The 226747-nt window shown below is 66.9% G+C and carries 205 protein-coding genes, 1 tRNA gene and 2 riboswitches (2 of these 208 only partly in view); of the genes, 126 read left to right on the top strand and 80 right to left on the bottom strand.

The features are described 5' to 3' along the window. Positions 1-1231 carry the final stretch of a methyl-accepting chemotaxis protein gene (locus tag BAY15_RS17170; RefSeq protein WP_068854200.1) on the top strand. Its footprint begins 1298 nt before the window's first position, so only the last 1231 of its 2529 coding nucleotides appear in the window; its start codon lies beyond the left edge, outside the window; it ends in the stop codon at positions 1229-1231. Between the two features lie 69 nt (positions 1232-1300). Further along, positions 1301-3892, top strand: a complete 2592-nt coding sequence (locus BAY15_RS17165) for an excinuclease ABC subunit UvrA (protein WP_068854827.1) — start codon at positions 1301-1303, stop codon at positions 3890-3892. Here the strand turns inward: BAY15_RS17165 and BAY15_RS17160 are convergent. The 4 genes from BAY15_RS17160 to BAY15_RS17145 all read right to left on the bottom strand — a co-directional run bounded on the left by BAY15_RS17160 (position 3868) and on the right by BAY15_RS17145 (position 9085). Further along, the gene (locus tag BAY15_RS17160) at positions 3868-4452 is read right to left on the bottom strand and encodes a TlpA family protein disulfide reductase (protein ID WP_068854199.1); all 585 of its coding nucleotides are present in this window, start codon (positions 4450-4452) and stop codon (positions 3868-3870) included. The two genes, BAY15_RS17165 and BAY15_RS17160, sit on opposite strands and share 25 nt — an antisense overlap. Further along, complete coding sequence (locus tag BAY15_RS17155) at positions 4449-6815, bottom strand: protein-disulfide reductase DsbD domain-containing protein (RefSeq protein ID WP_208856113.1); 2367 nt, start codon at positions 6813-6815, stop codon at positions 4449-4451. Before BAY15_RS17155 ends, BAY15_RS17160 begins: the two co-directional genes overlap by 4 nt. Next, positions 6815-7153: a divalent-cation tolerance protein CutA gene (cutA, locus tag BAY15_RS17150; protein WP_068854197.1), complete on the bottom strand. Its 339-nt coding sequence runs from the start codon at positions 7151-7153 to the stop codon at positions 6815-6817. The genes BAY15_RS17155 and cutA overlap by 1 nt, the downstream gene beginning before the upstream one ends. A gap of 147 nt (positions 7154-7300) precedes the next feature. After that, positions 7301-9085, bottom strand: a complete 1785-nt coding sequence (locus BAY15_RS17145) for an endonuclease (protein WP_068854196.1) — start codon at positions 9083-9085, stop codon at positions 7301-7303. A gap of 279 nt (positions 9086-9364) precedes the next feature. On the opposite strand from BAY15_RS17145, the gene BAY15_RS17140 reads away from it, so the two are divergent. Both BAY15_RS17140 and groL read left to right on the top strand, forming a co-directional pair. Continuing rightward, a complete protein-coding gene (locus BAY15_RS17140; RefSeq protein WP_068854195.1) occupies positions 9365-9652 on the top strand; it encodes a co-chaperone GroES in 288 nt (95 codons plus the stop codon). Between the two features lie 90 nt (positions 9653-9742). Further along, on the top strand, positions 9743-11392 hold the full coding sequence (gene groL, locus BAY15_RS17135; RefSeq protein ID WP_068854194.1) for a chaperonin GroEL: 1650 nt from the start codon (positions 9743-9745) through the stop codon (positions 11390-11392). Between the two features lie 69 nt (positions 11393-11461). Here the strand turns inward: groL and BAY15_RS17130 are convergent, their stop codons facing one another. Then, positions 11462-12625 (bottom strand): serine hydrolase domain-containing protein, encoded by a 1164-nt coding sequence (locus BAY15_RS17130; protein ID WP_068854193.1) that lies wholly within the window; start codon positions 12623-12625, stop codon positions 11462-11464. Positions 12626-12926: 301 nt separating this feature from the next. On the opposite strand from BAY15_RS17130, the gene BAY15_RS17125 reads away from it, so the two are divergent. The 3 genes from BAY15_RS17125 (at position 12927) to BAY15_RS17115 (ending at position 14937) form a co-directional block, all read left to right on the top strand. Further along, complete coding sequence (locus BAY15_RS17125) at positions 12927-14000, top strand: 3-deoxy-7-phosphoheptulonate synthase (RefSeq protein WP_068854192.1); 1074 nt, start codon at positions 12927-12929, stop codon at positions 13998-14000. 147 nt (positions 14001-14147) lie between these two features. After that, positions 14148-14453 carry a DUF1778 domain-containing protein gene (locus BAY15_RS17120; protein WP_068854191.1) on the top strand — a complete coding sequence of 102 codons (306 nt, stop codon included), beginning with the start codon at positions 14148-14150 and terminating at the stop codon, positions 14451-14453. Between the two features lie 46 nt (positions 14454-14499). Then, positions 14500-14937, top strand: coding sequence for a GNAT family N-acetyltransferase (locus tag BAY15_RS17115; RefSeq protein ID WP_237334285.1), 438 nt, complete (start codon positions 14500-14502; stop codon positions 14935-14937). Here the strand turns inward: BAY15_RS17115 and BAY15_RS17110 are convergent. Then, positions 14934-15551, bottom strand: a complete 618-nt coding sequence (locus BAY15_RS17110) for a trimeric intracellular cation channel family protein (RefSeq protein WP_068854189.1) — start codon at positions 15549-15551, stop codon at positions 14934-14936. The genes BAY15_RS17115 and BAY15_RS17110 overlap by 4 nt on opposite strands. Positions 15552-15634: 83 nt before the next feature. After that, positions 15635-15725, bottom strand: a riboswitch (glycine riboswitch). Between the two features lie 7 nt (positions 15726-15732). Then, positions 15733-15828, bottom strand: a riboswitch (glycine riboswitch). A gap of 44 nt (positions 15829-15872) precedes the next feature. Here BAY15_RS17110 and BAY15_RS17105 point away from each other — a divergent pair. Together BAY15_RS17105 and BAY15_RS17100 are read left to right on the top strand one after the other, a co-directional pair. Continuing rightward, positions 15873-16145, top strand: coding sequence for a GIY-YIG nuclease family protein (locus BAY15_RS17105; RefSeq protein WP_068854188.1), 273 nt, complete (start codon positions 15873-15875; stop codon positions 16143-16145). Beyond that, positions 16142-16459 (top strand): hypothetical protein, encoded by a 318-nt coding sequence (locus tag BAY15_RS17100; RefSeq protein ID WP_068854187.1) that lies wholly within the window; start codon positions 16142-16144, stop codon positions 16457-16459. The genes BAY15_RS17105 and BAY15_RS17100 overlap by 4 nt, the downstream gene beginning before the upstream one ends. Here the strand turns inward: BAY15_RS17100 and BAY15_RS17095 are convergent. Next, positions 16432-17742, bottom strand: coding sequence for an NAD(P)/FAD-dependent oxidoreductase (locus tag BAY15_RS17095; protein ID WP_068854186.1), 1311 nt, complete (start codon positions 17740-17742; stop codon positions 16432-16434). The genes BAY15_RS17100 and BAY15_RS17095 overlap by 28 nt on opposite strands. 233 nt (positions 17743-17975) lie before the next feature. Here BAY15_RS17095 and BAY15_RS17090 point away from each other — a divergent pair, with 233 nt between their 5' ends. Continuing rightward, positions 17976-18596, top strand: a complete 621-nt coding sequence (locus tag BAY15_RS17090) for a glutathione S-transferase family protein (RefSeq protein WP_068854185.1) — start codon at positions 17976-17978, stop codon at positions 18594-18596. Positions 18597-18636: 40 nt separating this feature from the next. Here BAY15_RS17090 and BAY15_RS17085 read toward each other — a convergent pair whose 3' ends face one another. After that, positions 18637-20868 carry a primosomal protein N' gene (locus BAY15_RS17085; RefSeq protein ID WP_083214220.1) on the bottom strand — a complete coding sequence of 744 codons (2232 nt, stop codon included), beginning with the start codon at positions 20866-20868 and terminating at the stop codon, positions 18637-18639. A gap of 437 nt (positions 20869-21305) precedes the next feature. On the opposite strand from BAY15_RS17085, the gene BAY15_RS17080 reads away from it, so the two are divergent. The 4 genes from BAY15_RS17080 to sppA all read left to right on the top strand — a co-directional run bounded on the left by BAY15_RS17080 (position 21306) and on the right by sppA (position 26286). Further along, complete coding sequence (locus BAY15_RS17080) at positions 21306-22307, top strand: hypothetical protein (RefSeq protein WP_068854184.1); 1002 nt, start codon at positions 21306-21308, stop codon at positions 22305-22307. Continuing rightward, positions 22300-22854: a DUF3106 domain-containing protein gene (locus tag BAY15_RS17075; protein WP_068854183.1), complete on the top strand. Its 555-nt coding sequence runs from the start codon at positions 22300-22302 to the stop codon at positions 22852-22854. The genes BAY15_RS17080 and BAY15_RS17075 overlap by 8 nt, the downstream gene beginning before the upstream one ends. A gap of 71 nt (positions 22855-22925) precedes the next feature. Beyond that, a complete protein-coding gene (locus tag BAY15_RS17070; RefSeq protein WP_068854182.1) occupies positions 22926-24296 on the top strand; it encodes an MATE family efflux transporter in 1371 nt (456 codons plus the stop codon). 85 nt (positions 24297-24381) lie between these two features. Then, positions 24382-26286, top strand: a complete 1905-nt coding sequence (gene sppA, locus BAY15_RS17065) for a signal peptide peptidase SppA (protein WP_068854181.1) — start codon at positions 24382-24384, stop codon at positions 26284-26286. A 115-nt stretch (positions 26287-26401) separates the two neighbouring features. Here the strand turns inward: sppA and BAY15_RS17060 are convergent, their stop codons facing one another. After that, positions 26402-26617 (bottom strand): hypothetical protein, encoded by a 216-nt coding sequence (locus BAY15_RS17060; protein WP_068854180.1) that lies wholly within the window; start codon positions 26615-26617, stop codon positions 26402-26404. A gap of 122 nt (positions 26618-26739) precedes the next feature. Between BAY15_RS17060 and BAY15_RS17055 the strand changes: the two genes are divergently transcribed. Next, positions 26740-27516 (top strand): SDR family oxidoreductase, encoded by a 777-nt coding sequence (locus tag BAY15_RS17055; RefSeq protein ID WP_068854179.1) that lies wholly within the window; start codon positions 26740-26742, stop codon positions 27514-27516. Positions 27517-27540: 24 nt separating this feature from the next. On the opposite strand, the gene BAY15_RS17050 is transcribed toward BAY15_RS17055, so the two are convergent. From BAY15_RS17050 to BAY15_RS17010, 9 genes are all read right to left on the bottom strand, one after another. Further along, entirely contained in the window at positions 27541-28260 is a 720-nt protein-coding gene (locus BAY15_RS17050; protein WP_068854178.1) for a DUF4124 domain-containing protein, read from the bottom strand. 33 nt (positions 28261-28293) lie between these two features. Continuing rightward, positions 28294-29106, bottom strand: coding sequence for a DUF4124 domain-containing protein (locus BAY15_RS17045; RefSeq protein WP_068854177.1), 813 nt, complete (start codon positions 29104-29106; stop codon positions 28294-28296). A 50-nt stretch (positions 29107-29156) separates the two neighbouring features. Continuing rightward, positions 29157-29717 (bottom strand): Sua5/YciO/YrdC/YwlC family protein, encoded by a 561-nt coding sequence (locus tag BAY15_RS17040; protein WP_068854176.1) that lies wholly within the window; start codon positions 29715-29717, stop codon positions 29157-29159. A gap of 60 nt (positions 29718-29777) precedes the next feature. Further along, positions 29778-32276 carry a DNA topoisomerase I gene (locus BAY15_RS17035; protein WP_068854175.1) on the bottom strand — a complete coding sequence of 833 codons (2499 nt, stop codon included), beginning with the start codon at positions 32274-32276 and terminating at the stop codon, positions 29778-29780. A gap of 189 nt (positions 32277-32465) precedes the next feature. Next, positions 32466-33374: an RDD family protein gene (locus BAY15_RS17030; RefSeq protein WP_068854174.1), complete on the bottom strand. Its 909-nt coding sequence runs from the start codon at positions 33372-33374 to the stop codon at positions 32466-32468. 37 nt (positions 33375-33411) lie between these two features. Then, on the bottom strand, positions 33412-34203 hold the full coding sequence (locus BAY15_RS17025) for a pilin (RefSeq protein WP_068854173.1): 792 nt from the start codon (positions 34201-34203) through the stop codon (positions 33412-33414). Between the two features lie 39 nt (positions 34204-34242). Further along, entirely contained in the window at positions 34243-34716 is a 474-nt protein-coding gene (locus BAY15_RS17020; protein WP_068854172.1) for a DUF494 family protein, read from the bottom strand. A gap of 42 nt (positions 34717-34758) precedes the next feature. Beyond that, on the bottom strand, positions 34759-35898 hold the full coding sequence (gene dprA, locus BAY15_RS17015; protein WP_068854171.1) for a DNA-processing protein DprA: 1140 nt from the start codon (positions 35896-35898) through the stop codon (positions 34759-34761). 127 nt (positions 35899-36025) lie between these two features. Further along, positions 36026-37159 carry a LysM peptidoglycan-binding domain-containing protein gene (locus tag BAY15_RS17010; protein ID WP_068854170.1) on the bottom strand — a complete coding sequence of 378 codons (1134 nt, stop codon included), beginning with the start codon at positions 37157-37159 and terminating at the stop codon, positions 36026-36028. Between the two features lie 125 nt (positions 37160-37284). Between BAY15_RS17010 and def the strand changes: the two genes are divergently transcribed. From def to BAY15_RS16985, 5 genes are all read left to right on the top strand, one after another. Next, the gene (gene def, locus BAY15_RS17005; RefSeq protein ID WP_068854169.1) at positions 37285-37797 is read left to right on the top strand and encodes a peptide deformylase; all 513 of its coding nucleotides are present in this window, start codon (positions 37285-37287) and stop codon (positions 37795-37797) included. Between the two features lie 74 nt (positions 37798-37871). Continuing rightward, on the top strand, positions 37872-38795 hold the full coding sequence (fmt, locus tag BAY15_RS17000; RefSeq protein WP_068854168.1) for a methionyl-tRNA formyltransferase: 924 nt from the start codon (positions 37872-37874) through the stop codon (positions 38793-38795). Position 38796: 1 nt separating this feature from the next. Next, entirely contained in the window at positions 38797-40137 is a 1341-nt protein-coding gene (gene rsmB, locus BAY15_RS16995; protein WP_068854167.1) for a 16S rRNA (cytosine(967)-C(5))-methyltransferase RsmB, read from the top strand. A gap of 24 nt (positions 40138-40161) precedes the next feature. After that, complete coding sequence (locus tag BAY15_RS16990; RefSeq protein ID WP_068854166.1) at positions 40162-41886, top strand: ArnT family glycosyltransferase; 1725 nt, start codon at positions 40162-40164, stop codon at positions 41884-41886. A gap of 70 nt (positions 41887-41956) precedes the next feature. Further along, entirely contained in the window at positions 41957-43249 is a 1293-nt protein-coding gene (locus BAY15_RS16985; RefSeq protein ID WP_068854823.1) for an O-antigen ligase family protein, read from the top strand. 46 nt (positions 43250-43295) lie between these two features. Here BAY15_RS16985 and BAY15_RS16980 read toward each other — a convergent pair whose 3' ends face one another. Together BAY15_RS16980 and BAY15_RS16975 are read right to left on the bottom strand one after the other, a co-directional pair. Further along, on the bottom strand, positions 43296-44423 hold the full coding sequence (locus BAY15_RS16980) for a glycosyltransferase (protein WP_068854165.1): 1128 nt from the start codon (positions 44421-44423) through the stop codon (positions 43296-43298). Between the two features lie 44 nt (positions 44424-44467). Next, positions 44468-45289: a glycosyltransferase family 2 protein gene (locus BAY15_RS16975; RefSeq protein ID WP_068854164.1), complete on the bottom strand. Its 822-nt coding sequence runs from the start codon at positions 45287-45289 to the stop codon at positions 44468-44470. Between BAY15_RS16975 and BAY15_RS16970 the strand changes: the two genes are divergently transcribed. Continuing rightward, entirely contained in the window at positions 45288-46346 is a 1059-nt protein-coding gene (locus tag BAY15_RS16970; protein ID WP_068854163.1) for a CDP-glycerol glycerophosphotransferase family protein, read from the top strand. The genes BAY15_RS16975 and BAY15_RS16970 overlap by 2 nt on opposite strands. Before the next feature lie 3 nt (positions 46347-46349). Here the strand turns inward: BAY15_RS16970 and BAY15_RS16965 are convergent, their stop codons facing one another. The 4 genes from BAY15_RS16965 to BAY15_RS16950 all read right to left on the bottom strand — a co-directional run bounded on the left by BAY15_RS16965 (position 46350) and on the right by BAY15_RS16950 (position 50604). Next, positions 46350-47879, bottom strand: a complete 1530-nt coding sequence (locus BAY15_RS16965; RefSeq protein ID WP_068854162.1) for a PH domain-containing protein — start codon at positions 47877-47879, stop codon at positions 46350-46352. Beyond that, positions 47876-48397: a PH domain-containing protein gene (locus BAY15_RS16960; protein ID WP_237334284.1), complete on the bottom strand. Its 522-nt coding sequence runs from the start codon at positions 48395-48397 to the stop codon at positions 47876-47878. The genes BAY15_RS16965 and BAY15_RS16960 overlap by 4 nt, the downstream gene beginning before the upstream one ends. Positions 48398-48484: 87 nt before the next feature. Then, entirely contained in the window at positions 48485-49621 is a 1137-nt protein-coding gene (gene ribA, locus BAY15_RS16955; protein WP_068854160.1) for a GTP cyclohydrolase II RibA, read from the bottom strand. 65 nt (positions 49622-49686) lie between these two features. Further along, positions 49687-50604 carry a lauroyl acyltransferase gene (locus tag BAY15_RS16950; RefSeq protein ID WP_068854159.1) on the bottom strand — a complete coding sequence of 306 codons (918 nt, stop codon included), beginning with the start codon at positions 50602-50604 and terminating at the stop codon, positions 49687-49689. A 73-nt stretch (positions 50605-50677) separates the two neighbouring features. Between BAY15_RS16950 and dtd the strand changes: the two genes are divergently transcribed. The 5 genes from dtd to BAY15_RS16920 all read left to right on the top strand — a co-directional run bounded on the left by dtd (position 50678) and on the right by BAY15_RS16920 (position 55677). Next, positions 50678-51118 (top strand): D-aminoacyl-tRNA deacylase, encoded by a 441-nt coding sequence (gene dtd, locus BAY15_RS16945; RefSeq protein ID WP_068854158.1) that lies wholly within the window; start codon positions 50678-50680, stop codon positions 51116-51118. A gap of 89 nt (positions 51119-51207) precedes the next feature. Beyond that, on the top strand, positions 51208-53058 hold the full coding sequence (gene rpoD / locus BAY15_RS16940) for an RNA polymerase sigma factor RpoD (RefSeq protein WP_068854157.1): 1851 nt from the start codon (positions 51208-51210) through the stop codon (positions 53056-53058). Positions 53059-53447: 389 nt separating this feature from the next. Further along, positions 53448-53523 (top strand) — tRNA-Ile (locus BAY15_RS16935). Positions 53524-54204: 681 nt separating this feature from the next. After that, positions 54205-54960: a DUF1828 domain-containing protein gene (locus BAY15_RS18965; RefSeq protein ID WP_157771773.1), complete on the top strand. Its 756-nt coding sequence runs from the start codon at positions 54205-54207 to the stop codon at positions 54958-54960. Positions 54961-55230: 270 nt separating this feature from the next. After that, positions 55231-55677 carry a hypothetical protein gene (locus BAY15_RS16920; RefSeq protein ID WP_068854154.1) on the top strand — a complete coding sequence of 149 codons (447 nt, stop codon included), beginning with the start codon at positions 55231-55233 and terminating at the stop codon, positions 55675-55677. Between the two features lie 516 nt (positions 55678-56193). Here the strand turns inward: BAY15_RS16920 and BAY15_RS16910 are convergent. Continuing rightward, positions 56194-56655 (bottom strand): DUF2442 domain-containing protein, encoded by a 462-nt coding sequence (locus BAY15_RS16910; protein ID WP_083214217.1) that lies wholly within the window; start codon positions 56653-56655, stop codon positions 56194-56196. Between the two features lie 752 nt (positions 56656-57407). On the opposite strand from BAY15_RS16910, the gene BAY15_RS19605 reads away from it, so the two are divergent. Both BAY15_RS19605 and BAY15_RS16900 read left to right on the top strand, forming a co-directional pair. Continuing rightward, positions 57408-57887: a hypothetical protein gene (locus BAY15_RS19605; protein ID WP_068854151.1), complete on the top strand. Its 480-nt coding sequence runs from the start codon at positions 57408-57410 to the stop codon at positions 57885-57887. A gap of 189 nt (positions 57888-58076) precedes the next feature. Beyond that, a complete protein-coding gene (locus BAY15_RS16900) occupies positions 58077-58346 on the top strand; it encodes a putative hemolysin (protein ID WP_068854150.1) in 270 nt (89 codons plus the stop codon). Positions 58347-58359: 13 nt separating this feature from the next. Here the strand turns inward: BAY15_RS16900 and BAY15_RS16895 are convergent, their stop codons facing one another. The 6 genes from BAY15_RS16895 to BAY15_RS16870 form a co-directional block, all read right to left on the bottom strand. Beyond that, on the bottom strand, positions 58360-59691 hold the full coding sequence (locus BAY15_RS16895; RefSeq protein ID WP_068854149.1) for a Fic family protein: 1332 nt from the start codon (positions 59689-59691) through the stop codon (positions 58360-58362). A 316-nt stretch (positions 59692-60007) separates the two neighbouring features. Continuing rightward, positions 60008-60202, bottom strand: coding sequence for a DUF2306 domain-containing protein (locus BAY15_RS19610; RefSeq protein WP_250637311.1), 195 nt, complete (start codon positions 60200-60202; stop codon positions 60008-60010). A 61-nt stretch (positions 60203-60263) separates the two neighbouring features. Then, positions 60264-60455 (bottom strand): DUF2306 domain-containing protein, encoded by a 192-nt coding sequence (locus tag BAY15_RS19705; RefSeq protein ID WP_068854147.1) that lies wholly within the window; start codon positions 60453-60455, stop codon positions 60264-60266. Positions 60456-60545: 90 nt separating this feature from the next. Further along, positions 60546-61325 (bottom strand): alpha/beta fold hydrolase, encoded by a 780-nt coding sequence (locus BAY15_RS16880; RefSeq protein WP_068854146.1) that lies wholly within the window; start codon positions 61323-61325, stop codon positions 60546-60548. Between the two features lie 138 nt (positions 61326-61463). Then, entirely contained in the window at positions 61464-62246 is a 783-nt protein-coding gene (locus BAY15_RS16875; RefSeq protein ID WP_068854145.1) for an SDR family oxidoreductase, read from the bottom strand. Beyond that, positions 62243-62572, bottom strand: coding sequence for a nuclear transport factor 2 family protein (locus BAY15_RS16870; protein ID WP_068854144.1), 330 nt, complete (start codon positions 62570-62572; stop codon positions 62243-62245). Before BAY15_RS16870 ends, BAY15_RS16875 begins: the two co-directional genes overlap by 4 nt. A 101-nt stretch (positions 62573-62673) precedes the next feature. Between BAY15_RS16870 and BAY15_RS16865 the strand changes: the two genes are divergently transcribed. Together BAY15_RS16865 and BAY15_RS16860 are read left to right on the top strand one after the other, a co-directional pair. Beyond that, positions 62674-63618 carry a LysR family transcriptional regulator gene (locus BAY15_RS16865; protein ID WP_068854143.1) on the top strand — a complete coding sequence of 315 codons (945 nt, stop codon included), beginning with the start codon at positions 62674-62676 and terminating at the stop codon, positions 63616-63618. Further along, a complete protein-coding gene (locus BAY15_RS16860; RefSeq protein WP_068854142.1) occupies positions 63615-64580 on the top strand; it encodes a hypothetical protein in 966 nt (321 codons plus the stop codon). The genes BAY15_RS16865 and BAY15_RS16860 overlap by 4 nt, the downstream gene beginning before the upstream one ends. Positions 64581-64825: 245 nt before the next feature. Here BAY15_RS16860 and BAY15_RS16855 read toward each other — a convergent pair whose 3' ends face one another. Beyond that, positions 64826-65779, bottom strand: coding sequence for an alpha/beta fold hydrolase (locus BAY15_RS16855; protein ID WP_068854141.1), 954 nt, complete (start codon positions 65777-65779; stop codon positions 64826-64828). Positions 65780-65897: 118 nt separating this feature from the next. Further along, positions 65898-66818 (bottom strand): MBL fold metallo-hydrolase, encoded by a 921-nt coding sequence (locus BAY15_RS16850; RefSeq protein WP_068854140.1) that lies wholly within the window; start codon positions 66816-66818, stop codon positions 65898-65900. Between the two features lie 173 nt (positions 66819-66991). On the opposite strand from BAY15_RS16850, the gene BAY15_RS16845 reads away from it, so the two are divergent. Beyond that, positions 66992-67750 (top strand): oxygenase MpaB family protein, encoded by a 759-nt coding sequence (locus BAY15_RS16845; RefSeq protein ID WP_068854139.1) that lies wholly within the window; start codon positions 66992-66994, stop codon positions 67748-67750. A 417-nt stretch (positions 67751-68167) separates the two neighbouring features. Here BAY15_RS16845 and BAY15_RS16840 read toward each other — a convergent pair whose 3' ends face one another. The 6 genes from BAY15_RS16840 to BAY15_RS19405 form a co-directional block, all read right to left on the bottom strand. After that, positions 68168-70726: a TonB-dependent receptor plug domain-containing protein gene (locus BAY15_RS16840; protein ID WP_237334282.1), complete on the bottom strand. Its 2559-nt coding sequence runs from the start codon at positions 70724-70726 to the stop codon at positions 68168-68170. A 344-nt stretch (positions 70727-71070) separates the two neighbouring features. Continuing rightward, positions 71071-71265 (bottom strand): hypothetical protein, encoded by a 195-nt coding sequence (locus BAY15_RS16835; RefSeq protein ID WP_068854137.1) that lies wholly within the window; start codon positions 71263-71265, stop codon positions 71071-71073. A gap of 15 nt (positions 71266-71280) precedes the next feature. After that, positions 71281-73674, bottom strand: coding sequence for a hybrid sensor histidine kinase/response regulator (locus BAY15_RS16830; RefSeq protein ID WP_068854136.1), 2394 nt, complete (start codon positions 73672-73674; stop codon positions 71281-71283). After that, positions 73667-74140: a response regulator gene (locus tag BAY15_RS16825; protein ID WP_068854135.1), complete on the bottom strand. Its 474-nt coding sequence runs from the start codon at positions 74138-74140 to the stop codon at positions 73667-73669. Before BAY15_RS16825 ends, BAY15_RS16830 begins: the two co-directional genes overlap by 8 nt. Then, the gene (locus BAY15_RS16820) at positions 74137-76374 is read right to left on the bottom strand and encodes an ATP-binding protein (protein ID WP_068854134.1); all 2238 of its coding nucleotides are present in this window, start codon (positions 76372-76374) and stop codon (positions 74137-74139) included. The genes BAY15_RS16825 and BAY15_RS16820 overlap by 4 nt, the downstream gene beginning before the upstream one ends. A gap of 161 nt (positions 76375-76535) precedes the next feature. Beyond that, a complete protein-coding gene (locus BAY15_RS19405) occupies positions 76536-76700 on the bottom strand; it encodes a hypothetical protein (RefSeq protein ID WP_167693307.1) in 165 nt (54 codons plus the stop codon). Positions 76701-76867: 167 nt separating this feature from the next. Between BAY15_RS19405 and BAY15_RS16815 the strand changes: the two genes are divergently transcribed. From BAY15_RS16815 to BAY15_RS16765, 11 genes are all read left to right on the top strand, one after another. Further along, a complete protein-coding gene (locus BAY15_RS16815; protein WP_068854133.1) occupies positions 76868-77830 on the top strand; it encodes an acyl-CoA dehydrogenase in 963 nt (320 codons plus the stop codon). Further along, positions 77818-78576: a PIG-L deacetylase family protein gene (locus tag BAY15_RS16810; RefSeq protein WP_068854132.1), complete on the top strand. Its 759-nt coding sequence runs from the start codon at positions 77818-77820 to the stop codon at positions 78574-78576. The genes BAY15_RS16815 and BAY15_RS16810 overlap by 13 nt, the downstream gene beginning before the upstream one ends. After that, positions 78573-79160: a class I SAM-dependent DNA methyltransferase gene (locus tag BAY15_RS16805; protein WP_068854131.1), complete on the top strand. Its 588-nt coding sequence runs from the start codon at positions 78573-78575 to the stop codon at positions 79158-79160. The genes BAY15_RS16810 and BAY15_RS16805 overlap by 4 nt, the downstream gene beginning before the upstream one ends. Further along, complete coding sequence (locus BAY15_RS16800; RefSeq protein ID WP_068854130.1) at positions 79157-79858, top strand: glycosyltransferase; 702 nt, start codon at positions 79157-79159, stop codon at positions 79856-79858. The genes BAY15_RS16805 and BAY15_RS16800 overlap by 4 nt, the downstream gene beginning before the upstream one ends. Continuing rightward, positions 79858-80148 (top strand): PQ-loop repeat-containing protein, encoded by a 291-nt coding sequence (locus BAY15_RS16795; protein WP_068854129.1) that lies wholly within the window; start codon positions 79858-79860, stop codon positions 80146-80148. Before BAY15_RS16800 ends, BAY15_RS16795 begins: the two co-directional genes overlap by 1 nt. Before the next feature lie 171 nt (positions 80149-80319). Beyond that, complete coding sequence (locus BAY15_RS16790; protein WP_068854128.1) at positions 80320-81177, top strand: STAS domain-containing protein; 858 nt, start codon at positions 80320-80322, stop codon at positions 81175-81177. Position 81178: 1 nt separating this feature from the next. Further along, positions 81179-81559: an STAS domain-containing protein gene (locus tag BAY15_RS16785; protein ID WP_068854127.1), complete on the top strand. Its 381-nt coding sequence runs from the start codon at positions 81179-81181 to the stop codon at positions 81557-81559. Continuing rightward, the gene (locus BAY15_RS16780) at positions 81556-81957 is read left to right on the top strand and encodes an ATP-binding protein (RefSeq protein WP_068854126.1); all 402 of its coding nucleotides are present in this window, start codon (positions 81556-81558) and stop codon (positions 81955-81957) included. Before BAY15_RS16785 ends, BAY15_RS16780 begins: the two co-directional genes overlap by 4 nt. Further along, positions 81948-82964 (top strand): ATP-binding protein, encoded by a 1017-nt coding sequence (locus BAY15_RS16775; RefSeq protein ID WP_068854125.1) that lies wholly within the window; start codon positions 81948-81950, stop codon positions 82962-82964. The genes BAY15_RS16780 and BAY15_RS16775 overlap by 10 nt, the downstream gene beginning before the upstream one ends. Then, positions 82961-83824: a sensor histidine kinase gene (locus BAY15_RS16770; protein ID WP_068854124.1), complete on the top strand. Its 864-nt coding sequence runs from the start codon at positions 82961-82963 to the stop codon at positions 83822-83824. The genes BAY15_RS16775 and BAY15_RS16770 overlap by 4 nt, the downstream gene beginning before the upstream one ends. Next, entirely contained in the window at positions 83811-85760 is a 1950-nt protein-coding gene (locus tag BAY15_RS16765) for a response regulator (protein WP_068854123.1), read from the top strand. Before BAY15_RS16770 ends, BAY15_RS16765 begins: the two co-directional genes overlap by 14 nt. Here BAY15_RS16765 and BAY15_RS16760 read toward each other — a convergent pair. Further along, positions 85754-86038, bottom strand: a complete 285-nt coding sequence (locus BAY15_RS16760; protein WP_068854122.1) for a putative quinol monooxygenase — start codon at positions 86036-86038, stop codon at positions 85754-85756. The genes BAY15_RS16765 and BAY15_RS16760 overlap by 7 nt on opposite strands. 68 nt (positions 86039-86106) lie before the next feature. Here BAY15_RS16760 and BAY15_RS16755 point away from each other — a divergent pair, with 68 nt between their 5' ends. Continuing rightward, complete coding sequence (locus tag BAY15_RS16755; protein WP_068854121.1) at positions 86107-87561, top strand: SulP family inorganic anion transporter; 1455 nt, start codon at positions 86107-86109, stop codon at positions 87559-87561. Between the two features lie 168 nt (positions 87562-87729). Next, positions 87730-90327, top strand: coding sequence for a methyl-accepting chemotaxis protein (locus BAY15_RS19650; protein WP_068854120.1), 2598 nt, complete (start codon positions 87730-87732; stop codon positions 90325-90327). A 57-nt stretch (positions 90328-90384) separates the two neighbouring features. Here BAY15_RS19650 and BAY15_RS16745 read toward each other — a convergent pair whose 3' ends face one another. After that, a complete protein-coding gene (locus BAY15_RS16745) occupies positions 90385-90774 on the bottom strand; it encodes a DUF2628 domain-containing protein (protein ID WP_068854119.1) in 390 nt (129 codons plus the stop codon). 211 nt (positions 90775-90985) lie between these two features. On the opposite strand from BAY15_RS16745, the gene BAY15_RS19295 reads away from it, so the two are divergent. The 6 genes from BAY15_RS19295 to hemC all read left to right on the top strand — a co-directional run bounded on the left by BAY15_RS19295 (position 90986) and on the right by hemC (position 96891). Next, on the top strand, positions 90986-91150 hold the full coding sequence (locus tag BAY15_RS19295) for a hypothetical protein (protein WP_157771772.1): 165 nt from the start codon (positions 90986-90988) through the stop codon (positions 91148-91150). Positions 91151-91550: 400 nt separating this feature from the next. Beyond that, entirely contained in the window at positions 91551-93455 is a 1905-nt protein-coding gene (gene mdoH / locus BAY15_RS16740) for a glucans biosynthesis glucosyltransferase MdoH (RefSeq protein WP_068854118.1), read from the top strand. Between the two features lie 43 nt (positions 93456-93498). Further along, positions 93499-94173, top strand: coding sequence for an alpha/beta hydrolase (locus tag BAY15_RS16735; RefSeq protein WP_068854821.1), 675 nt, complete (start codon positions 93499-93501; stop codon positions 94171-94173). A 3-nt stretch (positions 94174-94176) separates the two neighbouring features. Next, positions 94177-95223, top strand: a complete 1047-nt coding sequence (locus BAY15_RS16730; RefSeq protein ID WP_068854117.1) for a sensor histidine kinase — start codon at positions 94177-94179, stop codon at positions 95221-95223. A 10-nt stretch (positions 95224-95233) separates the two neighbouring features. Continuing rightward, positions 95234-95962 carry a LytR/AlgR family response regulator transcription factor gene (locus BAY15_RS16725; protein WP_068854116.1) on the top strand — a complete coding sequence of 243 codons (729 nt, stop codon included), beginning with the start codon at positions 95234-95236 and terminating at the stop codon, positions 95960-95962. A 17-nt stretch (positions 95963-95979) separates the two neighbouring features. Further along, positions 95980-96891, top strand: coding sequence for a hydroxymethylbilane synthase (gene hemC / locus BAY15_RS16720; protein WP_068854115.1), 912 nt, complete (start codon positions 95980-95982; stop codon positions 96889-96891). Positions 96892-96986: 95 nt separating this feature from the next. Here hemC and BAY15_RS16715 read toward each other — a convergent pair whose 3' ends face one another. Both BAY15_RS16715 and BAY15_RS16710 read right to left on the bottom strand, forming a co-directional pair. Further along, a complete protein-coding gene (locus tag BAY15_RS16715) occupies positions 96987-97763 on the bottom strand; it encodes a DUF481 domain-containing protein (protein ID WP_068854114.1) in 777 nt (258 codons plus the stop codon). Positions 97764-97879: 116 nt separating this feature from the next. Next, positions 97880-98491, bottom strand: coding sequence for a LolA family protein (locus BAY15_RS16710; RefSeq protein ID WP_068854113.1), 612 nt, complete (start codon positions 98489-98491; stop codon positions 97880-97882). Positions 98492-98580: 89 nt separating this feature from the next. Here BAY15_RS16710 and BAY15_RS16705 point away from each other — a divergent pair, with 89 nt between their 5' ends. Together BAY15_RS16705 and BAY15_RS16700 are read left to right on the top strand one after the other, a co-directional pair. Then, complete coding sequence (locus tag BAY15_RS16705; RefSeq protein ID WP_068854112.1) at positions 98581-99546, top strand: helix-turn-helix transcriptional regulator; 966 nt, start codon at positions 98581-98583, stop codon at positions 99544-99546. Between the two features lie 94 nt (positions 99547-99640). After that, a complete protein-coding gene (locus BAY15_RS16700; protein WP_068854111.1) occupies positions 99641-100435 on the top strand; it encodes a MetQ/NlpA family ABC transporter substrate-binding protein in 795 nt (264 codons plus the stop codon). A gap of 29 nt (positions 100436-100464) precedes the next feature. Here BAY15_RS16700 and glpK read toward each other — a convergent pair whose 3' ends face one another. Then, positions 100465-101967, bottom strand: a complete 1503-nt coding sequence (gene glpK / locus BAY15_RS16695; protein ID WP_068854110.1) for a glycerol kinase GlpK — start codon at positions 101965-101967, stop codon at positions 100465-100467. A gap of 224 nt (positions 101968-102191) precedes the next feature. Beyond that, on the bottom strand, positions 102192-102821 hold the full coding sequence (locus tag BAY15_RS16690; protein ID WP_068854109.1) for an OmpW/AlkL family protein: 630 nt from the start codon (positions 102819-102821) through the stop codon (positions 102192-102194). A 163-nt stretch (positions 102822-102984) separates the two neighbouring features. Between BAY15_RS16690 and BAY15_RS16685 the strand changes: the two genes are divergently transcribed. The 4 genes from BAY15_RS16685 (at position 102985) to lpdA (ending at position 107916) form a co-directional block, all read left to right on the top strand. Then, the gene (locus tag BAY15_RS16685) at positions 102985-103539 is read left to right on the top strand and encodes a DNA-deoxyinosine glycosylase (protein ID WP_099047417.1); all 555 of its coding nucleotides are present in this window, start codon (positions 102985-102987) and stop codon (positions 103537-103539) included. 179 nt (positions 103540-103718) lie between these two features. After that, complete coding sequence (gene aceF, locus BAY15_RS16680; RefSeq protein WP_068854107.1) at positions 103719-105443, top strand: dihydrolipoyllysine-residue acetyltransferase; 1725 nt, start codon at positions 103719-103721, stop codon at positions 105441-105443. 26 nt (positions 105444-105469) lie between these two features. Next, the gene (locus tag BAY15_RS16675; RefSeq protein ID WP_068854819.1) at positions 105470-106090 is read left to right on the top strand and encodes a hypothetical protein; all 621 of its coding nucleotides are present in this window, start codon (positions 105470-105472) and stop codon (positions 106088-106090) included. Between the two features lie 17 nt (positions 106091-106107). Beyond that, positions 106108-107916 (top strand): dihydrolipoyl dehydrogenase, encoded by a 1809-nt coding sequence (gene lpdA / locus BAY15_RS16670; protein WP_068854106.1) that lies wholly within the window; start codon positions 106108-106110, stop codon positions 107914-107916. A gap of 97 nt (positions 107917-108013) precedes the next feature. On the opposite strand, the gene BAY15_RS16665 is transcribed toward lpdA, so the two are convergent. Beyond that, positions 108014-108829, bottom strand: a complete 816-nt coding sequence (locus tag BAY15_RS16665; protein WP_068854105.1) for a hypothetical protein — start codon at positions 108827-108829, stop codon at positions 108014-108016. Between the two features lie 510 nt (positions 108830-109339). Between BAY15_RS16665 and BAY15_RS16660 the strand changes: the two genes are divergently transcribed. From BAY15_RS16660 to glmU, 10 genes are all read left to right on the top strand, one after another. Further along, positions 109340-109708: a hypothetical protein gene (locus BAY15_RS16660; RefSeq protein ID WP_176472592.1), complete on the top strand. Its 369-nt coding sequence runs from the start codon at positions 109340-109342 to the stop codon at positions 109706-109708. A gap of 31 nt (positions 109709-109739) precedes the next feature. Then, entirely contained in the window at positions 109740-110534 is a 795-nt protein-coding gene (gene atpB, locus BAY15_RS16655; protein ID WP_068854103.1) for a F0F1 ATP synthase subunit A, read from the top strand. Positions 110535-110597: 63 nt separating this feature from the next. Further along, the gene (atpE, locus tag BAY15_RS16650) at positions 110598-110900 is read left to right on the top strand and encodes a F0F1 ATP synthase subunit C (protein WP_068854102.1); all 303 of its coding nucleotides are present in this window, start codon (positions 110598-110600) and stop codon (positions 110898-110900) included. A gap of 111 nt (positions 110901-111011) precedes the next feature. Beyond that, entirely contained in the window at positions 111012-111482 is a 471-nt protein-coding gene (locus BAY15_RS16645; RefSeq protein WP_068854101.1) for a F0F1 ATP synthase subunit B, read from the top strand. A 3-nt stretch (positions 111483-111485) separates the two neighbouring features. After that, positions 111486-112013 (top strand): F0F1 ATP synthase subunit delta, encoded by a 528-nt coding sequence (locus BAY15_RS16640; RefSeq protein WP_068854100.1) that lies wholly within the window; start codon positions 111486-111488, stop codon positions 112011-112013. Positions 112014-112057: 44 nt separating this feature from the next. Continuing rightward, positions 112058-113605 carry a F0F1 ATP synthase subunit alpha gene (gene atpA / locus BAY15_RS16635; protein WP_068854099.1) on the top strand — a complete coding sequence of 516 codons (1548 nt, stop codon included), beginning with the start codon at positions 112058-112060 and terminating at the stop codon, positions 113603-113605. Between the two features lie 80 nt (positions 113606-113685). Further along, positions 113686-114549 carry a F0F1 ATP synthase subunit gamma gene (gene atpG, locus BAY15_RS16630; protein ID WP_068854098.1) on the top strand — a complete coding sequence of 288 codons (864 nt, stop codon included), beginning with the start codon at positions 113686-113688 and terminating at the stop codon, positions 114547-114549. Positions 114550-114587: 38 nt separating this feature from the next. Next, complete coding sequence (atpD, locus tag BAY15_RS16625; RefSeq protein WP_068854097.1) at positions 114588-115994, top strand: F0F1 ATP synthase subunit beta; 1407 nt, start codon at positions 114588-114590, stop codon at positions 115992-115994. 2 nt (positions 115995-115996) lie between these two features. Continuing rightward, positions 115997-116419, top strand: a complete 423-nt coding sequence (locus tag BAY15_RS16620; RefSeq protein WP_068854096.1) for a F0F1 ATP synthase subunit epsilon — start codon at positions 115997-115999, stop codon at positions 116417-116419. Positions 116420-116553: 134 nt separating this feature from the next. Beyond that, positions 116554-117918 (top strand): bifunctional UDP-N-acetylglucosamine diphosphorylase/glucosamine-1-phosphate N-acetyltransferase GlmU, encoded by a 1365-nt coding sequence (gene glmU / locus BAY15_RS16615; protein ID WP_068854095.1) that lies wholly within the window; start codon positions 116554-116556, stop codon positions 117916-117918. 132 nt (positions 117919-118050) lie between these two features. Here the strand turns inward: glmU and BAY15_RS16610 are convergent, their stop codons facing one another. From BAY15_RS16610 to BAY15_RS16580, 7 genes are all read right to left on the bottom strand, one after another. Then, on the bottom strand, positions 118051-119406 hold the full coding sequence (locus tag BAY15_RS16610) for a sensor histidine kinase (protein WP_068854094.1): 1356 nt from the start codon (positions 119404-119406) through the stop codon (positions 118051-118053). Continuing rightward, on the bottom strand, positions 119403-120746 hold the full coding sequence (locus BAY15_RS16605; RefSeq protein WP_068854093.1) for a sigma-54-dependent transcriptional regulator: 1344 nt from the start codon (positions 120744-120746) through the stop codon (positions 119403-119405). Before BAY15_RS16605 ends, BAY15_RS16610 begins: the two co-directional genes overlap by 4 nt. A 78-nt stretch (positions 120747-120824) precedes the next feature. Further along, positions 120825-121235, bottom strand: coding sequence for a PDZ domain-containing protein (locus tag BAY15_RS16600; RefSeq protein WP_237334281.1), 411 nt, complete (start codon positions 121233-121235; stop codon positions 120825-120827). A gap of 1 nt (position 121236) precedes the next feature. After that, positions 121237-122457 carry an ABC transporter permease gene (locus BAY15_RS16595; protein ID WP_068854092.1) on the bottom strand — a complete coding sequence of 407 codons (1221 nt, stop codon included), beginning with the start codon at positions 122455-122457 and terminating at the stop codon, positions 121237-121239. A 16-nt stretch (positions 122458-122473) separates the two neighbouring features. Beyond that, complete coding sequence (locus BAY15_RS16590; RefSeq protein ID WP_068854091.1) at positions 122474-123775, bottom strand: ABC transporter permease; 1302 nt, start codon at positions 123773-123775, stop codon at positions 122474-122476. Positions 123776-123786: 11 nt separating this feature from the next. Beyond that, positions 123787-124506, bottom strand: coding sequence for an ABC transporter ATP-binding protein (locus BAY15_RS16585; protein ID WP_068854090.1), 720 nt, complete (start codon positions 124504-124506; stop codon positions 123787-123789). Positions 124507-124538: 32 nt separating this feature from the next. After that, entirely contained in the window at positions 124539-125807 is a 1269-nt protein-coding gene (locus tag BAY15_RS16580) for an efflux RND transporter periplasmic adaptor subunit (protein ID WP_068854089.1), read from the bottom strand. A 203-nt stretch (positions 125808-126010) separates the two neighbouring features. Between BAY15_RS16580 and glmS the strand changes: the two genes are divergently transcribed. The 3 genes from glmS (at position 126011) to BAY15_RS16565 (ending at position 129182) form a co-directional block, all read left to right on the top strand. Next, complete coding sequence (gene glmS, locus BAY15_RS16575) at positions 126011-127852, top strand: glutamine--fructose-6-phosphate transaminase (isomerizing) (RefSeq protein WP_068854088.1); 1842 nt, start codon at positions 126011-126013, stop codon at positions 127850-127852. Positions 127853-128063: 211 nt separating this feature from the next. Next, the gene (locus tag BAY15_RS16570) at positions 128064-128522 is read left to right on the top strand and encodes a DUF2846 domain-containing protein (protein WP_083214287.1); all 459 of its coding nucleotides are present in this window, start codon (positions 128064-128066) and stop codon (positions 128520-128522) included. A gap of 228 nt (positions 128523-128750) precedes the next feature. Next, on the top strand, positions 128751-129182 hold the full coding sequence (locus BAY15_RS16565) for a CBS domain-containing protein (RefSeq protein WP_068854086.1): 432 nt from the start codon (positions 128751-128753) through the stop codon (positions 129180-129182). A 54-nt stretch (positions 129183-129236) separates the two neighbouring features. On the opposite strand, the gene BAY15_RS19290 is transcribed toward BAY15_RS16565, so the two are convergent. The 6 genes from BAY15_RS19290 to gloA all read right to left on the bottom strand — a co-directional run bounded on the left by BAY15_RS19290 (position 129237) and on the right by gloA (position 134239). After that, positions 129237-129941, bottom strand: a complete 705-nt coding sequence (locus tag BAY15_RS19290) for a hypothetical protein (protein ID WP_068854085.1) — start codon at positions 129939-129941, stop codon at positions 129237-129239. Then, complete coding sequence (locus BAY15_RS19285) at positions 129938-130081, bottom strand: hypothetical protein (protein ID WP_157771771.1); 144 nt, start codon at positions 130079-130081, stop codon at positions 129938-129940. The genes BAY15_RS19290 and BAY15_RS19285 overlap by 4 nt, the downstream gene beginning before the upstream one ends. A 248-nt stretch (positions 130082-130329) precedes the next feature. Beyond that, complete coding sequence (locus BAY15_RS16555) at positions 130330-131796, bottom strand: UdgX family uracil-DNA binding protein (protein ID WP_068854084.1); 1467 nt, start codon at positions 131794-131796, stop codon at positions 130330-130332. Continuing rightward, positions 131793-133100: a putative DNA modification/repair radical SAM protein gene (locus BAY15_RS16550; protein ID WP_068854083.1), complete on the bottom strand. Its 1308-nt coding sequence runs from the start codon at positions 133098-133100 to the stop codon at positions 131793-131795. The genes BAY15_RS16555 and BAY15_RS16550 overlap by 4 nt, the downstream gene beginning before the upstream one ends. A gap of 90 nt (positions 133101-133190) precedes the next feature. After that, a complete protein-coding gene (locus BAY15_RS16545; RefSeq protein WP_068854082.1) occupies positions 133191-133619 on the bottom strand; it encodes a VOC family protein in 429 nt (142 codons plus the stop codon). Positions 133620-133711: 92 nt separating this feature from the next. Then, a complete protein-coding gene (gene gloA, locus BAY15_RS16540) occupies positions 133712-134239 on the bottom strand; it encodes a lactoylglutathione lyase (RefSeq protein WP_068854081.1) in 528 nt (175 codons plus the stop codon). Positions 134240-134342: 103 nt separating this feature from the next. On the opposite strand from gloA, the gene BAY15_RS16535 reads away from it, so the two are divergent. Beyond that, positions 134343-135455, top strand: coding sequence for a PLP-dependent cysteine synthase family protein (locus BAY15_RS16535; protein ID WP_068854080.1), 1113 nt, complete (start codon positions 134343-134345; stop codon positions 135453-135455). Between the two features lie 117 nt (positions 135456-135572). Further along, on the top strand, positions 135573-137603 hold the full coding sequence (locus tag BAY15_RS16530) for a M3 family metallopeptidase (protein ID WP_068854079.1): 2031 nt from the start codon (positions 135573-135575) through the stop codon (positions 137601-137603). A 104-nt stretch (positions 137604-137707) separates the two neighbouring features. Here BAY15_RS16530 and BAY15_RS16525 read toward each other — a convergent pair whose 3' ends face one another. Genes BAY15_RS16525 through BAY15_RS16515 form a run of 3 tightly spaced genes read right to left on the bottom strand, consistent with a single transcriptional unit; the run spans position 137708 to position 139584 of the window. Continuing rightward, a complete protein-coding gene (locus tag BAY15_RS16525) occupies positions 137708-138511 on the bottom strand; it encodes an SDR family oxidoreductase (RefSeq protein WP_068854078.1) in 804 nt (267 codons plus the stop codon). Next, on the bottom strand, positions 138502-139095 hold the full coding sequence (locus tag BAY15_RS16520; RefSeq protein WP_068854077.1) for a DUF1415 domain-containing protein: 594 nt from the start codon (positions 139093-139095) through the stop codon (positions 138502-138504). The genes BAY15_RS16525 and BAY15_RS16520 overlap by 10 nt, the downstream gene beginning before the upstream one ends. 6 nt (positions 139096-139101) lie before the next feature. After that, positions 139102-139584 carry a YajQ family cyclic di-GMP-binding protein gene (locus BAY15_RS16515; RefSeq protein WP_068854076.1) on the bottom strand — a complete coding sequence of 161 codons (483 nt, stop codon included), beginning with the start codon at positions 139582-139584 and terminating at the stop codon, positions 139102-139104. Positions 139585-139663: 79 nt separating this feature from the next. Between BAY15_RS16515 and BAY15_RS16510 the strand changes: the two genes are divergently transcribed. The 5 genes from BAY15_RS16510 (at position 139664) to BAY15_RS16490 (ending at position 143111) form a co-directional block, all read left to right on the top strand. After that, positions 139664-140560 (top strand): DMT family transporter, encoded by an 897-nt coding sequence (locus tag BAY15_RS16510; protein WP_068854075.1) that lies wholly within the window; start codon positions 139664-139666, stop codon positions 140558-140560. Positions 140561-140692: 132 nt separating this feature from the next. Then, positions 140693-141700 (top strand): methionine ABC transporter ATP-binding protein, encoded by a 1008-nt coding sequence (locus BAY15_RS16505; RefSeq protein ID WP_068854815.1) that lies wholly within the window; start codon positions 140693-140695, stop codon positions 141698-141700. Continuing rightward, on the top strand, positions 141697-142386 hold the full coding sequence (locus BAY15_RS16500) for a methionine ABC transporter permease (protein WP_068854074.1): 690 nt from the start codon (positions 141697-141699) through the stop codon (positions 142384-142386). The genes BAY15_RS16505 and BAY15_RS16500 overlap by 4 nt, the downstream gene beginning before the upstream one ends. Positions 142387-142518: 132 nt before the next feature. Continuing rightward, complete coding sequence (locus BAY15_RS16495; protein ID WP_068854073.1) at positions 142519-142797, top strand: type II toxin-antitoxin system RelE/ParE family toxin; 279 nt, start codon at positions 142519-142521, stop codon at positions 142795-142797. Positions 142798-142808: 11 nt separating this feature from the next. After that, positions 142809-143111: a HigA family addiction module antitoxin gene (locus tag BAY15_RS16490; protein WP_083214286.1), complete on the top strand. Its 303-nt coding sequence runs from the start codon at positions 142809-142811 to the stop codon at positions 143109-143111. Here the strand turns inward: BAY15_RS16490 and BAY15_RS16485 are convergent, their stop codons facing one another. Next, complete coding sequence (locus BAY15_RS16485; RefSeq protein WP_068854071.1) at positions 143112-143714, bottom strand: lipocalin family protein; 603 nt, start codon at positions 143712-143714, stop codon at positions 143112-143114. It abuts the gene before it with no gap. Positions 143715-143878: 164 nt separating this feature from the next. Between BAY15_RS16485 and BAY15_RS16480 the strand changes: the two genes are divergently transcribed. Together BAY15_RS16480 and BAY15_RS16475 are read left to right on the top strand one after the other, a co-directional pair. Continuing rightward, positions 143879-144235: a hypothetical protein gene (locus BAY15_RS16480; protein WP_068854070.1), complete on the top strand. Its 357-nt coding sequence runs from the start codon at positions 143879-143881 to the stop codon at positions 144233-144235. Between the two features lie 34 nt (positions 144236-144269). Further along, positions 144270-146363 (top strand): prolyl oligopeptidase family serine peptidase, encoded by a 2094-nt coding sequence (locus tag BAY15_RS16475; RefSeq protein ID WP_068854069.1) that lies wholly within the window; start codon positions 144270-144272, stop codon positions 146361-146363. 137 nt (positions 146364-146500) lie between these two features. Here the strand turns inward: BAY15_RS16475 and BAY15_RS16470 are convergent, their stop codons facing one another. Then, positions 146501-147688, bottom strand: coding sequence for a pyridoxal phosphate-dependent aminotransferase (locus BAY15_RS16470; protein WP_208856111.1), 1188 nt, complete (start codon positions 147686-147688; stop codon positions 146501-146503). A 133-nt stretch (positions 147689-147821) separates the two neighbouring features. Between BAY15_RS16470 and BAY15_RS16465 the strand changes: the two genes are divergently transcribed. The 8 genes from BAY15_RS16465 to hslU all read left to right on the top strand — a co-directional run bounded on the left by BAY15_RS16465 (position 147822) and on the right by hslU (position 155407). Further along, positions 147822-149903 carry a S9 family peptidase gene (locus tag BAY15_RS16465; protein ID WP_428999274.1) on the top strand — a complete coding sequence of 694 codons (2082 nt, stop codon included), beginning with the start codon at positions 147822-147824 and terminating at the stop codon, positions 149901-149903. A 57-nt stretch (positions 149904-149960) separates the two neighbouring features. Then, positions 149961-150377 (top strand): YbaN family protein, encoded by a 417-nt coding sequence (locus tag BAY15_RS16460; protein WP_068854066.1) that lies wholly within the window; start codon positions 149961-149963, stop codon positions 150375-150377. 127 nt (positions 150378-150504) lie between these two features. Beyond that, complete coding sequence (lptM, locus tag BAY15_RS16455) at positions 150505-150750, top strand: LPS translocon maturation chaperone LptM (RefSeq protein WP_068854065.1); 246 nt, start codon at positions 150505-150507, stop codon at positions 150748-150750. Next, positions 150743-151594: a diaminopimelate epimerase gene (dapF, locus tag BAY15_RS16450; protein WP_068854064.1), complete on the top strand. Its 852-nt coding sequence runs from the start codon at positions 150743-150745 to the stop codon at positions 151592-151594. The genes lptM and dapF overlap by 8 nt, the downstream gene beginning before the upstream one ends. Further along, complete coding sequence (locus BAY15_RS16445; protein WP_068854063.1) at positions 151591-152268, top strand: DUF484 family protein; 678 nt, start codon at positions 151591-151593, stop codon at positions 152266-152268. Before dapF ends, BAY15_RS16445 begins: the two co-directional genes overlap by 4 nt. 22 nt (positions 152269-152290) lie before the next feature. Then, positions 152291-153181, top strand: coding sequence for a tyrosine recombinase XerC (xerC, locus tag BAY15_RS16440; RefSeq protein WP_068854062.1), 891 nt, complete (start codon positions 152291-152293; stop codon positions 153179-153181). A 91-nt stretch (positions 153182-153272) separates the two neighbouring features. After that, complete coding sequence (gene hslV, locus BAY15_RS16435; RefSeq protein ID WP_017356659.1) at positions 153273-153824, top strand: ATP-dependent protease subunit HslV; 552 nt, start codon at positions 153273-153275, stop codon at positions 153822-153824. 209 nt (positions 153825-154033) lie between these two features. Beyond that, a complete protein-coding gene (hslU, locus tag BAY15_RS16430) occupies positions 154034-155407 on the top strand; it encodes an ATP-dependent protease ATPase subunit HslU (RefSeq protein WP_068854061.1) in 1374 nt (457 codons plus the stop codon). Positions 155408-155831: 424 nt separating this feature from the next. Here hslU and BAY15_RS16425 read toward each other — a convergent pair whose 3' ends face one another. Beyond that, complete coding sequence (locus tag BAY15_RS16425) at positions 155832-156500, bottom strand: TetR family transcriptional regulator (protein ID WP_068854060.1); 669 nt, start codon at positions 156498-156500, stop codon at positions 155832-155834. 160 nt (positions 156501-156660) lie between these two features. Here BAY15_RS16425 and smeD point away from each other — a divergent pair, with 160 nt between their 5' ends. Genes smeD through BAY15_RS16410 form a run of 3 tightly spaced genes read left to right on the top strand, consistent with a single transcriptional unit; the run spans position 156661 to position 162412 of the window. After that, positions 156661-157836, top strand: a complete 1176-nt coding sequence (gene smeD, locus BAY15_RS16420) for a multidrug efflux RND transporter periplasmic adaptor subunit SmeD (protein ID WP_068854059.1) — start codon at positions 156661-156663, stop codon at positions 157834-157836. Positions 157837-157848: 12 nt separating this feature from the next. Beyond that, on the top strand, positions 157849-161025 hold the full coding sequence (gene smeE / locus BAY15_RS16415; protein WP_068854058.1) for a multidrug efflux RND transporter permease subunit SmeE: 3177 nt from the start codon (positions 157849-157851) through the stop codon (positions 161023-161025). After that, the gene (locus BAY15_RS16410) at positions 161018-162412 is read left to right on the top strand and encodes an efflux transporter outer membrane subunit (protein WP_068854057.1); all 1395 of its coding nucleotides are present in this window, start codon (positions 161018-161020) and stop codon (positions 162410-162412) included. The genes smeE and BAY15_RS16410 overlap by 8 nt, the downstream gene beginning before the upstream one ends. Here the strand turns inward: BAY15_RS16410 and BAY15_RS16405 are convergent, their stop codons facing one another. The 3 genes from BAY15_RS16405 to BAY15_RS16395 all read right to left on the bottom strand — a co-directional run bounded on the left by BAY15_RS16405 (position 162413) and on the right by BAY15_RS16395 (position 163858). After that, positions 162413-162805, bottom strand: coding sequence for a low affinity iron permease family protein (locus BAY15_RS16405; RefSeq protein WP_068854056.1), 393 nt, complete (start codon positions 162803-162805; stop codon positions 162413-162415). A 69-nt stretch (positions 162806-162874) separates the two neighbouring features. Beyond that, positions 162875-163207, bottom strand: a complete 333-nt coding sequence (locus BAY15_RS16400; protein WP_068854055.1) for a hypothetical protein — start codon at positions 163205-163207, stop codon at positions 162875-162877. 198 nt (positions 163208-163405) lie between these two features. After that, complete coding sequence (locus tag BAY15_RS16395; protein WP_068854054.1) at positions 163406-163858, bottom strand: nucleoside deaminase; 453 nt, start codon at positions 163856-163858, stop codon at positions 163406-163408. A 71-nt stretch (positions 163859-163929) separates the two neighbouring features. Between BAY15_RS16395 and ubiE the strand changes: the two genes are divergently transcribed. From ubiE to BAY15_RS16380, 3 genes are all read left to right on the top strand, one after another. Further along, positions 163930-164691 (top strand): bifunctional demethylmenaquinone methyltransferase/2-methoxy-6-polyprenyl-1,4-benzoquinol methylase UbiE, encoded by a 762-nt coding sequence (gene ubiE / locus BAY15_RS16390; RefSeq protein WP_068854053.1) that lies wholly within the window; start codon positions 163930-163932, stop codon positions 164689-164691. Positions 164692-164841: 150 nt separating this feature from the next. Then, positions 164842-166773, top strand: a complete 1932-nt coding sequence (locus BAY15_RS16385; protein ID WP_068854052.1) for a M1 family metallopeptidase — start codon at positions 164842-164844, stop codon at positions 166771-166773. Between the two features lie 109 nt (positions 166774-166882). Next, complete coding sequence (locus BAY15_RS16380; protein ID WP_068854051.1) at positions 166883-167614, top strand: hypothetical protein; 732 nt, start codon at positions 166883-166885, stop codon at positions 167612-167614. 274 nt (positions 167615-167888) lie between these two features. Here the strand turns inward: BAY15_RS16380 and BAY15_RS16375 are convergent, their stop codons facing one another. Further along, a complete protein-coding gene (locus tag BAY15_RS16375; protein WP_068854050.1) occupies positions 167889-168827 on the bottom strand; it encodes a carbohydrate kinase family protein in 939 nt (312 codons plus the stop codon). Positions 168828-169101: 274 nt separating this feature from the next. Here BAY15_RS16375 and BAY15_RS16370 point away from each other — a divergent pair, with 274 nt between their 5' ends. The 8 genes from BAY15_RS16370 to BAY15_RS16335 all read left to right on the top strand — a co-directional run bounded on the left by BAY15_RS16370 (position 169102) and on the right by BAY15_RS16335 (position 179163). After that, on the top strand, positions 169102-170148 hold the full coding sequence (locus BAY15_RS16370; RefSeq protein ID WP_038686189.1) for a rod shape-determining protein: 1047 nt from the start codon (positions 169102-169104) through the stop codon (positions 170146-170148). A 159-nt stretch (positions 170149-170307) separates the two neighbouring features. Further along, positions 170308-171312, top strand: coding sequence for a rod shape-determining protein MreC (gene mreC / locus BAY15_RS16365; RefSeq protein WP_068854049.1), 1005 nt, complete (start codon positions 170308-170310; stop codon positions 171310-171312). After that, on the top strand, positions 171309-171794 hold the full coding sequence (gene mreD / locus BAY15_RS16360; protein ID WP_068854048.1) for a rod shape-determining protein MreD: 486 nt from the start codon (positions 171309-171311) through the stop codon (positions 171792-171794). The genes mreC and mreD overlap by 4 nt, the downstream gene beginning before the upstream one ends. A gap of 1 nt (position 171795) precedes the next feature. Continuing rightward, the gene (mrdA, locus tag BAY15_RS16355; protein WP_068854047.1) at positions 171796-173859 is read left to right on the top strand and encodes a penicillin-binding protein 2; all 2064 of its coding nucleotides are present in this window, start codon (positions 171796-171798) and stop codon (positions 173857-173859) included. Further along, positions 173856-174968 carry a rod shape-determining protein RodA gene (gene rodA, locus BAY15_RS16350; RefSeq protein WP_068854046.1) on the top strand — a complete coding sequence of 371 codons (1113 nt, stop codon included), beginning with the start codon at positions 173856-173858 and terminating at the stop codon, positions 174966-174968. The genes mrdA and rodA overlap by 4 nt, the downstream gene beginning before the upstream one ends. Before the next feature lie 527 nt (positions 174969-175495). Beyond that, positions 175496-176641 carry a lytic murein transglycosylase B gene (gene mltB, locus BAY15_RS16345; protein WP_068854045.1) on the top strand — a complete coding sequence of 382 codons (1146 nt, stop codon included), beginning with the start codon at positions 175496-175498 and terminating at the stop codon, positions 176639-176641. After that, positions 176638-177885, top strand: coding sequence for a septal ring lytic transglycosylase RlpA family protein (locus BAY15_RS16340; RefSeq protein WP_068854044.1), 1248 nt, complete (start codon positions 176638-176640; stop codon positions 177883-177885). The genes mltB and BAY15_RS16340 overlap by 4 nt, the downstream gene beginning before the upstream one ends. 60 nt (positions 177886-177945) lie before the next feature. Beyond that, the gene (locus BAY15_RS16335) at positions 177946-179163 is read left to right on the top strand and encodes a D-alanyl-D-alanine carboxypeptidase family protein (RefSeq protein ID WP_068854043.1); all 1218 of its coding nucleotides are present in this window, start codon (positions 177946-177948) and stop codon (positions 179161-179163) included. Positions 179164-179536: 373 nt separating this feature from the next. Here BAY15_RS16335 and BAY15_RS16330 read toward each other — a convergent pair whose 3' ends face one another. Then, entirely contained in the window at positions 179537-180598 is a 1062-nt protein-coding gene (locus tag BAY15_RS16330) for a lipid A deacylase LpxR family protein (protein ID WP_068854042.1), read from the bottom strand. Between the two features lie 192 nt (positions 180599-180790). Here BAY15_RS16330 and BAY15_RS16325 point away from each other — a divergent pair, with 192 nt between their 5' ends. From BAY15_RS16325 to gnd, 7 genes are all read left to right on the top strand, one after another. Continuing rightward, positions 180791-181069, top strand: a complete 279-nt coding sequence (locus BAY15_RS16325) for a DUF493 family protein (RefSeq protein WP_068854041.1) — start codon at positions 180791-180793, stop codon at positions 181067-181069. After that, a complete protein-coding gene (gene lipB / locus BAY15_RS16320) occupies positions 181057-181764 on the top strand; it encodes a lipoyl(octanoyl) transferase LipB (RefSeq protein ID WP_068854040.1) in 708 nt (235 codons plus the stop codon). Before BAY15_RS16325 ends, lipB begins: the two co-directional genes overlap by 13 nt. Before the next feature lie 18 nt (positions 181765-181782). Further along, entirely contained in the window at positions 181783-182793 is a 1011-nt protein-coding gene (gene lipA / locus BAY15_RS16315) for a lipoyl synthase (RefSeq protein ID WP_068854039.1), read from the top strand. A gap of 606 nt (positions 182794-183399) precedes the next feature. Continuing rightward, entirely contained in the window at positions 183400-185577 is a 2178-nt protein-coding gene (locus BAY15_RS16310) for a carboxy terminal-processing peptidase (RefSeq protein ID WP_068854813.1), read from the top strand. A 116-nt stretch (positions 185578-185693) separates the two neighbouring features. Continuing rightward, complete coding sequence (locus BAY15_RS16305; protein ID WP_068854038.1) at positions 185694-186377, top strand: DUF2242 domain-containing protein; 684 nt, start codon at positions 185694-185696, stop codon at positions 186375-186377. Positions 186378-186390: 13 nt separating this feature from the next. Further along, positions 186391-187662, top strand: coding sequence for a hypothetical protein (locus tag BAY15_RS16300; RefSeq protein WP_237334280.1), 1272 nt, complete (start codon positions 186391-186393; stop codon positions 187660-187662). Between the two features lie 18 nt (positions 187663-187680). Further along, positions 187681-188586 carry a phosphogluconate dehydrogenase (NAD(+)-dependent, decarboxylating) gene (gnd, locus tag BAY15_RS16295; RefSeq protein ID WP_068854037.1) on the top strand — a complete coding sequence of 302 codons (906 nt, stop codon included), beginning with the start codon at positions 187681-187683 and terminating at the stop codon, positions 188584-188586. A 2-nt stretch (positions 188587-188588) separates the two neighbouring features. On the opposite strand, the gene BAY15_RS16290 is transcribed toward gnd, so the two are convergent. Continuing rightward, positions 188589-189632, bottom strand: coding sequence for an oxidoreductase (locus BAY15_RS16290; protein WP_068854036.1), 1044 nt, complete (start codon positions 189630-189632; stop codon positions 188589-188591). A gap of 170 nt (positions 189633-189802) precedes the next feature. On the opposite strand from BAY15_RS16290, the gene BAY15_RS16285 reads away from it, so the two are divergent. The 4 genes from BAY15_RS16285 to BAY15_RS16270 all read left to right on the top strand — a co-directional run bounded on the left by BAY15_RS16285 (position 189803) and on the right by BAY15_RS16270 (position 194150). After that, positions 189803-190180, top strand: a complete 378-nt coding sequence (locus tag BAY15_RS16285; RefSeq protein ID WP_068854035.1) for a BON domain-containing protein — start codon at positions 189803-189805, stop codon at positions 190178-190180. Between the two features lie 188 nt (positions 190181-190368). Further along, the gene (locus BAY15_RS16280; protein WP_068854034.1) at positions 190369-192189 is read left to right on the top strand and encodes a sensor histidine kinase; all 1821 of its coding nucleotides are present in this window, start codon (positions 190369-190371) and stop codon (positions 192187-192189) included. Next, complete coding sequence (locus BAY15_RS16275; RefSeq protein ID WP_068854033.1) at positions 192186-192626, top strand: response regulator; 441 nt, start codon at positions 192186-192188, stop codon at positions 192624-192626. The genes BAY15_RS16280 and BAY15_RS16275 overlap by 4 nt, the downstream gene beginning before the upstream one ends. A 3-nt stretch (positions 192627-192629) precedes the next feature. Beyond that, on the top strand, positions 192630-194150 hold the full coding sequence (locus BAY15_RS16270; protein WP_068854032.1) for an ATP-binding response regulator: 1521 nt from the start codon (positions 192630-192632) through the stop codon (positions 194148-194150). Positions 194151-194200: 50 nt separating this feature from the next. Here BAY15_RS16270 and BAY15_RS16265 read toward each other — a convergent pair whose 3' ends face one another. Further along, positions 194201-194938 carry a 20S proteasome subunit A/B gene (locus BAY15_RS16265; RefSeq protein WP_068854031.1) on the bottom strand — a complete coding sequence of 246 codons (738 nt, stop codon included), beginning with the start codon at positions 194936-194938 and terminating at the stop codon, positions 194201-194203. An 84-nt stretch (positions 194939-195022) separates the two neighbouring features. On the opposite strand from BAY15_RS16265, the gene folK reads away from it, so the two are divergent. Next, the gene (gene folK, locus BAY15_RS16260; RefSeq protein WP_068854030.1) at positions 195023-195508 is read left to right on the top strand and encodes a 2-amino-4-hydroxy-6-hydroxymethyldihydropteridine diphosphokinase; all 486 of its coding nucleotides are present in this window, start codon (positions 195023-195025) and stop codon (positions 195506-195508) included. A 189-nt stretch (positions 195509-195697) separates the two neighbouring features. On the opposite strand, the gene BAY15_RS16255 is transcribed toward folK, so the two are convergent. Continuing rightward, positions 195698-196435 (bottom strand): pteridine reductase, encoded by a 738-nt coding sequence (locus BAY15_RS16255; RefSeq protein ID WP_068854029.1) that lies wholly within the window; start codon positions 196433-196435, stop codon positions 195698-195700. Between the two features lie 55 nt (positions 196436-196490). Here BAY15_RS16255 and BAY15_RS16250 point away from each other — a divergent pair, with 55 nt between their 5' ends. Together BAY15_RS16250 and BAY15_RS16245 are read left to right on the top strand one after the other, a co-directional pair. Next, a complete protein-coding gene (locus tag BAY15_RS16250) occupies positions 196491-197675 on the top strand; it encodes a class I SAM-dependent methyltransferase (protein ID WP_068854809.1) in 1185 nt (394 codons plus the stop codon). A 1-nt stretch (position 197676) separates the two neighbouring features. Next, entirely contained in the window at positions 197677-198066 is a 390-nt protein-coding gene (locus tag BAY15_RS16245; RefSeq protein WP_068854028.1) for a hypothetical protein, read from the top strand. 198 nt (positions 198067-198264) lie between these two features. On the opposite strand, the gene BAY15_RS16240 is transcribed toward BAY15_RS16245, so the two are convergent. The 3 genes from BAY15_RS16240 to BAY15_RS16230 form a co-directional block, all read right to left on the bottom strand. Next, positions 198265-200601 carry a family 20 glycosylhydrolase gene (locus tag BAY15_RS16240; RefSeq protein ID WP_068854027.1) on the bottom strand — a complete coding sequence of 779 codons (2337 nt, stop codon included), beginning with the start codon at positions 200599-200601 and terminating at the stop codon, positions 198265-198267. A 116-nt stretch (positions 200602-200717) separates the two neighbouring features. After that, positions 200718-203381 (bottom strand): TonB-dependent receptor, encoded by a 2664-nt coding sequence (locus BAY15_RS16235; RefSeq protein ID WP_068854026.1) that lies wholly within the window; start codon positions 203379-203381, stop codon positions 200718-200720. Positions 203382-203443: 62 nt separating this feature from the next. Then, positions 203444-204415, bottom strand: coding sequence for a glucokinase family protein (locus BAY15_RS16230; RefSeq protein WP_068854807.1), 972 nt, complete (start codon positions 204413-204415; stop codon positions 203444-203446). A 414-nt stretch (positions 204416-204829) separates the two neighbouring features. Between BAY15_RS16230 and BAY15_RS16225 the strand changes: the two genes are divergently transcribed. The 8 genes from BAY15_RS16225 (at position 204830) to BAY15_RS16190 (ending at position 215823) form a co-directional block, all read left to right on the top strand. Then, positions 204830-206122 (top strand): sugar MFS transporter, encoded by a 1293-nt coding sequence (locus BAY15_RS16225; protein ID WP_068854025.1) that lies wholly within the window; start codon positions 204830-204832, stop codon positions 206120-206122. 42 nt (positions 206123-206164) lie between these two features. Further along, complete coding sequence (locus BAY15_RS16220) at positions 206165-207232, top strand: LacI family DNA-binding transcriptional regulator (RefSeq protein WP_068854805.1); 1068 nt, start codon at positions 206165-206167, stop codon at positions 207230-207232. 7 nt (positions 207233-207239) lie between these two features. Further along, positions 207240-208268 (top strand): SIS domain-containing protein, encoded by a 1029-nt coding sequence (locus BAY15_RS16215; protein ID WP_068854024.1) that lies wholly within the window; start codon positions 207240-207242, stop codon positions 208266-208268. Further along, the gene (gene nagA, locus BAY15_RS16210; protein WP_068854023.1) at positions 208268-209416 is read left to right on the top strand and encodes an N-acetylglucosamine-6-phosphate deacetylase; all 1149 of its coding nucleotides are present in this window, start codon (positions 208268-208270) and stop codon (positions 209414-209416) included. The genes BAY15_RS16215 and nagA overlap by 1 nt, the downstream gene beginning before the upstream one ends. Continuing rightward, positions 209413-210480 (top strand): acyltransferase family protein, encoded by a 1068-nt coding sequence (locus BAY15_RS16205; RefSeq protein ID WP_068854022.1) that lies wholly within the window; start codon positions 209413-209415, stop codon positions 210478-210480. Before nagA ends, BAY15_RS16205 begins: the two co-directional genes overlap by 4 nt. 152 nt (positions 210481-210632) lie before the next feature. Continuing rightward, positions 210633-213614: an autotransporter domain-containing protein gene (locus tag BAY15_RS16200; RefSeq protein ID WP_237334279.1), complete on the top strand. Its 2982-nt coding sequence runs from the start codon at positions 210633-210635 to the stop codon at positions 213612-213614. Between the two features lie 69 nt (positions 213615-213683). Beyond that, entirely contained in the window at positions 213684-214403 is a 720-nt protein-coding gene (locus BAY15_RS16195; protein ID WP_068854803.1) for an IclR family transcriptional regulator, read from the top strand. Positions 214404-214500: 97 nt separating this feature from the next. Continuing rightward, positions 214501-215823: an MFS transporter gene (locus BAY15_RS16190; protein ID WP_068854020.1), complete on the top strand. Its 1323-nt coding sequence runs from the start codon at positions 214501-214503 to the stop codon at positions 215821-215823. 188 nt (positions 215824-216011) lie between these two features. Here BAY15_RS16190 and BAY15_RS16185 read toward each other — a convergent pair whose 3' ends face one another. Both BAY15_RS16185 and BAY15_RS16180 read right to left on the bottom strand, forming a co-directional pair. After that, a complete protein-coding gene (locus BAY15_RS16185) occupies positions 216012-217181 on the bottom strand; it encodes a mandelate racemase/muconate lactonizing enzyme family protein (RefSeq protein WP_068854019.1) in 1170 nt (389 codons plus the stop codon). After that, positions 217178-218110: a dihydrodipicolinate synthase family protein gene (locus BAY15_RS16180; protein ID WP_068854018.1), complete on the bottom strand. Its 933-nt coding sequence runs from the start codon at positions 218108-218110 to the stop codon at positions 217178-217180. The genes BAY15_RS16185 and BAY15_RS16180 overlap by 4 nt, the downstream gene beginning before the upstream one ends. A gap of 245 nt (positions 218111-218355) precedes the next feature. Here BAY15_RS16180 and BAY15_RS16175 point away from each other — a divergent pair, with 245 nt between their 5' ends. The 4 genes from BAY15_RS16175 to BAY15_RS16160 are packed head-to-tail and all read left to right on the top strand — an operon-like array spanning position 218356 to position 224159. Then, entirely contained in the window at positions 218356-221028 is a 2673-nt protein-coding gene (locus tag BAY15_RS16175) for a TonB-dependent receptor (RefSeq protein ID WP_157771770.1), read from the top strand. Positions 221029-221059: 31 nt separating this feature from the next. Further along, entirely contained in the window at positions 221060-221797 is a 738-nt protein-coding gene (locus BAY15_RS16170) for an SDR family NAD(P)-dependent oxidoreductase (protein WP_083214213.1), read from the top strand. Continuing rightward, entirely contained in the window at positions 221794-222714 is a 921-nt protein-coding gene (locus BAY15_RS16165) for a 2-dehydro-3-deoxygalactonokinase (protein ID WP_083214212.1), read from the top strand. The genes BAY15_RS16170 and BAY15_RS16165 overlap by 4 nt, the downstream gene beginning before the upstream one ends. After that, the gene (locus BAY15_RS16160) at positions 222711-224159 is read left to right on the top strand and encodes a 2-dehydro-3-deoxy-6-phosphogalactonate aldolase (RefSeq protein ID WP_068854016.1); all 1449 of its coding nucleotides are present in this window, start codon (positions 222711-222713) and stop codon (positions 224157-224159) included. The genes BAY15_RS16165 and BAY15_RS16160 overlap by 4 nt, the downstream gene beginning before the upstream one ends. A gap of 2 nt (positions 224160-224161) precedes the next feature. Here the strand turns inward: BAY15_RS16160 and BAY15_RS16155 are convergent, their stop codons facing one another. Together BAY15_RS16155 and BAY15_RS16150 are read right to left on the bottom strand one after the other, a co-directional pair. Continuing rightward, complete coding sequence (locus tag BAY15_RS16155) at positions 224162-225385, bottom strand: multifunctional CCA addition/repair protein (RefSeq protein WP_068854015.1); 1224 nt, start codon at positions 225383-225385, stop codon at positions 224162-224164. 63 nt (positions 225386-225448) lie between these two features. Then, positions 225449-226747, bottom strand: partial view of a transglycosylase SLT domain-containing protein gene (locus BAY15_RS16150; protein ID WP_068854014.1) — the 3' portion only. Its footprint extends 681 nt past the window's final position; the window shows 1299 of its 1980 coding nt (coding positions 682-1980); its start codon lies off the right edge, out of view; it ends in the stop codon at positions 225449-225451.

Raw genomic sequence — 226747 nt, 5'->3', positions numbered from 1 at the left:
TGCGGGCGTCGCCGCGCAGCTGCAGCGCGGCCATGCCAGTGCACACGAGATCGAGCAGGGCGGAATCCGCTATCAGCTGGTACTCAACCCCATCCTCGACCACGACCAGTTGCTGGGAGCCGCAGTGGAATGGCGCAGCCGCGCGCTGGAAACCACGGTCGAAACCGAAGTGGCCGCGCTGGTGGACGCCGCCGCGCAGGGTCAGCTGCAGGCGCGTATCGCGGTGAACGACAAGCAGGGTTTCGTGCTGACCTTGGCGGTGAGCATCAACCGCCTGCTGGATACCTTCCAGGGCAACCTGGCCGGGCTGCAGGCGCTGCTGTCCGGGCTGGCGCACGGTGACCTGGGCGTTCGCATGCAGGGTGACTACCAGGGCGTGTTCGCGCAGATGCGCGACGATGCCAACGCCAGCGTGGCACAGCTGGCCGACATCGTGGCGCGCATCCAGCACGCCACCGCGGCGATCAACGGCGCGGCTGGTGAAATCGTGGCCGGCAACCGTGACCTCGCCGAACGCACGGAACGGCAGGCGGCGCATCTTGAAGAAACCGCGTCCTCCATGGAGGAACTCACTGCAACCGTGCGCGAGAACGCGGATTCGGCGCAGCAGGCCAACCAGCTGGCGATGGACGCCGCTGCCATTGCGGGGCAGGGCGGCAACGCGGTGGCACAGGTCGTGTCCACGATGCACGACATCGCCGCCTCCTCACGACACATCGGCGACATCACCGGGGTGATCGACGGCATCGCCTTCCAGACCAACATCCTCGCCCTCAACGCTGCGGTGGAAGCCGCACGGGCCGGCGAGCAGGGCCGGAGTTTCGCGGTGGTAGCGGGCGAAGTGCGCCTGCTGGCCCAGCGCAGCGCCGATGCCGCCCGCCAGATCAAGCAGCTGATCGAAGCCTCGGTGGAGACGGTCAACGCCGGTACCCGCCTGGTAGGCGAGGCTGGTGCCACCATGCGCCGCATCGTCGGCAGCGTGGAGCAGGTCACCGCGATCAGCGCCAGCATCGCGGCGGCCTCGCAGCAGCAGAGCGTGGGCATCGAGCAGGTAGGCAAGACGTTGTTGCAGATGGACGGCAGCACGCAGCAGAACGCGGCGATGGTGGAGGAAGCCTCGGCGTCCGCCCAGGCGATGCAGCGGCAGGCGGCTCTGTTGTCCGAAGCGGTGGCGGCGTTCGTGGTGGCACGGCCTGCGGTAGTGCGCGGGCTTCGTCCTGCGGTAGCGTGATGGGTTCGTGATTGCGGCGTCTACGTGGGCCGCCCAATGGGCGGCGCCACCGGCGGTATGCTTCCCACCATGAGCACACGTCGAAAAACATCGTCTCCCGCCCAGACCCGCAACGCATTTGTCCGCGTGCGCGGGGCGCGCGAGCACAACCTGAAGAACGTCGACGTGGACATCCCGCGCGATGCGCTGGTGGTGTTCTCGGGAATTTCCGGATCCGGCAAGTCCTCGCTCGCCTTCGGCACACTGTATGCCGAAGCGCAGCGTCGCTACCTGGAGTCGTTGTCACCCTATGCGCGCCGCCTGATCGACCAGGTGGGCGTGCCTGATGTGGATGCCATCGAAGGCCTGCCGCCGGCGGTGGCGCTGCAGCAGCAGCGCGGCACCGCGAGCGTACGCTCCAGCGTGGGCAGCGTGACCACGCTGTCCAGCCTGCTGCGCATGTTGTATTCGCGCGCTGGTACGTATCCGGCCAGACAGCCGATGCTGTATGCCGAGGACTTTTCGCCGAACACACCGCAGGGCGCTTGCCCGAACTGCCACGGCCTGGGCCACGTGTATGAAGTGACCGAACAGTCCATGGTTCCCGACCCCTCGCTGACCATCCGCGAGCGCGCCATCGCCGCATGGCCGCCGGCGTGGCACGGGCAGAACCAGCGCGACATCCTGGTGACGCTGGGCTACGACGTTGACATTCCCTGGCGCGACCTGCCGAAGAAGCAGCGCGACTGGATCCTGTTCACTGACGAGCAGCCGGTGGCGCCGGTGTATGCCGGGTTCACCCCGGCAGAAACCCGCGCCGCGCTGCGCCGCAAGGAAGAGCCCAGCTATATGGGCACCTTCAGTGGCGCGCGCCGCTATGTGCTGCACACCTTCGCCACCACCCAGAGCGCCATGATGAAGAAGCGCGTGGCGCGCTACATGGTGGGTACGGTCTGTCCGGTCTGCGACGGCAAGCGGCTCAAGCGTGCTGCCTTGTCGGTGACCTTCGCCGGCATGGACATCGGCGCGCTGTCCCAGCTGTCGCTGGCGGCGATGGCCGAGGCGCTGCGGCCGGCGGCGGAAGGCCGCTTCAGCGCGCCGGCAAAGGGGGCAACGCGCAGCCGCGCAGCCGGGCGCAAGGCTGAACAGCTGCGCCACACCCCCGACCTGTCCGAGGAGAAGCGCATCGCTGCCCAGCGCATCGCGCACGATCTGGTGGAGCGCATCGGTACGCTCGAATCGCTGGGATTGGGCTACCTGTCGATGGACCGCGCTACCCCGACGCTGTCACCGGGTGAGCTGCAGCGGCTGCGCCTGGCCACCCAGATCCGCTCCAGCCTGTTCGGCGTGGTGTACGTGCTGGATGAGCCCACCGCCGGTCTGCATCCGGCAGATGGCGAGGCCCTGTATGGCGCGCTCGACCAGCTCAAGGCAGGCGGCAACACGTTGTTCGTGGTGGAGCACGACTTGGAGATGCTGCGCCGTGCCGATTGGCTGGTGGATGTCGGTCCCGGTGCAGGCCAGCACGGTGGGCAGGTGCTGTACAGCGGTGAGCCCGAGGGGCTGCGTGGCGTCGCCGCCTCGGCCACGGCACCGTACCTGTTCGGCAAGCACGACCGTGCCACCCGCAGCCCGCGCACGCCTGCCGGTTGGCTGGAGCTGCGCGGCATCCATCGCAACAACCTGCACGGGCTGGATGCACGCTTCCCGCTGGGCACGTTCTGCGCAGTTACCGGTGTCTCCGGCTCGGGCAAGTCCAGCCTGGTCAGCCAGGCGCTGGTGGAGCTGGTGGGTGAGCACCTGGGCCATGAACCGGTTGTGCCCGATGCGGACGATGATCTACCACAACCCAGCCGGATCGAGCGTACCCGCGGCCGACTGCATGCCGGTCACACGGCGATCAAGCGCCTGGTGAACGTGGACCAGAAGCCGATCGGGCGCACGCCACGTTCCAACCTGGCCACCTACACCGGCCTGTTCGACCACGTCCGCAAGCTGTTCGCCGGCACCCGCATGGCCAAGGCGCGGCGCTACAGCGCCAGCCGTTTTTCCTTCAACGTGGCGCAGGGCCGCTGCGACACCTGCGAAGGCGAAGGCTTCGTGCACGTGGAGCTGCTGTTCATGCCCAGCGTGTACGCGCCATGCCCGACCTGCCACGGCCAGCGCTACAACGCCAAGACGCTGGAGGTGGAGTGGAACGGCCGCAGCATCGCGCAGGTGCTGGCGATGACGGTGGAAGAGGCGCTGGCGTTCTTTGCCGGTGAATCGGTCGTGCAGCGTCCGTTGCAGCTGCTGCGCGACATCGGGCTGGGCTATCTGCGGTTGGGCCAGCCCGCCACGGAACTGTCCGGTGGCGAAGCGCAGCGGATCAAGCTGGCCACCGAACTGCAGCGCAGCCAGCACGGCAGCAGCCTGTACGTGCTCGACGAGCCCACCACCGGCCTGCATCCGGCCGACGTGGACAAGCTGATGGCGCAGCTGCACGGGCTGGTGGATGCGGGCAACACAGTGGTGGTGGTCGAGCACGACCTGCGCGTGGTGGCCGATGCCGACTGGGTGATCGACGTGGGTCCCGGCGCGGGCGAGCAGGGTGGGCAGATCGTGGCGGCGGGAACACCCGAGCAGGTGAGCCGATCGAAAGCAGGCAGGACGGCGGGCTACCTGCGGCGGTTCTTCGCCTGACTGCCCACCCACCGTTCGACCTCCCCCTCTGCGAACGGCCCCAGCTTCTGCTTGACGATCTTCCCGTCCGCACCCACCAGCACCGTGTAGGGCAGCAGACCCTGGGCGTTGCCCAAGCGCACGCTGGCGTCATCCGGCGCAGGCTGCTCGATCACGATCGGGTAGGTCACCGGCACGCGGTCAAGAAAATCGCGTACGCCGTCCGGCGTATCGATGGCCAGGCCCACCACCTGCACGCCATCGGCCGGCTGTGCAGCGGCAAACGCGGCCAGCATGGGCATCTCTTCCACGCACGGACCGCACCAGCTGGCCCACACGTTGATCAACAGGGGGCGGCCACCGAAGCGGGCGAAGTCCACGGGCGTGCCATCCACGTCCGGCAGGGTGATGGCCGGCATCGCATCGCCGGGTTGGGCCGGCGCGGCGGCCGGGCGCTCCACTGCGGGAAACCGCGTTTCCTGTGGCGTGCGTGCCACGTAGTACACGCCGGTGCCCAACCCCAGCGCCGCAGCCAGCGCCGCCACCACCATCAACGAGGTGCGGGGCGGCGTCGTGCTCATCGCGCGGTGCGCAGCAGCGCTTCTTCCACCAGTGCCTGGGTCAGCACGGTGGGCAGCACGGTCGGCGGTGCGCCGGGGCCGTAGACCACGTACAGCGGCACGCCGACCGCCTTGTGTTCTTCCAGGAACGCGGTGATCTCCGGATCCACGTTGGTGTAGTCACCGCGCATGTACACCGCGTTGGTACGGCGCAGGGTTTCCTCGAAACCCTGGGTGCCCAGCACCGCGCGTTCGTTGGCCTTGCAGGTCACGCACCAGTCGGCGGTCATGTTGACGAACACCACGCGGTTGTCCTGGCGCAGCCGGTCGAGCATCTGCGGCGAATAGGCCACCACGTTGTCGGCGGCGGCCAGTGCGGCTTTGGCCGGTGCAGCGATGCGTGTCACGCCCCATACCGGCACGAGTGCGCCCAGCAGCAGCACCAGCGCCAATGCGGCACCGACGCGCTGGCTGCGCCAGCGGCTGCGCTCGAACCACCACAGCGCCAGGCCCAGCACCACCAGCCCGGCCAGCACCAAGGCCATCGCATCCACGCCACGCTGCTTGCCCAGCACCCACAGCAGCCACAGCGCGGTGGCATACATCGGGAAGGCCAGCACCTGCTTCAGGGTTTCCATCCACGCGCCCGGGCGCGGCAGGCGCTTGGCCAGCGAAGGCACGAAGCCGATCAGCAGGAACGGCAGCGCCAGGCCCAGGCCCAGCATCAGGAACACCAGCATCGCCGGCACCGCCGGTGCGGTGAAGGCATAGGCCAGCGGCGCCCCCATGAACGGCGCTACGCACGGGCTGGCCACCACGCAGGCGAGCACGCCGGTGAAGAAGTCGCCCATCGGTCCGCTGCGCGAGGCCAGCGACTGGCCCACGCCGCCCAGGCTGCCGCCCAGGGTGAACACCCCGGACAGGCTCAAGCCCACGGTGAACATCAGGTACACCAGTGCGGCAATGAACCACGGGTGCTGCAGCTGGAAGCCCCAGCCCGCCGCCTGCCCGGCGGCACGCAGCGCCAGCACCAGTGCGCCAATCGCGGCGAACGCCACCAGCACGCCTGCCGTGTACCAGAGCGCGTGGCTGCGCGCGCGCTGGCGGCTTTCGCCGCTCTGCGCCACGCCCAGCACCTTCAGCGACAGGATCGGCAGCACGCACGGCATGAGGTTGAGGATCAGGCCGCCGGCCAGGGCCAGCAGCAACGCGGTGATCAGGGTGATCGGCGTGGCACTGCCGCTGCTGCCCGGCGGACGCGTGCGCTGGTCGTTGTCGGCGCTGGCGTCGGGCGTGCCGTCGGCGGGCAGCGCCAGCGCCGGTTCGTTCGGGCGGATCAGCATCGGCTGGGTCGCAATGCCGTTGGCCTCGCGTTCCTGCGCACGCTTATCGCGCGTCACCAGCGGGGCGATCACTTCGCTGCGGCGCGCTTCTTCACCCGCACTGGCGTTGACCTTGCCGGCCGGCAGCGCCAGCTTCACCCGCCGGGTCATCGGCGGGTAGCAGATGCCATCGGTCTGGCAGCCCTGGAAGGTGATCACCAGCGTGGCATCGGCGGCCTCGGCCACGCTGCGGCGCAGCGGCAGCTTCACATCGACCTGGTCGAAATACACCGACACATCGCCGAAGTGCTCGTCGCGGTGCGACTTGGCGGCCGGCCACAGCGGCTTGTCCGCGCGGATGCCCGGAGCGCCTTCCAGCTTCAGCGAAGTGCGGTCGCGGTAGAGGTAGTAGCCCGGCGCCGGACTGAAACGCAGCAGCACGGTATTGCCATCGCCGACGATGGCTTCGAAGCCGAAGGCGCGTTCGGACGGAAGCGGCAGTGACGGGGTGCTGGCCGCGCCGGGCAGGCGCAGGCCAGCGGCGGCATTGCCGGCCAGCGGGTTGTTGAACGGCGACGCGGCCGGGCCGCCCAAGGCCGGGGTCATGGCGCTGTCGGCGCGGGCGCCGCCACCCGGCAGCGTGACCTGCACGCTGCGCTTCTGCGGCGGGTAGCACACGCCGGCATCGGCGCAGCCCTGGTAACGCACTTCCAGCGTCACCGTTTCAGCACCGTCGGCAGCCTTGCCGGGCAGGACGGCGGTCAGCCGCTCACGGTAGGTTTCCACTTCGCCGAAGAAGTCATCGTGGTGCTTTTTGCCGGCCGGCATCTGCAGCGCCTCGGCACTGAAGCCGGCGTCGCTCTTGACCGTGGTGCGGTGGCGGTAGAGGTAGTAGCCCGGCGCGATCTTCCAGCTCACCTCGATACGGTCGCGGTCGCGCGCCTGCGCGCTCAGCCCGAAGGCTTCATCCACCGGCAGCAGGTCTTTCTCGCTGACGGCCAGTGCCGGCAGGGACACCACGAACAGCGCGCACAGCGCGGCAACACGACGAAACAGCGTCATCAATCAGTTTCCTCTCGGGTCTGGGCCCGAATCCAATCCAGGTACGCCGGCAGGCCGGCGCGGGTTTCGACCGCGATGCACTCGGGGAGTTCATACGGGTGCAGCACCTGCACGCGCGCGATGGCCGCATCCAGGCGGCTGCCGGTGGTCTTGATCAGTAGTTGGACCTCAGCGTCCTCGGTTACCTCACCGTGCCAGCGGTAGGTCGAGTGCGCCCCGTCCAGCCGGGTCACGCAGGCGGCCAGGCGTTCTTCCACCAGCGCATGCGCCAGCCGCGTGGCGGTGGCCGCATCGGGGCAGGTGGTCAGGAGGATGAATACGGGATCGGGGGTCGACATGACCGCCGAGTATAGAGATCGCGGCGTGGCGATGCCGGCCGGTTCCGCCTGGGAACCGGCCGGAGAATCGAATCCCGGTGGCACCGGCGGGTGGCCGGCGCACCGTATTGCCCTGGTGCCGGCGCCTGGCCGGCAACCCGGGATGCCTCAGTTCGCCAACTCGCAGGTTGCCGGCTTGGCCGACGTGAACAGGGCGGGCGTACCCCATTCCGGGTGGTCGATGAACGGGTTGCGGTTGCCCTGGAAGCTGTAGATCACTTCATTGCGGGCTTTTTCTGCAGCATCCGGCGGGTCGGACAGGTGCCAGTCGATCAGGGTCGAGAGCAGGCCCATGTAGGCCGGCGAGGCGGAGGTCTTCACGATCCTGCTGCGGTCGTCGGTCAGCTCCAGGTCCGGTTCGGACTGGCCGGTGGCTGCGTCCTTGCCGCCCTCATAACGGATCGCCATGTACATCACCGCACGCGCCATGTCGCCCTTGCGGTGGCCCCACACCTCGAAGGTGCCGGCATTCCCGTCCGGGGTGCGTACCCAGTTGGAATTGCCCGGGTAGCCGCCACTTCCCCCGCCGGTGCCGTTGTTGGCCTCGGTGGCGCGCTCGCCGCAGTTGCTGTCGCACTTGGCGAACGGCTTGTTGCCGCGGTCCGCGTTCCACTGCGCATCGGTCAGGTACAGCATGTGGGTGTCGGTATAGGGCGCGTACGGCAGGCCCTTGTCGCCGGTGGTGCTGGCAAAGCCCAGTGAATTGGGCCAGGTGTGCTCGCGGTTGTAGGTCAGCCCGCTGCCGGTGCCGGCCCGGTCGGTGACCTTGGCGTAGCTGCGGTTGCGGTACGCGTCCAGGATGCGGCCGCTGTTGTTGGGATCCTCGTCGGCGATTTCCAGGATGGTCCACGTGCTTGTGCCCGTGCCGCTGTACGGGTACGAGGTGTGGCCCTTGATGGTGGCGTGCAGCGAGCAGCGCAGCTGGCCGGGGCTGGAGGTGTTGACCTTCGAGTAGTAGCTGCCCGGATCCGGGTCCGGACCGGGATCGGTACCGCCGGCGGCCACGGTGAACGCGATGCGCGTGTCGGCCGCCGGTCGTGCGCCCTGGGCGTCCTTGATGCGCGCGGCGCGTATGTCGAAGCGGCAGGCTTCGCCGGCCACCAGTGCGGTGTTGGTGGACAGGGTGAAGCGGGTACCGCTGCTGGCGTGGGTGAGCGGCACCGTGCCGGACTGGCCGCAGCTCAGGGTGAACGCACCGGCGCTGACGGTGACGCTTTCACTGAAGGTCACGGCCAGGTCGGCAGCGGCCGGGAAGCTGGTTGCGCCCTGTTCCGGGGTGGTGGTGCTCACCGACGGCGGGGTATTGGGCCCGGTGCTGCCGCCGCCGCTGAAGGTCTGGCCGGTGTTGCAGGCACCGAAGGTCTGCGCAGCCGATCCGGCCCAGGTGAAGTGGGTGTACTGGCTGCCGCTGCCGGTGAGCTGCAGGGACGTGCCCGGGGCGGTGCTGTTGCTCTCGCTGACCGGGATGTTCTGGCTGGTCAGGCCGGCGGCCGGGCCGCCGGAGGCGGTGATGGTGCCTTCGTAGCTGATGAACTGGACGACCTTGCCGCTGGCATCCACCAGCGCGATGCCGTCGTTGGCGCCGTTCTGCAGGCCGTTGGTGGGGTAGGTGACGGTGGCGATGCTGGCCTTGCCGCAGCCGGCGGCGGTACCGGCCGGCACGGCGTTGTTGGCATAGACCGTGGCCGCCGACGGAGTGCTGCCGTTGTACAGGTACAGCCGGTAGGTACTGAGGTCCTCGCCGCCGGTGGCGACCACCTCGATGGCTTCGCCGACATCCCCGGCCGGGGTGCTGTCGTCGTAGTGCAGTTCATTGATGAATACGTCCGCCTGGGCGGAACCAGCGGCCAGCGCCAACAGGCACCCCAGGGACAGCGGTGTGAGCAACCTCATCTACGTCTCCTTGTGATTGGGTTTTGCTGGCCGAATCTAGCTAATCCATATGACACATCTATCGATTTGTCGGATTCGGCACTCCGCAGTGGGACGCGCGTCAAGAAAATGGCGGTCGGGGGGAATTCGTCGGCACCCCCTTGAAAGGGCTCGGGACAGCACCATCTCTGCCCTGTCCCGCACTGGCGGGTTTTTTCACGAGCGGTGCTGGCAGTCACCTGGGGTGAGTGCTAATATCGCCGGACTTTTTCAAACCAATCAACAACTTAAGAGGCATGCATGAACATCAAGCCGCTTCACGACCGCGTTGTGGTCAAGCCGATCGAAGCCGACGAAGTCTCCGCCGGCGGCATCGTCATCCCCGACTCGGCCAAGGAAAAGTCGACCAAGGGTGAAGTCGTGGCCGTGGGCCCGGGCAAGCCGCTGGACAACGGCAGCGTGCGCGCGCCGTCGCTGAAGGTTGGCGACAAGGTGATCTACGGCCAGTACGCCGGCAGCACCTACAAGAGCGAAGGCGTGGAATACAAGGTCCTGCGCGAAGACGACATCCTCGCCGTCATCGGCTGAGTTTGCGCCGCCGGGCTCGCCCCGCCGCTTCTTCTTTTTTCAGATCAACGCAGCCGGGCATCGCCCGGCGCCACATAAAAGGTAATCGCAATGGCTGCCAAGGAAATTCGTTTCGGTGAAGACGCCCGCGCCCGCATGGTGCGCGGCGTCAACGTTCTCGCCAATGCCGTCAAGGCCACCCTGGGCCCGAAGGGCCGCAACGTCGTGCTCGAAAAGAGCTTCGGCGCCCCGACCATCACCAAGGACGGCGTGTCCGTCGCCAAGGAAATCGAACTGGCTGACAAGTTCGAGAACATGGGCGCGCAGATGGTGAAGGAAGTCGCCTCGCGTACCAACGATGACGCCGGCGACGGCACCACCACCGCCACCGTGCTGGCCCAGGCCCTGATCCGCGAAGGCGCCAAGGCCGTGGCTGCCGGCATGAACCCGATGGACCTCAAGCGCGGTATCGACAAGGCCGTGGTCGCCGCCGTCGCCGAGCTGAAGAACATCTCCAAGCCCACCGCCGACGACAAGGCGATTGCCCAGGTCGGTACGATCTCGGCCAACTCGGACGAGTCGATCGGCAACATCATCGCCGAAGCGATGCGTGAAGTCGGCAAGGAAGGCGTGATCACCGTTGAAGAAGGCTCGGGCCTGGAAAACGAGCTGGACGTGGTCAAGGGCATGCAGTTCGACCGCGGCTACCTGTCCCCGTACTTCATCAACAACCAGCAGGCGCAGACCGCCGACCTGGATGATCCGTACATCCTGCTGCACGACAAGAAGATCTCCAACGTGCGTGACCTGCTGCCGGTGCTGGAAGGCGTCGCCAAGGCCGGCAAGCCGCTGCTGATCGTGGCTGAAGAAGTCGAAGGCGAAGCGCTGGCGACCCTGGTGGTCAACACCATCCGCGGCATCGTGAAGGTCGTGGCCGTCAAGGCACCGGGCTTCGGCGACCGCCGCAAGGCAATGCTGGAAGACATGGCCACCTTGACCGGCGGCACCGTGATCTCCGAAGAAATCGGCCTGTCGCTGGAGAAGGCGACCATCGCCGACCTCGGCCGCGCCAAGAAGGTGCAGGTTTCCAAGGAAAACACCACCATCGTCGACGGCCAGGGCGACCAGGAAGCGGTGCAGGCACGCGTGGCCCGCATCAAGACCCAGATCGAAGACACCTCGTCCGATTACGACCGTGAGAAGCTGCAGGAACGCGTGGCCAAGCTGGCCGGCGGTGTTGCCGTGATCAAGGTCGGTGCGTCGACCGAAATCGAAATGAAGGAAAAGAAGGACCGCGTCGACGACGCCCTGCACGCTACCCGTGCGGCGGTCGAAGAAGGCGTGGTGCCGGGCGGCGGTGTTGCCCTGGTCCGCGCGGTCACCGCGCTGGCTGGCCTGAAGGGCGCCAACGAAGACCAGAACCACGGCATCCAGATCGCCCTGCGCGCGATGGAAGCCCCGCTGCGTGAAATCGTCGCCAACGCCGGCGAAGAGCCGTCCGTGATCGTCAACAAGGTCAAGGAAGGCACCGGCAGCTACGGCTACAACGCCGCCACCGGCGAGTTCGGCGACATGCTGCAGTTCGGCATCCTGGACCCGACCAAGGTGACCCGTTCTGCCCTGCAGAACGCTGCCTCGATCGCCGGCCTGATGATCACCACCGAAGCGATGGTGGCCGAAGCCCCGAAGAAGGATGACGGCGCCGGCGCAGCAGGCGGCGGCATGGGCGGCATGGGTGGCATGGGCGGCATGGACTTCTAAGGTCCCCGCACACGCGACATCCTGTCGTGCTGTAAACGAAGAACCCCGCCGAAAGGCGGGGTTCTTTCGTTAGGGGACAAACACCTTGTTGCCGTATTCCCAGGTCCACGGCGCGCCGGTGTCACCCAGGACGTAGCGCACCAGTGCGGGGAATGCCGCTTCGGCGCGCACATCGTTGCCCAGGATCACCACGCAGCGCTGGCCACGTGCCAGGCAGACCATCGTGTTGCCCACCGCGTCGTCATGCCCGCCTTTGTAGAAACCATGGCCCTGCGGGCCGTCGAACACCACCACGCCCAGCCCGGCGGCAAGGTCGGCACGCCGCTTCGCCGGGGGCAGTTCGTCCTGCAGCGTGGGGAACTGCGAGGCGGTGGTGATCGGCCACTGCGCGCGCACCAGCTCACGTCGCGATGCGGGCGAAAGGCCTTCACCGCTCACCAGTGCGGCGACAAGCCGCGCGATATCGGTGATGGTGGTGTCCATCGAACCCGCCGCCCGCACACGGCTGCGCTCGTCATGCGGTTCGGTGCTGCCGTCCTGGGTCCAGCCGTCGGCCAGGTTGCCGGCGAAGTCCGCGCGCCAGGTCATGCTGGTACGGGTCATGCCGAGGCGATCAAACACCCGCCGCTGCATTTCCCTGCCCACGTCCAGGCCTACGCCCTGTTCGAGCACGAACTGAAGCAGGATCAGCCCTTCCCCGGAATACGCATATCGCGTGCCCGGGTCGAAATGCAGCCGCAGTTTTCCCTCCGGTTCAAGGAAGGCGAAGTTGGAGAAACCGCTGCGATGGCTGAGCAGCATGCGCGGGGTGATCTGCTGCCAGCGCGGGTCATCCTTCAGGTCGGGCCAGGGCGCGTAGCGCTTGTCGGCCGGATACTCCGGCAGTGGACGGTCCAGGTAGGCGGCGATGGGGCGATCCAGATCCACGATGCCGTCGTCCACCAGCTGCAGCACCATGTAGGCAAACGCCGCCTTGGTCAGCGACGCGGCATACATGATGGTGTCCGGCTGCAGCGGCTCGCCGGCCGCATTGCGCTTGCCGGCCGCGTGCACCTGCACGACCTTGCCATCATCGATCACGGCCAACGCCAGCCCCTGGGCCTGGGTTGCCCGCATCAGACGCTGCATCTGCGCATCCACCGCAGGCGGGGACGGCAGCGCGTGGGGTGGGGCGGCGGCCAGCGCAGCGGACGCGGGCATCAACAGGGAGAACATCAGGACGAACGGGCGCATGCACGGCACTCCTCCGGGTCTCGGCGCCAATCGTACCGTCGGGCCTGCAGCCCTGAACACTGCACCCCAGTTGCGAATGAAACAGTTGGCACTCCCAAACCCCTGTGCTATCAATACTCCCCAATGAACGCACGCCACGCCAATTCCTACTTTTGGTATTACTTTCCGAAGCCACCGGCGGAGGAAGGCATGCGCTCACCCTGAAGAAACTTTCAGACGCATTCCCGAAAGCCGCCAGCGCACCTGGCGGCTTTTTTGTTGCCGCCGCGCTGGGGACCCCCACCTTCCAGGAGACACCCCCATGCCCCCCCACACCGACGACCTGCGCATCCGCAAGATCGAACCGTTGACCCCGCCGGCGCAGCTGTTGGCGATGCTGCCCTGCGACGATGAAGCTTCCTCCACGGTGAGCGCCTCGCGCGCCGCACTGCACGAGATCCTGCACGGCCGCGATGACCGCCTGGCGGTGGTGATCGGCCCGTGCTCGATCCATGACCCGGTCGCGGCGATCGAATACGCGCAGCGCCTGAAGCCGCTGCGCGATGCGTACGCGGGCGAACTGGAAATCGTCATGCGCGTCTACTTCGAAAAGCCGCGCACCACGGTGGGCTGGAAGGGACTGATCAACGACCCGGACCTGGATGGCAGCTTCCAGATCAACAAGGGCCTGCGCGTTGCGCGCGGCCTGCTGCGCGACATCAACAAGTTGGGCCTGCCGGCCGGCGTGGAGTTCCTGGATGTGATCTCGCCGCAGTACATCGCCGACCTGGTTGCCTGGGGCGCGATTGGCGCGCGTACCACCGAAAGCCAGGTGCATCGCGAGCTGGCCTCCGGGCTGTCGTGCCCGGTCGGCTTCAAGAACGGTACCGACGGCAACATCAAGATCGCCGCCGACGCGGTGGGTGCCGCATCCAACCCGCACCATTTCCTGTCTGTGACCAAACAGGGCGATACGGCCATTGTCGCCACCGCCGGCAACCCGGATTGCCACGTGATCCTGCGCGGCGGCAAGGTGCCCAACTTCGATGCCGCCAGCGTGGATGCCGCCAGCCAGACGCTGGCCAAGGCGCAGCTGCCGGCGCGATTGATGATTGATGCCAGCCACGCCAACAGCAGCAAGAATCCCGAAAACCAGCCGAAAGTGATCGCCGACATCAATGCACAGCTGGCGGCAGGCGAAGAGCGCATCGTGGGCGTCATGGTGGAAAGCCATCTGGTGGCCGGCCGCCAGGAACTGGTGGAAGGCCAGCCGCTGGTGTACGGCCAGAGCATCACCGATGGCTGCATCGGCTGGGACAGTTCGCTGCAGGTGCTGGAGGCGCTCGCCGAGGCAGTGCGTGCGCGGCGCGCGCGGCGTCTGGCCGAGGCGGCTTGATCCCTCAGGGAGCCGGCCGCCGGCCGGCTCCACGAAAGATCCGCTCTACCGGAAGTCTGGTTTTGTTAAAGAGAATCAATTGGATACTGCGCGCCCGGGGCCGCAGACTGCAGGCCTCACTTGAGGGTCCTACAGGGTGTATGTACAATGTATGCACAGTCCAGCAACGTGCGGGTGCTTCCCATGGGAACCGCAAGCAAAGTCATCAATTTCCGGGCCCCTGCCGATAAGCAGGATCTGATCGATCGTGCCGTAGCAATCAGTGGCGTGAATCGCACCGAGTTCATCCTGGATGCCGCTTGCGACAGGGCGCGCGAGGTGCTGGCCGACCAGACGCAGTTCACGTTGAATGCCGAGCAGCTGCAGCGCTTCAATGCGCTGCTGGACGCGCCGCTGGAGGACAACCTGGCGCTGCGCCGGTTGTTGAGCACGCCGGCGCCCTGGGAACGCTGAGCCCTTGTGGCTCTCCGCTCCAACCCCGCTGCACGCGGAACATCTGTTGGATGACTTCCGCTGCAGTGCTCCAGCCTTGGCGAAATGGCTGCTTGAACGCGCACGCCAGAACCAGGCATCCGGCGCATCACGATGCTTCGTGGCCTGCGACGAGCAGCGTCGCGTTGTCGGTTATTACGCGCTTTCAGCCGGCTCGATAGCGCATGACGCCGTGCCCGGACGAATCCGCCGCAACATGCCCGATCCCATTCCGGTCATCGTGTTGGGGCGGTTGGCGGTACATGCGGACAGGGCGGGGCAAGGCATTGGCCAGGGCTTGTTGAAGGATGCGGTGCTACGTTCGCTGCAGGCGTGCGGTCAGGTCGGCGCACGGGCGTTGCTCTGCCATGCCATCGATGAGCCCGCCAAGGCGTTCTACCTCAAGCACGGTTTCATCGCTTCACCCATTCACCCTCTGACGCTGATGCTGCCCCTTGCGTGCTAATGCACCTCGTCGCGGTACACGAACTTCGGCATCTCCCACTTGAAGTGGATCGCGAGCAGGCGGAAGGCGAAGCCGCCGCCCAGGCACCACAACGTGGCGGCGTTGAGCGACACACCCAGTTCGAGCAGGCCCAGCCATGCCGCGCCGGTAAGCAGGGTGATCACCGCGTACAGCTCCTTCTGGAAGATCAGCGGCACCTCGTTGCACAGCACGTCGCGCAGCACGCCGCCGAAGGCGCCGGTGAGCATGCCGGCGATGAGCACGATCGGCACCGCGTGGCCGCCGTCGCGCGCCACCGCGCAGCCGATCAGGGTGAAGCAGATCAGGCCCAGGCCATCGAGCACCAGGAAGGTGCGGCGGAAGTGGTGCATCCAGCGCGCCACCCAGGTGGCGATCAGCGCCGCACATATGGTGAAGCCCAGGTACTCGGGGTGCTTGACCCAGCCCAGCGGGTAGTGGCCCAGCACGATATCGCGCAGCGAACCGCCGCCCAGCGCGGTGACGCAGGCGATGATGACCACGCCGAACAGGTCCATCCGCCGCCGGCCGGCAGACAGCGCGCCGGTCATGGCTTCGGCGGAAATGGCGATGAGGTAGATGATGGACAGCAGCATGCAATGGCTCCGGAGGTGCAGGCGGGGACGGAAACGCGCACGCGCCAGCGCCGCAGCACTGTCGTGGGGTGGGATTCCGTTGCCGCTCCCGCTGTCCTTTTGCCTGAGAGTTCAGTGGCCAGGCCACGTGCCCCTTCGGCGGGTCATTGAAGACCTCTCTCCAGATCGGCGTGTTGGATGCATGGTTGGTGGAGTATCGAGCCACCGGCCTGAGCGATTATGGGAGCCTGCGCCTTCGGCGGGCGCCAGCGCGGCGCCTCTCTCCTGCATCCGGGTCGGATTCTAGCAGCCAGCGCGCCCCCGCCGGTGGATAATCCCGGTATGCCCGCTGAACCCGCCCCCTGGTACGTCTACCTGCTGGAATGCCGCAACGGCAGCTATTACGCCGGCATCAGCAACGACGTGGACGCCCGCTTCCAGGCACACCTGTGCGGCAAAGGCGCGCGCTACACCCGCGCCAATCCACCAGTGAAGCTGCTGGCGGTGCGCGCGTATCCCAACCGCTCGGCAGCTTCCAAGGCCGAATGCGAGCTCAAGCGCCAGCCGCGCGCACGCAAACTGGCCTGGCTGCAGCAACGGAGTGCCGGAACATGACCGGAATCGACCCGGCCAAGGCGCGCGCAATGATCGGCAAGACCGTGCTCGCCGGCATGACCTACCTTGACGCCCAGGGCAACGCCCTGGAGCACCGCCAGATGGCCGGGCACGTGCTGCGCATCAATGACGACGAGGGCGTGGTACTGGCCAGCGCAGTGGACGGCGGGGAGCTGTTCCTGCCGCCCACGCTGGACCACTACACGCCGGCCGCTCCAGGCGACTACACCCTGCGCTCGATGGCACTGACCATCAGCGATCCGGACTACCTGTGTACCTGGGACGTTCACCTCGCGCCCGGCAACGATCCCTGATCGGATGGCTTCGGCCGCCGGTCCTCGCGGTCATCACCGAAGATGATCCGCGCGCTGCGCTGGTAGCTCCAATACGCCACCGCCCAGTTGAGCAGCACCACGATCCGGTTGCGGAACCCGATCAGGAAGAACACGTGCGCGGCCAGCCAGAACCACCACGCCAGCACGCCCGACAACTGCAGCCGGCCCAGGTGCACGATGGCGGCCATGCGGCCGATCGTGGCCAGGTTGCCGAAGTCCTGGTACTTGAACGGCCCGGGTGACGGCTTGCCCTCCAGCCGTGCACGAATTGTCGCGGCCACATGCTTGCCCATCTGCTTGGCGGCCGGGGCAACGCCCGGCACCGGCCGGCCATCGGCCTGCTGCAGCGCGGCCAGGTCGCCGGCGACGAAGATCTCCGGGTGCCCGGCCAGGGTCAGGTCGGGCTGCACCGGCACGCGTCCGGCGCGGTCCAACGGCACCTCCAGCGTCCGCGCCAGCGGCGAAGCGGCCACGCCCGCGGCCCACACCACGGTGCGCGCGGCAACGAACTGCTCGCCGAGCTGGAAGCCCTCGCCGTCGATGTGATTGACCGCTGTACCCGTCAACACCTCCACCCCGAGCTTCTCCAGCTGGCGCCGCGCTTTCAGCGACAGCACCTCGGGGAAGCTGGACAGCACCCGCGGCCCGGCTTCGACCAGCCGCACCTTGGCGCTGGCCGGATCGATATGGCGGAACTCGTTGCGTAGCGTGTGCCGCGCGATCTCGGCCAACGTGCCGGCCAGTTCCACCCCGGTGGGGCCGCCGCCGACCACCGCGAAGCTCAGCCACGCCGCCTTGCGTGCCGGATCCGGCTCGGCCTCGGCGCGTTCGAAGGCCAGCAGCAGCTTGCGGCGCAGTGCGATCGCATCGTCCAGGGTTTTCAGGCCAGGCGCGTCGGCGGCCCACTCGTCGTGCCCGAAATAGGCGTGGGTGGCGCCGGTGCACAGCATCAGGGTGTCGTAGCCGAGCTGGCTGCCGTCGGCCAGGGTGATCTGGCGGCTGGCCTTGTCGATCGAGGTCACCTCGCCCAGCCGCACTTCAACATTGCGCTGGTCGCCCAGGATGTGGCGCAGCGGCGCGGCGATGTCGGGTGCGGACAGGCCGGCGGTGGCGACCTGGTACAGCAGCGGCTGGAACAGATGGTGGTTGCGACGGTCCACCAGGGTGATGCGGATGCGCGCGCTGGCCAGCGCGCGGGTGGCCCAGAGGCCGGCGAAGCCGCCACCGATGATGACCAGGTGGGGCAGGGAATCGCGGGTCATGCAATGACTCCTTGGCGGGGGTCGAAGCGAAGCACTGCATGGTCGCACGTGACGCGCGATATTCACGTGGATGGCAGATACGGGGTTCAGCAGCCGTCGCACCTGCCGGCGGCCGATCCGTTCGTTGCCTGGAAAGTCCACCTGCGTGCGCGCATTTCCGAAAGAAGACCGTCAACACCGGCGCGTTGATCGGCGTATCGTATCGGCGCCTATCGACAACCGGGAACACCAACATGCTGAAGATCTGGGGCCGCCGCAATTCCAGCAACGTGCGCAAAGTGCTGTGGTGCGCGGAGGAAATCGGCCTGCCGTACGAATCCATCGAAGTGGGCGGCCCCTTCGGTGGCACCCAGTCGCCGGAATACGTGGGCATGAACCCCAACGGCCTGGTGCCGGTGATCGAAGACCACGGCCTGCCGCTGTGGGAATCCAACACCATCGTGCGTTATCTGAGCGCGCGCTACGCGCTGGGCACGCTGTACCCCGAAGATGCGATGGCGCGCGCCCAGGCCGAGAAGTGGATGGATTGGAGTACCTCGCGCATGGCGCCGCTGTACACCGACCTGATCTGGGGGATCATGCGCACCGCCCCGGCCGACCGCGACGAGGCCCGCATCAATGCCGCGATCACCCGTGCCGGCGAGTTGCTGGGCATGGCTGATGCCACCCTGGCGCAGCAACCGTGGTTGTCCGGCGAGCAGTTCGCGATGGGCGACATTCCGTTGGGCGCGCTGGTCTATGCGTGGTTCGAGCTGCCGATCCAGCGGCCGTCGTTGCCGCACCTGGAAGCGTGGTACCAGCGCCTCCAGCAGCGCCCGGCGTACGTCAAAGCGGTCATGACGCCGTTGACGTGAGGTAACGGACGGCAGGTGCGGACCGTTGGTCCGCACGCTTTCAATACAGGTCGGTGGGATCGACGTCCAATGACCAGCGCACCTTGCGCGCCTGCGGCAAGCCGTACACCTGCGGCATGATCTGATCCAGCAGCGCATGCAGCGGCCGCCGCGCCGGGGCCGACAGCAGCAGCTGCGTGCGCTGGTAACCGGCGCGGCGCGGCATCGGCGCCGGCATCGGGCCGAAGCGTTCCACGGGGCACTCATGCGCGATCAGCTCGCGCACCGCCATCAGCATGGCGTTGGCGTGCTCCACCTGCTGCGCCTCGGCGCGCATCAGCGCCAGGTGCGCGAACGGCGGGAAGCCGGCCGCTTCGCGCTGCTGCAGCTCGGCGTCGGCGAAGGCGTGGTAGCCCCCGTTGACCAGTGTTTCCAGCAACGGGTGCCCGGGGTGATGGGTCTGCAGCCAGACTTCGCCGGCATCGGTGGCGCGCCCCGCGCGCCCGGCCACCTGGATCAGCTGCTGGGCCAGTTTCTCGCTGGCGCGGAAATCGGCGGAGAACAGTCCCTCGTCGATGCCCACCACCACCACCAGGGTCAGCTTGGGCAGGTCGTGGCCCTTGGCCAGGATCTGGGTGCCGACCAGGATGCCGGCGCGGTCGCCCAGCGTGGCAAGTTGGGTCTCCAGCGCGTCGCGCCGGTTGGTGGTGCCGCGGTCGATGCGGATCACCGGGAAATCGGCGAAGGCTTCCGCCAGGTGTTCTTCCAGCCGCTCGGTGCCGATGCCCTGTGGCTGCAGCGCCAGGCTGGCGCAGTCGGGGCAGGCCAGTGGCGCCGGCTGGCGCGCGCCGCAGTGGTGGCATTGCAGCCGGCGGCCGCCGGCGTGCACGGTCATCGGCGCATCGCAGCGTTTGCAGGGCGCGGTCCAGCCGCAGTCGTGGCACAGCAGCACCGGTGCGTAACCGCGGCGGTTCTTGAACACCAGCACCTGGTGGCCGGCCGCCAGGTGCTGGCCGATGCCTTCCATCACCTCGGGCGAAAGGCCGTCCTTCAACGGGCGCTTGCGCACGTCCAGCACCCGCACCCGCGGCGGGCGCGCCTCGCCTGCGCGCTGTTTCAGGCGCAGATGGGTGTAGCGGCCGGCATGTGCGTTGTGCAGTGATTCCAGCGACGGCGTGGCGCTGCCCAGTACCACCGGCACATCCAGCGCCTTGGCCCGCACCAGCGCGAAATCGCGCGCGTGGTAACGAATGCCGTCCTGTTGCTTGTAACTGCCGTCGTGCTCTTCATCGACCACGATCAGCCCGGCGTTGGGCAACGGGGTGAACACCGCCGAGCGCGTGCCCACGATCACCTGTGCCTCGCCGCGCGCGGTGGCCGCCCAGACCCGTGCGCGCTCGTTGTCGTTCAGGCCCGAATGCAGCACGTGCACCGCAATGCCCAGGCGGCTGCGGAAGCGCGCGAGCGTCTGCGGGGTCAGCCCGATCTCGGGCACCAGCACCAGCGCCTGCCGGCCGCGGGCCAGGCAGTCCACGATGGCCTGCAGGTACACCTCGGTCTTGCCGCTGCCGGTCACCCCGTCGAGCAGGAACGCGCCGAACCGCGCGTGGGCGGTGATCGCGGCGATGGCGTTGGCCTGCTCCGCATTCGGGGTCGGCCCCGGCCGCAGGGCCGGCATCGCCGGGGCGTGCTCCAGCGCGATGCGCTCGACCAGGCCGCGCTTGGCCAGCGAGCGCGCCGCGCTGCGCCAGTCGTCCATCGCCTCGTCGAGCAGGTCCTCGTCCACGCTGCCGCCGGCCAGCTGTTCGGCCAGGCGGTGCGGACGGGTGCCGGCCCGCAGCTTGGCGCGGTGTTCGAGTCCTTCGGCAGTGAGCTGCCAGCCCCAGCGATGGGTGTCGGGCACCGGCTCACCACGGCGCAATGGCGCGGGCAGGGCGGTGCTGACCACCTCGCCCAGCGGCGCATGGGTATAGCGTGCCAGCCACTGCAGCGAGGTCCACAGCTCGCCGCCCAGCAGCGGCGCCGGGTCCAGCCATTCCACGGCAGCGCGCAGCGCGTTGCCGTCGGTCACCGTACCGATCCCGGCCACCACGCCCACCAGCTCGCGCGAGCCGAACGGCACCCGCAGCCGGCGACCGACCATGCCAGGCCCGGGCGGCGCTCCCGGCGGCGGCGCGTAGTCGAACCACTGCGGCAGCGGCAGGGGCAGGGCAACCTGGAGGGAGGGGGCATCCGGCAGCGGCGCCGGGGCACTTTCCAGGGTCAGCAGGGGGGCTGGATCGGGGGGCAGCATCGCGCCAGTGTAGCGGCCCGAACCGGCCCTGTTCAGCGCACGAAACCGATCGCCGCATGGCGCCGTGGAACCTAAATAGGAGCTAAATATCCGTGGCCATTGGAGATTCGGTCTTATCCACATCTTCTGTGGATAAGTCTGTGTGCGAGTGTCGAACTCCGAGCTGTTTGTCAGGGAGTTCCGCAGTGAAGCCTGGGTTGGTCAAAAAATAGCCACACAACTAAATGTATGTAAATCAAGAAGATGGCTGTGAAACACAGCTGACACATGGGTGACGCCGGCTTCACCTGCCGGTTTTCTGCCGATTTTGTTGGTGCTGTGCACAACCTGCGCCGCTGTCAAGCCATCTACATCACCGCGGTAGTCGCACGTGACCCGTATCGGCATCCCCCTGCGCGGGCGCACTCGCTATCATTTCGGCACTTGATGGAGTTGCTATGACGGCTGTGAACGCCCCTGTTTCCTCTACTGCAGCGGGTGCCCTGTCCGCATTCCTGCGAGGCGTCGAACGCCGTGCCCTGGTGGTTGCCGAGCTGCAGTGCGGCGACCCGACCGTCGCCGAACAGGCACTGGTGGCGGTGATGCGCGCCTTCGCCGGCATCGCCAGCGATGTGCCGATGGCACAGTGGCCGGACCGGTTCTGGATCCTGCTGGCCCACCGCACCCCGATCCGCATGCCGGCCCCTGGCGGCCAGTGGGCCCCTGGCCTGGCGCACCTGCCCAGCCTGGCGCCGCCGGCACGTCTGGCGCTGCTGCTGCGGGTAGGGGGCGGGCTGGACGAGGCGGCCGCCGCGCAGATCCTGGACCTGCCGGTCGCCGACTACCAGCAGGCGCTGGCGCAGGCCTGCCCACGCGATGCGCAGGGCCACCCCGATGCGGCAGGCTGGCGTGCCCTGGCCGAACAGGTGCAGCAGCGCCTGCGTGACCTGCCGGCCAGCAGGCTGCAGCAACTGCACCAGCCCGCGCCGGCCCCCGCGCCGGGCAAGGGTCCGGCCTCATGGCGCGCGCCGGCCCCGGCCGATGCGGCGCCCCGGCGCACGCCGGTCCGCCGTCACAATCGCCGGCCGCTGTGGCGTGGCCTGCTGATCCTGCTGGTCACCATCGCCGTGTTGCTGGGCGGTGCGGCGTGGTGGAAGCACCGCAGCCCGGCGCTCGCCCCCGAGGCCAGCGTGCCCGACGGCGCGGTGTCCACCGCCGACCCGGTGCGGGTCGAACCGTTGGCGGCTGAAGACCTGCCGGTGACGGCGCCGGCCGATCCGGCCCACGCCGCCAGTGACGCGGCCATGCTGGCCGACCCGGACCTGATGCTCGCCCGCGATGCGGACCTGTACGCGTGGGCTGCCGCCGGTGGGCCGGTCCCGGTGGACGAGTCGCAACCGCAGCCCAGCCGCCCCGAACCTGCCACCGCCGGCCTGGAGACGGCAGCCGCTGATGAATAAATCGATCCTGCTGCTCGCCATGGGCCTGGCGACCGGTGCGCATGCCGCGCCACAGCCGCTGCCCCTGCCATCGGCCACGCCTGTGCCGGTTACCACACCCGCCATTCCCGCCACCCCCGCCGCGCTGGACCCGGCCCAGCTGCGTGAACTGCGCAGCCGCTATGCGCAATGGCAGGCATTGCCTGCATCCGAACGTGCCCGTATCCGCGAGGCCGCCGGCCGTATTGCCGCGATGCCCGCTGCACAGCAGCAGGCGCTGCGGGCCCGCTTCGACGAACAGGACCAGCGGTTCCGCGACGGCTGGCTGCTGGGCCCGCAGCTGGGCCAGCATTTCCCCAAGCTGCAGGGTCTGTTCGGCTACCTGCCCGCTGACCAGCGCGAACCCGCCCTGGCCGCGCTGCGCCAGCTCAACGAGGGCCAGCTGGCCCAGCTCACGCTGATCGCCCAGCGCACGCCGCCGCAGGAGCGCGACCAGGTGCGCGACCAGTTCCTGGGGCTGGCGCCGGCCGCGCGCGATGCGTGGTTAAAGGAAAACCTGGTGCGTTGAGCGTAAGATGACCGGCCGCAACCCGGTGCCTGTGCCCTCCGCGCGCTGCCGTAGTTGCCGTCTGTGATCCCATGTCTACCGTTACCGCAACGCCGCGCCTCTCCCGGGAAGTGCGCGCCACCGGCCTGCTTGCGCTGCCGCTGGTCCTTGGCCACATCTCCACTGGCCTGATTTCCTTCGTCGACAACGTCATCGCCGGGCACCACGGTACCCAGACGCTGGCGGCGGTCACCATCGGCACGGCGCTGCTGTGGCTGCCGATGCTGATCCCGATCGGCACGTTGATCTCACTCACCGCCTCGGTGTCGCAGCTGCATGGCGCCGGCCGCGAGCGGGAGATCGGCCCGCTGTTCCGCCAGGCGCTGTGGCTGGCGCTGGGCCTGGGCCTGATCATGTTCACCTTCCTCACGGTGGTGCCGCCGTCGCTGCCCGCGTTCGGCATCGCCCCGGACATCGTGCCGGGCGCGACCGCGTTCCTGCATGCGGTGCGATGGGGTGGCCCGGCGCTGACCCTGTACTTCTGCATGCGTTACCTCAGCGAAGGTATGCACTGGACGCTCCCGACCATGCTGCTCGGCTTCGGCGGCCTGCTGGTGCTGGCGCCGCTGGGTTACGTGCTGTGTTACGGCAAGCTGGGTTTCCCGGAAATGGGCGCCGAAGGCCTGGGCATCGCCTCGGCCACCATGATGTGGATCCAGGCGCTGTGCTTTGCCGGCTACCTGTGGAAGACCAAGCGCTTTGCCCACCTGGAACTGTTTTCGCACCTGGAGCTGCCGCGCTGGGCGGCGATCTGGGACCTGCTGCGTACCGGTCTGCCGATCGGCATCACGGTGCTGATGGAGGGCGGGTTGTTCATCGTTACCGCCCTGCTGATCGGTCGCCTGGGCGCCACCGAGGCGGCCTCGCACCAGATCGCCATCAACGTGGCCCAGCTGTGCTTCATGATCCCGATGGGCGTGGCCGAAGCCACCACCGTGCGCGTGGGCCATGCGGTAGGCAGTGGCAACGGGCTGGGCGTGCGGCGCGCTGCCATCGCCGGCCTGCTGATCATCCTGGGCACGCAGACGCTGTCGGCGCTGGTGCTGCTGTTCGGGCACGACGCCATCGTCGGGGTGTATACCGCCGACATGGGCGTGGCCGCGCTGGCCTCCACCCTGCTGCTGTATGCGGCCGCGTTCCAGTTCCCGGATGGCATCCAGGTGCTGTCAGCCGGCGCGCTGCGCGGCCTGAAGGACACCCGCGTGCCGATGTTCATCGCCATGTTCTCCTACTGGGGGCTGGGCATGCCGCTCGGCGCCGGGCTCGGCCTGGGCCTGGGCATGGGTCCGCAGGGCATGTGGCTGGGCCTGATCCTGGGGCTGACCGCAGCGGCGATCCTGATGGGCTGGCGGCTGCGCGTGAGCAGCCTTCGTGTCGGCAATGACCTGAACCTGACGGCCTGATGGCCCCCTTACTTGTGTCCGATGCCGGGCTGTCCGGCACGGGCTATGCTGGTACCACGGCAAGAAGCCAACTGGAGTTTTCCCCATGAACCAACCCGTGCGTCGCAATCCCGTCGCCAGCTTCTTCATCGGGCTGTGGGATGTGATGAACTTTACCCGCAGGCTGATCCTCAACCTGCTGTTCTTCGGCCTGTTGCTGCTGATCCTGGTCCTGTTCGTCTTCGCGATGGGCAAGGGCGCCAGCAGCGGCCGCACCCTGCAGGACCGCACCACGCTGGTGATCGCGCCGGAAGGCCGCCTGGTCGAACAGTTCAGTGCGGATCCGGTCAGCCGTGCGCTCGCAAAGGCCATTGGCGACAACAGCGCCGAGGAAGTGCAGCTGCGCGACCTGGTGCGCGCGCTGGATGCGGCGCGCGAGGACAAGAAGATCGAACGCGTGGTCCTGCAGCTGGACAAGCTGCAGCCGAGCGGTTTTGCCTCGATGCGTGAAGTAGCCGCGTCGCTGCAGGAACTGCGCGCGTCGGGCAAGGACATCGTGGCCTACAGCGACAACATGAGCCAGTGGCAGTACCTGCTGGCCGCGCAGGCCAAGGAGATCTACCTCGACCCGATGGGCGGGGTGGTGCTGGAAGGCCTCGGTCGTTACCGCCAGTACTTCCGCACCGGCCTGCAGGACAAGCTGGGCGTGGACGTGCACCTGTTCAAGGTGGGCGAATACAAGTCCGCCGCCGAACCGTACGTGCTGGACGCGGCGTCGCCGCAGGCCAAGGAAGCCGACCTGTTCTGGATGAACGACGTGTGGCAGCGCTACCTGGCCGACATCGCCACGGCGCGCAAGCTGGACGCCGCGCAGCTGGCCGCCGGCATCGACACCATGCCCGAAGGCATCGCTGCTGCCGGTGGCGACCTGGCCAAGTTCGCCCTGCAGCAGAAGCTGGTGGACGGCCTGAAGACCCGCGAGGAAGTCGAAGACCTGCTGGCCGATCGTGGCGTGGCCGATGAAGACGCCGACGGTGGCTTCCGCAGCATCAACCTTGACGAATACCTGACCCAGATCGACACCCGTCGTTCGCCGGTGGATTCGCGACCGCAGGTGGCGGTGGTGGTGGCGTCCGGCGAGATCGCCGGTGGCGACCTGCCGGCCGGCCGCGTGGGCGGTGAGTCGACCTCGGCGCTGTTGCGCGAAGCGCGCGACGACGACAACGTGAAGGCCGTGGTGCTTCGCGTGGATTCGCCCGGCGGTGAAGTGTTCGCCTCGGAGCAGATCCGCCGTGAGGTGGTGGCGCTGAAGGCGGCCGGCAAGCCGGTGGTGGTATCGATGGGCGACCTGGCGGCATCGGGCGGCTACTGGATCAGCATGAATGCCGACCGCATTTACGCCGATCCGTCGACGATCACCGGTTCGATCGGCATCTTCGGCATGATCCCCAACCTGTCGCGTTCGCTGGACAAGATCGGCGTGCACACCGACGGCGTGGGCACCACCCGCTTCGCCGGTGCGTTCGACATCACCCGCCCGATGGATCCGGCCGTGGGCCAGGTGATCCAGTCGGTGATCAACAAGGGCTACGCCGATTTCACCGGCAAGGTGGCCGATGCACGCAGCAAGCCGGTGGAAGCGGTGGACGAAGTCGCCCGCGGTCGCGTGTGGAGCGGTGCGCAGGCCAAGGAACGCGGCCTGGTCGATGCCTTCGGCGGCCTCAAGGCGGCCATTGCCGACGCCTCCAACCGCGCCAAGCTGGGCGGCCCGGACAAGGTGCGCGTGCGCTACATCGAGAAGCCTGCCACTCCGTTCGCGCAGTTCCTCAGCGGCTTCGCCGGCAGCCATGCCGGTGCCTGGATGCTGGGCGAATCGGGCGTGGCGCGGATGATGCTGGCCCGGTCGATGCCGGAAGTGGACACCCAGCTGCGCTTCGTCGAAGACGCCGCCCGCGACCCGCGCGGCAGCGCCCCGGTCAAGGCGCTGGCGTACTGCTTCTGCGGTTTCTGACGGCGGATCACGACCAACGGTCGTGATCTACCCGATGCGATTGTCCTGGTAGGTCACCACCGTTGGTGGTGACGCCCTTCAAAAAAACCCGGCCAAGGCCGGGTTTTTTTATTCTTTACCGGCCCGCTTCGACCTCGTCGGCGGCGCTGGTGTCCGGTGCTTTTTCCAGCGTTTCGCGCGCGGCCTTGGCCTTGTCCAGCGGTTGCTGCATGGCGTCGCGCAATGCGGTGGCCTGGGGCTCCGGACGCTTGTCAGGGTCCGGTGGCACCGGGCGGCTGCAGCCGCTCAAGGCGAGCAGGGCAGCCAGCGGCAGGGCGATACGGATCAACATGGCAACCTCGCAGGCGAACCCAGGGACGCGCAGTTTCGCACCGCTTTGCCGGCCCGTGTGTGATGGGGTGCGCCGCACCGGCATGCGGGCTATCCTGCAGTGCCCTAAGGCAGGAGAAGCAGGTGAGTGCGCATCGTTGGCGACTGGACGGACAGACCGCATTGATCACCGGTGCCAGTGCCGGTATCGGACTGGCGATCGCGCGCGAGCTGCTGGGATTCGGCGCCGACCTGCTGATCGTGGGGCGCGACGCGGACGCATTGGAAATGGCCCGCGATGAGCTGGCCGATGCCTATCCGGATCGTGAGATCCATGGGCTGTCCGCCGACGTTTCCGACGACGAGGATCGTCGCGAGATCCTGGACTGGGTGGAAGACCACAGCGATGGGCTGCACCTGCTGATCAACAATGCCGGCGGCAACATCACCAAGCCGGCCACCGAGTACACCGAAGACGAGTGGCGCGGCATCTTCGAGACGAACCTGTTCTCGGCGTTCGAACTGTCGCGTTATGCGCACCCGTTGCTGGCCCGCCACGCCGCCTCGGCCATCGTCAACGTCGGCAGTGTCTCTGGGCTCACCCATGTGCGCAGTGGCGCGGTGTACGGGATGACCAAGGCGGCGATGCACCAGATGACGCGCAACCTGGCGGTGGAGTGGGCCGAAGACGGCATCCGGGTCAACGCGGTGGCGCCCTGGTACATCCGCACCCGCCGCACCTCCGGCCCGCTGGCGGACCCGGATTACTACGAACAGGTGATCGACCGCACCCCGATGCGGCGCATCGGCGAGCCTGAGGAAGTAGCTGCCGCCGTCGGGTTCCTGTGCCTGCCTGCGGCCAGCTATGTCACCGGCGAATGCATTGCCGTGGACGGCGGATTCCTGCGCTACGGGTTCTGAGGCGTACCGGCCAACGGTCGGTACCTACCGGGGTACCGCGCAGTTGCTTTCTGACAGCACGCCCTGCAGGCGCTCGCGCTCGGCGGCAGCGGCGGCTGCCGTGCCGGGCGAGGCGAAGCGTTCCCGCCCGCGCGCATCGCGGAAGCGCTGCTGCCACGCATTGCAGCGCTGGTCTTCAGCCAGCGGCTCGCAGGTATCGCGGACCACTTCGCAGCTGGCGGCGTTGACCGGCGTGTTGCCGCCCAGCGCAGTGACCGACAGCAGCACGCAGGTCGGCGGTGCCGGTTCAAGCTCGTGCAGGTAGCGTCCGCCGTCCTGGCCCTGGCACTGGTAGATCTCCGGCAGCGGCGGTTTTGCCGGGCCGTCGCCGGGCAACTCGTCGCCGGGCTTGGGCAGGTTGGCACTGTCCAGGATCGCGGTGCCGCGTGGCACTTCGTACGCCTCTGAAATCATGCGCTCCATCGGCTGCGCCTTGCCGGGTACCTGCGGCGGCATCGGTGCGGGTGACAACGGCTGGACCGTCGGCGCGGCAGGCGGCGGGGGCGTCGCCTGGGTCGACACGGACACCTCCGCGCGCGATGGCGCGGCATTCATGCGCTGGATCACCTGGTGGCTGCCGGCCGGGCAGGGCTTGCCTTGCACGGTCACGTTGTCGTCCGCATCGGTGCAGCGGAACACGATCGGCTCATCGGCCACCGCCGACGACGCCACACACAGCAGCAACAGGAGCCAATACGGTTTCATCGGCGCAGGATACAACGCGCCGGTTGCCGCGCCCTACCGGCAATCCCGGTCAAGGCGCGCATCCACGCCACGCTGCTCGCGGCTGATCGCATCGCGCTCGCCCTGCAGCGCGCTGTTGTAGCGCCGCACCAGCTCCCAGCGGCGGTCACGCAGGATCGAACACACTTCGCTGGCGGGCAACGGGTGGCACTGGTCGCGCACCAGCACGTTGCCGGCCGGAACCACCACGTCCTGGTAGGTGCCCGGGTACGCCGACCCTTCGCTGTGCCACTGGGTACTGCCGCTGCCGACGGAGAGGCTGCCGCCAACCCGTGAGCCGCCGCCGGAAACGGTCAGCGAGCCGCCACTGGAGCTGACCGAGCCGCTGCCCATCGGGGCGATCGGGGGCAATGGGCGTGGTCCCGGCCCCGGTCCCGGGCCAGGGCCAGGGCCAGGGCCGGGATGGATGCCACCGGGCCGGCGTCCTGGGATCCAGGCGCTGGTCCACACCGGCACCCAGCGCGGATTGCCCTCGCTGGTTTCGCTGGTATACCGGCTGCCGTCGTCGCGGATGCATTCGTACATCGGCTGCGGCGGCTGTACCTGCACATAGCGCACCTCGCGCTCGGGTGCTGCCGGTGCCGGCGTGGCGGGGTCACGGTCGCTGCGCACCACGCGCGGCGCCGGATCGCGCGGGCGCTGCATCTCGCGCACTTCCTGGCGGCCGTCGCGGCAAGGGGCGTCCTGCAGCGATACCGCCCCGTTGCTGCCTACGCAGCGGTAGACACGCACGCTGCTGTCCTGCGCCGCCAGCGGGGCGCTGCACAGCAGCAACAGGTAGAGCGGGAGGGCAGGGTGTGGGCGCATGGCCGCAGTGTGCGGCCTTGCCTGTGCAGGCGCAAAGAACGCCATGCGGCTCAGGTGCGCAGGACGTGGCCGGTGAGGGCGTCGCGGATCGGGGTGGGCTGGTCCAAGCCACCGGTGGCGCCGTCAACCAAGCCGTCCAGGTCGCGCAGCAGGTTCGGGTCCAGTCCCGCACGGCTGCGCGCCGGCGGCTGGCCGGCCAGGTTGGCGCTGGTGGACACCAGCGGCCCGCCCCATGCGCGGCACAACGCCGCCACCAGCGGGTGGGCGCTGACCCGCACGGCAATGCCGGTGTGTTCCCCTGTGATCCATCGTGGCGCGCGAGGCCCGGCGGGCAGGATCCAGGTATTGGCGCCGGGCCAGCTGGCCAGTACCTCGTCCCTGCGCTCGGCAGGCAGCGCGTCGATCCGCACCCAGCCTTGCAGCTGGGCCAGGTCGGCAGCGACCAGGATCATGCCCTTCTCGACCGGCCGCTGCTTGAGTTGCAGCAGCTTCAGCACGGCCGCTTCGTTGGCCGGGTCGCAGCCCAGTCCCCACACCGCTTCGGTGGGGTAGGCGATCACGCCGCCGGCGCGCAGCGCGGGAGAGGCAGAGTCGACGGTGAGTTCATTCATGGTGACGACCGTTCCAGTGCGCCGTGTTGTCGCCCGACCCACGGTCGGGCGCTACCGGGGTCAGGCCTTCTTTACTGCCTTCTTTGCTGCGGCCTTCTTCGTGGCGGCCTTCTTGGTCGCCGCCTTCTTCGCAGGTGCCTTCTTGGCAGGGGCTTTTTTGACGGCCGCCTTCTTCGCCGCCGGCTCCTTCTTCACTGCCGCCTTCTTCGCCGGGGCCTTCTTGGCCACGACCTTCTTGGCGGCCTTCTTTCCGAAGCCCTTGCGCACCGGCTTGCCGGTTTCTTCCATCAGCTGCTGCACTTCGGCCAGGGTCAGCGAGGCCGGCTCGCGATCCTTCGGGATCTTGCCGTTCATCTTGCCGTCGCTGAGGTACGGGCCGAAACGGCCGTTCAATACCTGGATCTCGCTGCCGTCGAATTCCTTGATGATGCGGTTGCGGGCGATCTCTTCCTTCTCTTCGATCAGGAACACCGCGCGGGCCAGATCGATGGTGTAGGGGTCATCTTCCTTCTTCAGCGAAGCGTAGGTGCTGCCACGCTTGGCGAACGGGCCGAAGCGGCCGATGCCCACGCTGACGTCCTCGCCCTTGTCCTCACCCAGCGCGCGCGGCATCAGGAACAGCTCCAGCGCGTCTTCCAGATTGATGGTGTGCATCGACTGGCCCGGGCGCAGCGAGGCGAACTTGGGCTTGTCCTCGGCGTCCTCGGCGGTGCTGCCGATGGCCGCGTACGGCCCGAAGCGGCCCAGCCGGACGCTGACAGGCTTGCCGGTCTTGGGGTCAGTGCCGAGCTCGCGCGCGCCACTGGCCTCGGCGCGGTCGACCGATTCCTTCTTCTCTTCCACCAGCTGGTTGAAGGGTTCCCAGAAGCGGGCCATCAACGGAATCCAGTCTTCTTCGCCGCGCGACACCGCATCGAGCTCGTCTTCGAGCTTGGCGGTGAAGTCGTAGTCCACGTACTGGGTGAAGTGGCTGGAGAGGAACTTGGAGACCGCACGGCCCACGTCGGACGGGCGGAAGCTGCGGCCTTCCATTTCCACGTACTTGCGGAACAGCAGGGTCTGGATGATCGACGAATAGGTCGACGGACGGCCGATGCCATACTCTTCCAGCGCCTTGACCAGCGCCGCTTCGGTGAAGCGCGGCGGCGGCTGGGTGAAGTGCTGTTCGGCCAGGATGCGCTCCAGCGGCACGCGGTCGCCGGGCTTCATCGCCGGCAGCTTGCGGCCTTCGTCGTCGTCCTCGGCGCTCTTGTTGTCCTTGCCTTCCTCGTACACGGCCAGGAAGCCGGGCACCACCACGGTGGTGCCGCTGGCGCGGAACACGTGTTCGCTGCCGGCCGACAGGTCCACGCTGACGGTGTTGAGCGTGGCCGGAATCATCTGGCTGGCCACCGCACGCTTCCAGATCAGCTCGTACAGCTTGCGCTCGTCGTCGGTGAGGTAGCGCGCCACCGACGCCGGGGTGCGCAGCGCGGCCGTCGGGCGTACCGCTTCATGCGCTTCCTGGGCGTTCTTGGACTTGGTCTGGTAGGTGTTGGGCTTGTCCGGCAGGGCGGCAATGCCGTAATCGCGGGCGATCACGTCGCGGATTTCGGCCAGCGCATCCTGGGACAGGTTGACCGAGTCGGTACGCATGTACGAAATCAAGCCTACGGTGCCTTCGTCGCCGATCGCCACGCCTTCGTACAGCTTCTGCGCCACCTGCATGGTCTTGCGGGTGGTGAAGCCCAGCTTGCGCGAGGCTTCCTGCTGCAGCGTGGAGGTGGTGAACGGGGCGGCCGGACGGCGCTTGCGCTCCTTGCTGGCCACGTCGGTGACGTGCAGGTTGCCCTGGGCGGCCTGCTGGATGCGCAGGCGCGCGGCCTCGGCGGTGTCGCCGTCGGTCACGGTGAACTGCTCGAACTTCTGGCCGTCCAGCTTGATCAGGCGGGCATTGAACGGCTGCGAGGGGTGCGCGCAGGCGGCATCGATGCTCCAGTATTCGCGGGCGATGAAGGCTTCGATTTCTTCCTCGCGCTCGACGATCATGCGCAGCGCCGGGCTCTGCACGCGGCCGGCGGACAGGCCGCGCTGGACCTTGCGCCACAGCACCGGGGACAGGTTGAAGCCGACCAGGTAATCCAGCGCGCGGCGCGCCTGCTGGGCATCGACCAGGTCGCTGGCGATGGCGCGCGGCTGGCTCATCGCCTCCTTGATCGCGCGCGGGGTGATCTCCGTGAAGACCACCCGCTGCATCGGCTTGTCCTTGACCAGCCCGCGTTCCTTCAGGATCTCGGCGATGTGCCAGCTGATCGCCTCACCCTCGCGATCCGGGTCGGTGGCCAGGAAGATGTCGTCGGCGCCCTTGGCGGCCTTGGCGATCGCATCGACGTGCTTCTCGTTCTTCTCGATCAGGTCGTAGCGCATCGCGAAGTTGTTGTCGGGGTCGACCGCACCTTCCTTGGGGACCAGGTCGCGCACATGCCCATACGAGGCCAGGACGGTGAAGTCCTTGCCGAGGTATTTGTTGATCGTCTTGGCCTTGGCGGGCGATTCGACGATGAGCAGGTGCTTGGGCATGTCGTTGATTTCTGTGGGCAGCAGCCCGGGAGAGGGCGCTAGGGTGGAGCAAATGGCCGCATTAGTGAAGGGCAGCCGTCGAATTCCATATGCTGAACGCCCGGGTATGCGCCGGGCGTTCAGGTTTTGCGCCTGCTAGAGGAATCACGCCGGAGCCGCCTGTGTCAAGCGGCCGGGTGTGAGGGCCGGTCAGGACATGGACGCGGCAATGGCCCCGAAACCGAGGATCAACAGGCCGATCATGGCCACCGTCAGGATGCCGCTGATGACCAGGATCACGATGGTGACCGTGCCCAGGCCTCGTTCCTGGAACTCGGCGTTCTCGGTGAAGGCCCACTTGTCCACCACCAAGGTGTCGCACAGCATGTCGTGCAGTGCCTGCTTGCGCTCGGTGAAGGCGGCCATGATGAAGCCGATGAAAAGGGTCAGGCTGCTCAGGATGAAACCGAAGTAGCGGCCCACGCCGCGCAGGAAGGTGATCCGCTCGCCGTCGCTGCGCACCACCTTGATGCCCACGGCCATCTTGCCCAGGGTGGCGCCGCCGCGCGAGGCGTGGAAGCCTGCGTAGTAGCCGATGCCGATGGCGAAACCGCTCAGCATGGCCACCAGGCTCATCGCCAGGGCCAGGCTTTCGTTGCCGCTGGACGCGCCGATCAGGTTGAACACCACGCTGACCGGGACGTTGATGATGCCCACCACGATCGAGTCCAGGAAGTATGCCGCGTATCGCTTCCAGAAGCCGGCGTAGACCACCTCGCCACCGCCCACCACGGCCGCGCCGTAGCCGCCGGTGGCGGCAGGTGCCGTATACGGCGAATAGGTGCCGCCGCCGGTGCCGGGCAGCGGTGCGGTGCCGTTGTCGATGGCGGTGTAATCCCCGCGCAGGTCGAAGCCGCTGCCCAGGTTGCTCGCGGCGCTGGTCAGGTTCTGCAGCTGCAGTTCCTCGACCGCTTCGGACACCGGCTTCCACTGCGGGTAGCCTTCGCGCCATACCAGCGTCGTGAGGCTGATTTCACCGCGCTGGAAGCGCTGGCGCAGGTCTTCGACCAGCAACGGACCCTGGCGGTCCTGGCCGTCTGCGTAATACCACTCAGTCATTGCGTGCTTCCCCTCTCATCCATAATTGAAGTGCTGCTCAACCGCGGCACTGCGCGGGCAGATACTTGGTGTCGAGATCGCTGCTGCAGGTCCACGCCTGGCTCTGCATGTCGTATTCGAACCACAACATTTTGCCATCGAGTGCGCGCTTGCCCGGCACGGCAAATTCCATTTCGATGCCGCACTTGTCTTCGCCGATGCGGCCGATGCGCACCGCACCCACGTAGTCGCCGGCGTACGAGGTCGGGCTCTGGAAGCCATCGTCGGCGTTGACCGGGCAGCGGTCGGTGCTCATGGCGAACTCGGTCACCTGGTTCTTCAGCTGCGACACGATGCCCACCGCATTGGCCACGCGGGCACGGTGCTGGTAATCGCTGTAGGCAGGAAGCGCGATCGCGGCAAGGATGGCGATCACCACCAGGAACACCAGGCCCACCACCAGCCCGATGATCAGGCAGCCGGAGGTCTTTTTCGGCGGCGGCGCGGCGCGCGGGTAACCCGGCGCCGAGGCATAGGCGGGCGTGGCCGGCCCGGGTCCGGTGGCGCGCGGCGCAGGCGTGTCGAACCCGGGAATCCTCGGCGGGCTGGGCACGACCGGCTCCAACTGCGGGGCGTCCAGCGGGAGCGGCGGATCCACCGCCGGCGGCGGTGCGATCACCAGACCGATCTCGTCGGCGACAGTTCGCAGGGGCTGCCATTGGGCAAGCCCGTCGCGCCATACCAGGGTATCCAGCGCAATGCGGCTGGACTGGTACAGCGCGATCAACTCTTCAGATGTCAGCGGACCCCGCTGCTGACGATTCCCTTCTGCATAGAACCACTGGCTCACTTTCCATTCCCCTGAATGCGCGAAGCACCCAGTGTACGGTCAGTGAAGGGGTTCCGGTTCGTCGACGAACATCTGGGTTTCCATCCAGGCATACGCTGCCTCGGCGCCGGGCTGGTTGAACAGCACCATCAGCACCACCCATTTGAGGTCGTCCAGGTCCAGTTCGTCCTGGTCCAGGGCCATGGCGCGGTCCAGCACCAGCTCGCGCTGGTTGGCATCCAGGATGCCGTGCTGTTCCAGGAACATCAGGAAGCCACGGCCTTCCACGTCGAGCTTGTCCAGCTCCGGGCCATGGAAAATGCGCACGGGACCGTCGACGCGGGCCAGTGTCACAGCCGGGCGCTGCTCGGCCAGGGCGTCCAGCCAATCGAAGGCCTTGTTGATTTCGGTGGGGCTGAAGCCGGCCTGTATCAGGCCGTTCTGGAGGGAGTCGCGGTCGCGGATGAGGTCCGCGTCTTCGCTGAAATAGTGTTCGAACAGGTACAGCAGGACATCCAGAATGCTCTCTTTCATTGCCCCTCGGCCTGCGTCAACGACGCTGTGGAGGTGAAGAAACTAGGGTTTTCGACAGTAGCGGCCATGGTTGGCGACCACCTTTCCATCCAGTTCCATGATCAGCAGCATGGCCGACAGCTGGTCCGCCGTCAATCCGCTGCGCTGGATCAATGAATCCATACCCGTTGGGTTTTCATCCAGCGCGTTCCACAATCGCTGGTAGTCGGGGAGGGGGAAGGGGGAAGCGCTGGCATGCGCCGACCGTGCCTGTTCATTGGGGGCGTCCAGGCGCCAACGCAAGGCCTGCCCCAAGCTGGCGGCCGCCCCGGTCAGCCCGGCCACGACCTCGGCCGGGGTTTCCACCAGCTGGGCGCCATCACGGATCAGCCGGTGACAGCCGCGCGCGCGCGGGTTGCGCACCGAGCCGGGCAGCGCGAATACCTCACGGCCGATCTCCGCGGCCAGGCGCGCGGTGATCAGGGCCCCGGAGCGGGCTGCCGCCTCGATCACCAGGGTGCCCAGGGTCAGCCCGGCCACGATCCGGTTGCGGGCCGGGAACTGCCCCGGGCGCGCCACGGTGCCGGGCGGATACTCGCTGACCACGGCCCCGCGCTCGGCGATGCGTGCCTGCAGCGCTTCGTGCCGGGGCGGGTAGGTCAGGTCCAGGCCGGTGGCCACCACGGCCACGGTGCGCCCGCCGGGTACGTCCAGGGCGGCCTGGTGGGCCCGCGCATCGACCCCGGCGGCCAGCCCGCTGACCACGCCCAGGCCGCTGCGGGCCAGGGCGCCGGCGAACTCGGCGGCCAGCTCGGCACCCGTGGGCGATGGGGTGCGGCTGCCGACCACGGCCACCGCGGGGTGCCAGAGGGTGGCCGGGTCGCCGTGCACGAACAGCGCCAGCGGCGCCGGATCCAGCGGGCGCAGCAGAGTGGGATAGTCGTCGGTTTCGATCGACAGCAGGTGCCGGCCGGGTTGCGACAGCCAATGCAGGCCGCGAGCGAGCGCGTCGCGGTCGGGCAGCGCCAGCAGTGCCCGCTGGTGCGGGCTGCAACCGGCGGCGCGCCATGCGGCAGGGCCGGCACCCAGGGCCTGGGCGGGATCAGCGAAGCGGACCAGCAGGGCGCGGCGGGGTGCCGGGGCGCCACCGGCGAGGACCAGGCGCAGCAGCGCCTCGGTAGAGCAGGGCAGGTCATCGGGCATCGGCTCAGGCTAGCCCGCATACGACGACGGCGCCCTGGGGCGCCGTCGTGTTGTTGCGTCAGGATGTGTACCGACCAACGGTCGGTACCTACCGCGTGGTGGGGTCGGCAGCGCCGACCCGGCGCGGTTATTGCGCGTCGGGGTGCTTGGCCGAATAGCCGACCAGCACCGGCTTCACGCCCTGCATCACCAGCGCATAGCTGACCTTGTCGAAGGTGCGGAACACCATCGCGTGGGCGGCGTACTCATCGGGCAGGGAAACGCGCCCGGCACCGTCGGTGAGCGAGTCGTCCATGCGCGAGGAGCCCGGGTACTTCATGCGGTGGGCCACATGCCGCCCCTGGCGCCACAGCGAAACCACGGTTCCGTTGTCGATGCCGTTGGCGCTGCCTGCCGAGATCGCGATGACGTCGCGCGGGCCGCCGGCCAGGTACATGTCCGTCACCGCCAGCACACGAACGTCCAGGCCTTCGGTCTGGGCGGCGGGGGCGTGCGGGAAGAACTGCAGGTCGTACGGGGTGGCTTCCACCGGCACCAGGCGGTCGCCGGCGCGCACTTCACGCCCGTCGGTCCGGCCCTGCAGCGCGATGGAGGTCACGTCCGACTTGTCGTCCGGCACCTTCACGACCGTGCCCACGTTCAGCTGGGACAGCTCGTAGCCCAGCATCTCGTTGCGCTTGCTCGGCGCGGCCACGAAGTTCTTCCACAGGTTGCCGCTGCCCGGAGTGACATCCCCGTTGGCGGTCAGGTCCTCGGTCGGCTTGGGCAGCGAGTAGCGCACGGTCGGTCGGACCACGGCCCAGCGCTGGCCCACCTGTGCCCCTTCCAGCCCCCGCACGTAGGCGGTCTGGCCGGTGGTGGCGCGCAGGCGGTTGTCTTCCAGGGCCACCACGTAGGGCAACGAGTCGATCTCGTCCACCACGCTGAGCTGCTTCAGGAAGGGTTCGACCTGGCTGAGCGGGATCGCATTGATCGGCGCTTCCTGGCGCGGGCCGGGCTGGGCCACGACGCGGTCCAGGTAGGCCAGGCTCAGCACGTCACCTGGATAGATGAGGTGCGGGTTCTTGACCTGCGGGTTGGCCTGCCAGATTTCCGGCCACAACCACGGCTTTTTAAGGAAGCGCGCGGAAATGTCCCACAAGGTATCGCCCTTCTGGACGACGTAGGTTTCCGGGTGCCCGCCATTCACTTCAACGGCGGTAGCATAGGTAGCGACGGTCAGCATCGCGACGGCGACGACCGTACGAGTTCTTTCAAACATAGGTGTGGTGCCTGATTCCCCAACAGGTTCGAGCACTATAGTCCAGAAACCGGGGCGCAAGGCAAGCGTTGGCGATAGAATTGCGACGTACGCCGCTTTAAGGGCGCCCCCAAACGGTATTTGCCATGGCCATCCTGCCCATTCTCGAGTTCCCGGACCCGCGCCTGCGCACCAAGGCGGCGCTGATCGACGCCGCCGAAGTGACCACCCCGGCCTTCCAGGAACTGATCGACAACATGTTCCAGACCATGTACGACGCCCCGGGCATTGGCCTGGCGGCCTCCCAGGTCGACGTCCACAAGCGCTTCATGGTCATCGACGTCAGCGAAGAGAAGGACACCCCGCGGGTGTTCATCAACCCGGAGATCGTGGCCAGCGAAGGCGGCCAGGTCTACCAGGAAGGCTGTCTGTCGGTGCCCGGCATCTTTGCCGACGTGACCCGCGCCGACACCATCACCGTGCGCTTCCTGGACCGCCAGGGCGTGGCCCAGGAGCTGACCACCGACGGCCTGCTGGCGGTGTGCGTGCAGCATGAGATGGACCACCTGGACGGCAAGCTGTTCATTGATTACCTGTCTCCGCTCAAGCGCGAGATGGTCCGCAAGAAGCTGGCCAAGTCGCGCAAGCACGTTGCCTGACCTGGCCACGCCGCCTGACCGGTTGTTCGGCGCCGTGCCCCGGCGCCGTTTTTCTTTCTGCAAGTGGGAACGCCATGAAGATCGTCTTTGCCGGAACGCCTGAGTTCGCCGTCGCCTCGCTGCGCGCCGCCGCGCGCCACCAGGAGGTGGTGGGCGTGTACACCCAGCCGGACCGCCCGGCCGGCCGTGGCCGCGGGCTGATGCCCTCGCCGGTGAAGCTGGAAGCGATCGCCCGAGGCATCCCGGTGTTCCAGCCCGAATCGCTCAAGACCGAACAGGCCCAGCAGCAGCTGCGCGACCTGCAGCCGGACCTGATGGTGGTGGTGGCCTACGGGCTGATCCTGCCCAAGGCGGTGCTGGCCATCCCGACCTACGGTTGCTGGAACGTGCATGCCTCGCTGCTGCCACGCTGGCGCGGCGCCGCGCCGATCCAGCGCGCCATCCAGGCCGGCGATGCGGACACCGGCGTGTGCCTGATGCAGATGGAAGCCGGGCTGGACACCGGCCCGGTGCTGCTGCGCCAGCACACCCCGATCCAGGCCGGTGAACTGGGCGGCTCGCTGCACGACCGCCTGGCCGAACTTGGCGCGCAGGTGCTGTCCGACGGCCTGGGCCTGCTGCGCGCCGGCCTCAAGCCGATCGCCCAGCCGCAGCCGGAACAGGGGGTGACCTACGCGCACAAGCTGGACAAGGCCGAAGCGCGGCTGGACTGGTCGCAGGATGCGCAGGTGCTGGAGCGCACCGTGCGCGCCTTCAACCCGTGGCCGATTGCCGAAGCCCAGCTGGCCGGCGAGCGCGTGCGCATCCACGGTGCGGTGGCGCTGGCCGACAACCAGGGCAAGGCCCCGGGCACCCTGCTGGCGGCCGGCCGCGACGGCATCGATATCGCCTGTGGCCAGGGCGCGCTGCGCCTGCGCGTGCTGCAGCGCGAGGGCGGCAAGGCGATCACCGCGGCCGACTACCTCAATGCCCGCCGCGACCTGGCCGTGGGCACCTGAGATGGCCCAGTCCCGCCAGAACAAACCGTCCCCCGCGCTGTCCGGCCTGGCCCCGGGCGTACCCACCCGCGTGCTCGCCGCCCGTGTGCTGGCCCAGGTGATCGGCCGTGGGCGCTCGCTCAAGGCCGAACTGGCCACCGCGCTGCCTACGCTGGACGACAGCCGCGACCGCGCCCTGCTCGAAGCGTTGTGCTTTGCCGTGCTGCGCCGGCGCACCGCCTATGACGCCGCCCTGGCGAAATGGATGCAGCGCCCGCTCAGCGTGCGCGAGGACGAACTGCGCGCGCTGCTGCTGGTCGGCTTTGCCCAGCTCGATGCGCTCGACCTGCCGGCGCATGCCGCACTTTCGGCCACGGTCGACGCCGCCCGCGCGCTGGGCAAGGAGCGCCAGGCCGGAATGGTCAATGCATTGCTGCGCCGCGCCCAGCGCGATGGCATTCCAGCGCTGCCGGCGCGCGAGGCCTTCCCGCAGTGGATGGCCGAACAGATCGAACAGGACTGGCCCGACCAGGCCGAGGACGTTTTTGCCGCCAGCCTGCAGCCGGCGCCGTTGTGGCTGCGGGTCAACCGCCAGCACGGCAGTCGCGATGTGATGCTGGAGCGGCTGCAAGCGGCCGGCATCGCCGCCGAGGCCAGCGCGCTGGGCAGCGATGCGATCCGCCTGCCGGTACCGGTGGCCGTCTCCGCGTTGCCAGGCTTCAGCGATGGCGCGTTGTCGGTGCAGGACCTGTCGGCCCAGCAGGTGGCGGATGCGCTGGCCGTGCCCAAGGGCGCGCGCGTGCTTGACGCCTGCGCCGCGCCGGGCGGCAAGTCCGCGCACCTGCTCGAGCGCGACCCGAGCCTGCGGCTGCTGGCGCTGGATATCGATGCGCGCCGGCTCAAGCGCATCAGCGAGACCTTCGCGCGCACCGGCGTGGGCGAACACGCCCAGGTGCGTGCGGCCGATGCCACCGATCCGGCCAGCTGGTGGGACGGGCAGCCTTTTGATGTGATCCTGCTCGATGCGCCGTGCTCGGCCACCGGCATCATCCGCCGCCAGCCGGACGTGCTGCTGCACCGCCGCGCTACCGATATTCCGGCGCTGGTGGCGTTGCAGGCGCGCCTGCTCGATGCCTGCTTCGGCATGCTCGCCCCGGGCGGCACCCTGTTGTATGCGACATGCTCGATCCTGCGCGAGGAAAACCAGTTCCAGATCGAGGCCTTCCTGCAGCGCACCCGCGGCGCGGGGTTCCTGCCACTGGGTGACGCTTACGGCCATGACTCCTGGGCCGGGCGCCAGCGCCTGCCCGGGGAACAGGGTGCTGACGGCTTCTTCTATGCACGTCTGCTAAAGAAAGGGTAACCCTGCACCGTTAGAATCGCGCCCATGCTGAAAACACGCGAATCCCGGGAATTCTGGTTGCTTGCGCTGATGGCCCTGCTGGTACTGGGGGCAGGGCTGGGCATGCGCGATCCCTGGCCATCGGACGAACCGCGCTTTGCGCTGGTGGCCAAGCAGATGGTGCTCAGCGGGGACTGGCTGTTCCCGCACCGTGGCACCGAGCTGTACTCGGACAAGCCACCGATGCTGATGTGGCTGCAGGCCACGCTGTATACGTTGCTGCGCGACTGGCGGGTGGCGTTCCTGCTGCCGACCCTGCTGGCGTCGCTGGGCACGCTGGCCTGCGTGTATGACCTGGGGCGCCGGCTGTGGACCCGCAAGGTGGGCCTGTACGCCGCCTGGGCGCTGCTGTTTGCGGTGCACTTCACCTTCCAGGCAAAGAAGGCCCAGATCGATCCCCTCGTGGTGTTCTTCATCACCCTGGCCAACTACGGCCTGCTGCGCCACCTGCTGTGCGGGCCGACCTGGCGCTGGTGGTGGCTGGGCTGGTTCGCCGCCGGGCTGGGGGTGATCACCAAGGGCGTGGGCGTGCTGGCGCTGTTCATGCTGGTGCCGGCGCTGGCCGCCGTCGCCATGGGCTGGCCGCGCGTCCGGCTCGACCTGCGCAACTGGCGGTTCTGGGTGGGGCCGTTGGCCTTCCTGGCCGCCATTGCGCTGTGGCTGGTGCCGATGGTACTGGCCGCCACCGCCAGCGGCTCGGCCGAATACCGTGCGTACATGAACGACATCCTGTTCCGGCAGACCGCCAAGCGTTACGCGCAGTCCTGGGACCACCACCAGCCGTGGTGGTATTTCCTGGCCACCATGCCGTCCATGTGGGTCCCCGCGTTCCTGCTGGTGCCATGGGCGATCCCGGCCTGGTGGCGGCGCCTGCGCCGGCACGACCCGCGCTACCTGCTGCTGCTGGGCTGGTGGCTGCTGATCGTGCTGTTCTTCTCCATTCCGCACGGCAAGCGCGATGTCTACATCCTGCCGGCGCTGCCGATGTTCTGCCTGGCGCTGGCCCCGCTGCTGCCGGGCCTGCTGCGGCGGCGCGACGTGCAATGGGTGCTGGGCGGCTTCGCGCTCCTGCTTACCGTGGCGCTGCTGGGGATCGGCGTGGCCATGCTCGGCGGTGAGCCCAGCTTCGAGCGCAAGCTCATCCTTGAGCGCGGCATCGACACCTCGGTGACCGCCGCGCTGGGCTGGGTGGGCATCGCGCTGGGCAGCTGGGGCGTGGTCAGCCTGGTCTTCAGCGGTGCGCGTCGTTTCCACCTGGCGGTGGTGTCGATCCTGGCCATGGCATGGGTGGCTTACGGGCTGGTGGGCTACCCGCTGTTCAACGATTCCAGTTCGGCGCGCGGGCTGATGTACCAGGTGGGCCAGCGCATCGGCCCGGATGCCGAGCTGGGCCTGGTGGGCTGGAAGGAACAGAACCTGCTCATGTCCGACCGGCCGGTGCGCACCTTCGGCTTCAAGCGGCGCTGGTACCTGCAGCTGCAGGACGGCCGGGCATGGCAGGCACAGGCGCCCGAGCAGCGCTGGCTGCTCGTGCAGCAGGCCGCACTGCTGGCCTGCGTGGACCGGGCCCAGGGCGAGCGGGTGGGCGTGGCCAACCGGCGGGGCTGGTGGCTGGTACCGGCGCGTGCGTTCGCAGGGCCCTGCCAGCCCAGTGCCGTGGACCTGGCGCGGATACGCCGCGAACAGGGCAAGGAAGAGGGCGAGGACTGACCCTGCGCTCATGGATCATTCCCGACCGATCAGCGACAATGCCGCCCGCTCTGCCCGAGTCGCATTGAACGTGAACAACGCGCTTCCCCGTACCGCCGGCGTCCACCCTGTCCTGGCCTGGGTGTTCACGGTCGCGCTTGGCCTGTCGCCGGTACTGCTGATGTCCACCATGGACGGCGGCAGCGCGGGCTATTACGGGCTGGTGCTGCTCAGCTTCATCGTGCTGGCCTGGGTGCGTCGCCCGGCCGTCGGCACCGTCTGGTGCGACAACCGCCGCGAGTACCTGTGGATGGTGGCAGGCATGGGCGTGATGCTGCTGGGCGTGCTGACCAGCCTTGCCGTGCATGGCATCTGGAAGGGATCGGAAACCGAAAAGGCGGTGCGTTTCCTCACCGTGGGCCTGATTCTCGCCGCCGCGTTGCGCATGCCGCGCCCTGTGCTGGCCCATGCCGCGTTCGGCCTGCTGGCCGGCATCTGGTATGCCGTGATCAACGTGGCTTGGCTGGTGCTGAGTACCGGTGCGCGCCCCGCGACCCGCCAGTTCAACGCCGTCACCTACGGCGACCTGACCCTGTTGTTCTCGGTGATCGCCTTCCTGTTGCTGGGCCTGCGCATCACCCGCTTCCGCCGCACCGAGTTCGCACTCAAGCTGGTCAGCGGCATCGCCGGTATCGGGGCGTTCCTGGCCACGCAGACCCGTGGCGGCCTGCTGGCCATTCCGTTTTTCCTGTTCATTGCGCTGCTGGTGCAGGGGCGCCGCATGAACCGCTTCAAGGTCCTGGCCGCTGCGCTGCTGCTGGGCCTGGCCGGCATCATCGTGGCCAGCGACGCCTCGATGCGCGAGCGCATCCACCTTGGCGTGAGCGAGTTCGACCAGTGCCAGGTGGCGCACCTCTCTGATACCTCGGTATGCATCCGCCTGCAGCTGTGGAGCGCGGCCGGCCATATGATCCGCAGCGAGCCGCTGTTCGGCGTGGGCGGCGGCGACCGCTTCCGCGAGGAGCTGGCGCAGCTCGCCGACGCCAAGCAGGTCACCCCGACCGTGGCGCGCGACTTCGGCGAAACCCACAACGACCTGCTGTACTTCCTGGCCACCTACGGCGTGCTGGGCGGGTTGGGCCTGGTACTGCTCTACATCGCGCCGGGCTGGGTGTTCGCCAGGCGCCTGCGGCTGGGCGTGACCGACCGGCCCACCCGCCTGTTCGCTGGTGCGGGCCTGATGATCTGCGTGGGCTTTGCGGTGTTCGGCCTGACCGAAATGATGTTCCGCGACATGCGCACCGCCTCGTTCTACGCCACCTGGATCGCCTTCTTCCTGGCCCTGTCCGACCCCCTGCGCCTGCGCACCCCAACCGACGTGTAGAGCCGACGTGTAGAGCCGACGTGTAGAGCCGACTGTTAGTCGGCTGCTAGTCGGCTGCCCCACCCAACACCGCCAAATAACAAGCTTCAGTCAACGCACTGAACGTCTCCAACCCGAACGCTTCCACCGCATGCGCGCGCGCGGCCTGGCCAACGGCCGGCAATGTCTGCCGCTGCTCATACAGCGCTACCACCTGGGCCGCAATGGCGGCCACGTTCCGCACCGGCACGATCCAGCCGTTGTGCCCATGCGTGATGTTCTCAGGCAAACCCGCGTAATCACTGACCATCACCGGCTTGCCCATCGCCATCATTTCGCGGCAGGCAAACGAGATGGTTTCCACATCGTAGGACAGCACGAAGCCCGCATCGCCGCTGGCCACGAACGGGCGGATGTCTTCCAGCAGCCCGGCAAAATGCACCTGCCCGGCCACGCCAAGCTGTTCCACTTCCGCCACCAGAAGCGGGTCGGGCTCGCGTCCGGCCACGGCCATGTGCACCTTGCCGCGCAGCGGCTCGGGCAGGGTGGCGATGGCGCGGGCCAGATCGATCCAGCCCTTGTGGCCATCGGTGCCGGCGTTGCTCACCAGCACCAGCGCATCCGGGTCAAGCGTCCAGCGCGCGCGCAGCGCCGCGCCATCGGCGGGCGCAACCGGCGAAAAGCGCTGCAGGTCCACCCCGTTGCGCACCACGTCGATCGGGCAGTGCCGGTACGGGCTGTCCAGCAGCATCTGCCGGGTGTGTTCGGACACGGCGATCACCCGGTCGGTGCCCCAGCGCGCACGCACGGCATTGCCGAAGGTGTTGCTGGATTTGCTGTTGTGCTTGGTGAACACCAGCTTGGGCCGCCGGGACAGACCCGCCACGGCCTCCATGGCCACCCGGTGATCGCGTGCGCCGTTGGCATGCACGATATCGATGGCGTGCTCGCGGATCAGCCCGCGCAGCGTGCGCAGGTCTGCCCACTGCCGGCCCAGCGTGGCCAGGCCGCTGCTGAAGGCGATCTCCACCGGCTCGGCGATGCGCTCCTGGCGCACTACCCGCAGTATCCGGCTGCCGCCGGGTGCGGCCATGAACAGCTGATGGCGCGGCGACAGTGCGCGCGCCAGCGACGCCAGGTAGGTGGTGTGCCCACCGCCATCACCGGCGTGGAAGTTGGTGTAGAGGATCTTCATGGGGGCCTTCGGTAATACGCCCCCAAAGTCTGACATACCCGTGTTCAGGGAGTGTCGCCAACGTCCCGTGGCGGATCGCTGACCGGCTGCCCGTGCTGCAGCATCCACAGCATGATGGTCTTCTGCCGCACGTAGTTGGCGCGCACGTAGGCATACACCAGGCCATGCCAGCCATCGCGGAAACCGCCGCGCAGCAGCAACCCCCGCCAGAACCGCCACGCCGGGGCCAGCACCAGCTTGGCCAGCGTGGCGCGCTTGCCGCGCGCGAACTCGTGCTCGGCCATCATCCGCGCATAGCGCTGGGTCTTGGCCAGCTGCTGTTCCAGTGAGCGGTAGGGGTAGTGGATGAGGTCGCCGCGCAGGGTGCCCACGCTGCCATCGACACTGGCTGCTTCGTGGATCTCGCGCTTGCCGCGCCAGCCGCCGTGGCGGCGGTCGAACAGCCGCAGCACCCGGTCCGGGTAGGCATTGCCATGGCGCAGGAACTTGCCGAAGTACTCGGAAAGCCGGGCAAAGCGATAGCCATGGTGGCCGGTGAAGCCCACCGCCTGGGCGGCGAGGATCGCTGCGCGCAGGTCGTCGCTGATGCGTTCGTCGGCATCCAGGCACAGCACCCAGTCGTGCGTGGCCTGCGCCACGCAGAATGCCTTCTGGCTGCGGAAGCCGTCGAACGGGCGTTGCAGCACCCGCGCCCCGGCGGCCGTGGCGATGGCCACCGTGGCATCGGTGGAGTACGAGTCCACCACGATGACCTCATCGCAGAAGGCCAGCGAGGCCAGGCAGTCGCCGATGCGGTCGGCTTCATTGAACGCGATAATGCAGGCCGAGATGCGAGGCCGTTCAACGGGAGCGGTCGTGGAGGACATGATGGCCGAGTACCTGCTGTTTGCGACGGAACGCTATGCGTTGCCTATTCTCGCCCCGTTGGCCCAGGCGTTGCACGCCTCCGGTCAACCGGTGTCGGCGTGGTTTGCCGACGGAGCGGCCGGGGCCAGCCTGCCAGGCGTGCCCAACGTTGGCCTGCAGCAGGCGCTGGCGCTGCGCCCGCGCGCGGTGTTCAGCGCGGCCAACTGGGTGCCGCCGTTCATTGCCGGGGCCAAGGTGCAGGTCTTCCATGGCTTCAACGTGCAGAAGCGCGACAGTGCCCGTGGCCACTTCCGCGTACGCGGGCTGTTCGACCTGTACTGCACCCAGGGCCCGGCCACCACCACCCCGTTCCGTGAGCTGGCCGCACGTGAGGGCCACTTCGCGGTAGCCGAGACCGGCTGGCCCAAGCTCGACCCGCTGTTCCTGGACGACGGCGGCGCCAGTGCGGCGCTGCGCGCGCCCGCGCAGGGGCGGCCGGTGATCCTGTTCGGCTCCACATTCACCGAGCGCCTCAGTGCGGCCCCGCACCTCTACGAGCAGATCGCCGGGGACATCGCACGGGGCGGCCACTACTGGCTGCTGACCCTGCACCCCAAGTGCCCGCCGGAGTTGTTCGCGCGCTACCGCGCACTGGCCGGCGCCAACGCCGCCTTCATCGAACCGGAACAGGTGATGGCCGCGCAGCGCGCCGCCGATGTGCTGGTGTCGGACACCTCCTCGATCGTCTCCGAGTTCGTGGTGCAGCACAAACCCGTGGTGACCTTCCGCAACCGCGTCCCGCAGCCGCACATGATCGATTTCGACGATCCGGCCCAGCTGCCGGCGATGCTGGCACGCGCGCTGCACCCGGAGCCGGCGTTGATGGCGGAGATCCGCCGCTACGCCGACGACATCCACCCGTGGCGAGACGGCCGCTCCAGCGAGCGCGTAATCGCCGCCACCGAGGATTTCCTGGCAGGCGAGATGGGTATCCTGAAGCGCAAGCCGTTCGGCGCGTGGACGCGCGGCCTGCAGATCCGCAAGGACCTGGGCTATTGGGGCCCATCAAAGCGATAACGGTTACCGATACGGGCGGCGCTTCACGAACGCAGCATTGAGCTGTTCAAACACCGCCCGCGCCTCGGCTTCCGGCAGATACCGCAGGCACAACGCGATGCTGCCGCTTGCCCCCGCCGTATCCAGCCATACGCTGGACGTGCCCAGCCACCGGTCCAGCGGCGAGCGGCCCAGCCGCAGCGCCTGCAGCTTGTCCAGCTCGGCAAACCGCCACCAGCGCTGCCACCAGCCACCGCGCACGGCCACGTAACGCGCATCCAGGTGCCAGCCCATATGCGCCATGGTGCGATGTGCGCGCAGCGCCGACCACGGCAGCCACGCCAGCACCAGCGCGCCCCACGGCCCCACTTCCCACACGGCACCGGCAGCCAGCAGCGGCACGATCACCAGCGCCGGCAGGCACAACCGCCACCAGCCGCGCAGCGGCACCGGCCGCCACTGCGCCGGTGGCCACTGCAGCTGCGGCAGAAGGTGCTGCACCAGCGTGTTGCAGGCCTCGGGCGTAGCCAGCGGCGCCAGTTCGCGCAGGTCGCGGCGTTCGCCATCGGTGGATACACCTGCGGCGATATCGATGCGCAGGTGGCGGCGATTGAACCAGCGCTGCAGCGCGGTTTCGCGCAGCGTCCAGGCCTGGATCCGCCGGCGCGCCACACTGGTGCGCATACGCGTGAGCAGGCCGCTGGCCACGGTGAGGCGGCGCTCGTGTTCGGTCAGCCGGAAGCCGTGATAGCGCAGCAGCGCCACTGCCACGGAGAACACCCGCAGCAGTGCCCAGAAGCCGATCACCATTACCAGTGCCGCCACCACCCAGACCCAGGTGGCCGGGTGCAAGGAGCTGGCATAGCCGAACGCCTGGCGGCCACCGTGTTCAATGGCGTCGTCGACCGCGCCGCGCGGGAACAGCTGGTACGACGCACCGATAGCGGCCAGCACCACCACCCAGCCGCGATTGGACAACAGCCCGACGCGCACCACATCGGCGGTACCCAGCTGCAGCAGGACATCTTCGGCCGGGACGTCGGGGGTTTGCACCGCCGTCGTATCCCCGCTGGCCACCTGCTGCTGCCCGCGCTGGCGCACCAGCTGCTCCAGCGCCAGCGCCTGGTCCAGCTTGAGCACGCGCATTTCCGCTTCCGGCCGATTCCCGCCGGCCGATTCCAGGCGCAGTTCGGCCACGCCGAACAGCCGGTGCAACGGATTCTGGTGCACCACCACGTTGTGGATGCGTGCGAAGGGAATCTCGCGCCGGTTGCGTGAAATCACCCCGCTGCGCACGCTGATCGCATCGCGGCCGATCCGGTAATGGAAGGTGAGGTACTGCAGGATGGAAACGGCCACCAGCACCACGATCACCACCAGCGCGGCCAGGTTCGACCACATCTCCTCCTGGTCACTGTCGCCGCGGCCACCGAACACCACCAGCGCTACCAGCGGCAGCAGGAACTGGCGCAGCTGCATCAGCAGCACGAACAGCCACGACCATGGATGCAGGCGCTGGTCGGGGGCGCCGTCGTCAGCCAGGGGTGTGCTCACAGGGCGTCGTCGTCCTGGTCCAGCTGGCGCCCCAGCGTATCGCGCAGGTGCTCGGCATCGGCCTGGTCCAGCCCGGCCAGCGACACCGCACTGAAACGGCTGCCGGCGGTATGCACCACCAGGGTGGACAGCCGCGCGGTGCGTTCGATCGGGCCACGGCGCAGGTCCAGGTGCTGCACGCGCGACAGCGGCACCCGGGTCTCCAGCTGCCACATCAGGTCACGGCGCACGCCCAGCCCCTGCGCATCCAGCCGCCACCACGTGCGGCGCTGCCGGCGGAAGCCGAAGACGCCGCCGATCAGCGCGCCGGGAATCAGCATGGCCGGTCCCGCGATCCAGCGCATCGGCAGGTCGAAGACCACCCACAGCGTGCCGAGCACGCCCCCGATGAAGATTGCACCGGTGATGGCACCGGCCACGCCGGCGATGGTGGCCGCGCGCAGCGGCAGCGGCTGCCACGTGCCCTGGTCGGGCAGGGGGGGCGGGGACGGCAACGGGGCAGGGGACGGGTCGGACAAGGCAGGCGCTCGGCAGGAGGAAACATGCCGGGCGTCCACATCAGGTCGGCTGCGCCCGTCGCGCAGACGGTAGCAGGTTGGCGCGGGCTATTGCGCGGCCTGGATCAGCGCGTCCACATCCAGCAGGTGGCCGGCGCGTTCGGCCTTGGTGCGCAGGTAGTGCTCGTTCTCGGCGGTGATGTCGCCGGTCACCGGCACACAGTCCACCACCTCGATCCCGGCATGGCGCAGGCGCTGGGCCTTGGTCGGGTTGTTGCTGAGCAGCTGTACGCGCTGTACGCCCAGGCCCTGCAGCATCGCCACCGCGCTGCCATAGCGGCGCTCGTCGGCGCCGAAGCCCAGCTGTGCATCGGCATCGATCGTATCCAGCCCATCGTGCTGGTAGCCATAGGCGCGCATCTTGGCGGCAATGCCGGTGCCGCGGCCTTCCTGGTCCAGGTACAGCAGCACCCCACCGCCCAGTTCCTTGAGCTTGCGCAGCCCGCGCCGCAGCTGGTCGCCGCAGTCGCACTTGAGCGAGCCGAACAGATCGCCGGTCAGGCACGAGGAATGCACGCGCACCGGTACCACGCCGGCAAGATCGGGGTTGCCCACGATGATCGCCACCTGGTCGCGCTGGGCCACGCCGCCGCGGAACACCGCAAATTCGGTCATGCCCACTTCGCGCAGCGGCACCGGCGAGCGCGCCACCAGCTCATAGGCGTGGGCGGCCTGCTCGGCGCCCTGGGCCAGGTCGCACAGCGATACCTGCGCGCAGCTGTCGAAGCGGGCATCGCCCGGGGCAAGCAGTACCCCGACCATGGCCGGCAGCAGCAGGCCCAGCCGGGCGATTTCCACCGCGCCCTCATCCAGGGCCTGCCCGGCGGACCAGCCAGCCGGCATCGGCTCGGCATCGCGCAGGTAGCTCAGCGAGGGCAGCGCATCGAAGTCGACCCCGGCCAGCGGGACGCGTGCGCCGTCTTCGGCGGCCACCCCCAGCACCCGCGCGCGGGTAGCGGTCAGGAACAGGTAATGCTGCCCGGCGGCCACCCCGGCAAAGGCGGTGTAGCTGCTGCGCGTACTGCTGTCCAGGGCAATGAAAGCCAGGCGCTGGCCGTGGCCGTCATCGATCACCACCGGGCGGCCGGCACGCAGTTCGGCCACCGCGCGCTCGCAGCGGATCGCGGCCGGATCGCCGAACGGGGAAGAAGCAACTGGGGACATGGCAGGGGCCGTGGGGGACATCGTGGTTTCACAGTGGGGTCGGAAGGCGCCGATTCAATCGTGGCCGATGCGACGCAGCGTCGCGCTCAGTGCGGATGTCGGTCGGTGGCGTACGGGTCCACTTCGTCGCTGTGCGGCGGGCGCAGCGTGTAACGCTTGTAGGTCCACTGGTACTGGGCCGGATCGCGGCGGGCAATCGCCTCGATGCCGGCATTGAGCGCACTGGCGGCCGTGCGCGCGTCAGGATCGGCCACGGCGACGTCAGCCGGCGTGATGTGCAGGGCGAACTGCATGCCCGGCCCGGTGCGTTCGCACCAGCCGTACAGCACCGTGGCCCCGGTGCGCTCGGCCAGCCGGTTGACCAGGGTCATGGTCAGCGCTTCCACCCCGAAGAACGGGGCGAACACGCCATCGCCGGCCTTGGGTTGCTGGTCCGGCAGGATGCCGGTGGCGCCGCCGTCCTTGAGCACCTTGAACAGCTGGCGCACCGCCGGCCCTTCGGCCCGGACCTGCTGCACGTTGCTGCCGCCCCGGACCAGCTGCAGGAATTCATCGCCCACCGCTTCATCCGGCGCCTTGTAGACGATGGCGATCGGCCCGCGCGAGGCCAGCCACTGGTTGAGCAGCTCCCAGTTGCCGTAGTGCGGGGCGGCCACGATCACGCCCTTGCCGCTGGCCAGGGCCGCGTCGTACAGCGCCTCGCCATGGCGTTCGGTCAGCAGGGCCAGGTTGCGGTCGCGCGGACGGGTCCACAGGCGCAGGGTTTCCACTGCCTGCAGCGCGGTCGAGCGCAGCACCGCCTTGTGCAGGGCGTCGCGGTCCTCGGCCGACAGCTCAGGGTAGGCCAGCTCCAGGTTGCGCCGGGTCACCCGGCTCTCGCGGGCGTTCAGGGCGATCCATAGCCCGGCCAGGCCATGGGCAAAGCCGCGCAGCCAGGACCAGGGCAGGCGGGTGAACAAAGCGGCGGCGCGGTAGGCCAGGCGGGCAGTGGTTTGCGGTTTCATCGGGGCAAAGTCTAGCCGGTGCAGGCGCTCAACCCCTAAGGTAGGCCGCTTGTTCATCCTGGAAAGCCCCACCATGCTCGTCCTCATCCAGCGCGTTACCCAGGCAAGCGTCAGCGTGGACCACGCCGTAGTCGGCCAGATCGGCCCGGGCCTGCTGGCCCTGGTGGGCATGGAGCCGGGCGATACCGAGGCCCAGATCCGGCGGATGGCCGATCGCCTGCTTGGTTACCGTGTGTTTGCAGATGAGAGCGGGAAAATGAACCGATCCCTGGGGGAGACAGGGGGCGGCCTGCTGCTGGTGAGCCAGTTCACCCTCGCGGCAGACACAGCCAGCGGGATGCGCCCGGGCTTCAGTACCGCCGCGCCGCCTGACGAGGCTGAACGTGGATTCAACAGATTGGTGGAGATCTGTCGTCAAAAGCACGTTTCAGGGGTGGAAACCGGTCAGTTTGGCGCCCATATGGTTGTCAGCCTGATCAACGATGGTCCGGTGACCTTCCTGCTCAGACCCTGACCCCGGGACCACCGCCCGGGCCCGAGGGGCGCTGGGCTGGTATAATGCTAGGTTCTATTCCCTATCCCTGCCGGTGGCGCGAGCACTACATGGCCAACGAACGTCCTGCCCAGCAAAACGACATCAAGCTTCTGATCAGCAAGGGCCTGGAACAGGGCTACCTGACCTACGCCGAAGTCAATGACCACCTGCCCGACGACATTGTCGACCCGGAGCAGATCGAAGACATCATCGGCATGATCAACGGCATGGGCATTGATGTCCATGAAGTTGCGCCCGATGCCGAAACCCTGCTGCTCAACGACGGCAACACCGGTAACCGCGAAGTCGATGACACCGCGGCCGAAGAAGCTGCCGCCGCACTGAGCGCACTCGACACCGAAGGTGGCCGCACCACCGACCCGGTGCGCATGTACATGCGCGAAATGGGTACCGTGGAGCTGCTGACCCGCGAAGGCGAAATCGCCATCGCCAAGCGCATCGAAGAAGGCCTGGGCCAGGTCCAGGCTGCACTCGGCACCTTCCCGGTGTCGGTGGAATCGTTGCTGGCCGATTACGAAGCGCACAAGGAAGGCAAGAAGCGCCTGGCCGAAGTGATCGTCGGTTTCAACGACCTGGTGGAAGAAGTCCCGGCCCCGGTCGTGGCTGAAGACACCAGCGACGACGCCGATGCGGACGCCGACGAAGACGAAGAAGACGGCGACGACGTCGAAGAAGAAGCCGGCCCGACCGGTCCGGACCCGGAAGAAGTCGCCCGCCGCATGGCCGAGCTGGCTGCTGCCTACGCTGCCTTCAAGAAGGCGGCGACCAAGGCCGACCGCAAGCCGCTGACCAAGCTGCGCGACGACATGGCCGCCGTGTTCGTCACCCTGAAGCTGCCGTTGCCGCTGACCGACGTGCTGGTCAAGCAGCTGCGCGACGTGATGGCCGACATCAAGGGCCACGAGCGCCGCGTGCTGAACCTGGCCACCGTGACCGCCCGCATGCCGCGCAAGGACTTCATCCGTTCCTGGGAAGGCAACCAGACCAACCTGGAGTGGGTGGAAGACGCACTGAAGCGCAAGCAGAAGTGGTCCTCGGCCCTGCGTGACGTCAAGGACCAGATCATTGCCGAGCAGCAGGCCACCATCGACATCGAGAAGAACACCTCGCTGGAGCTGGAAGAGCTGAAGGAAATCAGCCGGGCCATGGCCTACGGCGAAGCCAAGGCGCGCAAGGCCAAGAAGGAAATGGTCGAGGCCAACCTGCGCCTGGTGATCTCCATCGCCAAGAAGTACACCAACCGCGGCCTGCAGTTCCTCGACCTGATCCAGGAAGGCAACATCGGCCTGATGAAGGCCGTGGACAAGTTCGAATACCGCCGCGGCTACAAGTTCTCCACGTATGCGACCTGGTGGATCCGCCAGGCCATCACCCGTTCGATCGCCGACCAGGCGCGCACCATCCGTATTCCGGTGCACATGATCGAAACGATCAACAAGTTGAACCGCATTTCCCGCCAGATGCTCCAGCAGTACGGCCGCGAGGCCACGCCGGAGGAGCTGGCCAAGGAAATGGACATGCCGGAAGACAAGATCCGCAAGGTGATGAAGATCGCCAAGGAGCCGATCTCGATGGAAACCCCGATCGGCGACGACGAGGATTCCCATCTGGGCGACTTCATCGAGGATACCAACGTGGAGTCCCCGATCGAGAACACCACCAACATCAACCTGTCGGAAACCGTACGTGACGTGCTGGCTGGCCTCACCCCGAGGGAAGCCAAGGTGCTGCGCATGCGCTTCGGCATCGACATGAACACCGACCACACCCTCGAGGAAGTGGGCAAGCAGTTCGACGTCACCCGCGAGCGCATCCGCCAGATCGAAGCCAAGGCGCTGCGCAAGCTGCGCCACCCGAGCCGCTCCGAGCAGCTGCGCAGCTTCCTGGACATCGATTGATTTCCAGGTAGTCGCGTAAATGAAAAAACCCCGCTTCGGCGGGGTTTTTTCTATGGGTTGCCGCCAGCGACGGACGGATCGGGCTCCGCCGCATCGCGCCGGACGCTGGCACACATGATGCTGGGGTCGGGTAGGGTCGGTTCCCAAACGACCGCCGACCTCGCCAATCGGTACGGTAACGCATGGCCCCAACCGAAGATCGCTCTTGCCCGCCCCGGCGCCTTGCCGCGCTGATCAGGCCAGTGGCGCCATGTAGCACTGGCTATCTCAAGCGTGACACGGGCCCGAACGCCCGCCAAAGGCACTGGAGTGGGGCATAGCACGCCCTGCTTCCACCGGTCCCCAGTAGCAACCCCCGCTTCGCCTCCACTACACTGTGCAACCGCGAAGGGCCTATAGCTCAACGGTTAGAGCAGAGGACTCATAATCCTTTGGTTCCAGGTTCGAATCCTGGTGGGCCCACCAGCCAGATCAGGCGCATCGGATGTGCCGGGATCGTCTGCGCGCATTTCTATCGCCTATGGAACTGACGGAATCCATAGGCAAGGTCCAATTGGCGAGTGCGGTCTCGACGCGTAGGAGCAGCACAGGAAATGTCCCCATTTCGCCAGTACGGCTTCGTTGGGATGGGGTGCGCGCTTTGACCGGACGGGGGTTGAATGGACGCAGTGCGACAAGACATAGCCCGGGCGCGTCAGATCGTCGCTCAGCCAAAGCAATGGGCTGGCCCTGATGCGGTGCCGTGGAGAGCCGCTCTCGCCAGACGCAAGGGCTTCGAATTCACAGCGGCTTTGACCATCGACGCGACTCAGCCCGAGGGTCTTTTCGTCAAGGGATACTTCAAGGCAGACGGGATCGGGAGAGTGCGTGACAAGCTATCCCTTAGCCTGGTCCACGGAGCCCGGCTCGTGGGCTCGATGAGGGTGGAATGAACATGCACCGCAGCCATGTGGGAGTGGGGAGGCCTTACCATGGACTGCGGGTAGGAGTTCCCCACCTCCACACCATATCGGATGACGCAATCGAGGGGTATGCTGAACCCATCGAAGTGGCGCCGCTGGAAGAGCTATGGGAGCTGTTCCTGCGGCACGCCAACATCACTCTCGCACCGAAACTTTCACTGCCAGTCATTCAGCGGCCACTGCTATGAATCTGTCTGCCATTGCCAACGTTCTCAACGGACGATACGTCCCCATCGGCGAGGACCATGGCTTCATCGAGTCGAGCCTCACAATCCCCAGGGATGGCACCCTGCTGGGGGCCTACTTGTTTGATTGCGGAAACGGCGAAGTGCGTCTGACTGATGATGGGGACACGCTCTTCAATGTTGCAGCCGCAGGTGCGGTAATAAGCAAATCGAAAATATCAAAGTACCGCGACATCGCAACAGAATGCGGGGTGACTTTGACAGAAGATGGTGAGCTAACTGCGAACTGCAGAGAGACATCTGCGAGCATTGCATTGCCGCGCTTCTTCGAGGCAGCACACCGGATAGCAATCAGCAGTCTGGCCCATCGTCCGAAACCGTCTTCAAACTTCATTGGAGTGATCGATGAGGTGCTGACCCGTGCCATGCCAAAGCGCGTCACTCGTCGATTCACTGTGGTCGGAGCAAGCGGACATCAATTGATGTTCCCGTTTGCGCTTGATGCTGGCTCCGATAATCCGATCCTCCTCCAGACGGTGTCTGCAGACCACGGAGACGTGGATTGGGCTGGGGTGTACCAGGCGGATGGAAAGTTCCGAGACGTGATGAATACGGGAGCGAAGATCCGCCGCATCGCCGTCGTTGAGCAGGCCGACGCTACTCAGATTGCCCAAGCGCGAGTCGCACTTGGCGATTCTGCGGATGTGATTTTGTTCAAGTCACCGGAATCCCTTATCAGCGCCCTTGCCGCCTGACTTCAAACTGCGGCCATGTTCTTTCAACGGCTTTGCTGATCTCCCTCGACGGTCGAGGGTGTCAGTCTCGCCCAGACCGTTTGCGCAGAAGGTGGCGAATGAGCGTGGGGTGACGGTGTACGCACCCAATACACAGGTCTGGTTCACTCGGAAGGGCGTTACAGGGGCCATGCCTAGAGTCGGGGGTAACGGGCCAGATCCTGACTGGTCCAATCCTGGCCACTGTTCTCCCATCTACCCGCAATCGCCGGTGCCAAGATGAAACTAGTAATGCCCGTGGTGTTGCTTATAGCTGTTGCATTCGCACTGGCTGGCTGTGAAGGCGAGCGAGGCGTCCCCGACGATAATGAGATCATGAGTCCAAGCGATGCGCACATGATTCCGGAAAAGGAGCGTGCATTGGTGGAGGCGGCCGCGAAGAAGGGCGATCTCGAATCCGTGAGGCGATTGATCGCGCACTATGAGGCGCTCTCGGGGAGCGACGAAATTGCCGAGAAGTGGAAGGCAACCGCTCGCGAGCTTGGTGATTCGAACGAGCTGTACTTCTACGCATCAAGTACTGTCTTGGCGGCAAGGCGGGAGAGCGATGCAGCGAAGCGACATGCAATGCTGCTTGATGCCTTGGAGGCGGCCAAGCGATCCGATGCAAGTAAAGCCAATGCAGCTGCACAGCAGCTCATTCGTGAGGTAAGGCGGCAAATGGAGGTCGAGCGGTAGGTCCGCAATTGTCCGGCTGCGGCATGCAGAGTCTGCTGGTCAAAGGGGCGGTCGCGACGCCTGATACATGGGAGTGAGCTGTGATGAAAGCACAGGTGGAGCGCGGTGTTGGCGCTGTCCAGGGTCAATCCGAGAGGAAGGCGGGGCGATGATGCGTGCGCCATCCAGGTGGAGTTGGTTGCTCTTGACTGCGTGGATAGCGCTGCCGGCACTGCTCTGGTGGTGCGCGACGCTGCTGGATAACCTGCACTTGTTCATACTCCACCAAGCGTACTATCTGCCGCTTGGTAGTTGGATGGGTGAGCCTTTCTTCCGGCCTGACTCCGAAGTAATGTTCTTGGTAATGCCTGCAGGTCGGTTATTGACGGCTCTCGTTTACGCGGGCGTCGCGTGGATGTTGATGGTGGTCTGGCGACGCTGGCGAATGCGTCGCCTTTAACGGCCAAGGGGGCACGGATCTAGTAGGAGTCGCCGGGCGATGCTCCATACGCGACGGCGCGATGCGTGGCGCAAGACTTATCGTATGCCTCCAAGGTGCCCGCACTCCCGAGACTCCCATCCAAGTATCGCCAGCTCTACCGTCTTCGGAATGGGTCGCTCACCGCTGCGGTAGTGCGCCAGCATGCGGCGGCTGATGCCAAACGCGTCGGCTGCGCTGTCAAGCGACAGGCCATGGTGGTGCAACCAGGTGACGACCTGCTGATGTGAGTAGCAACCTGCCTGCTCAATTGCCATTGCCCGCAGGTTGTCGCTGGCGAGAGTCAGATCGTCGTCATCGGCGAAGATTACGCCGCGGTTCCACTTATCAGGCGACACAACGCGGAATATGTCCGGCTCGGCAAGCCTTGCAAGCGAGGGATGCTTGTTGATTACCTCTCGGAGATCAACAAATACATCAATGCCGTCGCCAAACTGCAGCCCGAGGTGACCAGGTGCCAAGGCGATAACGTTTCGAATCAAAAATTGTGGCTGGTTCACGGATTCAACTCCTCCCACTTGCCGCTGAGAACTTGCATGTTTGCCCCAGCCCACGCGAGGAACTCGGCAAGTTGCGAGGCTTGATGGAGCCGGACATTCCCGAATAGCCTGCCTGCGGCCACTGTCCATGAAGCGGGCTATGGCGGCAGCCGATCACCTGGTACGCAATCCATTCGCGTAAGAGTGCCTCGTTCGTGGACGAACCGGCATCAAGGCAGGCCAGGTTGCGGTCGTTGTCCAGCACTTCCAGTCACGCAGTCCACGGCGTATTTGTATATGAACCGGAGCGCGGTGCAATGCAAAGCATTGAATCGTACGGCATAAATACATGGCACTTGCCTCCAGCTGACGGGGTGAGGCTCTTGCCGATCTAACCTCCAATCTGACCAACATGGAGCGATGATTTTTGCCGTATGCGGAGCTTCTTGGTGGACAACTTATGCCTCCAGGCTGCGGACAATTTATGCTTCCACGAACGGCCTCCTCTGCATACGTGTATCGCGTGGAGAGTTGTGGCAAGCCCCATGTCGCGAAAGGCCGGCGACGCCAGTGCACGCTTCACATTTCGTGGGGGCGCTGATACCCCGCGCACAGATTGATGTCCGCCGCGTTGACGCGCGGCACTCTCAAGAATCAGGATGGCATCGTCACCGCAACATCGGTGGCCGGGATTTGCAGCCCGAAAAGCAAGGCGCATCAGCGCCCAGCCCGTTGCAGGGCGCTGGATCTCAACTCAACTGAGGAATCCCGCCATGTCATCCGAAAATCTCACCGCGCCTACGCGTACATCCGTCGACTTCACCCACTACTTCGGCCAGATCGCCGATACCCTGGAGTGGGGGAGCTCGACCTGGCTTACGCTCGAAGAGCATCTAACTGCCAACGACACGCCATTCGAGGCGCTTACGCTCAGCGATGTCATTGGTGCCATACACACCACCCGCAGCGCACACCCTCACGCACCGGGTACCTTGGTCAACCGGTTGATCGGCGTGGACGATGTATCCAGGACGGATCTGTTCCGGGTCATCCGCGAGCTGCTGCGCATCTATGACCTGCGCATCGTGGAACTGCTGGCACTCATCGACATCCTGGAGCACTGCCCGGGAACCGTGGAAGATCTGACCATCAGGAACCTGCTGGCGTTGATCTCCGTCGTGGATGTCTGCAACTTGCCGCTTACGCCTGCGGCTGTTACGGAAGCCACCAAGGCGGCTGCGGCGGTGCACTAGCGCCCTGGAGGTGTCCGTGACTGCCCAGCTGGGGAGCGGATGATGGAGATGCGGCCCGCGCATGTTGTCGCGGGCTATGCGGAGAGTCGCCGGACCAACGGTCCGGCGCTATCGGTATTGCTGCTACAGAACGTTCACAACTCCGGTTCCACACTGCCTGAGCCACTAGGGCAGTTCTGGAGATGGCTCATGCGTCGCATCAATTTCGCCGTGCTCGCTGCTGCCATCGCGGTCGCCGGAGCAGCGGGGTGTTCCCAGCAGAACCAGGAGGCACGCGAGAATGGCGTTCCTGTTGGCATGGCCAACCCGGCGTCCGAGTACTGCGTGAAGCGCGGTGGCAAGGTCATGATCGAGAAGGACCGGGATGGCAACGAGCGGGGCATCTGCCACCTGCCGGACGGCAAACGGATCGATGAGTGGGAGCTGTTCCGGCGGGAGGCTCCGAAGAAGCCGGGCTAGCGCCCAGGGCCTGCTAGTTCTGGAGCAGCTCGGCGATGGAAGCAACCGGCACGAACTCGTTGGCTCGACCGACCTTGTGCCGTTCCAGCAGTCCACCCTCGACCAAGGCGCTTAGATCACCGAGAGCGGTGGGATACGAAATCTGATGAGCGGATCGATGCGTGGCGACCGTGTAGGCACGATCAGGATCCTTGATGGCGTTCGCCAGCAACGCCCGCTGCCTATGGTTCAACTCCAGGCCCGCTACGTGCGACTTGCGCAACACCCGGCGCACGCGCCGGTTCTCGTCATTCTTGCTCTTTATGTACTGGTGAAGTGCCGTAATCGATTGCTCGATGGCATCCAGCTGCTGCGAAACGAAGTACGTCATGTCCGAGTCGTCGTGTTCGGTATACAGGTAGGCCCGCATGTAGTTGCCCTGCGACTTCTTCAGGACACTTGAGATGGAGAGATACTCGGTAAGCCAGTACCCAGCGTTCATCATCGCCCAGTAAAACAGAACGCGGGCGGTACGGCCGTTGCCGTCGCAGAAGGGATGGTCGTAGCCAATCTGGAAGTGGATGGCTATCGCTCTTACCACCGGATGGATGAAGGGCTCTTCGTCCTGGCTGTTGGCGAACCTGCAGAGCCTTTCCAGCCGTTCTCTGACTTCACGTGCAGGCGGCGGCGTGTGCAGCACCGTATCCGAACCCCGATCGAAGATGAGGACGTTGTCTTCCGCATCGCGCAACCGTCCACAATCGCTCTTGGATTCCAGGGTTCCTTCAGTCAGCAGGGCGTGCAGCTCCAGAATCTCGTCTACGGAGAAAGCGCGCTTCCCTCGTTCCCTCACCAGCTTCATGGTGAGGTAGTTGTTGTAGATCATCCTCTCGCTTTGATCCCGTGGCTGCCGCCCGGTGCTGAGCATCTCTTTTGCGACTACACGGGTTGTGGCTGCGCCCTCCAGCTGCGATGACGTCATTGACTCTTCGATAAGGGAGCGCATCAGGAAGCGCCCCTGCCCGCCGGAGTTCTCCATGCCTTGGATTGCGCCCGCCGCCTCGCGGTCGATGTAGTGAAGGTTCTTCTGCAATCGGTCGGTGATGGAGATCGTGAAGTGTGTCCCATACTTGTCCAGCAACGGAAGGCTTCGCTTCAGGCCAAGCCGCGCGAACTTGATGCTGGCCCACCAAGTGCGGGATGTCAGTCCTTCGGGCGGGGTCTTGTGGCGCAATTTGTCCCAATGGATGTAGTCACCCTTCACTTCAGGAGATGCGCTGCCCATCATCAAGTCCATGAGGGTCCCGGCTTTGGCGGCCTCTTCCATGATTTCGTTCAGTTTCGGCGGGTCTACGGGGATCTTCATGGGAACGAACTATAAAGTTTGACTAAGTTTTATAGCAAATTACAGTTCGCGGGAAGACCTAGGCGACGAGAACTCCCGCAGGGCTGTGGGTTTTCGTCGCATTTGATCGTGAGACTTCGCTGAACAAGAGTGAAATCGCCAAGGGGCCCAGCGAGCGCGGGTGCCTCAAAAGGCGGGCCTGGCCGAATCCTTGGGATTGATAGGGCGGACGTATCAACGACCTATAAAGTTTGACTAAGTTTTATAGCAACTTTCTAGCAAGACCAAGACCTTCGGACGCTTCATCGTTGGCGTGATAAGTCGAACCGACCGTGCCCTAGGCGGCAGGCAGGGAGGCCGCTCCAGCCCCCGAAGAGCCATAGAACAGCCACTCCGCCAACAGCAGATTGGGCAGCCAGCAAAGCCACGCAATAATCGGGTATGCAATATCGAACGGGATGCCTAGCACCATGGACGACGGCAGATAGATGCGTAGCGTCACGGCTGCCAGGGTGAGCGAGAAGTTGCGCACCATCCACCTGCGATGTTCGGCGACCGCGCCCTGGCGAATGCACAGGAAGGCCTTCGTGCCGTTAAAAAAGCCACATCAAAGCAAGCGCCGCAAATCCGATCTTTGCCGCAAGACCGCCAAAGGCAAACGTGGCCATGTAGAGGCCTGACAGGCCGCCCACCAGTACGCCTACTGACAGGTACGCCCGGCCAGCCCAGCGGTGCGCGGCTGGATAGCGCTGGCGCAAGCGGGTGGAGAACTGGAACGGGCCCACTGCCAGTGCCACGGTCGACGCAAAGATGTGCTTGTAGATCCCTGTGCTCTCTTGGGACTTGCAGCCGCACCCTTTCCCTGTTGTACCGGCTTACCGGTGCTGCTGCCCCACGTCCCTGGCGGCACGATCAATCGTATCGGCCACCACCTTCGGCTGGGTCATGAATACGGCATGGCTCGCAGGCACTTTGGTGATCTGCGCGTTGATGCGTTCGGCCATGTGGATCAGCATTGCCTGATCAAACGCCTTGTCTTCAGTGGCGATCACCGCCCAGCTCGGCTTGGTGCGCCACGCCGCTTGCGTCACTTTAGTGCCAAACGCCGACATGTTGATCGGCACCTGCGAATCGCGCAGGAATGCCGCGTCCGCATCGGTGGTGTCATGCGCAAAGCCTGCCTTGAACTTGTCGGGCTTGATGAAGCCAAACCCGTCGCTTCCAGTCTCGATCACGAACTCAGGCGTGGGCGCAAAACCGGTGTACAGCTGCGCCGTGGTCTCGCCCGCATCCGGCGCCAGCGCTGAGACGTAGACCAGCCCGGCAACCTTGTCGTGCACACCCGCTTCGGTAATCACGGTGCCGCCCCACGAATGCCCGACCAGGATGGCCGGCCCATCCTGACGATCCAGCACGCGCTGGGTGGCCTTCACGTCGTCAGCGAGCGAGGTCAGCGGGTTCTGCACGATCGACACGTGGTAGCCACGCGCGGTCAGGTCGTCGTACACCCCACGCCAGCCGCTGCCATCGGCGAAGGCGCCATGCACCAGCACGACGTTGTGCACCGGTTGGTCGCGAACGGCGTCGCTGGCCTGGGCGGGGGAGAGGGCGGCCGCCAGGGCGACCGCGAACACTGCAGGAATGAGCTTGAACATGGACGACTCCTCGGTACGGTGGGATTGCGGGGGCGGCGTTGGCCGGCAGGGGTACTTTGCCGGCGACGAGCGAACGATCGGTCGCATAAAGTCCTGATAACTTGATCCGGCGTCCAAATCGCCCCGGACCTGCGTCCCTCACACCGTAGGCACTGTCCCGCCGTCGATGGTGTACTCCGTGCCCGAAATCGAAGCCGCGCGTGGCGAGACCAGGAACGCGATGAGGTCGGCCACCTCGCCCGGCTGCGCCGGTCGCCCCAGCGGAATGCCGCCCAGCCCGTCCATGACCCGTTTCCTGCCGCCTTCGTAATCGGTCTGTGCTTCGGCCGCGATACGTTCGACGAAGGCGACGGAAGCTTCGGTTTCAATCCAGCCCGGCGCGACCCGCACCACCCGCACGCCCTTCGGCGTGACTTCCTTGGACAGTGCCTTGCTGTAGGTGGACAAGGCGGCCTTCGCTGCGGCATAGGCGGTGGTCGCCTCGGGCAGCGGCAGGGTGCGCTGGATCGAGGTGACGTGCAGGATCACGCCGGATCCCTGCGCGATCATCGTCGGCAGCAGTGCGCGATCCAGCCGCACGGAAGACATCAGATTGAGGTCCAGCGCGTTGGCCCATTCGGCATCATCCAGCGCGGCGAACCCGCCGGCAGGTGCCGATGAGCCGCCCGCCACGTTGATCAGCACGTCGATGCCGCCGAGGTGATGCAGCGTTGCCTCGCCGGCCTGGCGGGCGCCTTCAGCGCTGGCGAGATCTGCTTCCATGTAATGCACACCCTTGATGGGCGCGCGCGGCAAGGTACGCGCTGTTGCCACCACGCGTGCGCCCAGCCCCGCCAGCAGCTCGACCACCGCTGCGCCCAGCCCGCGCGTGCCGCCGGTCACCAGCACGCGCTTCCCGGTCAGTTCCAGATCGAAGTTCATGCCCCGATCTCCAGCCGGGCGATCTTTCCGCGCTCCAGGGTGAAGGCGTAGCGCAGGTCCAGCGGGCTGCCGGGGAAGTTGCCCGCCACGGTGCTGGTGACCAGGTAGCTGCGGCCATGCTGCTCAAGCGCGTGCGGCGTGGCGGTGTAGCTGTAGCGGGCGGCGGCATCGGTCTTCCACGCCGCGATGGCCGCGGGCCCGGCATGGGTATGGCCCTCGTCCAGCACCACTCCATCGCGGGTGAAGCAGCGGGCCACGGCCGCGGCGCCCTGGCTGTCGGCATGGAAGTAGGCGGCTATCGGCTCGGGCAGGTTCAGTTCTTTCATGGCAGTGCTCCAGTGGGTTCGGGGTGGAGCAAGCGTGAGCCGATCTGGAGGGTAAGAGAATCGCCTATGATCGGATCAGACCATGTAGGGAACAGTGCACAATGCGCGGCGCTGAATTCGCGGAACTGAAGGCCTTCGTGGCGGTGGTGGATCGCACCAGCTTTGCCCGGGCGGCCGATCACCTGGGCCTGTCCCGGTCTGCCCTGAGCCAGGTCATCCGCCAGCTCGAATCCCGCCTGGGCGTTCGCCTGTTGAACCGGACCACCCGCAGCGTGTCGCCCACCGAAGCCGGGCGCCGGCTGCATGAGCGCATAGCGCCGATGCTGCGCGACATGGACCAGGCCGTGGCAGAAGCGGTCGGTGCCAACGCGCGCGCGGCGGGCACGCTGCGCATCAATACGCTGAGCATGGCGGCGAAGAAGGTGATTGCCCCGCGCCTGGGCCGGTTCGCGCAGGCGCATCCGGAGGTGGTGCTGGACATCGTGATCGACGATGGCTTGGCCGATATCGCCGGAGAGGGTTTCGACGCCGGGATCCGGGTGGGTGGACGCCTGCAGAAGGATATGGTGGCGGTACGGCTCACGCCGGACATCGAACTGCTGGCGGTGGCGTCGCCCGACTACCTCGCCAGGTCTGGTGAGCCCAGGACACCGGATGACCTCGGTAACCACGCCTGCATCAACTGGCGTTTCCCGGGCAGCGGAAAGGTGGCGGGATGGGAATTCATCAAGCGCGGCAAGCGCGCCGAGTACGTCGGCGAGGGCCCGCTGATCTCCAACCACCAGGACATCGTGGTGCCTGCTGCCCTGCAGGGGCTGGGTATCCTGTACGCCTACAATGACGATGGGATCGCCGAGGCCCTGCGCGATGGACGGCTGCGGCGCGTGCTGGCCGACTGGTCGCCCACGGTGCCGGGCCTGTATCTGTACTATTCCAGCAGGCGTTACCTGCGTCCCGCGCTGCGCGCCTTCATCGACTGCCTGCTCGACCGCGACCTTGGCGGTGACGATCATGCCTCGCCTTCCCAGCACCCCGGAGTTCCATGAGCGCCAGCATCAGCGCGTTGTCGCGCATGGCCATCCTTCTCGTTGCCGTGCCGCTGCTCCTTGGAGCGTGCGGAAGGACCAGCCGCGAGACCGTGTTATCCGCCGATCCGCTGAAGGTCGTGGCGGTGACGCAGAGCACGCTGGACATCAATGTCAGCGAATACCGGAAGTACACCCGCTATGACCTGTACGTGGATGGCGAGAAGCTGTCCGACGCTGGATTCGCAGCGTTGCTGCAGGACCCGGAAGCACTGAAGGATCGGGTTGTGCACAGCGACGTGGTGGTGCTGGATGCATCCTCCATCCTTCTGGCATCGCACAACGACACCGGTGCGCGCTGCTGGATGACGCGGCTTTCTGCCAGTGGCGGTGAGGTGCATCTTCAGAAGATCATGAAAAGCAGCATCGACTGCGCGCCCGACCCGGCGCCGCCGGGATGGTCGGCGTTTTACGATGAGGGCAGCAATCTGCTGTTGGTCCGCCACACGCCCTTCCATGTCTACCCTATCGCAGGGTACTGGTACGTGCTCTGGATCCAGGGCGACGTCGTCGCCGTTTATCAGAAGGACCGAGAGCAGGAGCGCCTGGTCGTAAGGCTGGTACGCATGTCCTCCCAGCAGGCACTCGCCGAGCAGATATTGCCGATGGACACTTACGCCGAGCCCGACCTGATGAATGCGTCACCGCAATTGCGGCAGCAGTGGCTGATGGATAACTTCGCCGTAGCCACGGCTCCTGCCGCGTCGCTGCAGCTGCGCGCGGACAACCGGCTCAAAACCATATCGCCGGAGACATGGACCGAGTACAAGGAGATCGATCGCCTCAGCCGCGAGGAAGACGCACGCGACCAGGCCGCTGCCGCAGCCCGCGAACGTGCGTTTTACGAGGAAGTGCTGAAGGAAGAAGCGGCAAGGCAGAAGCCCGCAGTGAACACAACGCCCGGATTGCCGACTCAGCGTTGAGCCTGCTGCATACCAGGCAGCACAATCTGGTTTGCCGCACGGCGATGCTCAATCATGCGGATCAGTAGGTGATTCGTATCTGTGCCATGTCGTCCGTGGTATCGCCCTGATTTCTGTCGGGTCACTCTGGGACGAGCGCGCCAGCTTCGCCATACGCTTACCCTGCGTGTGCGTAGGCAAAAAGAAGGCGCCGGATCTGCATCCGGCGCCTCTCGCAACACGGCGGCCATTGGCCTAACGCGACATTACTTCTGCTGCAGGAACGCCAGCAGATCCTGGTTGACCCTGTCCTTGTGCGTCTCGGTCAGCCCGTGCGGCGCGCCGGGGTACACGATCAGCTTGGCGCCTTTGATCTGCTTGGCCGACATGCGGCCGCCGACATCGATCGGCACGACCTGGTCGTCGTCGCCGTGGATGATCAGCGTCGGGACGTTGAACCGCTTCAGGTCCTCGCGGAAGTCGGTGGCCGAGAACGCGGCAACCGAGTCGTAGGTGTTTTTGATTCCGCCCAGCATGCCCTGCGCCCGCCAGGAGTCGATCAGCGCCTGGTTGGGCTTGGCGCCGGGACGGTTGTAGCCATAGAACGGACCGCTTGCCACGTCGCTGAACAACTGCGCGCGGTTTTCAAGCTGGCCCTTGCGCAGGCCGTCAAAGACCTCGACCGGTACGCCGCCGGGGTTGTCGGTGGTCTTGAGCATGAAGGGCGGCACCGCGCTGATCAATACGGCCTTTTTGACCCGGCCGGTGCCATGTCGGCCGATGTAACGCGCCACTTCGCCGCCACCGGTCGAAAAGCCGACCACCGTGATGTCTTTCAGGTCGAGCGTGTTGATCACCGTGGCCAGATCGTCGGCGTAGTGGTCCATGTCGTTGCCTTCCCACGGCTGGCCTGAGCGGCCATGGCCGCGGCGATCATGCGCGACCACGCGGTAGCCGTGGTTGGCCAGGAACATCATCTGTGCATCCCAGCTGTCCGAATCCAGCGGCCAGCCGTGGCTGAAGGTCACCACCGGGCCATCCTTCGGGCCCCAGTCCTTGTAATACAGCTGCACGCCATCGGCGGTGGTGATGGTGCTGGGGGTGTGGGCAATGGCGGTGACAGCGGCGGGGTTCACCGGTGCAGCGGCCTGCGCGGCGGTACCGGCCTGGACAGCAATGGCCAAGGCGGTGGTGGCCAGGGTGCGGGTAAGCGTGTTCATCGGGTGGTCTCCTGCAGAGGGAAGGGGATGCGACAGGCGCTACATTGGACCCCTCGGGTGGACTTTGGATGGCTGAAAGTCCCTGAAATTTGACCGAGAGTACAAAGCGTCAACGAACTCAGAAGTCCCAGAACACGGGCACCCAGCGGAAGACGTCGCCATCGGCCGAGACGCGGCCGACCGACGGGAACGGCAGGTGGGTGGCCACCAGCATCTCGCCGGTGCCGGCCAGTTCATTGAGCAGGGTGATGCGCACCTGCGCGGCGCCTTCTGGATCGTGTTCGAACCCGTTGTGCCAGTTCGGCTGCTCGAAGCCCACTGCGAAAATGGCGTCACCGGCAAAGGTCAGTGCCTCGCCATTCGAGTTCAGGCGCACCACGCTGTGGCCAGGCGTGTGGCCGCCGGTGCGGTGCGCGGTGACGCCCGGCGCAATCTCGTGCACCTCGTCAAAGGTGCGCACGTAGCTGCCGTACTCGGCCAGGAAGTGGGTAGCGGTGGCGCGCAGCGCATCCGGGAAGCCTGGCGGCATGTTGGTGCGGGTGAAATCGGGCGCCTTCCAGAACTCCACTTCGGCGGCGGCCACATGGATGCGCAGCTCCGGGTGCAGTTGTTCCTTTACGCCATCCACCAGCAGGCCACCGATGTGGTCCATGTGCAGGTGGGTGATCACCACGTCGGTGATCTCGCCAAGGTTGATACCCGAGGCGCCCAGGCGGCGGATCAGCTGGCCGGCGCGCGGCAGGTTCAGGTCGGGGTCCATGCCCAGACCGGCGTCGATCAGGATGTTGCGGTCCCCGCTGCGCACCACCATCACGTTCAACGCCCAGTCCAGCGCATCCGGCGGCAGGTACATCTCTTTGAACCACGGCGCGCGCTCGGCGGCGGAGACGTTGTGGCCGAGCATCTGGGTGGGCAACGGCAGCACGCCATCGCTGACCACCAGCACGTCGATATCGCCCACCTTGAGCGCGTACCGTGAGGGAACCAGTTCGTCGAGCGCGGGCGGGGGCGGGGCTACGGTGTTTTCCAGGGTGAACATGAGGAAATCTCCTTGGCGGGATCCACGGCAGGGGCGCCGTGCGGGATCAGCCTAGGGAAGGGCGCGCGCGGCCAGTAGATCCGCGCAGGGGCTCACACTGTTGCCGATCAGGCAGCAATGCCGGCGCGTTACCGGTGACGGCGAACCCACATGCGGGTGTCTAGACTGGGCCCATGCCGAATCCCACACCTGTCCGCCTGGCCGATATCAACATCGAGTCCTACATCTTCTTCGGTGCAGGCGCGGCGGTCGCGTGGCAGCTTGCCTACCCCGGCGTGGGGCGCGGCGTGGCCCGCCACAGTCAGACATTGAGACGGCCGTTCTCAAGGCTGCGGGCCACCATGAGCTACATCTACGCGGTGTCGCTGGGTACGGACGAGGACCGGGCCACCATCGCCCGCCATGTCAATCGCGCGCATGTGCCCGTGCAGGGCGAGGGCTACAGCGCATTTGATCGCGACCTGCAGTTGTGGGTCGCGGCAACGCTGTACCGCGGCGGGCTGGAGATGTACGAACTGTTCGTTGGCCCGGTTCCTGAAAGCAGCCGCGAACCGTTGTATCAAGAGGCGTGGGCCTTCGGTCGCACGCTGCAGGTGGCAGACGAGCAGTGGCCGCCCACGGCCGATGCCTTCGATGCGTGGTGGGAGAGCCGTCAGCTGGAGCTGCGCGTGGACGAGGAAGTGCGCGCCTATCTGCATGCCGTGCTGGAAAACGGAGCCCCGTGGTACCTGCGCCCAGCGCTGCCGCTGCAGGCGTTCGTGACGCGGGCGATGTTGCCACCGCACCTGAGACAGATGTTCGCATTGCCATGGACGCCGGCAGACGAGAAGCGCTGGCAGCGCTTTCGTCGTTGGGCACCGCGTCTGTATTGGCTGCAGCCGCGCTGGCTGCGGCATCTGCCGGCGCGGTACTTCCTGCGAAAGCTCCGGTAGCTTGGGAAGTGAGCGAATCCTGAAAGCCGCTTGCCTCCCATGGCGGTTCAATGCGCCTTCGCCGTGTGTGGCGAGAAACCCCGAATGCAGTCGTTGGCAACGGGTTATGGCTGTATGAAGCAGAGAGGATGCGTTGCGGACGCGGGTTCGATTCCCGCCAGCTCCACCACATGTGCACCAGCCTTGGTGCCCAGCTGAAGGGGCTGCACTGGTTTCGACGTGGCGAGCAGTCAATGTGGACAGCCCGAGAGGCGACCGACGTAATCGGCGCAAAAACTGTAATCGCCAATGCTGATTACTACGATCAGAACGAACAGGACACCCTGCTCGCAGCCTGATTCACGCAAGCGCACGTGATTACCGAACGCGCAACCACCCCGCCAGCAACGGCGGGGTGGCTTCATGCGTCAACTGGTATCAGAACTTCCAGCCCACCCGCGCGTAGTAGAAGCCGCCGTTGAAGCCGTACGGTGAATGCACCGGGTACTCCGCACCCGCCACGCCGGACCACGGGTTCTTGGCCGGGGTGCGGTCGAACAGGTTCTGCGCGCCCAGGCTGAAGTACAGGCCCGAATCGAACTTCCAGCCCACTTCGGCATCCACGATCAAGGCGCTGCCGCCGTAGATCGGCAGGCCGCCGTCCGCTGCGGAGATCACGCCGCTGTCCAGGTGATCCTCATACCAGGAGCTGTAGTAGTTGAAGCGCAGGTTGGCGTTGAAGATCTGGCGCTGGTGATGAATGCTGAAGTAGCCCTTGGTCTTGGGCAGCGACTTCTCCAGCTTGTACACGCGCGCTTCGTCGATGAAGTCCGGGTCGAAGCGGTCGACCTCGGTCCGGTTCCAGTTGGCAGCCAGCGAGTACGTGGTGTCGCCCCCGAAGTGCGTGCTCTTGAAGCTGGTGACCAGGTCGACACCGGTGGTGGTGGTATCAAACGCATTGCCGAAGTAAGTCACCTGCGAAATCGAGGCCGCTTCGGGGTTGCCGCCGGCCACCAGTGCCGCGCGTTCTTCCGGGGTGACCGCGAAGCTGGTGCTCAGCGCGATGCGGTCTTCGACCTTGATCTGGTAACCATCCAGGGTGATCAGCCAATCGCCTTCGGTCCACACCGCACCCAGCGAAACGTTCTTGGATTCTTCGGGGGTCAGCGGCTGGGCGCCCTTGAGCTGGGCGATGGGATTGGTCGGCGGCAGGGTGGCGATGTCTTCCAGTGCGGTGCCGCCGAACACGGTGCTGATCTGGCTGATGTTGGCCTGGCCCGGCGTGGGCGCACGGAAACCGGTGTTGTACGCGCCGCGCAGCGCGAAGTGCTCGTTGAAGTCGAAGCGCGCGGTGACTTTGCCATTGGTGGTGCTGCCGAACGAATCGAAGTCTTCAAAGCGCAGCGCACCGGCCAGCAGCAGGCGCTCGGTAACCTGCGCTTCCAGGTCTGCATACGCGGCCCAGTTGCGGCGGTCGAAGGTGCCGGCGGTACGCGTGCTGAACCCGTTGAAGCCGTTGGAGCCCAGCGCGAAGCCCTGTTCGGTCAGCGGACCGATCGCGGTGGACGGACCATCGCCAGGACTGATCTCGAAGCTCTCTTCGCGCCACTCGGCACCCATGGCCAGGCGCAACGGTTGGCTGGTGAAGCTGGTGGCGATATCGCGGCTCACGTCGATGTTGGCGCTCTTTTCGGTCTGCGTGTTGCCGCCGGGGCGGAAGTACAGGCCGGCCGGCTGGTCCGGGCCGAGCGAGGCGTTGACGGTGTTGTAGATGATGAACTCGATATCGTTGCGGCCCCACGACCCGCTCACGTCCCAGTACCACTCGCCCCAGTTGCCCTTGGCGCCGGCGTACACGGAGCTGTCTTCGAGCTTGCCGCCGAAGCGCGGGGTAAAGCCGCCCGGCAGGCTGGACAGGAAGGTGTAGCAGTTGGCCGGCAGCGCGGCGACCGCACCGCTCACCGTGCTGTACGGCAGCAGGTTGCCACCGCCGTCGCGCAGCGCGATGGTCGGGCAGGCGCCTGCACCGGTGAGGTTGCCGACCAGAAGCGTGTCGCCGCCGTCGTTGGAGTACACGCCCGAGCGTGCAGTGGGATCGCGGAAGTAGAAGCCGCCATCCACGTCGCGCTTGGCGTAGTTGCCGAACAGGTAGAAGTCCACGCTGTCGGTACTCAGGCCCAGGTTGGCGACCAGCTTGAGGTCGTCGTCGACCTTCGGCGAGCCCCAGATCTGCGCCGGCTCGCCCACGCCCGGGTAGCCGGCGGCAATCGCTGCGGCGGCATCATCGCGCTGCACGCTGCGCGAGGTGTCGTCGACCTTGCGCCACTCGGCGGTCAGCGTGGCAAAGCCGCGCTCGGTGAGCGGCAGGCCGATCTGCGCGGAGTACTGGGTGGTGAGTCCGTCGCCCTTGTAGTACTGGCCGGTGAACACTTCGGCCGTGCCGCCTTCGCGCAGCTTCTTCAGGCCGAAGTTGATCACGCCGGCAATGGCATCCGAACCGTATTGGGCGGCGGCGCCGTCGCGCAGCACGTCCACCTGTTCGAGGGCGAGCGAGGGAAACACGGAAAGGTCCGGGCCCTGTGCGCCGTCGGACAGGCCGTGGCCCAGGAAGGTGATGACCGCCGCGCGGTGGAAGCGCTTGCCGTTGACCAGCAGCAGGGTGTTGTCCGGCGGCAGGCCACGCAGGTTGGCCGGGCGGATCAGACTGGCCGCGTCATCGATGGGAATGGTGCTGACGTTGAACGAGGGGACCAGCACTTTGAGCTGGTCGAGCGCATCGGTGGCGCCCTGGTTGCGGAATTCTTCGCCGCTGATGATGTCGATGGGTACCGCGGACGAGGAAACGGTGCGGGGCTTGGTGCGGCTGCCCAGTACTGAAACCGTATCGAGGGTCGCGGTTTCCGGGTTGGTCGAAGCATTGTCGCTGTTCTGTGCCACCGCGGCGGAACTGGTGAGCAGCAGTGCGGCAGCGAGTGCCGCCTTTACTGAAGATGCCAATGGCGAAATTGCTTTCGGAGCGTGAACACACTTGCCAATGCGGTCGTTCATGCATGCACCCTGCAGTCTGGTTGTGGTTGGGTCGTTCTCGTTACGTGCTCATCCGGTCGTTCTCCTTGCGTGCCAGCGGACCTGGTGCGCTGCACAAATACTTAACAGAACGTAAACAATACTGCAACGTATCTTTCGTTTTGACCTCATTCGTTCAAGAGACGTGAGGCAAAAACGGCCCGCATCCGCCCCTGATGAATCCGGCAAAGTGGAGAAAAGTGTGATTGGGATCTCATGTGCAATGAGATCGGTGCCGCGAATCTGGACAGATCTGGCCTGTCAGCCCGCTGGAATCAGGGCGCTTCCAGCGATGCCTGCAACGCGGCCGCGAGGGCCGCATCGCCGCTGACCAGGTCGACCCAGCGCAGATCCAGCCCCTTGCGGTGGCCTTTGCGCACCAGCTTGAGACCCTCTGGGTCGAGGGTCAGGGTGTAGGACTCATCGCCGATCTGGATTTCGCGGCGGAGGGGTTTGTCGAGCGGCGTCATGGGAACGGTCTCGTGTCATTCGTCCTGCAGCGACCCCCGGATGGAGCGGGCCAGGTCGCTGCGGGTGAACGGTTTGCCCAGGATGGCGATGTTGCGACCCACCGCGCCGCTGGCGTCGATGTCGCGCGGGTAGCCGGACGTGAACAGCACCCGCAGCGCCGGCTTGTGCGCCAGCGCGCGTTTGGCCAGTTCCCAACCGGACATGCCGGGCATCACGATGTCCGAGAACAACAGGTCCACGTCCACGTCGGTGCGCTCGAGCAGGCGCATGGCCGAGGCGCCGTCGTGTGCTTCAAGCACGCGATAACCCAGCTGCCGCAGCGTGTCCACGGTATACGCGCGCACGTCGTCGTTGTCCTCGGCGACCAGCACCGTGGCCTCCTCCTGCATCTCGTAACCGCCCAGGCCCCGGTGCTCGGTCTGGCCGGCCTGCGGCAGCTCGGCTGCCGAACGCGGGAACAGCAGGGTGATCGACGTGCCGGCACCGGGCGCGGAATCCACCAGCACGTGGCCGCCGGACTGCTTGACGAAGCCGTACACCATGGACAGGCCCAGGCCAGTGCCGCGCCCAACTTCCTTGGTGGTGAAGAACGGTTCGAACACGCGGGTCAGCGTCTCGGCGGACATGCCGTGGCCGGTGTCCTTGACCCGCAGCATTGCGTAATGTCCCGGCGGAACGTCGGGGTTCTGCGCGGTGAAGTCATTGTCCAGGTGGGCGTTGTCCACTTCGATCACCAGGCGGCCGCCTTCCGGCATGGCATCGCGGGCGTTGACCGCCAGGTTGAGCACGGATGCCTCCAGTTGGCTGGGGTCCACTTCCACGCACCAGATGTCCGGGTGGTGCACGATTTCCAGCTGCACCAGCTCGCCCAGCGAGCGGTGCAGCATGTCTTCCATGTCGCGCAGCTGGGCATTGAGGTCGACCGGCAGGCTGCGCAGGGGTTGCCGGCGCGAGAACGCAAGCAGCCGCTGGGTGACATTGGCCGCGCGCATCACGCCCTTCAGGGCGTTGTCCAGCGCGCGCGTGGAGCCGTCCGCCACATCGCCCAGACGTTCGGTGAGCAGCTTGGCGTACTCCACGTTGCCAGCGATCACGGTCAGGATGTTGTTGAAGTCATGCGCGATGCCGCCGGTGAGCTGGCCCACGGCTTCGATCTTCTGGCTCTGCCGCAGTGCTTCCTCGGCTTGGCGGCGCGCGGTGGTTTCCACCGCCTCGGAAACCACGGCGGTGATCGTGCCCTGGTGGTCGAGCAATGGGCGGAACGAGAACTCGAAGGTGCGTTTGCCGGTGGGAAGCAGCAGGTCCAGCTCATGCCGCGAAGCATTGCCTGCGGCCGCCTCCAGCACGGCCTGGCAGACGATGGCCGGCACGCCTTCGGTGCTGGCGAACCAGGCCGATTCGCAGTACAGCGCGCCGCGGACATCGTCTTTCGTGGCCAGGATCGCGGCCAGCGAGGCGGAGTTGGTGTCGATGATGTGCCCATCGAGGGTCAGCAGGTTCTGGTGCTGGAAGCTGGATTCGAACAGCGCCTGCAGGCGGCTTTCGCTGCGGTGCAGGGCAGAGGTGCGTTCGTTGACCTGGCGCTCCAGTGATTCGTTGCTGGCTTTCAGCAGGGCCTGGGCGTGCTTGAGCTCGCTGATGTCGCGGGCCATGGCGTAGTAGCCCATGACCGACCCGTCGGCATCCAGCTCGGGTACGAAGTCCACCTGGGCGTAGCGCGGTGCGCCGGCGCGGCGGTGGGTGAGCGCCTCGAAACTGACCTTCTGTCCGGTCAGGACCTTGTCGAAATGCTCCTGCAGCAGCGCGAAGCCTTCATCACCGACGAGCTCGCGGGCGTGCAGGCCGACCACGTCTTCCGGCGCCAGGCCATGCCATTCGACGTAGGCCTGGTTGGCGAAGCGGTAGTGGTGCCCGCGATCGAGATACGCAATCAGGGCCGGCAGCGAATCGGTGATCAGGCCCAGCCGACGGTGGCTTTCGTGCAGCTCGGTTTCCACCCGGCGCAGCCTGCGGCGCTCCTGGGCTTCGTTGATCGCGCGCAACACGGCCTCGGGCAGGCGCTGCAGGCGCGACTTGACCACGTAGTCGCGGGCGCCGCGCTTGAGCGCCTCGACCGCGAGTTCCTCGGTCAAGGTGCCGGAGACGAAGATGAAAGGCACTTCGGGCGCGACGTCGGTGGCCAGCACCAAGGCCAGGTCGCCGCTGAAACCGGGCAGCACATGGTCGGCCAGGATCACATCGAAGTCGTTGTTCGCCAGTGCATCGCGCATTCCCTGGTCCGACCAGGTGCGCTCCGCAGTGAAGGGCAGGCCGGCGCGGCTGAGCTGAAGGGTGATCAGCTCCGCGTCCAGCGCGCTGTCCTCCACCATCAGAATGCGGATCGGCTTGCCGGTTACATCCTCAGCCATCTTTTCGACTCTTCGCGCCAAACAGTGTGCCGTGCGGCGGCGGCTGGTTGGTGATGCCCCAGAACATGCCCAGCCCCTGGATGGCTTCCAGGAATTCCTTGAAATCGACCGGCTTGACCACGAAGGCGTTCACGCCCAGCTCGTAGCTGCGGATCAGGTCCTGCTCCTCTCGCGAGGAGGTCAGCATCACCACCGGGGTGCTGCTGATCGCGGCATCGCCGCGGATTTCCCTGAGTACTTCCAGCCCGTTGAGCTTGGGCAGTTTGAGGTCCAGCAACACCACCACCGGGCCGCCGTGCATGGCGCCCTCGTACCGGCCCTCGGTACGCAGGTACTCCAGCGCCTCCACACCGTCCCGCACATGGGTGACATCGTTCAGCAGCTGGCAACGGGCTAGTGCAGCCAGCGTCAGCTCAGCGTCCTTCGGATTGTCTTCCACGAGCAGAATCGGCCGCAGATCTCTCATACTTTGTCTCCAGTAGCAAAGGGAATGGTGAAATAGAATTTGGCGCCCACTCCCACCTGGCCTTCCGCCCAGGTCCTGCCGCCGTGGCGGGTGATGATGCGGTGCACGTTGGCCAGGCCGATGCCGGTGCCTTCGTACTCGTCAGCATGGTGCAGGCGCTGGAACACGCCAAAGAGCTTGTCCACGTAGCGCATGTCGAAGCCGCAGCCGTTGTCCTGGACGTAGAACACGTTTTCGGTATCGGTGCGGTAGTGCCCTACTTCGATGACCGTATTGGCGGTATCGCGGGTAAATTTGATCGCGTTGGAGAGCAGGTTCTGCCAGACCAGGCGCAGCATGCCCGGGTCGGCCTGAACGCGCGGCAGATGCGGCACCACCCAGTGGATGGTGCGGCCGTCGTATTCCATGTCCAGCTTGTGCCGGACGTCCTCGACCAGGGCGGTCATGTCCATTGCGATCTGACCCATCGTGGACCTGCCCATCTGCGAGAAGCTGAGCAGGTCGTCAACCAGTGTTCCGGCCGATTGTGCAGATTCAACGATGGTGTCGAGAAATCTCTTTTCTGAATCGTTTAGCCGCTCGCCGGCCGAGGCCCACAGCAGCTCCGAATAGCCGACGATGTGGCGGAACGGTGCGCGCAGGTCGTGGCTGACTGAATAGGAGAATGCCTCCAGCTCCTTGTTGCTGCGCAGGAGCTGTTCGTTGAGCGCGGCCATTTCCTCGGCCTTGCGCAGCACGATGTCGACAATGGCGGTACGCAGTTCCAGCGCCGCGTCGCGATCCACGTCGTTCCAGGGCAGAGACTGCTTGCGTACCGTTTCCTTCCAGCCCTCGAACGAGGTGCGCGGGGACAGCGGCAGGCCGGTATCTTCCTTGCGAGGGTCACCGCCCCAGCGCACGGTACGCACGACCTCGGGCCGGAACCACAGCACGTAGCTGTCGTGGATCTGGGAAATGGAAATGGCCAGCACGCCGCTGGCGACGTCGGCGAAGGCATCGGCCGGCGCCCATTCCAGCGGCAGCCGGTCGGTACAGACCAGGTCCCCGTCATGCTGCTGCGCCGTCAGCCACTGCACCAGCGACATCACCTGCGGTTCGTCAGGGCACTCGCCATGCAGGATGCACTCGCCGCGATGCACGATCGCCGCGCCGACGGACTGGGTCAGCGCAAGCAGGCTCTGCTGGTCCCGGCCCAGCGCGGCCATGAAATCCTGGTCGCCGGCCATGCGGCCGAGCAGGCGCACCTGGATCGCGCGACGGGCGATGCGTTCTTCGACCACGGCCGCGCGTTCCTTCAGCGTGATCTGCAGCGACAGGATCTGGCCGATGAACTCGCAGGCGGTGCGCACATGGTAGGGAACACGCTTGGGCGCCTGGTTGTGGCAGGAAATCAGCCCCCACAGCTCGCCTTCGCGCAGCAGCGACACCGACATCGATGCGCCCGTGCCCATGTTGCGCATGTACTGCAGGTGCACCGGCGACACGCTGCGCAGCATGGAGGGGCTGAGGTCGGTGGGCGGGGCATCGGCGTTGGCGGCGTCGCGCACCAGCGGTACGGCCTGGTAATCGCTGTCGGCGATCAGGCGGACGCGGTTCTGCCGGTACAGCGCGCGCGCCTGCGCGGGGATATCCGATTCGGGGAAGCGCAGGTCCAGGTAGCTGGGCAGAACCCCGTTGCCATCCTCGGCGACGACCGCGCCATTCCATTCCTTGTCGAACTGATAGACCAGGGTCCGGTCGAAACCGGTCAGCTCGCGGATCTGCACGGCGGCGAGCTCGCACAGCTCCTGCGTGCTGGCCACCCGCTCGATGGCACCCATGAAGCGGCGGATCGCCGGGTACAGGTCTTCAAGCGAGCCCGGTTCACCGGACACCGGCTCCTCAAGCTCCACGATGAGATCGTTGCCGGTCCGATGGGCCAGCACCTGGTGCCTGCCATGTTCACCGATCGTGTGTGCGCCCAGGAACTGGGAGGTGTCCGGCTTGAGCGCCTCAAGGGTCGGTCGGCAGGCGGCCAGTGTGGCGCCCAGCACCACATCCACCGTCTGGCCGAGCGGGTCGCCGAAGGCCTCGATCAGGTCAGGGCGCGATAGTGCGCGTTCCTTGACCCGCAGGGTGGCGGGGTCGAGGACGAGGATCAGGCCGTAGGGTTGAATCGCTCCCGGAGTGCGTATCGGCTCTCTGGCACAGCTGTTGAGATCCAACGCGGGTTCACTCACTTTCCAGGACGACATTCGTTGACCCCCACCGGGTACCGTAATCAAAAGACGCTGCTCAACCACTGGAGCAGCCCTGTATCGGCGGGCACGGGGGTCCACGCCGCCGTCAGGGGCCCACCGGCATAGCTTCGCATATCACTGCTCCCCGATCCGTGAGGAACGGAGGCGATGGCCGCTCAGGGCTTGGCGGGGCGCTCGTAGTCGTCCGGCGTGGCGGTGGTGTCCTGCTCGGGCATGTCCTTGTCCTTCCACTTCGCATCATCGTTGCGCAGCGTGTCGGGGGTATGGGCTTTCTGCTGGTCGTCCTTGCCTTCCAGCGGATTGGAGGAGGGGGTTGCCATGGAAGTCGCCTCAGTGGGTGCGGAGTCCGAGCTTGGGCGCGACAAGGTGAGGGCGATGTCCGCACGCGCTGCACGGTGCCCACACATCGCGGTCACCACCCGGCTACGCAGGGCACGGTATCCCTTGCCTGACCCGCCCGAAGAACACGGTTCCACCGTTTATATATATGGATCAGATCGTCGAACATGCCGCGCCCGCGCTGGAGTCCGCCGCGCGAGAGGTGCTGGCACGCCAGCCGTCGCTGCCGCTGCCCGGGCGTGGACATACGCTGGCGCGCTGGCGGGCGTTGGCGGCCATTGCCGGGCGCGATCTGTGCGTGGCGAAGGTGATGGAGGCCCACTACGACGCCCAGGCGATCCTGGACGACCTGCATTCGGCTCCCTTGGCGGACGGAACGCTTGCGGCGGTCTGGGCGGCGGAAGGTCCCCAGGCCACGCTGTGCTACGACGAAGCGACGGGCACGGTAACTGGCGCCAAGCCCTGGTGCTCCGGCGCCGGTCTGGTCGATGTGGCGTTGGTCACTGCCCACTGCGGCGACGCGTCCCGGCTGGTGTGCCTGCGCACTGACGCGCCCGGCATCCTGTTGCAGCCGCAGAGCTGGCATGCCACCGGCATGGGCGGCATTCCAAGCGGCACGGTGCAGTTCGACCACGTACGCGCCGAGCCCATAGGCGCGCCCGGCGCCTACCTCGCGCGCCCGGGCTTCTGGCATGGCGGTGCCGGTATCGCCGCGTGCTGGTATGGCGCCGCGGTTGCGTTGGCCTCACCGCTGCAGCGCTCGCCGCGCGTAGACGACAACGCCCAGGCCGCTGCATTGCTTGGCCAGGTGGACATGGCGCTGCAGGCGTCGGCGGCGCTGCTGCGCGAACTGGCTGCCTGGATCGATGCGATGCCATCGCAGCCGCACACGTCCGACGTGACCCGCGTGCGCAGCGTCGTGGAGCGCGCCTGTGTGCAGGTGCTTGATGCGGTCGGACGCGCGCTGGGCCCTGCGCCCATGTGCCTGGATCCCGGCCACGCCCAGCGCTGGGCGGATCTTACCGTCTTCATCCGGCAGAGCCATGCCGACCGCGACTGGGCCGAACTGGGCCGGGCCATCCAGCGCCAGGAGCAGCCGTGGACGCTGTAGCGGTTCGCATCGAAGGGCGGGGCACGCCGGAGTCGGCGTGGGAACGCTGTGCATGGTTGGACGCATTGCCATTGGTGGAAGCTGACACCGTACTGCTCGGCGCGCGACGGCTCATCGTGGTGTCGCCCCATCCCGACGATGAGGTGCTGGGCTGTGGTGGCCTGATGCAGGCGGCGGCCGCACAGGGGTGCGGAGTGCAGGTGGTGTCGGTGACGGACGGCGAAGCCTGCTACCCCGACCACCCGCGCTGGACACCGGCATGCCTGCGTGACGCGCGCCGACGCGAGTTGGCGGCGGCGATGCAGGCATTGGGCATGGACGCCACGCATGTGACCTCGCTTGGCCTGCCGGATGGTGCGGTGGCGCGGCACGAAGCCGACCTGGTCGCGCATCTCCGCACCTGCGTGTCACCAGGCGACGTCGTGTTGGCACCCTGGATCCACGACGCCCACCCGGACCATGAAGCGGTGGGGCGTGCGGCGCTTGCGGCGGCGGCCCTCTGCGGTGCCAGGAGCCTGCAGTATCCGGTCTGGGCCTGGCACTGGCTGGATGCGCTGGCGTCCACCGGTCCGTGGACGACCGCGCAGCGCATTGCGCTGTGCCCGGACGCGCAGGCCCGCAAGCGCCAAGCCATGGCGGTCTTTGCGACGCAGACCGGGGAAGGCGAGGCGCTGGGCTGCGAGCCGATCCTTCCCGAACACGTACTCGCCCGCTTCCGGCGTTCCTTCGAGGTGCTGATTGGATGAACACCCGTGCCTATTTCGAACAGATCTACCAGCAGCCCGACCCGTTCCAGTACCGCAACCGCTGGTACGAGGCGCGCAAGCGCGCGCTGACGCTGGCCTGCCTGCCCCGGCCGCGCTACGGCAATGCGTGGGAGCTGGGGTGTTCCAATGGCGTGCTGAGCGCAGAGCTGGCAACACGCTGCGACGCGCTGCTGGCGACCGACCTCAGCGAGGCCGCGCTGGCAGACGCGGCACGCTCGACCGGGCACCTTGGAAACGTGCGGCTTGAACAGGCCCGTCATCCCGAACAATGGCCCGCGGAGCGCTTCGACCTGATCGTGGTCAGCGAGGTCGGTTACTACCTGGCACCGCAGGATGTGGTGGCGATGGCGGCAAAGCTGCGTGGCAGCCTTGCTGATGACGGCCTGCTGCTGGCGTGCCACTGGGTGCACCCGTTCGAGGAAGCACTGAGCTCGGCCCAGCAGGTGCACCGCGCGTTCGGTCGTGGCCTGGACGAGGCCTTCTGCTACCAGGACGCTGACCTGCTGATGCAGGCGTGGAGTCGGGAACCGACCAGCGTTGCCCGCTGGGAAGGCCTGCGATGATCGGCGTGATCGTGCCCGCACACAACGAAGCGCACGCCATTGGTCGCTGCCTGGCCTCCATCGCCGTGGCGGCCGCGCATCCCGGTCTGGGCCGCGAGCCGGTGCTGGTGGTGGTCGCGCTCGACGCATGCAGCGATGCCACGGAGGCGGTGTGCGCCGGACATGGGGCAATCACCGTGGCCGTGGACGCCCAGTGCGTGGGCACCGCGCGGGCAGCGGCGGCCAGCCACGTGTTGGCGCATGGCGCGCGCTGGATCGCCAGCACCGACGCCGACACCGCCGTACCGCAGGACTGGCTGTGGCGGCAAAGCCTGTGCGGCGCCGATGCCTTCTGTGGCGTGGTAGAGGTGGAGGACTGGCTCGATTACCCCGAGCGGGTGCGCACAGCCTTCTCCGCACGGGAAATCGTGCAGGATGGGCACCGGCACATCCATGGGGCCAACCTTGGCATGAGCGCGGCCGCTTATCTGGCGGTGGGTGGCTTTCCGGCCCTGCGCACGGGGGAAGATGTTGCACTGGTCGAAGCACTGGCCGGTAACGGTGCCCGCATCGCCTGGCTGGCCCGCCCTGCCGTGGCGACCAGCGCGCGGCGAACCGCACGTGCGCCGCACGGCTTCAGTGGATTCCTGCGCGCATTGGAGCGCGAGGTGATGGGGGCTGGGCCCCCGCTGCTGCCGGCCCACGTGGCGGCGGATTGATGGAGCAGCCCGCCGACCTGCTGGGCTGGGCCGCCACGGCCGTGCTGATCGCCACGCTGGTGCGGCAGATCTACAAGCAGCACCAGGCCGGGTCGGTGGAGGGCGTCTCCACCTGGCTGTTCGTCGGCCAGATCACGGCCTCGGTGTTGTTCATCGTGTACAGCGCGCTGCTGGGCTCCACGGTCTTCGTGGTCACCAACAGCCTGATCCTCATCACGGCGGTGGTCGGCCAGATGCTCGCCATGCGCAGGCGCAAGGCGCAGAACGCTCCCTCCACCGGCAGAAAATGAGGGCCTGCGGCCGTCTATTCTGAATCAGTCAGTGTTGTGCACACGGCCTTCACGCGCCATCCGTTGTCGTAATGGTCCGTGTAGCTGAATTCATTTAAGCTCAGGAAAATTCCAAGCCCCGGCGCGTTGCGTGCCGGGGCTTTCACACCTTCCTACCTAGGAATCTCCCCCATGGCGGCTTTGCAGCAGCGCACGATCGACCTTCTTCGTACCCACCAGGACACCGTGGTGGCGCAGTGGAGCGACCAGTTGGCCGGCTCCGGCCAGGGCCAGGATGGCCGGTTGAGCACGCGTGAGCTGGATGCCCAGGTACGCGAATTCTGGCGCCTGTTCCAGACGGCAGTGTCCACCAACGGCACCGGCGTGGCCGGCAGCGAATGGCAGGACACCCGCCAGTTCCTCGAACAGCTCTCGCGTGACCGCGTGCTCAAGGGCTTCAGCTCCTCGGAAACCGCCAGCTTCCTGTTCTCGCTCAAGCGCCCGCTGTTCGAGCTGGTCCAGCAGAACTTCGCCGACGACCCCAAGGCGGTCGGCGATCAGCTGTGGGCGATTTCAGAACTCATCGACGGGCTTGGCCTGCACAGCGTCAAGGTCTACCAGAAGACCCGCGAGGACGTGATCCAGCGCCAGCAGGAAGAAATGCTGGAACTGTCCACCCCGGTGGTGAAGCTGTGGGAGGGCGTGCTGGCCCTGCCGATGATCGGCACGCTGGATTCGCAGCGCACCCAGGTGGTGATGGAATCGCTGCTGCAGCGGATCGTCGACACCGGTTCGGAAATCGCCATCATCGACATCACCGGCGTGCCCACCGTGGACACGCTGGTCGCCCAGCACCTGCTCAAGACCGTTACCGCCATCCGCCTGATGGGCGCCGACGCGATCATCAGTGGCGTGCGGCCCCAGATCGCACAGACCATCGTGCACCTGGGCCTGGACCTGCAGGGCATCGTCACCAAGGCCAACCTGGCCGACGCATTGGCACTGGCGCTCAAGCGCACCGGCCAGACGGTGACCAAGGCGGCGCGCTGAAATGGACCGCATCCCGATCCTGCAGATGGGCGATCTGCTGCTGGTGACCATCCAGGTGGACATGCATGACCAGCTTGCGCTGACCCTGCAGGACGACCTGACCGAACGTATTCAAAAGACCTCTGCGCGCGGCGTGTTGATCGACATTTCCGCGTTGGACATCGTCGATTCCTTCATTGGCCGGATGATTTCCACCATTTCGTCACTGGCCCGGATCATGGATGCCACCACGGTGGTGGTGGGCATGCAGCCGGCCGTGGCGATCACGCTGGTTGAGCTGGGCCTGACCCTGACCGGGGTGCGCACCGCGCTGAATGTCGAACGTGGCATGGAACTGCTGCGCATGGACCTGCTGCAGCAACCCGACGAAGAGTCGCCATGACCGCCGTCAGTGGATCCTTGCCGATCCGCGTCGAGCAGGACGTGGTGCTGGCACGCCAGGCTGCCCGGCAGGCGGCCGTGGCATGCAGGATGCGGCTCATCGACCAGACCAAACTGGTCACTGCCGCCAGCGAACTGGCCCGCAACGCGGTGATCTATGGCGGCGGTGGCAGCATGGAATGGGAGGTGGTGGACAGCGGCATCCGCCGCGGGCTGCGCCTGGTGTTCTCCGACAATGGTCCCGGCATTCCCGATATCGCCCAGGCCCTGACCGATGGCTGGACCTCGGGCAGCGGCATGGGGCTGGGCCTGTCCGGCTCGCGCCGGCTGGTGGACCAGTTCGAACTGGAGAGCGAACCCGGCAAGGGCACCCGGGTTGCCATCATCAAATGGATCTGAATTTCTCTGGCCGCGTTACCCGGGTCGTGGTGGTGGAAGAGGTCTCGCAGGTAGGGCAGGCCCGGCGCGAAGCGCTGGCCATGGCCGATGGCATCGGCTTCGATGAAATGGATGCTGGCCGGGTGGCCCTGGCCGCCACCGAGCTGGCCACCAATGTGATCAAGCACGGACGCGGCGGGCGCATGTACCTGTCAGTGGTGTGCGGTCGCGGCGGTGAGGGCATCGAACTGTGCACCCTCGATGCCGGGCCGGGCTTCTCGCTGGCGCAGTCCCTGCCTGACGGCTATTCGACCGGCGGTACGCAGGGTTTGGGCCTCGGCGCAATACGGCGCCAGGCCACCGTGCTCGATGCCTGGTCCGACGACAAGGGCTGCGTGGTGGTGGCGCGCGTCTACGCCAGCCGCGTTGCCCGCGACGTGGACGTACCCTACGGTGCGCTGCGCCTGGCCATGCGCCATGAGGTGGCCTGCGGCGACGCCTGGCACCTGCGTGCCGATGCCCAGTCGGTGGCCGTGACGCTGATCGATGGCCTCGGGCACGGGCTGCCGGCGGCCGATGCCGCCCAGGCCGGCGTGGCGGTCGCAGCCGCGCGCGGGGCGGTTGCACCGGCGGACCTGGTCGCGGCGATGCATGCCGGCATGTCCGGTACCCGGGGCGGGGCCGCGGCGGTTGCCAGCGTGGACGTTGCCGGCGGCGCGGTCCAGTTTGCCGGCATCGGCAACATTTCGGCGGGCCTGCACGAGGCGACCACGACCCGTGGCATGGCCTCGCACCCGGGCATCGTCGGGGTGCAGTTCCGCAAGGCGCAACCATTCCATTTTCACGCGCCGGAAGGCACGCTGCTGCTCATGCACAGTGATGGATTGCAGGCGCGTTGGAGCCTGCGCGACTACCCCGGCCTGTTCCATCGCCACCCGGCGCTTATAGTGGCGGTGCTGCAGCGCGATTTCGATCGTGGCCGCGACGACACCGGCATCATCGCCCTGCGGCTCGGAGACCTGCATTGAACGCGCTTCCCCCCGAACAGGAAATCGTCCAGCTGCGCACGCAGGCCGATGCCCTGCGCGCGGAGCTTGAGGAAACCAACCAGGGCGTGCTGGCCCTGTACGCCGAACTGGACCAGCAGGCCGAGCAGCTGCGCGAGGTCTCCGAGCTCAAGAGCCGGTTCCTGTCTTACATGAGCCATGAATTCCGCACGCCGCTGGGCTCGATACTGAGCATGACCCGGCTGCTGGAAGACGGCATGGATGGCCCGCTGACCGAGGAGCAGCGCCGGCAGGTGCGCTTCATCAGCGGCTCGGCGGCCGAGCTGCGCGAAATGGTCGACGACCTGCTGGACCTGGCCAAGATCGAAGCGGGCCGGATCACCATTTCGCCGGCCTGGTTCGACCTGATGGACCTGTTCGCGGCGCTGCGCGGCATGTTCCGGCCCCTCATCGAAGAAAACCGGGTGGACCTGGTGTTCGAAGATCCGCCGGCATTGCCCCTGCTGTACACCGATGACAAGAAGCTGGCGCAGATCCTGCGCAATTTCATTTCCAATGCGCTCAAGTTCACGCCCAACGGCCAGGTGGTGGTGTCGGCCAAGCTGGTCGACGCGCATTCGGTGTGCTTCAGCGTGCGCGACACCGGCATCGGCATTCCGCAGGACCTGCTGCCCACCCTGTTCGAGGATTTCGTGCAGGTGGACACGCCGCTGCAGAAGCGTCTGCGCGGCACCGGCCTGGGCTTGTCGCTGTGCAAGCGCTTTGCCGAGCTGCTGGGCGGCGAGGTGGGGGTGACCAGCGAACTGGGCGTCGGTTCGGAGTTCCATGTGAAGCTGCCGCTGAAGCTGGCTGCCGAGGAGACCGCTGATGCCGACGCGTGACCGGATCCTGATCGTCGACGACAACGCGGCCACCCGCTATTCGGTGCGCCGGGTGCTGGAACACCACGGGTTCCGCGTGGAAGAAGCCGGCACCGGCACCGACGGCCTGGTCCAGCTCAACACGCAGGATTTCGGTGCGCTGGTGCTGGACGTCAACCTGCCCGACATGAGCGGTTTCGACGTGGTGCGCCAGCTGCGCGAAGACCCGCGCATGCAGCTGTTGCCGGTGGTGCATGTCTCGGCCGCCTCGATCGCCACCGGGGACCTCATTACCGGGCTCAACGCCGGTGCCGATGCCTACCTGGTGCACCCGGTGGATCCGGACGTGCTGCTGGCCACGCTGCGCAGCCTGCTGCGTGCGCGCCGCGCCGAAGACGCATTGCGCGACGCCGAAGCGCGTTTCGGCGAGATCTTCCGCCAGATCAATGCACCGATCACCGTCCTGGATGCGCAGCTGCAGGTGCATGAAGCCAACGATGCCTTCAAGCGCCTGCTTGGAGAGGACCTGGGGCCGGGCCGGATCGAGGCCTTGCTGGACCACCAGTTCGGGCCGATGAGCGCGTTGAAGGTGGCGCTGGCCGAAGGTGAGCGTTGGCAGGGCACCTTTGCCCTGCAGGTGCAGGGCAACCGGCGCATGACCGAGTGGCGGGTGACGCCCTACAGCGCTCCTGGCCTCGGCCTGGTGCTGGTCGAAGACATCACCGAGCGCCACGTGCGCGAACTGGAGCAGCGCCAGGAGCTGGAGAGCGCCAACAGCGAGCTGGCCTTCCAGATCGCCGAGCGCGAGCGCACCGAAATGGAGCTGATGCAGGCTCAGAAGATGGATTCGCTCGGCCAGCTGACCGGCGGTATCGCGCATGATTTCAACAACCTGCTGACCACCATCATCTCCGGCCTGGACATGATCGAGATGGCCGCCAGCAGCGGCAAGTGGGACAAGGCAAGCCGTTACGTCGACATCGCCACCGCCTCGGCACACCGCGCCGCGGCGCTGACCCAGCGCATGCTGGCCTTTGCCCGCAAGCAGCCGCTGGACCCGCAGACGTTCGACGTGGTTGCCCGCGTACGCTCGCTGGAAGACATGCTGCGGCGCTCGATCGGCGAGAACATCGAACTGGAACTGGAGCTGGGCGCCGAACCGCTGGTGGCCATGGCCGATCCCAACCAGTTCGAGAACGTCATGCTCAACCTGGTCATCAACGCGCGCGATGCGCTGGCCGGCCAGGGCCTGATCCGCATCCGCGCGGGCCGCGCGAGGGTCGAGCGTGACCACGAGCTGTCGCCGGGCAACTACATCACCATCAAAGTGATCGACAACGGAACCGGCATTCCACTGGACCTGATCAACAAGGTATTCGAACCGTTCTTCACCACCAAGCCGCAGGGCGAGGGCACCGGCCTGGGCCTGTCGATGACCTACGGCTTCGCGCGCCAGTCCGGCGGCAGCGCCCGTATTGCCAGCGAGCAGGGGGAAGGTGCCGAGATCGAACTGCTGTTGCCCGAGGGGCAGCAACAGGTCGAGATGGCGTCTGCGTCCACGGCGCAGGTGCAGGTGCAGCGCGGCCATGCCGAACGCATCCTGCTGGTGGACGACACCGATTCGGTGCGGATGATGGTGCGCGAGATGCTGCTCGAGGTCGGCTACCAGGTCGTGGAAGCCACCAACGCGCAGCAGGCGCTGCTGGAGCTGCATTCAGCGCGGGCCGTGGATCTGTTGTTGTCGGACGTCGGCCTGCCCGGCATGAACGGTCGCGACCTGGCGGATGCCGCGCGCGCGTTGCGCCCGAGCTTGCCGGTGCTGTTCATCACCGGCTATACGGAAAGCGCCGCCGTGCGCAACGAGTTCCTGGGCGAGGGGATGTCGCTGCTGCCCAAGCCGTTCAGCGTGCACGAGCTGCTGCACAGCGTTGGCGCGATGTTCGGCCCCCGTCAGTAACCGCCCACCGGTTCGGTTTCGAACCGTTCGCCGAAGCCGGTGATATGCGGGCGTGCGCGGGCAATGGCCTGCTGCACGCCTGGCAGCGCCAGCGAGGCGTGGTGGAGTTCAGCGCTGTCCCAGACTTCAGTGATCCAGATCGCGTCGGCATTTGCGGGATCCTTGGCCACCACGTAGCTCCGGCATCCCGGCATGGCCTGGGTGCCCTCCAGCAGGATCGCGATGACCGCGTCGCGCTCGCCGGGAGCGATGTTCATCTTTCCGATCAGACCGTACATGGATGCCTTCCTGCTGCTCGAGGGAGGGTCGATGGTATCCTGCGCGCCGTTCTGCCGCCTGGCCCCCCATGTCTGTCTCCTATCCCCCGCGCCAGCAGTGGCTCGGCAACATCCGTGGCGACCTGCTTTCCGGCACCGTGGTCGCCTTGGCGCTCATTCCTGAAGCCATTGCCTTCTCGATCATTGCCGGCGTGGACCCCAAGGTGGGCCTGTATGCGTCGTTCTGCATCGCCGTGGTCACCGCCATCGCAGGCGGCCGGCCAGGCATGATCTCGGCGGCCACCGGCGCAATGGCGCTGGTGATGGTGGACCTGGTGAAGGACCACGGCCTGCAGTATCTGCTGGCCGCGACGATCCTGGCCGGCCTGCTGCAGATCATCGCCGGCGCACTGAAGCTGGGCGCGCTGATGCGGTTCGTGTCGCGTTCGGTGATCACCGGCTTCGTCAACGCACTGGCCATCCTGATTTTCCTGGCACAGATGCCCGAGCTGATCGGGCGCTCGTGGCAGGTGTGGGCGGTGTGCGCGGCGGGGCTGGCCATCATCTACCTGCTGCCGCGGTTGACCCGCGCAGTGCCGTCGCCGCTGGTGGCCATCGTGGTGCTGACCGCGCTGTCGATCGGGCTGCATTGGGAAGTGCGGACCGTGGGCGACATGGGCGCACTGCCCGACAGCCTGCCCACGTTCCTGTTCCCCGATGTGCCGATGACGTGGGACACGCTGGCGCTGCTGCTGCCGGTCTCGGCAACCCTCGCGGTGGTGGGCCTGCTGGAGTCGATGATGACCGCGCAGATCGTCGAGGACATGACCGACACCCCGAGCCAGCGCAACCGTGAGTGCGCCGGCCAGGGCCTGGCCAACATCACCGCTGGCCTGTTCGGCGGCATGGGTGGCTGCGCGATGATCGGGCAGTCGGTCATCAATGTGTCCTCCGGCGGGCGTGGCCGGTTGTCCTGCCTGGTGGCAGGCGTGCTGCTGTTGCTGCTGGTGGTGTACGGGCACGACTGGGTGCGGCAGATTCCCATGGCCGCGTTGGTGGCGGTGATGATCATGGTCAGCATCGGGACCTTCCACTGGCGTTCCTTTGCCGAGTTCCGCGTGCACCCCATGAGCTCCTCGGTGGTGATGGTGGCCACCGTCGTGGTGACCGTGGCCACCCACGACCTGGCCAAGGGCGTGCTGACCGGAGTGCTGCTGTCGGCGTTGTTCTTCGCGCGCAAGGTGGGTCGGCTGCTGGTCGTCACCGACCACACCGATGCCGACGGAGTCCGCACCTACACGGCGACCGGGCAGGTGTTCTTCGCTTCGGCGGGGCAGTTCGGCGAGAGCTTTGATTACCAGGAAGTGCCGGCGCGGGTACGGATCGACCTCAGCCAGGCGCACTTCTGGGACCTGAGTGCGGTTGGCGCACTGGACAGGGTTACCCTCAAACTGCGCGGGCATGGGGCGCAGGTCGAGGTGATCGGACTCAATGCCGCCAGCCAGACGTTGGTGGAGCGGCTGGGTGGCCGTACGCCTCACTGAACCCGGTCAGGATCCGGCGCTCAACATCTCCAGCACAGGGCCGCTACCAGCGTATGACCCGACCTGCATGTGCGTTGCACCGTGCCGGGCGGGCCGCAATGGACTGCGTGACGTAGTAGCGGTGCCCTCGGGCGCGCGCTGTTCTGTACTCCTGCCTGGAACACCCCCATGTCCACGTCCCGCCCGTCCGCTTCCAAGCGTCCCGGCAGCATCGCCAACCGGCTGATGCTCGGAACCGCGCTGATCGCCATGCTCTGCTTCGGCGTGACCGCCGCCCTCAGTTACCGCGAAGCCAGCCAGGCGCTGCTCGAATCGTCGCGGCGGACCATGGAAAGCCAGGCCGAGGCCGAATCGCGCCGGGTCGGTGCCGACCTGGCCGCCGCGTTTTCCACCAGCCAGGCACTGGCCGACAGCCTGGTGGTGCAGCACCGCGCTGCCACCCTGTCGCGCGCGACTGCCGCACAGGTGCTGCACCAGCAGCTGCAATCGCACCCGGAATGGGTGGGCCTGGGCACGCTGTGGGAACCGCAGGCCTTCGATGGCAGGGACGCCGACTTCGTCGGTGCCGAAGCCCACGATGCCACCGGCCGCTTCATGAGCTACTGGGCCTGGCAGGACGGCGCGCCGGTGCAGGATGTACTCAAGGGCTATGACGTCCCCGGCGATGGTGACTGGTACCTGCGCCCGCGTGAGCTCAAGCGGCAGGCCGTGAGCGAGCCGTACCGTTATGAGATCGGCGGCAGGCAGGTGCTGATGACCACGCTGTCGACCCCGGTGCTCGACAACGGACAGTTCCTGGGCGCGGTCACCGTGGACTTCGGCCTGGCTGCACTGCAGGAGCGTCTGGCGGCGCTGCGCCCGATGGGGCAGGGCCATGTCGAACTCATCTCGCCCGGCGGCATCGTGCTGGCCGCGCAGGATGCCAAGCAGATCGGCCAGCGCCGCGACGATGCCGTCACTGCGCAGGTCCTTGCAGCCGTGGCGCGTGACCAGCGCTTCGAGGCGTTCACTCCGGATGCCGCAGGCAACGTGAAAGCGTATGTGCCGCTGCGCATCGGTGGCAGCCAAGAGCGGTTCGCGCTGGGCGTGATCGTGCCGTATGCGCTGATCACCGAACAGGCGCGCTCGCTGCTGTGGATCATCCTCGGCGTTGGCCTGGGCGCGGCACTGGTGCTCAGCGCCAGCGTATACGTGCTGCTGCGCCGCCAGGCGATCCGCCCGCTTGCCGATGCCGTGCGGCTCTCGGCGGATGTGGCCGAAGGCCGCCTGGACACCCCGCTGCCGTCGCCACGCGACGACGAGGTTGGCCGCCTGTTGGAGTCCATGCAGCGCATGCGCGGCCAGCTGCGCGCGGTGATGGCCGCGCAGGGCGAGATGGCGCAACGCCATGAAGCCGGCGAACTCGGCTACCGGATGGATGCGCAGGCCTTCCCGGGCGCGTACGGGCGCATGGTCGAAGACACCAACCAGCTGGTGGGCGCCAACATTGCCGTCACCCGTCGCCTGGTCGAGGTAATGCAGCGCTATGCGGTAGGCGATCTGTCGCAGGACATGGACCGCCTGCCCGGCGACCAGGCCGTGTTCACCGATGCAATGGACACCACCAAGGCCAACCTGCGCGCGATCAATACCCAGATCCGCGACCTGGCCGGTGCCGCCGCGCGCGGCGACTTCAGCCAGCGCGGCGATGGGGTGCGCTTCGACCACGACTTCCGCGCCATGGTCGAAAACCTCAACACCATGATGCAGGTGAGCGACGACAACCTGCAGCAGATCTCCGCGCTGCTGCGCGCGATCGCCGCCGGCGACCTCACCGCACGCATGCACGGCCAGTTCCACGGCGTGTTCGCGCAGATGCGCGACGATGCCGATACCACCGTGACCCAGCTGACCGACATCGTCGGTCGTATCCAGCAGGCGACCGACAGCATCAACCTGGCGGCGGGCGAAATCGCCTCGGGCAACAGCGATCTGTCGCGCCGTACCGAACAGCAGGCCGCGAGCCTGGAGGAAACCGCCGCGTCGATGGAGGAACTGACCTCCACCGTGCGCCAGAACGCCGACCACGCCGTACAGGCCAACCAGCTGGCGGCCGGTGCTGCCAACGTGGCCGAACAGGGCGGGCAGGTGGTGGGCCAGGTGGTGACCACCATGGCCGGAATCGAGGCCGCGTCCAAGCGCATCGCCGAGATCATCTCGGTGATCGATGGGATCGCCTTCCAGACCAACATCCTGGCGCTCAACGCCGCCGTGGAAGCGGCGCGCGCCGGTGAGCAGGGCCGCGGCTTTGCGGTGGTGGCCTCGGAAGTGCGCGCGCTGGCGCAGCGCTCGGCCGGTGCGGCCAAGGAGATCAAGCAGTTGATCGACGATTCGGTGGAGCAGGTCGCCGAAGGCTCGGCGCTGGTGCAGACCGCCGGGCGCACCATGGAAGAGATCGTTACCGGCGTGCGCCGGGTCAACGACATCATGGCCGAGATTTCCGCCGCCTCGAAGGAGCAGTCCGCCGGCATCGAGCAGGTCAACCAGACCATCACCCAGATGGACGAAACCACCCAGCAGAATGCGGCGCTGGTGGAAGAAGCCACCGCGGCGGCGCGGGCGATGGAAGAGCAGGCCCAGCACCTGGGCAAGGCCGTGGCGATCTTCCGCACCGGCGCGGCTGCGCCGGCCGCAGCGCCTGCGGCACCGCGCAAGGCCGTCGGCCAGAAGCGGGCCCCGATGCGTGCAGCAGCGGCAGCGGTCGAGACCGAATGGGAAACCTTCTGAGCAGCAAAAAGCCCGGTCAATCGACCGGGCTTTTCAGGTGAGGCGAGCTGCGGGGGTTTACCAGCGCATGCCCTGGAAGGGATTCCAGCTGGTGTCGCCCTTCACCTTTTCCAGGTAGTAGTTGTAGTTGGTGGTGAGCGCAATGAACAGCGACCACGCAATCGCGATGCCACGGCCGATCGGGTCGGGCAGGAATGCCAGCACCACGCCGAGCACCAGGGTCAGGCCCAGGATCGTCAGGGCCTTGCGCCACATGCCCAGGATGAAGAGGTAGATGCAGCCGAAGAACAGGGCGAAGAAGTTGAAGTTGACCTTGACCTTCTGCCCGAACGGCAGCGCCTTGTAGGCGGCCTTGAAGGCCGGCGAGTTTGGCGCCCCGTGGGCATTGAAGAAGTCGAACCGGAACTGCCACTTGGGGCTGAAGGATGACGCGATGTTGGAATCCATATCCACTTTATGATGTTGAAAACGGTTACATGATAGTCGCTGACTATTGAAAAGCGCCAGTTTTCGGGCGCGCATCAGTGCTGACGCATTCCGGCGTAGGCGACGTCACACATTCGTCCACAAATTCATATAGGGTTCGCATTCCTCGCGGCATGGGTGCCGCGCGGGTGTATTGGAAGCGATCGAGAGTCAGACCATGTCGAGTGTTGTGATGTCCCCTGAGCGTCCTGAAGCCGGCCCGCGCATCCTGCCGTGCCCGGTTGCCACCCAGGCGCAGCATCTGCTGGCACAGCTGCAGTTTTCCCATGTCGGTTCGCGCGCGCTGGCGCGCCTGCCGGTGGAGAGCGATGTGGCCGTGGACGCCACCCCGGCCTGAAGCGGGTTCATGCCCCCCGGTTGAGCGCCGGTCTGCGCAGTTCCAAGCCGGGTGCGTCTGTCCCCGGCCTTCCTGCCCAGGCGCCCCTGAGGCGCCTTCTGCCAGGGGTTACCCTACGCCCTGAATAGGGAAAGTCTTACGGCACAAGGCCTGCAGCCGTTTGTCGCAATCAGCCCGTTCGAGGGCTTGCGCAAGTTTGCTGAATGGGGAGAAATACCCCGAAAGCCCCTTCGCGCGCGGCTTACATTTGGCCCCCTATGCTGGGCCGCATTTTTCGCCTCAGTGCCGTTGGAGAGTTCGTGGGTTCCGGTAGTCACAGACATCAGCAGGGCGCCGGCCACGGCCACGCCGCTGCAGGACAGGGCAGCACTGGCGGGAAGCGCACGCAGGGTAGCCGCGCATGAGTGTGCAGACCGTCAACGCCGTGATCGATGCCGGCCGCCCGGTGCTGCCCGTCGAAAGCCCGATGGGCATGCCCGAACAGACCTTTACCCACGGCCGCCTGCTGACGCCGCGCCAGCGCACCGCGCCGCGCATGATCGCGCTGCGCCGCTTCTACATCTTCGGCGGCACGGCGGCCATGACCGTGGCCGCCACCCACATGATGTGGAAGGTGCTGGCTACCAATGGCATCACCGTACTGGAAGGCTGCCTGCTGGTGCTGTTCGTAGCGTTGTTCGCCTGGATCGCGCTGTCCTTTGCCGGTGCCCTGGCCGGGTTCCTCACCGCCGTGTTCGACCGTGGCTACAAGCTGGGCATCGACCCGGACCAGCCGCTGCCGCAGGTGCATACCCGCACCGCGCTGCTGATGCCGACCTACAACGAAGATCCGCGCCGCCTGCTGGCCGGCCTGCAGGCCATCTATGAGTCGGTGGCCGCTACCGGGCAACTGGAGCAGTTCGATTTCTTCGTGCTCAGCGATACCCGGCGCGAGGACATCGGTGCGGCCGAGGAACAGGCGTTCGCCGAGCTGTGCGACGCGGTCGGTGGGCATGATCGCCTGTTCTACCGGCGCCGTGGCGACAACAGCGGGCGCAAGGCCGGCAACATCGCCGACTGGGTGCGCCGTTTTGGCGGCGGTTACCCGCAGATGCTGATCCTGGACGCCGACAGCCTGATGACCGGCGACACCATCGTGCGGCTGGTGGCGGGCATGGAGCACAACCCGGACGTGGGCCTGATCCAGACCCTGCCGGCGGTGATTGGTGGCCGCACCCTGTTCGCGCGTATGCAGCAGTTTGGCGGACGCGTGTACGGCCCGGTGATCGGGCGCGGCGTGGCCTGGTGGCACGGCGCGGAAAGCAATTACTGGGGCCATAACGCGGTGATCCGTACCGAGGCCTTTGCCGAGAACGCCGGCCTGCCGCCGTTGCCGGGCCGGCAGCCGTTTGGTGGCCACGTACTGAGCCACGATTTCGTCGAGGCGGCGTTGATGCGTCGCGGTGGCTGGGCCACCCATATGGTGCCCTACCTCAAGGGCAGCTATGAAGAAGGTCCGCCGACCCTGACCGACATGCTGGTGCGCGACCGCCGCTGGTGCCAGGGCAACCTGCAGCACGCCAAGGTGGTGGGTTCGCGTGGCCTGCACTGGGTCAGCCGCATGCACATGATGATCGGCATCGGCCATTACTTCACCGCGCCGATGTGGGCGATGCTGATGCTGATCGGCATTGCCATCCCGCTGTTCCAGGGCGGTATCGATTTCAGCGAAGTGCTGCACATGTCGCCGGGCCTGTACTGGCGCCAGCAGGATGAAACCCAGGTGATCCGCATGTTCGCCATCACCATGGCGGTGCTGTTGCTGCCCAAGGTGCTGGGCTACATCGCGATGTTGATCGACCCGGCCGAGCGCCGCGGTTGCGGCGGGGGCATCCGCGCATTCGTGTCGATGCTGCTGGAAACCGTGCTGGCCGCGCTGATGGCGCCGGTGGTGATGTACGTGCAGTCGCGCGGCGTGGCCGAAGTGCTGGCCGGCAAGGATTCGGGCTGGGATGCACAGCAGCGCGACGACGGCGGCATTTCCTGGCCGGCGCTGATCAAGGGCTACGGTGGCCTGAGCGTGTTCGGGTTGTTCATGGGCGTGCTGGCCTATGCGGTATCGCCGGCGCTGGCCGCCTGGATGGCGCCGGTGGTGGTGGGCATGGTGCTGGCCATTCCGGTGGTCGCGTTGACTTCCGGGCGCCGCGCCGGCGACCTGCTGCACCGCCTGCGCCTGATGGAAATCCCGGAAGAGACCACCCCGCCGACCATCCTGCAGCGCGCCGCCGAACTGCGCCGCGCCGCTGCCCAACGCGCCGCCCCCTGACATCTGGCCCCATAATGCGGCCAGAACGAACTGGAGCCGCATGATGTCGCAAGCGCTGGAAACCGTAGTCAACGAAACCGCCGCCAACCCGCAATGGTCCGTGCTCTGGCTGCACGGCCTGGGCGCGGACGGCCATGATTTCGCCCCGATCGTGCCCGAGCTGCTGCGTCCGCACTGGCCGGCGATCCGCTTCGTGTTTCCGCATGCCCCGATGCAGCCGATCACCATCAACAACGGCGTGCCCATGCGCGCCTGGTATGACATCGTCAGCATGGACTTCCGCTCGCGCGCCGATGCTTCCGGTGTGGATGCCTCGGTACGCGCGCTGGATGCCCTGATCGATGCGGAGGTCGCGCGCGGCATTCCAGTCGAGCGCATCCTGCTCGCCGGCTTCTCGCAGGGCGGGGCGATCATCCTCAGCGCCGCACTGCGCTCGACCCGTGCCATCGCCGGGCTGATCGCGCTGTCCACCTACCTGCCGGATCCGGAAGCGGCCATCAAGGCCGCCATTGCCGATGGCGCCCGGCCGCCGGTGTTCATGGCCCATGGCGCGCAGGATCCGGTGATCCCGCAGGTGATCGCTGCCGACACCGCCCAGCGGCTCACGGCAGCCGGCTTCCCGCTGGAGTGGCATTCCTATTCCATGGCCCACCAGGTCTGCGCCGAAGAACTGCAGGCGCTGGGCGACTGGCTGGACGCACGCTTCGCCGCCGCCTGAGCCATGAACGACCCGCGCCAGCAGCTGTGGTTGCCCGAGCTGTGCCGCCTGCCGCGGCTGGGCGCGATGCTCGGCCTGGCAGAGCTGGTGGTGGTGGTGGTGGCGCTGTCGCCCGACGGCAGCCGGCAATGGAGCGTGGCGGATTTCCTGTCGGCCAGCGGCCTGGCGTTGTGGCTGGCATTGGCGGTCACGGTGAGTCTGTGCGCGGCGCGGGCGACCTTGTCGCGGCTCCCGGAAGCGTTGGGTTCGGCGCTGGCAGTAGCCATGGCCGCCCTGATCGCTGCCGCCTGCACGGGCATCGTGCACGCGCTGTATGCGGTGCTGGATGCGCGCGGTTTCGCCGGGGATGTCGGCTTCTGGCGGTTCACCCTGGGCTGCGCCACGGTCACCGCGCTGATCGTGGCACTGGCGTTGCGCTACTTCTACGTGAGCGATCGCTGGAGCGCGCAGACCGTGGCCAACGCACGCGCGCAGGCCGATGCGCTGCAGGCGCGGATCCGCCCGCATTTCCTGTTCAACAGCATGAATCTCATCGCCAGCCTGGTGCGGCGTGATCCGGAAGTGGCCGAGCGCGCGGTGCTGGATCTGTCCGACCTGTTCCGTGCCGCGCTGGGGGCGGGCGAGGGCGACTCCACCCTGCAGGCCGAGTGCGAACTGGCCGAAGCCTACCTGTCGATCGAATCGCTGCGGCTGGGGGAGCGCCTGCAGGTGGAATGGCAACGCGCAGACGGCTTGCCCTGGACCCTGCCGATGCCGCGCCTGGTGCTGCAGCCGCTGGTGGAAAACGCGGTGCTGCATGGCATTTCGCGGCTGCCGGCTGGCGGCACCATCGTCATTGCGCTGTCCTTCGAAGGGGCGCAGCTGCACATCCGCATCCAGAACCCCGCACCCGATCCGGACGTGCGTGCGCTGCCGCTCATGCAGGGCGCCGGGCATGCGCAGCGCAACATCGCACACCGCCTGGCCTGGCGGTTCGGCCCGGCTGCACGGATGACGGGGGCATGGAACGACGGCTACTATGCCTGCGACATCTTCGTGCCTGTTCAGTGAGGAAGCCTGCTTGAGAGTTGTCATCGCCGACGACGAGCCGCTCGCCCGCGAGCGCCTGCGCAGCCTGCTGGCCGAACAGCCCGGGGTCGAGGTGGTGGCCGAAGCCGAGAATGGCGAGCAGGCGCTGCATGCCTGCGCGGAGCTGCAGCCGGACCTGGTGCTGCTGGATATCGCCATGCCCGGGCTGGACGGCCTGGAAGCCGCCCGTCACCTGGCCACCTTCGATCCGCGCCCGGCGGTGGTGTTCTGCACCGCCTACGATGCGCACGCGCTGTCCGCATTCGAAGCGGCGGCCATCGATTACCTGATGAAGCCGGTACGCAGCGAACGCCTGGTTGCCGCGCTGGAACGCGCCCGGACTTTCCTGGCCGGCCGCAACGGGCAGCCCAGCGCGCCCAGCCAGCAGGCACGCACGCTGTTGTGCGCGCGCCTGCGCGGCAGCCTGCGACTGATCCCGATCGACGACATCCACTACATGCAGGCCGAGGAAAAGTACGTGGTGGTGCACCATGCGCGCGGCGAGGACCTCATCGAGGAGTCGCTGAAGTCGCTGGAAGAGGAATTTGCCAGCCGTTTCGTGCGCATCCACCGCAACTGCCTGGTGGCCCGCCACGAACTGGTGGAGCTGCGACGAAATGGCGCAGGCCAGGTCCAGGCCGTGCTGCGCCATGGCAAGGCCCCGCTGGAGGTCAGCCGGCGCTGCGTGGCGAGCCTGAAGCAGGACCTCAAGCACCTGTAACCGGCGATAATGGGCGCATGACCAGCCTGCGCATCGCCACCCGAAAGAGCCCGCTTGCCCTGTGGCAGAGCGAACATGTTGCCGACCGCCTGCGCCTGGCCCACCCCGGGCTGGACGTGGTGCTGGTGCCGATGAGCACCCGCGGCGACGAAGTGCTGGACCGCTCGCTGGCCGCGATCGGCGGCAAGGGCCTGTTCCTGAAGGAGCTGGAGCTGGCCATGCTGCGGGGCGATGCGGACTGCGCCGTGCACTCGCTCAAGGACGTGCCGATGGAACTGGACGCACCGTTCGCGCTGCCGGCGATGCTGGCCCGGCACGACCCGGCCGACGGGTTCATTTCCAACCTGTACGCCTCGGTGGACGCGCTGCCGATCGGCGCGCGCGTGGGCACCTCCTCGCTGCGCCGCCAGGCCCAGCTGCGCGCGCTGCGCCCGGACCTGGAACTGCTGGACCTGCGCGGCAACGTCAACACGCGCCTGGCCAAGCTCGACAACGGCGGCTACGACGCCATCGTGCTGGCCGTGGCGGGCCTGGAACGGCTGGGGCTGGGCGCGCGCATCGTGGCGCGGCTCGCTGCACCGGACTGGTTGCCGGCGCCGGCGCAGGGCGCGGTCACGGTGGAATGCAACGGCGACGATGCGCGGGTGATGGCGCTGTTCGCCCCGCTCGACGATGCGCGTACGCGCGCCTGCGTGGAAGCCGAGCGCGCCATGAACCGCGCGCTGCACGGCAGCTGCCACGTGCCGGTGGCCGGCTACGCGCAGTGGGAGGGCGACAATCTGTTCCTGCAGGGCCTGGTCGGCGGCGTGGCCGACGGGCGGCTGATCCGCGCCGAAGCGCGGGGCCCGGGCAGTGACCCTGATGCGCTCGGAAAAGCGGTGGCCCAGGGCCTGCTGGACGGCGGCGCCGGCGAGTTGATCGCCGTCTGAGGCTGCGCGCGGTGTCCGGCCAACGGCCGGACCTACGAATTGCTACGGGCCCATTGGGATCGGGATGAACCAACCCCGGATCCCGGTTGTCCCCATTACTTGAATTTGTAGACCACGTTCATCGTGGTCAGGGTGTCGGTCTTGCGCTTGTCTTCGGCCACGTCGCTGTTGTAACGCGCCTGCCAGGCCGCCTTCAGGGCCAGGTGCTCGTTCATGCTCACCGACACGCCGAAATCGTTCTGGCCGAAGGTGTTGTACGAGCCCGATTCCACCAGCAGGGTGTTGATCAGGTCGGTATTGGGGGTCAGCGAATACTTCACGTCGAACAGCCCGCGGCCGATCAGGCCGGTACGGGTTTCATCGTCTTCGGTGTTGTGCGTGCGGCGCACACCGGGGCCGATCTGCGCGTCCATGTAGAAACGGTCGCCTTCCACCAGCCGGGTGCCGTAACCCAGACCGAACGAACTCTGGCGGTCGTAGGTAGCGAAATCGTCGCGCTCATAACGCACCGTGGCGGTGATCTGGCGGTGCTCGCCCAGCTGCAGCGCGCTGCCGGCGCTGCCGGTGTAGCGGTTGGCGGTGGTGTTGCTGCGCTTGGTGACGGTGCCATCGTCGGCGGTTTCGGTGTATTCCGAACGCGAGCGCAGGCCGAACAGGTCCATGCTGTGCACCCAGTCGTCATCGGTATAGCGCAGGCGCAGCCGGCCGTTGGCGCTTTCGGTGTTGCTGTTGCCCCGTGCGGAGGCAAACCCGAGTTCGCCGCCGCTGCCGCTCCACGGCGAGGTCATCGCGGCCAGGTCGGTGGTGTCCTGGGCAAAGGCGGCCGGGGCACTGAGCAGCAGGGAAGCAAGCAACGTCACGCGCAGGGACATCAACGATTCTCCGGATCAACAGGGGGGAGGAGCAACGCGTGATGATACTGGATGCCTTCACGCCGTTTTTCCTTTTCCCGCCCGTGCTTTAGGAGAGGTTTGGACTTGTCGCCTGTTCAGGGCACTGGGATCTGCAGTGTGGGGTCGTCGAAACGGCTGTAATCCACCGTGACCTTGAAGGCTTTGCCCTGGGTCTGGCCCTGGCGTTCGATCCGCACCGGAAGGCCGGCCGCGTTGATCCAGTACAGCATGCCGTCAGGTGCGGCGCTGGCATGGCGCACGCGGTAGCGGCGGGCGGACTGCCCATCCACGCGCTCCTCGCCCAGTGCTTCAACCTGCAGTTCGGCGGCGGTGGCGTCAGCCGGCAACGGGCTGCGCCATTGCGCCAGCAGGCCCGGCGGCACCGGCACTTGGCGGACTTCGCCGGCGCGCTGCAGGAAGAACGTGTCGCCGATGATGGTCTGCACGCCCTCGTCGGTCTGCAGGCGGTAGCGGTCAGGCGCCACGAATTCCATGCTGGCGTCCAGCGTGCGCGGCCCCTGCATGTGCAGGCTGGCGTGGAAGCTGCGCAGCTGCCCGAAGCGCTGGCTGGCGGCCAGTACCGCCTGCGCGGGATCGCTGGCGACCGGTACCGGCGGCGTGGCGGCTGCAGGAGCGGCGGGCGCAGGTGCCTGCCCGCAGGCAGACAGCAGCAGGGACAGCACGGCAACGGCAGGCAGCAGGCGCATGGCGGGGTTCGGGCGGGCAGGGGGCCCCACGATAGCCGAAGTTCGGATCCGGGCCGCCACAACGGCGGCGACTCGGACATAATCGGGTCATGGACCGATATGAACGCATCAACGCCCTGCATCGTCTGCTGAAGTCCGCCCGCTATCCGGTCACGGTGGCGACCCTGCAGGAAAAACTGGCGTGTTCGCGCGCCACCGTCTATCGCGACCTGGCCTTCCTGCGCGATGCGCTGATGGCACCGGTCGAGGGCGATGGCGAGGCCGGCTTCCGCTACCAGGACAACGAGAGCGAGCGGTTCGAGCTGCCCGGCCTGTGGCTCAGCTCCGAAGAACTGCACGCCCTGCTGGCCTCCCAGCACCTGCTGGCGCGTACCGGCGGTGGCGTGTTGTCGTCGGTGCTGGCGCCGCTGCAGCAGCGCATCGAAGGGTTGCTGGCCGCGCAGGCCGGCGTGTCGACCTGGCCGGTGGACCGGGTGCGGGTCATTCCGCACCGCGGCCGCAAGTTCGATGAAGCCAGCTTCCGCGCCGTGGCGTCGGCCGTGCTGGAGCGCAGGCAGCTGGCGTTCGAGTACCGGGCCCGTTCCACCGACGAGGCGACCAAGCGCACCGTGTCGCCGCAGCGCATGACCCACTATCGCGACAACTGGTACCTGGACGCCTGGGACCACGGCCGCGAGGGCCTGCGCAGCTTCGCCGTGGACCGCATCTACAAGGCCCGCGTGGTCGACACGGTTGCGCGCGACGTGGACGACACCGAGCTGGACGAGCAGTTGGGTGCCAGCTACGGCATCTTCTCTGGCCCGCCCAAGGGCTGGGCCACCATCGTCTTCAGTGCCAAGGCCGCGCGCTGGGTGGCCGACGAGCATTGGCATTCCAAGCAGCAGGGCCGGTTCCTGGCCGACGGCCGCTACGAGCTCAAGGTGCCCTACAGCGTTTCGCGTGAGCTGCTGATGGACGTGCTGCACTACGGTTCGGACGCGGAAATCATCGAGCCGACCGTGCTGCGCGAGCAGGCCAAGGCGCTGCTGATGATGGCGCTGAGCAATTACGAATAACGGTCATGCCCCCCGGTCATATGGCCGGGATACCCGGCTGGCCGGGGCTTGCGGTATGGTTGGCTGCTACGCAGCCCCCCCGGATTCCGTCCCCATGAAAAAGACCCTGTTGCTCCCGTTGCTGGCCGCCACGCTGGCCCTGGCCGCCTGCGGCAAGCCCGCCGCCGATTCCAGCAAGCTGGTCGTTGCGGCCACGGCGGTGCCGCACGCCGAGATCCTGGCGGTGGTCAAGCCGATCCTGCAGAAGGAAGGCCTGGAGCTGGACGTAAAGGTCTTCAACGACTACGTGCAGCCCAACGACCAGCTGGTGCAGAAGCAGGTGGACGTGAACTACTTCCAGACCGAACCCTACCTGGACGCCTACAACCGCGACCGCAAGACCGACCTGACCAAGGTGATCGGCGTGCACATCGAGCCGTTCGGCGCCTACTCGCGCCGCTTCAAGTCGCTCGCCGATCTGCCGGTGGGGGCCGACGTGGTGATTCCCAACGACCCGAGCAACAACAGCCGTGCGCTGATCCTGCTGCACAAGGCCGGCGTGATCACGCTCAAGGACCCGACCAACGCACTGGCCACCCAGCGCGACATCATTGCCAACCCGAAGCAGCTCAAGTTCCGCGAACTGGATTCGGCGATGCTGCCGCGTGTGCTCGACCAGGTGGACCTGGCCCTGATCAACACCAACTACGCGCTGGACGCGGGCCTCAACCCGACCCAGGACGCGCTCGCGATTGAAAGCAAGGATTCGCCGTACGTGAACTTCCTGGTCGCCCGCCCGGACAACAAGGACGACCCGCGCGTGCAGCAGCTGGCCAAGGCGCTGACCAGCCCGGAAGTAAAGGCCTTCATCGCCGAGAAGTACAAAGGCGCGGTGCTGCCGGCGTTCTGATCGGGGAAGAGCCGACCAACGGTCGGCTCCTACCGCGGGGGGCGGAAGCCCATCGTCGCTTCCACCGCCTGGAGCCACCCGGCGTACAGCGCTTCACGCCGGTCAACCGCCATCTGCGGCACGAACCGGCGATCCACCGCCCACTGCTCGGCAATCTCGGCGCGGCTGCTCCAGAACCCGGTGGCCAGGCCGGCCAGGTAGGCCGCGCCCAGCGCGGTTGTCTCGGCCACCTGCGGGCGCAGCACGGGCACGCCCAGCAGGTCGCTCTGGAACTGCGCCATGAAGTCATTGGCGATCGCGCCCCCATCGGCGCGCAGTTCCTTCAGTTTAATGCCCGCATCGGCCTGCATCGCGGCCAGCACGTCGCGGGTCTGGTACGCCATCGATTCCACCGCCGCGCGGATGAAGTGTTCCTTGGTGGTGCCCCGGCTCAGGCCGAACACCGCCCCGCGCACATCGCTGCGCCAGTACGGCGCGCCCAGGCCGACGAAGGCCGGCACCATGTACACCCCACCGTTGTCGGCCGCGCGTTCGGCATAGGCCTGGCAGTCGCTGGACTTGCCGAACATGCGCAGCCCGTCGCGCAGCCACTGCACCACCGAGCCGGCCACGAAGATCGAGCCTTCCAGGGCGTACTCCACCTGCCCATCGATGCCCCAGGCCAGCGTGGTGAGCAGGCCGTTGCTGGAGGCCACCGCGCGGGTGCCGGTATGCATCAGCATGAAACAGCCGGTGCCATAGGTGTTTTTGACCATGCCAGGTTCGAAACAGGCCTGGCCGAACAGCGCGGCCTGCTGGTCGCCAGCGATGCCGGCAATTGGAATGTGCTGGTCGAAGAAGAACTGCGAACGCGTGGTGCCATACACCTCGCTGGAGCTGCGCACTTCGGGCAGCATCGCGCGCGGGATGTCCAGCAGCGCCAGCAACGCATCATCCCAGGCAAGGGTGTGGATGTTGAACAGCAGCGTGCGGGCCGCGTTGCTGTAGTCGGTGACGTGCACCGCGCCGCCGGTGAGGTTCCACACCAGCCAGCTGTCGATGGTGCCGAACAGCAGCTCGCCGCGCTCGGCGCGGGCCTGCGCGCCGTCCACGTGGTCAAGGATCCAGCGGATCTTGGTCGCCGAAAAGTAGGCATCCACCAGCAGCCCGGTGCGTGCGCGGATCAGCGGCTCGTGGCCTTCTGCCTTGAGGCGTTCGCAGATGTCGTTGCTCTGTCGGGACTGCCAGACGATCGCATTGTGGATGGGCTGGCCGGTGGCTTTGTCCCAGACCACCGTCGTTTCGCGCTGGTTGGTGATGCCGATCGCCGCGATCTGGCGCGGATCGATCTGCTCGCGGTTGAGCAGCTCGGTCAGGGTGGTATAGACACTGGTCAGGATCTCGCGCGGATCGTGTTCAACCCAGCCCGGCTGCGGGAAGATCTGCCCGAACTCGCGCTGCGCCACCCCGGCGACGTGTCCGGCGCGGTCGAACAGCATTGCGCGCGAGCTGGTGGTGCCCTGGTCGATGGCGAGTACGTAGCGTTTGTCCATGGGGGATCCTGGGGTACGGCCGGCACGATGCACTGGCGATGGTAACGCTACGCGATTGCCGCCATGGCAGATCGTACAGCTCGACGGCCCATTCCCGCGATCAAGGTAGTCCACTTCACGCGCATACAGCCCCGCGCCGAAATGCGACCGGTAAAAAGGGCAATGCCAGAAACGACAACGGGCCCGCGAGGGGCCCGTTGCATTGCTACGTGTAGCGGAAGCGCTTAGAAGCGCGCGCCGATACCGAAGCCCACCGTCCACGGATCCAGCTTGGCTTCGTCGCCCGTGCTGCGGCCGTTGACGGTCAGGTCCGGGCGCGAATGCATGTAGCGGGCATCGGCGCGGGCGAACCAGGTGCTGTTGATGTTCATGTCCACGCCGACGGTGCCGATGGCGCCCTTGGCGGTTTCCAGCCCGATATGGCCGACGTCGCTGGCCAGCTTCTCGTTGCTGAAGTTCGACTCGTAGTAACCCACGCCCACGAACGGACGGAACACGTTGTCGGCCTGGCCGAAGTGGTACTGGCCGCTCAGCGCGATCGGCTGCTGCTCAACCGTGCCCAGCTGGCCGTTGGCGCCGCGCACGCGGTGGTCGAACTTGTCAGCTGCGCCCCACAGTTCCACGGCCCAGTTATCGTTGATGTAGTAGCTGAAGCTCAGCGTCGGCGCCGGGCCGCCATCGACCTTGTCGATGCCTTCCAGCGGATCATTCTTCGGCTGCAGCAGTGCAACGCCGCCGACAACGGCGAAATGCTTGCCCGACGCGGTGTCGGTGGTGCTGTCCTGCGCGAAGGCGGCAGGTGCGAAGGCAAGGGCAGTCAGGGTAGCCAGGGTCAGGGTGCGGATGGAGCGCATGGGGGAATCTCCTCAGGTATTTTTTTGTTCTTGGGGCCCCCGTTGCATCGGGGCGAGGCAAACGTAGTCCCCGCAACATGAATCGAATCCGACGCGCGTTAAAATTTAGTTTGTTCTGTTCAGCCAGCAGCGCGGAATCGTTGCGCTGGCGCGCGATCATGCAATGCACGACATTCATGCATCTGGAGACACCGTGACGAATCCAATGCTGTGCATCGGCCTGCCTGCGCAGGTTTCGGCAGGTTGCCGCGTGCTCGTGCTGGGATCGATGCCGGGCGTCGCATCGCTGCATGCATCGCAGTATTACGCGCATCCGCGCAATCGATTCTGGCCGTTGATGGCGGCGCTGACCGGGATCAACGCCGGCCTTGCCTACGTTGATCGCCTGCAGGCGTTGCAATCGGCCGGCGTAGGGCTGTGGGATGTGATCGGGCAGTGCGAGCGGCGTGGCAGCCTGGACGCGGCGATCGTGCGCGGCAGCGAAGTGCCCAATGCCGTGGCCGATCTGGTTGGCCGATTGCCGGCCTTGGCGGCGGTCGCCTGCAATGGCGCCACTGCACACGCCGCCTTCGTGCGTTACATCCTGCCGGTGCTGGGCGACCGTGCGGCTTCCCTGGCGGTGTGGTCGCTGCCCTCGACCAGCCCGGCGAATGCGGCATGGCCGCTGCCGCGCCTGCAGGTGGCGTGGCAGCCCGTCGCCGATGTCCTGGCCGGCTGAGCCGGACCGTAGCGGGACAATACGGTACCGACTGGAACACCGGCCGCAGCAGCGCCCATCCCTGCTGCAACACGCTGTCCCGGGACAGAGCGGGTGAAAATTGCCCAAGCTGGTTGGCGCTGACGCCTCATGCCCCCACAATAGGCGATTCCCTACACCAGATTGCCGGAGTTATCCCCATGGCCGAAATCAAGGAAGCACTTGTCCCCGATATCGGTGACTACAGCGATATCCCGGTAATCGAGGTGCTTGTCGCCGTTGGTGACACCGTCAAGAAGGACCAGGGGCTGGTCACGCTCGAGTCGGACAAGGCCACGATGGAAGTGCCGTCCTCGGTCGCCGGCGTAGTCAAGGAAATCAAGGTCAAGGTCGGCGACAACCTGTCCGAGGGCAAGGTCGTGGCCCTGATCGAAGTGGCTGACGCAGCCGCAGCGCCTGCCCCGGCGGCTGCGCCGGCACCCGCTGCCGCCCCGGCCAAGGCTGCTGCTGCCGCCCCGGCCCCGGCCACCCAGAGCGCGCCCGCCGCTGCACCGGCTGCTGCCGGCGGTGGCCCGGTGGAAGCGCTGGTGCCGGACATCGGCGATTACACCGACATCCCGGTGATCGAAGTGCTGGTCGCCGTCGGCGATACCGTCAAGAAAGACCAGGGCCTGGTCACGCTCGAGTCGGACAAGGCCACGATGGAAGTGCCGTCGTCGGTTGCCGGCGTGGTCAAGGAAATCAAGGTCAAGGTCGGCGACACCCTGTCGCAGGGCAAGGTTGTCGCCATCATCGAAGCCGAGGGCGCCGCCGCCCCGGCGCCGAGCCAGGCCGCCGCTGCCGCCGCCCCGGCCGCTGCCGAAACCGGCACCAAGGTGGAACCGGTCGCCGTGCCGGCCCAGCCGGACAAGCTGGCGGCGCGCGAAATCGCCAGCGCCCCCTCGGCCGGTGCCCCGAGCAGCCCGCCGGTGCAGTTCAACGCCGACAGCGTGCTGCCGTCCAAGGTGCCGTACGCCACCCCGGCGGTGCGCGTGTTCGCCCGCGAACTGGGCGTGGACCTCAACCAGTTGACCGGCACCGAAAAGGGCGGCCGCATCACCAAGGCCGACGTGCAGAAGTTCGTCAAGTCGGCGTTGACCGGCGCTGGCGCCGCCGTTGCCGGTGGTACGGTCGCCGCCGGTGGCGGGCTCAACCTGCTGCCGTGGCCGAAGGTCGATTTCAGCAAGTTCGGTGAAGTCGAGACCCAGCCGCTGTCGCGCATCAAGAAGATCTCCGGCGCCAACCTGGCGCGCAACTGGGCCATGATCCCGCACGTCACCCAGTTCGAGCAGGCCGACATCACCGACCTGGAAGGCCTGCGCGTGGCGCTGAACAAGGAAAACGAGAAGGCCGGCATCAAGCTGACCATGCTCGCCTTCCTGATCAAGGCCAGCGCCGCGGCGCTGAAGCAGTTCCCGGAATTCAACGCATCGCTGGATGCGGCCGGTGAAAACCTGACGCTGAAGAAGTACTTCAACATCGGCTTCGCTGCTGACACCCCGAACGGCCTGGTCGTTCCGGTGATCCGCGACGTGGACAAGAAGGGCGTGGTGCAGATCGCCCAGGAAACCGGCGAGCTGGCCAAAAAGGCGCGCGACGGCAAGCTGGGCCCGGCCGACATGAGTGGCGGCTGCTTCTCGATCAGCTCGCTGGGCGGCATCGGCGGCACCGCCTTCACCCCGATCGTCAATGCACCGGAAGTCGCCATCCTGGGCGTGTCCAAGTCCTCGATCCAGCCGGTCTGGAACGGCAAGGAATTCGCTCCGAAGCTGATGCTGCCGCTGTCGCTGAGCTACGACCACCGTGTCATCGACGGTGCGCTGGCCGCGCGCTTCACCACGTACCTGTCGCAGGTGCTGGCCGACATGCGGCGCGTGCTGCTGTGAGGCAGCGCCTGGCGGGCGTTGCGGTGATGTTGGCCGCCCTGGTTGTTGCGCCCGGCGCGTCCGCCGCGTGCACGACCGATATCGGCCGCGGCTGGCCGCCGGCGGTGGGCAACTACGGCCAGGCCGTGGAAACCCTGTTCAATGGCAATGCACAGCCCGCGCTGGCGCTGACCATCCTGCCCAAGGGCGGGGTGGAAACCGGCGTGGCGCTGCTCCCCGGCAGCCAGGACCAGGCGTGGACCCTGCGCTACAGCGAGGCCGACAAGCGCGTGTACAACTGGAACAACAGTGCACGCGGTGGTGGCGTGGAGCTGCGCGTGGACCAGGAACCGGACCAGTACCAGGTCGCCATCCCCGCCGCGCTGGCCCAGCGCCTGCTGCGCAGCTGGCAGGCCGCGCTGGATTCGGGTGTGCCGGCAGGGCGCAAGGCGCCGGTGACCGACGGTGAGGTGCTGTCCTTCCAGGTGGCTGGCGAGCGCTACAGCGGCCCGCGCTGGGAGTGCGGCGCCGGCAAACTGATGATGAAACAGGTGGCGCTGCTGATCGAAGCCAGCGACACCAAGGAAAAGAAGCTCGACCGTCGCTGGCAGGATCTGGACGAGTCGCTCGACGAACTGCAGCAACTGCTCGCCGGCAACGCCGGCTGAGACCCAGGAGAAGACGAATGGCCGCTATTGAAATCAAGGTTCCCGACATCGGCGATTACAGCGCGGTGCCGGTGATCGAACTGCTGGTCGCCGTGGGCGACACGGTGAAGAAGGACCAGGGCCTGGTCACGCTGGAATCGGACAAGGCCACCCTGGAAGTGCCGTCTTCGGCTGCCGGCGTGGTGAAGGAAATCAAGGTCAAGCTCGGCGATACGCTGTCCGAAGGCGATGTGGTGGTGGTGCTGGACGCCGAAGGCGCCGCTGCCGCCCCGGCCGCGTCTACGGCGGAAGCGCCCAAGGCCGCCGCCCCGGCCAGCAAGCCGCCGGTGACCCCGTCGCACCGCGCGCCGGCCGAACCGGCCGCGCCGCAGCCGGCGCTGTCGTCGGGCAAGCCGGCCGACATCGAATGCCAGATGGTGGTGCTGGGTGCGGGTCCGGGCGGTTACACCGCCGCGTTCCGCTCGGCCGACCTGGGCGTGGACACCGTGCTGATCGAACGCTACGCCAGCCTGGGCGGCGTGTGCCTCAACGTGGGCTGCATTCCGTCCAAGGCGCTGTTGCACGCCGCTGCGGTGATCGACGAAGTGGCCCACGCGGGCGATTTCGGCGTGGAATTCAGCGCGCCGAAGATCACCCTGGACAAGCTGCGCGGCTACAAGGAAAAGGTGGTCACCCAGCTGACCAAGGGCCTGTCGGGCATGGCCAAGCAGCGCAAGGTGCGCACCGTGCAGGGCGTGGCGACCTTCGTGTCGGCCAATGAGCTGGAGATCGTCGGCGACGACGGCACGACCCAGCTGCTGCGCTTCCAGCAGTGCATCATCGCCGCCGGCTCGCAGGCAGTGAAGCTGCCGAACTTCCCGTGGGACGACCCGCGCGTGATGGATTCCACCGACGCGCTGGAACTGGCCGACATTCCCGGCTCGCTGCTGGTGGTCGGTGGCGGCATCATCGGCCTCGAAATGGCGACCGTGTACGCGGCGCTGGGCAGCAAGGTGACCGTGGTGGAGTTCATGGACCAGCTGATGCCTGGTGCCGACAAGGACCTGGTCAAGCCGTTGGCAGACCGCCTGAAGAAGCAGGGCGTCGAGGTCCACCTCAAGACCAAGGCCTCCGGCGTGAACGCGGACAAGAAGGGCATCACCTTGACCTTCGAAGCCGCTGCCGAAGGCGAGAAGCCGGGGCTGGAGCAGGGCACCTTCGACCGCGTGCTGGTGGCCGTGGGGCGCTCGCCGAACGGGAAGAAGATCGGCGCGGAGAAGGCCGGGGTGGGCGTCACCGAGCGTGGCTTCATTCCGGTGGACCGCCAGATGCGCACCAACGTGCCGCACATCTTTGCCATCGGCGATATCGTCGGCAACCCGATGCTGGCCCACAAGGCCACGCACGAGGGCAAGCTGGCCGCTGAAGTGGCCTCGGGCGAGAAAAAGGAGTGGGTGGCGCGGGTGATTCCGTCGGTGGCCTACACCAACCCGGAAATCGCCTGGGTCGGCGTGACCGAAACCGAAGCCAAGGCGCAGGGCCTGAAGGTCGGCGTGGCGAAGTTCCCATGGGCGGCCAGTGGCCGTGCCATCGGCATCGGCCGCACCGAAGGCTTCACCAAGCTGATCTTCGATGAGGAAACCCACCGCATCATCGGCGGCGCGATCGTCGGCGTGCACGCCGGTGACCTGCTGGCCGAAATCGGCCTGGCCATCGAGATGGGCGCCGAAGCCGAAGACATCGGGCACACCATCCACGCCCACCCGACGCTGAGCGAATCGGTGGCGATGGCCGCGGAAATCTACGACGGCACCATCACCGATCTGTACATCCCGAAAAAAAAATGATCGGTAGAGCGGACTGTTAGTCCGCTGCATGTTACCCAACAAAAAACCCGGCATTCGCCGGGTTTTTCGTGCGGTAACACACCAACCAACGGTTGGATCAGAACGAAACGCTGATGCCGGCGACCGGGCCCTTGAATTCCTGCTTCAGGCCGATGGTGCCATCGCTGCCGGTCTGGTCGACGTCGAGGCGGAACCAGTCGTAGCCGGCGAAGATGCCGAAATTGTCGGTGAACCTGTAATCCACGATCACATTGGCGCGGGTCAGGTCGCCATCGTAGTCATCGAAGTTGCCCCAGTCAGTGTTGAGGTACTGGCCCTGCGCGGTGATCATCCACTTCTCGGACGGGGTGATGGTGAAGCGCGCACCGACCACCGGCGCAACGCCGTCGGCCTTCTCGTCCAGGAACTCGCCCTGGTACACGGTGCCCAGGTCGGCGTAGGCCTTGGTGCTCACCTTGGCGTACTCCGCACCCAGCTGCAGGCCGAGGTCGAACTTCTCGGTGTCCACCACCGAGTAGTCGTACACCAGGCTGGCCACCTGGTACTTCAGCTCGCCCTTGACGAAGCTGCCGGCGGGCACGGTTTCGCCGCCGAAGCTGATGCCGTCGTTGAGGGTTTCGCGGCGGTCCTTGTCGTACTTGAAGTAGTTGAAGATCAGGCGCTGGCGGTCGCTGATGCGGAACAGGCCGTCAATGCGCGGCTCCCATTCCTTGCCGCCCAGGCCGAAGTCCTCGGAGAAGCCCACATCCTGGCCGAGCACCGTGGTGTTGCCCCGGATCGTGTTGTCCGAGTCGATGTTCATCGCACCCAGGCGCAGGGCGAAGCGGTCATCGCCTTCGGCCGCGCTCGCGGACGTGGCGTGGGTGAGGGCGGCCATGGCCAGCGGCAGGGCGAGCAGGGGAAGCAGGCGCATCGTTCTATCCTTGGAGGGATTCAGTGAAGTGGAATCACTCTGCCCAGCGCCGCGTCCACCATTCGTGAACGTATGGTGGAGATTGTGTGTACCGTTCATGCACCCCGGGTGACCGTCGGGGTCCGGGCGTGGCCGCCGCGGGCACTGCACAACGTTGTAGCGGATGCGGCCGGCCCGGAAAAAAGGCGGCCCCGGAGAGAGCTCGGGGCCGCCCGGTACCGGCCTGCTTCAGGGGCATCGACGAGGATCGAATTGACAGGCCCACTTCTCTGACCGGGCCCCACGACCAAAGTTCAATATGGTGCGACGCGACATGAATTGGGGCCGGCTGTAGCGGGATCGGACCCCCTCCCGGGCCAAAATCTGTGGCGATGCAGCAACTTGCGTCGTCCGGGATGAACAGGCGCAGGTTGTCTCGCAAATTGTCCCGTTGCTATAATTTGGCGGCTCGACGGGGCACAGGCAGTTCCAGCCCCGGTCACCCCTCCCACAACCATGCAGGACATACGTGTGCTGAACTCCGTTGACGCGGGTCGGCGACTGATGCTGCGCGCAGCGGTGTACCCGCTGGCTGCAGTGGCTGTCCTGGCCCTGGTGCTCCTGCTGCTGGCAGGCCCGAAGTACGCGCTTGGCGCGCTGGCATCGGGCATCGCGGTATCGGCAGGTGGCTGGGTCGCGGCGCGGATGGCGCTGGGGGGCGGGGTGCAGGCGGCAGGTTCAGCGATGTCGCGGCTGATCCTGGCGGTGGTGGCAAAGTGGGCGCTCGTATTCGGTGTCCTGGCGGTGGGTTTCGTGGTCTTCAAGCTGCCTGCATTGGCGCTGCTGGCCGGAATCGCCGTCGGACTGATGTTCCAGGTCCTGGCTCTGGCCAGGCGCTGATCCAATTTATTTAACTCAAGGTTCCGGACACATGGCAGGCGAGGCGCTTACACCCACCTCCTACATCCAACATCACCTGCACAACCTGACGTTCCACATGCAGGAAGGTGGTTTCTGGGCAATTCACGTCGACACCATTGTGACTTCGGTCCTGATGGGTTTGTTGATGGTGTTTGGCTTCTGGATGGCCACCCGCAAGGCCACCGCCGGCGTACCGGGCAAGTGGCAGGCGTTCGTTGAAATCTGCCTGGAGTTCGTTGACCGCCAGGCCAAGGACACCTATCACGGCACCAGCAAGCTGGTGACCCCGATCGCGATCACGATCTTCTTCTGGATCCTCCTGATGAACCTCATCAAGATGATCCCGGCCGACTTCATCGCCCTGCCGCTCGAAGCGCTGGGCATTCCGTACTGGAAGCCGGTCCCGACCGCCGACGTCAATGCCACCCTGGGCATGTCGATCAGCGTGTTCTTCCTGATGCTGTTCTTCGCGCTGCGCGCCAAGGGCCTGGGTGGTTTCACCAAGGAATTCCTGACCGCACCGTTCGGCAAGTGGATGATGCCGTTCAACCTGATCCTCAACATCGTCGAGTGGCTGAGCAAGCCGATCTCGCTGGCGATGCGACTGTTCGGCAACATGTTCGGCGGCGAAATCGTGTTCCTGCTGATCTGGGTGCTGGGCAGTGCCGGCATCATGGGCGCCATCGCAGGCGGCGCCTTCGGCCTCGGCTGGATGCTGTTCCACCTGCTGGTGATTCCGCTGCAGGCCTTCATTTTCATGATGTTGTCCATCGTGTACCTGAGCCTGTCGGAAGACGCTCACTGAGTTTCCGCTTCACCCTTCATCCGTTTCATTACCCTTAGCTACTTAAGTTTCCGGAGATAACCCATGTACTTTGCCGTCCTGACCAACCTCGCCCAAGTCCAGAGCTCCACCGTCCTCGCCGTCGGCATCATGATCGGCCTGGCCGCGCTGGGTGCCGGTCTCGGTCTGGCCATCATGGCCGGTAAGTTCCTGGAATCGGCTGCCCGCCAGCCGGAACTGATCCCGGTGCTGCAGGTCCGCATGTTCATCACCGCCGGCCTGATCGACGCCGCGTTCATCATCTCGGTCGCCGTCGGCCTGCTGCTGGCCTTCGCCAACCCGACCATCGCTGAGTTCGTGACCCGCCTGCCGCCGGTTGCCGGCTGATCCAGCGAAAGCGAAACGATCAGGCGCCTCGAGCGCCTGATCGCGGATGAAGGAACGGATGCGCCGCTCCTGCGGCGCCTCCACCCCATCACCCCAGATTGAGCGAACCCCATGGAAATCGGTTTTACCCTCGTTGCCCAGGCACTGGCGTTCGCCGGTCTGATCTGGATCATCGCGACCAAGATCTGGCCGCCGCTGATGAACGCCATCGAAGAGCGCCAGCAGAAGATCGCTGAAGGGCTCGCTGCTGCCGACCGCAGCCAGAAGGATCTGGCCCAGGCGCAGGAAAAGGTCAACGAAGCACTGAAGGACGCGCGCACCAAGGCCAACGAGATCATCGACCAGGCCCATGCCCGCGCCAACCAGATCGTTGATGCTGCCAAGAATGAAGCCATCGTCGAAGCGAACCGCCAGAAAGAACTGGCCCACGCCGAGATTGAACTGGCCGCCAACCGTGCCCGCGAGGATCTGCGCAAGCAGGTGTCCGTGCTGGCCGTGACCGGTGCCGAAAAGCTGCTCAAGCGCGAAATCGACGCCAACGCCCACAAGGCGCTGCTCGACGAGCTGGCCTCGGAGATCTGATCGATGAGCCAGGCCCTCACGCTTGCACGCCCGTATGCCCGCGCCGCGTTCGCGACCGCGCGCGACGAAGGCACGTTCGCGCCGTGGTCGGACGCGCTTGCGTTCTCCGCCCATGTAGCCGCCGATCCGCGCGTGTCGGCCCTGCTGTCGAACCCGGAGCTGGGCCGTGACGATGCCGTCGCGTTGCTGGCCCCGGAAACGGCAGGCGAGTCGTTCGGTCGCTTCCTGGCCATCCTGGCCGAAGCGCACCGGCTGCCGCTGCTGCCGGAAATCGCAGGCATGTACGACCAGCTCCGCGCTGAAGCCGAACACGTGGTGAAAGCCACCGTGACCTCGGCCGCCGAGCTGTCCACCGCTGAGCTGGACGCCATCAAGGCCGCGCTGCGCAAGCGCTTCGGCCAAGAGGTCGACGTCACCACCGCCATCGATGCGTCGCTGATCGGCGGTGCGGTGATCGACGCTGGCGACGTGGTGATCGATGGCTCGCTCAAGGGCAAGCTGTCGCGCCTGCAGACCGCGCTCGCTAACTGAATTCATTTAACGTCCGGCGTGATCGCCGGCACTAGGACTTGACGATGGCAACCACGCTCAACCCCTCCGAAATCAGCGAACTGATCAAGAACCGCATCGAGAAGGTCAAGCTGGCCGCGGAATCGCGCAACGAAGGCACCGTGACCAGCGTGTCCGACGGCATCGTGCGCATCTTCGGCCTGGCCGACGTGATGCAGGGCGAAATGATCGAACTGCCGAACAACACCTTCGCCCTGGCCCTGAACCTGGAGCGCGACTCGGTCGGCGCCGTGGTCCTGGGTGGCTATGAGCACCTGCGCGAAGGCGACGTGGCCAAGACCACCGGCCGCATCCTGGAAGTGCCGGTCGGTCCGGAGCTGCTGGGCCGCGTGGTCAACGCGCTCGGCGAGCCGATCGACGGCAAGGGCCCGATCGCTGCCCAGGCCACCGCACCGGTGGAGCGCGTTGCCCCGGGCGTGATCTGGCGCAAGTCGGTCGACCAGCCGGTGCAGACCGGTTACAAGTCCGTCGACTCCATGATCCCGATCGGCCGCGGCCAGCGCGAGCTGGTCATCGGTGACCGCCAGACCGGCAAGACCGCCCTGGCCATCGATGCGGTGATCAACCAGAAGGACACCGGCATCAAGTGCGTGTACGTCGCGATCGGCCAGAAGGCCTCGACCGTGGCCAACATCGTGCGCAAGCTGGAAGAGAACGGCGCCCTGGCCCACACCGTGGTCGTGGCCGCCACCGCGTCCGAATCGGCTGCCATGCAGTACATCAGCGCCTACTCGGGCTGCACCATGGGTGAGTACTTCATGGACCGCGGCCAGGATGCCCTGATCGTGTACGACGACCTGTCCAAGCAGGCCGTTGCCTACCGCCAGATCTCGCTGCTGCTGAAGCGCCCGCCGGGCCGTGAAGCCTACCCGGGTGACGTGTTCTACCTGCACTCGCGTCTGCTCGAGCGCGCCGCCCGCGTCTCGGAAGAGTACGTGGAGAAGTTCACCAATGGTGCCGTCAAGGGCCAGACCGGTTCGCTCACCGCGCTGCCGATCATCGAAACCCAGGCCGGCGACGTTTCCGCGTTCGTGCCGACCAACGTGATCTCGATCACCGACGGCCAGATCTTCCTGGAAACCGACCTGTTCAACTCGGGCATCCGCCCGGCCGTGAACGCCGGTATCTCGGTGTCGCGCGTCGGTGGTGCGGCCCAGACCAAGATCATCAAGAAGCTGTCGGGCGGCATCCGCATCTCGCTGGCCCAGTACCGTGAGCTGGCCGCGTTCGCGCAGTTCGCCTCGGACCTGGACGAAGCCACCCGCAAGCAGCTTGAGCGCGGTCAGCGCGTGACCGAGCTGATGAAGCAGAAGCAGTACGCCCCGATGTCGATCGCCAACCAGGCGCTGTCGATCTACGCCGTCAACGAGGGTTACCTCGACGACGTGCCGGTCAACAAGCTGCTGGCCTTCGAAGAAGGCCTGCACGCCCACTTCGCCAACACCCAGGGCGAACTGGTCGGCAAGGTCAACGCCACCGGCGGTTGGGACAACGACATCGAAGCGGCCTTCAAGAAGGGCATCTCCGAGTTCAAGACCACCGGCAGCTGGTAAGCCGCTTCGTGGGGCGGGGAGTGTTTCCCCGCTGCGCAAACGACAAAGCGGGGCATGGCCCCGCTCTACGGGAATAAGAGATGGCAAGCGGACGCGAAATCAAAACCAAGATCAAGAGCGTGCAGAACACCCGCAAGGTGACCCGCGCGCTTGAAATGGTCTCGGCCTCCAAAATCCGCAAGGCGCAGGAGCGGATGAAGACGTCGCGTCCGTATGCGCAGGCGATGAAGCAGGTGATCGGCCACCTGGCCCAGGCCAGCACCGATTACCAGCATCCGTTCCTGGTCCAGCGCGACGAAGTGAAGCGCGTGGGCTACATCGTGGTCTCTTCCGACCGCGGCCTGGCCGGCGGCCTGAACAACAACCTGTTCCGCAAGATGCTCGGCGACGTGCGCGAGTGGCAGGACAAGGGCGCCGAGATCGACCTGGTGACCATCGGCCAGAAGGCATCCACCTTCTTCCGCCGCGTCAAGGTCAACATGGTCGGCAGCGTCACCCACATGGGCGACGTGCCGCACCTGGAACAGCTGATCGGTGTCATCAAGGTCATGCTCGATGCCTTCACCGAGGGCAAGGTCGACCGTGTGTACCTGGTCTACAACCGCTTCATCAACACGATGACGCAGAAGGCCAGCTTCGACCAGCTGCTGCCGTTGCCGGCCGCCGAGAAGCAGGTTGCACACCACGACTGGGATTACCTGTACGAACCCGACGCCGCGACCGTGCTGGAGCACGTGATGACGCGTTACGTCGAATCGCTGGTGTACCAGGCAGTGCTGGAAAACGTCGCGTCCGAGCATGCAGCCCGCATGGTCGCGATGAAGTCGGCCAGTGACAACGCCAACAAGCTGATCGGAACCCTGCAGCTGGTCTACAACAAGGCCCGCCAGGCAGCGATCACCCAGGAAATTTCGGAAATCGTCGGCGGCGCGGCAGCAGTCTGACGCGCGCAGTCAAAGCATTTAAATTAGAGGATGCAGCAATGAGTCAGGGCAAGATCGTTCAGATCATCGGCGCCGTCGTCGACGTGGAATTCCCCCGCGAGTCGGTGCCGAAGGTGTACCACGCGCTGAAGGTGGACAACACCGAAATCACGCTGGAAGTGCAGCAGCAGCTCGGCGACGGCGTGGTCCGTTGCATCGCGCTGGGCTCCACCGACGGCCTGAAGCGCAACCTGGTGGCCACCAACACCGAACGCGCCATCTCGGTGCCGGTCGGTGCCGGCACCCTGGGCCGCATCATGGACGTGCTGGGCCGTCCGATCGACGAAGCCGGTCCGGTGACCGCCAGCGACAGCTGGGAAATCCACCGTGAAGCGCCGTCGTACGAAGACCAGTCCCCGGCCACCGAGCTGCTGGAAACCGGCATCAAGGTCATCGACCTGATGTGCCCGTTCGCCAAGGGCGGCAAGGTCGGCCTGTTCGGCGGCGCCGGCGTCGGCAAGACCGTCAACATGATGGAGCTGATCAACAACATCGCCAAGGCGCACAGCGGCCTGTCCGTGTTCGCCGGCGTGGGTGAGCGTACCCGTGAGGGCAACGACTTCTACCACGAGATGAAGGACTCCAACGTCCTGGACAAGGTCGCGATGGTGTACGGCCAGATGAACGAGCCGCCGGGCAACCGCCTGCGCGTCGCGTTGACCGGCCTGACCATGGCGGAATACTTCCGCGACGAGAAGGACGAAAACGGCAAGGGCAAGGACGTGCTGCTGTTCGTCGACAACATCTACCGCTACACCCTGGCCGGTACCGAAGTGTCGGCACTGCTGGGCCGCATGCCGTCGGCCGTGGGTTACCAGCCGACCCTGGCCGAGGAAATGGGCGTCCTGCAGGAGCGCATCACCTCGACCAAGAACGGCTCGATCACCTCGATCCAGGCCGTCTACGTGCCGGCCGATGACTTGACCGACCCGTCCCCGGCGACCACCTTCGCCCACCTGGATTCGACCGTGACCCTGTCGCGTTCGATCGCCTCGCTGGGTATCTACCCGGCGGTGGATCCGCTGGATTCGACCAGCCGCCAGATGGACCCGCTGGTCATCGGCCACGAACATTACGACACCGCCCAGCGCGTCCAGCAGACCCTGCAGAAGTACAAGGAACTGAAGGACATCATCGCCATCCTGGGCATGGACGAACTGTCCGAAGAAGACAAGCAGGCCGTGTCGCGCGCCCGCAAGATCGAGCGCTTCTTCAGCCAGCCGTTCCACGTGGCCGAAGTGTTCACCGGCTCGCCGGGCAAGTACGTGTCGCTGAAGGACACCATCCGCGGCTTCAAGGCCATCGTCGACGGTGAGTACGACCACCTGCCGGAACAGGCGTTCTACATGGTCGGCAGCATCGAAGAAGCGGTCGAGAAAGCCAAGAAGATGGCTGAGAAGGCCTGATCATGAGCACCATCCGTTGCGACATCGTCAGCGCCGAGCAGGAAATCTTCCGTGGTGAAGCGACTCTGGTCGTGGCTACGGGTGAGCTTGGCGAACTGGGCATCGCGCCCAAGCACGCCCCGCTGATCACCCGGCTCAAGCCGGGCAAGGTGGTGGTCACCACCCCGAATGGCGAACAGCTGGACTTCGCCATCTCCGGCGGCATCCTCGAGGTGCAGCCGCAGGTCGTGACCGTGCTGGCCGACACCGCGATCCGCGCGCAGGACATCGACGAAACCTCGGTCCGCAAGGCCAAGGAAGAAGCCGAGCGCATCCTGGCCAACCGTGGCGAAGCGATGGAAGTAGCCGAAGCCCAGCAGAAGCTGGCCGAAGCCGTGGTCCAGCTGCAGGCGCTGGAGCGCCTGCGCAAGACCCTCAAGCACTGAGTTCCAGCGCTTACCGCTGCATGCGACAACGCCGGCTTCTGCCGGCGTTGTTGTTTCCGCGTACCGGAAACGCGGCACATTGACGGCGGGCGTTCTAGAATCGCAGTCGTCACCTTTGATCACCCTCCATCCCCATGACCCAAGCCCTGCACGTCATCATCCTCGCCGCCGGCGCTGGCAAGCGCATGAAGTCGGACCTGCCCAAGGTGCTGCAGCCGATTGCCGGCCGCCCGATGCTGGCCCATGTGATCGATACCGCGCGCCAGCTGCGGCCCGACGCCATCCATGTGGTGTACGGCCACGGTGGTGAAGCGGTGCGCGCGGCGTTCGCCGACCAGCCGGACCTGCAGTGGGCCGAACAGACCCAGCAGCTGGGCACCGGCCATGCCGTGCAGCAGGCCATGCCGCAGGTGCCCGATGCGGCCACGGTGCTGGTGCTGTACGGCGATGTGCCGCTGATCCAGGTGGATACCCTGCGCCACCTGCTGGCGCAGCCGGGCCGCCTGGCCGTGCTGGTGGCCGATATGGTCAACCCAACCGGCTATGGCCGGATCGTACGCAATGCCGAAGGCAAAGTGGGCGCGATCGTCGAGCAGAAGGACGCGACCGACGAACAGCTGGCCATCCGCACCATCAACACCGGCATCATCACCGCCGAATCGACCGCGCTGCGCACCTGGTTGTCGCAGCTGTCCAACAGCAACGCGCAGGGCGAGTACTACCTGACCGATGTGTTCGCGTCCGCCGCAGCGGACTACACGCCCGCCGACATGGCCTTCGTGGCCGACGCGCAGGAGGCCGAGGGTGCCAACGACCCCTGGCAGCTCTCGCAGCTCGAACGCGCGTGGCAGCTGCGCGAAGTGCGTGCGCTGTGCGCGCAGGGCGCCCGCGTGATCGACCCGGCCCGGCTCGATATCCGGGGTACGGTCACGGTCGGCCGCGATGTGCAGATCGACGTCAACGTGATCCTGGAAGGCACCGTTGAACTGGGCGACGGGGTCAGCATCGGCCCGTTCACCCGGCTCAAGGACGTCAAGCTGGCCGCCGGCACGGTGGTCAAGCCGCATTGTGACCTGGACGGCGTGGTCAGCGAGGGCGCGGCCGACATCGGCCCGTTCGCGCGGCTGCGTCCGGGCACCGTGCTGGCCGACGGTTCGCACGTGGGCAATTTCGTGGAAACCAAGAAGGTCCACCTCGGCGTGGGCAGCAAGGCCAACCACCTCACCTACCTGGGTGATGCGGTGATCGGCAGCAAGGTCAACATCGGGGCCGGCACCATCACCTGCAACTACGACGGCGTGAACAAGTCGCAGACCACCATTGGCGACAACGCCTTCATCGGCTCCAACAGCTCGCTGGTGGCGCCGGTGACGATCGGGCAGGGCGCAACAATCGCGGCCGGTTCGGTGATTACCCGCAATGCACCGGAAGGTGAGTTGACCGTCGCGCGCGCGCGCCAGCAGACGATTGAAGGCTGGCACCGCCCGGTGAAGAAGTAACCGGGCACCGCCTGGGCCGGCCACCGGCCGGCGCCACCGCGGGCTATCCGGCGCCAAAGGTTGATTGATCCGGATCCCAATGGGCCCGTAAAAATTCGTAGCGCCGGCCGTTGGCCGGCCAAGGCGAACCCATCACCCCGGCAAAAAGATCGCCACGCACAGACCGCCCTCGCGGCGGTTCTGCAGTGACACGCGCCCACCATGCGCCTCGACGATTTCGCGGGTAAGCGCCAACCCGAGCCCCGTGCCATTGCGCTTGGTGGAATAGAACGGCATCAGCGCGTTCTGCAGCACCGCCTCGTTCATGCCCTTGCCACGGTCCAGCACCTCGATCCGCAGCCACTGCGGCAGCCGGGTCAGGCGCAGCTCCACGTCATCATTGGGTGGGTCGGCTTCAGCGCACGCTTCATGCGCGTTCTTGAGCAGGTTCAGCAGCGCCTGTCCCAGCTGGGCGATGTCCACGCGCCCTTGAAGGTCTTCGGGAATGTCCGCCATGCGGAATGGAATCTGCAGCTGCAGCCCGGCCAGGAACTGCTTCCACTGCACGTTCTGCAGCTGCGGCTGCGGCAGCTTGGCAAAGCGCGCGTAGCCGCGGATGAAGCCTTCCAGGTGCCGTGACCGGTCTTCGATGGTGGCGAACACTTCTTCCAGGCGCTCGGTCTTGCCACGCCGCACCAGCTCGCCCCCGGAATGCGCCAGCGACGCAATCGGTGCCAGCGAGTTGTTGAGTTCGTGGCTGATCACCCGGATCACCTTCTTCCAGGTCTGCACTTCCTGTCGCCGCAGCTCGGCGGTGAGCAGGCGGATCAGCAGCAGGTCGTGCGGGCGGCCGTTGAGATGGAAGCTGCGCCGCGACAGGTGGTAGACCTGCTCGTCATCGTCATCTGCCTCGTCATCCACGTCACCCGGGCCGCGCACCGCAAACAGGCTGTCGCCGCCGCGTACGATGGCATCGCGCAGCTCCACCGGCATGGTCTCCAGCACGTTCTGCATGGCCTGGCCTTCCAGCTTCCAGCCGTTGTGCAGCAGCTTGCGCGCGGCCAGGTTGGAGAACATGACGCGCTGCACGCCATCGCCGCCGTTGGCCAGCAGCAGCATCGACACCGGCGTGTTCTGCACCATGGTGTCCAGCAGCAGCTCGCGCTGCACCAGACCCTGGCGCTGTTCGCGCAGCACGTCACCCAGCTCGCGGTGCGCCTGGACGAGGTCGCCCAGTTCATCGTTGCCCGGCCAGTACACGCTGAAGTTGTATTCGCCATCGCGGTAGCTGCTGGTGGTGCCCGACAGCGCCCGCAGCAGCGAGCGGACCGGCGCGGTGGCACGGCGCAACGTCCACCACATCAACACCAGCAGCGCCACGGCCGACACCAGCGTCACCAGCCAGCCCTGGTCCATCCAGTACGCCAGCAGCCACGGCCCGGCCGCGGCCAGCGCCAGCACCGGCAGCAGGCGCAGGAACAGGCGGAAGGTGAACGAGGTGCGCTTCATTCGCGCGGAATACCGTAGCGGTCCATGCGGCGGTACAGCGCCTGCCGGCTCAGGCCGAGTTCGGCCGCAGCCTGGGCAATGATGCCGTGGCTGTGCGACAGCGCCGATTCGATCCGGCTGCGGTCCGGGTCGGCGGCAGGCGTGGCCGCACGCGGCGCCGCCACGGCACGCGGCAGGTTCAGGTCCCCCACTTCAATACGCGGGCCCTGTGCGAGCAGGCCGGCGCGCTGGATCACGTTGCGCAGCTCGCGCACGTTGCCGGGCCACGCGTGGCGTTGCAACGCACTGGCGGCGGCATTGGACAGTGGCTTGCCATCGCCCAGGAAGCGCTCGGCCAACGGCAGGATGTCGCCCGGTCGCTCGGCCAGCGGCGGCAGTGCCAATTCAACGGTGTTGAGGCGGTAGTACAGGTCTTCGCGGAACTGGCCGTCGCGGATCATCGCCGGCAGGTCGGCGTTGGTCGCGCTGATCACGCGCACCTTGACCTGGCGCTCGCGGTTGGAGCCCAGCCGCTCGAAACGGCCGGTTTCCAGCACGCGCAGCAGCTTCATCTGCCCGCCCAGCGACAGGTTGCCGATCTCGTCCAGGAACAACGTGCCGCCATCGGCGGCTTCGAACTTGCCTTCGCGCGCCTTGTTGGCGCCGGTGTAGGCGCCGGCCTCGGTGCCGAACAGTTCAGCCTCGATCAGCTCGGACGGAATGGCGCCGCAGTTCAGCGCCACGAACGCGCCTTTGGCCACCAGCGAGTTGGCCTGGATGATCTCGGCGATCTTCTCCTTGCCTGCGCCGTTGGGCCCGGTGATCAGCACGGGCAGCTCGGAGCGCGCGACCTGGCAGGCCAGGTTCACCACGCGTTCGCTGGCCGGGTCGGCCACCACCGCGCCGCGCAGGTCGTAGCGTGCTTCCAGCGCCGTGCGGTCGCGCTGTTCGCGCGCACGGCGGCGGTCAAGCTCGCGGCGGGTTTCAGACAGCTCCAGCAGGTTGTTGACCGTAGTCAGCAGCTTGCGGTCGTCCCAGGGCTTGGCCAGGTAGTCGGCCGCGCCGGCCTTGACCAGGTCCACCGCGCTGCTCAGATGGGTCCAGGCGGTAAGCAGGATCACCGGCAGGTCCGGATGGCGGGCGCGGATCTGCTGGAACAGCGCCTCGCCTTCTTCACCGGACGTGGTGTCTTCGGTGAAGTTCATGTCCTGGATGACCAGGTCCACCGGCTGCTGTTCCAGCAGCGCCAGGCCCTCGTCTGGCGACAGCGCGTGCACGGCGTCGATGTCGTGCAGCGAGAACAGGACCTCCAGCGCGGTAGCCACGCTGGCGTTGTCGTCAATGATCAGGATCGAAGGCATGCGGCAACGAAGGACCGGAAAGTAGGCAGAGAGTACCCGAGCGCCGGGCCCACCGGCAGGGTGGGCCCGGAAGGCGGCTTACGGGCGTCCCGGCGGTGACGGCGGCGCCGGCGGGCGAGGCGGGGGCGGCGGTTGCACCGCGCGCCATGCTGAGGTCGGCACGCTGACTACCTGGTCGCGGCCGGCGCGGCGCACCGTGACCGGCACGCTGGCTTTGTCGCTGGCCGACAGTGCGTCGGTCAATTCGCCCACCTTGCGCACCGGCACGCCGTCCACGCGCAGGACCTGGTCGCCGGCCTGCACGCCGAAGCGGCTGGCCGGCGACGCGGCGGTAACGCTCACCGCGCCCTGTTCGGATTCGAGGGTGAGGCGCGCGCCATCCTGGCGCCAGTCCATACGCGACGACTCGGTCTGGGTGCTTTCGGCGCAGGCGGTGGTGCTGATCATCAGCAGGGCGGCCAGCGTGAGACGGATGGGGGAAACGGTCATGTCAGGCACTCCGGGTGGCGACGGCCGGCGGTACCGCCGCGGCGCGGTGGGCGGGCCCGAACACGGCGATCTGGCCCAGCAGCCAAAGTAGCACTGCGCCAATGGGCAGGTAGGTGATCGGCATGCGCGGCAGCTCGTAGGCACCCATCAGCCACAGGTTGATCGAGTACGCCAGCAGCATGCCCAGCACGATACCCACGGTGGCCAGCAGGAAGTTCTCGGTCTGGAAGTACCGGAGGATCTGGCCACGGGTGGCGCCCAGCGCACGGCGGATGCCGATCTGCTTGGTACGCTGCTGCACCCAGAAGCTGGCCAGGCCCACGATGCCCAGCGCGGTGACCACCAGCAGCGCCACGCAGACCGTGATCAGCAGGCCGACCATTGCGCGGTCGTTCTGGAAGTACTTGGTGCGCTGTTCTTCGTAGGTGAGCTTGGCGCGCACCATGCGGCTGCTGTCCACCTTCTCCAGCGCGGCCACGGCGGCGGTGAGCACTTCCTGGCGGCGCGCCGCGTCGGTCACCCGGATCAGGTACGTGCCCATATCGTAGTTGACCCGCACCGGCAGGATCATCGAATAGCCGGTGTCGGACTCCACCGTCACCGGGCGCGCCAGTTCCTTCACCACGCCGACGATGCGTAGCGGCATGCGCCCGCTGTAGATCGTCTTGCCGATGGCCTGGCCATCCGGGAACAGCTTGGTGGCGGCCTTGCTGCTCAGGATCACCGCCGAGCCGCGTTGCTCGATGGTGGCGTCCTTCTCCACGTCTTCCAGGTTGGCGAATTCGTCGCCCTCGAAGTCGCGGCCGGCCACCAGCTGCAGGCCCATGGTATCCAGCGTACCTTCCATGGAGAAGTACTGCGCGGCGTTGAAGTTGGGGCGTTCCTGGTCGGGGATCAGCGACAGGCTGGTGTTCCAGGAGTTGCGCCGGAACGGCAGCTGGTTGATCGCCACTGCGTTCTTCACCCCGGGGATGGAGCGCAGCGCGGCCAGGTCCTCACGGGTACGGGCGGTGGCATTGACCTGCTTGCCGATGCCGCCCAGCCGCACTTCCAGCAGCTCCTGTTCGGCAATGCCGCTGGGCTGGTTGATCTTTTCCAGGCGCTGGCCGATCAGGAACAACGCGTTGCAGACGATCGCGCAGGTCAGCGCGATCTCCAGCACGATGAGTGCGGCGGCGGTCTTGTGCCGGCGCAACGTGCTCAGGATGGGTCGGATATCCATGATGTGCTCCGGATCCTTACTGCGATTTGAGTTGAATGGCGGGGGTGACCTGCATGGCGCGCAGCGCCGGCAGGAAACCGGCCAGCAGGCTGGCGGCCAGGGTCAGGCCGAAGGTGAGCAGCAGCATCTTGCCGTCCAGCGTGGCCAGCTTGGCGTAGTCCACCGGCTGCTGCCGAACTGCATACAGGCCCAGCAGGGCCAGTCCCAGGCCCAGCACGCCACCGGCCAGGCCGACGGTGCCGGCTTCGACCAGCGACTGCAGGAAGATCTGCCCACGGCTGGCACCCAGTGCGCGGCGTACGCCGATCTCGCCGCTGCGGCGCAGGAACTTGGCCAGCAGCAGGCCCACCGTGTTGATCAGGCACACCGCCAGGAAGCCCAGTGCCAGCCACAGCTGCAGGCGTACGTCGCTGGGCACCACCTGCTTGAAGTCCAACCACTCCATTACATTGCGCAGGCGCACGTTGGACGGACGCTGGAAGCGACCGGCGGCCTTCTGCTGTGCCGAATAGTTTTCCAGGTACGCCCGGTAGTCGCCGGCGTCGGCCGGCGAGGCCAGCTCAACCCAGTACTGCATCCACACGCACGGTGCATTGAGCGCGGTTTCCTCGCCGTTGGCGTTGTCCCAGCAGTTCATGTTGCCGTTGCGGCCGAACTTAAGGTCCAGCGCGGTGAACACCGGCACGAAGATGTCTTCGCTGTCGCCGTAGCGGCCGGTTTCCAGGTCGTAGAAGTGCGGGTTGGGATTCCATTCGTCCAGCACGCCGACGATGTTGAAGGTGTGCCCATCCATGCGCAATGGCTTGCCCACGCTGTTCTGGCCGTTGAACAACTTCTCGTTCAAGGCCTTGGAGATCACCGCCACCCGGCCACGGCCTTCGTCCTGGTCGGGCTTCCAGCCCTGGCCGTACTTGAACGGTGCATCGAACATGGTGAAGAAATCGCTGGACGCATAGCGCGCATCGGTGTCGAACGGGCGCAGCGTGCTGTTGTCCGGTTCCACCGTGACGCCACCACCGGTCATCAGCACCTGGTGTTTGGCCTTCTTTTCACGCAGCAACGTTTCGCCATCGAAGCGGGTGACCTGTTCTTCGGGCTCTTCGCTGGGCTGGTAGCCGATCATCGGTCGCGGGTCGACCTGCACGTTGAACAGGCGGTCGCTCTTCTGCGGGATCGGATCGCCTGACAGCACATGGAACACGGTCAGGGTGGTCATGGAAGCACCGATGCCCAGCGCGATGGCGATCACCATCAGCGCGGTCAGCACCTTGTTGCGCCGGAAGCTGCGCAGGGCCAGTCGGAAGTAGTAGGCGAGCATGGTGGCGGGCCTCAGTCGTTGAGCGTGGCGACGGCAACGCGCGGGGTGGCCAGCACCGGTTCGCGCACCAGGTCGGTGGCCTGGCCATCGACGATGTGCACGTTGCGCTGGGCACGCGCGGCCAGTTCCGGGTCATGGGTGACCATGACGATGGTGGTGCCGGCGGCGTTGATCTCTTCCAGCAGTTCCATCACGCCACGGGCCATCTGGCTGTCCAGGTTGCCGGTCGGTTCGTCGGCCAGCAGCAGGCGCGGGCTGCCGGCCAGGGCGCGGGCGATGGCGGCGCGCTGCTGCTGGCCGCCCGACAGTTCGGAGGGGTAGTGCTTCATGCGCGAGCCCAGCCCGACCTGGCCCAGCGCGCGTTCGATGCGCTGCTTGCGTTCGCTGGCCGGCATGCCGCGGTAACGCAGCGGCACGTCGACGTTGTCGAACAGGTTGAGGTCGGAGATCAGGTTGAAACCCTGGAAGATGAAGCCGATCTTCTGGTTGCGCAGGCGGCTGCGGGCATCGTCGCCCAGCTTGCTCACGTCCTGCCCATCGAGCATGTAGGTGCCGCTGGTGAAGGTTTCCAGCAGGCCGGCGATATTGAGGAAGGTGGTCTTGCCCGAACCGGACGGGCCGGTTACCGCAACGAACTCACCCTCGCGCACGTGCAGGTCCAGCGAACGCAGGGCATGGGTTTCCACCTGTTCGGTGCGGAATACTTTGGCGACCGAGCGCATCTCGAGCATGGCTGTTTCCTTGGTTGAAGTGATGAGGGTGATCAGTTGATGGACACGGATTCGGCATCGCCGAACAGTTCAGCGCCGGAGACGACCACGCGGTCGCCCGGGCGCAGGCCGGACAGGATTTCCACTTCGCCCAGGCTGCTGACGCCCAGCCGCACCGGGCGGCGGATCGCGGTATCGCCATCCATGACGTAGGCCTGGCCGTTGCCCTGTTCCACGAACGGGCCACGCTCGACCTTGATGACATTGCGGCGGGTATCGAGCACGATCCGCGACTGCATGCGCTGGCTCTGGCGCAGGCCCTGCGGTTGTTTGTCGGTGAAGCGGATGCGGGCGTTCACTTCGCCGGCCACCACTTCGGGCGACACCGCGCTGATCTCGCCCGGGAACGGCTGGCCGTTGCCGCTGGTGAGCTGGGCCGGAATGCCGATGGACAGGTCGCGGGCGAAGCTTTCCGGCACCTTGATCTCGATCTCGAAGCGCGACAGATCGACCACGCCCAGGATCGGCGCGTTGGCCGCCACCTGGGTGTGCTGGGTGGCCTGGACCTGGCCCACCTGGCCATCGAACGGTGCGCGCAGGGTCAGCGCGTCCACCTGGCGCTGCACTTCTTCCACCACCGCGCGCTGGCGGTCGGCCAGCAGGCGCTTGTTGCGGGCATCGAGGTCCGCGCCCTGGCCCTGCAGGCGGGCGTCGGTCTGGGCGTTGGCCAGCGAGATGTCGGCCTTTTTCAGGCTGTCGTTGGCCTTGGCCAGGTCGATCTGCGGCACCGCGCCGCCGTCATAGCCGCGCTGGTAGCGCTGCAGGTCGCGTTCGGCGGCCTGGCGCTCAATGCTGGCCTGGTCGGTTTCCTTGCTGGCCTTGGCCCGGGCCAGGGTGGCATCGAGCACGGCGCGGCTGGCTTCGGCTTCCAGCCCGGCCAGGGTGGTGCGCTCCTGGGCCAGCTTGCTGCGCAGCTCGGGGCTGTCGATCACCGCCAGCTCCTGGCCCTTCTTCACCACATCGCCGGCCACCACCTTCAGGTCCACCGTACCGGCGGAGATCGCGTACAGGATCGGGCTGTTAGCGGCGATCACCCGGCCATCGGCGGCCAGGTCGCGGACCAGGTCGCCCTGCTTGACCTCGGCAATGCGCACCCGCGCGCTGTCAAAGGAGCGGCTGGACCCGAGCCAGGCGCGGGCGGCGAAGACGATCGCCAGCAGCACCACCAGCGCGGCGATGCCCGGCCACAGCCAGCGCTTCCACGGCGCGGCCGTGCCCGGGGTGGAGAGGGTCTGGTCCTGTGCGGAAGTGTCGCGGATCATCGGGCTCGTTCGCGGTTGGGTTGCGGTATACCAAGCACACCGCGTGCCAACATTGGCCCCTTTGAAAACAACAGCTTGCGAAGCGGGCGCGATTGTCCGGGTGTCCGCGGACACCGCAGCGGACACTTTTGTTAAGCGGACAGCGTCCAAGCGGTCCAGCCGCCCACGCTAGAATGGGCGTTCGACAGCAGGGATCTGAATCTATGTGCGGGATTGTGGGGGCGATCGCGGATCGCGATGTGGTACCGGTACTCATCGAAGGACTGAAGCGGCTGGAATACCGGGGCTACGACTCGTCCGGCATCGCGGTACTGGACCAGACCCAGGCCCAGGCCGACGTGCGCCGCGTGCGCCGTACCGGCCGCGTGGCCGAGATGGAAAAGGCCGCCATCGCCGAAGGCTTCGACGCCACGCTCGGCATCGGCCACACCCGCTGGGCCACCCACGGCGGCGTTACCGAAGCCAACGCCCACCCGCACATCAGCCACGGCGTTGCGCTGGTGCACAACGGCATCATCGAAAACCACGAAGAGCAGCGTGAGCGCCTGCGCGGGTTGGGCTACGTGTTCGAGTCGCAGACCGACACCGAAGTCATCGCCCACCTGATGCACCACAACCTGAAGAACGGCGACAGCCTGCTGTCGGCGCTGCAGCGCACGGTCAAGGAACTGACCGGTGCCTATGCGCTGGCGGTGATGAGCCGCGCCGAGCCGGACCACTTCGTCTGTGCGCGCATGGGCTGCCCGCTGCTGGTGGGCCTGGGCCAGGGCGAGAACTTCGTGGCCTCCGACGTGTCGGCGGTGATCTCAGCCACCCGCAACGTGATTTTCCTGGAGGAGGGCGACACCGCCGACATCCGCCGCGATGGCGTGCAGGTGTATGACGAACACAACCAGCCGGTGGACCGTGGCGTGCACCAGTCGGACGTGTCGCTGGCCTCGCTGGAGCTGGGCCCGTACCGCCACTTCATGCAGAAGGAAATCCATGAACAGCCGCGCGCGCTGGGCGACACCATCGAAGCGGCGATCGACGCCGGTGGCTTCCCGGCCGAGCTGTTCGGCAAGAACGCCGAAAGCGTGCTGGCCGGCATCGAAGGCGTGCAGATCCTGGCCTGCGGTACCAGCTACTACGCCGGCCTGACCGCGCGCTACTGGATCGAATCCATCGCCGGCCTGCCGTGCAGCGTGGAGATCGCCAGCGAGTACCGCTACCGCGCCGCGTATGCCAACCCCAAGCACCTGATCGTCACCATCTCCCAGTCCGGTGAAACCCTGGACACGATGGAAGCGCTGAAGTACGCCAAATCGCTGGGCCACCTGCACACGCTGTCGATCTGCAACGTGCCGGAAAGCGCGATCCCGCGCGCCAGCGAACTGGTCTGCTACACCCGTGCCGGCGCCGAGATCGGCGTCGCCTCGACCAAGGCGTTCACCACCCAGCTGGCCGCGCTGTTCCAGCTGACCGTGGTGCTGGGCAAGCTGCACGGCCGCATCGATGCCGCGCAGGAAGCGGAGTACCTGGAGCAGCTGCGCTTCCTGCCGGGCAGCGTGCAGCATGCGCTGAACATGGAACCGCAGATCGCCATCTGGGCAGAGCGCTTTGCGCGCAAGAACAGCGCCCTGTTCCTGGGCCGCGGGCTGCATTACCCGATCGCACTGGAAGGCGCGCTCAAGCTCAAGGAAATCACCTACATCCACGCCGAAGCCTACCCGGCTGGCGAGCTCAAGCACGGCCCGCTGGCCCTGGTCGATGAAGACATGCCGGTGGTGGTGATCGCGCCCAACGACAGCCTGCTGGAGAAGGTCAAATCCAACATGCAGGAAGTGCGCGCGCGCGGCGGCGAGCTGTTCGTGTTTGCCGACCAGGACAGCAACTTCGTCGAATCCGAAGGCGTGCATGTCATCCGCACTCCGCGCCACGCCGGCGTGCTCAGCCCGGTGGTGCACACCATCCCGGTGCAGCTGCTGGCGTACCACACCGCCTTGGCGCGCGGCACCGACGTGGACAAGCCGCGCAACCTGGCCAAGAGCGTGACGGTGGAATAGCAAGCGACCAAGGCCGGTTGCGGGTAGGGAAGGGCGACCCTGAGGGGCCGCCCTTTTTCATGGTGGTACCCGGCCCCTATACAGCTTTGTAGAGACCCGGATAGACTCCGCGACGGCGCCACAGGCCGCGACCCCCACCGCACCGACTCGCCATCCGATGTCCAACAATCGCGTGCAGGATGCACGCCACAGGGGGCTTTGTTTGAACAAGATGTTGATGCTGGGGGTGGCTGCGGCCATCACCTTGATGTCCGGCTGCGCGTCGGTTCCGATGGCTGACAAGGGGACGCTGGATGTCGCCAAGACGTTCCCCGCTCCGGAAGCGGGCAAGGCGGGTGTCTACGTGTTCCGCAACAGCGGTGTAGGCCAGGCGCTCAAGAAGGATGTCCTGATCGACGGGGAGTGCCTGGGTGAGACCGCGAACAAGGTGTTCTTCTACACCCTGGTTGCGGGCGACCGCGAGCACACCTTCTCCACCGAGTCGGAGTTCTCGCCGAACGATCTGAAGCTGGTCACCGCTTCGGGCCAGAACTACTTCATCCGGCAGTCCATCAAGATGGGCGTCTTTGTGGGCGGTGCGAAGCTCGAGGCGGTGCCGGAAGCAGAAGGGCGCCGCCAGATTGCCAGCCTCAAGCTGGCTGCGCACGGCACGTGCTCGGTCAAGAAATGAATGGCTAGGTAGCGACCGGTGGTCGCTGCACCATCCCAGCCAAAGGGCGGTCCACCCGGGCCGCCCTTTGCCGTTTCTGGCGTCGGGAAAACTTTAGTCGAGTCCGCCTGCGACATTCAGCGTCGGTTCTAGTCGAAATGCCATTCTCGGGGTGTCAGCCGCTGGCTGCGTCAATCGGTCCCACCACGCAAGGCGTGTGGCTTCACCCAGTCTGCAACAGGAAAAAGAATGAACGTTCGCGAACTTCTGCAATCCAAGAAAGACTCCGTTGTCACCATCGACGTCGAAGACACGATCGGCGCCGCTGCCCACAAGATGAGCGCGCACAAGATCGCCGCGCTGGTGGTGATGAAGGATGATGTGCCGGTCCGGATCATCTCCGAGAAAGACATCGTGCGCAGTCTGGCCGACGACGGCCCGCAGGCGGGTCGCCGGGTCATCTCCACGCTTCCTTCGGCCGGCCTGGAAGGCATCGCCCCCGAGGCGACCCTGAAGCAGGCCATGGCGCTGATGACCTACTCGCGCCACCGCCACCTGATGGTGACCGAAGGCAGCAAGCTGGTGGGCATCCTCAGCCTGGGTGACATCGTCAAGAACCTGCTCAGCGAGCTGGAGCTGGAGAAGGCGGTGCTTCAGGACATCTACATGGCCGCGCATTAAAGGAATACCGTGAGCGGGGCTCTGCGCAGCGGTTCAGAGCCTCGCTCTACTGGCTCAGCGCGTGGCAGTTTCCACGCGTTGGAGGAACTTGGCAGTGCTTTCTCGTACTAGACGCAGCGCGGTTTGCGCCTTGGTGAGCTCTGGTTGAGAGAGCTGCTTCGTACCCGGAGGGAGAAACCAGCCCTTGATGCAGCCGGTGTCTCTCAAGGCAATCTGCACATGGCTATCCCTGTGAAATCCGGAGTTCGGCGCGATTTCGGGACCTTGTCGGAAGGCGCCCCGCACGGCTTGGAACTGCTCGAGCCCGGCAACGTCCTGGCGGCTTGAATGTATGAATTGGATCACCGCTCTATCCAGTCCACGAAGTAGGATCTCTTCGTCACGTGCGTCCACCGGGACATTCAGAGGGAGTGACTGCCCAATACGAAGGTAGCCCGCCTGGAAGTTCAGGTAGGCGTTCTCGAACTCCAGACGGCCGGCCTTTGTGGTCATGTCAAGGCATCGGTGAACGCTGAAGACACACCCAACGACGGCTGGTGTCGCAATGGGTCTCGCCGTCAATCTGCGCTGCGGTTGGCTGGCCGCTGCTTCGGCAAAGGCCATCGCCCTCTCTTCATCGCCTTCGAACAGGTAGAAGCCTGGGCCGAGCCAGTCGTACTGATTGCCACTGGGCGAAGGCGACAGTCGTCCGGAAACCAGTCCGTCTCTGACCGTGACGTCGCAGCCGTGATAACCGAGCCGAAGATGTCCATCGTTCATCGGTAGCCGCGCTTCAGCTTGCCAGAAGCGGTCAAGATGCCGGACTTGCGTATGATCGCCTCCGCCTGCTCCGGCGTCATGTCATATATCCGGCGAATCCTTTCCTCGTCGCTCAAGGTGTGCAGGTCCGCGGCGGTCATCCGGACGCGTCTGCTTTCACTCCTTTCGGCAGCACAGGGCTGCGGGCTGGATTTTGAAGTAGCCATGGATGCAGCATACCGTCGCGCGGCCTGCCCCACCCAGGTGCCTCTTCAACCTGTAATCGGCCAGCGTGCCAAACATGGCAAGGAGGCTGAAAAATGCACAAAAAAAACGACTTCAATCACTCAGGCACGCTGCGGATCAGCCCCTGCCCCTTGTCGCGAATGGCAATCGGGTGGGTTTCGAACTACCCCTGTTTGCCGGAAGGATGGTGGGTGGGAATGTGATCCGCAAGCTTCGCCAAGTCGTCCAGCATCAGTCGATACGCATCCGCCTGCGCCGGGCCCGCGCTTTGCCGCAGTACCCACGACGGGTGGACCGTGGCGAACCCGCGCGTGCCGTCTTCCAGGGTATGCCATTGGCCACGGTCGCGGCCTAGTAGGAAGCCGGGACCAAACACGGCACGCGCTGCACTGGCGCCCAGACAGACAATTACTTTCGGGTTTACCTGTTCAATCTCCGCCAGCAACCATGGCCGGCACGCGTTGATATGGGTGACCTGAGGTTTGGAATGGATGCGCTTCTTTCCGCGCCGCTCGTAGCGGAAGTGCTTCACCGCGTTGGTCAGGTACAGCGTGTTGCGATCGATGCCCAGTTCCTGCAGCGCACGATTCAACAGCTGCCCCGCCGGCCCGACGAAGGGGTGGCCGCTCAGGTCCTCGGAGTCCCCGGGTTGCTCGCCGACCAGCATCACCTGCGCATCGCGCGGGCCTTCGCCGAACACGGTCTGGGTGGCCGGCTCCCAGAGCGGGCAACGGCGGCAAGCGGCGGCCGCGGTGCGCAGCTCGTCGAGGGAATCGCCGTTCGCGGTTGCCGGGCCGCGCACGGGAATGTGCTGCTCGGGAATCCGCCGCTGTGGCGCCTGCGCTTCACGGTCATGCATTTCCTGCACGCGGTCACCGGCATCGCGTACAAGCGTGGGCAGCAGGCTCGCCTCCGGCAGGTGCTTCCAGTACCTGGCCGGCATTTCCTGCTGCATCATCCGCGTGTTGAGCCGGGCAGGGTTGAAGATGTTGGCGTAGTAGGTGCGCCACAGCTCTTCGCGCGCATCCTCCACCGGCGCATCCGCCTGCTTGCTGCCGGGGCCGAATGCCAGCACCTGGCCGTCCCAGCGGGCACTGCGATACGGCGTGAGGATGGCCCAGCGCATGCCCGCAAAGCGGCGCGCGAAGAACGGCGCGACCCGATCCACGATGAAGTGATCGGGCTCGAACCAGGCGATGAAGGCATCCTCTTCGCCCGGTACTTCGCGGAAACGCACGAAGGCTTTCATCTTGTGGCTGTCGCGGCGCACCGCCTGGGCGAGGGCCATCGCACGCAGCACGTCCGGATCGGCCGGGTTGGTGAGCAGGCCACGCTCGCCGTGGGTGATCCGCCACAGCATGCGGTACAGCAGCGAGTGGCGCTGCGGATCGCGGTGGCACAGGCAGCTGGCGGCCAGTTCGAGGAACGCCTTCGGCACCGCAATGGCGGTGGCTTCAGCGTCAGGCACTGAGAGGGTGGCCAGCGCCGGCGCGTCCAGCAGCGAACCTTCACCCTCCTGCAGCCAGTCCAGCTGCTCCGGTGCGACGCGGTGCTGCAGCGCCCGCCGCGCGGCCTCACGCCAGGATTGCACCGACCACGACGGGTCGACCCGCACACTCCAGCGGTTCATGCGGCAGCGTCGGGAAACAGCGAGGCCTGGCGCGGTGGCGGTGCCAGCCGCGCGCGCAGCGCGGTGGGGTCATCCAGTGCGCGACGCGGGTGATGGTCGGCCAGCTGCACGAACGGCAGCAGTTTGCTCATCGGCGCGCGCAGGCGGGCCACGTCGGCCACGCGGAGGCGGCCATGGCGGCGTGCCATCAGCACGCGTTTGACGTTGCGCACGCCCAACCCCGGCACGCGCAGCAGCATCTCCTTCGACGCCACGTTGAGATCGACCGGGAAGCGTTCAGGGTGGCGGATCGCCCAGGCCAGCTTCGGGTCGATGTCCAGGTCGAGCATGCCGTTCTGGGTGGTATCGGTGATTTCCTCCACGCCATAGCCATAGAAGCGCAGCAGCCAGTCGGCCTGGTACAGGCGGTGTTCGCGCGCCAGTGGCGGTGCCTGCACCGGAAGCAGGCGGCTGGCGTCGGGGATCGGGCTGAAGGCGGAGTAGTACACCCGGCGCATGCGGTAGTTGCCGTACAGGTTGTCGGCAGCACCGAGGATCTGCTGGTCGCTGGCGCCGTCGGCACCGACGATCATCTGCGTGCTCTGGCCAGCAGGCGCAAAGCGCGGCGCACGGGCGCGGCCGGCGCGCTTGGCCGGGGCGGTCGGCGTCGGTGCCGCCACCGTGGTGGGCTTGGCCTCGCTGGCGGCCTTGGCCTCCTTGGCTTCTTCGATGCGCCAGCGCAGTTCACCCATCGCGCCGCGAATGGAAGGCAGCGATTTCTCTGGCGCAAAGCTGCTCAAGCCCTCCTCGGTGGGCAGCTCGATGTTGATCGACAGCCGGTCGGCGTAGCGGCCGGCCGCCGCCAGCAGTTCGGGCGAGGCTTCCGGAATGGTCTTGAGATGGATGTAGCCGGAGAACCGGTGTTCCTCGCGCAGCTGGCGCGCCACTTCCACCATCTGCTCCATGGTGTAGTCGGCATTGCGGATGATGCCGCTGGAAAGGAACAACCCTTCGATGTAGTTGCGCTTGTAGAAATCCATGGTCAGCGCGACGACTTCGGCCACGTTGAAGCGTGCGCGCGGTACGTTGCTGGAGACCCGGTTCACACAGTACGCGCAGTCGTAGATGCAGAAGTTGGTGAGCAGAATCTTCAGCAACGAGACGCAGCGACCGTCAGGGGTGTAGCTGTGGCAGATGCCGGCGCCTTCGGTGCTGCCGATGCCGCCGGACGCGCGCGAATCCCGCCGCCCCGCGCCACTGGAGGCGCAGGACGCGTCGTACTTGGCGGCATCGGCCAGAATCGCCAGTTTGCGTATCGTCTCCATGGAGAGACGGTAGGGGCGGCCAGTCTCACGTTGTGAGACTGGCGTGGGTGGTGGCTGAAGGGTTCAGGCGCGGCCGGGTAACGACGGTACTCAGAACGTGACTTTCACCGAGTCGGCGCTGTAGGTCGCCGGGCCGTGGTACACGACCTCGATGTTGTTGCCGTCCGGATCGATCGCGAAGGCGGCGTAATAGCCCGGGTGGTAGGGCCGTTCGCCGGGGGCGCCGTTGTCCTTGCCGCCTGCGGCCAACGCCGCCTTGTGGAAGGCATCGACGGTGGCGCGGTCGCGGGCCTGGAAGGCCAGGTGGTGGCGGCCGGTCAGTTCACCGGCGGCCGCCTCGCTGTCGGCAGTGGAAATGAACAGCTCATCGGCCCAGAAATACGTATCGCCCTCACCGGCGATGGGAATGCCGATGGTGTCGAACACGGCCTGGTAGAAGCGGCGGCTGGCCGGCAGGTCACGCACGATCAGTTGCAGGTGGTCGATCAGCCGGCCGCGGTGCAGTTCCATGGTTTCCATGCGGGTTCCTTCGGGTGGAAAGGAACGCAGGTATACCACCGGCGGTGCACGCCCGCCTTGGCAGGGCGTGCACATTGTTGAAGCCGGGGCGGTCAGCCAATCGGGGTGTTGGAGATGATCTCCACCCAATAGCCGTCCGGGTCCTTGATGAAGGCCAGGTGCTTCATGCGGCCGTCTTCCAGGCGCTTCTGGTAGGGCACCTGCAGCTCATCGAAGCGCTGGCAGGCGGCCTGGATGTCCGGCACGGAGACGCAGATGTGGCCGAAGCCGCGCGGGTTCTGGTTGCCGTCGTGGTACACGCGGCCTTCCTGGCTTTCGGTGCCATGGTTGTGGGTCAGTTCCAGCACGCCCGGAAGGCCGGCCATCCACACCCGGCGGGCGTCGTCGCCCTCGGGGATGGACGTGCCCGCCGGCAGCAGGGCCAGGAAGTACAGGCTGAACTGCGCCTCGGGGAAATCGCGCTGGTCGAGCAGGCGGAAGCCGAGCACGCGGGTGTAGAAGTCCAGCGAGGCGGCGGCGTCCTTGACGCGCAGCATGGTGTGGTTGAACACGAAGCCGGTGGTTTCGGCCGGCGGCTGGGCGGCAACGCCCGGCTGGGACTGCAGGGAGGCAAGGCTCATGGAAGATCCTGTGGGGGTGCCGCGCAATGCGGCTGGCCGTTCATTTTAGCGGGGCGGCGGCAAGGGGACGTAGAATGCTGCATCTTCCTGGCCCGTCGTCGACATGTCGCAGCGTGAATGGGTGGCCGCCGCCATCCGCAAGATCGAAGCCGATTTCAACCGTTCGGCCGATACCCACCTCATTCCGATGGACCTGCCGGGCCACCCGGGCATCGAGCTGTACTTCAAGGATGAATCCAGCCATCCCACCGGCAGCCTGAAGCACCGCCTGGCGCGCTCGCTGTTCCTGTACGCACTGGCCAACGGCTGGCTGCGCGAGGGGCGCCCGGTGATCGAGGCGTCCAGCGGCTCCACGGCCGTGTCTGAAGCCTATTTCGCGCGCCTGCTGGGCCTGCCGTTCATTGCGGTGATGCCGGCCACCACCTCGCCGGAAAAAATCGCCGCCATCGAATTCCACGGCGGGCGCTGCCACCTCGTGGAGCGCGCCTGCGACCTGAACTGCGATTCGGAAAAGCTCGCCCGCGAAACCGGCGGCCACTTCATGGACCAGTTCACCTACGCCGAGCGCGCCACCGACTGGCGTGCCAACAACAACATCGCCGAATCCATCTTCAAGCAGATGGCCGAAGAGCCGCATCCGGTGCCGGAATGGATCGTGTGCAGCCCCGGCACCGGCGGTACCGCTGCCACGCTGGGCCGTTATGTCAGCTACCGCCGGCATGACACCCGCATCCTGTGCGCGGACCCGGAAGTGTCGGTGTTCTTCGACGGCTACCGCGCCGCGCTGGCGGGCGAGCCGTGGCGCGAACTGACCTGCAGTGGCGGCTCGCGCGTGGAAGGCATCGGCCGCCCACGAGTGGAATCGAGCTTCATCCCGACCAGCGTGGACGCGATGGTCAAGGTGCCCGACGCGCTGAGCCTGGCGGCGATGCGCCACGTCAGCCGGCAACTGGGGCGCCGGGTCGGCGGCTCTACCGGCACAAACTTCATCGGCGTGCTGCACGCAGCCGAACGCATGCGCGCGGCCGGGCGCAGCGGCTCGATCGTGACGATCCTGTGCGACAGCGGCGAACGCTATGCGCACAGCTACTACAACCCGGACTGGTACCCGCGGCAGGGCATCGACGTGGAGCAGGTCGATGCGGTGATCGCCGCGGCCGTGGCCGGGCAGGGCCTGCCGGAGCTGCCCAACGCCGCGCTGGAAGCCCTGTACTGAGCACCGCAGGCGGGTGAACGGCCACGAACCCGTGGCCGGCGGGGCTTGTGCGGCGCCGGGTCCGGTGCCATATCGTGGGAAACGCCGGCGTGCCGGCCCCGCTGTCTGGAGACCCCTGTGACCCCTGCCAATCCCCTGCTCGATTTTTCCGGCCTGCCCCGTTTCGATGCGATCCAGCCCGAACACATCGGGCCGGCCATCGACACCTTGCTGGCGCAGGCCGAAGCGGCGGTGAAAGCCGCCGAAACCGTGCAGCCGGTCAGCTGGGCCAGCTTCGTCGAGCCGCTGGACGATGCCACCGAACGCCTGTGGCGCGCCTGGGGCCAGGTCGGCCACCTGCAGGCGGTGGTGAACACCCCGGCGCTGCGCGAGGCCTACAACAGCAACCTGCCGAAGGTGACCCGCTTTGGCAGCGCGCTCGGCCAGAACCTGGCGCTGTTCGAGCAGTACCGCGCGCTGGCCGCCACGCCGGAAGCGACGCAGTACGACCCGGCCCGGCGCAAGGTGCTGGACAACGCACTGCGCGATTTCCGCCTGGGTGGCGCCGAACTGGACGAGGCCGGCAAGGCGCGTTACAGCGCGATCCGCGAGGAGCTCTCGGCGCTGTCGGCAACGTTCTCGCAGAACGTGCTCGATGCGACCGATGCATGGTCGCTGCACGTGGAAGACCGCAGCGAACTGGCCGGCCTGCCCGACGATGTGGTCGCCGCTGCGCGCGCCGCCGCGGAGAAGGAGGGTCTTCCAGGCTGGAAGCTGACCCTGCAGATGCCGTGCTACCTGCCGGTGCAGACCTATGCAGAACACCGTCCGCTGCGCGAGACGCTGTACCGCGCCAACGCGCTGCGCGCCTCCGAGTTCGGCGATCCCAAGCTGGACAACAGCGCGCACATCGATCGCGTGCTGGCGCTGCGCGCCGAGCTGGCGACCCTGCTGGGCTTTGCCAACTACGCCGAGTACTCCATCGCCACCAAGATGGCCGACGACGCGCCGCAGGTGCTGGGTTTCCTGCGCGACCTGGCAGCGCGTGCGAAACCCTACGCGCAGCGCGACCGCGCCGAGCTGGACGCATTCGCACGCGACGAGCTGGGCCTGCCTGCGCTGGAAGCGTGGGACCTCGCCTTTGCCTCCGAGAAACTGAAGCAGGCGCGTTACAGCTATTCCGAGCAGGAAGTGAAGCAGTACTTCACCGAGCCGAAGGTGCTGGAGGGTTTGTTCAGCGTCATCCACGGCCTCTATGGCCTGCAGGTGCAGCCCGACCAGGCGCCGGTGTGGCATCCGGACGTGCGCTTCTTCCGCCTGGTCGATGCGCAGGGCGCGCTGGTCGGCCAGTTCTACCTGGACCTGTACGCGCGCGAAGGCAAGCGCGGCGGCGCGTGGATGGACGACTGCCGCAACCGCCGTGATACCGCGCAGGGCGTGCAGACGCCGCTGGTGTACCTGGTATGCAACTTCGGCAAGGGTGGCGAGGGCAAGGCCTCGACCTTCAGCCACGACGAAGTGACCACGCTGTTCCATGAAATGGGCCACGGCCTGCACCAGCTGCTGACCCGCATCGGCGAGCTCGGCGTGGCCGGCATCAACGGCGTGGAGTGGGATGCGGTGGAACTGCCCAGCCAGTTCATGGAGAACTTCTGCTGGGAGTGGGACCGGGTGCAGGCGATGACCGCGCATGTGGACAGCGGCGAGCCGCTGCCGCGCGCGCTGTTTGACCGCATGCTGGCCGCACGTAATTTCCAGAGCGGCATGTTCACCGTGCGCCAGCTGGAGTTCGCGCTGTTCGACATGCAGCTGCACAGCAGCTTCGATCCGGTGCAGGACAGCGTGCTGCAGCTGCTGGAACGCGTGCGCGACGAAGTGGCGGTCAACCGCCCGCCCGAATGGAACCGCTTCCCGCACCAGTTCAGCCACATTTTCGCGGGCGGGTATGCGGCGGGCTACTACAGCTACAAGTGGGCCGAGGTGCTCAGCGCCGATGCGTACGCCGCATTCGAGGAAGCGCCGGAGCAGGTGGCCGAAACGGGCAGGCGCTTCCGCGATGAAGTGTTGTCACGGGGCGGCAGCCGGAGTGCAGCGGAGAATTTCGCCGCGTTCCGCGGGCGTGCGCCGAACGTGGACGCGTTGCTGCGTCACAACGGCATGGCCGGTTGATGCGATGGGTACCGACCAACGGTCGGTACCTACCGGTACGACCGTTGGTGCGCACGCACCATTGATCCGGGTAGGTGCCGACCGTTGGTCGGCACGGCGGTGAATCACTCGGCGTAGATCATCGTGCGGCTCATGCCGCCGTCGACGATGTGGTCCTGCCCGGTGATGAAGCCGGACAGGTCCGAGAGCAGGAACACCGCTAGCGCACCGATGTCTTCCGGCTGGCCGACGCGCCCCACCGCATGCTGGGCATGGTCGCGGCGCGACAGCTTCGGCGTGCGCCGCCGTGCCGGGGTCTGCCAGGCATCGGTGGTGATCCACCCGGGGCTGATGCTGTTGACCCGCACATCGGGCCCGCTGCTGATCGCCAGCGCGTGGGTAAACGCCACCAGCCCCCCCTTCGCCGCCGCATAGGCTTCGCTGTCCGGCTCGGACTGCCAGGCGCGGGTGGAGGCGATGTTGATGATCGAACCGCCGGCCTGCGCGCGCAGCGCCGGCAGCGCGTGCTTGCTGCACAGGAACGCCCCGTGCAGGCTGGACAGGCGGCGCTGCCATTCGGCCAGCGTCATCTCCGCCAGCGGGGTGCCATGCGCGCTGGCGATGCCGGCGTTGTTGACCAATCCATCAATCCGCCCGAAACGCTTCAGCGTGGCCTTGACCAGCGCCTGCACGCTGCGCTCGCTGGCCACGTCCGCACGCTGGAACGCGGCGCGCTCGGGCAGCGCCCATTCCTTCAGGCAGGCGCGGCCGGCGTCGGCGTCCAGGTCGGCGATCATCACGCTGCCGCCGGCGCCCAGCACCGCCTGCGCGATGCCACGGCCCACGCCCTGTGCGCCACCGGTGACGATCACCACGCGGTCGCGCAGCGGTTGCGCGGGCCAGTCGGTGATGGCCGGGGTCAGTGGCACCGGGGTGTGTCCTTGCGGCCGAGCAGGCGGGTCCAGCCTTCGATGCCCAGCTTGTCCAGCGTTTCGATGTTGCGCTCGACGATCACGTCCGGGTCCGGGAAGACGGCCACGGCGCGTTCCACGCTGTCTTCGCGCAGCAGGTGCAGGGTCGGGTAGGGCGCGCGGTTGGTGTAGTTGCTCACGTCATCCGGCGCGACCCCGGCGAACTGGTACTGCGGGTGGAAGCTGGCCACCTGCAGGATGCCCTGCAGGTCCAAGGCTTCGATCGCGGCATCGGCGTTGTCGAGGAAGTCGTTGTAATCCAGGAAATCGGTCAGCACGTCCGGGTGCACGATCAGCGTGGTGTCGATCTGCTCGGCCGGGGTGTCGCGCAGCAGCACCAGCTCTTCGGCGAGTTCTTCCACCAGCGCTTCGACGGTGGTGGCGTCGCTGAGCACGAAGCGCACCTGGTCCTTCACGTACACAGCCTTGGCGAACGGGCACAGGTTCAGGCCGATGACGATCTGCTCCAGCCAACGCCGGGTTTCCGCGATGGGATCGCTGCCGTCCGGCGCGGTGTCGGCGATGAGGGGCGTGTCGTTCATGGGCAATCAGTCGCGGAAGTTGTCGAACTGCAGCGGAACCTCGAACGTGCCTTTCCTGAGCAGCGCCATCACGTCCTGCAGGTCGTCGCGCTTCTTGCCGGTGACGCGCAGCTTGTCGCCGTTGATCTGGCTGTCGACCTTGAGCTTGGCTTCCTTGATCGCGGCGGCGATCTTCTTGGCCACCTTCTGCTCGATGCCCTGCTTGACCGTGATCTTCTGGCGGGCGCCGGCGAGGTTGGTTTCGATATCACCGAATTCCAGGCAGGCGGCGTCGATCTTCCGCGCGGTCAGGCGCTGGCGCAGGATGTCGGTCATCTGCTGCAGCTGGAAGTCGCTGGGGGCGGACTGGCTGATGACGCTGTCTTCCAGCACGAACTTGGCATCCACGCCCTTGAAATCGAAGCGGGTGGACAGCTCCCGGTTGGCCTGGTCGACCGCATTGGTCAGTTCGTGGATGTCGACTTCGGAAACGACGTCAAAAGAGGGCATGGGGCAAACTCCTGCAGGTGAAGCCGCCATTCTAACAACCCCCGCATGGACGTCCCGGCAAGGGCGGTGATAATGGGCCATGGAATCCCAACGCACCCCCACCCGTGCCGTCGCCTGGATGCTCATGGCCGTGGCCTGCTTCTCGCTGATGGATGCGGGCATGAAGCAGTTGTCCTCCAGCTACCCGACCTTGCAGGTCACCTTCCTGCGTGGCGCGGCGTCGCTGCCGTTCGTGCTGGTCTGGGTGCTGGCCACGGCCGGCCCGCGCTCGCTGATTCCGGTCCGGTGGGGCCTGCACCTGCTGCGCGGGCTGCTCGGCATGGCCATGATCGGGTGCTTCGTGTTCGCCCTGCGCAGCCTGCCGCTGTCCACCGCCTACACCATCTATTTCGTCGCGCCGCTGCTGATCGCCGCGCTGTCGGTGCCGCTGCTCGGTGAATACGTCGGGCCACGCCGCTGGCTCGCCATCGGCATCGGCCTGGTCGGGGTGCTGGTGGTGCTGCGTCCCGGCGTGGATGGCTTCATTTCCATTCCGGGCCTGATGGTGCTGCTGGCGGCCACCGCCTATGCGGTGGCGGCGATCACCGTCAGCATGCTGACCCGCACCGACACGCCGCAGTCGATGGTGGTCTGGTTCCTGGTGATCCTGGCGCTGGGCGCCGGGTTGCTGGCGATCCCGGACTGGCAGCCGCTGCAGCTGCGCCATGGCTGGCTGATCGCCGGCATGGGCCTGGCCGGGGCGGGTGGCCAGGTGGCGCTGACGCGGGCCTTCCAGCTGGGCGAGGCCTCGCTGATCGCCCCGCTGGAATACACCGGGCTGGTCTGGGTGATCGGCTGGGACCTGTTGTTCTGGGGCGTGCTGCCGGACCGCTTCACCTGGCTGGGCGCGGCGATCATCGTGGCCTCCGGGCTGTACCTGCTGCACCGCGAGCGGGTCCGCCAGGTGCGGGCGCCGCAGCCGCTGGACCACCCCTGAGCGCCGCCGGGCAGGCGATGACGCCGCCTTATAATCAAACGGAATATGATTCGCTGCTGCCGCGCGGGCCAGGGCCGTCCCGCGCTGGTAGGCTGCACGCCCCCTCCCGTCGATGCCCCGGTTGACCGCGAAGTGATCGAGTTCCAGCGCCTGCACAAATCCTATGCCGTCGGCGGCCGCGCGATCGCCGCGCTGCAGCCGCTCGACCTGACCATCGAGGCCGGCGAAGTGTTCGGCATCATCGGCCATTCCGGCGCGGGCAAATCGACCCTGATCCGGCTGATCAACCGGCTCGAAGAACCCACCGGTGGCCGCCTGCTGATCAATGGCGAGGACGTCACCGCGCTGGACCGCGACGGCCTGCGTGCGCTGCGCCGGAAGATCGGCATGATCTTCCAGCACTTCAACCTGCTGTCCTCGCGCACGGTGGCGGCCAACGTGGCCTTCCCGCTGGAGCTGGCCGGTACCCCGCGTGCGGACATCGACGCGCGCGTGGACGAACTGCTGCACACCGTGGGCCTGGAGGCGCACGCCAACAAGTATCCGGCACAGCTGTCCGGCGGCCAGAAGCAGCGCGTCGGCATCGCCCGCGCCCTGGCCACCCGTCCGCAGATCCTGCTGTGCGACGAAGCGACCAGCGCGCTCGACCCGCAGACCACCGCCTCGGTGCTGAAGCTGCTGGGCCGGATCAACCGCGAGCTGGGCCTGACCATCGTGCTGATCACCCACGAGATGGATGTGATCCGCCGCGTCTGCGACCGCGTGGCCGTGTTGGATGCTGGCCACCTGGTGGAAACCGGGCCGGTCACCGAGGTGTTCCTGCACCCGCAGCACCCGACCACGCGCCGCTTCGTCAACGAATCCGAGCAGGTCGACGAAGGCGAGCTGCACAAGGATTTCGACGCCGTGGCCGGGCGCATCGTGCGCCTGACCTTCCTCGGTACCGATACCTATGAGCCGGTGCTCGGCCGCATCGCCCGCGAGACGGGGGTGGACTACAACATCCTGTCCGGCCGCATCGACCGGATCAAAGACACCCCGTATGGCCAGCTGACGGTATCGCTGGTGGGCGGCGACGTACAGGCCGCGCAGGCCGGCTTCGTTGCCGCCGGCGTTCACCTGGAGGAGCTGCGTCGATGATCCTGGCCACTGCCGGCGGTTTCTTCCGCCACCTCGACGCCGCCAAATGGGCCGATATCGGCCAGGCCACCGTCGACACCCTGCTGATGCTGGCCGGCTCGCTGCCGCTCACGCTGGCCATCGGCCTGCCGCTGGGCGTGCTGCTGTTCCTGACCGGCTCGCCGCAGCTGCACCGCAAGCCGGTGCTGTATGGCGGGCTGGCGCTGCTGGTCAACCTGCTGCGCTCGGTGCCTTTCATCATCCTCATGATCGTGCTGATTCCGATCACGCTGTGGATGATGGGCACCTCGCTCGGCGTACGCGGCGCGATCGTGCCGCTGGTCATCGGTGCCGCACCGTTCTACGCGCGCCTGGTGGAAACCGCGCTGCGCGAAGTGGACCGCGGCGTGATCGAAGCCAGCCAGGCGATGGGCGCCACCACCTGGCAGCTGGTCAGCCGGGTACTGCTGCCCGAAGCACGGCCGGGCCTCATTGCCGGTGCCACCGTCACCGTGATCGCGCTGATCGGCTTCACCGCCATGGGCGGCGCGATCGGCTCAGGTGGGTTGGGCGACCTGGCGTTCCGCGACGGCTACCAACGCTCCCACACCGACGTGGCCCTGGTCACCGTGGTGCTGCTGCTGGTGCTGGTCCAGCTGCTGCAGATGCTGGGCGATTGGCTGGTGGGGCGGTATTCGCGCAAGTAAGGGGCGTACCTGGCGCAATCATTGAGCCTGGCGATACGAACCGGCGATCGGATTGATCCGACGTTCGACCGCGTCGGCATTGCGTGATCCGCGTCTGTGCTATATTCCGTTCAGCGTATTACGCTTCGCGGAATGATCCAGTCCTTCCGCTGCCGCCACACGCTTGCCCTGTTCGAAGGCCGATGCCCACGGCGGTTCCGCAGCATCCAGGCGGTTGCCGAGCGCAAGCTGCAGATGCTGGACGCGGCGCAGACCCTGCAGTTCCTGCGCAGTCCGCCCGGCAACCGTCTTGAAGCGCTGGCGGGCGAACGACGAGGGCAGTTCAGCATCCGCATCAATGTCCAATGGCGCGTGTGTTTCACCTGGACGGATGCAGGTCCGTGCCATGTCGAAATCGTTGATTACCACTGAGGATGCCGACCATGAGCCGTGCCGCCAACAAACTGAGGGCCATCCACCCGGGCGAAATCCTGCGGGAGGAATTCATGGCGCCGCTCGAGCTGAGCATCAATGCGCTCGCGCGTGCCCTGGACGTGCCGGCCACCCGGCTGCATGCCATCGTGCATGAAACCAGGGGCGTCACCGCGGATACGGCGGCCCGGCTGGCGCGCCATTTCGGCGGTGACGCCGCCTCGTGGCTCGCACTGCAGGCCGAATACGACCTCAAGACCCTGTCTACGTGGCAGGACATCGAACGCAGGGTCATGCCGCGCGTTGCGGCCTGATCACCTTACGTTCGGAACCTCGTAGCCCAGGCGGTCCACCTGCTCGGGGTGTTGCGGCACGCGCTTGAGCTTGTCGGTGTTGACCCCGTACTGGTCGCGCAGGCGCGTGGCCAGTTCCTTGTACAGGTCCTTGTCCATGTCCGGCTTGCGCGCGAAGATCCAGGCCATCTCGCGGCCCGGGTACCCCAGCATCGCCCACGAATAATCCGGCGCCACTTCCAGTACGCGGGTATGGGTCGGCACCACCTTGTAGAACCAGGTGCGCCAGTTGTGGTTGCCGCTTTCCTCGTCCACGGAGGCGCGCACGGTCAGTTCCTGCTGCGGCTGCGAGAAGCCATCGCGGAAGCGATACGTGATGGCCACCTTCTGGTCGCCGCGCAGCGTGTACTGGTTGACGCTGGCCACGTGGCCGCGCTCGACCGGGTTCGGCACGCGGCCGATGACGTACCAGGTACCCATGAACTTCTGCAGGTCGATCGGCGCGCTGGCCGGGGTGCTGACCGTCGGCACCGGGGTCGGCTTGCTGTCGCCGAACGCACAGGCGGACAGCAGCGAAAGCGTCGACAGCAGCAGGACAACGCGAAGCGGGCGGTTCGAAGACATGCGGCGAAAAGCTCCAGTGGTGGCACAGGCCATGGGTCGGTCAGCGTGGCTGCAGGCATGGTGGGTGGGACGGAAGAGAACGTCAATGGCGGGAATGCGAAGGTCGCAGCCTGTGAGATGGCAGCACGGCAAGGTGACGCATCACTTTCGCATGGAGCCCTGTCATGACCCTGTCGTCTTCGCGCCGTTCCCGCACCCCGCAGCCTGGCACCCGCGCCCCGCAGGCCCCCGATCCCCGCATCCTGCGGGGCGTTCGCCAGGTGGCCTTGGCCGGTCTGGCCGTGGTGCTGGTGTGGCCGGCCGCGCGTGGCAGCAGTGAATGGGTGGGGTGGTTGCCGATGTGGCTGGTCGGCATGCCGTGCCTGGCGTGGTGGAGCCTGTACCGCTTCCGCCTGCCGACGTCGCTGTTGGCCTGGCAGGCCCGCCGTCGGCGCGGCCCGCAGGCGCGCCGCCGGGTCAGCCGCGCGGCTCCCCGCCTTCGCCCTGACCTTCGACAGGGGGGAGCGGGGCAGGCCGTGTGATAGCGTCCGGGGGATATGACCACCTGGAGCCGCAATGTCACGACTCGCCTCTGCCTGCCTGATGGCAGGCCTGTTCTCTGCTGGTGCCGCTGGAACCGCGATGGCCGCTGAGACCCCTGCCGATCCCTACGCCTGGCTGGAAGATGTCACCGGCGACAAGTCCTTGGACTGGGTCAAGCAGCAGAACGCCAAGTCCGAAGGCCGCCTGGCCCAGACCCCGGCCTTCAAGCAGATGGAAGCCAGCATCCGCGAGGTGCTCGATTCGGATGCCAAGATTCCCGGCGTGCAGAAGATCGGCGAGTACTACTACAACTTCTGGAAGGACAAGCAGCACGAGCGCGGCCTGTGGCGGCGCACCACGCTGGATGAGTACCGCAAGCCGGCCCCGAAGTGGGAGACCGTGCTCGACCTGGACGCGCTGAACAAGGCCGAAGGCGAGAACTGGGTGTGGCACGGTGCCGAATGCCTGCGCCCGGAGTACACCCGCTGCCTCGTCGCGCTGTCGCGCGGTGGCGCCGATGCCGACGTGACCCGCGAATTCGACCTGGCCAACAAGCGTTGGATCAAGGACGGCTTCTTCCGTCCCGAATCCAAGGGCGGGCTGGGCTGGATCGACCGCGACACCGTGTTCGTCTACACCGATTTCGGCAAGGACAGCATGACCACCTCCGGCTATCCGCGGGTGGCCAAGCTATGGAAGCGCGGCACGCCGCTGTCGGCGGCCAGCGTGGTCTACGAAGGCAAGTCCGATGACATGTACATCGCGGCGATGCACGACGACACGCCCGGCTATGAGCGCAACCTGGTCAGCCGCACGCTGGCCTTCTACAACAACGAGATCTACCTGCGCGCCGACGATGGCACGCTGACCAGGATCGATGCGCCGAACTCGGCCGAAAAAGGCCTGCGCAAGCAGTGGCTCACCTTGGAGCTGCGCGATCCGTGGACGGTGGGTGGCAAGACCTATGCGGCCGGTTCGCTGCTGATCACCAGGCTGGACGACTTCATTGCCGGCAAGCGCGACTTCGAGGTGCTGTTCGCCCCCACCGCGACCACCTCGCTGGCCGGCTCGAGCTGGACGAAGAACCACCTGGTGCTCAACGTGCTGGATGACGTCAAGAGCCGCCTGCAGGTGCTGACGCCGTCGGCCGAGGGTTGGAAGAAGAGCGACTTCACCGGCGCGCCCTCGTTCGGCACCGTGGCGGTAGGCGCGGTGGATGCCGACGAAAGCGATGCGGTGTGGATGACCGTCACCGACTACCTGACCCCGACCACCCTGGCGCTGGCAGAGATCGGCAAGCAGCCGGAAGTGCTCAAGACCATGCCGGCGTTCTTCGATGCCGAAGGCAAGGTCATCGAGCAGCACTTCGCCACCAGCAAGGACGGCACCCGCGTGCCGTACTTCGTGGTGCATGCCAAGGACATGAAGCTGGACGGGTCCAACCCGACCCTGCTGTACGGTTACGGCGGCTTCGAGATCTCGCTGACCCCGTCGTACTCCGGCGGCATGGGCCGCGCCTGGCTGGAAAAGGGCGGCGTGTACGTGGTGGCCAACATCCGTGGCGGTGGCGAGTACGGCCCGCGCTGGCACCAGGCGGCGCTGAAGCAGAACCGGCACAAGGCGTATGAGGACATGGCTGCGGTCGCCCGCGACCTGGTGAGCCGGAAGATCACCTCGCCCCGGCACCTGGGCGTGCAGGGCGGCAGCAACGGTGGCCTGCTCACCGGCAACATGCTCACCCAGTACCCGGAGCTGTTCGGGGCGGTGGTGGTGCAGGTGCCGCTGCTGGACATGAAGCGCTACAGCCACCTGCTGGCCGGCGCCTCGTGGATGGCCGAATACGGCAACCCCGACACCGCCGACTGGGCGTACATTCAAACCTTCTCGCCGTACCACCTGTTCGATCCGAAGAAGACGTATCCTCCGGTGCTGTTTACCACCTCGACCCGTGACGACCGCGTCCACCCGGGCCATGCCCGCAAGATGGCGGCGAAGATGATCGAAGCGGGCAAGGACGTGACCTACTACGAGAACATCGAAGGCGGCCACGGCGGCGCGGCGAACAATGCGCAGGCCGCGCACATGTCGGCGCTGGCCTACAGCTTCCTGTGGGAACGGTTGAAATAACCGGTTTCCGGCCAACGGCCGGGGCTACCCGTCGATGCTTGCCCGCCGCGGCGCGGGCAAGCTTCTCCTCCGGGTGGTGGGGCGTCTGGTTGGCTCCACCCCTTTTGAACGCCGCGCGTGATGCGCGGCGTTTTTTTTCAGCCCTTCCAGGTTTGCAGGCCGCGCGTGATCCTTGCCACGGCTTCTTCCAATCGCGGAATTTCCTGCGTATACGCCAGCCGCACGTGCTGGTTGGCGCGGTAATGCCCGAAATCCAGGCCCGGGGTGAATGCCACGTGCTCGGTTTCCAGGAAGTGCGCGCAGAAGGCCTGCGCGTCATCGGTGAACCCGCTGACGTCGCAATAGAGATAGAACGCGCCTTCCGGTTCGACCTCGATGCGGAAGCCCAACGCCCGCAGGGCGGGCAGCAGGTAGTCGCGGCGTGCCTGGAAGGCGTGGCGGCGCTGCTCGAAGAGGGCGATGGTGTCCGGCTCGAAGCAGGCCAGCGCGGCATGCTGGGCAATGCTGGAGGCGCTGATGTACAGGTTCTGGGCCAGCTTCTCCAGGTCCGCCACGGCCTGCGGCGGTGCCACCAGCCAGCCCAGCCGCCAGCCGGTCATGCCGAAGTACTTGGAGAAGCTGTTGAGCACGAACGCCTCGTCGTCGACCTGCAGCACGCTGGGCGCATCCATGCCGTAGGTGAGGCCGTGGTAGATCTCATCCACCACCAGGTGGCCGCCACGCGCCTTCAACGACTGCGACAGCGCAGCCAGCTGCGCCGCCGACAACACCGTACCGGTCGGGTTGGCCGGTGACGCCACCAGCGCACCGACGCTGGCGGCATTCCAATGGGTGTCCACCAGGGATGGGGTCAACTGGTAGGCGGTGTGCGGCCCCACCGGCACCAGTTGCGCCGCGCCTTCCACCAGCCGCAGGAAATGGCGGTTGCACGGGTAGCCCGGGTCGGCCAGCAGCCAATGGCGGTCGGGATCGACCAGCAGGCTGCTGGCCAGCAACAGCGCGCCCGAGCCGCCCGGGGTGACCAGGATCCGCTCCGGGTCCAGGTCCAGGTTGTAGCGGGTGCCGTAGAACCCGGCGATGGCCGCACGCAGGGCCGGCAGCCCGCGCGCGGCGGTGTAGCGGGTATGCCCGGCGGCCAGCGCGGCCTGGCCGGCCTGCACGATGGGCGCGGCCGTGGTGAAGTCCGGCTCGCCGATCTCCAGGTGGATCACATCATGGCCGGCCTGTTCCAACGCCTGCGCGCGGGCCAGCAGGGACATCACGTGGAAGGGTTCGATTTCCTGGCTGCGGCGGCTGTAGCCGGCCGTGGGGATGCGGGTGCTCATGCACCCCATGATAGGCGAGGGCCTGCGCGCTTGCCGTGGGTGCCGCCGCGCCGCCAGACTGGCCACCATTGCATTCACTGGCAAGGAGCCCTATCTCGTGAAATCCCCCATTCCTTTTCTGGTTGCCACCCTGATGACCGCTTCCGTGCATGCCGCCCCCGCGCTGACCCCACCCGACGCCGAGAAGCATCCGCACGCGGTCACCACTCCGTTCGGTGCGACCCGCAATGACGATTACTACTGGCTGCGGGACGACAAGCGCGAAGCGCCGGCCATGCTGGCCTATCTGAATGCGGAGAACGCCTACACCGACCAGGTGATGGCCCCGCTCAAGCCGCTGCAGGACACCCTGTACAAGGAGATCGTCGGCCGCATCAAGCAGGACGATGCCAGCGTGCCGGCGCGCGAGCGCGGCTACTGGTATTACAGCCGCTACGAAACCGGCAAGGACTACCCGATCCAGGCGCGCCGCAAGGGCAGCATGGACGCGCCGGAAGAAATCCTGCTCGACCTCAACGTGATGGCCGAGGGCAAGGGCTACTTCGACGTGGGCGATGCCGACGTAAGCCAGGACAACCACCTGCTGGCCTGGGCCGAGGACGACGTCGGCCGCCGCCAGTATGTGATCCGTTTCAAGGACCTGCGCACCGGTGAGGTGCTGCCGGACCGCATTGAGAATGTCTCGGCCAACGTGGTCTGGGCCGACGACAACCGCACGCTGTTCTACGTGGAAAACGACCCGGAAACCCTGCTCACCGTGCGGGTGAAGAAGCACGTGTTGGGTACCCCGACCCGCAGCGACGTGCTGGTGTACGAGGAAGCGGACGACAGCTTCTACATGGGCGTGGGCCGCACCCGTGACGACCGCTTCATCACCATCGACCTGCACAGCACCGTCAGCTCGGAAAGCCGCTACGCACCCGCCGCCGACCCGCAGCAGTTCACGGTGCTGGCGCCACGTGCGCGCGATGTGGAATACGACGCCGACCATTTCGGTGGGCGCTGGGTGATCCGCACCAACGATGCCGGTGCGAAGAACTTCAAGATCGTCACCGCGCCCACCGATGCCACCGCACGCAGCCAGTGGACCGACTGGGTGGCGCACGATGACAACGTGCTGGTGGAGGGCTTCGAACTGTTCGACGGCTTCACCGCGATCGCCGAGCGCTCCAACGCGCTGGAGCGGGTGCGCCTGCTGTTCGCCGATGGGCGCCAGGACTACGTCAAGGCCGATGAGCCGGCGTACTCCATGGGCCTGGCCGCCAATCCCGAAGCGGATACGCCGTGGCTGCGCTATGCCTACACCTCGCTGACCACGCCGACCACCACCTACGAGCTCAACACCACCACCGGCGAGCGCCGCCAGCTCAAGCAGCAGCCGGTGATCGGCTATGACCCGGCGCACTACACCACCGAACGGGTGTGGGTGACCGCGCGTGACGGCGCCAAGGTGCCGGTGTCGCTGGTCTACCGCAACGGTTTCAGGAAGGACGGCACGGGCGCGCTGTATCAGTACGCCTACGGCAGCTATGGCATGTCGATGGACCCGGGCTTCAACCAGACCGTGGTCAGCCTGCTCGATCGCGGCGTGGTGTATGCGATCGCGCACATCCGCGGCGGCGAGGAAATGGGCCGTGCCTGGTACGAGGACGGCAAGCTGTTGAAGAAGCAGAACACCTTCAACGACTTCGTCGATGTCACCCGCGAACTGGTCCGGCAGGGCTATGCCGCCAAGGACCGGGTGGCCGCGTCCGGTGGCAGCGCCGGCGGCCTGCTGATGGGTGCGGTAGCCAACCAGGCCCCGCAGGATTACCGGGTGATGGTGGCACAGGTGCCGTTCGTGGACGTGGTGACCACCATGCTGGATGCCAGCATCCCGCTCACCACCAACGAATACGACGAGTGGGGCAACCCGGAAAACCGCGAGTACTACGACTACATGCTGGGTTACTCCCCGTATGACAACGTGCAGCGCCAGGCCTACCCGTCGCTGTTCGTCGGCACCGGGTTGTGGGATTCGCAGGTGCAGTACTGGGAGCCGGCCAAGTGGGTGGCGCGCCTGCGCGACGACAACACCGGCACCGCGCCGATCGTGTTCCGCACGAACATGGAAGCCGGCCACGGCGGCAAGTCCGGCCGCTTCCAGCGTTACCTGGAGCTGGCCGAGTCGTATGCGTTCGTGCTCGACCAGCTGGGCGTGGATACGGCGCCGTAACGCTGCGTGCCGGCGCCGACCATCGCGGTCGGCGCCGGGCCTCGCTATCCTGACGGCATGACCCTGCCCGAACGCCCCGAGCACCCCGATGCCGCGCCTGCGCGGCCATCGGTACGCTTCCGCTGGGCCTGGTGGTTGCTTGCCTATGCCAGCCTGGGCACCGGCATCGTCGGCATCTTCGTGCCCGGCCTGCCGACCACGGTGTTCATCCTGATTTCGGCCTGGGCCGCCTCACGCGGTTCCGAGCGCCTGCACACCTGGCTGCTGCAGCACCCACGGTTCGGCCCGGCCATCGGCAACTGGCAGGCCCATGGCGCGGTCAGCCGCAAGGGCAAGTGGATGGCCACCCTGACCATGGCGGTGTGCGCCGGCATCATGCTGTGGTGCGTGCCGATCGCCTGGGTGAAGTGGCTGTCGATCGGCTGCATGACGGTGGTGGCGGCGTGGCTGTGGACCCGGCCGTTGCCGCCCTAGCACTGCCTGGGCCGGCCAACGGCCGGCGCTACCCGCGGCGGCAGTCACCGGTCCGGGCGCACCGGTCCCATCTGGGCGTTCATTGAATCGGCACACCTGTCCTTTCGCGCGCCGCTATACTCGGGCCATGAGCATCCCCCATCGCAATCGCATCCTGATTCCGTTGGCAGCGCTGGCGCTGCTGTTCCTTTCGGCCTGTGGCAACAAGGGCCCGCTGGTCATGCCGCAGAAGCCGGTGCCGGTCGAAGAGCAGGCCGTCGAGCCGGCCGCCGATGCCGAGGCGGTGCCGGAAGACACCAACGCCACCGACGATCCGCCGGTCGTGCCCGATCCGGTCGACCCGCAGCTCAACTCCGACGACGGGAATGAGTAAGGCCGCCTCCACCGCGCTGCGCTTCAGCAAGATGCACGGCGCGGGTAACGACTTCGTCGTGCTCGACCTGCGCGACGGTACCCCGGCACCCACCCCGGCATTGGCGGCCCAGCTGGCCAACCGCCACACCGGCGTCGGTTGCGACCAGATCCTGACCATCGAATCGCCGCGCGCGGACGGCTCGGTTGCGGCCTACCGCATCTGGAATTCGGACGGCTCGCAGTCCGAACAGTGCGGCAACGGCGCGCGCTGCGTCGCGGCCTGGCTGGTCCGTGATGGTGCGGCGCAGGGCGAACGTTTCAACATCGACAGCCCGCTGGCCACCCACGCCATTGAACGTATCGGCGCCGATCACTACGCGGTGGCCATGGGCGTGCCGCGCTTCGAACCGGACCAGGTGCCGTTGCTGGGCTTTGCCCGTGCGCGCGAGGAATACCTGCTGCCGCTGCAGGGCGATACCGTGCGCTTTGGCGCGGTCTCCATGGGCAACCCGCATGCCGTGATCGAAGTCGGCCTGGTCGACGCCGCACCGGTCGAACGGCTGGGCCCCCTGCTGCAGCAGCACGCGACCTTCCCGCAGTCGGTCAATGTCGGCTTCGTGCAGGTGATCGATCCGCAGCATGCGCGCCTGCGCGTGTTCGAACGCGGCGTCGGCGAAACGCTGGCCTGCGGCAGTGGCGCCTGCGCCGCCGCCGTGGTGATGATGCAGCGCGGCCGCCTGCAGCGTGACGCCACGGTGTCGCTGCCGGGGGGCGACCTGCGCCTGCGTTGGCCGGCCGACGACGCCCAGGTGGTGATGTCCGGACCGGCCGCATTCGTCTTCGAAGGGGAGTGGAACGCATGAGCGACACCATCGAGAAGATCGGCGCACATGAAGTCGCCGCGTGGCTGCGCCGGCACCCGGCGTTCCTGAAGCAGTTCCCGGACCTGGCGTTGACCCTGGTGGTGCCGCGCGACGATGGCCCCACCGCGTCGCTGGCCAGCTACCAGCTGGAAGTGCTGCGCGACAAGAACCGCGAGCTGTCGCGCCGGCTGGCCGACCTGGCGGCCAACGCGCAGGTCAACGAACGCCTGGCCGTGCGCACCCACCAGCTCACGCTGGCACTGATGAAGCAGGACAGCGCCGCCGATACCCTGCGCGCCATGGCCGCCTCGCTGGAGGAAGACTTCGCCGGTGACCTGGTACGGCTGGTGGTGTTGCATCCGGTGCAGGGCCTGGAGCAGGCGCCTTGGCTGCAGGTGATCGAAGAAGGCAGCCCGCTGCTGGCCTCGTTCCGCGATTGCCTGAAGGATGGCGAGCCGATCTGCGGCCGCCTGCAGCCGGAGAAGAACACGGTGCTGTACGGCGGGCGCGTGGATGAAGTGCAGTCCAGCGCATTGCTGCCGTTGCCGGGCGTGGGCCTGATCGCGGTGGGCAGCCATGATGGCAACCGCTTCTACCCGGGCATGGGCACGCTGTTCCTGCGCATGATGGGCGAGGCGCTGGCCGTGGCCCTCAAGCGCTTCGACCCGGCCTGAGACCGCGCCGGCGGCATCCCGCATGAACGCCGTCCAGGATTTCCTCGGGTACCTGCAGGTGGAGCGCCGCGCATCGGCGCACACGCTGGATGCCTACCGACGTGACCTGGCCGCGCTCGATGCCTGGGCGACGCAGCAGGAGGGCAGCGCGGAAGGGCTCGATGGCGCGCAGCTGCGCCAGTTCATCGCTGCCGAACACCGCCGCGGGCTGGCGCCAAAATCACTGCAGCGCCGGCTGTCGGCCTGCCGCAGTTTCTACGCGTGGCTGCTCAAGCACCATCGCATCGCAGTCAGTCCCGCCGCCGGCCTGAAGGCCCCGAAGGCACCGCGAAAATTGCCGCAGGTGCTCGATGCCGACGAAGCGGTGCGCCTGGTGGAACTGCCCACCGATGCACCGCTCGGTCTGCGCGACCGCGCGCTGCTCGAACTGTTCTATTCCTCCGGCCTGCGTCTGAGCGAACTGTGCGCCCTGATCTGGCGCGACCTGGATTTCGCCACCGGTCTGGTCAACGTGCTCGGCAAGGGCAATCGCCAGCGTCGCGTGCCGTTTGGTTCGCACGCGCGCGAGGCGCTGCTGGGATGGCGTGCGGAGAGCGGCGGCGGCGATGCGCAGCCGGTGTTCCCCGGGCGCAAGGGCGGGCCGATCACCCAGCGCGCCGTACAGATCCGCATCCGCCAGCTGGCCCAGCGCCAGGGCCTGTTCAAGCACGTGCACCCGCACATGCTGCGGCACAGTTTTGCCAGCCATATCCTCGAATCCTCCGGTGACCTGCGCGGCGTGCAGGAGCTGCTGGGCCATGCCGATATCGCCACCACGCAGATCTACACCCACCTGGATTTCCAGCACCTGGCCAAGGTCTACGACGCCGCGCACCCACGCGCAAAGCGGCGCACGGGCGACAACGAAAGCTGAACCGGACCACTGCGTCACCCGGGCGCAGGGCAGGGCGGCTTGAAGGATCGGCCGGTGGCCCCACCTCTGTTCTTGTCACCCCGGAGGCTCCATGGATCCCAGTCAGAACCCCAACGTGTTTCACGCCACCACCATCATTTCGGTGCGCCGCAACGGTCATGTCGCCGTCGCCGGCGATGGCCAGGTCACCCTCGGCCACACCGTAATGAAGGGCAACGCTCGCAAGGTGCGCCGCCTGGGCCGCGAGGGCCAGGTGCTGGCCGGATTCGCCGGTGCCGCCGCCGACGCCTTCACCCTGTTCGAGCTGTTTGAAGCCAAGCTGGAAAAGCACGGCCAACTGCAGCGTGCCGCCGTGGAGCTGGCCAAGGATTGGCGTACCGAACGCCGCCTGGGCAAGCTTGAAGCCCTGCTCGCCGTGGCCGACAAGGACACCTCGCTGATCATCAGCGGCACCGGTGACGTTATCGAACCGGAAGACGGCATCATCGCGATCGGCTCCGGCGGTTCCTACGCCTTGTCCGCCGCGCGCGCACTGCTGGCGCACACCGAACTGGATGCGCGCACCATCGCCACCGAATCGATCAACATCGCCGGCGACATCTGCATCTACACCAACCGCAACGTGGTGGTCGAGGAGCTTTGACCCTGCGGGTCAAATCGGTAGTGCCGACTGTTGGTCGGCAGCATGGATCAGCAGTAGTGCCGACTGTTAGTCGGCAGCATGGATCAGCAGCCGACTAACAGTCGGCTCTACCGGTCGGCTCTACCGGTCGGCTCTACCTCACCGTTACGTCAGTGTCGCAGGTCCGGACAGCCCTGCCATTTTCCCCAGAATTTTTTGTGAGCGCACCCATGCCGCACAACAACGAATCATCCTCCGCCACCATGACTCCGCGCGAAATCGTGCAGGAGCTGGACCGCCACATCGTCGGCCAGCACGACGCCAAGCGCGCCGTGGCCATCGCCCTGCGCAACCGCTGGCGGCGCATGCAGCTGCCAGCCGAGCTGCGCGATGAAGTGATGCCCAAGAACATCCTGATGATCGGCCCGACCGGCGTCGGCAAGACCGAAATCGCACGCCGCCTGGCCACCTTGGCCAAGGCCCCGTTCGTCAAGGTGGAAGCCACCCGCTTCACCGAAGTCGGCTACGTCGGCAAAGACGTCGAACAGATCATCCGTGACCTGGCCGATACCGCCGTCAAGCTGTACCGCGAAATGGCCAAGGTGCGCGTGCGCAACCAGGCCGAAGAGCGTGCCGAAGACCGCATCCTCGACGCACTGCTGCCGCGTCGTGCCGGCGGCATCGGCTTTGATCCGGAAGCCGCCCGCAACGAACCCTCCGCCCAGGACAACGAAACCCGCATCAAGTTCCGCCGCATGCTGCGCAACGGCGAGCTGGACGATCGCGAGATCGAACTGGAAGTGGCCGCCAACATCGGCGTGGACATCATGACCCCGCCGGGCATGGAGGAAATGGGCCAGCAGCTGCGCCAGATGTTCTCCAGCCTGGGCGGCGGCAAGGCGCAGAAGCGCACCGTCACCATCAAGGCCGCGCGCCCGCTGCTGGTGGAAGAGGAAGCCGGCAAGCTGGTCAACGAAGACGACATCCGCAGCGCCGCGATCGAAGCCTGCGAACAGCACGGCATCGTCTTCATCGACGAGATCGACAAGGTCGCCAAGCGCGGCGACAACGTCGGCGGCGGCGATGTCTCCCGCGAAGGCGTGCAGCGCGACCTGCTGCCGCTGGTGGAAGGCTCCAACGTGTCCACCAAGTACGGCACGGTCAAGACCGACCACATCCTGTTCATCGCCTCCGGCGCGTTCCACCTGGCCAAGCCGAGCGACCTGATCCCCGAACTGCAGGGCCGCTTCCCGATCCGCGTGGAACTGGGTGCCCTGAGCAAGCAGGATTTCGTCCGCATCCTGACTGAGCCCAAGGCCGCGCTGACCAAGCAGTACGAAGCGCTGCTGGCCACTGAAGGCGTGACCGTGAACTTCACCGAAGACGCCGTGGATCGCCTTGCCGAAATCGCGTTCCAGGTCAACGAACGCCAGGAAAACATCGGCGCCCGTCGCCTGCATACCGTGCTGGAACGCCTGCTCGATTCGCTGAGCTATGAAGCCCCGGACCGCGATGGCGAAACCCTGGCCATCGATGCGGCCTACGTCGACAAGCACCTGGGCGAGCTGGTCAAGGATCCGGACCTTAGCCGGTACATTCTGTAAGCGGCGGGTCAACGAGGCAGAGCCGGGCTTTGCCCGGCTGCTCTTCGCTCGAACGTCATGGCGCCTGATGGGCGGCTTCGGAACCTCTAAACGCCGGAATGTTGGCCGTGATCGTCGCGCAAACGCCTTCGGACGGTTGGGCCGCGCTACGCGCGGTGTCCGGCCAACGGCCGGGGCTACGAGTTGTTACGTAACGTCCGGAGATCTGGATATGCCAGCCGACGCCGATGGTTGATTGATCTCGATCCCAATGGCCCCGTAGAAATTCGTAGCCCCGGCCGTTGGCCGGACACCGCGCGCAGCGCGGCCCGAATGTCCGGAGCCGGTGACGTGACCGGTCGGATTCATGCGTCCGGGTGTAAACCCAGACCGAAACCACCCACCAGTCACCTTTGTCGCCGGCACACGGGCGACATCGGACCAATCACGCCTCGTCGTCGGTCGGCAGGGCTTCGGGTGGGGCGCCCGGTACGAATACGCCGGGCTTTACGAAGGCGCCGAAAACGGCGTCCAGGGTCTGGGTGCCGTCGCGCTGCAGCTCGAACAGTTCCGGTTCCAGCATCGCGCTGTACAGCACGCCGGTCAGGCTGGTGCTGATGATGCGGGCCACCGTGTCCACGTCCACGCCCTCGCGCAGTTGCCCCAGCTCGCGCGCGCGCTCGAATGCCGCGCTGAAAATCGCCAGCTCCTCACGCGACGCCTCCAGCTGCAGCTGCTGCATGGCTTGGCTTTCCACCGAAAGATCGTTGCGCAGCATGATCTCCATCATGTTGCGCAGCCGCTCGTCCGTGGCCAGTTCCCGGAAGGAGACCAGCAGCGCCGAGCGCAGGTCCAGCACCGGTGTGTTGCGCCGTGACGAGGTCGTCCGCCGCAGCCGCTCGATGAACGGCACCCGCTCGCGGTCGATCATCGCCGTCAGGACTTCGGTCTTGTTCTTGAAATGCCAATACACCGCGCCACGGGTATAGCCCGCGCGCTCGCCGATCATCGCCAGGCTGGTGTTGGCGACCCCGAATTCGTGGAAGCAGCTCTGGGCCGCATCCAGGATGCCTTCCCGGGTGGCCTGCGCCGCTTCTTTGGTTTTTCTGGCCATGGCGCTGTGTGCACGTGCTGGATGAAACCGGCCTGAATTGTACCCGTTTACAAACAAACATGCATGTATGTATATTTACGCCCCACTGCTATCCGGTGAGGCGTGCGCGTACCCGCGCGGGCCCGGCCACCCCTATTCCGTTCCTGCTGCGAGCCTCCCCATGTCCCGTACCCCGTACCGTCTTCTCGCGCTGTCCCTCGCGATCGCCCTGACCGTGTCCGCCTGCGGCGGCGGAGGTGAGGAGGGTCCGCAGGGTGGGCCGGGGCAGGTCACCGTGGCCACCCTGAAGGCCGAACAGGTCGGCCTCACCCGCGAGCTGCCCGGCCGCACCAATGCCTTCCTGGTCGCCGAAGTGCGCCCGCAGGTCAGTGGCATCGTCGCCAAGCGGCTGTTCACCGAGGGCGGCCTGGTCAACGCCGGCCAGCCGCTGTACCAGGTCGATGACGCCAGCTACCGCGCCGACGCCAACAGTGCCCGTGCCCAGCTGGCCCGCGCCGAAGCCACCGCCAACGCCGCCCGCCTGAGCGCCAAGCGCATCACCGAGCTGGCCAAGGTCGATGCAGTCAGCAAGCAGGACCTGGAAAACGCCGTGGCCGCCCAGAAACAGGCCGAAGCCGATGTCGGCGCCGCCAAGGCCGCCCTGGACGCCGCCAACGTCACCTTGGGCTTTGCCCGGATCACCGCACCGATCAGTGGCCGCATCGGCAAGTCCAGCGTCACCCAGGGCGCGCTGGTCAGCGCCGGCCAGGCCGACGCGCTGGCCACGGTGCAGCAGCTCGACCCGATCTACGTCGACCTGACCCAGTCGGCCAGCGAACTGCTGCAGCTGCGCCGCGAGCTGGCCAGTGGCCGCCTGCAGGACAACCAGAGCCTGCCGGTAACCGTGCTGCTCGACGACGGCACCGAGTTCGACCACAAGGGCACCCTGGAATTCTCCGAAGTCAGCGTCGACCCCGCCACCGGCAGCTACGCGCTGCGGGTCAAGGTCGCCAACCCCGACCAGGTGCTGATGCCCGGCATGTACGTGCGTGCCGTGGTCGGTAGTGGCGTGCGCGACAACGCGCTGCTGGTGCCCATGCAGGGCATCGCCCGCGACGCCAAGGGCGACACCAGCGCCATGGTGGTCGGCAAGGACAACAAGGTCGAAGTGCGCCCGGTCAAGGTCAGCCGCGCGCTGGGCAGCAAGTGGCTGGTAGAAGACGGCCTGAAGCCCGGCGACAAGGTCATCGTTGAAGGCCTGCAGAAGATCCAGCCGGGCATGCCCGTGCAGGCCACCGAGATCGGCGCCGCGCCAGCCAAGCCGGCAACCCCGGCGGCCGCGGCCGACAAGCAGTAAGCGGAGAATTCCATGGCTCGTTACTTTATTGATCGCCCCATCTTCGCGTGGGTGATTGCGATCATTATCATGCTCGCCGGTGCGCTGGCGGTGCTCAAGCTGCCGGTGTCGATGTACCCGGAAGTGGCACCGCCCGCCGTCGAGATCAGCGCGTCCTACCCGGGCGCATCGGCCAAGGTGGTCGAGGACTCGGTGACCCAGATCATCGAACAGAACATGAAGGGCATCGATGGCCTGATCTACTTCTCCTCCAACAGCTCGGCCAACGGCCAGGCCACCATCACCCTGACCTTCGAAAGCGGCACGGACCCGGACATCGCCCAGGTCCAGGTGCAGAACAAGCTGCAGCTGGCCATGCCGCTGCTGCCGCAGGAAGTACAGCGCCAGGGCATCAACGTGGCCAAGTCCAGCAGCGGCTTCCTGCAGGTGATCGGCTTCGTCTCCAACGATGGCAGCATGGATGCCAACGACATTTCCGACTACGTCGGCTCCAATGTCGTCGATCCGCTCAGCCGCGTGCCGGGCGTGGGCAACATCCAGGTGTTCGGCGGCAAGTACGCCATGCGCATCTGGCTGGACCCCAACAAGCTGCATACCTACAAGCTGTCGGTGGACGAAGTCACCGCGGCGATCACCGCGCAGAACGCCCAGGTGGCCATCGGCCAGCTCGGCGGCGCGCCGTCGGTGAAGGGCCAGCAGCTCAACGCCACCATCAACGCGCAGGACCGCCTGCAGACCCCGGAACAGTTCCGCAACATCCTGGTCCGCGGCGGTGCCGATGGCAGCGAGCTGCGCCTGGGCGATGTGGCCCGGGTCGAGCTGGGCGCCGAAAGCTATGACTTCGTGACCCGCTACAACGGCAAGCCGTCCAGCGGTATCGCGATTACCCTGGCCACCGGCGCCAACGCGCTGGATACCGCCAACGGCGTGCGCGCCGCGCTGGAGGACCTGAAGGAAAACTTCCCGGCCGGGCTGGAATCGGTAGTGCCGTATGACACCACCCCGTTCGTGCAGGTCTCGATCAAGGGCGTCATCAAGACCCTGATCGAAGCCATCGTGCTGGTGTTCGTGGTGATGTACCTGTTCCTGCAGAATTTCCGCGCCACCCTGATCCCCACCATCGCCGTACCGGTAGTGCTGCTGGGCACGTTCGGCATCCTGGCCGCGCTGGGCTTCTCGATCAACATGCTGACCATGTTCGCCATGGTGCTGGCGATCGGCCTGCTGGTGGACGATGCCATCGTGGTGGTGGAGAACGTCGAACGCATCATGTCCGAAGAAGGGTTGTCGCCGTTGGAGGCCACCCGCAAGTCGATGAGCCAGATCACCGGCGCGCTGGTCGGCATCGGCCTGGTGCTGTCGGCGGTGTTCGTCCCGATGGCCTTCATGAGCGGCTCCACCGGCGTCATCTACCGGCAGTTCTCGGCCACGATCGTGTCTGCCATGGCACTTTCGGTGCTGGTCGCCATCGTGCTCACCCCGGCGCTGTGCGCCACCATGCTCAAGCCGCTGAAGAAGGGCGAGCACCACGTGGCGCACAAGGGCTGGTCCGGGCGCTTCTTCGGCGGTTTCAACCGCGGTTTCGACCGTTCCAGCGAAACCTACCAGCGCGGGGTCAAAGGCATCCTGGCGCGGCCGTGGCGCTTCATGGCCATCTTCGTGGCATTGGCGGTGGCCATGGGCGTGCTGTTCGCGCGCCTGCCCAGCTCGTTCCTGCCCAATGAAGACCAGGGCATCCTGATGGCGCTGGTGCAGACCCCGGTCGGTGCCACCCAGGAACGCACCCTGGAGGCGATGTACAAGCTGGAAGACCACTTCCTGAAGAACGAAACCGAGGCGGTGGAGTCGGTGTTCTCGGTGCAGGGCTTCAGCTTCGCCGGCATGGGCCAGAACGCGGGCATGGCCTTCATCAAGCTCAAGGACTGGAAGGACCGTGATGCCGACCAGGGCGTGGGCCCGATCACCGGGCGCGCGATGGGCGCGCTGGGCCAGATCAAGGACGCCTTCATCTTCGCCTTCCCGCCGCCGGCCATGCCGGAGCTGGGCATCGGCTCGGGCTACACCTTCTTCCTGAAGGACAACAGCGGCCAAGGCCACGAGGCCCTGCTCAACGCGCGCAACCAGCTGCTCGGCGGCGCCGGGCAGAGCAAGCTGCTGGCCAACGTGCGCCCGAACGGCCAGGAAGACACCCCGCAGCTGCGCATCGACGTGGACGTGGAAAAGGCCAATGCACTGGGCCTGTCGACCAGCGCGATCAACAGCACCCTGGCCGCCGCGTGGGGCAGCAGCTACATCGATGACTTCATCGACCGTGGCCGGGTCAAGCGCGTGTATGTGCAGTCCGATGCGCCGTTCCGCATGAACCCGGACGACTTCAACCTGTGGTCGGTGAAGAACAACGCCGGCGAGATGGTGCCGTTCAGCGCCTTCGCCTCCAAGCGCTGGGACTATGGTTCGCCGCGCCTGGAGCGCTACAACGGCGTGTCGGCGATGGAAATCCAGGGCGAGCCCGCACCGGGCGTGGCCTCGGGCGATGCCATGGCCGAGATCGAACGCATCGCCAAGGACCTGCCGCCGGGCTTCGAGATCGAATGGACCGCGCTGTCCTACCAGGAACGCCAGGCCGGTTCGCAGACGCCGCTGCTGTACACGCTGTCGCTGCTGATCGTGTTCCTGTGCCTGGCCGCGCTGTATGAAAGCTGGAGCGTGCCGACCTCGGTGCTGCTGGTGGCGCCGCTGGGCATCCTCGGTGCGGTGCTGGCCAATACCCTGCGTGGCATGGAACGCGACATCTACTTCCAGGTGGCGATGCTGACCACGGTGGGCCTGACCAGCAAGAACGCGATCCTGATCGTGGAGTTCGCCAAGGAAAACCTGGAGAAGGGCGCAGGCGTGCTGGAAGCCACCATGCACGCGGTACGCGACCGCCTGCGGCCGATCATCATGACCTCGCTGGCATTCGGCCTGGGCGTGCTGCCGCTGGCCATCGCCTCGGGCGCCGGTTCGGGTGCGCAGCGCGCGATCGGTACGGGCGTGCTGGGCGGCATGATCGTCGGCACCGTGCTGGGCCTGTTCTTCATTCCGCTGTTCTTTGTCGTGGTGCAGAAGCTGTTCAACCGCGGCACCAGGAACGGTGGGTCCCGACCGTTGGTCGGGACGAACTCCAACGAAGGTGACACCCATGAATAAGGCGCTCCTTGCCCTGGCCATGACCGCCGCCCTCTCCGGCTGCGCCATGCTCGAGCCACGCAGCACCGAGGTCGCCCCGGCGATCCCGGCGCAGTGGCCGGCCACCACCTCCACCGCTGCGGCGGTGGAGGTGGCCGACATCGGCTGGCGCGACTACTTCGTCGACGAGCGGCTGCAATCGCTCATCGCCCAGTCGCTGGAGAACAATCGCGACCTGCGCGTGGCCGTGCTCAATGTGGACAAGGCGCGTGCGCAGTACCGCATCCAGCGTGCCGACCGGGTTCCCGCGCTCGGCGTGCAGGGGCAGATGACCCGCAGCGGTGGCGATGTGCCGGTCACCGAGCAGTTCAGCGCCAACCTCGGCGTGGTCGAGTTCGAACTGGATTTGTTCGGCCGTGTGCGCAACCTGAGCCAGGCGGCGCTGCAGCAGTACTTCGCCGAGGCGGCCAACCGCCGCAACGCGCAGCTGTCGCTGGTGGCCGAAGTGGCCAATGCGTGGTTGACCCTGGGCGCCGACAGCGAGCAGCTGAAGATCGCCGAGGCCACCCTGGCCACCTATGAGGATTCGCTGCGCCTGAGCGAGGCGCGCCACCAGCTGGGCGGTGCCTCTGCGCTGGAACTGAGCCAGACGCGCACGCTGGTGGAAACCGCGCGCACCGATGTTGCCCGCTACCAGGGCCAGGTCGCGCAGGACCGCAACGCGCTGGCGCTGCTGGCCGGCGGCCCGGTCGACGAGGCGTTGCTGCCCGCCAGCGAAGCCACCGACGTGGCCGCCGTGCGCGCGGTGCCGGCGGGCGTGCCCGGTGAGGTGCTGCTGCGCCGCCCGGACGTGATGGCGGCCGAGCACACGCTGCTGGCGGCCAACGCCAACATCGGCGCCGCACGCGCGGCGTTCTTCCCGTCGATCAGCCTCACCGGCAGCGTTGGGTCCACCTCGTCGGAGCTGTCGGGGTTGTTCGATGCCGGCACCCGCGCGTGGAGCTTCATGCCCACGTTGAACCTGCCGATCTTCCAGGGCGGCAAGCTGCGCGCCGGGCTGGGCGTGGCCAATGCCAACCGCGATATCGCGCTGGCGAAGTACGAGAAGGCGATCCAGTCCGGCTTCCGCGAGGCCGCCGACGCACTGGCGCTCAACGACAGCCTGGATGCGCAGCTGGCGTCACAGCAGGCGCTGGTGGCGGCGGCCGAACAGGCACGGACGCTGTCGCAGGCGCGCTATGACGCTGGGCTGGACAGCTTCCTGACCCTGTTGGACGCGCGGCGGACCGCGTACACCGCGCGGCAGTCGCTGGTGACCACGCAGTTGAACCGGTTGTCCAACCAGGTGGCCCTGTACAAGGTGCTGGGTGGCGGATGGTATGAACGCGGCGATGTGGCCGCGCGGTAACTACCGATTCCGTGCCTTTTCCAGGGCGTTGGTCGCATCGCGCGCCATCTGTTCGTAGGTGCGGCGGATCTCTTCCAGCCGCTCCTCGTCCAGTTCTTCAAGATCCAGCAGTTCGTTGTTGGCCTCCGCGGTCACCCGGATCAGCTCGTCGAGCTTGATCTGGATGGCGGCGGTGTCGGCGTTCTGGCTGTGCTGGATGAGAAACACCATCAGGAACGTGATGATGGTGGTGCCGGTGTTGATCACCAGCTGCCAGGTGTCGTTGAACTTGAATACGGGCCCAGTGAGGGCCCAGATGAGCACGATGCTGACCGCACCGAGGAAGGTCCACGGCGTACCCGCCGCGTAGGACGCCTTCTTGGCGACGAGGTTGAACACGCTGCGAAGTTTCATGGGAACCGGAACGCTGGAACGGGCCCCATCAATGGCAGGCGACACGTGTAGGCGCCGTGCAGCCGTGGCTCAGGCGCTCGCGCTCAGGCGGGGACGGGCATTCTGGTCGTGCTGGCTCATCAGGTAGACGTGTTCCCAGACGTCCTCGACGAATTTCCGCGCGTCATCCACGCTGAGTTTGGCCATGATCTGCGCCGCGTACTGGTGCTGGAAGGCTTCTTCGCGCTCTTCGTCGGAGGCCTTGGGGTGGGTGATCAGCGAATCGCAGGCGAACTTGATCCAGGGGATGTAATGCCCGAAGGACGCGGATTTCAGCTCGTCAGCGACATGCTTCTCGCGCCAGTAGTTCACCTCGGCCTCGACATTGATAACGGCGGGAATGGAGCGTGGGACGGAGGACATGGCTGCTTCGATTCGAAAGGAAGGAAGGAAAGGCAACCTGATAGTGCGTAAAACCCGGTGCATGGCGCGTCATGGCGATGTGCAGCGCGCGTGCGCGCACTGCCATTCAACTGAAGCATTCATGACTGCGTGGCGCCACACGCAGGCGGTGTGGCGCATCTGGCATGTTTCGCTACGCGGCCGCGCAGGAACCGGCGCTTACTCGCCGATGTCTTCGTTCCACACCTCGGGATGGGCCGAGATGAATCCGCCCAGCAGGTCGATGCATTCCTGGCTCTGCATGTCGATCACCTGCACGCCGTTTTCGCGCAGCCAGTCGATACCGCCCTGGAAGGTGACCGATTCACCCACCACCACCGTGCCGATGTTGAACTGGCGCACCAGCCCGCTGCAGTACCAGCAGGGGGCCAGGGTGGTGACCATGATGGTGTCCTGGTAGCGGCGCTGGCGGCCGGCCTTGCGGAACGCGTCGGTTTCACCGTGCACGGACGGGTCGCCCTCCTGGACCCGGCGGTTGTGGCCGCAGCCGAGCAGGCGGCCGTCGTTGTGGTACAGGGCAGCGCCGATGGGGATGCCGCCTTCGGCCAGGCCCTGGCGGGCTTCGGCGATGGCGGTTTCAAGCAGGGCGGCGTAGTCGGGGGTGGTGATCATGGGCGGTCCGTTCAACTGAAGGGGCCATCATAAGGTGCCGCCGGCCGGCCAGCGGTGCGATAATCGGGGCCATGAGCGAATCCCCCTACAAGACTGGCACCACCCATTTCGGCTTCCGCGATGTCGCCGCCAAGGACAAGCAGAAGCTGGTGGGCGAAGTGTTCACCTCGGTCGCGCGCAACTACGACCTGATGAACGACCTGATGAGCCTGGGCATCCACCGGGCGTGGAAGCGCTATTACGTGGCTACCGCGCAGGTGAAGCCGGGTGACAGCGTGCTCGACCTGGCTGGCGGCACCGGCGACATCGCCGCGCTGCTCAAGGAGCGCGTGGGCGACGACGGCCAGGTGGTGGTCGGCGACATCAACGCCGGCATGCTCACCGTGGGCCGCGACCGCCTGACCAACCGCGGCCTGGTGGCTGGCTTGGACTTCGTCCAGTGCAACGCCGAGGCGCTGCCGTTCCCGGATGCCAGCTTCGACCTGGTGACCATCGCCTTCGGGCTGCGCAACGTCACCGACAAGGATGCCGCCCTGCGCGAGATGTACCGCGTGCTCAAGGTGGGCGGCCAGGCGCGGGTGCTGGAGTTCTCCGAAGTCACCGCCGACTGGTTCAAGCCGATCTACGATTTCCATTCGTTCAAGATCCTGCCCAAGCTGGGCCAGCTGTTCGCCCGCGACGGCGACAGCTACCAGTACCTGGCCGAGAGCATCCGCAAGCACCCGCCGCAGGAGCAGCTCAAGACCATGATGGGCGAGGCCGGTTTCGCGCGCTGCCATTACAAGAACCTGACCGGCGGCATCGTCTCGATCCACTCCGGCTACAAGGTTTGAGACACCGGTCCGGTTCCCGCTGAGCCAAGGCGGCCGGTGGCGCGCGCCTGCTGTGCGAGGGTGGCTGAATGGGGAATGGGCAGGCGGTCACATCCCGGGGGAGCGGAGTCGGGGGTAAACTGGCGGTTTCACCCTGATCGGTCCCGATTCATGCGATCCCCGTTCCTGCTGATTCCCCTGGCCGTCGCGCTTGCCGCCGGCTGCTCCAAAGAGCCCGCCGCCCCGACCGCGGCCCCCGCCGCCCAGCCGAGCGCCGACACTGCCGTGAAAGCCGTCAACCGCAGCCACGATGAAAGTTCCTACGCCGAACCGGACAAGGTCGTCATCAAGGACCTGGGCCTGGACCTGAAGCTGGATTTCGACAGCAGGCAGATCGGCGGCACCGCCACCTACACCCTGGAGTGGAAGGACAAGGCGGCCAAGCAGCTGGTGCTGGACACCCGCGAGCTGACCATCGAGAAGGTTGAAGCCGTCGCCGCCGATGGCAGCGCCGCGCCGCTGCAGTTCGCGCTGGCGCCGGCCGACAAGGTGTTCGGCAGCAAGCTGACCATCGACGCCCCGGCCCAGCCGGGCAAGGTGCGGGTGACCTACCACACCGCGCCGACCGCCTCGGGCCTGCAGTGGCTGGAGCCATCGATGACCGAAGGCAAGCAGCTGCCCTTCATGTTCAGCCAGTCCCAGGCCATCCACGCGCGTTCGTGGGTGCCGCTGCAGGACACGCCGAGCGTGCGCTTCACCTACAGCGCGCACGTGGCTTCGCGCCCGGACGTGATGGTGCTGATGAGCGCCGACAACGACCCCAAGGCCGCGCGTGACGGTGATTACACCTTCAAGATGCCGCAGCCGATTCCGTCCTACCTGCTGGCCATCGCCGCCGGCGACCTGGTGTTCGAGCCGATCTCCGGTCGTTCCGGCGTCTGGGCCGAACCGACCATGGTCGGCAAGGCCGCCAAGGAATTCGAAGACACCGAGAAGATGATCGGTGCGGCCGAAAAGCTCTATGGCGAATACCGCTGGGGCCGCTACGACATGCTGGTACTGCCGCCGTCGTTCCCGTTCGGCGGCATGGAAAACCCGCGCCTGACCTTCGCCACCCCGACCGTGATCGTGGGCGACAAGTCGCTGGTCTCGCTGGTGGCCCATGAACTGGCGCACAGCTGGTCGGGCAACCTGGTGACCAACTCCAGCTGGAAGGACATCTGGCTCAACGAAGGCTTCACCACCTACGTGCAGGGCCGCATCACCGAAGCGCTGTATGGCCAGGAAATGGCCGAGATGGAGCGCGAGATCGACCAGAACGACCTGCTGGCCGAGGTCAAGGACATGAGCCCGGCCGACCAGGCCCTGGCCCTGCCGCCGCTGACCGAGCGCGACCCGGACGAGGCGCTGAGCAACGTGGCCTACGTCAAGGGCTCGTGGTTCCTGCAGTTCCTGGAGCAGCGCTTTGGGCGTGAAGTGTTCGATCCGTTCCTGCGTGGCTGGTTCGATGACCACGCATTCCAGAGCGCCAACACCGACCAGTTCGTCGAGTACCTGAAGAAGAACCTGCTGTCCAAGAAGCCGGGCGCGGTGACCGACGCCGAGCTGAAGGCATGGCTGGACGAGCCGGGCATTCCGGCGTTCGCCACCAAGGCGCGTTCGCGCAACTTCTCCATCGTCGATACCGCGCGCATTGCATGGCAGGGCAGTGGCACGCTGCCGAGCGCGCAGATCACCAGCGAATGGGGTACCCAGGAATGGGTGCACTTCATCGACGGCATGGGCAAGACCCTGCCCGTGGACAAGCTGGCCGCGCTGGACAAGGCGTACGCGTTCACCGGCACCGCCAATGGCGAGATCGCCATGCGCTGGTACCCGCTTGCCATCCGCAGCGGTTATCTGGAGGCCAATGAAGCGGCCGGTGCCTTCATCGAACGCGTTGGCCGGCGCAAGCTGATCCTGCCGATCTACGCCGAACTGGTGAAGACCCCGGAAGGCCTGGCGTTCGCCAAGGCGGCCTTTGAAAAGGCCAAGCCCAGCTACCACCCGATCACCACGGCATCGGTGCAGGACATGCTGGACAAGGCAAGCGCGGGCAAGTAACCGCCAGCGCTGCGTTGAACAGGAACGGCGGGGGAAACCCCGCCGTTTTTCATTGTTAAAGTAGGCAGGTGACGCCTCTTGGCGTCCTCGCTGACACCTGGAGCCTGTAATGAAACGACTGATCCTTGCCGCGGCCTGTGCACTGGTCCTGGCTGCCTGCAGCAACCCGGAAGAAGAGCGCAAGGCGCAGGAAGCCGCGACCGCCGCCGCCAAAGCGCAGCAGGAAGAAAAGGCCGAAGGCGTGGCCAAGCAGTACGACATGGCTGTGGCCGGGCAGGACTGGGAGCGTGCACGCATCCATGGCGGTTCGCTGCTGGACCAGTACAAGGACACGGACGTCGCCGCGCGGATCGAACCCGGCTACGCCGAGGTCAAGGCCAAGGCCGAAACCGCGCGCGAACTGCGCCGCATGCAGGGCCTGTGGCAGTACAACCAGGTGCCGGTGGGCAGCAAGGGCAACCAGGTCTCGGCCTCGATCTACAGCAAGGAACGGGTGGACGTGGACGGCAGTGGCCCCACGACGGTACAGCTGATCTTCCGCGACCACCCGGAGTGGAAGCGCCACGCCTACCTGGTGCTGCAGGCCGGTGATTTCCGCTGCCCGCAGTGCACGGTGAAGGTGACGGTCGACGACGGCAAGCCGATCTCGATGGCCGCCTGGCGCCCCAAGACGGATGAGGCCATCGCCATGTTCATCACCGACCAGAAGGCGCTCTGGAAGCTGGCCCGCAAGGCCAGGTCCATCACCATCGAATTCCCGGTCAAGGCCGGCGGCACCCGCACCGCCGTATTCGAAACCGGCGGCGTAGACGCCAGCCGCATGCCGAACTGGTGGAATTAACCGAGCGGTGAGGCACCGCCTGGGCCGGCCAACGGCCGGCGCTACCGGTGTCCGGAGCCCATGGTTGATTCATCCCGATCCCAATGGGCACGTAGCAATTCGTAGGTCCGGCCGTTGGCCGGACGCCGCGCGTAGCGCGGCCCGAGCATCAGGAGGCGGAAGAATCACCGCCTCCGTATTCCGTCCAACGTTGACACGAACCGGAGCCGGGCGTCAGGCGTTCATGACCCTGGAACAATGCGCCGTAGGCCAACGGCCGGCGCCACCGGGCGAATCAAACGCCCAGCGCGTAACCGAATTGCTGTTTGAATTGCTCGTTGAATTCTTCGAACGTGAACCGCTGGTTCTGCGTGCCGGGATGCTCCACCTTCAGCGCGCCCATCAGGTTGCCCATGCGGCCGATGGTCAGCCAGTCGTAGCCCTTCTCGATGCCGTAGATCAGGCCGGCGCGGAAGGCGTCGCCACAGCCGGTGGGATCCACCACGCGGCGCTCGTGCGCCGGCGGGATGTCGTAGGTCTTTTCCGGGGTGTGGATGACCGCGCCCTTGGGGCCGCGGGTGGTGATGTAGGCCTTGACCCGGCTCACGATCTCCTTTTCGTCCCAGCCGGTGCGCTCCTGCAGCAGGTTGGACTCGTAGTCGTTGACCACCACGTAGTCGGCCTGCTCGATGAAGGTGCGCAGCTCCGGCCCGTTGAACAGGGGCATGGCCTGGCCCGGGTCGAAGATGAACGGCACGCCGGCCTCGAAGAACTCCTGCGAGTTCTGGATCATGCCCTCGCGCCCGTCCGGGCCGACCAGGCCCAGGGTCACGCCCGGCACGTCCTTCACATGGTTCTCGTAGGACCGCATCATCGCGCCCGGGTGGAAGGCCGTGATCTGGTTGTTGTCGTGGTCGGTAGTGATGAACGCCTGCGGGGTGAACAGCTCGTCGATCACCTTGATCCGGCTCAGGTCGATGCCCAGGCCCTGGAAATACTCGCGGTACGGGCCGAAGTCCGAGCCCACCGTGCCCATCGGGATCGGCTCGCCGCCCAGCAGGTGCAGGTTGTAGGCGATGTTGCCTGCGCAGCCGCCGAACTCGCGGCGCATGCGCGGCACCAGGAACGACACGTTCAGGATGTGCACCTTGTCCGGCAGGATGTGATTCTTGAACTGGTCCGGGAACACCATGATGGTGTCGAAGGCAAGAGAACCACAGATCAAAGCGGACATCGATTAAGGCCTATGCGGAAGGGGTTTGAGGCCCGGCAGGCGGGCAACGAAACGGCGCCCTGAGGCGCCCAATGGCGCAAAGGTTAACGGGTGCGGCGCCGCAGGGCCAGAACCCCGGCTGTCCGGATTGGGCTGAATGGCCGCCAAGGCTGGCGTTGACGGACATTTCTCCTTGCTCGCGCACAGGGGGATTGCTAGGCTTGTCGACCTCGAATTCTGCCCAATTTTTCGCCATCCCGCGTTGGGCGCGACACCCCTCAGGATCAACTCCCAGATGTTCAAGAAACTGCGTGGCATGTTCTCCAATGACCTGTCCATCGACCTGGGCACGGCCAATACCCTCATTTACGTGCGCGGGCAGGGGATCGTGCTGAACGAACCGTCGGTCGTGGCCGTGCGCCAGGACCGTGCCATCGGTGGCACCCGCTCGGTGGCCGCCGTCGGCGCCGAAGCCAAGCAGATGCTGGGCCGTACCCCGGGCCACATCACCACCATCCGCCCGATGAAGGATGGCGTCATCGCCGACTTCACCTACACCGAGGCGATGCTCAAGCACTTCATCAAGAAGGTGCACAAGTCGCGCTTCCTTCGCCCGAGCCCGCGCGTGCTGGTCTGCGTGCCGGCCGGTTCGACCCAGGTCGAGCGCCGCGCCATCAAGGAATCGGCCGAAGAAGCCGGTGCCCGTGACGTGTTCCTGATCGAAGAGCCGATGGCCGCCGCGATCGGCGCCGGCATGCCGGTCACCGAAGCCCGTGGCTCGATGGTCATCGACATCGGCGGCGGCACCACCGAAGTGGCCGTGATCTCGCTGAACGGCATCGTCTATTCGGCCTCGGTGCGCATCGGCGGCGACCGCTTCGACGAGTCGATCACCAACTACGTGCGCCGCAACCACGGCATGCTGATCGGTGAAGCCACCGCCGAGCGGATCAAGGTCGAGCTGGGCTGCGCCTACCCGCAGGCCGAGGTCATCGAGATGGAAATCTCCGGCAGGAACCTCGCCGAGGGCGTGCCGAAGATGATCAAGATCAACTCCAACGAAGTGCTCGAAGCGCTGCACGAACCGCTGTCGGGCATCGTCAGCGCGGTCAAGCTGGCGTTGGAGCAGACCCCGCCGGAACTGTGCGCCGACGTCGCCGAGCGCGGCATCGTGCTGACCGGTGGTGGCGCCCTGCTGCGCGACCTGGACCGCCTGATCTCCGAGGAAACCGGCCTGCACGTGCAGGTGGCCGACGACCCGCTCACCTGCGTGGCCCGCGGTGGCGGTCGTGCGCTGGAGCTGGTGGACATGCACGGCAACGAGTTCTTTGCGCCGGAGTAAGCCGTACCGGTCCTGTGTGTTGGACGCGCCCCTGCGGCGTGATGCCCGCTGCGTGCCTGCCACGCCGGGCATCGCAGCGCCGGGGCGTTGTCGCATCCCGGTGCCGCCGAACCTGGCGGCACCGCGCTCCCTTTCCACCTTGTCCAGTCGAAGCCAGTCGTGCCGCCCTACGCCGGTCCTCCCGTAGCCTCCCGCCAGGGTGATGCCAGCAGCCCCCTGCGGCTGCTCGCCTACCTGGCCCTGGCCATCACCCTGATCGTGCTCGATGACCAGGCCGGCTGGCTGGCGCGCGCGCGCGCGCAGGCCAACGTGCTGGTGCAGCCGGTGTGGGCGCTGGCCGGCCTGCCGGGCCGGCTTGGCACCCAGGTCAAGGACAATGCGGCCAGCCACGGCCAGCTGGTCGATGAGAACCGCGAGCTGCGCAACCAGCTGCTGATCGCGAATGCACGCCTGACCCGCCTGCAGACCGCCGCGCTGGACAACGCCCAGCTGCGCGAACTGCTCAACGTGGCCGAACGCAGCGGGCTGGACGTGCAGCTGGCGCCGATCCTGGACATCGACCTGGACCCGGTCCGGCAGCGCCTGGTGCTGGCCGCCGGCACCCGCGATGGCGTGCACATGGGGCAGGCGGTGATCGACGCCGGCGGCCTGATGGGGCAGGTGATCGCCACCACCGCCAGCAACGCCACCGTGCTGCTGCTCACCGATCCGGACCACGCGGTGCCGGTCACCGTGGCCCGCAACGGCGTGCGCCTGATCGTCTACGGCCGCGGCGACACCCTGGAACTGCGCGACATTCCGCTCAGCGCGGGGGTGGAAGTGGGCGACGAGATCGTCACCTCCGGCCTGGGCGGCCGTTTCCCGGCCGGCTTCCCGGTCGGCAGGATCACCGCCCTGCGCCCGGACGACACCCATGCCTTCCTGGTCGGCGAACTCAAGCCCGCCGCCCAGCTCGACCGCGGCCGCGACGTACTGCTGCTGAGGCCGGGCGCCGCGATCCGGATCCCGCCCAACCTCCAGCTTTCCGAAACCGCAGGCGGACCGGCAGCGCCTGCACCTGCGGCGGCAACCCCGGTAGCGCCGACTGTTAGTCGGCCCACGGAAACCGCGCCGCAACCGGCCCAACCCGCACCCCAGCCTTCCCCGACGGGGCCCACCCCATGAGCCGCCTGCGCGACAAACCCTGGGTGCTCCCGGTCAGCATCGTGCTGGCACTGCTGCTCGGCCTGCTGCCGTTGCCGGTGCTGCTGCAGCCGCTGCGCCCGTACTGGCTGGCGCTGGTGCTGGCGTACTGGGTGATCGAGGCGCCGGACCGGGTCGGGCTGGGCGTGGCCTTCGCCTGCGGCGTGATCGCCGACCTGCTGTACGGCGGCGTGCTCGGCGAACAGGCGCTGCGGCTGGTGATGCTCACCTTCATCCTGCAGCGCTTCCGTGCGCGCATCCGCTTCTTCCCGATGTCCCAGCAGGTGCTGGCCATCGGTGGCCTGCTGTTCAACGACCGCATCGTCAGCGCCGTGGTCCACATCGCCGTGGGCGAACCGACCCTGCCGTGGTCGTACTGGTGGGCGCCGCTGCTGGGCATGGGGCTGTGGCCGCTGGTGTTCGTGCTGCTCGACGCAGTGCGCTTCGGGCGTCGCGGGCGCTGACATGTACGTGCGCCGCCAGGCCAAGAATCCGCGCGCCGAAGCCGAGCAGTTCCGGCGCCGCGCCGCGCTGGGCTTCCTCGGCGTGCTGGTCTGCCTGGTCGGGTTGGGTGGGTGGTACTTCAAGCTGCAGGTGCTGGACCACGACACCTACGCCACGCGTTCGGAAGCCAACCGCATCAAGCCGCGCCCGGTGGTGCCCGGGCGCGGCATGATCTATGACCGCAACGGGCGGCTGCTGGCCGAAAACGTGCCCGCGTTCCGCCTGGACATCACCCCGGACAAGGTCAAGGACATGGACGCCACCCTGGCCGGGTTGGCGAAGATCCTCACGATCACGCCGGAAGACCTGGAAACCTTCAACAAGTCACGCAAGGCGCGTCGCAGCTTCCTGCCGGTGACGCTGAAGCTGCGGGTCACCGACGAGGAAATGGCGCGCTTTGCGGTCGACCGCTGGCGCTATCCCGGCGTGGAGCTGGAACCCTACCTGACCCGCCGCTATCCCTACGGTGACCTGTTCGCGCACATCATCGGTTACGTCGGCCGGGTCGATGACAAGGACCTGGAAACGCTGGGCGAGGGCAATGCCGCGCTGACCCATATCGGCAAGTCCGGCCTGGAGCGCTATTACGAGCAGCAGCTGCGCGGCAAGGTCGGCTACGAGCAGGTTGAAACCAACGTGCAGGGCCGCGCCATCCGCACCATCGGCCGGGTCGCGGCGCAGTCGGGCAACGACCTGCGACTGTCCATCGATGCCGACCTGCAGCGCGCCATGGTGGCGGCCTTCGGCGATTTCGACGGCGCCGGCGTGGCGATGGATCCGCGCACCGGCGAAATCCTGGCCATGGTCAGCCTGCCGTCGTACGACCCCAACCTGTTCGTCAACGGCATCTCGCATGCCGATTTCAAGGCACTCAACGACAACCCCTCGCGCCCGCAGTTCAACCGCCTGGTGCTCGGTGGCGTGGCACCGGGTTCGACCATCAAGCCGCTGATCGGCCTGGCCGGGTTGGACAGCGGCGTGCGCAAGCCCGAAGACAAGATCCTCTCCACCGGCATGTTCTACCTTCCGGGCACCTCGCGTGGCTGGGGCGATGCCAACCGTGGCGGCCACGGCTGGACCGACCTGCGCAAGTCGATCACCCAGTCGGTCAACACTTATTACTACAAGCTGGCGCTGGACCTGGGCATCGAGCGGTTCGACCACTACATGGGCTATTACGGCTTCGGCGAGCCGACCGGTATCGACCTCACCGGCGAGATCGGCGGCATCCTGCCTTCGCCGCAGAACAAGTACAAATCCCGCAAGGAACGCTGGTATCCCGGCGATACGGTCAACGTCAGCATCGGCCAGGGCGACTGGAAGGTCACCCCGCTGCAGCTGGTGCACGGCGTGGGCGGCATTGCCGACGGCCAGCTGCGCACCCCGCACCTGGTGATGCAGCAGCGCGAAAGCTTCGATTCGGACTGGGTGCCCACGCCGGCTGGCACGAGCAAGCCGGTCAGCCCGAGCCCGGGGAACCTGCAGGCCGTGCGCGAAGGCATGATGGGCACCATGCGCCCGGGCGGCAGCGGCGCGCGCGCGGCGGCCGGCGCGCCCTACACCATCGCCGGCAAGACCGGCACCGCGCAGGTGATCAGCCGCCGCGGCACCGCGGCGGTGAACCCCAAGAGCCTGCCGATGCACCTGCGCCACCGGTCGCTGTTCGTGGGCTTTGCGCCGGCCGAAAACCCGGTGATCGTGCTGGCCATTGCGGTCGAAGGCGGCGGCTACGGCGGCTCGGCGGCGGCGCCGATCGCGCGCAAGCTGTTCGATGCCTGGTTGCTGGGCAAGATGCCCGAGGGCATGGAGCCGCTGGACAGCCTGCGTGGCACCACCGCGATCGGCATCACCGCATTCGAGGGCGACAGTGCCGCGCGCGAAGCCGGCGATGCCGCTGCCGCCGTGCTGGAATCGCTGCCGGTGCTGGTCGGCCTGCCCGAACCGGTTCCCACCCCGGCACCCGTGCCTGGCGCGCCCCTGGCGCCGGCGGCCCACCCCCCCGCCCCGCCGGAGCGCAGCCGATGAAGGATTTCCTGCGCTGGGCCAGCGACATGGTCGTGCGCTTCAGCAGCACCCTGGACTGGGTGCTGTGCCTGGCGCTGGGCGCGTTGATGCTGATCGGCCTTGCCGTGCTCAAGAGCGCCGGCGGCGATTCGCTGGTGTTCGCCCAGGGCGCGCGCTTCGTGGTTGGGCTGGGCGCGATGTGGGCGATTTCGCGCATGCCGATCCTGCGCATCCGCTCGGCCACCCCGCTGATCTACGCGGTGTCGATGATCCCGCTGCTGGCCGTGTTCGTGCTCGGCACCGGCAAGTACGGCCGCCAGTGGCTGGACCTGAAGCTGTTCTACCTGCAGCCGGCCGAGCTGCTCAAGGTCAGCCTGCCGATGATGGTGGCCTGGTACCTGCACCGCATGCCGCTGCCGCCGCGCTTTTCCACGGTGATGGTCAGCGCGGTGATCATCGGGGTGCCGACCGGGCTGGTGATGCTGCAGCCGGACTTCGGTACCGGCGTGCTGATCGCCGCCAGCGGTGCGTTCGTGCTGCTGCTGGCCGGCCTGCCGTGGTGGTGGGTGGGCGTGGCCGTGGGGGGCGTCGCTGCCGCCGCACCCGTCGCCTGGATCTGGCTGCTGCGGCCCTACCAGAAAGACCGCATCATGATGTTCCTGGACCCGGAGATGGATGCGCTGGGCGCCGGGTGGAACATCATCCAGTCCAAGATCGCCATTGGTTCGGGCGGTTTCGATGGCAAGGGCTGGGGCCAGGGCTCGCAGTCGCACCTGAACTTCATTCCCGAGCAGACCACCGACTTTGCCTTCTCCGTGCTCAGCGAGGAGTTCGGCTGGATCGGCGTGGCGCTGGTGCTGTTCCTGTACCTGGTGGTGATCGGGCGCTGCCTGTGGATCGCCTCGCAGTCGCGCGATTCCTATTCGCGCCTGTTGGCCGGCGCCACCGGGCTGGCGTTCTTCGTCTACGTGCTGGTCAACGGCGGCATGATCTCCGGCCTGCTGCCGGTGGTGGGCGTGCCCATGCCGCTGATCAGCTACGGCGGCACCTCGGCGGTATCGCTGCTGGCCGGGTTCGGGCTGGTGATGGCCGCGCGCAGCCACAACCCGGTACACGGCGGCTACAGCTGACCGTCGCACGTCCTGTCCGGCGGCGACGGCATGTCGCCGCACCCATGATCGCAGCTTATGTCTAGTCAAAAGATCGGCGGGAATTCGGCCGGTTTTTGCGCAGATTCGGGTTTGGATCGTAGCGAATGTGCCGAATCCGGCATTGCCGGTGTAGAAGGCGTCAACGTGCTGACAGGAAAGTGAGATGTAGCGCACAAATATGAATGCGCTTGATCACGATCAATGGACTTGTCGTAAACGGCCTGCACAATGGCGGCCCGCAAGCAGCTGCGCATCGAGCCAAGCGACGCGCAAGGCGCTGCGGGACGTAGTTGACCCAACGGGTACAGGGGGTGCGGCGTTGCGCTGGGGAGTAGCGCGTCGCACCAGTATCGACCGGGTCGGTAGCCCGGTTGCGCCCATGGGGATGGGGGCGCAGCCGGAATACCTTACACACGCTCTTAACGAACCCGCGAAACTTCGGGCAAATCGTTGGGATTCATGGTGTTAGGGGTTTTATTTCATCTTTGACCTGCTAACCTGCGGCGATGATTCGACGCACTTTGGCTTGCATGCTTACGCTCGGTTTGGTTGCCTGCGCGACCCAGCCGCACTCCCCGTCACCGCCGCCGCAGGCGTCAGGTGCGCCCAACAAGCCGGGAGTCGCCCACAAGGGGCCTGCCGAAGCCGCGCCGGAAGGAGCCGCAGCCACCGCGCCGCCGGTTGACCTGACCCCGGTGCCGTTCGAAGTGGCACGCGCCAACTTCGTGCGCGATACCGCCGCCCGCTATGGCATTCCCGCTGCGCAGATCGAGGCCACGCTGGCCCAGGCGCAGGTGCGCGCTCCCATCATTGCCGCCATGTCGCGTCCGGCCGAGCGGGTCAAGCCGTGGAACGAGTACCGGCCGATGTTCATCAGCCAGGCGCGGATCGACGGCGGCAGGAAGTTCCTGGCCCAGCACCGCGATGAGCTGATGCGCGTGCAGGAGCGTACCGGGGTGCCGGCCGAAGTGATCGTGGCGATCATCGGCGTGGAAACCAGTTACGGCGCCAACACCGGCAGCTACCGCGTACTCGATGCGCTGTACACGCTGGCCTTCAATTACCCGCGCAGCGGCGACCCGGCCAAGCTGGAACGCGAAGTGCGCCGCGAGCTGTTCTTCCGCGATGAGCTGGCGCGCCTGTTCGCGCTGAGCCGCGACGAGAAGCTGGACATCCTGTCCATCAAGGGCAGCTATGCCGGCGCGATGGGCATGGGCCAGTTCATGCCGTCCAGCTACCTGGACTTCGCTGTGGACGGCAACGGTGATGGTCGCCGCGATCTGTTCACCAGCTACGACGACGTGTTCTCTTCCATCGCCAATTACTTCGTCAAGAAGGGCGGGTGGGTGCGCGGCGGCCCGGTTGCGGTGCCGGCCACGCTGGCGCCCGGCCGCGCGCCGTTCGACCCCACCGACTGGACCCCGACCTGGACGCTGTCCGACCTGGCCCAGCGCGGCTACCAGCCCAGCGTACCGGTCGCCGCCGGCCTGACCGCCACGCCGATCACGCTCGAAGGCAGCACCGGCAAGCAGTACTGGCTGGGCTTCCAGAACTACTACGCCATCACCCGTTACAACCTGTCCAAGATGTACGCGATGGCCGTGTACCAGTTGTCGCAGGCCATCGCCGGCCAGGAGCTGCCGCCGGCATGAACGCACGCGCGCGCTGCAGATGGGCGGTTCCCGGCCTGCTGATCCTGGCGCTGGCCGCCTGCAGCAGTGCACCTAAAAAGCCGCCCAGCGCGAGCGGCACTACCGGCAAACCGTCGGGCGCGCTGGTGCAGGGGCAGGGCAAGGGCAAGGGCAGCCGCCCTGCGCATTGCCCTGAAGGCTCGCCGTACAAGGCCGCGTCGGAGGATCCCAGCACGCGCGGCGATTACCGCGCGGGCGGGCTGTACAAGCCGGGCGTCAACGACAGCACCCCGACCTACATTCCCAACGTGGCCTGCATTCCCGAACCGGACGTGGTGGACCTGCCACGCTCGGCGATCGGCAACAAATCGCCTTACGTGGTGCTGGGCAAGAGTTACCAGGTACTGGACCGGCCCAAGGGCTATGCCGAAAAGGGCACGGCGTCCTACTACGGTGCCAAGTTCCATGGCCGGCTTACCTCCAACCGTGAGGTGTACGACATGTACGCCTTCACCGCCGCGCACAAGACCCTGCCGCTGCCGAGCTTTGCGCGGGTCACCAACCTGGACAACGGCGAATCGGTGATCGTGAGGGTCAATGACCGCGGCCCGTTCCACGACGGCCGGGTGATCGATCTCAGCTACGCCGCCGCCGTGCGCCTGGGCATCACCCAGCGCGGCACCGGCAACGTAGAAGTACGCGCGCTGACCCCGGGCGAGGACAACCTGCTGGCCGACAAACCCTCGCGCCGTGAGCGCCGCGCGGCGGAAGCGGCCGCCACCGTGGCGGCTGCAACGCCGCCGGCCACGGCGCGCCGCGCCAGCGACATGGACAAGCTGGTCGGCGCATTGCCGGCGCCTGCCGCGCGTCCGGCCGGCCCGGCCCAGCCGGCCGCGACCCAGGCGGCAACGCTGGAGACGGGCCCGGTCACGGTGAGCGCGCTGCCGGCGGCTGCGCCGGTGGCTGCCGCTGCCCGCCCCCTGCCTGCGCCCGTCGCGGCCGCCACACCCAGCCCCTCGTTGCAGCAGCAGGTCGGCAACGTGCTGCTGCAGGTAGCCAGTTTCGCCAGCCGCGAGAACGCCACCAAGGCCCTGGGTCAGCTGTCTTCGGCCGGCATCGTCGGCGCCAGCATCAGCGACATCGTCAGCGGCGGCCGCACCCTGTGGCGCCTGCGGGTGCCGGCGGCCGACCATGCCAGCGCCTCGGAACTTGCCGGCCGCATTGTCGGTCTGGGATTCGGGTCGCCGCAGATCGTGAAAGAGTAAACGACCTACAATGACCGTCCCCTGTAATTCCCTTGGCGCCCTCCTGGAGCTTGCTGTCCGATGAAATTCCGCTTTGCCGCTGCTGCCATGGCCACGACCCTGTTCGTGGGCATGGTCTCCGCCCAGACCCCCTTGCCGACCCCGGCCCCGGCACCCGCTCCTGCCGCCGCCGCCCCCGTTACCGTGGCCACCCCGCCGGCGCCCAAGCCCAGCGTGGCCAAGGCCTGGGTGCTGATGGATTACGCCACCGGCCAGGTGCTGGCCGGCGAGAACATCCATGAACAGCTGGCCCCGGCCAGCATCACCAAGGTGATGACCTCGTACGTGGTTGCCGCCGAAGTGAAGAACGGCAAGGTCCGTACCGACGACCAGGTGATGATGAGCGAGCGCGCCTGGCGCGAAGGTGGCGCCGGCACCGACGGCAGCTACAGCGGTTTCCCGGTCAACCAGACCGCGCGTCTGGAAGACATGGAAAAGGGCATGGCGATCCAGTCGGGCAATGACGCCGCCATCGCGCTGGCCGAACATGTGGCCGGCAGCGAAGAAGCCTTCGCCTCGCTGATGAACAGCTACGCCGCCAGGATCGGCATGAAGGACTCGCACTTCGTCAACGCCCACGGCCTGAGCGCCGAAGGGCATCGCACCACCGCCTACGACCTGGCGCTGCTGGGCCGTGCGTTCGTGCGCGACTACCCGGAAACCTACGCCTACAACAAGGTGAAGGAATTCACCGTGGGCAACATCACCCAGCCCAACCGCAACCTGCTGCTGTGGCGCGACCAGAGCGTGGACGGCATCAAGACCGGACACACCTCCGAAGCGGGCTACTGCCTGATGAGCTCGGCCCAGCGTGGCGACCAGCGCCTGATCGCCGTGGTGCTGGGCGGTGCTTCGGAGAAGCAGCGCGCCGATGACAGCCTGGCGCTGCTCAACTGGGGCTTCCGCTTCTTCGAAACGCACCGCATGTACGAGCCGGGCAAGGCCGTGGCCGAGCACAAGGTGTGGAAGGGCAAGGCCGATACGCTGCAGCTGGGCGTGGCCCAGCCGCTGCTGGTGAGCGTGCCGCGCGGCCGCTACAACGACCTCAAGCCGAGCATCGACGTGCCCAAGACCCTGGAAGCGCCGTTCACCGCGGGCCAGGCAGTGGGTACGCTGAAGGTGACCCTGGACGGCAAGGTGGTGGCGCAGGCTCCGCTGGTGGCGGTGGCCGCGGTGGAAGAAGCCGGCTTCTTCAAGCGCCTGTGGGACAGCTTCTGGATGTGGTGGGAATCGGAATAAACGGTTCCGCCCGTATTCAATGAAAAAAAGACCGGCTCGCGCCGGTCTTTTTTTTGCGCAATGGGTCCGTAACGGTTCCTTGCTCTTGGTTGATTGATCCCGATCCGGGGACGTTACGTAACAATTCGTAGCCCCGGCCGTTGGCCGGAAACCGCGCGCAGCGCGGCCCAAGTATCCGGAGGCGGTTGCGCAACGATCGCGGTCAACGTCCCGGCGTTTACACGTTCCGAAGCCGCGCATCGGGCGGTCATGGCCCCGGAACGAAGAGCAGCCGGCCAACGGCCGGGGCTACGAATTCATACGTGCCCATCGGGATCCGGATCAATCAACCACGAGCCCGTCATCGTCACGGGCCCGTGGGGATTCCGGTCGCTCAGAGCGACCGGCTGATCGTGAAGGATCCGTAGATCGGCGACTGGTCCTGCAGGTCGAACTCGCGGGTGCTGTGGTAGCGGGCGAGGGCGAACTTCCAGCGGTTGTACATCACCGCCAGGCCGTAACCGCCCTGGGCCACCCAGTTGCGCTTGTCCACGCTGTGGCTGTTGCGGAAGGTGTTGCCATCCAGGGTGATGTCGCGGATCACCCAGGCCGCATCGCTGGTGGCGAACAGGTGGAACGACCACCCGGTGGGCTTGCCGCCGCGGGTAGGCGCGGTGTTCTCGCCGGCCGGGCGCAGCGGGGTGCTGCCGAAATCGTCGGGCAGCTTCCAGCCGAAGCGGACTTCGCCGCCGGCATTGAGGTGGGTGGCGAGGTTGCCGACCGCACCGCCGTAGTGGCTGATCGCATCCCAGCCCCAGCCGGCCAGGTTGTCCTCGGCATCGCCCCAGCGGTGCATGCGCTCGTGGGTGAGCATGAACACCGGTTCGTTGTGCAGCTGGTTGTCCCAGCCCTGGAATTTCTCATCGCCCAGCGCGTCATGCACGGCGTCCTGCACTTCCTTGCCCAGCGCCCACGGCCCGACCACGCCAAGCGCGAGCTGGGTGGTCTGCAGGCGGTCGCCGCGCCGTGCGTTGTAGCCGAAGCTGCCGATCAGCACGCCGGCATACGGCCGATCGTCCTCGATCACATCGCGGCGGGTGAAGTCCTTGGGGGTGTAGATCTGCTGGGCGAAGCTGAAGATCATGTTCTGCTGCTCGAACTCGCCGGGGGCCAGGCGTTCGAGGTGGCGGTTGACCCAGCGGGCAAGCTTCGGCAGGCACGGATCGTCGGTGTAATCGACCAGGTTGGGCGAGACGAAGGTGATCTGCGCCCCGTTGGTGTAGCCCTGGTCCTGGTCCGCGCCGCCGAACAGATCGTTGTCGACGCGGAAGTTGACCTGCGGCGGGTGCTCGCGCATGGCGTCGGGCCCGCATTGTTCGGCTGCCTGTACCGCAGGCGCGGCTGCTGCAAGAACACCGGCAAGTGCGGCCGGTAACGCGAATCGCTTCAGAAGCATAAGATTCCCGCGGATGGTTTATTCATTTTTAAGCGGGAGCAGGGTATTCACGGCGTGATGCCGTGACCAGCACCGCGCACGCACTGGTGCGTCTTGTTCGTGAAGGCCGATCTTCACGTACCGTTCGGCGCAGCTGTGGGCACGATCATGCAGGTCTTGGGTTCAGACGCTTCCGTCCCCATAATCGCGGTCATGGAAATCAAGTCTGACAATCCCGAACACGGCTTCCAGTTCCCCGGTCAATTCGAGCTCAGCGCCATGGGCGCCGCGAACATCGGTCTGGAGCACGAACTTCCGCAGCTGCTGCATCTGGCCGGCATCCAGGTGCTCAAAGAGCGCATCACCTGGAAGACCTCGTCCAACGGCAAATACGTGTCCGTGAAGCTGGTCTTCATGGCCGAAAGCCGCGAGCAGCTGGACCTTGCCCACACCGCGCTGCGCGACCACCCGGAAGTGAAGTGGACGCTGTAACCAGCTGCGAAACCACCGCTGCACCGGGCCAGCGCCCGGCGCAGCCGGCGATCGTGCGCGACCTGGGCCGCCAGCCCTATGCGCCGGTCTGGCATGCAATGCAGCGTTTCACTGATGCACGTACCGACGACACCCCGGACGAGCTGTGGGTGGTCGAGCACGATCCGGTGTTCACCCTGGGCCAGGCCGGCAAGGACGAACACGTGCTGGCCCCGGGCGATATCCCGGTGCTGCACGTGGACCGCGGCGGTCAGGTGACCTACCACGGGCCGGGCCAGATCGTGGTCTACCCGCTGCTGCAGCTGCGCCGGCTGGGGATCGGGGTGCGCGATTACGTGTGCCGGATCGAGCAGGCGATCATCGATACGCTGGACGAATGGAATATCGGGGCTGAACGGCTGGACGGCGCGCCGGGGGTCTACGTGGGCGGGGCCAAGGTGGCCGCGCTGGGCATCCGGGTCCGCCGCGGCTGCACCTTCCACGGGCTGGCCTTCAACGTGGCGATGGACCTGGAGCCATTCCACCGCATCAACCCCTGCGGCTACCAAGGGCTGCAGGTCACCTCGATGGTAGACTTGGGGGGACCGTCCGGCATGGCGGCCGTCAAGCCGGTACTGCTGGGCCACCTGGCTCGCCAGTTCGGGTTGGACCTCCAGCCTGCCACGGACCTGCCCGATCTGACTGACGCGGCCTGAGCGCCGCCGACCAAGGCCATGACTGAAACCACCGCTCGCATCATTCCCCTGCAGGTCGTGCAGGGCGACACGCCGTCCGCCGCGCCGTTGCAGGCCGGTGTCAAACAGCTGGGCGGTGACAAGATCGGCCGCTCGCCGGTGCAGTTCGCCGACGCACCGGTGCTGCGCAAGCCGTCGTGGATCCGGGTCCGGATTCCGTCGGGCAACGCGGTGCAGACGCTGAAGGCCAAGCTGCGCGAGAACCGCCTGGTGACGGTCTGCGAGGAAGCCAGCTGCCCGAACATCCATGAGTGCTTCAGCCACGGCACGGCAACGTTCATGATCCTGGGCGAGGTCTGCACGCGGCGCTGCTCGTTCTGCGACGTGGCCCACGGCCGACCGAAGCCGCCGGACGCGGGTGAGCCGGCCAGCCTGGCCCAGACCGTGGCCGACATGGGCCTGAAGTACGTGGTGGTGACCAGCGTGGACCGCGATGACCTGCGCGACGGCGGTGCCCAGCACTTCGCCGACTGCATCGGGGCGATCCGGGCCAAGTCGCCGAACACGCGCATCGAAGTGCTCACGCCGGACTTCCGCGGCAAGGGCCGCATGGAGCGGGCGCTGGACATCCTGGCGACCAACCCGCCGGATGTGTTCAACCACAACATCGAAACCGTGCCGGACCTGTACCGCAACGTACGCCCGGGTGCGGATTACCAGTGGTCGCTGACCCTGCTGAAGAACTTCAAGGCGCAGCACCCGTCGATCGCGACCAAGTCCGGCATCATGCTGGGCCTGGGCGAGGACATGGACCAGGTGCGGGCAACCATGCGCGACCTGCGCGCGCATGACGTGGACATGATCACCATCGGCCAGTACCTGCAGCCGACCGCACACCACCACCCGGTGCTGCGCTACTGGACGCCCGAGGAATACAAGGAACTGGAGGTCTACGGTTACGAGCTGGGCTTCAGCCACGTGGCCTCCGGCCCGATGGTGCGCTCGTCGTACCACGCCGACGTCCAGGCAAAGGGCGCTGGCGTCGCCTGAGCCCTGGTGCTTCTCCGGTCTGATTGGAGCGCGCGCTCCGATCAGACGCGGCTGCCGGTGAATCGAGCGCCGGGCCCCCATGCCCTTTCCGGCGAATGTCCCCCGGCGTCGGCCTGTGGCCGACACCTCCTCCTTTAATTCGCCTCCAAGGGCATGGCGACCCGGCACTCGACCCACCGGCGTTGCATCCCGGCTTCCGCTTTTCCAGTGCGAACCGCAAGTCGAGCCCCGTCGCGGCCGGCAGGCTCCTGGCAAAGTAAAGGAGGAGGCCGTCGCCGCAGGGCGACCGCCGGGGGACATTTGCACAGGGGCCTGCCGGCCGCGGCGGGGCCCTCAACGCTCGCGATGGACCTGATCGAAGACCATCAAGCTGCTCAGGCCTGAATGCCTGCCGACCGCCAAATGGTCCAGGCCGCCGCGCGGTTCAGCCCGTAAACCCCATTCCCCGCAGCAATTCCGCGTCATTCACAATTTGATACAGCCCCGCGTTTAGGCTGGAAATCCGCGTTCTGACGCGGTGGATGACAAACCCCGCAACTTTCGGCACTGTCGTGTGGTCTGATCCGCACGCAGTCTCCCCGTTGGCAAGGTGCCATGAGCAAGTCGATGAAATTCAAAGCCCCCGCATTCCTGATGGCCCTGGCGCTGACCGCGCCGCTGGCGCTGGCTGCCTATGCCGATTCGCCGGCCCTGCCGTCGGCGGCCACGGCCGACCAGGTGACGACCTCCAAGCTGGTGTACGGGCTGCTGTCGGACAGCCGCTATGCATACCGGCCGCGCGCGCTGGATGCGGCGACCTCCAAGGACGTGTTCAAGCGTTACCTGGAATCGCTCGACGGCAGCAAGCAGTTCTTCACCCAGGCGGACATCACGAAGTTCGCCCCGTTCGAATCGAATATTTCGTCGGCCATCCGCGGCGGCGAGCTGGAGCCGGCGTTCCAGGTGTTTGCGGTCTACAAGCAGCGGGTTGGCGAGCGCGTGGGTTACGCGCGCAAGCTGCTCAAGCAGGATTTCGATTTCAGCAGCGATGAGCGCTTCGAGTACGACCGCAAGGACGTGCCGTGGGCGGCCAGCAGCGCCGAACTCGATGACCTGTGGCGCAAGTCGGTGAAGAATGACTGGCTGCGCCTGAAGCTGGCCGGCAAGCAGCCGGCCGACATCCGCAAGACGCTGGACAAGCGCTATGCGCAGCTGGAGAAGTCGGTCAATGAGCTGAAGGGCGAGGACGTGTTCCAGTTCTTCCTCAATTCCTATACCAGCGCCGTTGATCCGCACACCGATTACTTCACCCCACGCACGGCCGAGAACTTCAACCAGGCCATGTCGCTGTCGCTGGAAGGCATCGGCGCGCAGCTGCAGCGCCAGGACGACATGGTGGTGATCCGCGAGATCATCGCCGGTGGGCCGGCGTCGGTGAACGGCACGCTCAAGCCGGGTGACCGCATCGTAGGCGTGGGCCAGGGCAAGTCCGGTCCGGTCGAGGATGTGATCGGCTGGCGCATTGACGACGTGGTGGCCAAGATCCGCGGCAAGAAGGACACCCAGGTGCGGCTGGAATTCATTCCGGCCGAAGAGGGCGTGGACGGCAAGCCGCACATGCTGGTGCTGACCCGGCAGAAGGTGCGCCTGGCCGAGCAGGCCGCAAAGGGTGAAACGCTGACCATCCCGGCCAAGGATGGGGCGCCGGCGCGCAAGGTGGGCGTGATCAAGCTGCCCACGTTCTACCAGGACTTCGAAGGCCGCCGCCGCAACGCGACCGATTACGCCTCGGCCACGCGCGATGTGGCCAAGCTGCTGGCCGGCTTCAAGAACGACAAGCTCGATGGCGTGGTGCTGGACCTGCGCAACAACGGTGGCGGTTCGCTGGATGAAGCCATCGAGCTCACCGGCCTGTTCATCGAACAGGGCCCGGTGGTGCAGGTGCGTGAATCCGGTGGCCGCGTCACGGTCAACAACGACCGCAGCGAAGCGGTGGCGTGGGACGGCCCGCTGGCCGTGCTGATCAACCGCGGTTCGGCCTCGGCCTCGGAAATTTTCGCCGGTGCCATCCAGGATTACGGCCGTGGGCTGGTCATTGGTGAAACCACCTTCGGCAAGGGCACGGTGCAGAACATCGTGGACCTGGACCGTTGGCCCAGTGGCGAAGCCCAGCGCTTCGGCCAGGTCAAGCTGACCATCGCGCAGTTCTTCCGCGTCAGCGGGAGCAGCACCCAGCACAAGGGCGTGGTGCCGGACCTGGCCTTCCCGGCCAGCGTGGATGCCAGCGAGTACGGCGAAAGCACTTACGACAACGCGCTGCCGTGGACCCGCATCGCCGCCGTGCCGCACACCCAGTACGGCAACTTCGGCCCGCTGCTGCCCAAGCTGGAAACCCTGCATGCCTCGCGCATTGCCTCCGACAAGGAATTCCAGTGGTGGAACGAGGACGTGGAGCAGTTCCGCACCGAAGCGGCCAAGAAGTACATCTCGCTCAACGAGGCCGAGCGCCGCACCGAGCGTGAGCGCCAGGAAACCCAGCGCAAGCAGCGCCAGGCCACCCGCAAGGAACTGGGTCTGGACCTGGACCCGCTGGCCGATGACAGCAACGATGATGGCCTGACCGGCAACGAGCGCGACATCGTCAAGGATGCTGCGCGCGAGAAGGCCGCCGAGAAGCGCCCGGACCCGCTACTGCGCGAGTCCGCCGCGATCCTGGCCGACGCGGTGAACCTGCTGGCCGAAGACCGCCCGTTGTCGGCGCAGGTGCTGCCGCAGTCGACCGCCGCAGGCCGCTGGGCCGATTGATCGGGTGAATCAAGTGAAAACGAGGGGCCGGCGGAAACGCCGGCCCTTTGCTTTTAGACCCCATGCATACGCCGCCGGGCCTATGCTTGCGCAATCATCCTCCTGCAGGAGCGCCCATGCGGCTGTCCCATGCACTCCCGGCCGGCCTGCTGGCCCTTGGCCTGTCCGCCTGCGGCGGCAAGGCCGCCGACAGCACGCTGCTGCGCGAATCCTTCGATTCGGGCGACACCTACTCGCGTACCGTTCCCGGCACGCCGGCGCAGGCCTGCGAAGCCGCGCGACGTACCCTGCTCAGCCAAGGCTATGCGATCGCCCGTGCCGACGCCGACGCGGTGGAAGCGAACAAGAACTTCCAGCCGACCGAGGACTCGCACGAGCAGCTGGTGCTGCGCATTTCCTGCGCCGCGCGGGGCGACGAAGCACTGGTGTTCGTCAGTGCCGTGCAGGACCGCTATGCGCTGAAGAAGAGCCCCACCTCGGCCAGTGTGGGCGTGGGCGCGCTGGGCTCGGTGTCGCTGCCGTTCGGCAGCAACGACGATTCGCTGGTGAAGGTGGCCAGCAGCACCGTGCAGGACGGCGACTTCTACCGCCGCTTCTTCACCCGCCTGCAGCAGTACCTGCCGGCGGCCAAGGCCAGCACCCCGGAGCCGGCAGCCGCGCCGGCCCCGGCGCCGCCGGTGACGCCGGTTCCCGAGCCTGCGCAGTCTCCGGTTCCTGCATCGGTCCCCGCAGCGCCTGCCACGCCGACGCCGGCGCCACCCCCGGTTCCCGCCAGCGATACGCCAGACGACGCGCACTGAGCGGGCGCGAAGCATGCCGGGCAAGGGCCGTCATCCCTCGCGCAGGCTGCGCGCAGCGGGCGTTCTGCTGACCGCGGTGATGGGCCTGGTTCTGGCGGCGGAAGCTCGCACGGACCCGGGCGCCTGCGTGCAACGGCTGATCGAACGACTCGGCTGGCAGCTCCAGGACGCCGACATTGCCACGCCGCGCGTGCATGGTGGCCCCGTCTGCGAACGGGCCGACCTGCCCCAGGCGCAGGCTGCCGGCGATCTGCGCGTGCAGCTGCCCCGTGCCTGGACCGCCCCGCAGCGCGAGCGCTTCCTCCAGACGCTGCTGGACGATCCGGCGACCGTGTGCGCCTACGCCTTCGAGCTGGGCAAGGCTACCCGCCGCGCCGCCACGCGCCTGCAGGACAACCCCGGTTACCGGTTCTCGGCGCTGCAGCTGGGCTGGATCGGCTTCGGCCCCGGCGGTGCCCGGGCGCAGGGCTGGCAGGGCTTTCGCAGCTTCGGTCGCGGTTACCAGCCGCACGGATCCAACAGCGCGGCCGTGCAGGCGTTCTATGACAGCCGGGTGCGCAGTGAATGCGGGGTGGGCCGGCAGGTGGCGCAGCTGGCCACCCAGCGCGAGCTGTATGGCGATGCCGCGTTCGATGCGGCGTTCACCCCGGGCGAACTGTCGATCGGCACCTTCCTGACCCTGCACGACACCGACAGCATTCTGCTCGGCCATCACGCCGGCGAGTTCTTTGCCGATGGCAAGGCCGTGCGGACCTCGCAGCGCGGCCGCCAGGCGTTCGTGGGCGCCCCGGGCTTCATTGAACATGTGTTCGATCCGGTGTACCTGGACGACATCAACAACCAGGCCGAGAACTTCGTGATCGTCGACGTCGGCGCAGGCGCAGCCGAGGCGCTGCGCGAGCACGGCGGCTTCGCCCACTACGACCGCATCAACCGCCGCATCTGGGAGCTGGCCAGCCGCATGCCCGGCCCCGGGCTGCGCCGCTTCGAGCGCCTGCTGTTCGAGCGCGACCCGGCCCTGCGCGCGGCACTGCCGGCCGGCCAGCAGCCGCTGCTGGCTGAACTGGACGCGCTGCTGGACGATCCGTTCTATCGGGAGTTCGTGATTTATGTGCACCCACGCGGTATACGTCCGGTGGGCTATCACATCGCACGCCTGCTCGACCGCAATCCGCGCACGCCATTCGCGTTCGAGCTGGGCCTGCACAACCTGCACACCACGCTGTACCACCGCTGGATCCAGTCGCAGCTCCAGCAGTGCGCGGCAGCGTCGACCCATTCGTAAACCGAGCAAAGGTGAGACATGGAAATTGCAATGATTGGACTGGGGCGCATGGGCGCCAACATGGCCGAGCGGCTGCACCGCGGCGGCCACCGCGTGATCGGCGTGGACCCGGGTGAAGCGGCCCGAGCCAGTGCCGCCGCGCGCGGCTTCGACGTGAGTGCAACGGCGGCCGAGGCGCTGGCGAAGCTGTCGGTGCCGCGCGTGGTCTGGCTGATGGTGCCCGCCGGCGAGGTGGTCGACCAGACCCTGGCCGCGCTGTCGCCGCACCTGTCCGAAGGTGACGTGGTGATCGACGGCGGCAACTCGTACTACAAGGATTCGATGCGCCGCGCCACGCAGCTGCTGGAAGAAGACGTGACTTACCTCGACTGCGGCACCAGCGGCGGGGTGTGGGGCCTGCAGGAAGGCTACAGCCTGATGATCGGTGGCGATGCGGCGGCCGTCGAGCGCGTCGGGGCGATCTTCCGCACCCTGGCCCCGGCCGAGGATCGCGGCTGGGTCCACGCGGGGCCAAGCGGGGCCGGGCACTTCTGCAAGATGGTCCACAACGGCATCGAGTACGGAATGATGCAGGCCTATGCCGAAGGCTTCGCGCTGATGCAGCGCAAGACCGAATTCACCCTCGACCTGGGCCAGGTCGCGGCGGCCTGGCAGCACGGCAGCGTAGTGCGGTCCTGGCTGCTGGACCTGAGCGCCGACGCCTTGGCCCGTAACCCGCAGCTGGACGGCATCGCGCCGTTCGTGCCCGATTCCGGCGAAGGCCGCTGGACGGTGGCTGAAGCGATCGACCTGGACGTCTCCGCCCCGGTGATCACCCTGTCGCTGCTGGAGCGGCTGCGCTCACGCGAAAAGAATTCCTTCAGCGACCGCATGCTCTCCGCACTGCGCAACCAGTTCGGTGGCCACGCGATGGTCAAGGAATAACCTTACCGAAGATCCACGCGCCGGCCGCTGCCGGCGCTTTCGCGGCCTGCTTCCAGCAGCCGCATCAGTTGCAGTGCTTCTTCAGTACTGACTGGCGCTTCGCCCTCGCCGAGCATCGCATCGCGGAACGCGGCGTAGAACCGGCGATAGTCGCCGACAGCATTGTCCACGGTCTGCCGATGTACCTTTCCTTCGGCATCCACCTGCACCAGCAGCCCATGCTGCGGATCCAGACCCCAGCCCGGCGCGCCGGGGGCGATGCCCTGGCGCAGCTGGTCTTCCTGCACATCCAGGCCTTCCTTCAGGTAGCTGCCGGCGCTGCCGTGCACGGCAAACCGTGGCGCCGATGCGGCCACCAGTGAACCGGCGTGCACGATCGCGCGCATCGCGGGGTAATGCAGCACTGCATGGAAATAATCATCACTGCGCGCGCCGTCGCGCTGCGCGGTGATGTCGGCACTGATCGCTTCGGGCCGGCCGAACAGCTGCAGCATCTGGTCCAGCAGGTGCGGGCCCAGGTCCATCCACAATCCGCTGCCGGGGGCATCGCTCTCGCGCCAGCGATCGCGCACCTGCGGGCGGAAGCGGTCAAAGTGCGAATGGCACTCGGCAACGCGGCCCAGCGTACCGGACGCCAGCACACTGCGCAGGCTGAGGAAGTCGGCATCGCAGCGTCGGTTCTGGAACACGCACACCACGCGCTCCGCGTCGCGCGCGGCATCCACCACCGCCACCGCTTCGGCCGTGCTCAACGCGAAGGGTTTGTCGACCAGCACATGCTTGCCGGCGCGCAATGCCGCCAGCGCGAGCGGTGCGTGCTGTTCATTGGGCGTGGCGATCACCACCGCGTCCACCGCCGGGTCGGCCAGCAGAGGCGCCACATCCGCGTGGATGTGCACATCGGTGAAGCTGCGCAGCAGCCGCTCGCGCTGCGAACTGACGATGCTGTGCAGTGCCAGGCCCGGCGTGTGTTGGATCAGCGGCGCATGGAAAACGCTTCCAGCCAGCCCGTATCCGATCAATCCCACTTGTGCGATCGTCGCCATGTGCGTACCTGCCGTGTTGCCTTGGATAAGAATAGTTGCAAATGATGCAGTGCGGAAACCTGAACTGTTGGGATTGAACCTGACCGGTTCACGGCAACGTGATCTTGCAGCGACGTGCTGTCCACGCATCGCAGCCGACACTGGACCCACTAACCAGGGAGACACCGCACATGACCAACACTACCCGTAATCTGCTTGCTGCTTCGCTCGCTTTCGGCATGCTGCTGGGCACCTCGGCGGCAATGGCCAAGGATCCGCCGAAGACCACCGACAAGACTGCCATGACCCACGCCGATACGCATGAGTCGTCCGAGCCGGCCTCCGATACCTGGATCACCACCAAGGTGAAGAGCGAGCTGCTCACCACCAAGAATGTGTCCGGCACCGAAGTGAAGGTCGAGACGGTCAACGGCGTGGTTTCGCTGTCGGGTACCGTGGATTCCAAGGCCGAGCACGACAAGGCCATTGCCAAGGCCAAGGCCGTCAAGGGCGTCACCAAGGTGGATGCCAGCGCGCTGACGGTTGCATCGGCCGCTGCCAAGCGCTGATCCGCTGCTGTCATGAACACGGGGCGCGCCTTCGGGCGCGCCTTTTTTTTTGCGCGGCTTCCCTGTCCGGTCCTCCCGCGTATTCACGTTGGTGTGGAGTATATTCAGGACGTCGCCCCTCTCGGCGCACCTCCTGGACGGGGGCGCACCGTGCGGGGAAAGGGGAACATGCAGGCTGACGAGGGGCTATGGCACTGGTTTTCAGTGATGAACTCTGGGATCGCTGGCGGTTGCCGGCCCTCGGGCTGGCGGCTGTCGCCATCATCGTGGTGCCATGGCTGACGCTGCGCAAACTTTCCGGGGAGAACCTCGACGCGATGCGCTGGGTGGCCCACACGCAGGACGTCGGCGTGGCGGTGTACCAGTTGCAGGCCGATGTGCGCGACGTGGAGTCCGCTGCATTGACCATGTCGCGGGGCATCGATGCCCCCGGCCTGCGCGAGCGGCTGGGCCAGGCGCGCTTCATCCCGCAGCGGCTGGCGCGACTGACCGAACTGACCCGCGACAACCCCGAGCAGCTGGTGCGCATCGGCCGCATCCAGTCGTTGCTGGAGCGGCGCATGGAAGTGGCCCGCGACCTGGCCAGCGCGGGGCCGGAAGACGACCAGCGACGGCTGGTCCAGGATCTCACCACGCGCTACCCGATCCGCGGCCTCATCGAGGAACTGCAGAACCGCGAGGAGGCGCTGCTGCGCGAACGCTCGGCCCAGTTCGCCCAGCAGCAGCGGCAGGGCGAACTGGTGTCATGGACCGCACTGGTGGTGCAGCTGCTGCTGCTCGGGCTGGTGCTGTGGCTGCTGCACCGGCAGATGCTGCACCGCGCCCGTGCAGAGCGTGCCAGCCGGCGCGCTTCGGCGCGCGCCGCCTCCGTGCTGCACACCGTGCGCGAGCCTATCGTGCTGCTTGACCGTGAACTCAGGGTCCAGCTGCACAACCCGGCGTTCGCCGAGTTGTATGGCCTGGACGACGACGGGACCACCGACGGCCGTGCGCTCGACAGCGTCGGCGGGGGCGCCTGGAGCGACCCGGCCGTGCGCCAGCGGTTGATGGACGTGCTGCTGCGCGGCCGCGAACTGTGGGATTTCGAACACGAACAGCGCACCGACGACGACCAGGTGCGCACCATGCTGATCAACGCCCGCCGCATGCCGTTGCCGGACCGCGATGACGAAGTAGTGCTGATGACGATCACCGATGTCACCGTGCAGCGCGCAGTGCAGCAGCGCGTGGAAGAACTGAACCGCCAGTTGGAGGGCAAGGTGGAGCAGGTGTCGGAGGTCAACCGCGAACTGGAGGCCTTCAGCTACTCGGTGTCGCACGACCTGCGCGCGCCGCTGCGTCACGTGGCCGGCTTCTCGGACAAGCTGGCGCGCCACCTGGGCGAAAGCGTAGACGAGAGATCGCGGCATTACCTTGACGTCATCGCCGGCTCGGCGCGGCGGATGGCGACGCTGATCGATGACCTGCTGGTGTACTCGCGCCTCGGCCGGGCGGCGATGCGCCTGCAGGCGGTGGACATGCAGTCGCTGGTGGCCGATACCCGCGCACTGCTCGATGCCAATGTGCTGAGCGATAGCGAAGCCACCGGCGTGGCGCGGCGCATCGAATGGAAGATCGCGCCGCTGCCGATCCTCGTGTCCGACGACAACATGATGCGGCAGCTCTGGTTGAACCTGCTGGGCAACGCGGTGAAGTATTCGGCCAACGCGCACCCGGCGCGGATCGAGGTGGACTACGCGCGGCAGCCCGATGGCAGCCATCTGTTCAGCGTGCGCGACAACGGTGCCGGCTTCGATATGGCGTATGCCGGCAAGCTGTTCGGCGTATTCCAGCGCCTGCATAAGGCCAGCGAGTACCCCGGCACCGGCATCGGACTGGCCAGCGTGCGCCGCGTACTCACCCGCCATGGTGGCCGGATCTGGGCCGAAGCGGCGCTGGACCAGGGCGCCACCTTCCATTTCCTGCTGCCTCCCTCTCTCGACGCACTCAACAAGGGCCCTGCCGCATGACCGTTCTCCGTACCATCCTGCTTGCCGAGGACAGCCCCGCCGACGCCGAAATGGCCATCGACGCGCTGAAGGAAGCGCGCCTGGCCAACCCCATCGTGCACGTCGAAGACGGCGTGGAAGCGATGGACTACCTGCTGCGCCGCGGCGCCTTCGCACACCGCGAGGAAGGCCTGCCCGCGGTGCTGCTGCTGGATATCAAGATGCCGCGCATGGACGGGCTGGAAGTGTTGCGCCAGATCCGCAATGCGGAGGAGCTCAAGCGCCTGCCGGTGGTGATCCTGTCGTCCTCGCGCGAAGAGAGCGACCTGGCCCGCAGCTGGGACCTGGGCGTCAATGCCTACGTGGTCAAGCCGGTGGACGTGGACCAGTTTTTCGGTGCGGTGCAGACGCTCGGCAAGTTCTGGGCGCTCATCAACCAGGCCCCGGAGGTCGAATAACCCATGCCGCTCACCGGCCCCTCGCTGGGACACTTGCGCATCCTGCTGGTGGAGGATTCGCCCGAAGATGCCGAGCTGATGTGCGGGCAGATGCTCGACGCGGGGCTGGAGGCCAGCTTCGAACGGGTCGAGACCGCCGCCGAACTGCGCGATGCGCTGCTGCGCTTCGCGCCGGACATCGTGCTGTCCGACCTGGCCATGCCCGGGTTTTCCGGCAACCAGGCGCTGGAGATCGTGCGCGGCTGGCATCCGGACGTGCCCTTCATCTTCGTGTCGGGCACGATTGGCGAAGAGAACGCCGTGGCCGCCCTGCACCAGGGCGCCAATGACTACATCATCAAGCACCAGCCGGCGCGGCTGCCGTCGGCGGTGGCGCGGGCCGTGCGCGAGGCGCGCGGCACCATCGACCGCCAGCGGGTGGAAGCCGAGCTGATGCGCGCGCAGCGACTGGAAAGCCTGTCGCTGCTGGCCGCCGGGCTCAGCCACGACCTGCGCAACATCCTGCAGCCGCTGCTGATCATGCCGGAGCTGCTCAAGGCCCGCACCGATGATCCGCAGCTGCACCACCTGGCCGACGTGATCGCCGAATGTGGGCGGCGCGGGCATGAAATGGCCGAATCCATGCTGTCGTTCGTGCGCGGCTCGCGCACCCCGAGCGAGCGGATCCAGATCGCCCACCTGTTCGAGGCGATGGAACTGCTGCTGCGCAGTACCTTGCCGGCGCAGGTGAGCCTGCATCTGGACGTGGACGACCCGGCCCTGGCGGTGGATGCCAACTACACCGAGCTGCAGCAGGTGCTGTTGAACCTGGCGCTCAACGCGATCCAGGCCATGCCCAATGGCGGGCGCTTGTCCCTGCGCGCGGCGGCCGCCCCGGATGCGCATGGCCAGGACTGGCTGCACATCTCGGTGACCGACGAGGGCGTGGGCATGAGCGCCGAGGTGCTGGCGCACCTGTTCAACCCGTTCTTCACCACCAAGGTCAACGGCACGGGGCTGGGCCTGATCTCCTGCAAGCGCATCATCGAAGGCGCCCAGGGCAGCATCCGGGTGGAAAGCACGCCGGGCGTGGGCAGCCGGTTCGAACTGCGGCTGCCGATGCGCCAGGCGCCTGTCGATGCGGCCCCACAGGCACAGCCGGTAGCGGCGGGTGCGGGGCAGTCGATCCTGGTGGTCGATGGCGAAGCCACCCGGCTGTCGCTGCTGGGCAATGCCTTGTCCAGCCAGGGGTATCACCTGCAGCTGGCCTCTGATGGCGGCGCTGCGCTGCGCTGGATGCAGCAGGAGGCGATGCCGGCGCTGGTGATCGCCGATGCCGGGGCAAAGCTGCTTTCAGCCAGCCACCTGCTCGATGAGATGGCCACCTTGGGCTACCGCGGCCCGGCGCTGGTGCTGGAAGACGCCGAGGTTCCGGTGCCGCTGGACGCCTTCCCCGAGGGCGTGGAGGTGCACGTGCTGCGCAAACCGCTGGAAATGCAGCAGGTGTTCCGCTCGGTGGCCGAGGCGCTGGCGCCCACACGGTAGGTCACGACCGTTGGTCGTGACGCTGGGGAATACCGACCAACGGTCGGTATCTACGCATCTTCCCACGGGAAACTGGGCAGGCTGGCCACGGCGTGTTCCAGCCGCCGCGACCAGTTGCCATGGATCTCCGCGTACAGCGGGCTGTCGCCGGCCAGGCGCATGCGGTGGCTGATGCGCAGGTCGCCAGCGCGCAGCAGTACCAGGTCGACCGGCAGGCCCACGGAAAGGTTGGAACGGATGGTCGAATCCAGCGACACGATTGCCGTGCGCGCGGCATCGTCCAGCCGGGTCTGCGGGCGGATGATGCGGTCCAGGATCGGCTTGCCGTACTTGGATTCGCCGATCTGCAGGAACGGCGTTTCCGGCGAGGCGGCAATCGCGTTGCCCAGCGGGTAGATCATGTACATCCCGGGGTGTTCACCGCCGACCTGGCCGCCCAGGATCAGGGTCGCCTGGGTGTTGACCCCGTCATGGCCGTGTTCGGGATTGCTGCATTTGACCTGGCTGTCCACCAGCACCCGGCCCACGTACTCGGCCACCTCGAACAGGTGCCGGTAGGCGCGCAGGTTTTCCGGCCGCTGTTCCTCCACGTCGCGGTGCAGCCGCGAGATCAGCAGCTGGGTGGTGGCCAGGTTGCCGGCGGCCATGATGACGAAGACCGCTTCGCCCGGAAACTCGAATTCGTGCAGCTTGCGGTGCACGCGTACGTCGTCCAGCGACGCGTTGGTACGGGTATCGGCGGCGAAGACAAGGCCCTCGTCCACCTCGATGCCGACGCAATAGGTCATGTCGGTGTCCTATGATGTGCACCCCGATTCTATGCGGAGCCCCTGTTGGCCCCGTGTGGATTCGCCCCACGTACGCTGAATACCATGACCACTGTGCTCCTGAGCCTGGGCAGCAACCTGCAACCGCAGCAGCATCTTCACGCTGCGGTGGCCGCGCTGCGCGGGCGTTTCGGCGATATCCGGGTGTCCCCGGCCTACCGCACCGCCGCCGTGGGCTTCGATGGCCCGGCCTTCCTCAACAACGCGGTGGCAATCGAGACCGAGGAGCCACTGGCGGACCTCGACCGGTGGCTGCATGCCGTGGAAGACGCCCATGGGCGTGACCGCAGCGGGCCGCGTTTCAGCGACCGTACGCTGGACATCGACGTGGTGTTCTACGGGGACCTGATCGTGGAAGGCCCGGGGCACCTCCGGATTCCGCGGCCGGAGCTGAAGCACGCGTTCGTGCTCAAGCCGCTGGCCGATATCGCGCCGGACTTCATCGACCCGGTCAGCGGCCTGGACCTGGCCACGTTGTGGCGGGCGCATCGGCAACATGACGACGCGTTCGAGGTCGTTGAACTGGGGTGACAGCGTCAAATGGCGGGTGTCGCCAAAGGCGGGGCTTCGGAACGTGTACACGCCGGGGTGTTTGCCATAACCATCGGGTGACCGGCTCCGGGCGCTTGGGCCGCGCTGCGCGCGGTTTCCGGCCAACGGCCGGGGCTACGAACCGTTAGGGGCCCATTGGGATCGGGATCAATCGACCAACGGCGCGCATTACGTCAACATCCGGCCGCCGTCCACCCGCAACGTGTGACCGGTCACGAACGGGGCGTCGTTGACCAGCCAGTAGACGGCCTCGGCGATCTCCTCCACCGTCCCGGTGCGGCCCAGCGGGGTGCGTGCCAGCAGCGCCTGCTGGGCGAAATCGTCCTTGCCCTGTTCGGGCCACAGGATCGCGCCCGGCGCCACGGCGTTGACCCGGACTTTCGGCGCCAGTTCCAGCGCCAGCGAACGGGTGATCATTTCCAGCGCGGCCTTGGCGGCGGCGTAGACCGGGTGGTCACGCATTGGCTGGGTGCCGTGCAGGTCGGTAAGGTTGACGATGCAGCCCTGGTGGCGGCGCAGCTGCGGCGCGGCGGCCTGGGCCAGCAGCAGCGGCGCGCGGGCGTTCACCGCGAACAGGTCGTCCCACTGGTCGGCGGTGATCTGGCCGAGCAGGGTGGGGTAGAAATTGGAAGCGTTGTTGACCAGCGCATCCAGCCGCCCGAACTGGGCCACGGTCTGTTCGACCAGGTCGGGCAGGGCATCGGCGTCGCGCAGGTCGGCCTGCAGGGCCAGCACACTGCCCGGGCGCAGCATGTCCAGGTCGAAGGCCATCTGCTGCAGCTCGGCGGTGGAGGTGTGTGCGTGCAGCACCACCGACCAGCCACAGGAATGGAACTGGCGGGCGATGGCGGCGCCGATCCGGCGCGCGCTGCCGGTGATCAGCACGACGGGTGTGGTGGCGGTCATCGGGGCTCCTTCCTGCTCGGCTATGCTGTGCATTGTCACCGCAATCGCCTGCACCATGCATACCTCCCTGCCCACGCCCGATGCCGACGCCCTGGCCCACAGCGACGAACTGGCCGCTGCCCTGCGCGCGGAAATCCTCGCCAATGGCGGTGCCATGCCATTTGCCCGGTTCATGGAACTGAGCCTGTATGCACCTGGCTGGGGCTATTACAGCGCCGGTGCCAGCAAGTTCGGTGCGGCGGGGGATTTCACCACTTCTCCGGAACTGGGCCCGCTGTTCACCGCCACCGTGGCCAACGCAGTGGCCCCGGTCATGCAGCAGCTGGGGCCGCAGGCGCGCTTCCTGGAACTGGGCGGCGGCAGCGGTGCGTTCGCCGAGATCCTGCTCAAGCGCATGCTGGAGCTGGATGCGCTGCCGGAGCGCTATGCGATCCTGGAACCCAGCGCGGACCTGCGCGAGCGCCAGCGCGAGCGCCTGGAGAAGGCGCTGGTGCCGCCGCTGTTCGCCCTGGTGGAATGGCTGGACGGCCCGTTCGACGACGACTGGGACGGCATGGTGTTCGCCAATGAAGTCATCGATGCGCTGCCGACCCCGCGCTTCCTGGCGCGCGACGGCATGGTCTATGAAGAGACCGTGGAACTGGATGCCGACGGGCGCTTCATGCGCGGCGCGCAACCGGCCGATGCCATGCTCACCTCGGCCGTGCGCCATCTGGAACGCTACCGTGAAAAGCCCTTCGCTGATGGCTACCGTTCCGAACTGCTGCCGCACCTGCCGTACTGGATCCAGGCGGTCGCTGGCGGGCTGAAGCGCGGCGCGATGCTGTTCGTGGATTACGGCTACCCGCGCAACGAGTACTACCGCGATGACCGCGATGACGGCACCGTGCGCGCCTTCTACCGTCACCATGTGCACAACGACGTGTTTCTCTGGCCGGGCCTGCAGGACCTGACCGCGTCGGTGGATTTCACCGCGCTGGCCGAAGCCGGCACCCATGCCGGCTTCGAGCTGGCCGGCTACTGCACCCAGTCCAGTTTCCTGCTCGGCAACGGCCTGGATGGGTTGCTGGCATTGGCCGAGGAACGTGCCGACGAGATCGGCAAGCTGCGCCTGCGTGACCAGGTCAAGAAACTCACCCTGCCCAGCGAGATGGGCGAGCGCTTCCAGGTGATGGGCTTCCAGCGCGACGTGGACTTCGATCCGGCGTTCCTGCTTGGCGACCTGACCTGGCGGCTCTGAAATGACTGCGACCGGGATGTTGAAGCCGCTGCGCTTCCCGCGCGCGTGGCTGGGGCTGTGGTGGTTGGCAATCGCGGTCACGATCGTGGTCTGCCTGATCCCGCCACCGCCGCTGGCATTGCCGCAGAACAGCGACAAGGTCGAGCACTTCCTTGCGTACTTCCTGCTGGCCTCGGCGGCGGTGCAGATCTACCGCACGCGCACGGCACTGCTGTGGGCCGGCGCCGGGCTGGTGCTGCTGGGCGTGGGCATTGAATTCCTGCAGGGCGCGCTGACCACCGACCGCATGGCCGACCCGATGGATGCGCTGGCCAACAGCGTCGGCGTGGTGGTCGGCATGGCAACGGTATTCACGCCGCTGCGCGATCTGCTTTTACGCATGAAGGGCTAGCCGGGTAGGGTCGGTTCCCGAACGACCGCAGTGAACGTATCAACGCCCGGTAACGCATGACCTGCAACGAAGCAGAAGCCGTTGCCGTTGATTGCAATGCGTTACCGGTTCGGAAACGTTATCGGCGGTCGTTTGGGAACCGACCCTACCTCATTCAGGCAACACGGGTGCCGGCCATGGGCCGGCACCGCTACTTCATCAACGCGGTACCAGCTCCAGCGTGTCCAGTACCCACATCGTGGGGCGGGTGTCGCCGGTGAAGCGCACGCACAGGTCTTGATGGCCCTTCAGCGAACGCGGCAGCGCTGCTTCCAGCGTGATGAATCCATCCGCACCCGGGGTGGCCGGCAGCGGCACGCTGGCCAACGGCTTGCCATCGCACTGCGCGTTGAGGATGTCCATCTCACCATGCGCGCTGCGCGCCGGCACGAAGCGCCGCTGCGGCTCGTCGTGGGCCAGCTGGAAGTAATACGGAATCTGCCCGGCACGCACCCGCAGCTTCGCAATGCCATCCATGTCCGCGCCTTCCCACAACCAGCAAGGGTTGAAGATGTTCACGTTGAAGATGGCGCGCGCGCCGTCGGCCGGGCCGTCGTCTTCCAGCCGCAACAGCAGCTTGCCTTCGCCCGGGCACATCGCCAGGTGCTCGTCAGTACGGCTCAGCAACGACTGCGCGGTGACGTCGAAGCGGCTGGCCGCCTTGGCCAGCGCCTGCCCGTCGAAGAACGTGGCGGCCTGGACCCCCACCGGCAGCGGCTGGGTCAGCGGCGTGGTGTAGCGCGGCGACGCCGCGGTCACCGGGCTACCGTCCACGCTGTAGCGGATCTCGTAGTTGAGCGGGTTGCGCAGTGCCAACGTCGCGGTGCCCGCCTTGCGGTCGTCGCTCACATCCGCTTCCACTTCGAACGGGGTCTGCGCATACGCGATGCCCATCGCCTGCCAGCGCTGCAGCTGCGACGGCAGGCGCGCCAGGAAGTCGGCGAAGTCGCGGCGCTCACGCGGCGACCAGCCGGTTTCGGCGACTGCGGCCAGGCGCGGGAACACGTTGTGGTGCAGGCGCGCGACACTGCGGGTGTGCTCGGTGAACATGTTGGCCTGCAGGCCCAGGATGTGCTGCTGCTTGTCGCGGGCCAGGCTGTCGGGCACCGGCTCGAACCCGTACACGCGGCCCAGCGGGGTGGTCAGCGGGCGGCCCGGCGGCTCGTTTTCCGAGTTGGTCTGCAGGTAATCCATGTACATGTCGGTGACGGGCGACATCACCACGTCGTGGCCTTCGCTGGCGGCTTTCAGGCCGCCCTCGGTACCGCGCCAGGACATCACCGTGGCTTCCGGCGGCAGCCCGCCTTCGAGGATTTCATCCCAGCCGATCAGGCGGCGGTCGTGCTGTTCGAGGAACTTCTCCAGCCGCTTGATCAGGTGCGCCTGCATCTCGTTTTCGGTGCCGGCGCCCACCTCGCGCATGCGTTCCTGCACGCGCGGGCTGGCCTCCCACTGGTCCTTGACGGCTTCGTCGCCGCCTACGTGGACGTACTTGGCGGGGAACAGCTGGATGACTTCCTCCAGCACGTTCTCCAGGAACTCGAAGGTGCTTTCTTCGGTGTTGAACAGGTTCGGGAACACGCCCCATTCGCTGAGTGGCTGCAACGGCGTATCGATCGTGCCCAGCTCGGGGTACGCGGCGATGGCGGCGGTGGCGTGGCCGGGCACGTCGATCTCCGGGATCACCTGGATATGCCGCGCGGCGGCGTAGGCGATCACTTCACGGATCTGGTCCTGGGTATAGAAGCCGCAATACGGGCGCGGCGCACCGGTGGCCGGGTCGCGCCCACCATCGCCGGCCGGAATACGGCAGCTGCCCACGCCGGTCAGCTTCGGGTAGCGCTTGATTTCCATGCGCCAGCCCTGGTCATCGGTGAGATGCCAGTGGAACGTATTGAGCTTCTGTTCGGCCATCGCGTCGAGCACGCGCTTGATCTCGTCCAGGCTCTGGAAGTGGCGCGCCGAATCGAGCATCAGCCCGCGCCAGCTGAAACGCGGCGCATCGTCGATCTTCAGTGCCGGCACGACACCGTCGCTGCCGCCCGTGAGCAGCTGCGACAGGGTGGCCGCGCCATAGAAAAGGCCCGCTTCGGTAGCGGCCAGCACGGTCACGCCGCGCGCATCGCTGCGCAGCTGGTAACCCTCCGCACCGGTCTTCAGGGTGGCGTCGAGCACGAAGCGGATACCGTCATTGCCGCGTGCGGTGGCCACGACCAGTGCCGGACCACCGCTGTGCTGCAGCTGGGTCGCGAACAGGCCAGCCACGCGCTGGGCGCCCGCGCCCTGCGCGCGCAGCGCGGTCGTGGAGGTGACGGTGTAGCCCGCGCCCTCAAGGCGTTGCAGCCGGGCGGGGGCGGGAATCAGCGGCAACGAGCCGGGCAGGGCGCGCGGGCCATCGGGGGCCTGGGCATCGGTGGCATGTGCCAGTGGGGCCAGCGAGAGCGCCAGGGCCAGGGGCAGCAGCGACAGCGAGGTACGACGGGTGCGGGTGTGCATCGGGTCATTCCTTTGGTGCGGGTTAAAAAAAACGGGCCCGGTTCCGGGCCCGTTTTCAGTGGGCCGGAACGGCCCACCGGGTAGCGCCGGCCGTTGGCCGGCACACCAATGCCACATTAGTACTTGAAGCGGAAGTTCAGGTAGTACTGGCGACCGTTGGAGTAGAACGAGGTCGGAATGGACGCGCTCTGGTAGTACTTGTAGGTCGGGTTGTTGAGGTTCAGGCCATCCAGGGTGATGCTCATCCACTTGGTGGGTGCGTAGCTCAGCGAGGCCGACAGCGTGCCGAAATCATCCTGGTAGTACGGGTTGGCACCGGACAGGCTGATCAGGAACGAGGAACGGCGGGTGTAGCTGACGCGTGCGCCGAAGGTTTCATTCTCGAAGAAGGCGCCCACGTTGTAGGTGTTCTTCGAGGTGCCCAGCAGGTTGTGGCTGCCGTCGGCCCAGGTGTGCGCCGAGCTGCCGTTGGCGTAGGTGTAGTTGGCGTTGATGCCGAAGTTCTCGCCGATCGGCTGTTCGTAGGCCACTTCCACGCCGGTGACCTTGCCGTCGGCATTGATCGGGGTGGAGACCGCGTAGGTTTCAAGCTGGTTGGTCAGTTCGCTGAAGAGCTGGCGGTTGACCACGTCGAAGGCGACGTAGTCCTTCAGGTCGATGTGGTACGCACCAACCGACAGCAGGCCGCGCGGCATGAAGTACCACTCCAGGTTGGCGTCCAGGTTGCTGCCGATGGTCGGCTTCAGTTCCGGGTTGCCGCCACCGCCGGTCTTGTTCAGGTCCGAACCCCATGCAGACGCACCCAGCGCGGAGTAGTCCGGCAGGGTCTGGGTCTGCGACGCGGCCACGCGCAGCACCAGGTTGTCGTCCAGGTCGAACTTGATGTTGGCGCTCGGCAGCACGCGGCTGTGCTTGTTCTGGAACGCCTGGCGCTGCCACATGCCGAACAGGCTGCTCACGTCGGCACGGGCCGCATCGCTGACTGCCAGGTAGGTGTCGATGTCCTGCTTGATGTCCACGTAACGCAGGCCGACGTTGCCGCTCCACCAGTCACCGGTGAAGTTGGCCTGCACGTAGCCGGCGAAGTTCTTTTCCTTCACCTTCCACTCGGCGCCGTAGTTGTGGCGGCCGGTCGGGCCATCGTTGTTGGACAGCCAAGTGGAGTTGTTGAGGATGGCGGTCTTCAGCGCGTCCGGGGTGTAGTACCAGATGTCGCGCGGGAAGGTGCCGCCGATGCCGCTGGCGAAGTTGCTCGGGTACTGGCCGGTGGCGCTGCCCTGCAGGGCCGACCAGATGTCGCCCGGGCTGGCGCCTTCCGGCGACAGCGCTTCACGCTCGTGGTCGGCGAAGCGCAGGCCGAAGTCGATCGAGCTCAGTGCACCGCCATCGCCGAAGTACTGGTTGAAGTCCAGCGACGCCCAGTCTTCCTTGTCTTCCGCCTTGACCTGCTGGTTGCCCCAGGTGCCGAAGCTGCTGACGCCGCCCGGGCTGGTATCGCCGCCCACGTTCCAATCCACCGGCGAACCTGCACCATGGGTGGCCCAGCTGGCGCCGCCGCCCTGGCCCAGGGTCACTTCGGCAATGAACTGGCGCGGGGTCTCGCCGGTGCCCTTGGTGGTGCCGGCCTGGAACTTGGCGCCGAGGTTGTCGTTGATCTGCCAGTCGGCATCGAAGGTGACGTAGCTGGTCTTGGCCGTCGCCTCACGGTAGATCATGTCGTACACGGCGTAGTTGGTGCCCGGCACGCCCGCGTAGGTGGCATTGGTGAGTACGCCGTCCTTGATCGTGTAGCCCGGGTTCGGCGCCTGCGACGCGGCGAAGTTGCCGCCCCACATCATGTAGTTGCGGTTGTAGTTGTTCGCTTCAAGTTCGGAGGTGAAGCCGCTCAGGCCGAGGGTCAGGTCGTCGATCGGCTTCCACTGCAGGGTGACCAGGCCGCCCTTGCGCTCACGGGTCTGCTCGAACAGGGTCGAACCCAGCAGGCCCGGCACGTTCACGCCGACCAGGTCCGGGTTGGTCGCCGCCACCGGGTCGGTGGCCTTGATCTTGAAGAAGCCGCCCGGGATTTCCTGCGCTTCGCGGCGCAGCTCGCGCTTCTGGTAGAAGCCCTGCACCATCACGCCGAAGGTGCTGTCGGCGTTCTTGTAGTTGAACAGGCCCGAGAACTGCGGGTCGTTGGAATCGGCCTGGTCCGAACGCACCACGCCCAGCGAGGCTTCGGCACTGAGCTGCTTGGAGAACTGCAGCGGCTTGCGGGTGATGATGTTGACCGTACCAGTGGTGCCGCCGTCCTGCAGCTTGGCCTGCGAGGACTTGTTCACTTCCACCGAGCTGACCAGTTCCGACGGCAGCAGCGAGTAGCTCACGCTGCGGCCGACGTTGTTGCCCTGGCTGAGCACGAACCAGTCGGCCGAGCCGACGCTGTGGCCGTCGATCAGGGTCTGGGTGAGGCTGGGGCTGGTGCCGCGCAGGCTGACGCGGTCGGCTTCGTCGAAGCCGCCTTCGTCGGCGCTGGCCGAGCTGATGTTCACGCCGGGCAGGCGCTGCAGGGTGTCGGCCACGTTGTGCGCCGGCAGCTTGCCGACGTCTTCGGCGGTGACCACTTCCAGGCGCGCATTGGCATCACGCTTGGTGTCGAGGGATTTCTCCATCGAACCGCGAATACCGGTGACGACCACGGTGTCCAGGTCGGTGGCGGTGGGCTGTGCTTCCTGCGCATGGGCGCCGAAGGCGATACAGCTGAAAATGGCTGCCGAAAGCAGGCTCTTGCGGTGGTTCATGATGTCTCTCCTCATCAATCGTTGGTGCGCCAGCGACGGCGTGCGGTTTGCGATGCGTGCGATCAAGCGTCCGTGCGGCCGAGGTACCAGCTGGCGGCGCCGATGACGCCCAGCTGCCCGTGCTCGACCACCTTCACGGGTATGCGTTCCAGCGCCTCGCGCATCGGACCCTTGTTGAGGTACCGGGACACGAAGGTGCTGTTCAACAGGTATTCGCGGATCTGCGGCAGGATGCCGCCAGCCAGGTACACGCCACCGTGGGCGCCGTACTGCAGCGCCATGTCACCGATGGTGCTGCCGAGCAGGCCGCAGAACACGTCCAGGCTCTGGCGGGCCAGTGCGTCCTGGTTGCCCACGGCCGCGGCGGTGATCGCATCGGGCGTGGCCAGCACGGCCGGCTGGCCTTCGATCGCGCACAGGGCGCGGTAGAGGTTCATCAGGCCCGGGCCGGACAGCGCATGTTCGACCGAAACGTGGGCGAGGTCGCGCTGCATCTGCCGCACGATCGCCATTTCCAGCTCGGTGCTCACCGCCAGCGTCGGCTGGCCGGCTTCGGTGGCCAGCACCACCGCGCCATGCGCGGTCGGGATCCACAGCGCCGCACCCAATCCGGTGCCCGGGCCAACCACCAGGGTCGGACCGCGCGGGGCGGTGGCCGGGCCGGTCAGCTGCAGCACGCCGCTGGCATCGACCTGCGCGGCGGCGTAGGCCACGGCTTCGAAGTCATTGACGATGTACACCGTTTCCAGGCCGAGGTCGGCCTCGATCTGGCGCGCCGACAGCGGCCACGGCACGTTGGCGGTGATCACCGTGCCGTCTTCGCGGGCATACCCGGCGGTGGCCACCACGCAGTGCGCGGGGCGCTCGCCGTCGGCGATGAAGGCCTGCAGGATCGCGCTCAGGCCGGCGTAGTCGGCGTTGCGGAACTTGCGGTATTCGAGCAGCTGGACCGGATGGGCCGGGTCCGGGCTGGCCTGTACACGGGCCACGCGGACATGCGTGCCGCCCACGTCGGCCGCCAGGAACGGCGGCATCGAGAGGGGGGCGTTGGCCGATACGGCGTGGGCGGCTGCGGTCACACGGGCTCCCTTGGGATACGTACGGCCAGGTCTGGACCCCGGCGATTGAGCGGAGTCTGTAATCGTTCTGACAACGATGTCAACGACAACCTCACACTTTCGATGCTGCGGCGCAGCGACCTGCGTCACAAGAAAACGTTTTCAGTCCACTCCCGTCAAGATTTCGTAAAGCCGTTGCAATCAGGGGCTGTGTGAAGGCGCAGCGGGGCGTTGCGGGGTTTCTGTGCAGCTGCAGCATGCGGTTTTCCCCGATCTGCGCGGAAACCAATTGTTGACAAAGCCGGGTGGCCCATCGAATAAATGTGACAACGTTGTTCCCAGCCACTCTTCCGACGCCGCCCGCGTGCCGTCGATGCAGGAGCCCTCCAGATGTCTGCCGTGCCTGCTGCTACCGCGCGTTCGAGCGTGGCCACTTCGATCCTCATCATCGGCGTGCTGTTCTTCCTGATCGGTTTCTTCACCTGGCTCAATGGCCCGCTGATCACCTTCGTCAAACTGGCCTTTGAACTGGACGAGGTCGGCGCCTTCCTGGTGCTGATGGTGTTCTACCTGTCCTACTTCTTCCTGGCGCTGCCGGCCTCCTGGATCCTCAAGCGCACCGGCATGAAGAAGGGCCTGAGCCTGAGCCTGCTGGTGATGGCCGCCGGTGCGGTGGTGTTCGCGCACTTCGCGCAGCAGCGCTGGTATCCCGGTGCGCTCAGCGGCCTGTTCATCATCGGCAGCGGCCTGGCCCTGCTGCAGACGGCGGTGAACCCGTACATCAGCATCCTGGGCCCGATCGAAACCGCCGCGCGCCGCATCGCGCTGATGGGCATCTGCAACAAGATCGCCGGCATGATCGCCCCGTTCCTGATCGGTACCCTGGTGCTGCACGGCATCGGTGACCTGTCCGAGCAGGTGGCCAGCGCCGACCCGGTGACCCGCAACGCGCTGCTGGATACCTTCGCGGCCAAGATCCAGATGCCGTACATGGCCATGGCCGGCCTGCTGGTGGTGCTGGCGGTGGGCGTGCTGTTCTCGCCGCTGCCGGAAATCAAGACCGCCGAAGCCAACGCCACCCCGGCGCGCGCGCCCGGCCTGGCCGAACGCAGCAGCATCTTCCAGTTCCCGCACCTGTGGCTGGGCGTGCTGTGCCTGTTCGTGTACGTGGGCGTGGAAGTGATGGCCGGTGATGCCATCGGCACCTACGGGCACGGGTTCGGCCTGCCACTGGACCAGACCAAGCTGTTCACCTCCATCACCCTGTTCGCCATGCTGGTGGGCTACCTGGCCGGCCTCGCGCTGATCCCGCACCTGGTCTCGCAGCAGCGTTACCTGAGCATCTCGGCCAGCCTGGGCGTGCTGTTCTGCATCGGTGCGCTGTTCACCCATGGCTATGTGTCGGTGGGCTTCGTGGCCGCGCTGGGCTTTGCCAACGCCATGATGTGGCCGGCGATCTTCCCGCTGGCGATCCGGGGCCTGGGCCGCTTCACCGAAACCGGCTCGGCGCTGCTGGTGATGGCCATCGCCGGTGGCGCGATCATCCCGCAGGCGTTCGCCGTGCTGAAGCAGCATTTCGACTTCCAGTGGGTGTTCGCGGGCCTGATGGTGCCGTGCTACCTGTACATCCTGTTCTACTCCCTGCGCGGCCACCGGGTCGGGCTGCCCCGCGACGGGCAGTGATCGGCGATCATGGACGCCCAACCGGTGAGCCAGGAAAAGAGCATGCGTAGAGCGACCATCAAGGATGTCGCCGAACGGGCCAAGGTGTCGTTGAAGACCGTTTCGCGGGTCATCAACAACGAACCGTCGGTCATGCAGGCCACGCGCGCGCGCGTGCTGCGCGCCATCGCCGAACTCGATTACGAGCCCGATCCCGCCGCACGCAACCTGCGCACCGGCACCACGCTGGTGATCGGGCTGGTCTACGACAACCCCAACCCTTACCACATCATCGGTGTGCAGAACGGCGTGCTGGCCGCGTGCCGCGAGACCGGCTTCGGGCTGCAGATCCACCCCTGCGATTCCAGTTCGCCGATGCTGGCCGAAGAGCTTGCCGACTGGGTGCAGCGTTCGCGGCTGGCCGGGCTGGTGCTGACCGCGCCGATGTCTGAACGCCGTGACCTGGTCGCCGCGCTGACCGCGCGCGGCATCAAGCTGGTCCGCATCATCGCCGCCACCGCCGACCCGCAGGATGGCGCGTGCGTGTTCGTGGACGACCGCGAGGCCGCCTACGAAATCACCGAACACCTCATCCAGCTCGGCCACCAGCGCATTGGTTTCCTCTGGGGTGGCTCCTCGCACCGTTCCAGCGGCGAACGCCATGCCGGTTACGAAGCCGCGCTGCGCGACTACGGCATGACCGTGGACAAGCACCTGGTGGTGCAGGGCGACTACACCTTCGACGACGGTTTCCGGGGCGCGCGCCGCCTGCTGGCGCTGCGCGAGCCGCCCACCGCGATCTTCGGTTCCAACGATGAAATCGCTGCCGGCGTGCTCGCCGCAGCCAAGTCGGCCGGCATGAACGTGCCCTACGACCTGTCCATCGCCGGCTTCGAGGACAGCCCGTTCTCGCGCCAGTCGTGGCCGCCGCTGACCACCGCCAAGCAGGCCACCGAAGACATCGCGCGGCATGCCGCGCGCCTGCTGATCGCGCAGTTGCGCAGCGATGCGTATGACGATGCGCCGCTGCAGCTGCAGAACCAGGGCTTCGTACCGCAGCTGGTCGTGCGCGGTTCGACCGCGCCGATGCGGCCGGTCGGCACGCGGCCCCCCACCCCTGAAACCACCTGAGTCCCGCATGTCCCTGCCAGCCCCGCACGACACCCTGATGTTCCGCGAAGCCGCCGAAGCGGCCGACGTGATCGCCGCGCAGTTCGCGCGCAACGAAGCGACGGTGCAGACGCTGGCCGCGACCCTGCGCGCGGCGCCGCCGCCGTTCGTGGTGACCTGCGCACGCGGCAGTTCCGACCACGCCGCCACGTACGCCAAGTACCTGCTGGAAACCAAGCTGGGCCTGGTGACGGCCTCGGCCTCGCCGTCGGTGGGGTCGGTGTACGAATCCCCGCTGCAGCTACGCGGCGCGCTGTACATCGTCATTTCGCAGTCGGGCAAGAGCCCGGACCTGCTGCGCAACGCCGAGGCCGCGCGCGCGGCCGGTGCGCGCGTGGTGGCACTGGTCAACGTGGAAGATTCGCCGCTGGCGCAGCTGGCCGAAACCGTGATTCCACTGGGCGCGGGCGCCGAACGCAGCGTGGCAGCCACCAAAAGCTACCTCGCCTCGCTGTCGGCGATCCTGCAGCTGGTGGCGTACTGGAGCCAGGATGCCGGGCTGATCGCCTCGCTGCGCACCTTGCCCGACGCACTGCGCCAGGCCTGGAACAGCGACTGGTCCGCACTGACCGACGGCCTGGTGCCGGCGCACAACCTGTTCGTGGTCGGCCGTGGCCTGGGCCTGGGCGCGGCGCAGGAGGCGGCGCTGAAATTCAAGGAAACCTGCGGCCTGCACGCCGAAGCCTACAGCTCGGCCGAGGTCAAGCACGGGCCGATGGCGTTGGTGGGCCCGGGCTTCCCGGTGCTGGCCTTCGCCCAGCCGGATGAAACCGGTGCAGGCACCCGCGCGGTGGCCGCCGAGTTCGCCGCGCGCGACGCGCAGGTCTGGCTGGCTGCCCCGGATGGCGACCTGCCGCTGCCGCAGGCGCCGCATCCGGCCTGCGCGCCGCTGCTCACCGTGCAGGCGTTCTACAAGGCCATCAACGCACTGGCGCTGCGCCGCGGTCACAACCCGGACCTGCCGCCGCATCTGAACAAGGTCACGGAGACCGTCTGATGAAGACCGTCCTGCGCAACGCCCGCATCCTCACCGCCGACGGCTTCCGTGATGATCTCGCGCTGGTGATCGAGGCCGGACGCATTACTGCGCTGGTGTCCGATGCCGCCCCGCAGCTGGGCAGTGCGGCCGAGCAGGTGGATCTGGGCGGTGGCTGGCTGCTGCCCGGGTTCATTGATGCGCAGGTCAACGGCGGTGGTGGCGTGCTGTTCAACAACACGCCCGACGTGGAGAGCCTGCGCACGCTGGCCGCCGCGCACCGCAGGTTTGGCACCACCGCGCTGCTGCCGACGCTGATCAGCGACGACGTGCAGGTGATGCGCACGGCGATCGACGCGACCCGCCAGGCGATTGCCGATGGCGTGCCCGGGGTGATCGGCATCCACCTGGAAGGCCCGTACATCGCGCCGGCCCGCAAGGGCACCCATGATGCGAACAAGTTCCGCGTGCCCGATGCCGATGAGATCGCGATGGCGGCCTCGCTCGAGAACGGCGTGACCCTGCTCACCCTGGCCCCGGAACGGGTGCCGCTGGACAGCATCCGCGCGCTGGTCGAACGCGGGGTGATCGTCGCCGCCGGGCACACCGCTGCAACATATGAGGAAGCACGCGCGGGGCTGGAGGCGGGCATCCGCGGCTTCACCCACCTGTACAACGCGATGTCGCCACTGACCGGGCGTGAGCCCGGTGCGGTCGGTGCGGCGCTGGAAGATCGCGGCAGCTGGGTGGGCATCATCGCCGACGGCGTGCACGTACACCCGGCCAGCCTGCGCGTGGCGCTGGCAACCAAGCCCCAGGGCAAGGTCATGCTGGTCACCGATGCGATGCCGCCGGTGGGTGCCGACAGCCCCAGCTACGAACTCTATGGCGAAGTGATCACCGCCGTGGATGGCGTGGTGCGCAATGCCGCCGGTTCGCTGGCCGGTTCGGCGCTGGACATGGCCACCGCCGTGCGCAATGCAGTGAACCTGCTGGACCTGTCGCTGGAGGAGGCCGCGCGGATGGCCTCGCGCTACCCGGCGCAGTTCCTCAACGTGGATGATCGCCTCGGCGAGATCGCCGAGGGCTACCAGGCCGACCTGGTGCTGCTCGACGACGCGCTGCAGGTGCGCGCGACCTGGATCGCCGGCGAGCGCGAGGACGCATGAGCACGCCTTCCTCTTCGCGCATGGGCTCGATCGATGCCCTGCGCGGGCTGACCGTGGCTGCGATGCTGCTGGTCAACAACCCCGGCGACTGGAGCCATGTGTTCGCACCGCTGCTGCATGCGGACTGGCACGGCTTTACCCCCACGGATCTGATTTTCCCGCTGTTCCTGTTCATTGCCGGGGTGTCGCTGGCCTACAGCCTCGCACCGCGCGCGGCGGATCCCACGTTGCGGCCGGCGCTGGCCCGCACGCTGCTGCAGCGTGCGCTGCGCATCCTGCTCGCCGGTGCGCTGCTGCACGTGCTGGCATGGTGGCTGTTCGAGCTGCCGGCGTACCGGCTGTGGGGCGTGCTGCAGCGCATTGCCGTGTGCGTGGCGGTGGTCGGCCTGCTGGCGATCCACACCCGCGCGCGCACGCAGTGGGCAGTGCTGGCCGGCCTGCTGCTGGGCTACGCGGCGTTGCTGCTGGGCGCCGATACGCTGGCGCCGTGGCTGAACCCGGTCAGCCGGGTGGACACTGCCCTGTTTGCCCCGTTCCTCTACAAGTACGACGCGGTGACCCGGCTGGGCCACGACCCTGAAGGCCTGCTCAGCACGGCCGGCGCTCTCGCCACCACGCTTCTGGGCCTGATCGCCGGCCGCTGGCTGCGAGCCGGCAACGTGGGGGCGCTGGGCGGCCTGGGGCTGGTGCTGCTCGGCGGCGGCCTGCTGCTGGCGCCGGTGCTGCCCTTCAACAAGAACCTGTGGACGCCCAGCTACGTGCTGTGGACCGGCGGCCTGTCGATCGTCGCGCTGCTGCTGGCCCACCTGCTGGTCGACCGCTGGCACTGGCCGGCACTGGGCCGCCGATTCGGGGTCAACGCGATTGCGGCCTACCTGGGTTCGTCGGTGATGGCGCTGGTGCTGATCGCCAGCGGCGCATGGGCCGCGTACTACACGGCGCTGGCCCGCGCGCTGCCGGGCATGCCCGCGTTGGCGTCGCTCCTTTGTGCCGTGGGGTTCGTGCTGTTCTGGTGGGTCGTCGCGTGGGTGCTGGACCGCCGCAGGGTGTACCTGAAAATATGAATGCGCGGGCCGTTTCGGTGAATATCCAGAAACCGCCCAAATTTTACCTCCGCCTCACATCCGGACAGTAAAAGTACCTTCGCCGGCCTGCGTAAGGTTACGGGGGACGCATCGGCAAACCGTAATTCCCTTCTTTGGAAAAGGAACGGTCAATGCGTCCCATGAATGCGACTCCGCCACGTTCCCGTCTGGCGGCAGGCATCGCGCGCAGCCTGCGCGTGGCCTGCGGCGGCCTCCTCCTCGCCACCACCACCGCGCCGGCCTGGGCCGGGTGCGACAGCACCTCACCCACGACCGGACAGACCGTTACCTGCACGGCAGCGGCACCGAGTCCGCAGACCACGCCCATTGCCAGCGTGCCGGGCTCGAGCAATGTCACCGTCAACGTGCAGGCCGGCGCCCAGCTCGGCATCGCCAGTGGTGCTGCGATCGCGCTGGACGGCGGCAGCGGTCACCGCATCGACAACAGTGGCAGCATCACCAGCGCCAGTGGCGTGGGAATCCTCACCAACGCGGCGACCACGGTGGTGAACCGCGGCGTCATCAGCGGCAGCACCGCCGGCATCATCTTTGGCGCCGGCGCCGACCGCCTGGACATGCTTGGCGGCAGCATCAGCAGCAGCGTCCTGCAGGGCGCGGGCAACGATGCCATCACCCTCAGTGGCGGCACCGTCGGCAGCATCGACCAGGGCGCCGACGCGGACAGCCTGGAGGTCTCGGGCGGCACCGTGTCCGGCACCGTGCAGCAGGGCTCGGGCATCGATACCTTCCTGATGACCGGCGGCAGCATCGGCGCACTGCTGCAGGGCGATGGCCTTGACCGTTTCCGCATGACCGACGGGCGCATCGTCGGCGCGTTCGATGATGGCGATTACGGCGAAATGACCGGCGGCCGCATCGGCCGGGTCAACATGAAGCTGGAAGACAACACCTTCCTGATGTCCGGTGGCACCATCGACGGCAACCTGGTTACCGGCTTCGGCAACGACACGATCGTGCTCTCCGATGGATACATCGGCGGCAACATCAGCGTCAGCGGCGGCAATGATTCGGTCACCATCACCGGCGGCACCGTGCGCGGCGAGATCCGCCTCAGCTTTGGCGACGACCGCTTCGACTGGCGTGGTGGCGGCGTGGTGCACGGCCTGGTCGATTTCGGGGAAGGCAACGACACCGCCACGCTGGCCGACCTCAACGTCTCTTACCTTGGCGCGCTGCCGGGCTTTGACGGCGGCCTGGGCACTGACACGCTCAACATGGACAACGTCAAGACCGATGGCGTGGCCCGCTTCACCGGCTGGGAATCGATGACGCTGGCCAATGACAGCCAGCTGACCTTCGACGGCGACCTGCGCCTGGGCGATACCGGAAGCGGTACCGGCGCGCTCGACGTGGACGCGACCAGCACGCTGTTCGGCGGGGGCGTCAACGCCAGCATTGTCGCCTTCAACGCAGCACTGCCGGTCAACGTCACCAATGCCGGCCGCATCGACCTGACCAACGGCGGTGGCGGCGCCGGCGATGCGTTCACCATCGCCGGCAATTACACCGGCAATGGCGGTGCGCTGTACCTGGACACCGTGCTGGGTGCCGACGCCGCCGCATCGGACCGGCTGGTGATCTCCAATGGCGTGGCCAGCGGGACCACGGGGGTGGGCATCCTCAACGCGGGCGGTGCCGGTGCCGAAACCGTGGCCGACGGCATCCTCGTGGTGCAGGCGATCAACGGTGCCAGCACCAGCCCGGGCGCGTTCGCGCTGTATGCACCGGTTGCCGCCGGTGCGTACGAGTATTTCCTGTTCAAGGGTGGCGTCAGCGCAGGGAGCAGCGAGAACTGGTATCTGCGTTCGACCGTAGTCAACGGTGTGGTCGCCGCGCCGGCCCCACCGCCCATCGGTCTGGGCTCGGTGACACCTGAGCCACCGCCGCCGGAGGCGTTGGGGACGCCGCCGCCTGCGCTGCCGCCGCCCCCCTCACCGGACGTCCCGGAAAACCCGGACCCGGTCGCCGCCGAGCCCGCGCCGCCGCCGGAGCCGGCCCCACCACCGCCAGCCGCGCCGCCGCAGGACGACGTGCCGCCGCCGGTGCCGACCGAAGTGGCCGCCGTTCCCGGGCCGTTGGCGGAGCCGCCCACGCCTGACGCGCGTCCATCGGAAGAGGCCATCGTGCCGTTGTACCGGCTGGAAACCGGCCTCTACTCGGTGGTGCCGCCCCTGCTGCGCGAAACCAGCCTGGCCAGCCTGGGTACCTTCCACGAGCGCCAGGGTGAGCAGCGCATCCTCGCCGGCCAGGGCGGCGTGCGGGCCGCATGGGCGCGCCTGGTCGGGCAGAGCCACGAGCAGTACTGGGAGGGCGATGCCCAGCCCGGATTCGATGGCGACATCCAGGGGGTACAGGCAGGTCTGGACCTGTATGCGAACGCAGGCGATGCGCACCGCGACCAGTTCGGCGTGTTCGTCGGCCGTACCCGCGCGCAGGGCAACGTCAACGGCTTTGCGATCGGCTGGGAAAATGTCGCGGTGGGGCGCACCCGCCTGGACGACAAGCACGTGGGCCTGTACTGGACACGTGCCGGCAGCGCCGGCGGCTACCTCGACGTGGTGGTGATGCAGAGCCGCTACGACGGCGAGGCGACCTCCGCACGCGGCATCGGCATCGACGTGGACGGCGATGGCACCACCGCATCGGTGGAAGTGGGCAAGCCTTTGTTGCGCTTCGGCCAGTCGGCCTGGTGGCTGGAGCCGCAACTGCAGGTGATCTGGCAGCGCACCTCGGTGGACGATGCCGCCGACCGCATCGCGCAGCTTCGCTTCAACGCCGACAACGCCTGGACCGGGCGCGCCGGCGTACGCCTGGCTGCGGACTACGAGATCGCCGGCAACGGCTGGCAACCGTACTTCAAGCTCAACTACTGGCAGACGCTCGATGGGGAAGACCGCATCGACTTCGATACCAACCCCATCATCAACCGGCAGGATTCACGCGCGCTGGAGGTCGGGTTCGGCGTGGTGGCGCGCTTCAATGCCAACGTCAGCGCGTTCGCGGTCGCCGACTACACCCGCGACCTGGAAAGCAGCCGGCAGAAGGAGCGCAAGGTGATCGAGGGCAACATCGGGCTGCGTTTCGACTTCTAGCGGAAGGCAGGCCCGCTGCCGGTGTTGCTATTGGTGGCATTACCGGTAGCGGCAAAGTACGCTATGCCGATGCGAACCAAGCCCAATGCCCAGCCCAACCAGAGCCTGATCGACGGGATTGCGACACTTCAGGCGCTGGCGTCCTCGCCCGAGCCGGTGGGCTGCCGCGAACTGGCCCGGCAGCTGGATGCCAACCCGACCCGGGTCAACCGCCTGCTCAAGACGCTGGCCTACCTGGGCATTGCGCGGCAGACCGCCGACCGCAAATACACCGCCGGCCCGGGCATGCACGTGCTGGCCGCGCAGAGCCTGTTCGCCTCCGGGCTGATCCGCCGCGCGCTGCCCGTGCTCGAGCACCTGCGCCGCTTTGGTCATACCGTGGCGCTGGGCGTGCTGTGGAACGACAGCGTCAGCTACCTGTTCCATGCGCCCCCGGGAATCGAGGCGGCGCGGGGCCTGGGCCGCATCGGCCTGCTGCCGGCGACCACCAGCGGCATCGGCATCGCGCTGCTGGCCCAGCTGTCAGACGAGGAAGTGCGCGAGCTGTACGCCGACCGCCCCATCCCGATGTTCCCGGAGGGGATCGAGCAGCTGCTGGCCACCCTGGAACAGACAAGGCGGCAGGGGCACGCCCGCGTGCACGTGGCCGACGAACGCGACCACCACATCGTGGCCATCGCAATGGGCGATCCGGTGCATGCCGGCATCGCGATGTCCGGCTGGATCCCCGAATCGGCCACCGAAGAACTGGTGGCGGCACTGCGCGCGGCGGCCGCCGAGATCGGCTGAGGGCTTTGCCGCAGTGCGGTTTGACATGTTGCTACAATAGCAATACGTTGCAGCCTTCCGAAGGGGAGGCATCGGCGATGTCCAAGCGTGCGGGCGCGTGACCGGCGGCAGGAACACCAAGTGGGTGCTGCTGGCCCTGCTGTTCTTTTCCACGGTGATCAATTACCTGGACCGGCAGGCGCTGTCGATCCTGGCGACCACCATCCAGGCCGACCTGGACATGAGCGACCTGGAATATGCCCGTGTGGTGCAGGTGTTCCTGTTCGCCTACGCAGCGGCCTACGTGATGGCCGGGCGGGTTACCGACTGGCTGGGCGCGCGCGTGGCGCTGCTGCTGTTCGTGGGCTGGTGGTCGTTGGCCAACATCGCCACCGGCTTCGTGCGCAGCGCGTTCGAGCTGGGCGCGGCGCGTTTCGCGCTGGGGCTGGGTGAGCCGGGCAACTACACCGTGGGCACCAAGGTGGTGTCCGAGCAGTTTCCGGCGCCGCAGCGTGGCTTGGCGCTCGGCCTGTACACCGCCGGCGCGATGATCGGCGCGACGCTGGCGCCGCCGTTGATCGGTGGCATTGCATTGACCTACGGCTGGCGCAGCGCGTTCTGGATCACCGGCGTGGCCGGGCTGCTGTGGATGATTGCGTGGTACCTGGTCTACCCCCGTCCGGCGCGTCAGACAGCCACGGCGGTGACTGCGGCCGCAACGGCCGAGGCGGTCGCCACGCCGGCGCTGGACACGCCCGCGGCACCCGCACCGGCGGTGTCGATGAAAGGGGTCTGGGGCCGGCTGGCGCGCGACCGCACGGTGTGGGCGCTGGTCGCCTCGCGCGCGGTGGCCGACCCGGTCTGGTACTTCTACCTGTTCTGGTTCCCCAAATACCTGGGCGATGCGCGCGGCATGAGCCTGGCCGCGATCGCCTCGCTGGCGTGGATCGTCTACGTTGCTGCGGATATCGGCAGCGTGGGCGGTGGCCTGATTTCAGGGCGGCTGGTCAAGCGCGGCATGAGCCCGGTGCGGGCCCGCCTGACCACCATGATCGGTGCAGCGTGCCTGGCACCGATCGGCATGCTGGTGGCGCTGCATCCGCCGATTCCGCTGCTGCTCGCGCTGGCGTGCGCGGTGACCTTCGCGCACCTGACCTACCAGATCAACCTCACCGCGATGACGGTGGACCTGTTCCCGTCGCGCTACATCGCCTCGGTGGCGGGGCTGGTGGGCTGCGGCAGTGCACTCGGCGGCATGGTCTCGGCGCAGGTGGTGGGCCACCTGGTCGCCGACGGCAACTTCGACCGCGCCTTCGTGCTGATGGCGTTCCTGCACCCGATCGCGGTACTACTGGCCTGGATCGCGTTGAGAAAAGCCAAGCGTTCGCGAATGACGCTGGTTGGCCCGGACGCCGAGGCGGTGGCGGCGGCCCGAGGGTAGGGTCGGTTCCCGAACGACTGCCGACACTGGTCATCGGCACGACGAACGCATGACCTCGGCCGAAGCCGGCTTCGACGGAGGTCATGCCATCATCGGACGTTGCATAATCCATCGGCGGTCGATTGGGATGCGACCCTACCGCGCTCATCTCTGCGACGCGTGGGGCCGGAGATTGTCCAGCCCCGCGCTCAAGGCACGAATTCTGCGTGTTCCCAGAAACGCGCATTGGGCTGTGCACCCAGGCCGTGACCGGAGGGAAGTGTGTAGCCCTCGCGCTGGTACGCCATATCGGTGTCGAGCATCTCCACCGAGCGCGAGAAGATCGAGTGCTGCCACTCGTGGCGCCACAGACCCTCGATGACCGCTGATGCATGCAGGCTGGCGGCCATGAAGATGCCGCCGCCAATGGTGGCGTGCGGCGCGACCTGCACCCCGTGCGCTGCCGCCAAGCGTGCGATGCGCAGGAACTGGGTGATCCCGGTGTGGCCCATCTCTGGCTGCACATAGGCGAGCGTTCCACCGGCCAATCGCAACCGTGCGACATGGTCGGTGGGCCACTCTTCGCCGGCCGCCATGGGAATGGGGCTGTCGCCACCCAGCGCGATCAGCCCCGCAACATCCTCGGGCTTGAGCGGTGCTTCGATGAAGGTCAGCTGCGCCGGCAGCAGTTGCTCTGCCAGCGCTAATGCCTGCGCGTGATCGAACTTCCAGTGCAGGTCCACCATCAGGTGCACCGCATCGCCCAGCTCGCTGCGCAGCGCCTGCATTTCTTCGACGATGCCGTCATGGCTGACCACGGCATGCACCTTGAAGGCATCGTGGCCCTGCGCCGCAAACGCGCGCGCCATCGCCACCTTCTCCGCGACGGTTGCCGCCGGCAATCCCGATACATAGCCTGCAATGGTGTCGCGCCGCCGCTCACCCAGCAGCGCCCACAGCGGCTGTCCGGCCGCACGCGCGCGCAGGTCCCACAGGGCGATGTCCAGCGCCGCCAGTGCATCGGTGTGGAACCCGCTGCCGCAGCCACGCACGCGCATCAGGCCGTACAGGTCGTCCCAGATCTGCTCCACGTCTTCCGGCTCGCGCCCGATCAGTTCCGGCGCAAGCAGGTCGTTGATGATCTCGCAGGTCGCGCGCGGTGCGCAGATGCCATAGGTTTCGCCCCAGCCCACCGCACCATCGGCGGTGGTGACGCGCACCAGCACCGAGCGGTCCACGGTGGGGTAGAGCGTGCCGTTGCCTTTGCGCACCAGGTAGCCGCGCGCGTTGACCCGTTCGCCCGGCCCCAGCGGCCCCAGGTAGGGCGTGGTGCGCGGAACGGTGAGGATGAACGTTTCAACCTGTGTGACCTGGCTCACGCGTGGCTTCTCCGTGCCTGCCCGGGGACGGTATCCAACGGCAGCAGGTCGCTGATGCGATCCAGCAGGATATCCAGTTCGCGCGCATCGAACCGGTCCAGCGCCGGACCGGGCGCGCGCACATGGTCGCTGCCGATCAGGCCGCGGCGCAGCAGGATGGCCTTGGTGAGCCGCCAGCGGAACACCGCCTGCATGCTCAGCAGCGGCAGGGTGCGCTCGAACAGTGTGCGTGCACGCTCCTGGTCGCCCGTCGCCCAGGCTGCCAGCATCGCCACATGCACCTCGGTGATTTCGCAGGCCGGCATCGTGCCGACCGCCCCGCGCGTGAGTTCGTCCAGCACGTAGCGGGCGCCGGCACCGCCGAACACCGCGCGCACGCTGCTGCCGGCGCGCTCGGACAGCGCGGTGATGCGGTGCCCCGAAGGCATCGTTTCTTCCTTGACATATTCAATGGCCGGGACGCGCGCGGTCAGCGCCACGACCTCTTCCACGCCCAGCCCAACGCCCATCGGCGCCGGAGCGTTCTGCAGCATGACCGCCACGCCCGACTCGCTGGCCAAGCGGCTGAAGAACGCAGCCATGCCCTCGGCATCACCGGCCAGCGCGTGCGGGGTCAGCACCATCGCCGCGCTCGCCCCGGCCTGGCCGCCGGCCTGGGCCAGCCGCACCGCGTCCTCCAGCGTGCGCGCGCTGGCGCCGACGATGAACGGCACGCGGCCGCGGTTCCAGCGGCCGATGCAGGCCGTCAGGTGCAGGCGCTCATCCAGCGTGAGCATGTCGTATTCGCTGGCCAGGCCCGGAAACACCACCCCGGCCGCGCCGGCGGCCAGGATGTACTCGAACACGGCTTCGGTCCCGGCCTCATCGAGCGCGCCGTGCGCGTCGAAGATGCTGGGAAGGATCGGGAAGACACCTTGCAGAACGGCCATTGCGCCGGGTCCTTGTTGAAATGCGTGTGCCATGGATAGCAACACTATGGAAGGGAAGTGGCCGCAGACGCTACAGACGGGTCTTGATTCTTCGCTGCATTGCAGCGTGCGCGGCCAAATCATATTGCTATATTAGCTACACGCTGCCAAGTCGCAGCGCAGCAGCAACGACGAAAAAGCGCTGGATCCAGCTGGGCAGGTCGGGGGCCTGCAGCGGGATCCCTACCTTGGGAGAGGGCCGATACATGCTTCGTTTTCGACGTTCCACCTTGTTCACCGCCTTGGGCACCTGCCTGCTGGCGCCGATGCTGGCCGCCGCACAGGATGCTCCGCCTGCCACCACCACCACCGCCGGCAACCAGCAGGCGCAGACACTCGACGCCGTGAGCGTCGTCGGCATCCGCGGCAGCCTCGAAGCCTCGCGCGACCTCAAACGCGATTCGCCGCAGATCGTCGATGCGATCGTGGCCGATGACATCGGCAAGCTGCCCGACACCAACGTCGCCGAATCGCTGGGCCGGGTGGCCGGCGTGCAGCTCGAGCGCGGCATGGGCGAGGGCAGCGACATCCTGGTGCGCGGCCTGAAAGAGAACGTGCTGCTGTACAACGGCCGCCAGATCGTCGATGCCACCGGGCGCGGCGGCAACGGCCTGGACCAGCTGGCCACCTCCACCTACGGTCTGCTCTCACTGGTGCCCTCCGAGCTGATCTCGCGGCTGGAAGTGACCAAGCTCGCCGGCGCCGACCAAATTTCCGGTGGGCTTGGCGGCATCGTCGACATCCACACCCGGCAGCCGCTGTCGGGCGACAGCGACCAGAACGTGGTCAGCCTGGCCGGCACCTATGACGACATGGCCGATTCCTGGGGCCACAACGCCTTCGGGCTGATCTCGCGGCGCAACGAGGATCGCACCTTCGGTGCGCTGCTGTCAGCCACGTACGGCCGCCGCAACGTGGTGCAGCAGGGCCTGGACACCTTCTCCGGGTATGCCCGCTTCAACGACCCGACCGATCCCACCCGCACGCGCTTCGGCAGTACCGACATGCGCGCGCAGAACATCGACGATGACCGCACCAAGGTGGGCCTCAGCGCGGTACTGCAGTGGCGCCCGGCCGATGGCGTGGAGCTGTCCTGGGATACCTTCTATTCCCGGCAGAAGGCCGAGCGCGACCGCTACTGGATCGCCTTCAATCCCTCCGCCGGCCTGAGCAACGCGGTCTACTCCGACCACGACATCCTGCTGGCCGGCCGATCCACCGGCACCGTGCTGCTCAACACCGAAGTGGCCGACATCGATTCGGACACCCTGTCCAGCGCGCTGCGTGCCAGCTTCCAGGTCGGCGAACGCGTAACCGGTTCGGCCGAACTGGACTGGGGCCGTTCCACCGCCAGCTACAACCAGCGCTACATGCGGCTGGCGCCCATGGCCGGGCTGACCTCGGTCACCGACTTCGACCTGCGCAGCGGCAGCTTCGGCAGCTTCAACGTCAGCGGCGTCAACGTGGTCGATCCGGCGCAGTGGCGCATGACCATCCTGTTCGACAACGACTGGCGCGCACAGACCGACTCGCGCGCGATGCGCACCGACTGGAGCCTGGCCTTCGACAACGGCCCGCTGCGTTCGCTGGACGTTGGCGCGCGCTTCAGCCGGCTGGAAAGCCTGCAGGACCCCCGCCGCGCCGACATCCGCCCGGCCGGCGGCATTCCGGTGACGCAGATGGATCCCTACATCCGCGTGTACAGCAACAGCGACTTCCTGCCGGGCGAATTCGCCGGCCTGCCGCGCGATTACCTGGGGGCGTTCCGCGGCACCTTCGGCGGCTGCGGCAGCTTCACCACGCTGCCGCAGATCTCGCAGAACCCGCAGTGCCTAGATCCAGCCAACACCGCGCTGGCCTATTCGGCCACCTTCAGCGTGGATGAAGACTTCCTCGAGGCCTACGCCAAGCTCAACTGGGACACCGAGGTGGGCGGCATGGCGCTGGGCGGCAACGTCGGCCTGCGCTTCGTGGGTCGTGACCTGACCTCGCGCGGCAACCTGATCAGCGGCACCGGTGCGCTGACCCCGTCCAGCTTCGAGCGTGACGACCGCGAGGTGTTGCCCTCGGCGGTGGCCAAGCTGCAGATCAGCGACAGCCTGGTGCTGCGCGGCGGCGCGGCCAAGGTGGTGGCCTTCCCCAATACCGAAGACCTCAACAACGGCGTGACCCTCAACAACAACGCCGTGTTCGATGCCAACGGCGTGCAGACTTCGCCGGGCACCGGCAGCGGCGGCGCACCGGACCTGGATCCGTTCAAGGCCACCCAGTACGACCTGTCGCTGGAGTGGTACTACGGCGGCCAGGGCCTGCTCTCGGCCGGCCTGTTCTACAAGGACGTGTCCACCTTCATCGTGCAGCGCCAGAGCGCGGAAACCTACAGCAACGTCAACTTCCTGGTGCTGCGCAAGATCAACGGCGACAAGGCCAAGGTGAAAGGCGCGGAGCTGTTGGCGCAGGTGCCCTTCAGCGGCATGTTCGATGGCTTCGGCGTGGTGGCCACCTACACCTGGATCGACTCGGAAACCCCGATCACCGACATCAACGGCAACGCCATGACGTTCCCGGGCCTGTCCAAGAACAACGCCAACCTGATCGGCTACTACGAGAACGGCCCGTTCGGCATCCGCCTGGCCTACAACTGGCGTGACGAATACCTGGTGGGGCTGTCGGCAGCGTCCACGGGCATCTACAACGACACCTACAAGGACCTGTCGGCATCGATGAGCTACGATTTCAGCGAGCGCCTGTCGCTGAAGCTGGAAGGCAACAACCTGCTCGACAGCGAACAGCGCACCTTCGACGGGTATGCCGAAGGCTTGCGTACCAACGTGGTGTTCGGCCGGTCCTACAAGGCCAGCCTGACCTACCGGTTCTGAGCATGGTTCCTCTGGAAAGGAAGGACAGGGCATGAGCGAGGCGGGAATGCAGGGGCGCACGGTGCTGGTGACCGGTGCGGCCAGCGGAATCGGCGCGGCAGTGGTAACGCGGCTGCGCGCCGATGGCGCCCGGGTGGCGGCGCTGGACCAGGGCATATCGAGCGGGGCCAATGCCACGGCGGTGGCCGACCTGCGCTCGCCGGACGCGGTCAGTGCTTCCATTGCCGACTTGCGCGCTGCGCTGGGGCCCTTTGATGCGCTGGTGCACTGCGCCGGCATCTGTCCGCCGGGCAGTACGCTCGACAGCACCGACGACCTTTGGCTGGACGTGTACTCGGTCAACGTGCTCGGTGCGCTGCGGGTGATGCGCGAGCTGGTGCCGGACATGCGCGGGCGGGGTGGCAGCATCGTGCTGGTGTCGTCGATCAACGCGCGTTTCGCCACGCCGGGGCTGGCGGCCTATGCCGCGTCCAAGGCCGCGCTGGAGGAAATGGCACGCACCGCCGCGCTGGAGTTGGCCCCGGACAACATCCGGGTCAACACCATCGCCCCGGCATCGGTGGATACGCCGATGCTGCAGGCCTCGTTCGCGCGCGCAGCCGACCCCGCCGCCGCACGGCGCAGCAACGAGCAACGACATCCGCTGGGTCGCCTGGGTACACCTGAAGACGCCGCCGAGCTCGCCCTGTTCCTGGCCTCGCCGCGCAGTGGCTGGATTACCGGTTCGGTGTTTGCGCTGGATGGTGGTGCAGGAGTGACCCGGCGATGAGGGGGCAGGACACGAACTACATCATCGGCATCAACTGGGGCAGCACCAACTTCCGCGCTTACCGGATCGACGCCGACGGCACGGTCAGCGCGACGATCGAACAGCCGCGCGGCATTGCCGGGCTGGAGCGGTCGCAGATGCAGGCGCTGCTGGAGGACGTGGCAACCGCGTGGCCGCATGCCTCGCGGATCTATGCCAGCGGCATGATCGGCTCGAACATCGGCTGGAGTGATGCGGGATACGTGGAATGCCCGGCATCCCCGCACGCCATCGCCGGGCACCTGCATGAGGTGCGGATCGGTACGCATGGGGTGGCCATCGTTCCGGGGCTGGCCTGCCGGCGCGGCGACGGCGCGCCGGACATCATGCGCGGGGAGGAAACCGAGCTGCTGGGGATGGTCGCGCTCGGCACGATTCCCGCCACTGGACTGGTGGCCTTGCCCGGCACCCACAGCAAATGGGTGCGGCTGGAACAGGGTGTGGTGGTGGAGTTCATGACCGCGATGTCGGGCGAGATCTTCGACCGGCTCACCGCAGCCGGATTGCTGGCGTCGGTTGTTGACGGTCCGGCCGAAGACGGCGAGGCGTTCATCGACGGCGTGCGGACCGCGCAGGGCGGTGCAGGATTGGCCACCCTGCTGTTCGGCGCGCGGGCGCGGGTGATCCGCAGCGACCTCGCCCGGCGCGAGGGAGCTTCCTACCTGCGCGGCCTGCTGATCGGCGCGGAGCTTGCCGATGTCCGCCGTTATTGGCCAGACGCATTGAACGAGGTGCCGCTGATCGGCGCCGCGCCGGTGTGCGCGCTGTATGCGCGCGCACTGCAGGAGCTGGGGGGCTCCGGCCGTGCGATTGCCTCACAGCAGGCATCAACGCGCGGTTTCCTGGCGTTGCACCAGGCAGCGGGAGCGGTGGCATGAGTGCGCATGATGCAGCGTTCGACCGTGCACTGACCGAGACCGGCCTGATCGCGATCCTGCGCGGGCTGAGCGGCGACGACGCGATTGCCGTGGTGGAGGCGCTGTACGCCGCTGGCGTGCGGTTGGCGGAGGTGCCGCTCAATTCGCCGGACCCGTTCACCACCATCGCCGCGCTGGTTGCGCATTTTGAAGGGCGCATGCTGATCGGTGCCGGCACGGTGGTGAACACCGATGCCGTCGAGCAGCTCGCCTCCATCGGCTGCGTATTCTGCGTGTCGCCCAATACCGATCCGGCGGTGATCGCTGCCGCGGTGGCGAAGGGCATGATCCCTTTGCCGGGGTTCGTCACCGCGACCGAAGCGTTCGCCGCCATCGCCGCCGGCGCCCGCCATCTCAAGGCGTTCCCGGCCCATGGCGCGCGACCGCAGTTGTCGGCGTTGTCGGCGGTGTTGCCAGCCGGCGTGAGCCTGATCGCCGTGGGGGGCGCAAGCGTGGGCGACATCGGTGCATACCGCGAAGCAGGCGTTCGCGCCTTCGGTGTGGGCACCGATCTGTACCGTCCTGGCCGCGCCGCCGATGACGTTGGCCAGCGCGCTGCGGCGTGGATCCAGGCCTTGCAGGCGCCCGCCGCACCGGTGGCCACGCTGGTGCATGCCGCGCAGGCGACGGTAGGCGAGTCGCCCCTCTTCGATGCGGACGGCACCTTGTGCTGGGTCGACCCGACCGTGCCGTGCCTGCTGCGGTGGGATGGAGCGGCGTGCACGCGCGTGGCGTTGACCGAACCGGTATGGGCGTTGGGGCAGGTGGGGTCCGGGCTGGTCGGCAATGGAGAGACGCACTTCCTGCGGCTGGTGGCGGACGGAAGCATCACCGCCGGCCCGGAGATCGATGTTGGTGCGGGGTGCCGGCTCAACGATATGGTGGTGGACAGCCTGGGCGGGCTGTGGGGCGGTTCCATGCATCGCGGCCTGTTGTCCGGCCGGGGCGCGCTGTTCCATGCAGGCAGTGTCGAGTTGCCCGCGCATCGCGTGGCGGAGGGGCTGGGCGTGGCCAACGGCATGGCCTTCTCCGCAGACGAAAGCACGCTGTTCGTGATTGATACGCTGGCGCGCACGCTGCTGGCCTATGCGGCCGATATCCACGCCGGCACCCTGGGCGAACCGCGCGTGGTGACCGACTTCCTCGGCGTGCCCGGCAAACCCGACGGCATGACGATGGGGCCCGATGGTCATCTATGGGTGGCGATGTGGGGCGGGCATGCGGTAGTGGAACTCGCACCCAACGGCGCGGTCCTGCGCTCGATTCCGGTACCGGCCGCGCACGTGGGCAGCCTGGCATTCGGCGACGACGGACGCCTCTTCATCACCACCGCGCGGGCGCGCCTGTCCGACGCAGACCTCGCCCGCTCACCCGGAGCAGGCGGCCTGTTCGTGGTGCATCCGTAGGATCAACGACGGGCTGCGGCAATTGCTTTGATGCGCGCCTGGGCCAGGGCTTCGCCTACCGCCGGGCCTTTCAGGTGCGCTAGATCCAGATCGCGGGCCTGTACTGACAGTGCCGCTTGGTGCAGCCGCTTGAGTGTTTCACCCTGCGGGTACGGCCGATCCTCGAAGCCGAGGCGGCCACGCGCATCCGCCTCGCAGCACACCGCGATCCTGGCGATCCGTTCCGGCCGCCGGAACCCATCGCAACGGCCCAGCAGCTCCAGCACCGTGCCATCGCGCAATTCGTCGATGCGGTGCACGTTGAGATGGTCGCGGCACACCGCCTCGGCCAGCTGACGATGATCCAGCGGCACTTTCAGGCGATCACACAGCGCACGCAGCGGTTCCAGCCCGCGCTGCTCATGCATCACATGGCGCGGCCATTCCGCCTGCGGAGTCAGTGCTTTGCCCAGGTCGTGGGTAAGCGCGGCGAACCCCGCCAGGTCATCGCCCGGCGCCAGCTGCGCGGCGATATCGCTGACCATTTCCTGGTGCACGCCCGTATCCACCTCCGGGTGGTACTCGGCGCGCTGCGGCACCCCGTACAGCGCTTCCAGTTCGGGCAACACCGCCCCCAGCGCATTGGCATCGTGCAGCGTGCGCAGGAAGGCCGACGGTTGCGCCGAACCGAGCACGCGGCGCAGTTCCTGCCAGACCCGTTCGGGCACCAACGCATCCAGCTCGCCGCTGTCGGCGATCTGCCGCATCAGCTGCATCGTTTCCGGCGCCACGGTAAAGCCCAGCGGTGCAAAGCGCGCCATGAAACGCGCCGCACGCAGCACCCGCAGTGGATCTTCCACGAAGGCGGGGCCCACATGCCGCAGCACGCGCTGTTCAATGTCGCGCACGCCGCCGTACGGGTCCACCAGTTCGCCGCTGGCCTCATCGCAGGCAATGGCGTTGATGGTGAAATCCCGCCGCAGCAGGTCTTCTTCCAGCGTCACCGAGGGATCGGCATCGACGACGAAGCCCCGGTAGCCGCGGCCGGACTTGCGCTCGGTCCGCGCCAGCGCGTATTCCTCGCCCGTATCCGGGTGCAGGAACACCGGGAAATCCTTGCCCACGGCCTTGTACCCCAGCGCTTCCATTTCCGGCTGGGTAGCGCCCACGACGACCCAGTCGCGGTCGCCAGGCGGGCGGTCGAGCAGGCGGTCGCGAACCGCGCCGCCAACGAGATAGATCTTCATGGGGGAATCATGCCACGACCGGCCTGGCGCCGATCCCCCGCAGAACCTCGGCGCTACCGCGGATCAATCGCCGCCCTTGTCTGCGTCGGTTGGGCAGGCGAACGCCTTCCGCTTCGCCTGCAGCCGCCCGTTCATGCGGTCGGTGACCGGCAGCGCGTCGCCGTTCAGACGCCAGTCGTAGATCACGCTGAACGCAAGAATGCGTGCAACGTACTCGCGGGTTTCCTTGTAGCTGATGGTCTCGATCCAGATATCCGGATCGAAGCCCGGCCGCTGCGACTGCCAGCGCGCGGTCGGGGTCGGTCCGGCGTTGTACGCGGCGATGGTCACATAGGGCAGGCCTTCGTACTTGTTCATCAGCTGGCGCAGGTAGGCAGTGCCGATGGCGATGTTGGTGTCGGCGTCATACAGGCTGGCCGCACCGCCATAGTTGGTCAGGCCGATGGTCTTGGCCACGCTCGCGCCGGTGGCCGGCAGCACCTGCATCAGCCCCATCGCATTGGCCGGCGAGCGGGCCTTCGGGTTGAAGATGCTCTCGGCGCGGATCTCGGCGGCCACCCAGGCCGGGTCGATCGCATTGCGCGCCGACTCACGGCGGATCGCATCATCGTGGTGCAGCGGGAAGCGCAGGCTGTACAGGCGCTGCTCTTCCGGGGTCTTGCCCAGCGAGAACACCGCGCGGTCGAACCAGCCGTTGTCGCGCGCCACTTCCACCGCAATACGGCGCTGCGTGGTGTCGAAGCGGGTGAGGGCATCGTTCCACTCGGCCACCGCCCAGCCCGAACGCTCGATCCTGAACAGTTCCATCGCGCGTACGATCGCCGGGTCGCGTGCCACCGTGGCCTGTGCCTGCGCACTGTCCTTGGGTTCCACCGGGCACAGCGTGTAGGTGCTCTGGCCCAGCTGGTCGGCGGCCAGGAAACCATGGAAGGTGGCCGCGCGCGCCGCTTCGCGGTACAGCGGCACTGCCTCGTTGCGCTTGCCCGTCTTGTCCAGCATGCGCGCCTCGAAATAGCGCCAGCGCGAGTCGCTGCGCTGCTTCGGCTCCATCTTGCGGATCGCCGCCAGCGTGGCCGGCCAGTCGCCGCGCGACATCGCCTCGCGTGCCCGCCACTCGTGCAGGCGCTCGTCATAGGCCGAATCCGGCACGGCATTGAGCCGGCGTGCGGAATCGGGCCCATAGGACGCCACCGTCCATAGCGCGATCTGGTACTTCACATCCGCCTGCTGGGCGGCGCTCAGCTGCAGCGCGTTGGCGTACTGCGGCAGCTGCTGCTCGGTCGCGTCCGGGTCGGCCTTGGCCAGCTTGGCCAGGCCATCGGTGGCGATGCGCCGGCTGCGTTCGTTGCGCGGCCAGTTCAG

Origin of the sequence: Stenotrophomonas rhizophila, from assembly GCF_001704155.1 — a bacterium.
Lineage (GTDB): Bacteria > Pseudomonadota > Gammaproteobacteria > Xanthomonadales > Xanthomonadaceae > Stenotrophomonas > Stenotrophomonas rhizophila_A.
Note: the sequence above shows the minus strand (reverse complement) of the source record. Positions and strands in the feature narration are given on the sequence as shown.

Bases quoted from the DNA above. Each gene is read 5' to 3' on its own strand.
- BAY15_RS17165 (WP_068854827.1), top strand. From the start codon at position 1,301: ATGAGCACACGTCGAAAAACATCGTCTCCCGCCCAGACCCGCAACGCA.
- BAY15_RS17160 (WP_068854199.1), bottom strand. From the start codon at position 4,452: ATGAGCACGACGCCGCCCCGCACCTCGTTGATGGTGGTGGCGGCGCTG.
- BAY15_RS17155 (WP_208856113.1), bottom strand. From the start codon at position 6,815: ATGACGCTGTTTCGTCGTGTTGCCGCGCTGTGCGCGCTGTTCGTGGTG.
- cutA (WP_068854197.1), bottom strand. From the start codon at position 7,153: ATGTCGACCCCCGATCCCGTATTCATCCTCCTGACCACCTGCCCCGAT.
- BAY15_RS17145 (WP_068854196.1), bottom strand. From the start codon at position 9,085: ATGAGGTTGCTCACACCGCTGTCCCTGGGGTGCCTGTTGGCGCTGGCC.
- BAY15_RS17140 (WP_068854195.1), top strand. From the start codon at position 9,365: ATGAACATCAAGCCGCTTCACGACCGCGTTGTGGTCAAGCCGATCGAA.
- groL (WP_068854194.1), top strand. From the start codon at position 9,743: ATGGCTGCCAAGGAAATTCGTTTCGGTGAAGACGCCCGCGCCCGCATG.
- BAY15_RS17130 (WP_068854193.1), bottom strand. From the start codon at position 12,625: ATGCGCCCGTTCGTCCTGATGTTCTCCCTGTTGATGCCCGCGTCCGCT.
- BAY15_RS17125 (WP_068854192.1), top strand. From the start codon at position 12,927: ATGCCCCCCCACACCGACGACCTGCGCATCCGCAAGATCGAACCGTTG.
- BAY15_RS17120 (WP_068854191.1), top strand. From the start codon at position 14,148: ATGTATGCACAGTCCAGCAACGTGCGGGTGCTTCCCATGGGAACCGCA.
- BAY15_RS17110 (WP_068854189.1), bottom strand. From the start codon at position 15,551: ATGCTGCTGTCCATCATCTACCTCATCGCCATTTCCGCCGAAGCCATG.
- BAY15_RS17105 (WP_068854188.1), top strand. From the start codon at position 15,873: ATGCCCGCTGAACCCGCCCCCTGGTACGTCTACCTGCTGGAATGCCGC.
- BAY15_RS17100 (WP_068854187.1), top strand. From the start codon at position 16,142: ATGACCGGAATCGACCCGGCCAAGGCGCGCGCAATGATCGGCAAGACC.
- BAY15_RS17095 (WP_068854186.1), bottom strand. From the start codon at position 17,742: ATGACCCGCGATTCCCTGCCCCACCTGGTCATCATCGGTGGCGGCTTC.
- BAY15_RS17090 (WP_068854185.1), top strand. From the start codon at position 17,976: ATGCTGAAGATCTGGGGCCGCCGCAATTCCAGCAACGTGCGCAAAGTG.
- BAY15_RS17085 (WP_083214220.1), bottom strand. From the start codon at position 20,868: ATGCTGCCCCCCGATCCAGCCCCCCTGCTGACCCTGGAAAGTGCCCCG.
- BAY15_RS17080 (WP_068854184.1), top strand. From the start codon at position 21,306: ATGACGGCTGTGAACGCCCCTGTTTCCTCTACTGCAGCGGGTGCCCTG.
- BAY15_RS17075 (WP_068854183.1), top strand. From the start codon at position 22,300: ATGAATAAATCGATCCTGCTGCTCGCCATGGGCCTGGCGACCGGTGCG.
- BAY15_RS17070 (WP_068854182.1), top strand. From the start codon at position 22,926: ATGTCTACCGTTACCGCAACGCCGCGCCTCTCCCGGGAAGTGCGCGCC.
- sppA (WP_068854181.1), top strand. From the start codon at position 24,382: ATGAACCAACCCGTGCGTCGCAATCCCGTCGCCAGCTTCTTCATCGGG.
- BAY15_RS17060 (WP_068854180.1), bottom strand. From the start codon at position 26,617: ATGTTGATCCGTATCGCCCTGCCGCTGGCTGCCCTGCTCGCCTTGAGC.
- BAY15_RS17050 (WP_068854178.1), bottom strand. From the start codon at position 28,260: ATGAAACCGTATTGGCTCCTGTTGCTGCTGTGTGTGGCGTCGTCGGCG.
- BAY15_RS17045 (WP_068854177.1), bottom strand. From the start codon at position 29,106: ATGCGCCCACACCCTGCCCTCCCGCTCTACCTGTTGCTGCTGTGCAGC.
- BAY15_RS17040 (WP_068854176.1), bottom strand. From the start codon at position 29,717: ATGAATGAACTCACCGTCGACTCTGCCTCTCCCGCGCTGCGCGCCGGC.
- BAY15_RS17035 (WP_068854175.1), bottom strand. From the start codon at position 32,276: ATGCCCAAGCACCTGCTCATCGTCGAATCGCCCGCCAAGGCCAAGACG.
- BAY15_RS17030 (WP_068854174.1), bottom strand. From the start codon at position 33,374: ATGACTGAGTGGTATTACGCAGACGGCCAGGACCGCCAGGGTCCGTTG.
- BAY15_RS17020 (WP_068854172.1), bottom strand. From the start codon at position 34,716: ATGAAAGAGAGCATTCTGGATGTCCTGCTGTACCTGTTCGAACACTAT.
- dprA (WP_068854171.1), bottom strand. From the start codon at position 35,898: ATGCCCGATGACCTGCCCTGCTCTACCGAGGCGCTGCTGCGCCTGGTC.
- BAY15_RS17010 (WP_068854170.1), bottom strand. From the start codon at position 37,159: ATGTTTGAAAGAACTCGTACGGTCGTCGCCGTCGCGATGCTGACCGTC.
- def (WP_068854169.1), top strand. From the start codon at position 37,285: ATGGCCATCCTGCCCATTCTCGAGTTCCCGGACCCGCGCCTGCGCACC.
- fmt (WP_068854168.1), top strand. From the start codon at position 37,872: ATGAAGATCGTCTTTGCCGGAACGCCTGAGTTCGCCGTCGCCTCGCTG.
- rsmB (WP_068854167.1), top strand. From the start codon at position 38,797: ATGGCCCAGTCCCGCCAGAACAAACCGTCCCCCGCGCTGTCCGGCCTG.
- BAY15_RS16990 (WP_068854166.1), top strand. From the start codon at position 40,162: ATGCTGAAAACACGCGAATCCCGGGAATTCTGGTTGCTTGCGCTGATG.
- BAY15_RS16980 (WP_068854165.1), bottom strand. From the start codon at position 44,423: ATGAAGATCCTCTACACCAACTTCCACGCCGGTGATGGCGGTGGGCAC.
- BAY15_RS16970 (WP_068854163.1), top strand. From the start codon at position 45,288: ATGATGGCCGAGTACCTGCTGTTTGCGACGGAACGCTATGCGTTGCCT.
- BAY15_RS16975 (WP_068854164.1), bottom strand. From the start codon at position 45,289: ATGTCCTCCACGACCGCTCCCGTTGAACGGCCTCGCATCTCGGCCTGC.
- ribA (WP_068854160.1), bottom strand. From the start codon at position 49,621: ATGTCCCCCACGGCCCCTGCCATGTCCCCAGTTGCTTCTTCCCCGTTC.
- BAY15_RS16950 (WP_068854159.1), bottom strand. From the start codon at position 50,604: ATGAAACCGCAAACCACTGCCCGCCTGGCCTACCGCGCCGCCGCTTTG.
- dtd (WP_068854158.1), top strand. From the start codon at position 50,678: ATGCTCGTCCTCATCCAGCGCGTTACCCAGGCAAGCGTCAGCGTGGAC.
- rpoD (WP_068854157.1), top strand. From the start codon at position 51,208: ATGGCCAACGAACGTCCTGCCCAGCAAAACGACATCAAGCTTCTGATC.
- BAY15_RS18965 (WP_157771773.1), top strand. From the start codon at position 54,205: ATGAATCTGTCTGCCATTGCCAACGTTCTCAACGGACGATACGTCCCC.
- BAY15_RS16920 (WP_068854154.1), top strand. From the start codon at position 55,231: ATGCCCGTGGTGTTGCTTATAGCTGTTGCATTCGCACTGGCTGGCTGT.
- BAY15_RS19605 (WP_068854151.1), top strand. From the start codon at position 57,408: ATGTCATCCGAAAATCTCACCGCGCCTACGCGTACATCCGTCGACTTC.
- BAY15_RS16900 (WP_068854150.1), top strand. From the start codon at position 58,077: ATGCGTCGCATCAATTTCGCCGTGCTCGCTGCTGCCATCGCGGTCGCC.
- BAY15_RS16895 (WP_068854149.1), bottom strand. From the start codon at position 59,691: ATGAAGATCCCCGTAGACCCGCCGAAACTGAACGAAATCATGGAAGAG.
- BAY15_RS16880 (WP_068854146.1), bottom strand. From the start codon at position 61,325: ATGTTCAAGCTCATTCCTGCAGTGTTCGCGGTCGCCCTGGCGGCCGCC.
- BAY15_RS16875 (WP_068854145.1), bottom strand. From the start codon at position 62,246: ATGAACTTCGATCTGGAACTGACCGGGAAGCGCGTGCTGGTGACCGGC.
- BAY15_RS16870 (WP_068854144.1), bottom strand. From the start codon at position 62,572: ATGAAAGAACTGAACCTGCCCGAGCCGATAGCCGCCTACTTCCATGCC.
- BAY15_RS16865 (WP_068854143.1), top strand. From the start codon at position 62,674: ATGCGCGGCGCTGAATTCGCGGAACTGAAGGCCTTCGTGGCGGTGGTG.
- BAY15_RS16860 (WP_068854142.1), top strand. From the start codon at position 63,615: ATGAGCGCCAGCATCAGCGCGTTGTCGCGCATGGCCATCCTTCTCGTT.
- BAY15_RS16855 (WP_068854141.1), bottom strand. From the start codon at position 65,779: ATGAACACGCTTACCCGCACCCTGGCCACCACCGCCTTGGCCATTGCT.
- BAY15_RS16850 (WP_068854140.1), bottom strand. From the start codon at position 66,818: ATGTTCACCCTGGAAAACACCGTAGCCCCGCCCCCGCCCGCGCTCGAC.
- BAY15_RS16845 (WP_068854139.1), top strand. From the start codon at position 66,992: ATGCCGAATCCCACACCTGTCCGCCTGGCCGATATCAACATCGAGTCC.
- BAY15_RS16835 (WP_068854137.1), bottom strand. From the start codon at position 71,265: ATGACGCCGCTCGACAAACCCCTCCGCCGCGAAATCCAGATCGGCGAT.
- BAY15_RS16830 (WP_068854136.1), bottom strand. From the start codon at position 73,674: ATGGCTGAGGATGTAACCGGCAAGCCGATCCGCATTCTGATGGTGGAG.
- BAY15_RS16825 (WP_068854135.1), bottom strand. From the start codon at position 74,140: ATGAGAGATCTGCGGCCGATTCTGCTCGTGGAAGACAATCCGAAGGAC.
- BAY15_RS16820 (WP_068854134.1), bottom strand. From the start codon at position 76,374: ATGTCGTCCTGGAAAGTGAGTGAACCCGCGTTGGATCTCAACAGCTGT.
- BAY15_RS19405 (WP_167693307.1), bottom strand. From the start codon at position 76,700: ATGGCAACCCCCTCCTCCAATCCGCTGGAAGGCAAGGACGACCAGCAG.
- BAY15_RS16815 (WP_068854133.1), top strand. From the start codon at position 76,868: ATGGATCAGATCGTCGAACATGCCGCGCCCGCGCTGGAGTCCGCCGCG.
- BAY15_RS16805 (WP_068854131.1), top strand. From the start codon at position 78,573: ATGAACACCCGTGCCTATTTCGAACAGATCTACCAGCAGCCCGACCCG.
- BAY15_RS16800 (WP_068854130.1), top strand. From the start codon at position 79,157: ATGATCGGCGTGATCGTGCCCGCACACAACGAAGCGCACGCCATTGGT.
- BAY15_RS16795 (WP_068854129.1), top strand. From the start codon at position 79,858: ATGGAGCAGCCCGCCGACCTGCTGGGCTGGGCCGCCACGGCCGTGCTG.
- BAY15_RS16790 (WP_068854128.1), top strand. From the start codon at position 80,320: ATGGCGGCTTTGCAGCAGCGCACGATCGACCTTCTTCGTACCCACCAG.
- BAY15_RS16785 (WP_068854127.1), top strand. From the start codon at position 81,179: ATGGACCGCATCCCGATCCTGCAGATGGGCGATCTGCTGCTGGTGACC.
- BAY15_RS16780 (WP_068854126.1), top strand. From the start codon at position 81,556: ATGACCGCCGTCAGTGGATCCTTGCCGATCCGCGTCGAGCAGGACGTG.
- BAY15_RS16775 (WP_068854125.1), top strand. From the start codon at position 81,948: ATGGATCTGAATTTCTCTGGCCGCGTTACCCGGGTCGTGGTGGTGGAA.
- BAY15_RS16765 (WP_068854123.1), top strand. From the start codon at position 83,811: ATGCCGACGCGTGACCGGATCCTGATCGTCGACGACAACGCGGCCACC.
- BAY15_RS16760 (WP_068854122.1), bottom strand. From the start codon at position 86,038: ATGTACGGTCTGATCGGAAAGATGAACATCGCTCCCGGCGAGCGCGAC.
- BAY15_RS16755 (WP_068854121.1), top strand. From the start codon at position 86,107: ATGTCTGTCTCCTATCCCCCGCGCCAGCAGTGGCTCGGCAACATCCGT.
- BAY15_RS19650 (WP_068854120.1), top strand. From the start codon at position 87,730: ATGTCCACGTCCCGCCCGTCCGCTTCCAAGCGTCCCGGCAGCATCGCC.
- BAY15_RS16745 (WP_068854119.1), bottom strand. From the start codon at position 90,774: ATGGATTCCAACATCGCGTCATCCTTCAGCCCCAAGTGGCAGTTCCGG.
- BAY15_RS19295 (WP_157771772.1), top strand. From the start codon at position 90,986: ATGTCCCCTGAGCGTCCTGAAGCCGGCCCGCGCATCCTGCCGTGCCCG.
- mdoH (WP_068854118.1), top strand. From the start codon at position 91,551: ATGAGTGTGCAGACCGTCAACGCCGTGATCGATGCCGGCCGCCCGGTG.
- BAY15_RS16735 (WP_068854821.1), top strand. From the start codon at position 93,499: ATGTCGCAAGCGCTGGAAACCGTAGTCAACGAAACCGCCGCCAACCCG.
- BAY15_RS16730 (WP_068854117.1), top strand. From the start codon at position 94,177: ATGAACGACCCGCGCCAGCAGCTGTGGTTGCCCGAGCTGTGCCGCCTG.
- hemC (WP_068854115.1), top strand. From the start codon at position 95,980: ATGACCAGCCTGCGCATCGCCACCCGAAAGAGCCCGCTTGCCCTGTGG.
- BAY15_RS16715 (WP_068854114.1), bottom strand. From the start codon at position 97,763: ATGTCCCTGCGCGTGACGTTGCTTGCTTCCCTGCTGCTCAGTGCCCCG.
- BAY15_RS16710 (WP_068854113.1), bottom strand. From the start codon at position 98,491: ATGCGCCTGCTGCCTGCCGTTGCCGTGCTGTCCCTGCTGCTGTCTGCC.
- BAY15_RS16705 (WP_068854112.1), top strand. From the start codon at position 98,581: ATGGACCGATATGAACGCATCAACGCCCTGCATCGTCTGCTGAAGTCC.
- BAY15_RS16700 (WP_068854111.1), top strand. From the start codon at position 99,641: ATGAAAAAGACCCTGTTGCTCCCGTTGCTGGCCGCCACGCTGGCCCTG.
- glpK (WP_068854110.1), bottom strand. From the start codon at position 101,967: ATGGACAAACGCTACGTACTCGCCATCGACCAGGGCACCACCAGCTCG.
- BAY15_RS16690 (WP_068854109.1), bottom strand. From the start codon at position 102,821: ATGCGCTCCATCCGCACCCTGACCCTGGCTACCCTGACTGCCCTTGCC.
- BAY15_RS16685 (WP_099047417.1), top strand. From the start codon at position 102,985: ATGCACGACATTCATGCATCTGGAGACACCGTGACGAATCCAATGCTG.
- aceF (WP_068854107.1), top strand. From the start codon at position 103,719: ATGGCCGAAATCAAGGAAGCACTTGTCCCCGATATCGGTGACTACAGC.
- BAY15_RS16675 (WP_068854819.1), top strand. From the start codon at position 105,470: ATGTTGGCCGCCCTGGTTGTTGCGCCCGGCGCGTCCGCCGCGTGCACG.
- lpdA (WP_068854106.1), top strand. From the start codon at position 106,108: ATGGCCGCTATTGAAATCAAGGTTCCCGACATCGGCGATTACAGCGCG.
- BAY15_RS16665 (WP_068854105.1), bottom strand. From the start codon at position 108,829: ATGCGCCTGCTTCCCCTGCTCGCCCTGCCGCTGGCCATGGCCGCCCTC.
- atpB (WP_068854103.1), top strand. From the start codon at position 109,740: ATGGCAGGCGAGGCGCTTACACCCACCTCCTACATCCAACATCACCTG.
- atpE (WP_068854102.1), top strand. From the start codon at position 110,598: ATGTACTTTGCCGTCCTGACCAACCTCGCCCAAGTCCAGAGCTCCACC.
- BAY15_RS16645 (WP_068854101.1), top strand. From the start codon at position 111,012: ATGGAAATCGGTTTTACCCTCGTTGCCCAGGCACTGGCGTTCGCCGGT.
- BAY15_RS16640 (WP_068854100.1), top strand. From the start codon at position 111,486: ATGAGCCAGGCCCTCACGCTTGCACGCCCGTATGCCCGCGCCGCGTTC.
- atpA (WP_068854099.1), top strand. From the start codon at position 112,058: ATGGCAACCACGCTCAACCCCTCCGAAATCAGCGAACTGATCAAGAAC.
- atpG (WP_068854098.1), top strand. From the start codon at position 113,686: ATGGCAAGCGGACGCGAAATCAAAACCAAGATCAAGAGCGTGCAGAAC.
- atpD (WP_068854097.1), top strand. From the start codon at position 114,588: ATGAGTCAGGGCAAGATCGTTCAGATCATCGGCGCCGTCGTCGACGTG.
- BAY15_RS16620 (WP_068854096.1), top strand. From the start codon at position 115,997: ATGAGCACCATCCGTTGCGACATCGTCAGCGCCGAGCAGGAAATCTTC.
- glmU (WP_068854095.1), top strand. From the start codon at position 116,554: ATGACCCAAGCCCTGCACGTCATCATCCTCGCCGCCGGCGCTGGCAAG.
- BAY15_RS16610 (WP_068854094.1), bottom strand. From the start codon at position 119,406: ATGAAGCGCACCTCGTTCACCTTCCGCCTGTTCCTGCGCCTGCTGCCG.
- BAY15_RS16605 (WP_068854093.1), bottom strand. From the start codon at position 120,746: ATGCCTTCGATCCTGATCATTGACGACAACGCCAGCGTGGCTACCGCG.
- BAY15_RS16600 (WP_237334281.1), bottom strand. From the start codon at position 121,235: ATGACCGTTTCCCCCATCCGTCTCACGCTGGCCGCCCTGCTGATGATC.
- BAY15_RS16595 (WP_068854092.1), bottom strand. From the start codon at position 122,457: ATGGATATCCGACCCATCCTGAGCACGTTGCGCCGGCACAAGACCGCC.
- BAY15_RS16590 (WP_068854091.1), bottom strand. From the start codon at position 123,775: ATGCTCGCCTACTACTTCCGACTGGCCCTGCGCAGCTTCCGGCGCAAC.
- BAY15_RS16585 (WP_068854090.1), bottom strand. From the start codon at position 124,506: ATGCTCGAGATGCGCTCGGTCGCCAAAGTATTCCGCACCGAACAGGTG.
- BAY15_RS16580 (WP_068854089.1), bottom strand. From the start codon at position 125,807: ATGATCCGCGACACTTCCGCACAGGACCAGACCCTCTCCACCCCGGGC.
- glmS (WP_068854088.1), top strand. From the start codon at position 126,011: ATGTGCGGGATTGTGGGGGCGATCGCGGATCGCGATGTGGTACCGGTA.
- BAY15_RS16570 (WP_083214287.1), top strand. From the start codon at position 128,064: ATGTTGATGCTGGGGGTGGCTGCGGCCATCACCTTGATGTCCGGCTGC.
- BAY15_RS16565 (WP_068854086.1), top strand. From the start codon at position 128,751: ATGAACGTTCGCGAACTTCTGCAATCCAAGAAAGACTCCGTTGTCACC.
- BAY15_RS19290 (WP_068854085.1), bottom strand. From the start codon at position 129,941: ATGAACGATGGACATCTTCGGCTCGGTTATCACGGCTGCGACGTCACG.
- BAY15_RS19285 (WP_157771771.1), bottom strand. From the start codon at position 130,081: ATGACCGCCGCGGACCTGCACACCTTGAGCGACGAGGAAAGGATTCGC.
- BAY15_RS16555 (WP_068854084.1), bottom strand. From the start codon at position 131,796: ATGAACCGCTGGAGTGTGCGGGTCGACCCGTCGTGGTCGGTGCAATCC.
- BAY15_RS16550 (WP_068854083.1), bottom strand. From the start codon at position 133,100: ATGGAGACGATACGCAAACTGGCGATTCTGGCCGATGCCGCCAAGTAC.
- BAY15_RS16545 (WP_068854082.1), bottom strand. From the start codon at position 133,619: ATGGAAACCATGGAACTGCACCGCGGCCGGCTGATCGACCACCTGCAA.
- gloA (WP_068854081.1), bottom strand. From the start codon at position 134,239: ATGAGCCTTGCCTCCCTGCAGTCCCAGCCGGGCGTTGCCGCCCAGCCG.
- BAY15_RS16535 (WP_068854080.1), top strand. From the start codon at position 134,343: ATGTCGCAGCGTGAATGGGTGGCCGCCGCCATCCGCAAGATCGAAGCC.
- BAY15_RS16520 (WP_068854077.1), bottom strand. From the start codon at position 139,095: ATGAACGACACGCCCCTCATCGCCGACACCGCGCCGGACGGCAGCGAT.
- BAY15_RS16515 (WP_068854076.1), bottom strand. From the start codon at position 139,584: ATGCCCTCTTTTGACGTCGTTTCCGAAGTCGACATCCACGAACTGACC.
- BAY15_RS16510 (WP_068854075.1), top strand. From the start codon at position 139,664: ATGGAATCCCAACGCACCCCCACCCGTGCCGTCGCCTGGATGCTCATG.
- BAY15_RS16500 (WP_068854074.1), top strand. From the start codon at position 141,697: ATGATCCTGGCCACTGCCGGCGGTTTCTTCCGCCACCTCGACGCCGCC.
- BAY15_RS16495 (WP_068854073.1), top strand. From the start codon at position 142,519: ATGATCCAGTCCTTCCGCTGCCGCCACACGCTTGCCCTGTTCGAAGGC.
- BAY15_RS16490 (WP_083214286.1), top strand. From the start codon at position 142,809: ATGAGCCGTGCCGCCAACAAACTGAGGGCCATCCACCCGGGCGAAATC.
- BAY15_RS16485 (WP_068854071.1), bottom strand. From the start codon at position 143,714: ATGTCTTCGAACCGCCCGCTTCGCGTTGTCCTGCTGCTGTCGACGCTT.
- BAY15_RS16480 (WP_068854070.1), top strand. From the start codon at position 143,879: ATGACCCTGTCGTCTTCGCGCCGTTCCCGCACCCCGCAGCCTGGCACC.
- BAY15_RS16475 (WP_068854069.1), top strand. From the start codon at position 144,270: ATGTCACGACTCGCCTCTGCCTGCCTGATGGCAGGCCTGTTCTCTGCT.
- BAY15_RS16470 (WP_208856111.1), bottom strand. From the start codon at position 147,688: ATGAGCACCCGCATCCCCACGGCCGGCTACAGCCGCCGCAGCCAGGAA.
- BAY15_RS16465 (WP_428999274.1), top strand. From the start codon at position 147,822: ATGACCGCTTCCGTGCATGCCGCCCCCGCGCTGACCCCACCCGACGCC.
- BAY15_RS16460 (WP_068854066.1), top strand. From the start codon at position 149,961: ATGACCCTGCCCGAACGCCCCGAGCACCCCGATGCCGCGCCTGCGCGG.
- lptM (WP_068854065.1), top strand. From the start codon at position 150,505: ATGAGCATCCCCCATCGCAATCGCATCCTGATTCCGTTGGCAGCGCTG.
- dapF (WP_068854064.1), top strand. From the start codon at position 150,743: ATGAGTAAGGCCGCCTCCACCGCGCTGCGCTTCAGCAAGATGCACGGC.
- BAY15_RS16445 (WP_068854063.1), top strand. From the start codon at position 151,591: ATGAGCGACACCATCGAGAAGATCGGCGCACATGAAGTCGCCGCGTGG.
- xerC (WP_068854062.1), top strand. From the start codon at position 152,291: ATGAACGCCGTCCAGGATTTCCTCGGGTACCTGCAGGTGGAGCGCCGC.
- hslV (WP_017356659.1), top strand. From the start codon at position 153,273: ATGGATCCCAGTCAGAACCCCAACGTGTTTCACGCCACCACCATCATT.
- hslU (WP_068854061.1), top strand. From the start codon at position 154,034: ATGCCGCACAACAACGAATCATCCTCCGCCACCATGACTCCGCGCGAA.
- BAY15_RS16425 (WP_068854060.1), bottom strand. From the start codon at position 156,500: ATGGCCAGAAAAACCAAAGAAGCGGCGCAGGCCACCCGGGAAGGCATC.
- smeD (WP_068854059.1), top strand. From the start codon at position 156,661: ATGTCCCGTACCCCGTACCGTCTTCTCGCGCTGTCCCTCGCGATCGCC.
- smeE (WP_068854058.1), top strand. From the start codon at position 157,849: ATGGCTCGTTACTTTATTGATCGCCCCATCTTCGCGTGGGTGATTGCG.
- BAY15_RS16410 (WP_068854057.1), top strand. From the start codon at position 161,018: ATGAATAAGGCGCTCCTTGCCCTGGCCATGACCGCCGCCCTCTCCGGC.
- BAY15_RS16405 (WP_068854056.1), bottom strand. From the start codon at position 162,805: ATGAAACTTCGCAGCGTGTTCAACCTCGTCGCCAAGAAGGCGTCCTAC.
- BAY15_RS16400 (WP_068854055.1), bottom strand. From the start codon at position 163,207: ATGTCCTCCGTCCCACGCTCCATTCCCGCCGTTATCAATGTCGAGGCC.
- BAY15_RS16395 (WP_068854054.1), bottom strand. From the start codon at position 163,858: ATGATCACCACCCCCGACTACGCCGCCCTGCTTGAAACCGCCATCGCC.
- ubiE (WP_068854053.1), top strand. From the start codon at position 163,930: ATGAGCGAATCCCCCTACAAGACTGGCACCACCCATTTCGGCTTCCGC.
- BAY15_RS16385 (WP_068854052.1), top strand. From the start codon at position 164,842: ATGCGATCCCCGTTCCTGCTGATTCCCCTGGCCGTCGCGCTTGCCGCC.
- BAY15_RS16380 (WP_068854051.1), top strand. From the start codon at position 166,883: ATGAAACGACTGATCCTTGCCGCGGCCTGTGCACTGGTCCTGGCTGCC.
- BAY15_RS16375 (WP_068854050.1), bottom strand. From the start codon at position 168,827: ATGTCCGCTTTGATCTGTGGTTCTCTTGCCTTCGACACCATCATGGTG.
- BAY15_RS16370 (WP_038686189.1), top strand. From the start codon at position 169,102: ATGTTCAAGAAACTGCGTGGCATGTTCTCCAATGACCTGTCCATCGAC.
- mreD (WP_068854048.1), top strand. From the start codon at position 171,309: ATGAGCCGCCTGCGCGACAAACCCTGGGTGCTCCCGGTCAGCATCGTG.
- mrdA (WP_068854047.1), top strand. From the start codon at position 171,796: ATGTACGTGCGCCGCCAGGCCAAGAATCCGCGCGCCGAAGCCGAGCAG.
- rodA (WP_068854046.1), top strand. From the start codon at position 173,856: ATGAAGGATTTCCTGCGCTGGGCCAGCGACATGGTCGTGCGCTTCAGC.
- mltB (WP_068854045.1), top strand. From the start codon at position 175,496: ATGATTCGACGCACTTTGGCTTGCATGCTTACGCTCGGTTTGGTTGCC.
- BAY15_RS16340 (WP_068854044.1), top strand. From the start codon at position 176,638: ATGAACGCACGCGCGCGCTGCAGATGGGCGGTTCCCGGCCTGCTGATC.
- BAY15_RS16335 (WP_068854043.1), top strand. From the start codon at position 177,946: ATGAAATTCCGCTTTGCCGCTGCTGCCATGGCCACGACCCTGTTCGTG.
- BAY15_RS16330 (WP_068854042.1), bottom strand. From the start codon at position 180,598: ATGCTTCTGAAGCGATTCGCGTTACCGGCCGCACTTGCCGGTGTTCTT.
- BAY15_RS16325 (WP_068854041.1), top strand. From the start codon at position 180,791: ATGGAAATCAAGTCTGACAATCCCGAACACGGCTTCCAGTTCCCCGGT.
- lipA (WP_068854039.1), top strand. From the start codon at position 181,783: ATGACTGAAACCACCGCTCGCATCATTCCCCTGCAGGTCGTGCAGGGC.
- BAY15_RS16310 (WP_068854813.1), top strand. From the start codon at position 183,400: ATGAAATTCAAAGCCCCCGCATTCCTGATGGCCCTGGCGCTGACCGCG.
- BAY15_RS16305 (WP_068854038.1), top strand. From the start codon at position 185,694: ATGCGGCTGTCCCATGCACTCCCGGCCGGCCTGCTGGCCCTTGGCCTG.
- BAY15_RS16300 (WP_237334280.1), top strand. From the start codon at position 186,391: ATGCCGGGCAAGGGCCGTCATCCCTCGCGCAGGCTGCGCGCAGCGGGC.
- gnd (WP_068854037.1), top strand. From the start codon at position 187,681: ATGGAAATTGCAATGATTGGACTGGGGCGCATGGGCGCCAACATGGCC.
- BAY15_RS16290 (WP_068854036.1), bottom strand. From the start codon at position 189,632: ATGGCGACGATCGCACAAGTGGGATTGATCGGATACGGGCTGGCTGGA.
- BAY15_RS16285 (WP_068854035.1), top strand. From the start codon at position 189,803: ATGACCAACACTACCCGTAATCTGCTTGCTGCTTCGCTCGCTTTCGGC.
- BAY15_RS16280 (WP_068854034.1), top strand. From the start codon at position 190,369: ATGGCACTGGTTTTCAGTGATGAACTCTGGGATCGCTGGCGGTTGCCG.
- BAY15_RS16275 (WP_068854033.1), top strand. From the start codon at position 192,186: ATGACCGTTCTCCGTACCATCCTGCTTGCCGAGGACAGCCCCGCCGAC.
- BAY15_RS16270 (WP_068854032.1), top strand. From the start codon at position 192,630: ATGCCGCTCACCGGCCCCTCGCTGGGACACTTGCGCATCCTGCTGGTG.
- BAY15_RS16265 (WP_068854031.1), bottom strand. From the start codon at position 194,938: ATGACCTATTGCGTCGGCATCGAGGTGGACGAGGGCCTTGTCTTCGCC.
- folK (WP_068854030.1), top strand. From the start codon at position 195,023: ATGACCACTGTGCTCCTGAGCCTGGGCAGCAACCTGCAACCGCAGCAG.
- BAY15_RS16255 (WP_068854029.1), bottom strand. From the start codon at position 196,435: ATGACCGCCACCACACCCGTCGTGCTGATCACCGGCAGCGCGCGCCGG.
- BAY15_RS16250 (WP_068854809.1), top strand. From the start codon at position 196,491: ATGCATACCTCCCTGCCCACGCCCGATGCCGACGCCCTGGCCCACAGC.
- BAY15_RS16245 (WP_068854028.1), top strand. From the start codon at position 197,677: ATGACTGCGACCGGGATGTTGAAGCCGCTGCGCTTCCCGCGCGCGTGG.
- BAY15_RS16240 (WP_068854027.1), bottom strand. From the start codon at position 200,601: ATGCACACCCGCACCCGTCGTACCTCGCTGTCGCTGCTGCCCCTGGCC.
- BAY15_RS16235 (WP_068854026.1), bottom strand. From the start codon at position 203,381: ATGAACCACCGCAAGAGCCTGCTTTCGGCAGCCATTTTCAGCTGTATC.
- BAY15_RS16230 (WP_068854807.1), bottom strand. From the start codon at position 204,415: ATGCCGCCGTTCCTGGCGGCCGACGTGGGCGGCACGCATGTCCGCGTG.
- BAY15_RS16225 (WP_068854025.1), top strand. From the start codon at position 204,830: ATGTCTGCCGTGCCTGCTGCTACCGCGCGTTCGAGCGTGGCCACTTCG.
- BAY15_RS16220 (WP_068854805.1), top strand. From the start codon at position 206,165: ATGCGTAGAGCGACCATCAAGGATGTCGCCGAACGGGCCAAGGTGTCG.
- BAY15_RS16215 (WP_068854024.1), top strand. From the start codon at position 207,240: ATGTCCCTGCCAGCCCCGCACGACACCCTGATGTTCCGCGAAGCCGCC.
- nagA (WP_068854023.1), top strand. From the start codon at position 208,268: ATGAAGACCGTCCTGCGCAACGCCCGCATCCTCACCGCCGACGGCTTC.
- BAY15_RS16205 (WP_068854022.1), top strand. From the start codon at position 209,413: ATGAGCACGCCTTCCTCTTCGCGCATGGGCTCGATCGATGCCCTGCGC.
- BAY15_RS16200 (WP_237334279.1), top strand. From the start codon at position 210,633: ATGCGTCCCATGAATGCGACTCCGCCACGTTCCCGTCTGGCGGCAGGC.
- BAY15_RS16195 (WP_068854803.1), top strand. From the start codon at position 213,684: ATGCGAACCAAGCCCAATGCCCAGCCCAACCAGAGCCTGATCGACGGG.
- BAY15_RS16180 (WP_068854018.1), bottom strand. From the start codon at position 218,110: ATGGCCGTTCTGCAAGGTGTCTTCCCGATCCTTCCCAGCATCTTCGAC.
- BAY15_RS16175 (WP_157771770.1), top strand. From the start codon at position 218,356: ATGCTTCGTTTTCGACGTTCCACCTTGTTCACCGCCTTGGGCACCTGC.
- BAY15_RS16170 (WP_083214213.1), top strand. From the start codon at position 221,060: ATGAGCGAGGCGGGAATGCAGGGGCGCACGGTGCTGGTGACCGGTGCG.
- BAY15_RS16165 (WP_083214212.1), top strand. From the start codon at position 221,794: ATGAGGGGGCAGGACACGAACTACATCATCGGCATCAACTGGGGCAGC.
- BAY15_RS16160 (WP_068854016.1), top strand. From the start codon at position 222,711: ATGAGTGCGCATGATGCAGCGTTCGACCGTGCACTGACCGAGACCGGC.
- BAY15_RS16155 (WP_068854015.1), bottom strand. From the start codon at position 225,385: ATGAAGATCTATCTCGTTGGCGGCGCGGTTCGCGACCGCCTGCTCGAC.